The 225,458-nt window shown below is 71.6% G+C and carries 201 protein-coding genes, 2 tRNA genes, 2 pseudogenes and 1 riboswitch (2 of these 206 only partly in view); of the genes and pseudogenes, 116 read left to right on the top strand and 89 right to left on the bottom strand.

Annotated elements, in window-relative coordinates; genetic code table 11:
• From cysS to ACIPTO_RS06565, 3 genes are all read left to right on the top strand, one after another.
• On the top strand, positions 1–724 hold the 3' portion of the coding sequence (gene cysS, locus ACIPTO_RS06555; RefSeq protein WP_401189895.1) for a cysteine--tRNA ligase. 677 nt of this gene lie to the left of the window's left edge; only the last 724 of its 1,401 coding nucleotides appear in the window; its start codon lies off the left edge, out of view; its stop codon occupies positions 722–724.
• A 111-nt stretch (positions 725–835) separates the two neighbouring features.
• Positions 836–1,780 (top strand): 23S rRNA (guanosine(2251)-2'-O)-methyltransferase RlmB, encoded by a 945-nt coding sequence (gene rlmB, locus ACIPTO_RS06560; protein ID WP_366323995.1) that lies wholly within the window; start codon positions 836–838, stop codon positions 1,778–1,780.
• A gap of 118 nt (positions 1,781–1,898) precedes the next feature.
• Positions 1,899–3,554 carry a DoxX family membrane protein gene (locus tag ACIPTO_RS06565; protein ID WP_401189897.1) on the top strand — a complete coding sequence of 552 codons (1,656 nt, stop codon included), beginning with the start codon at positions 1,899–1,901 and terminating at the stop codon, positions 3,552–3,554.
• Positions 3,555–3,675: 121 nt separating this feature from the next.
• Here the strand turns inward: ACIPTO_RS06565 and ACIPTO_RS06570 are convergent, their stop codons facing one another.
• The 3 genes from ACIPTO_RS06570 to ACIPTO_RS06580 all read right to left on the bottom strand — a co-directional run bounded on the left by ACIPTO_RS06570 (position 3,676) and on the right by ACIPTO_RS06580 (position 6,356).
• The gene (locus tag ACIPTO_RS06570; RefSeq protein ID WP_366323998.1) at positions 3,676–4,407 is read right to left on the bottom strand and encodes a nucleotidyltransferase family protein; all 732 of its coding nucleotides are present in this window, start codon (positions 4,405–4,407) and stop codon (positions 3,676–3,678) included.
• A gap of 96 nt (positions 4,408–4,503) precedes the next feature.
• A complete protein-coding gene (locus tag ACIPTO_RS06575) occupies positions 4,504–4,959 on the bottom strand; it encodes a hypothetical protein (RefSeq protein ID WP_366324000.1) in 456 nt (151 codons plus the stop codon).
• 260 nt (positions 4,960–5,219) lie between these two features.
• The gene (locus tag ACIPTO_RS06580) at positions 5,220–6,356 is read right to left on the bottom strand and encodes a sn-glycerol-3-phosphate ABC transporter ATP-binding protein UgpC (RefSeq protein WP_366324002.1); all 1,137 of its coding nucleotides are present in this window, start codon (positions 6,354–6,356) and stop codon (positions 5,220–5,222) included.
• Between the two features lie 260 nt (positions 6,357–6,616).
• Between ACIPTO_RS06580 and ACIPTO_RS06585 the strand changes: the two genes are divergently transcribed.
• Positions 6,617–6,693 (top strand) — tRNA-Thr (locus ACIPTO_RS06585).
• 76 nt (positions 6,694–6,769) lie between these two features.
• Here ACIPTO_RS06585 and ACIPTO_RS06590 read toward each other — a convergent pair.
• From ACIPTO_RS06590 to ACIPTO_RS06605, 4 genes are all read right to left on the bottom strand, one after another.
• Positions 6,770–7,303 carry a VOC family protein gene (locus ACIPTO_RS06590; protein WP_401189899.1) on the bottom strand — a complete coding sequence of 178 codons (534 nt, stop codon included), beginning with the start codon at positions 7,301–7,303 and terminating at the stop codon, positions 6,770–6,772.
• Between the two features lie 76 nt (positions 7,304–7,379).
• Positions 7,380–8,390, bottom strand: coding sequence for a DUF4037 domain-containing protein (locus tag ACIPTO_RS06595; RefSeq protein ID WP_401189900.1), 1,011 nt, complete (start codon positions 8,388–8,390; stop codon positions 7,380–7,382).
• A gap of 118 nt (positions 8,391–8,508) precedes the next feature.
• Positions 8,509–8,988: a GNAT family N-acetyltransferase gene (locus ACIPTO_RS06600; RefSeq protein ID WP_401189901.1), complete on the bottom strand. Its 480-nt coding sequence runs from the start codon at positions 8,986–8,988 to the stop codon at positions 8,509–8,511.
• 96 nt (positions 8,989–9,084) lie between these two features.
• On the bottom strand, positions 9,085–10,422 hold the full coding sequence (locus tag ACIPTO_RS06605) for an MFS transporter (protein ID WP_401189903.1): 1,338 nt from the start codon (positions 10,420–10,422) through the stop codon (positions 9,085–9,087).
• Positions 10,423–10,645: 223 nt separating this feature from the next.
• On the opposite strand from ACIPTO_RS06605, the gene ACIPTO_RS06610 reads away from it, so the two are divergent.
• On the top strand, positions 10,646–11,575 hold the full coding sequence (locus ACIPTO_RS06610; protein ID WP_401189904.1) for a LysR family transcriptional regulator: 930 nt from the start codon (positions 10,646–10,648) through the stop codon (positions 11,573–11,575).
• An 8-nt stretch (positions 11,576–11,583) separates the two neighbouring features.
• Here ACIPTO_RS06610 and ACIPTO_RS06615 read toward each other — a convergent pair whose 3' ends face one another.
• Complete coding sequence (locus tag ACIPTO_RS06615) at positions 11,584–12,576, bottom strand: aminoglycoside phosphotransferase family protein (RefSeq protein ID WP_401189906.1); 993 nt, start codon at positions 12,574–12,576, stop codon at positions 11,584–11,586.
• On the opposite strand from ACIPTO_RS06615, the gene ACIPTO_RS06620 reads away from it, so the two are divergent.
• Entirely contained in the window at positions 12,575–13,228 is a 654-nt protein-coding gene (locus ACIPTO_RS06620; RefSeq protein WP_366324016.1) for a rhomboid-like protein, read from the top strand. The two genes, ACIPTO_RS06615 and ACIPTO_RS06620, sit on opposite strands and share 2 nt — an antisense overlap.
• 81 nt (positions 13,229–13,309) lie before the next feature.
• Positions 13,310–14,692: an NAD(P)/FAD-dependent oxidoreductase gene (locus tag ACIPTO_RS06625; protein ID WP_401190814.1), complete on the top strand. Its 1,383-nt coding sequence runs from the start codon at positions 13,310–13,312 to the stop codon at positions 14,690–14,692.
• Positions 14,693–15,002: 310 nt separating this feature from the next.
• On the opposite strand, the gene ACIPTO_RS06630 is transcribed toward ACIPTO_RS06625, so the two are convergent.
• Positions 15,003–16,517: an MFS transporter gene (locus tag ACIPTO_RS06630; protein WP_401189908.1), complete on the bottom strand. Its 1,515-nt coding sequence runs from the start codon at positions 16,515–16,517 to the stop codon at positions 15,003–15,005.
• Positions 16,518–16,663: 146 nt separating this feature from the next.
• Positions 16,664–17,629: a zinc-binding dehydrogenase gene (locus tag ACIPTO_RS06635; RefSeq protein ID WP_401189910.1), complete on the bottom strand. Its 966-nt coding sequence runs from the start codon at positions 17,627–17,629 to the stop codon at positions 16,664–16,666.
• 132 nt (positions 17,630–17,761) lie between these two features.
• Here ACIPTO_RS06635 and ACIPTO_RS06640 point away from each other — a divergent pair, with 132 nt between their 5' ends.
• Entirely contained in the window at positions 17,762–18,436 is a 675-nt protein-coding gene (locus ACIPTO_RS06640) for a pentapeptide repeat-containing protein (RefSeq protein WP_401189912.1), read from the top strand.
• 43 nt (positions 18,437–18,479) lie between these two features.
• Here ACIPTO_RS06640 and ACIPTO_RS06645 read toward each other — a convergent pair whose 3' ends face one another.
• Entirely contained in the window at positions 18,480–18,980 is a 501-nt protein-coding gene (locus ACIPTO_RS06645; RefSeq protein WP_401189914.1) for a hypothetical protein, read from the bottom strand.
• Positions 18,981–19,100: 120 nt separating this feature from the next.
• On the opposite strand from ACIPTO_RS06645, the gene ACIPTO_RS06650 reads away from it, so the two are divergent.
• Positions 19,101–20,609 carry a M1 family metallopeptidase gene (locus tag ACIPTO_RS06650; protein ID WP_401189915.1) on the top strand — a complete coding sequence of 503 codons (1,509 nt, stop codon included), beginning with the start codon at positions 19,101–19,103 and terminating at the stop codon, positions 20,607–20,609.
• Between the two features lie 58 nt (positions 20,610–20,667).
• Here ACIPTO_RS06650 and ACIPTO_RS06655 read toward each other — a convergent pair whose 3' ends face one another.
• The 3 genes from ACIPTO_RS06655 to ACIPTO_RS06665 form a co-directional block, all read right to left on the bottom strand.
• Positions 20,668–21,183: a GNAT family N-acetyltransferase gene (locus ACIPTO_RS06655; RefSeq protein WP_401189917.1), complete on the bottom strand. Its 516-nt coding sequence runs from the start codon at positions 21,181–21,183 to the stop codon at positions 20,668–20,670.
• Positions 21,184–21,228: 45 nt separating this feature from the next.
• Complete coding sequence (locus ACIPTO_RS06660) at positions 21,229–22,485, bottom strand: DUF1266 domain-containing protein (protein WP_401189918.1); 1,257 nt, start codon at positions 22,483–22,485, stop codon at positions 21,229–21,231.
• 271 nt (positions 22,486–22,756) lie between these two features.
• Positions 22,757–23,332: a TerD family protein gene (locus ACIPTO_RS06665; protein ID WP_366324034.1), complete on the bottom strand. Its 576-nt coding sequence runs from the start codon at positions 23,330–23,332 to the stop codon at positions 22,757–22,759.
• Positions 23,333–23,508: 176 nt separating this feature from the next.
• Between ACIPTO_RS06665 and arfB the strand changes: the two genes are divergently transcribed.
• The gene (arfB, locus tag ACIPTO_RS06670) at positions 23,509–23,937 is read left to right on the top strand and encodes an alternative ribosome rescue aminoacyl-tRNA hydrolase ArfB (RefSeq protein ID WP_401189920.1); all 429 of its coding nucleotides are present in this window, start codon (positions 23,509–23,511) and stop codon (positions 23,935–23,937) included.
• A 142-nt stretch (positions 23,938–24,079) separates the two neighbouring features.
• On the opposite strand, the gene ACIPTO_RS06675 is transcribed toward arfB, so the two are convergent.
• Positions 24,080–24,652 carry a flavin reductase family protein gene (locus ACIPTO_RS06675; RefSeq protein WP_366324038.1) on the bottom strand — a complete coding sequence of 191 codons (573 nt, stop codon included), beginning with the start codon at positions 24,650–24,652 and terminating at the stop codon, positions 24,080–24,082.
• A gap of 305 nt (positions 24,653–24,957) precedes the next feature.
• On the opposite strand from ACIPTO_RS06675, the gene cdgB reads away from it, so the two are divergent.
• Both cdgB and ACIPTO_RS06685 read left to right on the top strand, forming a co-directional pair.
• Entirely contained in the window at positions 24,958–26,616 is a 1,659-nt protein-coding gene (gene cdgB / locus ACIPTO_RS06680) for a diguanylate cyclase CdgB (protein ID WP_366324040.1), read from the top strand.
• A gap of 115 nt (positions 26,617–26,731) precedes the next feature.
• Entirely contained in the window at positions 26,732–27,703 is a 972-nt protein-coding gene (locus tag ACIPTO_RS06685; RefSeq protein ID WP_401189922.1) for a carbohydrate-binding protein, read from the top strand.
• A gap of 30 nt (positions 27,704–27,733) precedes the next feature.
• Here the strand turns inward: ACIPTO_RS06685 and ACIPTO_RS06690 are convergent, their stop codons facing one another.
• From ACIPTO_RS06690 to ACIPTO_RS06700, 3 genes are all read right to left on the bottom strand, one after another.
• Positions 27,734–28,663, bottom strand: coding sequence for a 1-phosphofructokinase family hexose kinase (locus ACIPTO_RS06690; protein ID WP_401189924.1), 930 nt, complete (start codon positions 28,661–28,663; stop codon positions 27,734–27,736).
• A gap of 117 nt (positions 28,664–28,780) precedes the next feature.
• Positions 28,781–29,992 carry an N-acetylglucosamine-6-phosphate deacetylase gene (nagA, locus tag ACIPTO_RS06695; protein ID WP_366324046.1) on the bottom strand — a complete coding sequence of 404 codons (1,212 nt, stop codon included), beginning with the start codon at positions 29,990–29,992 and terminating at the stop codon, positions 28,781–28,783.
• Positions 29,992–30,936: an ROK family protein gene (locus ACIPTO_RS06700; RefSeq protein ID WP_401189927.1), complete on the bottom strand. Its 945-nt coding sequence runs from the start codon at positions 30,934–30,936 to the stop codon at positions 29,992–29,994. Before ACIPTO_RS06700 ends, nagA begins: the two co-directional genes overlap by 1 nt.
• A gap of 130 nt (positions 30,937–31,066) precedes the next feature.
• Here ACIPTO_RS06700 and ACIPTO_RS06705 point away from each other — a divergent pair, with 130 nt between their 5' ends.
• From ACIPTO_RS06705 to otsB, 3 genes are read left to right on the top strand one after another with little or no spacing between them, the layout of a single operon-like run.
• Complete coding sequence (locus ACIPTO_RS06705; RefSeq protein ID WP_401189929.1) at positions 31,067–32,311, top strand: ABC transporter substrate-binding protein; 1,245 nt, start codon at positions 31,067–31,069, stop codon at positions 32,309–32,311.
• Between the two features lie 44 nt (positions 32,312–32,355).
• Positions 32,356–32,607, top strand: a complete 252-nt coding sequence (locus ACIPTO_RS06710) for a DUF3263 domain-containing protein (protein WP_266771149.1) — start codon at positions 32,356–32,358, stop codon at positions 32,605–32,607.
• Between the two features lie 42 nt (positions 32,608–32,649).
• Entirely contained in the window at positions 32,650–33,513 is an 864-nt protein-coding gene (gene otsB, locus ACIPTO_RS06715; protein ID WP_366324052.1) for a trehalose-phosphatase, read from the top strand.
• Positions 33,514–33,526: 13 nt separating this feature from the next.
• Here the strand turns inward: otsB and ACIPTO_RS06720 are convergent, their stop codons facing one another.
• Together ACIPTO_RS06720 and ACIPTO_RS06725 are read right to left on the bottom strand one after the other, a co-directional pair.
• A complete protein-coding gene (locus ACIPTO_RS06720; RefSeq protein WP_401189931.1) occupies positions 33,527–34,957 on the bottom strand; it encodes a trehalose-6-phosphate synthase in 1,431 nt (476 codons plus the stop codon).
• 101 nt (positions 34,958–35,058) lie between these two features.
• Positions 35,059–36,030: a glucosyl-3-phosphoglycerate synthase gene (locus ACIPTO_RS06725; protein WP_366324056.1), complete on the bottom strand. Its 972-nt coding sequence runs from the start codon at positions 36,028–36,030 to the stop codon at positions 35,059–35,061.
• A 143-nt stretch (positions 36,031–36,173) separates the two neighbouring features.
• A riboswitch (SAM riboswitch) is annotated at positions 36,174–36,313 on the top strand.
• 15 nt (positions 36,314–36,328) lie between these two features.
• On the opposite strand from ACIPTO_RS06725, the gene thrC reads away from it, so the two are divergent.
• The 6 genes from thrC (at position 36,329) to ACIPTO_RS06755 (ending at position 42,976) form a co-directional block, all read left to right on the top strand.
• Positions 36,329–37,615, top strand: a complete 1,287-nt coding sequence (thrC, locus tag ACIPTO_RS06730) for a threonine synthase (RefSeq protein ID WP_401189933.1) — start codon at positions 36,329–36,331, stop codon at positions 37,613–37,615.
• A gap of 58 nt (positions 37,616–37,673) precedes the next feature.
• Complete coding sequence (locus ACIPTO_RS06735; protein WP_352183216.1) at positions 37,674–37,949, top strand: MoaD/ThiS family protein; 276 nt, start codon at positions 37,674–37,676, stop codon at positions 37,947–37,949.
• A gap of 431 nt (positions 37,950–38,380) precedes the next feature.
• Positions 38,381–38,587, top strand: coding sequence for a cold-shock protein (locus ACIPTO_RS06740; RefSeq protein WP_366317065.1), 207 nt, complete (start codon positions 38,381–38,383; stop codon positions 38,585–38,587).
• Positions 38,588–38,984: 397 nt separating this feature from the next.
• Positions 38,985–40,613: a chaperonin GroEL gene (groL, locus tag ACIPTO_RS06745; protein WP_366317063.1), complete on the top strand. Its 1,629-nt coding sequence runs from the start codon at positions 38,985–38,987 to the stop codon at positions 40,611–40,613.
• 204 nt (positions 40,614–40,817) lie between these two features.
• Positions 40,818–41,948: an NADH:flavin oxidoreductase gene (locus ACIPTO_RS06750; protein WP_366317061.1), complete on the top strand. Its 1,131-nt coding sequence runs from the start codon at positions 40,818–40,820 to the stop codon at positions 41,946–41,948.
• A gap of 140 nt (positions 41,949–42,088) precedes the next feature.
• A complete protein-coding gene (locus ACIPTO_RS06755; RefSeq protein WP_401189936.1) occupies positions 42,089–42,976 on the top strand; it encodes a metallophosphoesterase family protein in 888 nt (295 codons plus the stop codon).
• 208 nt (positions 42,977–43,184) lie between these two features.
• On the opposite strand, the gene ACIPTO_RS06760 is transcribed toward ACIPTO_RS06755, so the two are convergent.
• Positions 43,185–43,751 carry a hypothetical protein gene (locus ACIPTO_RS06760; protein ID WP_366317057.1) on the bottom strand — a complete coding sequence of 189 codons (567 nt, stop codon included), beginning with the start codon at positions 43,749–43,751 and terminating at the stop codon, positions 43,185–43,187.
• A gap of 207 nt (positions 43,752–43,958) precedes the next feature.
• Here ACIPTO_RS06760 and ACIPTO_RS06765 point away from each other — a divergent pair, with 207 nt between their 5' ends.
• Positions 43,959–44,627 (top strand): class I SAM-dependent methyltransferase, encoded by a 669-nt coding sequence (locus ACIPTO_RS06765; RefSeq protein WP_401189938.1) that lies wholly within the window; start codon positions 43,959–43,961, stop codon positions 44,625–44,627.
• Positions 44,628–44,635: 8 nt separating this feature from the next.
• Here the strand turns inward: ACIPTO_RS06765 and ACIPTO_RS06770 are convergent, their stop codons facing one another.
• The 3 genes from ACIPTO_RS06770 to ACIPTO_RS06780 all read right to left on the bottom strand — a co-directional run bounded on the left by ACIPTO_RS06770 (position 44,636) and on the right by ACIPTO_RS06780 (position 47,942).
• A complete protein-coding gene (locus ACIPTO_RS06770; protein ID WP_401189939.1) occupies positions 44,636–46,006 on the bottom strand; it encodes a PTS transporter subunit EIIC in 1,371 nt (456 codons plus the stop codon).
• Between the two features lie 16 nt (positions 46,007–46,022).
• Positions 46,023–46,958: an N-acetylmuramic acid 6-phosphate etherase gene (gene murQ / locus ACIPTO_RS06775; RefSeq protein ID WP_401189941.1), complete on the bottom strand. Its 936-nt coding sequence runs from the start codon at positions 46,956–46,958 to the stop codon at positions 46,023–46,025.
• Positions 46,959–47,030: 72 nt separating this feature from the next.
• Complete coding sequence (locus tag ACIPTO_RS06780) at positions 47,031–47,942, bottom strand: MurR/RpiR family transcriptional regulator (RefSeq protein WP_401189942.1); 912 nt, start codon at positions 47,940–47,942, stop codon at positions 47,031–47,033.
• Positions 47,943–47,996: 54 nt separating this feature from the next.
• On the opposite strand from ACIPTO_RS06780, the gene ACIPTO_RS06785 reads away from it, so the two are divergent.
• Together ACIPTO_RS06785 and ACIPTO_RS06790 are read left to right on the top strand one after the other, a co-directional pair.
• Positions 47,997–48,401: a hypothetical protein gene (locus ACIPTO_RS06785; RefSeq protein WP_401189943.1), complete on the top strand. Its 405-nt coding sequence runs from the start codon at positions 47,997–47,999 to the stop codon at positions 48,399–48,401.
• Complete coding sequence (locus ACIPTO_RS06790) at positions 48,398–48,664, top strand: DUF4031 domain-containing protein (RefSeq protein ID WP_366317046.1); 267 nt, start codon at positions 48,398–48,400, stop codon at positions 48,662–48,664. Before ACIPTO_RS06785 ends, ACIPTO_RS06790 begins: the two co-directional genes overlap by 4 nt.
• A 73-nt stretch (positions 48,665–48,737) precedes the next feature.
• On the opposite strand, the gene ACIPTO_RS06795 is transcribed toward ACIPTO_RS06790, so the two are convergent.
• The gene (locus tag ACIPTO_RS06795; RefSeq protein ID WP_401190816.1) at positions 48,738–49,787 is read right to left on the bottom strand and encodes a GNAT family N-acetyltransferase; all 1,050 of its coding nucleotides are present in this window, start codon (positions 49,785–49,787) and stop codon (positions 48,738–48,740) included.
• Positions 49,788–49,924: 137 nt separating this feature from the next.
• The gene (locus tag ACIPTO_RS06800) at positions 49,925–50,587 is read right to left on the bottom strand and encodes a hypothetical protein (protein WP_366317044.1); all 663 of its coding nucleotides are present in this window, start codon (positions 50,585–50,587) and stop codon (positions 49,925–49,927) included.
• Positions 50,588–50,631: 44 nt separating this feature from the next.
• Between ACIPTO_RS06800 and ACIPTO_RS06805 the strand changes: the two genes are divergently transcribed.
• On the top strand, positions 50,632–51,315 hold the full coding sequence (locus ACIPTO_RS06805; protein ID WP_401189946.1) for a maleylpyruvate isomerase family mycothiol-dependent enzyme: 684 nt from the start codon (positions 50,632–50,634) through the stop codon (positions 51,313–51,315).
• Between the two features lie 106 nt (positions 51,316–51,421).
• A complete protein-coding gene (locus tag ACIPTO_RS06810) occupies positions 51,422–52,132 on the top strand; it encodes a copper homeostasis protein CutC (protein ID WP_366317040.1) in 711 nt (236 codons plus the stop codon).
• Between the two features lie 34 nt (positions 52,133–52,166).
• Here ACIPTO_RS06810 and ACIPTO_RS06815 read toward each other — a convergent pair whose 3' ends face one another.
• Positions 52,167–54,131: a HelD family protein gene (locus tag ACIPTO_RS06815; RefSeq protein WP_401190818.1), complete on the bottom strand. Its 1,965-nt coding sequence runs from the start codon at positions 54,129–54,131 to the stop codon at positions 52,167–52,169.
• Between the two features lie 378 nt (positions 54,132–54,509).
• On the opposite strand from ACIPTO_RS06815, the gene ACIPTO_RS06820 reads away from it, so the two are divergent.
• On the top strand, positions 54,510–54,692 hold the full coding sequence (locus tag ACIPTO_RS06820) for a hypothetical protein (protein WP_366317038.1): 183 nt from the start codon (positions 54,510–54,512) through the stop codon (positions 54,690–54,692).
• A gap of 30 nt (positions 54,693–54,722) precedes the next feature.
• On the opposite strand, the gene ACIPTO_RS06825 is transcribed toward ACIPTO_RS06820, so the two are convergent.
• Positions 54,723–56,366 carry a DNA repair helicase XPB gene (locus ACIPTO_RS06825; protein WP_366317036.1) on the bottom strand — a complete coding sequence of 548 codons (1,644 nt, stop codon included), beginning with the start codon at positions 56,364–56,366 and terminating at the stop codon, positions 54,723–54,725.
• Between the two features lie 135 nt (positions 56,367–56,501).
• Here ACIPTO_RS06825 and ACIPTO_RS06830 point away from each other — a divergent pair, with 135 nt between their 5' ends.
• Complete coding sequence (locus ACIPTO_RS06830) at positions 56,502–57,062, top strand: NUDIX domain-containing protein (protein WP_366317034.1); 561 nt, start codon at positions 56,502–56,504, stop codon at positions 57,060–57,062.
• Here the strand turns inward: ACIPTO_RS06830 and ACIPTO_RS06835 are convergent.
• Positions 56,977–59,565, bottom strand: coding sequence for a helicase-associated domain-containing protein (locus ACIPTO_RS06835; RefSeq protein WP_401189948.1), 2,589 nt, complete (start codon positions 59,563–59,565; stop codon positions 56,977–56,979). The genes ACIPTO_RS06830 and ACIPTO_RS06835 overlap by 86 nt on opposite strands.
• Positions 59,566–59,799: 234 nt before the next feature.
• Between ACIPTO_RS06835 and ACIPTO_RS06840 the strand changes: the two genes are divergently transcribed.
• Positions 59,800–60,801: a hypothetical protein gene (locus ACIPTO_RS06840; RefSeq protein WP_401189949.1), complete on the top strand. Its 1,002-nt coding sequence runs from the start codon at positions 59,800–59,802 to the stop codon at positions 60,799–60,801.
• 65 nt (positions 60,802–60,866) lie between these two features.
• Positions 60,867–61,511: a haloacid dehalogenase-like hydrolase gene (locus tag ACIPTO_RS06845; protein ID WP_366317028.1), complete on the top strand. Its 645-nt coding sequence runs from the start codon at positions 60,867–60,869 to the stop codon at positions 61,509–61,511.
• On the opposite strand, the gene ACIPTO_RS06850 is transcribed toward ACIPTO_RS06845, so the two are convergent.
• Complete coding sequence (locus ACIPTO_RS06850) at positions 61,490–61,738, bottom strand: hypothetical protein (RefSeq protein ID WP_366317026.1); 249 nt, start codon at positions 61,736–61,738, stop codon at positions 61,490–61,492. The two genes, ACIPTO_RS06845 and ACIPTO_RS06850, sit on opposite strands and share 22 nt — an antisense overlap.
• Before the next feature lie 151 nt (positions 61,739–61,889).
• On the opposite strand from ACIPTO_RS06850, the gene ACIPTO_RS06855 reads away from it, so the two are divergent.
• Positions 61,890–62,273 (top strand): cold-shock protein, encoded by a 384-nt coding sequence (locus ACIPTO_RS06855; RefSeq protein WP_019072514.1) that lies wholly within the window; start codon positions 61,890–61,892, stop codon positions 62,271–62,273.
• A gap of 99 nt (positions 62,274–62,372) precedes the next feature.
• On the opposite strand, the gene ACIPTO_RS06860 is transcribed toward ACIPTO_RS06855, so the two are convergent.
• The 4 genes from ACIPTO_RS06860 to ACIPTO_RS06875 all read right to left on the bottom strand — a co-directional run bounded on the left by ACIPTO_RS06860 (position 62,373) and on the right by ACIPTO_RS06875 (position 65,858).
• Entirely contained in the window at positions 62,373–63,233 is an 861-nt protein-coding gene (locus tag ACIPTO_RS06860) for a 1,4-dihydroxy-6-naphthoate synthase (protein WP_401189951.1), read from the bottom strand.
• Entirely contained in the window at positions 63,217–63,927 is a 711-nt protein-coding gene (locus ACIPTO_RS06865; RefSeq protein ID WP_401189952.1) for a futalosine hydrolase, read from the bottom strand. The genes ACIPTO_RS06860 and ACIPTO_RS06865 overlap by 17 nt, the downstream gene beginning before the upstream one ends.
• A complete protein-coding gene (locus ACIPTO_RS06870; protein WP_266771202.1) occupies positions 63,897–64,361 on the bottom strand; it encodes a DUF2771 domain-containing protein in 465 nt (154 codons plus the stop codon). The genes ACIPTO_RS06865 and ACIPTO_RS06870 overlap by 31 nt, the downstream gene beginning before the upstream one ends.
• A gap of 72 nt (positions 64,362–64,433) precedes the next feature.
• Positions 64,434–65,858 (bottom strand): MFS transporter, encoded by a 1,425-nt coding sequence (locus ACIPTO_RS06875; protein WP_366317020.1) that lies wholly within the window; start codon positions 65,856–65,858, stop codon positions 64,434–64,436.
• 487 nt (positions 65,859–66,345) lie between these two features.
• Here ACIPTO_RS06875 and ACIPTO_RS06880 point away from each other — a divergent pair, with 487 nt between their 5' ends.
• From ACIPTO_RS06880 to ACIPTO_RS06895, 4 genes are all read left to right on the top strand, one after another.
• Complete coding sequence (locus ACIPTO_RS06880) at positions 66,346–67,272, top strand: DUF3027 domain-containing protein (RefSeq protein WP_401189954.1); 927 nt, start codon at positions 66,346–66,348, stop codon at positions 67,270–67,272.
• Between the two features lie 135 nt (positions 67,273–67,407).
• The gene (locus tag ACIPTO_RS06885) at positions 67,408–70,563 is read left to right on the top strand and encodes a sacsin N-terminal ATP-binding-like domain-containing protein (RefSeq protein WP_401189956.1); all 3,156 of its coding nucleotides are present in this window, start codon (positions 67,408–67,410) and stop codon (positions 70,561–70,563) included.
• Positions 70,564–70,691: 128 nt separating this feature from the next.
• A complete protein-coding gene (locus ACIPTO_RS06890) occupies positions 70,692–71,450 on the top strand; it encodes a calcium-binding protein (protein ID WP_401189958.1) in 759 nt (252 codons plus the stop codon).
• A 216-nt stretch (positions 71,451–71,666) separates the two neighbouring features.
• Positions 71,667–72,518 (top strand): hypothetical protein, encoded by an 852-nt coding sequence (locus tag ACIPTO_RS06895; protein ID WP_401189959.1) that lies wholly within the window; start codon positions 71,667–71,669, stop codon positions 72,516–72,518.
• Positions 72,519–72,886: 368 nt separating this feature from the next.
• Here ACIPTO_RS06895 and ACIPTO_RS06900 read toward each other — a convergent pair whose 3' ends face one another.
• Both ACIPTO_RS06900 and ACIPTO_RS06905 read right to left on the bottom strand, forming a co-directional pair.
• Positions 72,887–75,283 carry an HAD-IC family P-type ATPase gene (locus ACIPTO_RS06900; RefSeq protein WP_401189961.1) on the bottom strand — a complete coding sequence of 799 codons (2,397 nt, stop codon included), beginning with the start codon at positions 75,281–75,283 and terminating at the stop codon, positions 72,887–72,889.
• A gap of 113 nt (positions 75,284–75,396) precedes the next feature.
• Complete coding sequence (locus ACIPTO_RS06905) at positions 75,397–75,678, bottom strand: DUF2530 domain-containing protein (RefSeq protein WP_366317008.1); 282 nt, start codon at positions 75,676–75,678, stop codon at positions 75,397–75,399.
• Positions 75,679–75,811: 133 nt separating this feature from the next.
• Between ACIPTO_RS06905 and ACIPTO_RS06910 the strand changes: the two genes are divergently transcribed.
• On the top strand, positions 75,812–77,206 hold the full coding sequence (locus ACIPTO_RS06910; protein ID WP_401189962.1) for an NCS2 family permease: 1,395 nt from the start codon (positions 75,812–75,814) through the stop codon (positions 77,204–77,206).
• 18 nt (positions 77,207–77,224) lie between these two features.
• On the opposite strand, the gene ACIPTO_RS06915 is transcribed toward ACIPTO_RS06910, so the two are convergent.
• Complete coding sequence (locus tag ACIPTO_RS06915) at positions 77,225–77,407, bottom strand: hypothetical protein (RefSeq protein ID WP_033281377.1); 183 nt, start codon at positions 77,405–77,407, stop codon at positions 77,225–77,227.
• 154 nt (positions 77,408–77,561) lie between these two features.
• Between ACIPTO_RS06915 and ACIPTO_RS06920 the strand changes: the two genes are divergently transcribed.
• From ACIPTO_RS06920 to thpR, 3 genes are all read left to right on the top strand, one after another.
• On the top strand, positions 77,562–77,999 hold the full coding sequence (locus ACIPTO_RS06920; RefSeq protein WP_026150457.1) for a MarR family winged helix-turn-helix transcriptional regulator: 438 nt from the start codon (positions 77,562–77,564) through the stop codon (positions 77,997–77,999).
• Between the two features lie 125 nt (positions 78,000–78,124).
• A complete protein-coding gene (locus tag ACIPTO_RS06925; protein WP_366317002.1) occupies positions 78,125–79,396 on the top strand; it encodes an MFS transporter in 1,272 nt (423 codons plus the stop codon).
• Positions 79,397–79,511: 115 nt separating this feature from the next.
• Positions 79,512–80,084 (top strand): RNA 2',3'-cyclic phosphodiesterase, encoded by a 573-nt coding sequence (gene thpR, locus ACIPTO_RS06930; protein ID WP_401189964.1) that lies wholly within the window; start codon positions 79,512–79,514, stop codon positions 80,082–80,084.
• Positions 80,085–80,226: 142 nt separating this feature from the next.
• Here thpR and ACIPTO_RS06935 read toward each other — a convergent pair whose 3' ends face one another.
• The 3 genes from ACIPTO_RS06935 to ACIPTO_RS06945 form a co-directional block, all read right to left on the bottom strand.
• The gene (locus ACIPTO_RS06935) at positions 80,227–81,219 is read right to left on the bottom strand and encodes an aldo/keto reductase (RefSeq protein ID WP_401189966.1); all 993 of its coding nucleotides are present in this window, start codon (positions 81,217–81,219) and stop codon (positions 80,227–80,229) included.
• Positions 81,220–81,263: 44 nt separating this feature from the next.
• Positions 81,264–81,851 carry a Uma2 family endonuclease gene (locus ACIPTO_RS06940; RefSeq protein WP_401189968.1) on the bottom strand — a complete coding sequence of 196 codons (588 nt, stop codon included), beginning with the start codon at positions 81,849–81,851 and terminating at the stop codon, positions 81,264–81,266.
• A gap of 114 nt (positions 81,852–81,965) precedes the next feature.
• Positions 81,966–82,742, bottom strand: a complete 777-nt coding sequence (locus ACIPTO_RS06945) for an SGNH/GDSL hydrolase family protein (protein WP_401189969.1) — start codon at positions 82,740–82,742, stop codon at positions 81,966–81,968.
• Between the two features lie 78 nt (positions 82,743–82,820).
• Here ACIPTO_RS06945 and ACIPTO_RS06950 point away from each other — a divergent pair, with 78 nt between their 5' ends.
• From ACIPTO_RS06950 to ACIPTO_RS06965, 4 genes are all read left to right on the top strand, one after another.
• Positions 82,821–83,810 carry a WD40 repeat domain-containing protein gene (locus ACIPTO_RS06950; RefSeq protein WP_401189971.1) on the top strand — a complete coding sequence of 330 codons (990 nt, stop codon included), beginning with the start codon at positions 82,821–82,823 and terminating at the stop codon, positions 83,808–83,810.
• Between the two features lie 151 nt (positions 83,811–83,961).
• Positions 83,962–85,557: a cellulase family glycosylhydrolase gene (locus ACIPTO_RS06955; RefSeq protein ID WP_401189972.1), complete on the top strand. Its 1,596-nt coding sequence runs from the start codon at positions 83,962–83,964 to the stop codon at positions 85,555–85,557.
• A gap of 141 nt (positions 85,558–85,698) precedes the next feature.
• Positions 85,699–85,830 carry a hypothetical protein gene (locus tag ACIPTO_RS06960; RefSeq protein ID WP_401189974.1) on the top strand — a complete coding sequence of 44 codons (132 nt, stop codon included), beginning with the start codon at positions 85,699–85,701 and terminating at the stop codon, positions 85,828–85,830.
• 117 nt (positions 85,831–85,947) lie between these two features.
• Positions 85,948–86,286: a hypothetical protein gene (locus ACIPTO_RS06965; RefSeq protein WP_401189975.1), complete on the top strand. Its 339-nt coding sequence runs from the start codon at positions 85,948–85,950 to the stop codon at positions 86,284–86,286.
• Between the two features lie 72 nt (positions 86,287–86,358).
• Here the strand turns inward: ACIPTO_RS06965 and ACIPTO_RS06970 are convergent, their stop codons facing one another.
• Positions 86,359–86,967, bottom strand: a complete 609-nt coding sequence (locus ACIPTO_RS06970; RefSeq protein WP_401189976.1) for a hypothetical protein — start codon at positions 86,965–86,967, stop codon at positions 86,359–86,361.
• A gap of 181 nt (positions 86,968–87,148) precedes the next feature.
• Complete coding sequence (locus ACIPTO_RS06975) at positions 87,149–87,568, bottom strand: ATP-binding protein (protein ID WP_401189978.1); 420 nt, start codon at positions 87,566–87,568, stop codon at positions 87,149–87,151.
• Between the two features lie 187 nt (positions 87,569–87,755).
• Between ACIPTO_RS06975 and ACIPTO_RS06980 the strand changes: the two genes are divergently transcribed.
• Positions 87,756–88,625, top strand: coding sequence for a helix-turn-helix domain-containing protein (locus ACIPTO_RS06980; protein ID WP_401189980.1), 870 nt, complete (start codon positions 87,756–87,758; stop codon positions 88,623–88,625).
• Entirely contained in the window at positions 88,622–88,801 is a 180-nt protein-coding gene (locus ACIPTO_RS06985; RefSeq protein ID WP_401189982.1) for a DUF397 domain-containing protein, read from the top strand. The genes ACIPTO_RS06980 and ACIPTO_RS06985 overlap by 4 nt, the downstream gene beginning before the upstream one ends.
• Before the next feature lies 1 nt (position 88,802).
• Here the strand turns inward: ACIPTO_RS06985 and ACIPTO_RS06990 are convergent, their stop codons facing one another.
• The 8 genes from ACIPTO_RS06990 to ACIPTO_RS07025 all read right to left on the bottom strand — a co-directional run bounded on the left by ACIPTO_RS06990 (position 88,803) and on the right by ACIPTO_RS07025 (position 96,700).
• Positions 88,803–89,615 (bottom strand): acyl carrier protein, encoded by an 813-nt coding sequence (locus ACIPTO_RS06990; protein WP_401189983.1) that lies wholly within the window; start codon positions 89,613–89,615, stop codon positions 88,803–88,805.
• A gap of 251 nt (positions 89,616–89,866) precedes the next feature.
• Positions 89,867–90,985, bottom strand: coding sequence for a phosphoserine transaminase (gene serC / locus ACIPTO_RS06995; protein ID WP_401189985.1), 1,119 nt, complete (start codon positions 90,983–90,985; stop codon positions 89,867–89,869).
• Positions 90,986–91,082: 97 nt separating this feature from the next.
• Positions 91,083–92,303, bottom strand: a complete 1,221-nt coding sequence (locus tag ACIPTO_RS07000) for a cytochrome P450 (protein ID WP_366316984.1) — start codon at positions 92,301–92,303, stop codon at positions 91,083–91,085.
• A 118-nt stretch (positions 92,304–92,421) separates the two neighbouring features.
• Complete coding sequence (locus ACIPTO_RS07005) at positions 92,422–93,627, bottom strand: cytochrome P450 (protein WP_366316982.1); 1,206 nt, start codon at positions 93,625–93,627, stop codon at positions 92,422–92,424.
• Positions 93,624–94,301 (bottom strand): GTP-binding protein, encoded by a 678-nt coding sequence (locus ACIPTO_RS07010; RefSeq protein WP_401189986.1) that lies wholly within the window; start codon positions 94,299–94,301, stop codon positions 93,624–93,626. Before ACIPTO_RS07010 ends, ACIPTO_RS07005 begins: the two co-directional genes overlap by 4 nt.
• Complete coding sequence (locus ACIPTO_RS07015) at positions 94,282–94,626, bottom strand: DUF742 domain-containing protein (protein ID WP_366316978.1); 345 nt, start codon at positions 94,624–94,626, stop codon at positions 94,282–94,284. Before ACIPTO_RS07015 ends, ACIPTO_RS07010 begins: the two co-directional genes overlap by 20 nt.
• Positions 94,623–95,030 (bottom strand): roadblock/LC7 domain-containing protein, encoded by a 408-nt coding sequence (locus ACIPTO_RS07020; RefSeq protein WP_366316976.1) that lies wholly within the window; start codon positions 95,028–95,030, stop codon positions 94,623–94,625. Before ACIPTO_RS07020 ends, ACIPTO_RS07015 begins: the two co-directional genes overlap by 4 nt.
• On the bottom strand, positions 95,027–96,700 hold the full coding sequence (locus tag ACIPTO_RS07025; protein WP_401189988.1) for an ATP-binding protein: 1,674 nt from the start codon (positions 96,698–96,700) through the stop codon (positions 95,027–95,029). The genes ACIPTO_RS07020 and ACIPTO_RS07025 overlap by 4 nt, the downstream gene beginning before the upstream one ends.
• A 268-nt stretch (positions 96,701–96,968) precedes the next feature.
• Between ACIPTO_RS07025 and ACIPTO_RS07030 the strand changes: the two genes are divergently transcribed.
• The 12 genes from ACIPTO_RS07030 (at position 96,969) to ACIPTO_RS07085 (ending at position 113,759) form a co-directional block, all read left to right on the top strand.
• Positions 96,969–99,830 carry an FAD-binding and (Fe-S)-binding domain-containing protein gene (locus ACIPTO_RS07030; protein ID WP_401189990.1) on the top strand — a complete coding sequence of 954 codons (2,862 nt, stop codon included), beginning with the start codon at positions 96,969–96,971 and terminating at the stop codon, positions 99,828–99,830.
• A gap of 293 nt (positions 99,831–100,123) precedes the next feature.
• Positions 100,124–100,255 carry a hypothetical protein gene (locus tag ACIPTO_RS07035; RefSeq protein WP_019072556.1) on the top strand — a complete coding sequence of 44 codons (132 nt, stop codon included), beginning with the start codon at positions 100,124–100,126 and terminating at the stop codon, positions 100,253–100,255.
• A gap of 99 nt (positions 100,256–100,354) precedes the next feature.
• Positions 100,355–102,448: an ABC transporter ATP-binding protein gene (locus ACIPTO_RS07040; protein ID WP_401189991.1), complete on the top strand. Its 2,094-nt coding sequence runs from the start codon at positions 100,355–100,357 to the stop codon at positions 102,446–102,448.
• 81 nt (positions 102,449–102,529) lie between these two features.
• The gene (locus tag ACIPTO_RS07045) at positions 102,530–103,504 is read left to right on the top strand and encodes an EamA family transporter (protein ID WP_401189993.1); all 975 of its coding nucleotides are present in this window, start codon (positions 102,530–102,532) and stop codon (positions 103,502–103,504) included.
• A 120-nt stretch (positions 103,505–103,624) separates the two neighbouring features.
• Positions 103,625–104,419, top strand: coding sequence for a TIGR03084 family metal-binding protein (locus ACIPTO_RS07050; RefSeq protein WP_401189994.1), 795 nt, complete (start codon positions 103,625–103,627; stop codon positions 104,417–104,419).
• Complete coding sequence (locus ACIPTO_RS07055; RefSeq protein ID WP_401189996.1) at positions 104,416–106,119, top strand: acyclic terpene utilization AtuA family protein; 1,704 nt, start codon at positions 104,416–104,418, stop codon at positions 106,117–106,119. The genes ACIPTO_RS07050 and ACIPTO_RS07055 overlap by 4 nt, the downstream gene beginning before the upstream one ends.
• Positions 106,116–107,714, top strand: a complete 1,599-nt coding sequence (locus tag ACIPTO_RS07060) for a carboxyl transferase domain-containing protein (protein ID WP_366316964.1) — start codon at positions 106,116–106,118, stop codon at positions 107,712–107,714. The genes ACIPTO_RS07055 and ACIPTO_RS07060 overlap by 4 nt, the downstream gene beginning before the upstream one ends.
• A gap of 8 nt (positions 107,715–107,722) precedes the next feature.
• Positions 107,723–109,570: an acetyl/propionyl/methylcrotonyl-CoA carboxylase subunit alpha gene (locus ACIPTO_RS07065; protein ID WP_401189998.1), complete on the top strand. Its 1,848-nt coding sequence runs from the start codon at positions 107,723–107,725 to the stop codon at positions 109,568–109,570.
• A 70-nt stretch (positions 109,571–109,640) separates the two neighbouring features.
• Positions 109,641–110,771: an acyl-CoA dehydrogenase family protein gene (locus tag ACIPTO_RS07070; RefSeq protein WP_401190000.1), complete on the top strand. Its 1,131-nt coding sequence runs from the start codon at positions 109,641–109,643 to the stop codon at positions 110,769–110,771.
• A gap of 71 nt (positions 110,772–110,842) precedes the next feature.
• Positions 110,843–112,411, top strand: a complete 1,569-nt coding sequence (locus tag ACIPTO_RS07075) for a 4-coumarate--CoA ligase family protein (RefSeq protein ID WP_366316958.1) — start codon at positions 110,843–110,845, stop codon at positions 112,409–112,411.
• Positions 112,408–113,145, top strand: coding sequence for an enoyl-CoA hydratase family protein (locus ACIPTO_RS07080; protein WP_401190003.1), 738 nt, complete (start codon positions 112,408–112,410; stop codon positions 113,143–113,145). The genes ACIPTO_RS07075 and ACIPTO_RS07080 overlap by 4 nt, the downstream gene beginning before the upstream one ends.
• Complete coding sequence (locus ACIPTO_RS07085) at positions 113,133–113,759, top strand: TetR/AcrR family transcriptional regulator (protein WP_401190005.1); 627 nt, start codon at positions 113,133–113,135, stop codon at positions 113,757–113,759. Before ACIPTO_RS07080 ends, ACIPTO_RS07085 begins: the two co-directional genes overlap by 13 nt.
• A gap of 65 nt (positions 113,760–113,824) precedes the next feature.
• On the opposite strand, the gene ACIPTO_RS07090 is transcribed toward ACIPTO_RS07085, so the two are convergent.
• Positions 113,825–114,937, bottom strand: a complete 1,113-nt coding sequence (locus ACIPTO_RS07090; protein WP_366316952.1) for a citrate synthase 2 — start codon at positions 114,935–114,937, stop codon at positions 113,825–113,827.
• 172 nt (positions 114,938–115,109) lie between these two features.
• Here ACIPTO_RS07090 and pdxH point away from each other — a divergent pair, with 172 nt between their 5' ends.
• The 3 genes from pdxH (at position 115,110) to ACIPTO_RS07105 (ending at position 118,137) form a co-directional block, all read left to right on the top strand.
• Positions 115,110–115,793, top strand: coding sequence for a pyridoxamine 5'-phosphate oxidase (gene pdxH / locus ACIPTO_RS07095; RefSeq protein WP_401190006.1), 684 nt, complete (start codon positions 115,110–115,112; stop codon positions 115,791–115,793).
• Positions 115,794–116,130: 337 nt separating this feature from the next.
• Complete coding sequence (locus ACIPTO_RS07100; protein WP_401190007.1) at positions 116,131–116,577, top strand: GNAT family N-acetyltransferase; 447 nt, start codon at positions 116,131–116,133, stop codon at positions 116,575–116,577.
• A gap of 138 nt (positions 116,578–116,715) precedes the next feature.
• Positions 116,716–118,137 carry a PAS domain-containing protein gene (locus tag ACIPTO_RS07105; RefSeq protein WP_401190008.1) on the top strand — a complete coding sequence of 474 codons (1,422 nt, stop codon included), beginning with the start codon at positions 116,716–116,718 and terminating at the stop codon, positions 118,135–118,137.
• A gap of 34 nt (positions 118,138–118,171) precedes the next feature.
• Here the strand turns inward: ACIPTO_RS07105 and ACIPTO_RS07110 are convergent, their stop codons facing one another.
• A complete protein-coding gene (locus tag ACIPTO_RS07110) occupies positions 118,172–118,927 on the bottom strand; it encodes an SIS domain-containing protein (RefSeq protein ID WP_366316944.1) in 756 nt (251 codons plus the stop codon).
• Between the two features lie 283 nt (positions 118,928–119,210).
• On the opposite strand from ACIPTO_RS07110, the gene ACIPTO_RS07115 reads away from it, so the two are divergent.
• Both ACIPTO_RS07115 and ACIPTO_RS07120 read left to right on the top strand, forming a co-directional pair.
• Positions 119,211–119,903 carry a metal-dependent transcriptional regulator gene (locus ACIPTO_RS07115; protein ID WP_366316942.1) on the top strand — a complete coding sequence of 231 codons (693 nt, stop codon included), beginning with the start codon at positions 119,211–119,213 and terminating at the stop codon, positions 119,901–119,903.
• 659 nt (positions 119,904–120,562) lie between these two features.
• Positions 120,563–121,420 carry an alpha/beta fold hydrolase gene (locus ACIPTO_RS07120; RefSeq protein WP_401190820.1) on the top strand — a complete coding sequence of 286 codons (858 nt, stop codon included), beginning with the start codon at positions 120,563–120,565 and terminating at the stop codon, positions 121,418–121,420.
• Positions 121,421–121,517: 97 nt separating this feature from the next.
• On the opposite strand, the gene ACIPTO_RS07125 is transcribed toward ACIPTO_RS07120, so the two are convergent.
• The 3 genes from ACIPTO_RS07125 to ACIPTO_RS07135 form a co-directional block, all read right to left on the bottom strand.
• Positions 121,518–123,125, bottom strand: a complete 1,608-nt coding sequence (locus tag ACIPTO_RS07125; RefSeq protein ID WP_401190010.1) for a transporter — start codon at positions 123,123–123,125, stop codon at positions 121,518–121,520.
• Positions 123,122–123,892: an ABC transporter ATP-binding protein gene (locus ACIPTO_RS07130; RefSeq protein ID WP_366316936.1), complete on the bottom strand. Its 771-nt coding sequence runs from the start codon at positions 123,890–123,892 to the stop codon at positions 123,122–123,124. Before ACIPTO_RS07130 ends, ACIPTO_RS07125 begins: the two co-directional genes overlap by 4 nt.
• A gap of 93 nt (positions 123,893–123,985) precedes the next feature.
• Positions 123,986–124,648, bottom strand: a complete 663-nt coding sequence (locus ACIPTO_RS07135; RefSeq protein WP_401190822.1) for a bifunctional DNA primase/polymerase — start codon at positions 124,646–124,648, stop codon at positions 123,986–123,988.
• A gap of 256 nt (positions 124,649–124,904) precedes the next feature.
• On the opposite strand from ACIPTO_RS07135, the gene ACIPTO_RS07140 reads away from it, so the two are divergent.
• Positions 124,905–126,290 carry a transcriptional regulator gene (locus ACIPTO_RS07140; RefSeq protein ID WP_328829957.1) on the top strand — a complete coding sequence of 462 codons (1,386 nt, stop codon included), beginning with the start codon at positions 124,905–124,907 and terminating at the stop codon, positions 126,288–126,290.
• Between the two features lie 200 nt (positions 126,291–126,490).
• Complete coding sequence (locus ACIPTO_RS07145) at positions 126,491–128,212, top strand: hypothetical protein (RefSeq protein ID WP_401190012.1); 1,722 nt, start codon at positions 126,491–126,493, stop codon at positions 128,210–128,212.
• 83 nt (positions 128,213–128,295) lie between these two features.
• Here ACIPTO_RS07145 and ACIPTO_RS07150 read toward each other — a convergent pair whose 3' ends face one another.
• Positions 128,296–129,606 carry an ABC transporter substrate-binding protein gene (locus ACIPTO_RS07150; protein ID WP_401190013.1) on the bottom strand — a complete coding sequence of 437 codons (1,311 nt, stop codon included), beginning with the start codon at positions 129,604–129,606 and terminating at the stop codon, positions 128,296–128,298.
• Between the two features lie 117 nt (positions 129,607–129,723).
• On the opposite strand from ACIPTO_RS07150, the gene ACIPTO_RS07155 reads away from it, so the two are divergent.
• Together ACIPTO_RS07155 and purU are read left to right on the top strand one after the other, a co-directional pair.
• Positions 129,724–130,224: a hypothetical protein gene (locus ACIPTO_RS07155; RefSeq protein WP_366316928.1), complete on the top strand. Its 501-nt coding sequence runs from the start codon at positions 129,724–129,726 to the stop codon at positions 130,222–130,224.
• A 223-nt stretch (positions 130,225–130,447) separates the two neighbouring features.
• The gene (gene purU, locus ACIPTO_RS07160; protein ID WP_328829953.1) at positions 130,448–131,329 is read left to right on the top strand and encodes a formyltetrahydrofolate deformylase; all 882 of its coding nucleotides are present in this window, start codon (positions 130,448–130,450) and stop codon (positions 131,327–131,329) included.
• 562 nt (positions 131,330–131,891) lie between these two features.
• On the opposite strand, the gene ACIPTO_RS07165 is transcribed toward purU, so the two are convergent.
• On the bottom strand, positions 131,892–133,265 hold the full coding sequence (locus ACIPTO_RS07165) for a zf-HC2 domain-containing protein (protein WP_401190824.1): 1,374 nt from the start codon (positions 133,263–133,265) through the stop codon (positions 131,892–131,894).
• Between the two features lie 158 nt (positions 133,266–133,423).
• Positions 133,424–134,005, bottom strand: a complete 582-nt coding sequence (locus ACIPTO_RS07170; RefSeq protein WP_366316925.1) for a sigma-70 family RNA polymerase sigma factor — start codon at positions 134,003–134,005, stop codon at positions 133,424–133,426.
• 325 nt (positions 134,006–134,330) lie between these two features.
• Between ACIPTO_RS07170 and ACIPTO_RS07175 the strand changes: the two genes are divergently transcribed.
• Both ACIPTO_RS07175 and ACIPTO_RS07180 read left to right on the top strand, forming a co-directional pair.
• A complete protein-coding gene (locus tag ACIPTO_RS07175; RefSeq protein WP_366316923.1) occupies positions 134,331–134,717 on the top strand; it encodes an STAS domain-containing protein in 387 nt (128 codons plus the stop codon).
• Between the two features lie 141 nt (positions 134,718–134,858).
• The gene (locus ACIPTO_RS07180) at positions 134,859–135,371 is read left to right on the top strand and encodes an EF-hand domain-containing protein (protein WP_366316921.1); all 513 of its coding nucleotides are present in this window, start codon (positions 134,859–134,861) and stop codon (positions 135,369–135,371) included.
• Here the strand turns inward: ACIPTO_RS07180 and ACIPTO_RS07185 are convergent.
• A complete protein-coding gene (locus ACIPTO_RS07185) occupies positions 135,350–136,867 on the bottom strand; it encodes a class I adenylate-forming enzyme family protein (RefSeq protein WP_401190015.1) in 1,518 nt (505 codons plus the stop codon). The genes ACIPTO_RS07180 and ACIPTO_RS07185 overlap by 22 nt on opposite strands.
• Positions 136,868–136,953: 86 nt before the next feature.
• Here ACIPTO_RS07185 and ACIPTO_RS07190 point away from each other — a divergent pair, with 86 nt between their 5' ends.
• The 4 genes from ACIPTO_RS07190 (at position 136,954) to ACIPTO_RS07205 (ending at position 141,190) form a co-directional block, all read left to right on the top strand.
• On the top strand, positions 136,954–138,150 hold the full coding sequence (locus ACIPTO_RS07190; protein WP_401190017.1) for an amidohydrolase family protein: 1,197 nt from the start codon (positions 136,954–136,956) through the stop codon (positions 138,148–138,150).
• Complete coding sequence (locus tag ACIPTO_RS07195; protein ID WP_401190019.1) at positions 138,150–139,283, top strand: acyl-CoA dehydrogenase family protein; 1,134 nt, start codon at positions 138,150–138,152, stop codon at positions 139,281–139,283. The genes ACIPTO_RS07190 and ACIPTO_RS07195 overlap by 1 nt, the downstream gene beginning before the upstream one ends.
• Before the next feature lies 1 nt (position 139,284).
• Positions 139,285–140,202, top strand: coding sequence for an acyl-CoA dehydrogenase family protein (locus ACIPTO_RS07200; protein ID WP_401190020.1), 918 nt, complete (start codon positions 139,285–139,287; stop codon positions 140,200–140,202).
• Between the two features lie 511 nt (positions 140,203–140,713).
• Positions 140,714–141,190, top strand: a complete 477-nt coding sequence (locus ACIPTO_RS07205; protein ID WP_366317130.1) for an ATP-binding protein — start codon at positions 140,714–140,716, stop codon at positions 141,188–141,190.
• A 411-nt stretch (positions 141,191–141,601) separates the two neighbouring features.
• Here ACIPTO_RS07205 and ACIPTO_RS07210 read toward each other — a convergent pair whose 3' ends face one another.
• Positions 141,602–142,537, bottom strand: coding sequence for a cyclase family protein (locus ACIPTO_RS07210; RefSeq protein ID WP_366316911.1), 936 nt, complete (start codon positions 142,535–142,537; stop codon positions 141,602–141,604).
• A gap of 95 nt (positions 142,538–142,632) precedes the next feature.
• Between ACIPTO_RS07210 and ACIPTO_RS07215 the strand changes: the two genes are divergently transcribed.
• From ACIPTO_RS07215 to ACIPTO_RS07225, 3 genes are all read left to right on the top strand, one after another.
• Positions 142,633–143,544: an SDR family oxidoreductase gene (locus ACIPTO_RS07215; RefSeq protein ID WP_401190021.1), complete on the top strand. Its 912-nt coding sequence runs from the start codon at positions 142,633–142,635 to the stop codon at positions 143,542–143,544.
• A 113-nt stretch (positions 143,545–143,657) separates the two neighbouring features.
• Complete coding sequence (locus tag ACIPTO_RS07220; RefSeq protein ID WP_401190023.1) at positions 143,658–144,806, top strand: acyl-CoA dehydrogenase family protein; 1,149 nt, start codon at positions 143,658–143,660, stop codon at positions 144,804–144,806.
• Positions 144,806–145,855 carry a Zn-dependent alcohol dehydrogenase gene (locus ACIPTO_RS07225; RefSeq protein WP_401190024.1) on the top strand — a complete coding sequence of 350 codons (1,050 nt, stop codon included), beginning with the start codon at positions 144,806–144,808 and terminating at the stop codon, positions 145,853–145,855. Before ACIPTO_RS07220 ends, ACIPTO_RS07225 begins: the two co-directional genes overlap by 1 nt.
• On the opposite strand, the gene ACIPTO_RS07230 is transcribed toward ACIPTO_RS07225, so the two are convergent.
• A complete protein-coding gene (locus ACIPTO_RS07230) occupies positions 145,845–146,894 on the bottom strand; it encodes a helix-turn-helix domain-containing protein (protein WP_366316903.1) in 1,050 nt (349 codons plus the stop codon). The two genes, ACIPTO_RS07225 and ACIPTO_RS07230, sit on opposite strands and share 11 nt — an antisense overlap.
• 71 nt (positions 146,895–146,965) lie before the next feature.
• Here ACIPTO_RS07230 and ACIPTO_RS07235 point away from each other — a divergent pair, with 71 nt between their 5' ends.
• A complete protein-coding gene (locus tag ACIPTO_RS07235; RefSeq protein WP_401190026.1) occupies positions 146,966–148,324 on the top strand; it encodes an MFS transporter in 1,359 nt (452 codons plus the stop codon).
• A gap of 3 nt (positions 148,325–148,327) precedes the next feature.
• Here the strand turns inward: ACIPTO_RS07235 and ACIPTO_RS07240 are convergent, their stop codons facing one another.
• From ACIPTO_RS07240 to ACIPTO_RS07265, 6 genes are all read right to left on the bottom strand, one after another.
• Positions 148,328–148,621 carry an SCO0607 family lipoprotein gene (locus ACIPTO_RS07240; protein WP_366316901.1) on the bottom strand — a complete coding sequence of 98 codons (294 nt, stop codon included), beginning with the start codon at positions 148,619–148,621 and terminating at the stop codon, positions 148,328–148,330.
• Between the two features lie 156 nt (positions 148,622–148,777).
• Positions 148,778–149,383 carry a flavin reductase family protein gene (locus ACIPTO_RS07245; RefSeq protein ID WP_401190028.1) on the bottom strand — a complete coding sequence of 202 codons (606 nt, stop codon included), beginning with the start codon at positions 149,381–149,383 and terminating at the stop codon, positions 148,778–148,780.
• A gap of 149 nt (positions 149,384–149,532) precedes the next feature.
• Positions 149,533–150,348, bottom strand: a complete 816-nt coding sequence (locus ACIPTO_RS07250; protein WP_401190030.1) for an enoyl-CoA hydratase/isomerase family protein — start codon at positions 150,346–150,348, stop codon at positions 149,533–149,535.
• Positions 150,345–152,570, bottom strand: coding sequence for an acetate--CoA ligase family protein (locus tag ACIPTO_RS07255; RefSeq protein WP_366316895.1), 2,226 nt, complete (start codon positions 152,568–152,570; stop codon positions 150,345–150,347). Before ACIPTO_RS07255 ends, ACIPTO_RS07250 begins: the two co-directional genes overlap by 4 nt.
• Positions 152,571–152,695: 125 nt before the next feature.
• Positions 152,696–153,952 carry a flavin-containing monooxygenase gene (locus tag ACIPTO_RS07260; RefSeq protein ID WP_401190032.1) on the bottom strand — a complete coding sequence of 419 codons (1,257 nt, stop codon included), beginning with the start codon at positions 153,950–153,952 and terminating at the stop codon, positions 152,696–152,698.
• Positions 153,953–154,109: 157 nt separating this feature from the next.
• Complete coding sequence (locus ACIPTO_RS07265; RefSeq protein ID WP_401190827.1) at positions 154,110–155,699, bottom strand: subtype B tannase; 1,590 nt, start codon at positions 155,697–155,699, stop codon at positions 154,110–154,112.
• A gap of 247 nt (positions 155,700–155,946) precedes the next feature.
• Between ACIPTO_RS07265 and ACIPTO_RS07270 the strand changes: the two genes are divergently transcribed.
• The 6 genes from ACIPTO_RS07270 to ACIPTO_RS07295 all read left to right on the top strand — a co-directional run bounded on the left by ACIPTO_RS07270 (position 155,947) and on the right by ACIPTO_RS07295 (position 160,318).
• Positions 155,947–156,399, top strand: a complete 453-nt coding sequence (locus ACIPTO_RS07270; RefSeq protein ID WP_366316891.1) for a DoxX family protein — start codon at positions 155,947–155,949, stop codon at positions 156,397–156,399.
• On the top strand, positions 156,396–156,821 hold the full coding sequence (locus ACIPTO_RS07275) for a Zn-ribbon domain-containing OB-fold protein (protein WP_401190034.1): 426 nt from the start codon (positions 156,396–156,398) through the stop codon (positions 156,819–156,821). The genes ACIPTO_RS07270 and ACIPTO_RS07275 overlap by 4 nt, the downstream gene beginning before the upstream one ends.
• 12 nt (positions 156,822–156,833) lie before the next feature.
• Complete coding sequence (locus tag ACIPTO_RS07280; protein ID WP_366316887.1) at positions 156,834–157,433, top strand: GNAT family N-acetyltransferase; 600 nt, start codon at positions 156,834–156,836, stop codon at positions 157,431–157,433.
• Positions 157,430–158,308 carry a GNAT family N-acetyltransferase gene (locus ACIPTO_RS07285; protein ID WP_401190036.1) on the top strand — a complete coding sequence of 293 codons (879 nt, stop codon included), beginning with the start codon at positions 157,430–157,432 and terminating at the stop codon, positions 158,306–158,308. The genes ACIPTO_RS07280 and ACIPTO_RS07285 overlap by 4 nt, the downstream gene beginning before the upstream one ends.
• Before the next feature lie 10 nt (positions 158,309–158,318).
• On the top strand, positions 158,319–159,008 hold the full coding sequence (locus ACIPTO_RS07290) for a pyridoxal 5'-phosphate synthase (RefSeq protein ID WP_401190038.1): 690 nt from the start codon (positions 158,319–158,321) through the stop codon (positions 159,006–159,008).
• 131 nt (positions 159,009–159,139) lie between these two features.
• Positions 159,140–160,318, top strand: a complete 1,179-nt coding sequence (locus ACIPTO_RS07295) for an acyltransferase family protein (RefSeq protein ID WP_401190040.1) — start codon at positions 159,140–159,142, stop codon at positions 160,316–160,318.
• Here the strand turns inward: ACIPTO_RS07295 and ACIPTO_RS07300 are convergent.
• Positions 160,216–161,388: a thiolase C-terminal domain-containing protein gene (locus ACIPTO_RS07300; protein ID WP_401190042.1), complete on the bottom strand. Its 1,173-nt coding sequence runs from the start codon at positions 161,386–161,388 to the stop codon at positions 160,216–160,218. The genes ACIPTO_RS07295 and ACIPTO_RS07300 overlap by 103 nt on opposite strands.
• Positions 161,389–161,464: 76 nt before the next feature.
• On the opposite strand from ACIPTO_RS07300, the gene ACIPTO_RS07305 reads away from it, so the two are divergent.
• Together ACIPTO_RS07305 and ACIPTO_RS07310 are read left to right on the top strand one after the other, a co-directional pair.
• Entirely contained in the window at positions 161,465–162,688 is a 1,224-nt protein-coding gene (locus tag ACIPTO_RS07305) for an acyl-CoA dehydrogenase family protein (protein ID WP_401190044.1), read from the top strand.
• Positions 162,685–163,170, top strand: coding sequence for a nitroreductase/quinone reductase family protein (locus ACIPTO_RS07310; RefSeq protein ID WP_401190046.1), 486 nt, complete (start codon positions 162,685–162,687; stop codon positions 163,168–163,170). The genes ACIPTO_RS07305 and ACIPTO_RS07310 overlap by 4 nt, the downstream gene beginning before the upstream one ends.
• A 45-nt stretch (positions 163,171–163,215) precedes the next feature.
• On the opposite strand, the gene ACIPTO_RS07315 is transcribed toward ACIPTO_RS07310, so the two are convergent.
• Positions 163,216–163,851 carry a TetR family transcriptional regulator gene (locus tag ACIPTO_RS07315; protein ID WP_266776648.1) on the bottom strand — a complete coding sequence of 212 codons (636 nt, stop codon included), beginning with the start codon at positions 163,849–163,851 and terminating at the stop codon, positions 163,216–163,218.
• Positions 163,852–163,985: 134 nt separating this feature from the next.
• Between ACIPTO_RS07315 and ACIPTO_RS07320 the strand changes: the two genes are divergently transcribed.
• From ACIPTO_RS07320 to ACIPTO_RS07330, 3 genes are all read left to right on the top strand, one after another.
• On the top strand, positions 163,986–164,708 hold the full coding sequence (locus tag ACIPTO_RS07320) for a VOC family protein (protein WP_401190048.1): 723 nt from the start codon (positions 163,986–163,988) through the stop codon (positions 164,706–164,708).
• A gap of 179 nt (positions 164,709–164,887) precedes the next feature.
• Entirely contained in the window at positions 164,888–167,227 is a 2,340-nt protein-coding gene (locus tag ACIPTO_RS07325; RefSeq protein WP_401190050.1) for a PQQ-binding-like beta-propeller repeat protein, read from the top strand.
• Between the two features lie 21 nt (positions 167,228–167,248).
• Positions 167,249–167,818: a hypothetical protein gene (locus tag ACIPTO_RS07330; RefSeq protein ID WP_401190052.1), complete on the top strand. Its 570-nt coding sequence runs from the start codon at positions 167,249–167,251 to the stop codon at positions 167,816–167,818.
• A 16-nt stretch (positions 167,819–167,834) separates the two neighbouring features.
• Here the strand turns inward: ACIPTO_RS07330 and ACIPTO_RS07335 are convergent, their stop codons facing one another.
• From ACIPTO_RS07335 to ACIPTO_RS07345, 3 genes are read right to left on the bottom strand one after another with little or no spacing between them, the layout of a single operon-like run.
• The gene (locus ACIPTO_RS07335; protein ID WP_401190053.1) at positions 167,835–168,608 is read right to left on the bottom strand and encodes an enoyl-CoA hydratase/isomerase family protein; all 774 of its coding nucleotides are present in this window, start codon (positions 168,606–168,608) and stop codon (positions 167,835–167,837) included.
• On the bottom strand, positions 168,605–169,021 hold the full coding sequence (locus ACIPTO_RS07340; RefSeq protein ID WP_366316865.1) for an OB-fold domain-containing protein: 417 nt from the start codon (positions 169,019–169,021) through the stop codon (positions 168,605–168,607). The genes ACIPTO_RS07335 and ACIPTO_RS07340 overlap by 4 nt, the downstream gene beginning before the upstream one ends.
• A 7-nt stretch (positions 169,022–169,028) precedes the next feature.
• Positions 169,029–170,177 carry a lipid-transfer protein gene (locus tag ACIPTO_RS07345; protein ID WP_366316863.1) on the bottom strand — a complete coding sequence of 383 codons (1,149 nt, stop codon included), beginning with the start codon at positions 170,175–170,177 and terminating at the stop codon, positions 169,029–169,031.
• A gap of 96 nt (positions 170,178–170,273) precedes the next feature.
• Between ACIPTO_RS07345 and ACIPTO_RS07350 the strand changes: the two genes are divergently transcribed.
• Entirely contained in the window at positions 170,274–171,839 is a 1,566-nt protein-coding gene (locus ACIPTO_RS07350) for a FadD3 family acyl-CoA ligase (protein ID WP_401190055.1), read from the top strand.
• 91 nt (positions 171,840–171,930) lie between these two features.
• Here ACIPTO_RS07350 and ACIPTO_RS07355 read toward each other — a convergent pair whose 3' ends face one another.
• Both ACIPTO_RS07355 and ACIPTO_RS07360 read right to left on the bottom strand, forming a co-directional pair.
• Entirely contained in the window at positions 171,931–172,116 is a 186-nt protein-coding gene (locus ACIPTO_RS07355; RefSeq protein ID WP_366316860.1) for a hypothetical protein, read from the bottom strand.
• Between the two features lie 219 nt (positions 172,117–172,335).
• The gene (locus ACIPTO_RS07360; protein ID WP_401190057.1) at positions 172,336–175,290 is read right to left on the bottom strand and encodes a BTAD domain-containing putative transcriptional regulator; all 2,955 of its coding nucleotides are present in this window, start codon (positions 175,288–175,290) and stop codon (positions 172,336–172,338) included.
• A gap of 201 nt (positions 175,291–175,491) precedes the next feature.
• Here ACIPTO_RS07360 and ACIPTO_RS07365 point away from each other — a divergent pair, with 201 nt between their 5' ends.
• The 6 genes and pseudogenes from ACIPTO_RS07365 to ACIPTO_RS07390 all read left to right on the top strand — a co-directional run bounded on the left by ACIPTO_RS07365 (position 175,492) and on the right by ACIPTO_RS07390 (position 182,977).
• The gene (locus tag ACIPTO_RS07365; protein WP_401190059.1) at positions 175,492–176,745 is read left to right on the top strand and encodes an amidohydrolase family protein; all 1,254 of its coding nucleotides are present in this window, start codon (positions 175,492–175,494) and stop codon (positions 176,743–176,745) included.
• Positions 176,742–177,677: an LLM class F420-dependent oxidoreductase gene (locus tag ACIPTO_RS07370; protein ID WP_366316854.1), complete on the top strand. Its 936-nt coding sequence runs from the start codon at positions 176,742–176,744 to the stop codon at positions 177,675–177,677. Before ACIPTO_RS07365 ends, ACIPTO_RS07370 begins: the two co-directional genes overlap by 4 nt.
• A gap of 9 nt (positions 177,678–177,686) precedes the next feature.
• Positions 177,687–178,457, top strand: a complete 771-nt coding sequence (locus ACIPTO_RS07375) for an SDR family NAD(P)-dependent oxidoreductase (RefSeq protein ID WP_401190060.1) — start codon at positions 177,687–177,689, stop codon at positions 178,455–178,457.
• An 88-nt stretch (positions 178,458–178,545) separates the two neighbouring features.
• Positions 178,546–179,664, top strand: coding sequence for an LLM class flavin-dependent oxidoreductase (locus tag ACIPTO_RS07380; protein ID WP_366316852.1), 1,119 nt, complete (start codon positions 178,546–178,548; stop codon positions 179,662–179,664).
• Between the two features lie 101 nt (positions 179,665–179,765).
• Positions 179,766–181,490: pseudogene (locus ACIPTO_RS07385) on the top strand (amidohydrolase family protein); the annotation flags it as partial.
• Entirely contained in the window at positions 181,487–182,977 is a 1,491-nt protein-coding gene (locus ACIPTO_RS07390; RefSeq protein WP_401190063.1) for an aldehyde dehydrogenase family protein, read from the top strand. The pseudogene ACIPTO_RS07385 and the gene ACIPTO_RS07390, both read left to right, overlap by 4 nt.
• Positions 182,978–183,003: 26 nt before the next feature.
• Here ACIPTO_RS07390 and ACIPTO_RS07395 read toward each other — a convergent pair whose 3' ends face one another.
• Positions 183,004–183,399 (bottom strand): nitroreductase/quinone reductase family protein, encoded by a 396-nt coding sequence (locus ACIPTO_RS07395; RefSeq protein WP_401190065.1) that lies wholly within the window; start codon positions 183,397–183,399, stop codon positions 183,004–183,006.
• Between the two features lie 50 nt (positions 183,400–183,449).
• Here ACIPTO_RS07395 and ACIPTO_RS07400 point away from each other — a divergent pair, with 50 nt between their 5' ends.
• Positions 183,450–184,334, top strand: coding sequence for an endonuclease/exonuclease/phosphatase family protein (locus ACIPTO_RS07400; protein WP_401190067.1), 885 nt, complete (start codon positions 183,450–183,452; stop codon positions 184,332–184,334).
• Here ACIPTO_RS07400 and ACIPTO_RS07405 read toward each other — a convergent pair.
• Positions 184,297–185,823 carry a CehA/McbA family metallohydrolase gene (locus tag ACIPTO_RS07405; protein ID WP_401190068.1) on the bottom strand — a complete coding sequence of 509 codons (1,527 nt, stop codon included), beginning with the start codon at positions 185,821–185,823 and terminating at the stop codon, positions 184,297–184,299. The genes ACIPTO_RS07400 and ACIPTO_RS07405 overlap by 38 nt on opposite strands.
• Positions 185,824–186,049: 226 nt before the next feature.
• On the opposite strand from ACIPTO_RS07405, the gene ACIPTO_RS07410 reads away from it, so the two are divergent.
• The 3 genes from ACIPTO_RS07410 to ACIPTO_RS07420 all read left to right on the top strand — a co-directional run bounded on the left by ACIPTO_RS07410 (position 186,050) and on the right by ACIPTO_RS07420 (position 190,515).
• Positions 186,050–188,635 (top strand): bifunctional FO biosynthesis protein CofGH, encoded by a 2,586-nt coding sequence (locus tag ACIPTO_RS07410; RefSeq protein WP_401190070.1) that lies wholly within the window; start codon positions 186,050–186,052, stop codon positions 188,633–188,635.
• 93 nt (positions 188,636–188,728) lie between these two features.
• Positions 188,729–189,286: a hypothetical protein gene (locus ACIPTO_RS07415; protein ID WP_366316837.1), complete on the top strand. Its 558-nt coding sequence runs from the start codon at positions 188,729–188,731 to the stop codon at positions 189,284–189,286.
• A gap of 110 nt (positions 189,287–189,396) precedes the next feature.
• Positions 189,397–190,515, top strand: a complete 1,119-nt coding sequence (locus ACIPTO_RS07420; RefSeq protein ID WP_366316835.1) for an ADP-ribosylglycohydrolase family protein — start codon at positions 189,397–189,399, stop codon at positions 190,513–190,515.
• A gap of 17 nt (positions 190,516–190,532) precedes the next feature.
• On the opposite strand, the gene ACIPTO_RS07425 is transcribed toward ACIPTO_RS07420, so the two are convergent.
• Both ACIPTO_RS07425 and ACIPTO_RS07430 read right to left on the bottom strand, forming a co-directional pair.
• Positions 190,533–192,116 carry a sodium:solute symporter family protein gene (locus tag ACIPTO_RS07425; protein WP_366316833.1) on the bottom strand — a complete coding sequence of 528 codons (1,584 nt, stop codon included), beginning with the start codon at positions 192,114–192,116 and terminating at the stop codon, positions 190,533–190,535.
• 135 nt (positions 192,117–192,251) lie between these two features.
• Positions 192,252–193,040 carry an SDR family oxidoreductase gene (locus tag ACIPTO_RS07430; RefSeq protein WP_401190072.1) on the bottom strand — a complete coding sequence of 263 codons (789 nt, stop codon included), beginning with the start codon at positions 193,038–193,040 and terminating at the stop codon, positions 192,252–192,254.
• Positions 193,041–193,121: 81 nt separating this feature from the next.
• On the opposite strand from ACIPTO_RS07430, the gene ACIPTO_RS07435 reads away from it, so the two are divergent.
• The gene (locus ACIPTO_RS07435; protein ID WP_366316829.1) at positions 193,122–193,961 is read left to right on the top strand and encodes a hypothetical protein; all 840 of its coding nucleotides are present in this window, start codon (positions 193,122–193,124) and stop codon (positions 193,959–193,961) included.
• Between the two features lie 27 nt (positions 193,962–193,988).
• On the opposite strand, the gene ACIPTO_RS07440 is transcribed toward ACIPTO_RS07435, so the two are convergent.
• Both ACIPTO_RS07440 and ACIPTO_RS07445 read right to left on the bottom strand, forming a co-directional pair.
• Entirely contained in the window at positions 193,989–195,869 is a 1,881-nt protein-coding gene (locus ACIPTO_RS07440) for an MFS transporter (protein ID WP_401190074.1), read from the bottom strand.
• A 187-nt stretch (positions 195,870–196,056) separates the two neighbouring features.
• Positions 196,057–198,849, bottom strand: coding sequence for a D-alanyl-D-alanine carboxypeptidase (locus ACIPTO_RS07445; protein WP_401190076.1), 2,793 nt, complete (start codon positions 198,847–198,849; stop codon positions 196,057–196,059).
• Between the two features lie 278 nt (positions 198,850–199,127).
• Here ACIPTO_RS07445 and ACIPTO_RS07450 point away from each other — a divergent pair, with 278 nt between their 5' ends.
• The 3 genes from ACIPTO_RS07450 (at position 199,128) to ACIPTO_RS07460 (ending at position 201,550) form a co-directional block, all read left to right on the top strand.
• Complete coding sequence (locus tag ACIPTO_RS07450; protein ID WP_366316823.1) at positions 199,128–199,880, top strand: GPP34 family phosphoprotein; 753 nt, start codon at positions 199,128–199,130, stop codon at positions 199,878–199,880.
• A gap of 361 nt (positions 199,881–200,241) precedes the next feature.
• The gene (locus ACIPTO_RS07455) at positions 200,242–201,099 is read left to right on the top strand and encodes a helix-turn-helix transcriptional regulator (protein WP_366316821.1); all 858 of its coding nucleotides are present in this window, start codon (positions 200,242–200,244) and stop codon (positions 201,097–201,099) included.
• A 259-nt stretch (positions 201,100–201,358) separates the two neighbouring features.
• The gene (locus tag ACIPTO_RS07460) at positions 201,359–201,550 is read left to right on the top strand and encodes a DUF397 domain-containing protein (RefSeq protein ID WP_266771355.1); all 192 of its coding nucleotides are present in this window, start codon (positions 201,359–201,361) and stop codon (positions 201,548–201,550) included.
• 197 nt (positions 201,551–201,747) lie between these two features.
• Here the strand turns inward: ACIPTO_RS07460 and ACIPTO_RS07465 are convergent, their stop codons facing one another.
• The 3 genes from ACIPTO_RS07465 to ACIPTO_RS07475 all read right to left on the bottom strand — a co-directional run bounded on the left by ACIPTO_RS07465 (position 201,748) and on the right by ACIPTO_RS07475 (position 204,314).
• Complete coding sequence (locus ACIPTO_RS07465) at positions 201,748–202,638, bottom strand: MerR family transcriptional regulator (RefSeq protein ID WP_401190079.1); 891 nt, start codon at positions 202,636–202,638, stop codon at positions 201,748–201,750.
• A gap of 75 nt (positions 202,639–202,713) precedes the next feature.
• Positions 202,714–203,217, bottom strand: coding sequence for a glutathione peroxidase (locus tag ACIPTO_RS07470; RefSeq protein WP_366316817.1), 504 nt, complete (start codon positions 203,215–203,217; stop codon positions 202,714–202,716).
• Positions 203,218–203,348: 131 nt separating this feature from the next.
• Complete coding sequence (locus tag ACIPTO_RS07475) at positions 203,349–204,314, bottom strand: winged helix-turn-helix domain-containing protein (RefSeq protein ID WP_401190081.1); 966 nt, start codon at positions 204,312–204,314, stop codon at positions 203,349–203,351.
• A gap of 70 nt (positions 204,315–204,384) precedes the next feature.
• Between ACIPTO_RS07475 and ACIPTO_RS07480 the strand changes: the two genes are divergently transcribed.
• From ACIPTO_RS07480 to ACIPTO_RS07490, 3 genes and pseudogenes are all read left to right on the top strand, one after another.
• Positions 204,385–205,572 (top strand): MFS transporter, encoded by a 1,188-nt coding sequence (locus tag ACIPTO_RS07480; RefSeq protein WP_401190083.1) that lies wholly within the window; start codon positions 204,385–204,387, stop codon positions 205,570–205,572.
• A gap of 168 nt (positions 205,573–205,740) precedes the next feature.
• Positions 205,741–206,883: a GNAT family N-acetyltransferase gene (locus tag ACIPTO_RS07485; protein ID WP_366316811.1), complete on the top strand. Its 1,143-nt coding sequence runs from the start codon at positions 205,741–205,743 to the stop codon at positions 206,881–206,883.
• A gap of 174 nt (positions 206,884–207,057) precedes the next feature.
• Positions 207,058–208,166: pseudogene (locus tag ACIPTO_RS07490) on the top strand (DUF475 domain-containing protein).
• A gap of 78 nt (positions 208,167–208,244) precedes the next feature.
• On the opposite strand, the gene ACIPTO_RS07495 reads toward ACIPTO_RS07490, so the two are convergent.
• The 3 genes from ACIPTO_RS07495 to ACIPTO_RS07505 all read right to left on the bottom strand — a co-directional run bounded on the left by ACIPTO_RS07495 (position 208,245) and on the right by ACIPTO_RS07505 (position 211,514).
• Positions 208,245–208,317, bottom strand: a tRNA-Arg gene (locus ACIPTO_RS07495).
• 181 nt (positions 208,318–208,498) lie between these two features.
• The gene (locus ACIPTO_RS07500; RefSeq protein WP_401190084.1) at positions 208,499–210,157 is read right to left on the bottom strand and encodes an IclR family transcriptional regulator C-terminal domain-containing protein; all 1,659 of its coding nucleotides are present in this window, start codon (positions 210,155–210,157) and stop codon (positions 208,499–208,501) included.
• A gap of 73 nt (positions 210,158–210,230) precedes the next feature.
• Positions 210,231–211,514, bottom strand: coding sequence for a M6 family metalloprotease domain-containing protein (locus ACIPTO_RS07505; protein WP_401190085.1), 1,284 nt, complete (start codon positions 211,512–211,514; stop codon positions 210,231–210,233).
• A gap of 321 nt (positions 211,515–211,835) precedes the next feature.
• Between ACIPTO_RS07505 and ACIPTO_RS07510 the strand changes: the two genes are divergently transcribed.
• Positions 211,836–212,480 (top strand): TetR/AcrR family transcriptional regulator, encoded by a 645-nt coding sequence (locus tag ACIPTO_RS07510; RefSeq protein WP_366316803.1) that lies wholly within the window; start codon positions 211,836–211,838, stop codon positions 212,478–212,480.
• 151 nt (positions 212,481–212,631) lie between these two features.
• Positions 212,632–214,194: an MFS transporter gene (locus ACIPTO_RS07515; RefSeq protein ID WP_366316801.1), complete on the top strand. Its 1,563-nt coding sequence runs from the start codon at positions 212,632–212,634 to the stop codon at positions 214,192–214,194.
• 111 nt (positions 214,195–214,305) lie between these two features.
• Here ACIPTO_RS07515 and ACIPTO_RS07520 read toward each other — a convergent pair whose 3' ends face one another.
• Positions 214,306–214,812, bottom strand: coding sequence for a MarR family transcriptional regulator (locus ACIPTO_RS07520; protein WP_366316799.1), 507 nt, complete (start codon positions 214,810–214,812; stop codon positions 214,306–214,308).
• Positions 214,813–214,918: 106 nt separating this feature from the next.
• On the opposite strand from ACIPTO_RS07520, the gene ACIPTO_RS07525 reads away from it, so the two are divergent.
• Complete coding sequence (locus tag ACIPTO_RS07525; protein ID WP_366316797.1) at positions 214,919–215,722, top strand: class III extradiol ring-cleavage dioxygenase; 804 nt, start codon at positions 214,919–214,921, stop codon at positions 215,720–215,722.
• A 46-nt stretch (positions 215,723–215,768) separates the two neighbouring features.
• Here ACIPTO_RS07525 and ACIPTO_RS07530 read toward each other — a convergent pair whose 3' ends face one another.
• Positions 215,769–216,299: a GNAT family N-acetyltransferase gene (locus tag ACIPTO_RS07530; protein ID WP_401190829.1), complete on the bottom strand. Its 531-nt coding sequence runs from the start codon at positions 216,297–216,299 to the stop codon at positions 215,769–215,771.
• A 170-nt stretch (positions 216,300–216,469) separates the two neighbouring features.
• Here ACIPTO_RS07530 and ACIPTO_RS07535 point away from each other — a divergent pair, with 170 nt between their 5' ends.
• Together ACIPTO_RS07535 and ACIPTO_RS07540 are read left to right on the top strand one after the other, a co-directional pair.
• Positions 216,470–217,468, top strand: a complete 999-nt coding sequence (locus ACIPTO_RS07535; RefSeq protein WP_366316795.1) for a sigma-70 family RNA polymerase sigma factor — start codon at positions 216,470–216,472, stop codon at positions 217,466–217,468.
• A 380-nt stretch (positions 217,469–217,848) separates the two neighbouring features.
• Complete coding sequence (locus ACIPTO_RS07540) at positions 217,849–218,586, top strand: TetR/AcrR family transcriptional regulator (RefSeq protein ID WP_401190087.1); 738 nt, start codon at positions 217,849–217,851, stop codon at positions 218,584–218,586.
• Between the two features lie 15 nt (positions 218,587–218,601).
• Here the strand turns inward: ACIPTO_RS07540 and ACIPTO_RS07545 are convergent, their stop codons facing one another.
• The gene (locus ACIPTO_RS07545; protein WP_401190089.1) at positions 218,602–219,573 is read right to left on the bottom strand and encodes a helix-turn-helix transcriptional regulator; all 972 of its coding nucleotides are present in this window, start codon (positions 219,571–219,573) and stop codon (positions 218,602–218,604) included.
• 162 nt (positions 219,574–219,735) lie between these two features.
• On the opposite strand from ACIPTO_RS07545, the gene ACIPTO_RS07550 reads away from it, so the two are divergent.
• From ACIPTO_RS07550 to pfkB, 6 genes are all read left to right on the top strand, one after another.
• On the top strand, positions 219,736–221,355 hold the full coding sequence (locus ACIPTO_RS07550) for an MFS transporter (protein ID WP_401190090.1): 1,620 nt from the start codon (positions 219,736–219,738) through the stop codon (positions 221,353–221,355).
• A 1,257-nt stretch (positions 221,356–222,612) separates the two neighbouring features.
• Positions 222,613–222,759, top strand: coding sequence for a hypothetical protein (locus tag ACIPTO_RS07555; RefSeq protein ID WP_401190092.1), 147 nt, complete (start codon positions 222,613–222,615; stop codon positions 222,757–222,759).
• A gap of 2 nt (positions 222,760–222,761) precedes the next feature.
• Positions 222,762–223,496, top strand: a complete 735-nt coding sequence (locus ACIPTO_RS07560; protein ID WP_401190094.1) for a Crp/Fnr family transcriptional regulator — start codon at positions 222,762–222,764, stop codon at positions 223,494–223,496.
• Between the two features lie 59 nt (positions 223,497–223,555).
• The gene (locus ACIPTO_RS07565) at positions 223,556–224,029 is read left to right on the top strand and encodes a hypothetical protein (protein WP_366316785.1); all 474 of its coding nucleotides are present in this window, start codon (positions 223,556–223,558) and stop codon (positions 224,027–224,029) included.
• Between the two features lie 165 nt (positions 224,030–224,194).
• A complete protein-coding gene (locus ACIPTO_RS07570) occupies positions 224,195–224,956 on the top strand; it encodes a DeoR/GlpR family DNA-binding transcription regulator (protein ID WP_401190095.1) in 762 nt (253 codons plus the stop codon).
• A protein-coding gene (gene pfkB, locus ACIPTO_RS07575) for a 1-phosphofructokinase (RefSeq protein WP_366316781.1) crosses the window boundary here: on the top strand, positions 224,953–225,458 show its 5' portion. It continues 442 nt past the right edge of the window; the window shows 506 of its 948 coding nt (coding positions 1–506); it begins with the start codon at positions 224,953–224,955; the stop codon falls past the right edge of the window. Before ACIPTO_RS07570 ends, pfkB begins: the two co-directional genes overlap by 4 nt.

Here is a 225,458-nt window from a genome sequence, read left to right on the forward strand (position 1 = left end):
CCTCGACCTGATCTTCCCGCACCACGAGAACGAGATCGCCCAGGCCAAGGGCTACGGCGACGACTTCGCGCAGTACTGGGTGCACAACGCCTGGGTCACCATGAGCGGCGAGAAGATGTCGAAGTCGCTCGGCAACTCCGTCCTCGTCTCCGAGATGGTCAAGACGTGGCGCCCCATCGTCCTGCGCTACTACCTCGGCACCCCGCACTACCGCTCGATGATCGAGTACAGCGAGGAGGCCCTGCGCGAGGCCGAGTCCGCGTTCGCGCGGATCGAGGGCTTCGTGACCCGGGTCGTCGAGAAGGCCGGGGGAGTCGTCGAGCCCGCCGCCGAGGTGCCGCCGGCCTTCGCCGAGGCGATGGACGACGACCTGGGCGTCCCGCAGGCGCTCGCCGTCGTCCACACCACGGTCCGGCAGGGCAACAGCGCGCTGGCCGCCGACGACAAGGAAGCCGCCGTCGCGCGTCTCGCCGAGGTGCGCGCCATGCTCGGCGTCCTCGGCCTCGACCCGCTGGACCCGCAGTGGGCGGGCGAGGCCGACCGCGGCGAAGACCTCCACGGCGTCGTCGACACCCTGGTCCGCATGGTCCTCGACCAGCGCGAGGCCGCCCGGGGCCGCAAGGACTGGGGCACCGCGGACGCCATCCGCGACCAGCTCAACCAGTCCGGCCTGGTCATCGAGGACGGCCCGCAGGGCCCCCGCTGGACCCTCGGCCCGCGCTGAACCCACCCCGGTCAACGAAGATCGACTGTGCCGCCCGGCCTCCCGGGCGGCACACTGCATAGACGTACGTATGCACCGCACTCCACGACGGATCACACAGACAGGTAGGTCATGGCAGCCAACAACCGCCGCATGTCCGGCAAGAAGGGCGCGCAGGTCGGCAGTGGCGGCCAGCGGCGCAAGGGTCTCGAGGGCAAGGGCCCCACCCCGCCCGCCGAGGCACGCAAGGGCCACAAGAAGAACCGCATCGCCAACGCCAGGGCCAAGCAGGTCCAGCGCCGGGCGCCGGTCGCGCGCGGTCGCGGCGGCAAGGGCACGTCCGAGATGGTCGTCGGCCGCAACCCGGTCGTCGAGGCGCTGCGCGAGGGCGTCCCCGCCGTCACGCTCTACGTCCAGCAGTTCATCGACAACGACGAGCGGGTCCGCGAGGCGCTCCAGCTCGTCGCCGAGCGCGGCGGCGTCCACCTCATGGAGGCCCCCCGCCCCGAGCTGGACCGCATGACCAACGGCCTCAACCACCAGGGCATGGTCCTCCAGGTCCCGCCCTACGAGTACGCGCACGCCGAGGACCTCGCGAACGCGGCCTACGACAAGGGCGAGGACCCGCTGATCGTCGCCCTGGACGGGGTGACCGACCCGCGCAACCTCGGCGCGATCGTCCGCTCGGTCTCCGCGTTCGGCGGCCACGGCGTCCTCGTCCCCGAGCGCCGCGCGGCCGGCATGACCGCCGGCGCCTGGAAGACGTCGGCCGGTACGGCGGCCCGTACGCCCGTCGCCCGCGCCACGAACCTGACGCGCGCGCTGGAGGCGTACAAGAAGGCGGGTCTCGCGATCGTCGGTCTCGCCGCCGACGGTGAGCACGAGATCGGTGAACTCGCCGCGCTGGCGGGCCCGGTGGTGGTCGTCGTCGGCAGCGAAGGCAAGGGCCTGTCCCGACTCGTGGGCGAGACCTGCGACTTCCGGGTCCGCATCCCGATGCCCGGCGGCGCGGAGTCCCTCAACGCCGGTGTGGCCGCCGGAGTCGTGCTCTACGAGGCGTCCCGCAAGCGTTCCTGAACGGACGTTCGGCACCGTCACCCACTCGGGGCAATCTGCGCGTCGGGGACGAGCTTGACGCTGTCCGGACACATCCGGCAAGTCAAAGCAGTGTCCTAAACACACGTCACTCGGTTAGATGAGTGTGGACACCAGAACACCCCGCACACCCACGGGGGACCGCTCGTCCGGATTCCAGTCCGGGTTGGACGACGCTCCCGCGCTGAGCATGGTGAAGGTGCCGAGCGATCCGGCGCAGGTCATCGTCAACCATGCGAGTTTCCGCGTGCAGCTGGGCGCCTCGACGCGCACCCAAAACCCGCGCCTCGCACGGCAGTTGAGCGCCGCCGAGGACACCGCCCGGATGCCCGCGGCCGGTGCCGCGCGCCGCAGGCCCGTCGTCTGGAGCGGCCGGTCCGCCCCGGACGACACCGGCGCGCACCGGCTCCTCCAGGCCGTGCGGGGCAACGGCGTCCGGCACGGCGAGCAGCCGGCCGGCGACGCCGGGGCCACCCAGGTCATCCCCCGTATCGAGAGCGGCGGTTACGCCGCCGGCTACGACGGAGACCTGACCGCGCAGACCCTGGAGACGCCCATCGTCGGCGCCCAGCGCGGCCACGCCCACGACACCGGCGAGAACCGACTCCTGCCCCAGATGCGGCCCGTGGGCAGCGCCTACGACGAACCCGCCTACGGGGACCGGGAGTTCGAGGACTTCGACGCCGACGAGTCGGACGCGCGGCGCGACCAGCGGGCCAAGCGCTACGGCAACGACCCGGTACGGCACGCCTATTACCCCGGCCGCCGGATGAACCTCGGCGTGGTCCTCCTCCCGCTCCGCATCTTCCTCGGCTTCATCTCCATCTACGCCGGCATGGGCAAGCTGTGCGACCCCGTCTACTTCGACGGCGGCAAGCGCGGCTCCATGGTCAAGTGGCTCAACACCCTGCACCCGTGGGAAGTGGCCGAGCCACTGCGGCAGTTCGCGCTCCAGCACCCCGTCGGCTCCGGGCTCGTCATCGCCTTCGCCCAGGTCATCGTGGGCGTCCTCACGATCCTGGGCCTGTGGCAGCGGGTCGCCGCGGTCTTCGGCGCGCTGCTGTCGGCGGCACTGATCGTCACGGTCAGCTGGAAGACCGTCCCGGCCTACGACGCCCCCGACATCATCTACCTCGCCGCCTGGTCCCCGCTGATCATCGCGGGCGCCCCCGTCTACTCCGTCGACGGCCGCCTCGCGGGCAGCGCCTGGCGCCGCCTCGGACCCCGCGCCGACATCTGGGAACTGCGCCGCTACGTGCTGCGCCGCGGAGCCCTCGTCACGGCCGTCTCCATCGGCCTCACCCTGCTCATCGGCTCGCTGCTCGGCGGCGCGGTCCGCGACTCCAGCCGCGTGGTCGTGCCGGGCCCCGGCGAGGCCCCGCGCAACGAACTGCCGGGCACCCCGCTCCCCGGCGAACCGACCAGGAGCAGCGGCAGCACTCCCAAGGCGTCCACGTCCCCGTCCCGGCACACGCCGTCGGCCAAGCCGTCGGGCGCCGCGACGACCCCGGGCGCGACCCACTCCTCGTCCGGTACGACCACCGGCGGCACCCCCAGCCAGACCCAGGGCACCGCGGGCCGCACCCAGCCCCAGCACTCCTCCCCGGCCGGCCAGGCCCCCAGCACCACCTCGGGACCCACGTCCAGCGGCGGCAGCAGCGGCGGCGGAACCGGCACCGGCACGAGCGGCGGCTCCAGCACCGGAGGATCCTCGTCCTCCGGCCAGCCGGGCCTGGTGGGCGGCCTGTTGGGGTAGCCGGGCCGGTGGGGGGCCTGCTGAAGCAGTCGCCCACCGGCTGATCCCGGCGCGTACGACGAAGGGGCCCGCACGTGGAGTGCGGGCCCCTTCCGGCGTCCCAGAAGCGCCTGAGGGACCGTCAGCGCCGCAGCGCGGCAAGCTCCTTGGCGGCCTCGGTCAGATCCTTCGCGGTGTCGATGGCCCGCCAGTAGGCCCCCTGGGGAATCGGGAACCCGGCCAGCCGCAACTCACGCGCGAGATGGGGGAACGTCGTCCGCTCGTGGTCCCCCCGCTCCGGCAGCAGCCCGGCGAACTCGGGCGAGAAGACGTACACGCCCGCGTTGATCGCGTGCTGTGTGGGCGGTGACTCGATGAAGTCCGTGACATGCCCGAACGCGTCCGTCTGCACGGCCCCCCACGGAATCCGGGGCCGGGCCAGCGCGAGCGTGGCGACCGCGTCGCGCTCGGTGTGGAAGTCGGCCATGTCCCGCAGCGAGAAGCGGGTCCAGATGTCACCGTTCGTCGCGTACCAGGCCTTGTCCGGCCGGGGCAGATGCGAGGCGGCGTACTTGAGCCCGCCGCCACGGCCCAGCGGCTCCGTCTCGACGACGGTCGTCACGTCGACCGGCAGATCGGCCGTCTTCAGCCAGTCCTGCAGCACCTCCGCGAGATGCCCGCAGCTGACCACCACGTCCGTCACGCCCTCCTCGGCGAGCCAGACGAGCTGATGGCCGATGATCGGGGTCCCCGTGCCGGGGATCTCGACCATCGGCTTGGGCCGGTCGTCGGTGTACGGGCGCAGCCGGGATCCCTGGCCACCGGCCAGGATCACGGCTTGGGTGGGGCGCGACGCGGCGTTCGGATCGGTCATGACCCGAACTGTACGTGGCGGCCCCACCGCATCCTTCGGCTGCAACCGTTCCTTAATCAGCCGTTACCGACCTCCTCATCCGGGCACCGGCTCCGGTCAGCTGTGCGCGGCCATGACCCCGGAGGCGAACGCGGTGTCGCACACGGGGCGGGCGTAGGACTGCGCACGCGTCGCGCCGTAGATACGGACCGCGGCGCGGCCCAGGGCGCGGGCGATGGAGCTGCAGTGCGTGGCGAGCGACGGGTGGCCGTTCACCGCCTCCTGGAGGTGGGTCAGGACGACGTCGGGGTTCTTGTCCTGGAGCTCCGTCATGAGCCGGTCGCGCAGGATGTCCTGCGGGGCGCGTGCGGCGGCCCGCGAGGAGGCTCCGGCGGCCGTGACGTCGGTCGCGGTGAGCATCGAGCTGGAGGGGCTCCCCGACCAGTTGACCCGGGTGACCGCGAGGGTCCCGGAGAGCACCATGACGACGGGCAGGACGAGGGCGAGCGTGCGGCCGACCCGGCGGGCGGGGCCCCGGCCGCGTCGCGGCTGTTGGTTATTGGAGTGCTTCACGCGTGTGAGGGTAGCGTCCGGTAATGATTTGGCGACATTTAGTCACCAATTCGGGGGATGGATCGGCGCCTCGCAGTGGGTAGGGCGTTGACGAACGCTGCTCGAAATGACCGGTCTGCCGGGGTATTTGTCGACACGGTCGGGCGTCCGGACGCAGCAGGAAGGGCCCCGCGGCGATCCGCGGGGCCCTTCCTGGGAACGTTTGAACAGACGGTGAGTTCCGAACCGCCGGTGAGGACGGATCAGTCGGTGAAGACGGATCAGTCGGTGAGGCGCTCGCCCGTGGAGGTCGAGAACACGTGGATCTCGCCCGGACGCGGGACGACGTGGAGCGTGGAGCCCTTGTCCGGCACCGCACGGCCGCTGACGCGGACGACGAGGTCCTTGAGGTCGTCGTCGACCTTGGCGCTGCCGTAGACGTAACCGTCGGCGCCCAGCTCCTCGACGACGTTCACGGAGACCGCGAGACCCGCCGGAGCGTCCTCGGCGTCCTTGGTGAGGGACTTCGCGGCCTCGCCGTTGTGCTCGGCGATGTCGAAGTGCTCGGGACGCACACCGACGGTGACCGTGCGGTCGCCCTTGTCGGCGGCGGCCTTGAGGGCCTCACGGTTGACCGGGACGACCGAGTTGCCGAACTTCACGCCGCCGTCGGTGATCGGGACCTCGATCAGGTTCATCGCGGGGGAGCCGATGAAGCCGGCGACGAAGAGGTTGGCCGGGCGGTCGTACATGTTGCGCGGCGAGTCGACCTGCTGGAGCAGACCGTCCTTCAGTACGGCGACGCGGTCGCCCATCGTCATGGCCTCGACCTGGTCGTGGGTGACGTAGACGGTGGTGATGCCGAGGCGGCGCTGCAGCGAGGCGATCTGCGTACGGGTGGAGACACGGAGCTTGGCGTCGAGGTTCGACAGCGGCTCGTCCATGAGGAAGACCTGGGGCTCACGCACGATGGCGCGACCCATCGCGACACGCTGGCGCTGACCGCCGGAGAGGGCCTTCGGCTTGCGGCCGAGGTACTCGGTGAGGTCGAGGATCTTCGCCGCGTCCTCCACCTTCTGGCGGATCTCGGCCTTGTTGACGCCGGCGATCTTGAGCGCGAAGCCCATGTTGTCGGCGACCGTCATGTGCGGGTACAGCGCGTAGTTCTGGAACACCATGGCGATGTCCCGGTCCTTCGGCGGCAGGTGCGTGACGTCACGGTCACCGATGCGGATGGCGCCGGCGTTGACGTCCTCGAGCCCCGCGAGCATCCGGAGCGAGGTGGACTTGCCACAACCGGAGGGACCGACCAGAACGAGGAACTCCCCGTCCTCGATCTCGATCTCCAGTCCGTCTACGGCGGGCTTCTCGGAACCCGGGTAGATCCGGGTCGCCTTGTCGAACGAAACAGTGGCCATGGTGAAGGGCCCCCTTCTACCGGCAGGAACGTGCCGGACGATCCGTTGTAGGAAGGTGGTGGTGTAGTCCACGCGAGTGAACTGGGTCAGGACGGTACCTGGCGTTCGCCCGCATGTCAGTACCTCCGGGCATGTGAACTTCGCGGAAATTTTCGACAGGGCGGTGCGGGGACCTGGGTACACTGCTCGGGCATGTGATCGCGCGGGTGGTTCCGCGCGAAGCGGTACGCGTGGTGACCCGCGCGACGGCACACACGCAGGCCTCCTTAGCTCAGTTGGCCAGAGCAACGCACTTGTAATGCGTAGGTCGTCGGTTCGAATCCGACAGGGGGCTCCAGGGAAGTCCAGGTCAGATGCTGTTTGGCCTGGATCTTCATCTATGGCCGGAGCGTCGTGGGCTCGCTCTCGCCGGGTCAGTCCGGGGATCTCACGGGTGTGCTGCTGCGGCCGTGGGGGCGGCCGCTCAGTTCCGCGTCGAGTGTTTCCTGAGCCGTGCGCATCGCCTCGGCGTACACGGGGTCCTGTAGTCGCTTCCACATGTCGGCTTCCGAGACGTCCTCGATGTGGCTGACGACCCACCAGATGTTGCCGAAGGGGTCCTTGATACGGCCTCCGCGCTGTCCGAAGGCGTCGTTCGCCAGGGCGGTGACGACCTGGCCGCCGGCTTCGGCGGCTCGTGAGAACGTCGCGTCGGCGTCGGCGACGAACACGCGCAGCAGGCTCGGCATGGCCGGCCAGTCCGCGTGCCGGTCGAAGGCCAGCACCACCGTGTCGCCGACGCGGATCTCACCGTGCCCGATCAAGCCGTCCTCGGTCGCCACCCGCCCGAGTTCCTCACCCCCGAACGCCCGGGTGACGAAGTCGAGGAACGCCCCCGTGTCATCGGTGACGATCCAGGGGGCGACGGTGGTGTAGCCCTCCGGTGCGGTGCCTGCCTGCTCGGACATCGTGGTCCTTTCGCTCACGCCTGGTGGCGTTGGGTGACGGCAGCGACGCTAGGCCGTCGGTAGGTCTGCAGGTGTCCTAGATGTCGGCGCGGTGGGGGAGGGATCTCAGGGTCGGGTCCTTGATGCGGGACGTGAGGGCTCTGGTGAGGCGTTCCGCGTGCAGGACCTGGAAGGGTCTGGAGTGGAACGGGCGGGTACTGGGGTCCACGCGGTCGGTCAGGTCCAGCTGGTTGTGGATCTCCGCGGTCGCTTCGTAGGCGTACGCGAGATGCTTCTCCCTCGTGTGCCAGTCGGTGGCCGCGAGGGCGGCCGTCAGGACCGGGGTCAGGCGATGGCCGGCCGCGGTGCGGGCGAAGGCCGTGCCCAGCCACTTGTTGTACGGGGGGTAGCGGCGGTCCATGAGGAGGCACAGGCGCATCAGGGTCCGGGTCAGGGCGGCGGTCGCCGTCGCTGAGCCGAGTTCGTCGCCCACCTCGCCGCAGCGGCCCACGAAGGCCTCCTCCTCGGCGATCCGGTTCCACTCGCGGGCCAGGACGTGCAGCCAGACGTCCCGGGGGTACCAGCGGAGCGTGTGGCGGACCGGGCCCAGTTCGTGCAGGCCGTCGTGGAAGACCGCGCCCGCCGTGACCTCGGCGAGGAGCTGGGTGGGGGTCGTCAGCCAGTCGGTGGTCGTCACCTCCTGGGCGGGGTCGAAGCCGAGCGTGGACCTGAACCAGGCCGCGGTGTGGGTGACCTCGACCCTGTGGTGGACCGGGCCGGCGGTGGGTCGCATGACCCGGATGTCTCCGTCGGCCGTCGCGGCGAAGTTCGTCGGGTAGCCGTGGAAGGTCTTCGGCAGGTGTTCCGCCAGGTGGTGCCGGATGCGGCCCGCGTGGCGGGGGACGTCCCGGGGGCGGAGGAACAGCTGGAGGCGCGGGCCCCACTCGTGGTCCCGCGAGCGCGGGGTGTCGTAGCCGAGGACTTCGGAGCCGCTGCCGACGCGGGCGGCGGAGTGCGGGATGTCGGGGGCCGCGTCCTCCAGGAGCGGGCGGACGGCTTCCGTGTAGAAACGGCGGGAGAGTTCCAGGCCCGGTAAGAAAGGTGGCATGTCGGTGAAGCTCATGCCCCGACCCTGCCCGGTCCGCGCATGATCGTGCGCGCCGATTCCCGCCGGTCGCCTCCCGACTCCCGCGCACGGCAGGCCGGTCGGGCTGTTGGAACGCCGGTCAGCCGGGTTGCCCCAGCTCCCGCAGCGCCTCGTCCGTCAGCCGGTACACCGTCCACTCGTCCTGCGGGCGGGCGCCCAGCGCCTCGTAGAAGTCGATCGCGGGGCGGTTCCAGTCGAGGACGGACCACTCCAGGCGTTCGTAGCCGCGGGCCACGCAGATGCGGGCGAGTTCGGTGAGGAGGGCCTTGCCGTGGCCGGTGCCTCGGGTGGCGGGGCGGACGTAGAGGTCCTCCAGGTAGATGCCGTGGACTCCGCGCCAGGTCGAGAAGTTGAGGAACCACAGCGCGAAGCCGACCGGCTCGCCGGTGGTGTCGTCGGTCGCCAAGTGGGCGTAGGCGCCGGGGTGTTCGCCGAAGAGGGCCTCGTGGAGCTGCTCGGGGGTCGCCCTCGCCTCCTGGGGTTCCTTCTCGTAGGCGGCGAGTTCGCGGATCAGGGCGTGGATGACGGGGATGTCGGTGGGGGTCGCTGTGCGGATCATGAGGGGAGGCTAGCGGGGAGGGGTGGGGAAGGGGGGGCTGGTGGGGAGGGGCGGGGAGGGGCGGGGAGCGTGTGTGGAGCGGTGGAGTGTTGGATTTCAGGTGCCCTCGGCCGTGGCGGTGGGCCGTTCTTGCGGTGCCTGAGTCTGTTCCTGAGCCTGTGGCTTCGGCTCCCGTGATTCTCGTTCCCGCAACTGCCCTTCCCGCGGCTGTCGTTCGTCCCGTTCGGTCTCTCCTTCTCGTGGCAGCAGCAGCGGTGATGCCAGCAACAGCAGCCCCGCGACCGCGATCGCCGTTCGCGGTGTCGTGAGCGCTGCGAGTGCTCCCCACAGGGCCGTCGTCGTCGCGATCGTCGCGCTCGTGCTGATGGACCAGGCCGTCAGGGTGCGGGCGACCCGGTCGTGGGCGGTGTGTTCGAGGCGGGCGGTCGCCAGGAGCGGGTTGAAGACGCCGATGCAGGTCACCAGGGCGAGTTGCAGGGCGGCGACGAGGAGCATGCCGGGGAGTCCGGGGGTGACGAACGCCAGGCCGATCGGCCAGCAGGCGCGGAGCGTCCCGGAGGTCAGCAGTACCCGGCGCGGGCCGAACCGGGTCGCGAGCGGGCGGGCCAGGCGGGAGCCGATGAAGCCGCCGGCGCCGGAGGAGGCCGCGAGGACGAGGGCGAACTGCCAGGGCGAGAAGCCGAGTTGGCCCAGCAGGAGTACGGCGAGCAGCGGCTCCGCGGCCATGATCAGGCCGTTGACCGTCATCGCGTTGAGGAGCAGCGGGCGCAGGATGGGGTGGGCGAGGATGTAGCGCCAGCCGTCGAGCAGGTCGGCCGCGCGCAGCCGGGGGCCGGCGGTCCGTTCCGGGCGTGGTTCCGTGCCGCCGATGGCGCGGATGCCGAGCGCCGACAGGAGATAGCTGACCGCGTCGGCCACCACCGTCGTCACCGGGCCGAACAGTCCGATCGCCGCTCCGCCGAGCGGCGGCCCGAGCATCGTCGAAGTCCAAGTCGTCGACTCGAAGCGGGAGTTCGCGACCAGGAGGTCCTCCGGCGGGACCAGCGACTTGAGGTACGACCCGCTCGCCGCGTTGAACGCGATGTTCGCGGCGGCGACGACGATCGACACGACCAGGAGCTGGGCGAAGGTGAGCAGCCCGCACGCGAACGCCACCGGGACCGTCAGCAGCGCCCCGAACCGGGTCAGGTCCATCGCGATCATCACCGGCCGCTTGCGGCGGAACTCCACCCACGGCCCCAGCGGTACGGCGACCAGCGCGCCCACCGCCCGTCCCGACGCGGCCAGCGCGGCCACCTGGGTCGGGCCGGAGTGCAGCACGAGGATCGCCATGAAGGGGAACGCGCCGAAGCCGAGGCCTGTGCCGTACGAGCTGACCGCGAACGACGCCCACAGCCAGCCGAAACGGCGTCCCAGCGCTCGTCTCCCCGCCATTACCGGCCCACCCGTTCCGCGTCGTCCCGCTTGTTCGTTCGCGCTCGCTTGTTCCGTTGGGCATCAAAGCGAGTGCCTGGCCCCGGGATCAAACAACCGACTCGCCGGAGAGTCACAACCTGTGGTTGTGACCACTGGTCAGAGCTGGGCGAGAGCTGGGCCAGGGCTGGGTCAAGGGTGGGTCAGGGACCCGTTGTCAGTGGTCGTCAGTATCGTCGCAGGAGTGGATCTCGACGCGGTACGCACCTTCGTGGCCATCGCCGACGCGGGCCGTTTCCAGGACGCGGCCACGGAGCTGTCGATCACCCAGCAGGCCGTCTCCAAGCGGGTCGCCGCGCTGGAGCGGGCCGTAGGCGTGCGGCTCTTCGCGCGGACGCCGCGCGGGGCGGAGCTGACCGTCGACGGGCGGGCGTTCCTGCCGCATGCGCGGGATCTGCTGCGCGCCGAGGCGCGGGCGTTCGCCTCCGTGCGGCCCGGCCACCGCGCGCTGCGCGTCGACGTGATCGGGCGCGGGCTCGCCCCGGCCGCGCTGCTGCGGGACTTCCACCGGGCCCGCCCCGACATCGAGCTGGACGTGGTCACGCTCTTCGACGCCGACGCGGCCGTCGACGCGATCCGTTCCGGCACGGTCGACGCGTCCTTCCGCGCCGTCACCATGACCGGCCGCCGGCTCCCCGACGACATCGAGGTCAGCCGCGCCTTCGACGAACCCGTCCAGCTCCTCACCGGGCCGGGCCACGCCCTCGCCGGTGCCGGGACCGTCACCCCGGCCGACCTCGTCGGGCACCGGATCTGGATGCCCGGCCTCGTCCCGGGCACCGAGTGGGCCGCGTACTACGACGCGCTCGCCGCCGCGTTCGGACTCACCATCGAGAGCAACGGGCCGGACTTCGGGGTGGAGCCGCTGCTCGACACCATCGCCGGGTCCCGTTCGCTGGCGACGTTCGTGGGGGAGCAGACCCGGCTGGTCTGGCCCGCCCATCACGACCTGCGCCGGATCGCGGTCCGGAATCCGACGCCGGTCTATCCGCACTCCCTCGTCCGGCATCGCGACAATCGGCACCCCGCGCTGGCCGCCCTCCGCGACCACCTCGACACCGCGACGACCCGGGCGTCCACCGACGCCGAGACCTGGACACCCGCCTGGGCGTGACGAACCGGTCAGCGCGGGTCGCGCAGTCGGCGTCCGATCTCCAGGTGTTCCGGCACCGGCGCGTACCCGTCCGCCACCGACCACAGCGCGTTCTGCAGCACCCGCCCCAGCGTCCAGGCCCGTGCCCGCGCCCGGTCGAGACCGATCACGTCGGTCATCGCGTCGAATCGCCAACGGATTTCGTCGGGGTCGAAACGGTTGACGAGCGCCGGGAAGAGTTCGAAACCTGGGTCGCCCGCTAGGGGCTTGGGGTCGATCGCCAGCCAGAGGGCAGGGGTTTTGGCCGTTGCGGTGGCGGCGGTGTCAGTGGCGGTTGCGGTGGTAGTGGTTGCGGTGGTGTCAGTGGTGGTGCTGAGCACGTTGGCGTAGTGCAGGTCCCAGTGCAGCAGCCGGTCCCCTGGCTCGTCCGCGACCTCGCGTACCGCCGCCGCGCAGTCCTCGATCAGGTGTCGGTCCGCCGGGTCGGGGAGGTGGGGGAGGGCGGATGGCACCCGTTCCAGCATGGCCGTCGTCAGCGGGCCGAGGCGTCGGCGCAGTTCCGGTGGTGCGGATACCGCCGTCAGGCGGGCCAGCAGACGGGCGATCACGACGGCCGCGGCGCGGGAGTCCGGTTCGTGGGTGAGGGTGCGGGACGCGTCGAGGCGTTCCAGGAGCAGGGTGCCGGTCCCGTCGTCGTACTCCAGAAGCCGTACGGCGCTCTCCCCGTCCCAGGCGCGCAGGGCGATCGGCTCGCCCGCCGTCTCCTCGTCGAGGTACTGGAGTTTCAGCGCGGCCCGGGTGCCGTCGGTGCGCAGGACGGGCAGGACCAGGGCGCACATGCCGTGCATCGACGGGCCGTCGAGCCGGAGCGACCACCGGTCCAGGAAGTCCGCCGCGCGGTGCGGGAGCTCCGCCACGAAGGCGCGTCCCGCCGTACCGTTGCACCTCTCCTGGGAGGCGACCAGCGCGGCCGGGATGTCGATCACGGCTCCGACCATACTGGCGTGCGTGAATCGGCTCATGCGAATCACCCGGGGCCTCAGCAGGGTGTGGGCGTACGTCCGCAGTGCCCCCGGCACGTATGTCTGGCTGGGGATCCTCTTCGTCACCACGGTCGCCATGCACCACATGTCGCCGGATTTCGAAGAGGACTTCCTGCGGCAGCGGTCCACCAACATCCACGAGCTGTCGAGCAACCCGGTGCGGGTGCTGTTCGCGAGCGCGATGTGGATCGACGGGGGGCGCTGGGTGCCGTACGCGGTGCTGTACACGGTGTTCCACGCGCAGGCGGAACGGTGGATCGGTACGGCGCGGTGGCTGATGGTGTGCGTGGCCGCGCATGTGCTGGCGACGCTGATCAGCGAGGGGGCGCTGCTGTGGGCGGTGAAGAACGGTATGGCGCCGGAGTCCGCCGTCGACACGCTCGACGTCGGGGTGAGTTACGCGCTGGCCGGGGTCGTCGGGGTGCTCGTGTACCGGATCGCGGCGCCCTGGCGGTACCTGTATCTGGTGGTCGTACTGGCCGTCTACGGGGTGCCGCTGGCGACCGGCCGTACCTTCACCGATCTCGGGCATTTCACCTCCGTGGTGATCGGGCTCGCGTGTTATCCGCTGGTCAGAGGGTGCGGAAAAGCATGGAATCCGAAGGAGACAGTGGCCGCGCTCAGGGGTTAGCGTCCGGTCATGAGCAGCTCGGTGAGCGGTGGTGCGGACGGTGGCGTGAGCGGTGCCTCGAATGGTGCCCTGAATGGTGTCGTGAACGGTGGCGTCTCCTTCTGGTACGCGGACGACGGCATCCCTCTGCGCCGGGAGCCCCTCGGAGGTGACGCCACCGCGGACGTCGTGATCGTCGGGGGCGGGTACACGGGGCTGTGGACCGCGTACTACCTGAAGAAGGCCGTACCGTCCCTGCGGGTCGTCGTCCTGGAGCAGAAGTTCTGCGGCTACGGCGCTTCCGGGCGCAACGGCGGATGGCTCTACAACGGGATCGCCGGCCGTGACCGGTACGCCGCACTTCACGGGCGGGACGCGGCGGTACGGCTCCAGCAGGCCATGAACGACACCGTCGGCGAGGTCGTCGCGGTCGCGGAGGCGGAGGGGATCGACGCCGACATCCATCGGGGTGGCGTACTCGAAGTCGCTTGCACGCCCGCGCAGTTGACCCGCCTGAAGGCCTTTCACGAGCATGAGCTGTCCTACGGCGAGACCGACCGGGAGCTGTACGGCGCGCGGGAGACCGGTGAGCGGATTCGGGTCGCGGACGCGGTCGGATCCACGTGGACTCCGCACGGTGCCCGGCTGCACCCCGTGAAACTGGTGAAGGGGCTTGCCGCCGCGGCCGAGGCGTTGGGTGTCGTCCTTCACGAGTCGACGCCGGTGACGGAGATCCGGCCCCGGCAGGCGGTGACGCCGTACGGGACCGTGCGGGCGCCCTATGTGCTGCGGTGCACCGAGGGGTTCACCGCGCGTCTCAAGGGGCAGCGGCGGACATGGCTGCCGATGAACTCGTCGATGATCGCCACCGAGCCGCTCACCGACGCGCAGTGGGAGGCGGTGGGCTGGGACGGGCTGGAGACCTTGGGGGACATGGCCCACGCGTACATGTACGCGCAGCGCACCGCCGATGGGCGGATCGCGTTGGGCGGGCGTGGGGTGCCGTATCGCTTCGGGTCGAGGACGGACAACGACGGGCGGACGCAGGCCTCCACGGTCGAGGCGCTGCGGGAGATCCTCGTACGGTTCTTTCCCGCGCTGGCGGGGGTGCGGGTCGCGCACGCGTGGTCGGGGGTTCTCGGGGTGCCACGGGACTGGTGCGCGACGGTGACTCTGGATCGGGCCACGGGGCTCGGGTGGGCCGGGGGGTACGTCGGGTCCGGGGTGGCTACGACGAACCTCGCCGCGCGGACCCTGCGGGATCTGGTGCGGATGGATTCCGGGGAGGCGGGGGCCACGGATCTCACCGGGTTGCCCTGGGTGGGGCATGCGGTGCGGAAGTGGGAGCCGGAGCCGTTTCGGTGGCTGGGGGTGCAGGGGATGTACGCGACGTATCGGGCCGCGGATCGGCGGGAGTCGAGTGGGGCCGGGGTGGAGTCGTCCCGGTTGGCTCGGTGGGCGGATCGGGTGGCCGGGCGGGGGTGACGTCTGGGGGGGTGGGCGTGAGGGCGGGGGTGGGGGGCGTTGGGCTGAGTTGTCGGGTGCGGGTCGGTGGGGGCTTGTCGCGCAGTTCCCCGCGCCCCTGGGGAGTCCGGGGTGCGGACTTGTGCGTGGGTGCCGGTGCGTCGTGGGTGCCGCGGTGCGTGGGGGGTCGGCGCCGCGCCGGGGGGTGTCCGTCCTCGGGTCGGCGCGGGGGCCTTTGCCGAGAGGGGAGCGGCGTGAGCGCCGACCGCTGCGGGCGGACACCCCCCGACACGTCGCCTTGCCGCCGTACGCGGCCCGCGGTCCGGTGGTGTCAGGTCACCGACTGGGAGTGCGACTCCGGTAGTGGGGACGGGGCCGCGGGCCCGTGCTTCGGGGCTCGGGCCGTGACCATCAGGCCTGCGACCAGGCCGGCCAGGAGCATGACGGCCACGGCCCACCAGATGGCGACCGTGTAGCCGTGGACGATGCCCTTGCTGGTGATGAGGGCCTTCTGGGCGGGATTGTGGAGGTGGGCGACGATGTAGGCCGTGCTGCTGGTGGTGGCGATCGTGTTGAGGAGGGCCGTGCCGATCGAACCGCCCACCTGCTGGGCCGTGTTGACGGTCGCCGAGGTCACGCCCGAGTCCTGCGGGGCGACGCCTGCCGTGGCGGTGGCGAAGACCGGCATGAAGATGAGGCCCATGCCGAGGCCCATCAGGAGCAGGCCGGGGAGCAGTTCGGTGGCGTAGTCCGAGTCGACCGTCAGGCGGGTGAAGAAGGACATGCCCGCGGCGGCCAGTACCGCGCCCGGCACCATCAGGGTGCGCGGTGGGACGTGGTGCATCAGGCGGGCGGAGATCTGGGTCGAGCCGATGATGATCGCGACCGTGAGGGGCAGGAAGGCCATGCCGGTCTTCACGGGCGAGTAGTCGAGGATGACCTGGAGGTAGTAGGTCATGAACAGGAACATCCCGAACATGCCGATGACCGCGAGGCCCATGGTCAGGAAGCAGCCGGCGCGGTTGCGATCCTTGATGATGTGGAGGGGCAGGAGGGGGCTCGGCGCCCTGTTCTGCCACCAGACGAAGGCGGCGAGGAGTACGACGCCTGCCGCGAACAGGGCCAGGACCAGCGAGTCAGTCCAGCCGCGCGGTTCCGCCTCGCTGAAGCCGTAGACGATGGCGACGAGTCCGCCGCAGCCCAGGAGGACGCCGGGCACGTCGAGACGGGCGCCCGCGTGACCCGGGCGGTCGTGGAGCAGGGCGACGGCGCCGAAGACCGCGATGATCGCGATGGGGATGTTGACGTAGAGGCACCAGCGCCAGTTCAGGTACTCCGTGAGCAGGCCGCCCGCGATGAAGCCGATCGCCGAGCCGCTGCCCGCGAGCGCGCCGTAGATCCCGAAGGCCTTACCGCGTTCCTTCGGGTCGGTGAACGTCGTGGTGAGGAGGCTGAGGGCGGAGGGGGCGAGTACGGCGGCGAAGACGCCCTGGAGGGCGCGGGCGCCGAACAGCATGCCCGAGGTCGTGGCCGCGCCGCCGAGCGCGGAGGCGCCCGCGAAGCCGATCAGGCCGATGATGAACGTCCGTTTGCGGCCCACCAGGTCCGCGATCCGGCCGCCCAGCAGGAGCAGACCGCCGAACGCGAGCGTGTACGCCGTGATGACCCATTGCCGGTTGCCGTCGGACATGCCCAGGTCGCGCTGTGCGGAGGGGAGTGCGATGTTCACGATCGTCGCGTCGAGGACGACCATGAGCTGCGCGAGAGCGATGATCACCAGGCCCCACCAGCGCCGGGGATCGGGCTCGTCCGTCACGGCTGATTCACCTGTTTGGGTGACACTCATCTGGCCAGAAGACCATGAATCGGTATCTATCGCATCCCGAACCGGATGCGTTCGTATGTTCGATGTGGTCGCGGTGGCTGGAGTGGTTGCGGTGGCTTGCGTGGTTGGGGTGTTGTGAGTGGTCTGGCTTTGGGGGGTGGGGGTCGTCATGGTTCCAGCACCACCTTTCCGGTTGTCCTCCTGGTTTCCAGCGCGCGGTGGGCCTCTGCCGCCTGCGGGAGCGGGAAGCGTTCCACGGCCGGGCGGAGGCGGCCTTCCGCCGCTGCGGTGAGGGCGCGCAGCTCCAGGGTTCGGATCGGGCTGGGGCCGCCCGCCTTCTGCGTCATCGCGGGGCCGAGTGTCTGCTCGGACCGCCCGTCGATGGTGTGCGGCTCGCCGCTCGACCAACCGAAGACCAGGTGCCTGCCGTCGTCGCGGAGCAGGCCGGTCGCCTCCCGCGCGATGTCGCCTCCCACCCCGTCGAACACGACCGTCGCGTGCCGGCCGCCCAGCCAGGCGCGGACCTTGGCGGGCCACTCGGGCGCCGTGTAGTCGACGGCGAGATCGGCGCCGTTGGCCTGTACGAGGGCGGCCTTCTCGGGGCCGCCCGCGAGGCCGACGACGGTGGCGCCGGACTGCTTGGCGTACTGGACCAGGAGTGTGCCGAGGCCACCGGCGGCGGCCGGGACGATCGCCACGGAGTCCGCGTTCAGCTCGGTGAACTGCACGATTCCCATGGCCGTACGGCCCGTTCCGATCATGGCGACGGCCTGCGCGAAGTCGAGGTTCGCCGGGATCTCGTGGACGCGGTCGACATCGACCACGGCCAGCTCCGCGTACCCGCCCGGCGCGAACCCGAGGTGCGCCACCACCCGCCTCCCGAGCCACAGCCCGGCGACCCCGTCCCCGAGCGACTCGACGACACCGGCGACCTCGCGGCCGGGGATGGTGGGGAGGGCCGGGAGTTCGGGGAGGGGGCCGCGTTCTCCCTTCCGTAGGACCGTGTCCAGGAGGTGGACTCCCGCCGCGGCCACGGCGATGCGGACCTGGCCGGGGGCCGGGGAGGGGTCGGCGGTGGGTTCGTGGAGGAGGTTCTCGGCGGGGCCGAAGGCGTGGAGTCGGATGGCGTGCATGAGGCTCCCATGGTGGTGAGCTCTTGTGGGTGAGCGTCTTCCGCGTGTGGGTGCCCACTCTTCGACCTCAAGCGGACTTGAGGTCAAGTGCCGGGCGTCCTCGTTGTCAGTGGTGGGGTGCAGGATGGGTGTATGGCGAGGAGAGCGGCGACGGGTGGAGTGAAGGGGGCGCGGCGGCCGGAGGTGCGGTTGCCCGTTCTGGAGGCTTACGCGGGTGGGGAGTTGGAGCCTGACGGGGACTACGACGGGCTGGACTTCCGCGACCTGGACCTCGTGGGGCAGGACGGCGGGGGTGCCCGTTTCATGGACTGCGCGCTGACGGGGTGCGCGCTGGACGAGACCCGGCTGCGCCACGCCCGCGTCCTGGACTCCGTCCTCACCGGCATACGGGGTGTCGGCACGGACCTCTCGGAGTCGACCCTGCGTGACGTCGAGGTCGTCGACGCGCGGATGGGCGGGGTGCAGTTGCACGGGTCCGTGCTGGAGCGCGTGGTGATCCGCGGCGGCAAGATCGACTACCTGAACCTGCGCAAGGCGAGACTCCGGGATGTCGTCTTCGACGGCTGCGTCCTCGTCGAGCCCGACTTCCTCGACGCGCGCTTGGAGCGGGTCGAGTTCGTGGGCTGTGTGCTGAAGGGGGCCGATTTCACGGGGGTGACGCTCACGGACGTGGATCTGCGGGGGGCGGCGGAGCTGGAGATCGCGCGGGGGGTGGAGCGGTTGTCCGGGGCGGTGATCAGCATGGGGCAGTTGTTGGATCTGGCGCCTGTGCTGGCTGTGCAGATGGGGATTCGGGTGGAGGGGTGAGGGGGTCCCCAGTCGCGCAGGGTGACCCGAAGGCTCGGGGTGTTCAGGGAACCCTGGGGAACTTCGCCTGGAGGGTCCAGATCGCCGGGTTTTCGCCCAGCGCCTCGTGCAGGTCGACCAGGTCCGCGATCAGGTCATGGAGGAAGTCCCGCGCCTCACGCCGGAGTTCGGCGTGGGAGAAGGTCAACGCCTCCTCGTCCCGCCTCATCCAGTCCGCCTCGACATCCACCCACCCGAACCGCCGCTCGAACAGCATCCGGTCCGTCGACTCGGTGAAGTCGAGTTCCGCCCGCTGCGGCCGTGACGCCCGCGAACCCGCCGGATCCTCGTCGATCCGTTCCACGATGTCGCACAACGCCCACGCGAAGTCGAGCACCGGCACCCATCCCCACGCCGTGGACACTTCCCGGTCCGCCTTGGTGTCGGCGAGGTAGACGTCACCGCAGAACAGGTCGTGCCGCAGCGCGTGGACGTCCGCGCGGCGGTAGTCGGTCTGCGGGGGGTCGGGGAAGCGGTTGGAGAGGGCGTAGCCGATGTCGAGCACGTAGGAGATGGTGTCACGGTCGCGGATGGCCGAGGCCGGCCGGAGTCTCCGGAGGCCGGGTTGCCGTCCCGAGCGCGCGCGGAGCGGGGGCCAACTCCGCGAACTCATAGGATCGCGCACGTGTCCAGATCCGCACGGCTCGTCCCGACTGTCACGCCCTCCCTGCTCAACCTCACCCTCGCCGTCGCCCTCACCCTCGGCTTGACGGCGTGCAGCAGTCCGGGTGGGGTTCACGCCGCCTCCGGCAGCGCGGGCGTGGGCGACCCGTACTTCCCGAAGTCGGGCAACGGCGGCTACGACGTCACCCACTACGACCTGAACCTCGCCTACACCCCCGACACCACGGACTCATCCGAGGCCTCCGACACGTCCGACGGCCCGGACACCCCCACCCTGACCGCCACCGCCACGATCACAGCCCGCGCCACCACCGCCCTGTCCACCTTCGATCTCGACTTCCAGGGCATGAAGGTCAACTCCCTGATGGTGGACGGCAAGAAGGCCTCCTGGACCCGTAGCGGCCAGGAACTGAAGGTGCGTCCGTCCTCGGCTCTCCGCAAGGGCGGGACGTTCCGGACGACGGTCCGCTACTCCGGGACCCCCGAGACGATCACCGACCCCGACGGTTCGGACGAGGGCTGGCTGCCCACGGCGGACGGCGCGCTCGCGCTCGGCGAACCGACAGGCTCGATGGCATGGTTCCCCGGCAACGATCACCCCTCCGACAAGGCGACCTACGACATCACGATCACCGTTCCCAAGGGTCTCCAGGCGGTCTCCAACGGTGAGTTGAGGAGCGAGACGACGACGGGAGCGGGGGAGGGGGCCAAGGGTGTTCCTACGACCACGTACCGCTGGCACGTTCCGCAGCCCATGGCGACCTATCTCGCCACCGTCGCGATCGGCCACTACGACATCACCCGCACCACCACCAGGAACGGCCTCCCCGTCTATGTCGCGGTGGACCCGCAGGAGGCCGAGGCGAGCCGCAAGGTGCTGGCCGGGCTGCCGGAGATCATGGAGTGGGAGGAGTACAACTTCGGCCCGTACCCCTTCTCCTCGACCGGCGCGATCGTCGACCGGGACGGCGACGCGGGCTACGCCCTGGAGACGCAGAACCGCCCGTTCTTCCCCGGCGCCCCCGACACCGCGACCCTCGTGCACGAACTCGCCCACCAGTGGTACGGGGACTCGGTGACCCCGAAGACCTGGCGCGACATGTGGCTCAACGAAGGGTTCGCAACCTACGCGGAGTGGCTCTGGGCGGAGGACCACGGCGGCGACACCGCCCAGCAGACCTTCGACGCCCTCTACAGGGGAACGTACTTCGACGACAAGGCGGACGACGATGCCGTCTGGGCCTTCCCGCCGGCCATGCCGAGCTCCGCCGCCCACATCTCCGACAGTCCTGTCTACGAACGCGGCGCGATGGTCCTCCACAAGATCCGCCGGACGGTCGGCGATGCCCGGTTCTACGACATCGTCCAGGGCTGGGCAGCCGCCCACCGCCACGGCAACGCCGACACGGCGGACTTCACGGCGTACGTCGAGAAGATGGCCCCGGGCAAGGACTTCGGCGGAATCTGGAAGGACTGGCTGTACGGGAAAGGGAAGCCGGCCCGGCCCTGAGCAGCCGGCCCGCACCTCCTTGAGCGGGCCGCACGTTCTTCACGGGGGTTCGCTCGGGTCAGCCGAGCCGCTTGCGCAACACCGCGCAGGGGCGGCCGAGTCGGCGGTCCTCGCGGTGGTCGATGATCTCGTAGCCGAGGGTGGTCCAGAAGGCGAGGGCGTCGGGGTTGTTGTCGAGTACGGCCAGGCGTACGGCGGTTCGGCCGGACTCGTGGAGGCGGGTCTCGACGAGGGACGCCAACTGCCGTCCGTAGCCCTGTTGTTGCTGTGCCGCGTCGATCATCAGGAGGCCGATCCAGGGGTCGTCGTCGGCCGGGTCGGGGTGTGTCCCCAGGGTGATCGCGATCCCGATCAGGCGCCCGGCGCCGCGGGCGAGGAGGACCTCCACGTCCGGGTCGGCCAACTCGTCGGCCAGGGCGGTCGCCACCTGTTCCGGGCGGATGTCCGCCGGGTCGGGGAAGTCGCCGCTGAGCGCGTGGAACGCGTGGTTCGAGGCGTAGAGGGCGGTCAGCTCGGTGAGCAGCTCACCGGGGAGCGCGCCGGCCTCGGTCGGCGTGAGCGGTTCGAGGAACATGGGGGCACGCTAGCCGCCGGGCCCCAACCGGAACCGCTCGGCGGCCTAGCGGAACGGGATGTTCAGCCATGGGCTTCCCGGTTCCGTCGTCAGGATCCGGTGGGCCGAGACCATGTCCTGGTACCAGTCCCCGAACTCCTCCTCGTCGAAGTGGAGGCAGCGGCCGAGGATGTAGCCGGCGGAGAAGTCGGGCCAGGAGCGGTAGGCGAGGGCGGCGGACCGGCTCGCTCGGGCCAGGGCCGACTCGGTCTCCGGGAGGGTCGCGAAGCGGGCGCCCAGGCCCCAGCGGGCCATCTTCGAGGCGCGGCCCAGGTCCCAGGCCTCGACCGACGTGACGTGGCGGTTCTCGTCGAGGATGCCGTCGGCCCGCATCCGGGCCTCGTAGCGGGTGATACGGCCGATGAGGTGCTGCACGCCCGTGATGCGGGCCTCGGTCTCCGATGCGGGGCGGGGGTCGGTCTTCGTGACGCCGTCCTCGGTGATCACCGTGGCGCCCTCGGAGTCGGCCCGGATGACCGTGGCCACGGCCTGGCGCCAGTAGCCGGTGTCCACATGGCCGCCGAAGTCGCGGGCGATCGTACGGCGCAGGCTGAGCGCGAACTCCCATACGGAGCTGGACGCTTCGCAGGCGAGCAGGTTCCGCAGGTGGTACTGCCACTCGGCGCGGGTCGTGATGCCCCACCACTCGCGCAGCCGCCGCCGTTCACCGTCGTAGCCGTGGCCGTGCCAGGCCGGGGCGTTCCAGAGGGAGCCGTTGCTGACGCAGAGGAGCGCTCCGCAGGCCAGGCCGTGGGCGACCGGGCCGTGCAGCGCGCCGCCCACGTGGAGTGCGCGCAGGCGCATCGCGGCGGAGGGGATGTCCGGTCGGTCCGCGGCCCGCGACCAGTCGGTCGTGCCGGGCGGGCCGTACGGGAGGGCCAGTTCGCAGGGGGTGCCGGGGTTGATGACGACCGTGGGCGGGTCCTGCGGATTCCAGAGCTCCGCGATCCGGCGCAGGGACGCGCTCGAATACACCAGGTCGTCGGGGCGGGGCGCGGGCAGCAGGCCGTCGGTGAAGAGCTCCCAGTACCTGGCGCCGGTGCGCTCGTCGCGGGTGAACACCCGGTGGACGCGGTCGGGTTGGGCGTCGTAGGCCTTGCGTGACATCTGGTAGTAGAGGCGGACGCGGGACAGTACGTCGTAGTACGCCGTCCAGTCGCCGCGCGCCCGTGCCTCGACCAGCGCGTGTTCCGTGTCGGTCGGCGGGGTCCACGCGGGCGGTGGCGGAGACCCGGAACCGGCGGGGGGCGATCCGAACGGCATAGGGCTCGCTGTCCTTCCAGGGGCGGGTCGACGGCACACCGGGTCGGTCACGGCGACGAGCGGACCGGGAGGACTGGATCAGCGCCGCTGCCGATTCCGGCACAGTGCCATACGTGGCTGAGACCTTCCTGAGCGGGCCCGGACCGTGTGTTCTCCGTCATCCCCGTCCGCGCGCGGCCGGCGAGCGGTCAACAGCCCCCGTGCATGCCGAAGCCCCCGGCCGGCGACGCAGCCAGGGGCCTCACCTACGGCACTACGGGTGCGGCGGGGCTCAGACGTTGACGCCGAAGTCCTGGGCGATGCCGACCAGGCCCGAGGCGTAACCCTGGCCCACCGCGCGGAACTTCCACTCCGCGCCGTTGCGGTAGAGCTCGCCGAAGACCATGGCCGTCTCCGTCGCCGCGTCCTCGGAGAGGTCGTAGCGGGCGATCTCGGCGCCGCCTGCCTGGTTCACGATGCGGATGTACGCGTTGCGGACCTGGCCGAAGTTCTGCGAGCGGGTCTCGGCGTCGTAGATCGAGACCGGGAAGACGATCTTCTCGATGTCGGCGGGGAGGCCGGCGAGGTTGACGTTGATCGCCTCGTCGTCGCCCGCGCCCTCGCCCGTGCGGTTGTCGCCGGTGTGGACGATGGTCTGGTCCGGGGTCGACTTGTTGTTGAAGAAGATGAAGTGACCCTCCGAGTAGACCTTGCCCTCGGGGTTGACCGCGATCGCCGAGGCGTCGAGGTCGAAGTCCGTGCCGGTGGTCGTGCGGACGTCCCAGCCGAGGCCTACGGTGACGGCGGTCAGGCCCGGTGCCTCCTTGGTGAGCGAGACGTTGCCACCCTTGGACAGGCTTACAGCCATGGTTGGGAGTCCTTCCCTCGTTGCGGTGCGGGCTTCGTACTGAGGACGAAGCTACCGGTACCTCTATGAACGCCAAGAGGGGTGGGGAAGGTTCCAGGTGGCTTTACTTTCTTTACCCGTGAGTTCCGGGGTAATCGGAGTGACGTGGACCGGACAGACGCGCGACGATGGGGGACATGTCCGGTCCTTATGTCATCCGTGGCTCCGTCTCCCTGCCCGAGGCCGAGCTCATGTGGCGTTTCTCGCGGTCGTCAGGGCCGGGTGGGCAGCACGTCAACACCAGTGACTCCCAGGTGGAGCTGCGGTTCGACGTGGCCAAGACCGAGGCGCTGCCCCCGGTGTGGAAGGAGCGTGCGCTGGAGCGGCTCGCCTCGCGGCTCGTCGACGGCGTCGTGACCGTACGGTCCTCCGAGCACCGCTCCCAGTGGCGCAACCGGGAGACCGCCGCCGTACGCCTCGCCGCGCTGCTCGCGGAGGCCACCGCGCCGCCGCCCAAGCCGCGCCGGGCGACCCGGATTCCGCGCGGTATCAACGAACGGCGGCTGCGCGAGAAGAAGCAGCGGTCCGACACGAAGCGGGGGCGGAACGGGCGGGACTGGGGCTAGTTCCCCGCGGGGTTCTGTGTTGGTTCCGTGCGGGGGTGCGTGTCGGGATTGCGAGCCGGGTGTGCGGCGGCTTCGCATTTCCCGTTTCCCGAAAGGGCGCGTCCGGGAACGGCACGGAAAGCGACGGCGAATTCTTCGCCGCCTATCCCAACTGCCGGTATCTGCCGCGGAAGTACGAGAGCGGGCCGCCTTCCGCGCTGCCCACCTCCGCGGTGAGGACCCGTCCGATCACCAGGGTGTGGTCGCCTGCCGGAACCCGCTGTTCCGTGCGGCACTCAAGGGTGGCGAGGGCGCCGCGGACCAAGGGGGCGCCGGACGCCTTCCCGTGGACGTAGGGGATGTCGTCGAAGAGGAGGCGGTCGCTGATGCGGCCCTTCATGGCGAAGCGGCCCGCGATGTGGCGCTGGCTCTCGGAGAGGACGGAGACGGCCCACAGGGGCTGTTCGTCGAGGAGGTCGTCCATGCGGGAGCCGTTGCGGAGGCTGACCAGGACGAGCGGCGGGTCCAGGGAGACCGACATGAAGGCGGTCGCCGTCATGCCCACGTCCTCGCCGACCGGAGCCTGGGGGTCGTCCGGGTCGTAGGGCTCCTCGTGCGCGGTCACCAGGACCACGCCCGCGGCCAGCCGGGCGAGGGCGGCGCGGAACTCGTCGTTGCTCACCCCCACAGCATGCCCGGAGGGGACGGTGTTCGAGAGCGGGGCGGTCTTCAGCACGCCTGCGACGCTAGCCTCCGGCGCCCGCGCACCGCATCGGACCTGCGGCCCAGTCAGGTCCTAGGTCCAATGGCCCACGCGGCGGAACATCGTCGTGCATCATGTCCACACGCTCACAAAGTTTGCGTTCAGTAAACGCGCAGGGAAAACGCAGAAACTCCCCTCAATTGTTCATCTTCTGCTGTGACTTGAGTCACAAGGGGTACTAATTGTTGACCCTGTGTACCGAGTGGGGAGCGCGCTGTGATTCAGTGGCGGGGAAGATGACCCTTGATTCACTGCGAGGTCTCGGGGGGAGGGCGAGTATGGAGACCGAGTCGGAGCCCTACGTCCGTCTTGCGACCCTGCGACAACTGCACACGGTCATGGCGGACATGAACACCGCCCGCAGCCTGGCGGACACCCTGCAGACCGTCGCCGACGGCGTCGTCAACGGTCTCGGGTACGAGCTGGCCTGCGTCAACCTCGTGCGCCCCGACGGCGACCTCGTGGTCGCCGCCTTCGCGGGCAACTCCGCCGCCGAGGCACTCATCACCGGCCGCGTCGGCTCCCGCGAGTCCTGGGAGCGCCGCCTCGGCATGGGCGAGTCCTGGGGCGACCTGCGCTTCATCCCGCACACCGAGGGCTGGGTCCTCGACGAGGACGACGTACCGCAGTGGTACACCGACGGCCCCGCCCCCCGCTTCGAGGACGAGTGGCACCCGTCCGACCGGCTCTTCGCGCCGATGTACACCCCCGGCGTCTCCGGCAGCTCCTGCGGCGAGCTGATCGGCGTCCTGTCCGTGGACCGCCCGCGCAACGGCCGGCGGCCGGGCGCGTGGGGCCGCGAGGCGCTCCAGATGTACGCGTTCCAGGCGGCCATAGCGATCAGCAACGCCCGGCTGCGCGCCAACATGCAGCGCGCCCTGGTCCGCCTGGAGCGCGAGCAACAGGCCCTGCGCGCCAGCGAGGAGAGCTTCCGGCAGGCCTTCGAGTACGCCCCCTCCGGCATGGCGATAGCCGAGATGGGCGGCGACCAGCACGGCCGGATACTCCGGAGCAACGACGCCCTGTGCCGCCTGCTCGGCCGCCCCGCCTCCGCGATGCGCCGCTACTCCTTCTCGGACCTCGTCCACCCCGAGGACATAGGCACCCTGCTCAGAACCTCGGCGGAGGGCGGGCGCGCGGAGCTCCGCCTGGGCCGCCGGGACGGCACGTACGTCTGGGTCTCGCTCCGCAACTCCGTCGTCGCGGACGCCGCCGACGGGCCCCGCTTCCTCCTCTCCCACGTCGAGGACATAGAGGACCGCAAGCGCCGCGAGCTGCAGCTCGCCCACCGCGCCGCGCACGACGCGCTGACCGGCCTGCCGAACTCGGCGGAGCTGCGCACCCGCCTCTCGGCCCGCCTCTGCCAGCGCCCGCAGGCCACCCACCCCGGCGAGATCGAGTCCATCGACGCCGCGTACGGACATCCGGCCTACGACGCGAACGGCCACGGCTTCGACTTCCGCCCCGGCGCCGACCTCCTCGACGCCTACGACCACCACGTCCACACCGTCGCCCCCGAGGGCGAGCGGGACGACGGCACGAAGGGGCTCGCGGTCCTCTTCTGCGACCTCGACGGCTTCAAGTCGATCAACGACCGGTTCGGGCACAACGCGGGCGACGCCGTCCTCATCGAGGTCGCCCGGCGGCTCGGGCGGGCCGTGCGCGACGGCGACACGGTGGCCCGGCTCGGCGGTGACGAGTTCGTCGTCCTGGCCGACGGGCTCGGCCGGGCGGACGCCGCCGACCTCGCCGTACGCCTGCGGAACGAGATCATCCAGCCCATCCGGGTCGACGGACGGGCCATGCGGGTCGGGGCCAGCTTCGGTATCGGGTGGGCCCACTGCGGCATGACGGCGGACGAGGTCCTGAAGTCCGCTGACGAACGGATGTACATCGAGAAACGATCTCGTCCCAAACAGCACAGACGAGCGGGATGATCTCCAGGTCGGCGGTCTGATGCGGTCCGAGTCACCCGTTTGGACGACGCGGAGCGGGTAGGCTCGCAGTTCTGCTGACGTATCTGCACCCGCACCTGTTGAGGAGTACCTAGGGATGACGCCCGGCAACAACGGCGCGAGCACGCCCGAGGACGACGACCCGTTCGGCTACCTCTACGCCGACGGCCAGGCCAACGGAGCCCAGCCGCCGTCCGGTGGCGGTTACGGCTACCCGGGCTCGGTCAACCGTGTGCGCCCGGTGGGCGAGCGCCAGTACGGCGGCCAGCAGGCCGCCGCGGCCCCCACCGCCCAGTACCAGCAGCAGTACGGCCAGACGGTCCCGCAGCAGCAGTCCTACGGCGCCCCGCAGTCCAACGCGCACTACCAGGCCCCGGAGACCTTCCCCGGCGGCCCGCCGGCCGGCCGGCAGTCCCCGCCGCACAACAACAACGGCGGCCGGGGCCGCGGCCCCAACACCAAGGGCCTCCTGATCGGCGCCATCGCGGTCGTCGCCGCGGTCGTCATCGGCATCAGCGTGGCGATGATGAACGGCAACGACGACAACAAGACGAACGACCAGGCGGATTCGACCCCGTCGGCGTCCCAGAGCGCCTCGTCGACGCCGTCGGCGAGCAGCAGCGCGTCGGGCGGGCTGGAGACGCAGTCCATCGACGCCAAGGCGCTGAACCTCCAGGGCGGCGCCAGCCTCGCGTCGGACGTCAAGGGCGCGGACGCGGCCGGCGGCGTCTACGTGACGGGCCTGAACACGGTCGGCGCCTCGGTGAGCTGGCAGGTCAACGGCATTCCCTCGGACGGCACGTACACCGTCTTCGCGCACTACAGCTCGACCAGTGACGACCAGCACATGACGCTGTCCATCAACGGCAAGAAGTTCGGCAGCCCGTTCAGCCTGAAGAACTACGCGAAGGCGGCCGACGGCGACTTCGCGAAGGGCTGGACGACGAGCTTCGCGTGGCCGAGCCTCACCAAGGGCAGCAACACCCTCACCCTGTCCTGCGAGAACGGCGACAACTGCAACGTCCTCCTGGACCAGTTGTGGGTGAAGCAGGGCCAGGTCAAGAAGTAGGCACCCCCCGGCCGACGTCGGCCGGCCGTCTCAGGCCGCGCTGACGTCCCCCGTCACCGTCACCCGCTCCAGCAGTTCCTCGTACGTCGCGCGGTCGAACTCGCCCGCCGCCGGGGCCCGTACGGTCGCCGCGGACAGTGCGACCGCTCGGGCCAGCCGGTCCGGCCAGGGCAGGCCCTCCACCAGGCCCGACAGCAGGCCCGCGACCGCCGAGTCGCCCGCGCCGGTCGGGTTGCCGGGGAGGCGGGCCGGTGGGGTCGCCTGCCAGCTGCCGTCCGGGGTGGCGGCGAGGAGGCCCTTCGCGCCGAGGGAGACGACCACCGTGCGGGCGCCTCGGCGGCGGGTGTCCCGGGCGCCGCGGGACGGGTCGTGGGAGCCGGTGAGTTCGGCGAGTTCGTCGGTGTTGGGCTTGACGATGTCGGGGCGGGCGGCGACTCCTCGGCGGAGGGGTTCGCCGCTGGTGTCCAGGAGGACGGGGACGCCGGCTGTCCGGGCCGTGCGGACCAGGCCCGCGTACGCGCCCACCGGGAGGCCTGGGGGCAGGCTGCCGCACAGGGCCACCGCCGAGACGCCGGGCAGCAGGGACTCGTAGGTCGTCCGGAACGCTGACCATTCCGCCGCTGTGACGGTCGGGCCGGGCTCGTTGAGCTGAGTCGTGTCACCGGACAGCTGGTCGACGATCGCTATCGTGCGGCGGGTCGTGCCGGAGACGGGCACCAGCGCGTCCCTCACGCCCGGGGTGTCGGCGAGCCGGGTCCGCAGCACGTGTCCTGTCGTGCCGCCCGTGAAGCCGGTGACGGTCACCTCGTGGCCGAGGGCGGCCAGCACCCGGGCCACGTTCAGGCCCTTGCCGCCCGGCCGTTCCGTGACCTCGGAGACGCGGTGCGAACCGTGCGGTCGCAACTCCCGTACCCGATAGGTGATATCGAGAGCGGTGTTCAGTGTGACCGTGAGGATCACCGGTCCGACCTCCCCCGAAGTGTGTGCCGTCGCCGTCCGGTTGGGACCCGATCATGCCAAAGAGGCGGCGGCCCGCCCAGTCTCCCGGACCGGTCGCCGCCCCGACGGCGGGGCAATTCAGCCCAGTTGGGGATCCACCACCCACTCGCCGCGCCGCATCACGCCCTTGAGGTCGAACTCCTCGTCCAGCAGCACCAGGTCCGCGTACTTGCCCGGCTCCAGCGAGCCGACCTCGTCGTAACTGCCCAGCAGCCGGGCCGGGTTGGCGGAGATCGCGGCGACGACGTCCTCCACCGGCAGCCGGTCGACCGTCACCGCGCGCTTGAACGCCCGGTCCAGGGTGAGCGTCGACCCCGCGATCGAACCGCCCTCCACCAGCCGCGCGACCCCCTCGCTCACCTCGACCTCCAGCGGGCCGAGCATGTACCGGCCGTCTCCGAAGCCCGCCGCGTCCATCGCGTCGGTGATGAACGCGACCCGCTCCGCACCGGCGTGGTGGAACGCCAACTCCAGTGCCGCCGGGTGCAGATGCGTGCCGTCGTTGATCAACTCGACGGTGACGCGCCCGTCGTCGAGCAGCGCGGCGATCGGTCCGGGCTCCCGGTGCCCGAGCGGCGGCATCGCGTTGAACAGGTGCGTGGCGACCGTCGCGCCCGCGTCGATCGCGGCGAGGGTCTGCTCGTACGACGCGTCGGTGTGGCCGATCGCCGCGATGACGCCGAGCTCGGTGAGCAGGCGTACGGAGTCGAGGCCGCCGGGGAGTTCGGTCGCCAGGGTGACCATCCTGGCCTGGCCGCGGGCCGCGTCGACGAGCTTGCGCACGTCGGCGGGGTCGGGGTCGCGGAGCAGGGCCTCGGAGTGGGCGCCCTTGCGGCACGGGGAGATGAACGGGCCCTCGAAGTGGATGCCGGCGAGGTCGCCCTGCTCGGCCAGTTCGGAGAGGAGGCCGGCGCGCTGGGCGAGGAAGTCCATCTCGCCGGTGACCGTCGAGGCGACGACCGTGGTGGTGCCGTGCAGGCGGTGGGTGTGGATGCCCTTGAGGACGTCCTCGACGGTGCCGGAGGTGAAGGAGGCTCCGCCGCCGCCGTGGTTGTGGATGTCCACGAAGCCCGGGACCAGGGTGAAGCCGGTGACGTCGACGAGGCGGGCGTTCTCGGGGGCGGCGCCGGTGATGCGGGTGCCGTCGACGATCACCCGGCCGTCTCGCACGGTTCCTGTGGGGAGGACCACTGTGGCGCCGGACAGGATGAGGGGGCTGTTGCCGGTTGCGGTCTGCGGGTGCGTCGTGGCTTGTCGCGCAGTTCCCCGCGCCCCTGGGTCGGCTGCCATCAGGCGGTTACCTCCGTACGGTCGGTGTGGTTGAGGAGATCCCAGGCCAGTAGGCCCGCGCCCAGGCATCCCGCCGTGTCTCCCAGGGCCGCCGGGACGATCGACGGCAGTTTCTGGAAGGTGATCCGGCGGCGGACCGCTTCGCGCAGTGGTGTGAACAAGGTTTCCCCCGCCTCCGCCAGGCCGCCACCGATGATGATCGTGCGCGGGTCCAGGAGGGTGAGGGCGGTGACGAGGCCGTCGGCGAGGGCGTCGATCGCCTCGTGCCAGACGGTGGTGGCGACGGGGTCGCCGGAGTCGACGGCCTCGGCGCAGTCGGCCGCGTCCGCCGTGGGGGTGCCGGACGCCGTGGCCCACGCCTCGGTCACCGCCGCCGCGGACGCGTACCGCTCCAGGCAGCCGGTCTGGCCGCAGGGGCAGCGCAGGCCGCCGGGGCGCACGACGATGTGGCCGATCTCGCCCGCGAAGCCGTGCGCGCCGGCCTCCACCCGGCCGTCGAGGCCGATCGCGCCCGCTATGCCGGTGCCCAGCGGCACGAACAGGAAGCGGTCGGCGCCCCTGCCCGCGCCGATCCGGCCCTCGGCGAGACCGCCGGTGCGCACGTCGTGGCCGAGGGCGACCGGGACTCCGCCGAGCCGGGCGCCGAGCAGGTCGCGCAGGGGTACGTCGCGCCAGCCGAGGTTCGCCGAGTAGGCCGCGATGCCGCGCTCGGCGTCGACGATGCCGGGGACGGCGACCCCGGCGGCCGACGCGGGCTCGCCGTACCGCTCCGCGCCGTACGCGCGCAGTTCGGCGGCGAAGCCGAGGATGTGCTCGACGACCGCGTCCGGACCGCGCTCGCGGCCGGTCGCCCGGCGGGCCCGGTGCAGCAACTCGCCCTCCGCCCCCACGAGGGCGGCCTTCATCCCGGTGCCGCCCACGTCGAGGGCGATGACATGTCTCACGGGGGACAGTGTGGCCCGTCTACCCGCGAGAGGTCTAGTCCACTCACGTGGTGTAGACCTTATGGGTTCACAGAGCGAACGTCACGAGAGCAAAGGTGGGGATGCGGCAGTGCAGCGGCGTAGGACAGGAATGATCGCGGCGACGTCCGTTCTGGGCATGACGGCGGTCCTCGGCGGCTGCGGACTCGGCGGGGGATCCGGCGACGTGACCCTCCGGCTGGTCGCGGCCGACTACGGCGACTCCGCCTCGAACAGCTCGCGCACGTACTGGGACGGGGTCGTCAAGGCCTACGAGGCGAAGCACCGGAACGTCAAGGTCGAGGTCAGCGTCTACTCCTGGAACGACGTCGACCGCAAGGTCAAGGAGATGGTCGCGGCCGGCAAGGCGCCCGACATGGCGCAGATCGGCGCGTACGCGGACTACGCCGCCGCCGGCAAGCTGTACTCGACGGCCGAGCTGCTCTCCATCCCCGTGGAGGCCGATTTCCTGGAGTCGCTGCTGGACGCGGGGCAGGTGAAGCACATCCAGTACGGCATGCCGTTCGCCGCGTCCACGCGCGTCCTCTTCTACAACAAGACCCTCTTCGCCGCCGCCGGCCTGACCCCGCCGAAGGACTGGAGCGAGCTGGCCGCCGACGCCCAGGCACTGAAGGCGCGGGGCGTGAAGTACCCGTTCGCGCTGCCGCTCGGCCCGGAGGAGGCGCAGGCCGAGACGATGCAGTGGCTGCTCGGCGGGGGCGGCGGCTACACCGACGACATCGGCACCTACACCCTCGACTCCGCGCAGAACATCGCCACCTTCACCTGGCTGCGCGACAACCTCGTCGCCAAGGGCCTGACCGGGCCCGTCGCCCCCGCCAAGCTCAACCGCGCGGACGCGTTCGCCGCCTTCGCCAACGGTGACGTCGGCATGCTCAACGGCCACCCGACCCTCATGCAGCAGGCCGTCAAGAAGGGCGTCAAGTTCGGCACGGTCCCGCTGCCCGGCCGCAACGGCAGGGCCAAGTCCACGATGGGCGTCGCCGACTGGATGACCGCCTTCAAGCAGAACGGCCACCGCGAGCAGATCGGCGACTTCCTCGACTTCGTCTACAGCGAGAAGAACGTCCTCGCCTTCTCCCGCGAGTACGACCTCCTGCCGGTGACCAACTCCGCCTCCGAGGCGATGGGGGAGTCCGCGCAGGACAAGGATCTGCGGCCGTTCCTCGACGAACTCCCGCTGTCCACGCTCTACCCGGCCGGCAACACCTCCTGGGCCGCGGTCAGCTCCGACATCAAGCAGCGCATAGGCCAGGCGGTGGCCGCGAACGGCAGCCCGGCGGGGGTGCTGGGGCAGCTCCAGGCGTCGGCGTCGCTGGCGGAGAGCGGGAAGTAGCGGCGCCCGGGGCCGCTGTCGGTGGCGGGGACTACGGTGCAGGCATGGAGAAGGACAGGCCCGCCCGGCTTCCCGCGCTGAACCGGAGGGAACAGGACATCCTCGCGCTGGAGCGCCGCGGCTTCCCCGGCCCCGGCGTGAAGGAGCGCGCGATACGCGAGGAGCTGGGCCTGGCCCCCGTGCGCTACTACCAGCTGCTCAACGCCCTGCTGGACGACGAGCGGGCGCTGGCCCACGACCCGGTGACGGTGAACAGGCTGAGACGGGTCCGCGAAACCAGGCGCACGGAGAGGTAGCGGCAGCTGTGGGTCCCGGCGCCGCCCGGATAGGGTCGACGCATGGGCAGCCCTCAGGACTCCACCGATCCCTTGGCCGTACTGCCGACCCCCGTCACCCGCGCCGGACGCGAAGGCCTGGCGGCGATCCTCGCCGAACCGGCCGCCGCGGTGGTCGGGCTCGACTTCGACGGCACGCTCGCACCGATCGTGCCGGACCCCGAGCAGGCCAGGGCCCACCCGGACGCGGTGCGCGCGCTGGCCGCGCTCGCCCCGAAGGTCGCCTCCGTGGCCGTCGTCACCGGCCGCCCGGCCGGTGTGGCGGTGCGCAACGGCGGCTTCGCGGGCGTACCGGGCCTGGAACACCTGGTCGTCCTCGGCCACTACGGCGCGGAGCGCTGGGACGCGGTGAGCGCTACGGTCACGGCCCCCGCCCCGCATCCCGGTGTCGCCGCGGTCCGGGCCGAACTCCCGGGATTCCTCGACCGGTTCGGCGCCTGGCAGGGCACCTGGATCGAGGAGAAGGGCCGCGCGCTGGCGGTCCACACCCGGCGCGCCGAGGACCCGCAGGCCGCCTTCGAGGCCCTCCGCGAGCCCCTCACCGACCTCGCCGCCCGCAACGGCCTGATCGTCGAACCCGGCCGCCTGGTCCTGGAGTTGCGGCCGCCCGGCATGGACAAGGGGGTCGCGCTCACCGACCATCTCCGCGAGACCGGCGCCGGGTCCGTCCTCTACGCCGGTGACGACCTCGGCGACCTCCCCGCGTTCGCGGCCGTCGAGAAACTCCGCTCGGACGGCGTTCCCGGCCTGCTGGTGTGCAGCGGGAGCGACGAGGTCACGGAGCTGCGGGAGCGGGCGGACCTGGTGGTGGACGGCGCGGCAGGGGTCGTAGGCCTGCTGTCGGCGCTCGCGGTCCGGCTGGGGTGATTGCCCCGGCGCCTCAACTCGCCTGGTCCTGGAGCGCGTTCAGCTGCTCCAGGAACCACTGGGCCGGGGGCAGGGCGGTGGCCGCCGCCGTCAGCCTCTTGGTGCGCTCGGCGCGTTCGCCGGCCGGCATGGTCAGCGCCTCGTGCAGGGCGGCGGCCGTGCCGATCACGTCGTAGGGATTGACCGGGACCGCGTCCTCGCCCAACTCCTCGTACGCGCCCGCCTCCCGGGACAGGACCAGCACGCAGCCCTCGTCGCAGACGACCGGGACCTCCTTGGCGACGAGGTTCATGCCGTCGCGGATGGGGTTGACGAGGGCGACGTCGGCGAGGCGGTACGCGGCCAGCGAGCGGGCGAAGTCGTCCTTGACGTGAAGGACCACCGGCGTCCAACCCGCTGTCCCGTAGCGGGAGTTGATCTCGTCGGCGACTCGCTGCACCTCGGCCGTGTAGTCGCGGTAGACGGCGAGGTCCTGCCGGGACGGGTAGGCGAACGCCACATGGACGACCTGCTCCAGCAACTCCGGGTGGTCGTCCAGGAGTTGGCGGTACGCCAGCAGTCCGCGCACGATGTTCTTGGACAGCTCGGTGCGGTCGACCCGGACGATCGTCCTGCGGCCCGCGCCGATCTCCTCGCGGAGGGCCGCGATCCGCTCCTCCACGTCCGCCTCGTGCGAGCGGGCCCGCAGGAAGTCGGCGTCGGCGCCGAGCCCGTGGACACCGATCCGGGTGTCACCGACGCCCCCGGCGAACTCCGCGCAGCAGGCCGTGAACGCGTCCGCCCAGCGGTGGGTGAGGAAACCGAGCCGGTCCGCGCCGAGCATGCCCGTCAGCAGCCGCGCCCGGATGTCGTCGGGCAGCATCCGGAAGTAGTCGGCCGGCGCCCACGGTGTGTGCGAGAAGTGGCCGATCCGCAGGTCGGGGCGGAGCTCGCGCAGCATCCCCGGGACCAGGCACAGGTGGTAGTCCTGCACGATCGCGACGGCACCCTCGGCCGCCTCCTGGGCCAGCGCCTCCGCGAACGCCCGGTTGTACGCCTCGTACGACGCCCACTGGCGGCGGAACTCCGCGTCGAAGACCGGCTCCAGCGGGGTCTGGTACAGCATGTGGTGCACGAACCACAGCACGGAGTTGGCGATGCCGTTGTACGCGTCGGCGTGCACGTCGGCCGGGATGTCCAGCATCCGTACGCCGTCCTCGCCGACCCCGCGCCGCACCGCCTCGCGGTCGCCGTCGGAGAGCGCCGAGCACACCCACAGCGCGTCGGCGTCCGGCCCGATGGCCGAGAGCCCGGACACCAGCCCGCCGCCACCGCGCTTGGCGCGCAGCGCACCGTCGTCGCCCACCTCGTACGAGACGGGACCGCGGTTGGACGCGACGAGCACCTGAGCGGCACCGCGAGGGGGCGTGGAGACCGGAGGGGCCGTGGAAGCCGTGGAAGCCATACGCCACAACCTAGCCCGGCCCGGAAACGCTCAAACGTACGGACGGCCGGCGGCGGACCGTATGCGTCCGTATACGACCGTCCATGACCGCCTGCGCCCGGTCATGCGACCTTGCGGGACTGGTATTCGGCGATGTCCGCCATCGGGGGCCGCTCCTCCGTGTCCACGGAGTAGGTGCGCGGCTCGAAACCGTCCGGACCCCGCTCGAACTGGGTCAGCGACGGCCGGATGAGGTGGCCGCGGGCCAGTCGCAGCTGGGCCGTGCGGTAGATCTGCGCGGCCATCCGGCCCAGGGCCTGCCCGTCCTGGTGCCGGTGCTTGCGGACGCCGACGTCGACCTGGGCGAGGGCGTCGAGGCCCACCAGGTGCAGCGCGTCGACCAGCATGCCCAGTTCGACGCCGTACCCGACCGGGAACGGCAGCTGTTCCAGCAGCGAGCGGCGGGCCGCGTACTCGCCGCCGAGCGGCTGCACGAAACCGGCCAGCTGAGGCCAGTGCATGTTCAGCAGCGGGCGGGCCATCAGCTCGGTGACCCGGCCGCCCTGTCCTGCCCTCCGGCCGGAGGCGGGCGGACCCGGCTCCGTGCCGAGCGGCCGGTCGTACATCGCCTTGACGAGGTCGACGCCGGGGTCGGTGAGCAGCGGGCCCACGATCCCGGTGACGAAGTCCGAGGAGAACTCCCTCAGGTCCGCGTCCACGAACGCGACGATGTCGCCGCTCGTCACCAGCAGCGACCGCCACAGCACCTCGCCCTTGCCGGGCACGGCGGGGATGCGGGGCAGGATGTCGTCACGGTGCACGACCCGGGCGCCCGCCGCGGCGGCCACCTCGGAGGTGCGGTCGGTGGACCCGGAGTCGACGACGACGATCTCGTCGACGAGCGGGACCTGCCGCATGAGGTCGTGACGGATGATCGCGACGATCTCGCCGACCGTCGCCTCCTCGTTCAGCGCGGGCAGCACGACGGAGACCGTCTGGCCCGTGCGGTGCTTGGCGGCCAGGATCTTGTGGAGCGGCCGGTCCGTCAGGGACCAGGAGCGGGTGCTCAGCCAGTGCTCGACTTCCTTCAGCACGTTGCGCGGCTCCTCTGCGTTCCATCTCGCGGTTCGGACGGCTCACTCAACTGTCCTGGCCTTCGGTTACAGTCTTGAACAACGCTGATGACCATTACATGTCCGAGGTCGTCGGTGAGACAAATGCATACACAACTGAACACCGCTCATCCAGAGGGGCAGAGGGATACGGCCCGTTGAAGCCCCGGCAACCCTCCAGTCGGTTCTCGCGCACGCGAGGCTCCCGGCTCGGGAAGGTGCCAAATCCGTCTCATGGCGAAACGCGTCGTGAGGAAGATGAGGAAAGGGCCTCGCCTCCATGGTTGCGCAGACTGTTGCAAGCACCACGAACACCGTCGATCTCGGCCCCGCCGCGGCGCTGTCCTGCCGCGAGTGCGGCCACCGCGTCCCCCTCGGCCCGGTCTTCGCCTGCGAGGAGTGTTTCGGCCCGCTGGAGATCGCCTACGACTTCTCGGCCTACGACACCGAAGAACTCCGCAAGCGCATCGAAGCGGGCCCCGCGAACATCTGGCGGTACGCGCCCCTGCTGCCCGTCCCCGCCGACGTGGCCGGCAAGCCGAACATCAACCCGGGCTGGACCAAGCTCGTCCAGGCCGACAACCTCGCCCGCGAACTGGGCGTCGACGCGGGCAAGCTGTTCGTCAAGGACGACTCCGGCAACCCGACGCACTCCTTCAAGGACCGCGTCGTGGCGCAGGCGATCGAAGCGGCCCGCGCCTTCGGGTTCACCACCCTCTCCTGCTCCTCCACCGGCAACCTCGCCGGCGCCGTCGGTGCCGCCGCCGCGCGGGCCGGCTTCCGCTCCTGCGTGTTCATCCCGCACGACCTGGAGCAGGGCAAGATCGTGATGGCCGCGATCTACGGCGGCGAACTCGTCGGCATCGAGGGCAACTACGACGAGGTGAACCGCTTCTGCTCCGAGCTGATCGGCGACCCGGCCGGCGAGGGCTGGGGCTTCGTCAACGTCAACCTGCGGCCGTACTACGCGGAGGGCTCCAAGACCCTCGCGTACGAGATCTGCGAGCAGCTGGGGTGGAGGATCCCGGACCAGCTCGTGGTTCCCATCGCCTCCGGCTCGCAGCTCACGAAGATCGACAAGGGGCTCCAGGAGCTGATCAGGCTCGGGCTCGTCGAGGACAGGCCGTACAAGATCTTCGGGGCGCAGGCGGAAGGGTGCTCGCCGGTCTCCGTCGCCTACAAGGCGGGCCACGACGTCGTCCGGCCGCAGAAGCCGGACACGATCGCCAAGTCGCTGGCGATCGGGAACCCCGCGGACGGTCCCTATGTGCTGGACATCGCCCGGCGGACCGGCGGGGCGGTCGAGGACGTCGACGACGAGCAGGTCGTCGACGCGATCAAGCTGCTCGCCCGGACCGAGGGGATCTTCGCGGAGACCGCCGGCGGTGTGACCGTGGGCGTCACGAAGAAGCTGATCGAGAGCGGGTTGCTGGACCCGACGCTCACCACGGTGGTTCTCAACACGGGTGACGGGCTCAAGACGCTGGACGCGGTGGCCGGCACGGGTCTCACGGCGACCATCAGGCCGAACCTCGACTCGTTCAGGGAAGCCGGGCTCGCGTCGTAGCGTCGTTCCGTCCCGCGCCCCGAAAGCCGTCAGCCGTACCCGACCGGAGGTCATCAGCATGAGCGTCAGCGTCCGCATCCCCACCATCCTGCGCACCTACACCGGTGGCCAGGCCGAGGTGACCGCCGAAGGCGGCACCCTCGCCGAGGTCATCAGCGACCTGGAGAAGAACCACACCGGGATCTCCGCGCGCGTCCTGGACGACCAGGGCAAGCTGCGGCGGTTCGTCAACGTGTACGTGAACGACGACGACGTGCGGTTCGAGCAGGGCCTGGAGACGGCCACCCCGGACGGGGCCGGCGTCTCGATCATTCCGGCGGTCGCCGGAGGCTGATCGTTACCCTGGGTAACGCAGATTACCGAGAGTTCATCGAATTGCCTCCTCCGTGAGAGAAGCGGAGGGGGCAATTCTCTATGGTTGAGCACGGTACAGTTGGGGAACCCGCTCCACTCCGCATGCCGAACGCATATGAGTACCGGCTTCGCGTGCGATGAGAAGTAGCCAAAGTGTGCAGGTCTTTTGCGCCTTATGTTCCCTTTATCGGGCCCGACTTGCCCTGAAGTCGGACGAATTCTCCGTAAATTCCCGACCGGTCCTGCCTTGAATTCTCGTCTGATTGACCTGTTGCAGACGGCAGTTGGACGGATACATTCGGCCGCGGTCGACGCGTTCCGGCGCACGCCCCCAATCCTGTGGGGGGTGAGGTCTGACCCGGATCCGCGAAGTGCGGATCCGTGCAAGGGCCAGTAATAGGGGAGTTAGGCATGGCTCAGGGCACCGTCAAATGGTTCAACGCGGAGAAGGGGTACGGCTTCATCGCGGTCGACGGTGGTGCGGATGTTTTCGTCCACTACAGCGCGATTCAGATGGACGGCTACCGCACCCTGGAAGAGGGGCAGCGGGTCGATTTCGAGATCTCGCAGGGTCAGAAGGGGCCGCAGGCTGACATGGTCAAGCTCGCGACCGGCTGAAGCACGCGCCGACGAACAGCAGCGACGTTCTTCGTTCTTCACCGAAGGGCTCGTACTCCAGGGGGGCACCTCCTGGGGTACGGGCCCTTCGGCGTACCCGGGGCACGCCTCACGCGCGCGGGAGTCAAGGTGCCGGAACACGGGAGCCGCCTGCGCCCGCCCGTCGCCCGACCACCACCCCCCCGGCGGGCCCGCTTCACGGGAGCGCCTTGCACTCGGGCATGCCGAGTGCTAATCATTGGCGTTAGCACTCTGAAGGTGAGAGTGATAACGAAGGACCGGGTCGGTGAGGCCCGCAGGCCAGGTGGTGCAAGGAACCACGGGGCAGGCAGGCCGTCCGTCGCGGGCGCCAGCGCGGTCCGGAGCAATCCACCCCAGTCCGGGAGGACCACTTCACATGGCCAAGATCATCGCGTTCGACGAGGAGGCACGGCGCGGTCTCGAGCGCGGGATGAACCAGCTCGCCGACGCCGTCAAGGTCACCCTTGGCCCCAAGGGCCGCAACGTCGTCCTCGAGAAGAAGTGGGGCGCCCCCACGATCACCAACGATGGTGTCTCCATCGCCAAGGAGATCGAGCTCGAGGACCCGTACGAGAAGATCGGCGCCGAGCTGGTCAAGGAAGTCGCCAAGAAGACGGACGACGTCGCCGGTGACGGTACGACCACCGCGACCGTCCTCGCCCAGGCCCTCGTCAAGGAGGGTCTGCGCAACGTAGCCGCGGGCGCCAACCCGATGGCCCTCAAGCGCGGTATCGAGAAGGCCGTCGAGGCCGTCTCCGGTGCCCTGCTGGAGCAGGCCAAGGACGTGGAGACCAAGGAGCAGATCGCTTCGACGGCCTCCATCTCCGCCGCCGACACCCAGATCGGCGAGCTCATCGCCGAGGCGATGGACAAGGTCGGCAAGGAAGGCGTCATCACCGTCGAGGAGTCGCAGACCTTCGGTCTCGAGCTTGAGCTCACCGAGGGCATGCGCTTCGACAAGGGCTACATCTCGGCGTACTTCGCCACCGACATGGAGCGTATGGAGGCCGTCCTCGACGACCCGTACATCCTGATCGCCAACTCGAAGATCGCCAACGTCAAGGACCTGCTCCCGCTCCTGGAGAAGGTCATGCAGTCGGGCAAGCCGCTGCTGATCATCGCCGAGGACGTCGAGGGCGAGGCCCTGTCCACGCTGGTCGTCAACAAGATCCGCGGCACCTTCAAGTCCGTCGCCGTCAAGGCCCCGGGCTTCGGCGACCGCCGCAAGGCCATGCTCGGCGACATCGCCATCCTCACGGGCGGCGAGGTCATCTCCGAGGAGGTCGGCCTCAAGCTGGAGAACGCGACCGTGGACCTCCTCGGCCGCGCCCGCAAGGTCGTCATCACCAAGGACGAGACGACGATCGTCGACGGCTCGGGCTCGGCGGACCAGGTTGCCGGTCGCGTCAACCAGATCCGCGCCGAGATCGAGAACAGCGACTCGGACTACGACCGCGAGAAGCTCCAGGAGCGCCTCGCCAAGCTCGCCGGCGGCGTCGCCGTCATCAAGGCGGGCGCGGCCACCGAGGTCGAGCTCAAGGAGCGCAAGCACCGCATCGAGGACGCCGTTCGCAACGCGAAGGCGGCCGTCGAGGAGGGCATCGTCGCCGGTGGCGGCGTCGCGCTCATCCAGGCGGGCCACGTCTTCGAGAAGCTGGAGCTCGACGGTGACGAGGCCACGGGCGCCGCGATCGTGAAGCTGGCCCTGGAGGCCCCGCTGAAGCAGATCGCCGTCAACGCCGGCCTCGAAGGCGGCGTCGTGGTGGAGAAGGTCCGCAACCTCACCCCGGGTCACGGCCTCAACGCCGCGTCCGGTGAGTACGTCGACCTGGTCAAGGAAGGCATCATCGACCCGGCGAAGGTCACGCGCTCTGCCCTGCAGAACGCCGCGTCCATCGCCGCGCTCTTCCTCACCACCGAGGCCGTCATCGCCGACAAGCCCGAGAAGGCCGGTGCCGCCGCGGGTGCCGGTGGCGGCATGCCGGGCGGTGACATGGACTTCTGATCGACCTCCGGTTGATCAACGGTCTTACCGAGGGCGGCACTTCCTGTTCCGGCAGGGGGTGCCGCCCTCGGGCGTGTCCGGGATCACAGGCCGGGGGACGGGACGCTCGGAATGACGAGCTTGGCCCAGGGGTTGTCGTTGACGCATGATCGATGCATACGCACATACCGTCTGGTACCCAGTAGTGACGAGGAGCCCCCACACGTGTCTACGACCGCCCCCGCCTCCCGCGCCGCCGACATCCTCGGCCGTCCGATCACCCTGAACGGCCTGACCGTCCCGAACCGGATCGTGATGGCGCCGATGACCCGGCAGTTCTCTCCGGGCGGCATCCCCGGCGACGACGTGGTCTCCTACTACTCCCGCCGGGCCGGCGCCGGCGTCGGCCTCATCGTCACCGAGGGCACCTACGTCGGCCACGACTCCGCCGGGCAGAGCGACGACGTCCCGCGCTTCCACGGCGCGGAGCAGCTCGCGGGCTGGGCGAAGGTGGCCGAGGGCGTGCACGCGGCGGGCGGCACGATCGTCCCGCAGCTGTGGCACATCGGCATGGTCCGCGAGCAGGGCCAGCCGCCGTACGCGGACGCGCCCGCGGTCGGCCCGTCCGGGCTGCGCATCGGCAGCGACGAGGTCACCGGCAAGGCCATGACCCAGCGGGACCTGGACGACGTCATCGGCGCCTTCGCCGAGGCCGCCGCCGCGGCCGAGCGCATCGGCTTCGACGGCGTCGAACTGCACGGCGCCCACGGCTACCTCCTGGACCAGTTCCTGTACGCGGGCACCAACCGCCGTACGGACGCCTACGGCGGTGACGCGGTCGCCCGTACCAAGTTCGCGGCGGAGATCGCGGCCGCGGTCCGCGAGACCGTGTCCCCCGAATTCCCGATCATCTTCCGCTTCTCGCAGTGGAAGCAGGACGTCTACGGTGCCCGGCTGGCCGAGACGCCCGAGGAGCTGGACGCGATCCTCGCGCCGCTCGCCGCGGCCGGTGTCGACGTCTTCCACGCCTCCACCCGCCGTTACTGGCTCCCCGAGTTCGAGGAGACCGGCTCCGACCTCAACCTCGCGGGCTGGACCAAGAAGCTCACCGGCAAGCCCACCATCACCGTCGGCTCGGTCGGCCTCGACGGCGACTTCATCAAGGGCTTCCGCGGCGAGGGCGCTCCCGTCAAGGGCATCGACGACCTCCTCGACAGCCTGGAGCGCGACGAGTTCGACATGGTGGCCGTGGGCCGGGCGCTGCTTCAGGACCCGGAGTGGGCGGCGAAGGTGCTGTCCGGACGGGTGTCGGAGCTGGCGCCGTACGACGCGGCGGCGCTGAAGTCCCTCAGCTGAACCACGAGGTGGAGGTACGGGCCGGTGGAGGCGGGCGTTCCCGAGCCAGGGGACGCGCCCCCGCCGGCCCGTATCCGTCCGCGGCCCCACCGCCGCCCGCATCTGTCCGTGCCCCCCAACTCCCGCTAGCGTGCCCGCACATGAGGATCCTGCAGCTGTCAGACACTCATCTGGAGCGCACCGGCGCCCCCAACCGTCACGGCGTCGACGCGACGGACTCGCTGCGGCTGATGCTGGCGGAGCTGCGACATCAGCGGCGGGTGGACGCGGTGGTCGTGACCGGGGACATCGCCGACGACGGGACGGTGGAGGCGTACGCGTCCGTCAAGGAACTGGTGGGCGGGTTCGCCCGGCTGATGGGCGGGGTGCCGGTCTTCTACACGACCGGGAACCACGACGAGCGGGAGGCGTTCGGCAAGGTGCTCGGCAGCGGGCACGAGGCCGCGGACGCCGTGTTCCCGGCGGAGTTCGGATGCGCCGCCGTCAGCACGGTCGGCGGACACCGCTTCATCACGCTCGACTCGCTCGTGCCGGGAAAGGTGTACGGGCAGCTCAGCAGGGCCCAACTGGACTGGCTCAGGGAAGAGTTGAGGACTCCCGCCGAGCGCGGGACCGTGCTCGCCTTCCATCATCCGCCGATCTCCCTCGACACGCCGATGCAGCGGGCCTTCGGGCTCACGAACCCGGGGGAGTTGGCGGACGCGATCCGGGGGCGCGACGTACGGGTCGTTCTCACCGGGCACTTCCACCTCCAGCTCTTCGGCTTTCTGGAGGCCACACCGGTGTGGGTCACGCCCGGGGTCGTCAACCGGATGGACCTGACGACCGCGTACGGCACGGAACGGGCCGTCCGGGGTGCCTCCGCCTCGCTCGTCGAACTGGGCGGCGAGACCGGGCCCCTGTTCCACACCCTCCACGCGCGGGATCCCCGGGCGCACGAGACGGTGTACCAGCTGGACGCGGAGCAGGTCCGGTCGATCGTCGAACGGAACGCGCCCGGTGCGCCCGATGTGCCCAACGGGGCGTAGAGCGGGCCGGGTTGGCGCTGTGGTGCGAGCCGGGGGTATAGTAGATCTTGAGCCAGTCGCCGTAACCCCGGTCGGCCGGTGCTGCGTTGGTGGTCCAAGGAAAGACGCCCCACTTCCCGTGGGGAAATGCAGGTGCAAGGCCTGCCCGGCGCTCCACTGAAGTCCCCGTCCCGCATCGCGCGGGGCGGGGACTTCGTCGTATGTGCCCTCAGAGGTTGCCCAGCGGCTCGATGTCCACGTGGACCGGTGTGCCCCAGACGCGCAGCACCTCGTAGTCCGTGAACTCGTGGACGAGGCGGTACGCCATCGCAGGGCGGGAGCCCCGGCGTTGGGCCGCGATGTACAGCTCGGCCTCGTGGCGGTCGCGGCGCGGGGTGCCGCAGAGCTGCCAGGCCTGGCCGTTCCAGAGTTCGGGGAGCCAGCGCTGCTGGGCCTGCGGGCGGTCCTCGCGGACGCCGTAGCGGGAGGGCGTGGTGTCGGCCGGTCTGGTGACGGCGGGGCCGTTGAACTCCGAGCGGCGGGCCGAGCGGCGGCGGGTCTCGCAGAGCAGGCAGAGGTCCGGGGCGCTCTCGTCGACCGGGCCGTTGGGGTGCTCCGGGCAGCGGGTGGTGGGCGCGGAGCCGCTGACGCTGTCGTCGAGCAGGTCCAGGGCGCGCCTGAGGTCCGCCTTGACCTCGTGCAGCCGGGCGTCGGGGGTGTCGGACGTGAGCGCCTCGCCGTGCTCGCCGAGGAGACGGAGGGCGCGGCCTAGGGCGGTCTGCTGGGCGTGGTTCATGGTTCTGTCGACCATAGTCGGCTTTTCCGCGCCGGGGGCGGAGGGGCCTGCGCGGTGGGCGGCACGGACGGCAGAGGTGGCACAACCTGCCGCCCCTGCAGAAGATGCCCTTGTCCTTCCGCTCACGCCGGCATCGGTGACCGCTGCGGCCGGGAGCGAAACCGCGAAGCCCGTCCGCCCTGCCCCCCCCCGTGATCGACTGACCCCATGCCCCTGATCCCGCCCCGCCTCCTCCGAGCCCTGGACTCCTTCAACGCCGCCCACCCCTGGAGCCACAACGCGTACTACCACCCGTGGCTGCTACGGCAGTTGCCCCGCGGCTCCGGGCGGGCCCTGGACGTGGGGTGCGGGACCGGCGACCTCGCACGGCTGCTGACCGTACGGACCGCGGCTGGTGTCGAGGGCATCGACTCCGATCCCGAAATCATCGCCCGGGCACGGGTGTTGACCCCGCCGGGTGTCCCCGTGGTCTTCACCGTCGTCGACGCACGCGACGACATGCCCGTCGGCCCCTACGACGTCATCACCTGTGTCGCCGCCCTCCACCACCTTCCGTTCGCCGAGACGCTGACCCGGTTCCGCGATCGACTCGCCCCGGGCGGAACCCTCGTGGTGGTCGGCTGCGCCCGTGAGGCGGACGCCGTCGACTCGGTCCTCGGGGCCGTGTCCGTCGCCCTGAACGTCGTCACGGGCTGGCTGAAGAACCGGGGGCGTGGGGCCGTGTCCCGTCCGGTGGCCATGACCGCCGTGACCCGGCCGCCGGAGATGACCTTCGCGGAGGTCCGTAGTGAGGTGATCCGGGTCCTGCCGGGAGTCCGGCTTCGGCGAGGGTTGTTCTGGCGGTACACGCTGGTGTGGCGGAAGGGGGCGGTGTGAGTGGGGGGTCAGGCTGGGCTCGGGGCTCGGGTGAGGCCGAAGGCGTATGTCGTCAGGAAGCCGACGCCGTATCCCGTCAGCAGACCCCCCGCGTAGATCGCCGCCGTCGTCCCCAGCCCCCTGTTCCCCGCCAGCAACGGGAACAGGGCCCACCCCGACGGTCCGATCGCCGTCGCCCCGACCTTGTCGCCCAGCATCGCGAAGAAACCGACGAACGCCCCGCCCGCCGCGCCGCCCGCGCAGGCGGTCAGGAACGGGCGGCCGAGGGGGAGCGAGACGCCGTAGATGAGCGGTTCGCCGACGCCCAGCAGGCCCGCCGGGAGGGCCGACTTGATGGTCGTACGGATGGACGTGTCGTGGCGCAGGCGGACGTAGACCGCGACCGCCGCACCCACCTGGCCCGCGCCCGCCATCGCGAGGAGGGGCAACAGGACGGTGTAGCCCTGCTGTTCGATGAGGGTGGTGTGGATGGGGATGAGGGCCTGGTGGAGGCCGAGCATCACGAGGGGGAGGAAGAGGCCGCCGAGGATCAGGCCCGCGAAGGGGCCGGTGGTGGCGAGGAGCCAGTCGGACGCGGTGCCGATCGCGGTGGAGATCTCGCCGGCCGCGTACATGAGGCCGTAGAGCGTCGCGAGGCCCGCGCCGAGGACCGTCAGGGTGGGGGTGACGAGGACGTCGAGGGTCGCCGGAACCCAGGTGCGGCACCACTTCTCGATGGACGTGCCGAGGACCGCGGCGGCCAGTGCGCCGAGCACTCCGCCCTGGCCGGGCGAGAGGGCGACCCCGAAGGCCGTCACCTTCGCCACCCCGGGATACACGACGACCGCCGCCACCGCCCCGCCCAGTACCGGCGTCCCGCCGAACTCCTTCGCCGTGTTGTATCCGACGAACACCGCGATGAGGGTGAGGAAGGCGGACGGAACGACGGCCAGGGCGCCGGTCACTCCCGGTAGCCAATGCAGGTTGACCAGCAGCCCGTTGAGGCCCGCGAGGACTCCGCAGCCGATCAGGGCGGGGATGAGCGGGACGAAGACGTTGGCGATCCGGCGGAGGAGCAGCTTGCCGGGGGTGGCGTTGCGTGCCCGTCGCCGCTCCTTCAACTCGGCTCCCCGCGCGGCCAGTTCGCCCGCTCTTCCCGCCAACTTCTCGAACTCCGGGGTCACTTTGGCCACCACCCCCGGCCCCAGCACGATCTGGTACGTGTCGTCGTCCACGACCCCGAGCACGCCGGGCAGCGCCCGCAGCGCCGCCTCGTCCACCCGCGAACGGTCGGCCAGGCCGAGCCGCAGACGGGTCATGCAGTGGGCGACGGACGTGACGTTCGCGGGGCCGCCGACGAGCGGGAGGAGGGCGGCGGCGGTGTCGTACGGAGTATCCACACCCCGAGCCTGCTGGTCAGCCGCCCGCCGCCGCGAGCGCCGCGCGCAGACGGCCGCCGGACTCCTCCAGAAGGCGGGCGGCGCTCGGGCCGTCGACCCCGGCGAGGACCACCAGGATCGCGTTCTTCACCTCGCCGTCGGTGGCGGCGAGGGCCCGCTCGATCTCCGCGTCGTCCGCGCCGGTCGCGAGCGCGACGATGCGGCGGGAGCGGGCGCGCAGCTTGTCGTTCGACGCGCGGACGTCGACCATCAGGTTCCCGTAGGTCTTGCCCAGCCGGATCATGGTGATCGTCGACAGCATGTTGAGGACGAGCTTCTGTGCCGTGCCCGCCTTCAACCTCGTTGATCCGGTGAGGAGTTCGGGGCCCACGATGACCTCGATGCCGTGGGCCGCGGCTGCGGCGAGGGCGCTGTGCCCGTTGCAGGAGAGGCCGATGGTCAGGGCGCCGGCGCTCCGCGCGTGCTCCACGGCGGCGATCGCGTACGGGGTGCGTCCCGAGGCCGAGATCCCGACCACCGTGTCGTCGGGGGTCAGCGTGAGGGCGTCGAGGTCGGCGCGGGCGAGTTCGCGGGAGTCCTCGGCGCCCTCGACGGACGTCACCAGGGCGTCCGGGCCGCCGGCGATCAGGCCCACGACCTGGGTGGGGGCCGTGTTGAACGTCGGGGGGCACTCGGAGGCGTCCAGCACGCCGAGGCGGCCGGCGGTGCCCGCGCCCGTGTAGATCAGCCTGCCGCCCCTGCCCATACGGTCCGCTACGGCGTCGATCGCGGCGGCGATCTCGGGGAGGCGTTGTGCGACGGCGGTGGCGACCGTGGCGTCCTCGGTGTTCATCAGGTGGGCGATGTCGAGGGTGGGGAGCTGGTCGATACCGGCGAGTTCCGGGCGGAAGGCTTCTGTGGTGAGGGTCTCCAACTCGGCGCGGAGGTCCCGGGGGTTGGACGTCGAGGTCATTGAGAAGCGGCTCTTTCTGTTGTTCCTTGACCGCGACCAGCCACGACCTGGCCGCGGGGCGGCACCGTACGGCTACCGCCTGTGTCGATGTGCCAGCGCCTCGTAGGACGCCGACAGTGCCGGTGCCGCCTGTTCGTACGTCCGTTGCGCCACCCCGATGAACAGGCAGTCCACCACCAGCAGCTGACTCGTCCGGGACGACATCGCGGCCGGCCGGAGCTCGCTCTCCCGTGCGGTGGACGTCGTGAGGATGTGGTCGGCGTACTGGGTGACCGGCCCGTCCGGCCGCCCGGTGACCGCCACGGTCGTGGCCCCGCGCTCGAAGGCGACCCGCAACGGCTCGATGACGTCACCGGTGGACCCGGAGTGGGTGATCGCGACGGCCACGTCCCCCGCCTTGAGCTGCACCGCGTTCGTGACGGCGAGATGCGGGTCGCTGTGGGCGTGGGCTATGAGGCCTATGCGAAGGAGTTTCTGGGCGAGGTCCTGGGCGACCAGCCCGGACGCCCCGACGCCGTAGATGTCGGTACGGCGGGCCGCCGCCAGCGCGGTGACGGCCGCGCCGAGCTGAACGGTGTCGAGCCCGGCGGCCGTGTCCGCGAGGGTCTGCTGCTCGTCGTAGGCGAGTTTCGCGACGACGTCGGCGATCGGGTCGTCGACGGCGATGTCGGTGGTGAGGGCGGGCGCGCGCCCGGACTGCTGCTGCGCGGCGAGCCCCGCGAGGGCCAGGCGGAGGTCGCGGTAGCCGGGGTAGCCGAGGATGCGGGCGGTGCGGACGACCGTGGCCTCGCTGGTGCCGGTGCGTTCGGCGAGGCCGGTGACCGTGAGGGCGGCGCAGCCGGCCGGGTCGGCGGCGACGGTCTCGGCGACGCGCTGCATGGAGCGGGTCATGGAGGGGGCGAGGGTGCGCACCTTGGCGGTCAGGGCGGCGGGGGGCGTACTCCCGGAGGCGCCTCCGAAAATTTCCTTCACTTCCTGGGTCACCCTTGAAAGATATTTTCGTGCGGAGGCCGGGTCAAGAGTGCGCACAATGGGTGCATGCACCCCGACGACGACTCCGTGGACGGCCCCCGTGACGAGCCCGTCCCCCTGAGCGCCCTGGAGCGGGCGCTGCACGCCGCCCGTGCCCTCGTGCTCGCCGATCTGGCCGCGCGCGAGGTCGTCGCGGCGGACGTGGTGTCCATGGTGGAGGAGTCCATCGTGGAGCGGCGCTGGTGGGTGGAGCAGTGGCCGGAAGGGGTGGCCTACGTCGCCGGGCTGGTCGCCCAGGACGTGCAGGACGCCCTGCTGGAGGCCTACGGCCGCTGGCCGCTCTGCCCGGTCTGCGCGTCCGGCGACCCGCACGCCCTGGAGGTCGAGCCGGAACTCGGACCGGACCCGCACTGGGTCTGCCACCAGGCGGGCGTGAAGGTCGCCGCCGTCGGGAACCTGGGCTCCCTGTGACCGTCTACATCGACCCGCCCACCTGGCCGGGGCACGGACGCCTCTGGTCGCATCTCGTCAGCGATGTCTCGTACGACGAACTCCACCTGTTCGCCGAGGGGTTGGGCGTACCGCGCCGGGCCTTCGAGCGCGATCACTACGACATCCCGTCGCACCGTTACGCGGACGCGGTGGCCGCCGGGGCGGTGGAGGTGCGGAGCCGGGAGGTGGTGCGGCTGCTGACCGCGGCGGGGCTGCGCAGGCCCAAGGGGCGCGCCGGGTGAGGGAGTTGACGGGCGGCGGCTGAACCGGCCCTATCGGCGACCCGGTCGGCCCGGTCGGTCCGGCGGGCTCCGCTCAGCGGCTCAACTCGTAGGCGAGTTCCCCGTCCGCGCCCTCCTCGCTCACCTTCCTGAACCCGGCCCGGGTGACGACCGCCTGGGACGCGAGGTTGTCGCGCTCGATCGTCGCGAAGACCGTGCGTACGTCGTCGCGGGCCAGCGCCCAGGCCGAGAGCGCGCGGAGCGCCTCCGTCGCGTAACCGTGGCCGCGGGCGCCCGCCGCCAGGTCGTAGCCGACCTCGACCCGGCCCTCCTCGTCGGGGGCGCCGTGGAAGCCCAGGCCGCCGACCGCGCGGCCGTCCTCGCGGCGGACGAGGGTGAAGACGCCGAACTCCGGTCGGTGGACGCCCGACTGGTATGCCTTGAGCAGGAAGGTCGAGGCCTCCCGGGTGCCCTCGTACGGGCCGCCCTCGATCCACTCGAAACCGCCGTCGCCGCCGCCGACGAGATCGGTCGCGGACGCGGGGGTGATGCCCTGGAGGGTGAGGCGGTCGGTGTCGTGGACGAGGTTGTTGTGCCAGCGCCAGGCGGTGACGGGGGGACGGCCCGGGAGCTCGCCGCGGCCGGTGGCCCACAGCAGGGTGAGCCACGGGGAGGCGCCGGGGCGGACGTGCGGGAAGATCCGGGTGAGGACGAACTCGGCGAGTTCCGGGCCGGGTTGGTAGTTCAGGCCCAGGCCCTCGGCGATGTCGTGCGTGTGCAGCAGCACCTCGGCGGTGCCCATCGCGGCGAACCCCTCGCGGTTGGCGCTGCGGAACGGGAACGGGTGGAAGGCGCGCACCTCGCGCGGGGTGGTGCGGATGGCGGCGGTGAGCAGCACGCCGGTCGTCCGGATCACCTCCAGGGCACCGGAGTTGTCGGTGCCGTCGTCGAAGGTGATGTCGAAGGGGACGTACGCGTCGCGTGCGCGACCGGCCAACTGCCCCGCGTAGGAGATGAGATCACCGGCGATGTGCTCGGCGGTGTCCCGGCAGCTCCACTCCAGCCGGCCCGCCGTGGCCTTCTCCCAGTCCGCGTCGGTCGCCGTCCCCAGCAGCGCGACGCAGCCCGCGACGGCCTCCTCCAGTCGGTCCGCGCCCGCGTCCGCTCCCGTGTTTCCACCCGTGGTCCCCATGCGGGGGAGCATACGGGCCGCGCACGCGCCGCGCGGCGGGGAAACGGTGGAGGAGGAAGAGGAGGAAGAGGAGGAACTCGTCGCCCCGCTCAGTCGGCGGCGGGGTCCGCCGAAGCCAGGAGATCCAGTTCCGACGTCAGGTTGTAGCGTGCCGTGGCCTCCCATTCCGCGGCCCCGTGCGGGGTCCTGAACAGCCTCGGGAGGGCGAGGAGTTGGCGGAGGATCGCCGAACGGCCCTCCCTGAAGGCGTCGTCGGGGACGAACGCGTACTCCTCCCGGACCGCCGCCGTGTACGCGGCGTACGCCGACGGGGGCGCGGCCAGGATCGCGAGGTCCGCGTCGCACAGGACCTGGCCGTCGGGGTCGTCGTCCGCGGGGGCGTGGGTGACGGTCAGCCGGACCAGGCGGGCCACCTCGGCCGTCCTCGCCTCCGGTACGCCCGCCTCCGTCAGCGCGCGTTCGGCCAGCCGCGCGGAGCGTTCCTCGTTCTCGGAGCGGTCGGGGAGGTAGACCGCGTCGTGGAACCAGGCCGCGAGCCGTACGACGTCCGGGTCGGCGGCGTGTTCCTCCAGGACGTCGATGTGGTCGAGGACCGAGGTGAGGTGGGTGAGCGTGTGGTAGTGCCGCTGGGGTTCCCGCCAGCGGGCGAGGAGGTTCTCGGCGTACGGCGACGGGTCGGGGCCGTCGGCGGAGGGGCGGGCGCCGTCGAGGGCGCGGGTCCAGCGGGCGCGGAGGGCGTCGAGATCGGGCATGCCGCTTATTTTCCTCCCGGGGCCGTACCCCTAGCGTGGAACGCATGACTTATGCCGACACAGCTCATGACGTACGCGATCCCGAACTGCCCGGCCGGCTGCTCGTCAGTGAGCGCGACGCCCTGATTCCGCTGCTCCGTTCCCGGCCCGACGAGGACTTCGCGCTGGCGACCCTCGCGTGTCCCGGCTGGACCGTGCGGGACGTGCTCGCGCACTGCGCGGCGGCGCTGACGCGGGTGGTGGAGCGGCGCTTCGAGGAGGGGGTGTTCTCGCCGGAGGCCAACGACCGGGACATCGCGGAGCGGGCCGGCTGGACGAACGGGCAGGTCGTCGACGAGCTGGAGCGCGGGATGACGGAGGCCGGGGCGGCCATCGCCCGCGCGGGCGGTGCGCTCGACGCCGTCGCGCTGGGCGAGTGGGTGCACGCCGGTGACGTGCGGGACGTGCTCGGTGTGCCCGGCGCCTACGGGGGCCGGGGGCTGGAGTCCGCTCTCCCCCTTCTCGGCCTCGTGACCCGGCAGCGGAACCACCGGCCGCTGCACGCCGACCTCGACGACCTGGACGATCCGCTGCTGCTGGGCGATCTCTCGGGCGAGCTGACCCCGGCGCGCTACATCGGCGACGCGCCCACGCTCGTACGGCTGTACTCGGGACGGCCGGTGCCGGACGGGGCGGGGTACGAGCTGGCCGGGGCGGAGCCGGCCGAGCTGAACATCTTCGGCGGGTGATCCGGGTCCGGCGCCGGGGGTGATCTCGCGGGCCCCGGTCCTCCCGCGTACCCTGATATTGGACTAGACCTGTAGCCGCTCCAGGGAACACGACGGAAGGGGTCCTATGAGCACGCGTGCAGTCCTGGAGGTGATCGCCCTCGGCGCCGAGGACGCGGTCGCCGCCCAGGCCGGAGGCGCGGACCGTCTCGAACTGGTCACCGACATGGCGGCCGACGGGCTCACCCCGCCGGTGGACACCTTCGCCGCCATCCGCGCCGCCGTCGACATCGACCTGCGCGTGATGCTGCGCCTCGCGGACGGGTTCGCCGCGGGCGACACCGACCGGCTCGTGCGGACCGCCGGAGAGCTGCGGGCCGCCGGCGCCGACCAGTTCGTGCTCGGGTTCCTCGGCCCGGACGGCGGGGTCGACCTGGACGCCGTGGAGCGGGTCGTCGCCGAACTGGACGGCTGCGCCTGGACGTTCCACCGCGCGATCGACCGCGCCGCCGACCGCGACGCCCTGCGCAAGCAGCTCGCGGACCTGCCCGGCCTCGACGCCTACCTCACCGCCGGTTCGGCCGACGGCGTCGACGACGGCTTGTCCACCCTGCTCCGCGAGGCCGCGCTGTACGGCGAACCGGGCTACGAGCAGCGTCTCCTCGTCGGTGGCGGCCTGCGCCTCGACCATGTGCCGACCCTGATCGCCGCGGGAGTCGACGCCTTCCACATCGGCGGCGCCGCCCGGCCCGAGGGCTGGGAGCGGCCGGTGTCGGCGGCGGCCGTCGGCGAGTGGCGGGCGGTCCTCGACGGCGCCGGAGCCGGGGCCGGGGCCTGAACCGCCCGACCCCGGTGCGAACCGCCCTTCTCGCTCAGGCGAGTTGGGCGGGAAGCGGTGCCGTGTGCGTGACGATCAGGCCCGACACCGCTCGGGTCAGCGCCACGTACAGGCGGCGCAGGCCGGTGCGTTCGTCCGGCTCGCCGTCGACCACCGCCTGCGGCTCGTCGAGCACCACGTAGTCGTACTCCAGGCCCTTGGCGAGTGAGGCGGGGACCAGCGTCAGCCGCGTCTCCGCGGTCGTCTCCTCGCCCGGGTCGATGAAGCCGATGCCCGCCGCGGTGAGGGCTTCCGCCAGCGCCGGGACCCTGGCGTCGGCGGCGATCAGGCCCGTCGAGCCCTCGTTGCGCAGCAACTCCTCGCAGGCGGCGACCACTTCGGCCGTGCCGCTCGTCTCGCGGAGGTCGAAGAAGCCCGGGTTCTCACGGACCGAGGCGACCGGGGTCAGGCCGGGCGCGATGTGCGGGAGCAGCCGGGAGGCGTACGTGATGACGTCCGTCGGCACACGGAAACCGGCCGTCAACTCCTCGATCACCCCGTCCGACTTGCCGAGATGGGCCAGCGCCTCGTCCCAACTCCGCGTCGCCCAGGGCGTGGTGCCCTGCGCCAGGTCGCCGAGGACGGTCGCCGAACCGGTGGTGCAGCGGCGGCCGACCGCGCGGTACTGCATGGGGGAGAGGTCCTGCGCCTCGTCGAGCACCACATGCCCGAGCGAGTGCGTCCGCTGCACGAGGTCGGTCGCCTCGTCGATCAGCACGGCGTCGGCGGCGGCCCACTTGGCGGCCTTGACGCTCCGAACCGGCTTCGCCCACAGGATCGTCTTCTGCTCGTCCTCGTCGAGGATCCCGTCCGCGTGCGCGGCGAGGAAGTCCGCGTCGGTGAGCAGCCGCAGCACGAGCTTCGCGGGCTCGACCGGCGGCCATACCGCCTTGACGGCCGCCTTCACCGCCGTGTTGCGGGCCACCGCGTCCTGCACCCGGTCGTCCGGCGCCTCCCCGGACCGCTCCATCTGCACCAGCACGGCATGCGCGATGCGCTGCGGAAGGGCCTCGCGGGCCGCGCCGTAGCGGATGTCGCGGTCGAGCAACTCCCGGACGATGGCTTCGAGTTCGTACGCCGGGACCCGCCAGCGGCGGGAGCCGCGCACCACCATCACCGGTTCGGTGGGCAGCGTGACGTGCGCGTAGACCGCGCGGCGGAGGACCTCGGCCATGCGGGCGTCGCCCTTGACGACGGCGGCCGGTGCCTCGTCCGTGCCGCGCACCTCGACATGCGCGACCAGGTCGTCCACGGTCCCCTGGCGGACCGTCAGCTCGCCCAGGGCGGGCAGGACCTGCTCGATGTAGTGCAGGAAGGACTTGTTCGGCCCGATGACGAGGGTGCCGGTGCGGGCGAGCCGCTCGCGGTGGGCGTAGAGGAGGTAGGCGACGCGGTGCAGGCCGACGGCCGTCTTCCCGGTGCCGGGGCCTCCCTGGACGCAGACCGTGCCGCCGAGACCGGACCGGACGATCTCGTCCTGCTCGGGCTGGATGGTCGCGACGATGTCGCGCATCGGGCCCACGCGCGGGCGCTCGATCTCCTGCTGGAGCAGCTTGCTGGTGGCGGCGGCCTCGGCCGGGTCCATGAGGTGCTCGTCCTCGTAGGCCGTGAGGTCGCCGCCCGTGTACCCGAAGCGGCGGCGCAGCGAGACGTCCAGCGGGTCCTTCTTGGACGCCCGGTAGAACGGCTGCGAGACCGGCGCGCGCCAGTCGATCACCATCGGGTCGCCGTCGGCGTCGTGCACATGGCGGCGCCCGATGTAGAACTGCTCGCCCTCCGCGCCCTCGGCCTGGTCGGCGCCCGGGGCGTGCAGATAGGTGAGGCGGCCGAAGAACAGCGGGGTGTCGCTCAGGTCGGCCAGCGCCTTGATGCGGTCGTCGATCTGGCGGGCGAGGACCTCGGCGTTGACCCAGTTCGCCGTGACGTCCTTGATGTCGAGCGACTCGACGTCCTCGCGCATGGCGCGCAGCGCGGAACGGGAGGAGGCCAGGTGGGAGCGCTCGCGGGCGAGCGGGTCGTCGGTGGGCGTGGACAAGGGGGTGCCTCCGGAGGGCCTGCTGTCGGGCTGCTGGGTGTGTGCTCGGTGGGTACCGGCCGGTTTCCGTCCGGGCGGTGGCACTCCCTGCGGGGAGGCGGGCAAGAGCGGAGATTCTAGGTCAGCGGAAGCGGGGGACGCGAATGGTTTTACGGCCGCGTTGACGCCGCCGCCGGCTTCCCCTAGGGGACACCCCCTCCACCCAGCAGGGGAAAGGGTCCGCCCGGAGGCGTAGAAGACCGCCTTGGAGGTTGGCCCTCCGGACCGATGCCGGCCTTATGTCCCACGACGCACCATGGATACATGAGCGCAGCGACCATCACCCCGATCCCCGCCCGCCCGACCGGCGCGACACCGGTCACCGGCGGCAGCCACCCCCATCGCCTCGGCAACGCCCTGCGCGCCATAAAAGTGTTCGCGGGCGCCGCGTTCAGCGTGGTCGTCCTCGGTGAGTACGGCGAGGAGGCGGGCGTGCGCCGCAAGTGACCGCACGGTCACTCACGGCCGCCCCCGGGCTCAGCTCTCCGCGAGGAGCTCGTCCGCGTCCATGATCCGGTAGGCGTAGCCCTGTTCCGCCAGGAAGCGCTGGCGGTGGGCGGCGAAGTCCTGGTCGATCGTGTCCCGTGCGACGACCGAGTAGAAGTGCGCCTGGTGTCCGTCGGCCTTCGGCCGCAGCACCCGCCCGAGCCGCTGGGCCTCCTCCTGACGCGAGCCGAACGTCCCCGACACCTGGATCGCGACGGTCGCCTCCGGCAGGTCGATCGAGAAGTTCGCGACCTTCGACACCACGAGCACGCTGATCTCCCCCTCGCGGAACGCCCCGAAGAGCTTCTCCCGCTGCGCGTTGGAGGTCTCGCCCTTGATCACGGGCGCGTTCAAGTGCTCGCCCAGCTCGTCGAGTTGGTCGATGTACTGCCCGATGACGAGGATCTGCTGACCGGCGAAGCGCCGCACGATCGCCTCCGTGACCTTCCGCTTCGTCGCGGTGGTCGCACAGAAGCGGTACTTCTCCTCGGCCTCGGCGGTGGCGTACGCGAGCCGCTCGGAGTCCGTGAGGTTGACCCGGACCTCGACACAGTCGGCGGGCGCGATGTAGCCCTGCGCCTCGATCTCCTTCCAGGGCGCGTCGAACCGCTTCGGCCCGATGAGCGAGAACACGTCCGACTCCCGGCCGTCCTCCCGCACGAGGGTCGCGGTCAGGCCCAGCCGCCGCCGCGCCTGCAGATCGGCGGTGAACTTGAAGACCGGCGCGGGCAGCAGGTGCACCTCGTCGTAGAGGATGAGTCCCCAGTCGCGGGAGTCGAAGAGCTCCAGGTGCGGGTAGACGCCCTTCCGCCGGGTCGTCAGCACCTGGTAGGTGGCGATGGTGACGGGCCGGATCTCCTTGCGCGTCCCGCTGTACTCCCCGATCTCCTCCTCGGTCAGCGAGGTCCGCCTGATCAGCTCGTGCTTCCACTGCCGGGCGGAGACGGTGTTGGTGACGAGGATCAGCGTGGTCGACTTGGCCTGCGCCATGGCGCCCGCGCCGACGAGGGTCTTCCCCGCTCCACAGGGCAGCACCACGACACCGCTGCCGCCGTGCCAGAAGTTCTCCACGGCCTGCTTCTGGTACGGGCGCAGCGCCCAGCCGTCCTCGTCCAGCTCGATCGGATGCGCCTCGCCGTCGACGTACCCGGCGAGGTCCTCGGCCGGCCAGCCCAGCTTCAGCAGCACCTGCTTGATCTGCCCGCGCTCGGAGGGGTGCACGGCGACGGTGTCGGGGTCGAGGCGGCTGCCGACCAGCGGGGCGATCCGCTTCGACCGCAGGATCTCCTCCAGCACGGGCCGGTCGGTCGTGGTGAGGACGAGCCCGTGCGCGGGGTGCTTGCTCAGGGTCAGCCGGCCGTACCGGTCCATGGTCTCGGCGATGTCCACGAGCAGCGCGTGCGGCACGGGATACCGGCTGTACTCCACCAGGGCGTCCACGACCTGCTCGGCGTCGTGCCCGGCGGCCCGCGCGTTCCACAGACCGAGGGGGGTCACCCGGTAGGTGTGGATGTGCTCCGGCGCCCGCTCCAGCTCGGCGAACGGCGCGATGGCGCGCCGGCAGTCGTCGGCTCGCTCGTGGTCGACCTCGAGGAGAAGGGTCTTGTCGGACTGGACGATGAGGGGGCCATTCACGCGCGACTGCCTTTCTGCGGGCCTCGGCCGGGCCTGGAGGACTCGGGACGGCCAAACGTCCAGTGTGCACTACCGGCCGGTGATCACGCCGGGGTCTGGGAGGGTGGGGGCTCGGGCGAGCGGAGGGTGGGGGCCGTGGGAGAACTGGTGGACCGCGTGGACGAGCAGGACCGGGTGCTCGGGGTCGTGGAGCGGGGTGAGGCCATCAGGCGTCAGTGGCTGCACCGGGTGGCGACGACCGTCTGCCGGGACGCGGAGGGCCGCGTACTGGTGCATCGGCGGGCCGCGGACATGGCGCGGTTCCCGGGCCGGTACAACTGGCTGATCGGGGGCGGTGTGGAGGCCGGGGAGTCGTACGAGCAGGCGGCGGCCCGTGAACTCACCGAGGAACTCGGGGTGCGGGCGCCGGTGCGGTTCGCGCTCAAGTTCCTGTGCCGGGGCGTGATCAGCCCCTACTGGGTCGGCGTGCACGACGCGGTCGTCGACGAGGCCATCAGCCCCGACCCGGGCGAGATCGCCTGGCACGCATGGGTCACGGAGGACGAGCTGCGGGAGATGGCGACCCGGCCGGACTTCGTGCCGGACGGCGCGGAGGCGCTGGCCCGCTACCTCAGTCCTCGGCCAGTTCCGCCACCCCCGTCACCCGGTGCAGCGGATACGTCCGGACCTCGTCCGCCGTGTGGTCGTACGCCGTGACGAAGCCGCCCTCCACGCGGATGGGGGCGATGACGCGCTGGCTGGCGGTGCCCTCGGCGTTGACGTAGCCGATCCAGAGGGTGGTGCCGGTGAGGACGGCGGCCTGCATGGTGGCGAGGGTCTCGGCCGAACCGGTGCGGGGGAGTTCGCCGTTGGGGGGCGTGGTCGTCTTCAGGGGGGTCGTCGAGGCGCGGTCGCCCGCCCTGATCGCACGGATCGCCGCCGACAGGAGGGTCGGGTCCGGGGGCGGCGGCCCGTCCGGCACCGGGTCCGGGGCCGTGCGGGGCGGGGTGCGGTGGGCGTGCGCCCGGGTGATGACGACATCGCCCTCGGCGGACTCGGCGGCCGGCGCGAAGCCCATCGCGCGCAGCCCGTCGAGCAGCGCCGCCGGGTCGGCCTGCGCGGCCAGCACGGTCGGGGCGAGGCGGCGCAGGCGCAGGCCCGCCGAGCGTTTGTCCGCGAGGATCTCGCTGAGCACCGCGTCGTCGTCGCAGCGGACGTACGCCGAGGCCGCGCCGATCCGCAGATGGCCGTGTCTGCGGGCCACGTCGTCGATCAGATAGGCGAGGGGCTGCGGGACCGGCGTACGGGAGTGCGCGGTGAGGAAGTCGTGCAGGTCGGACGCGGACCGGCCCGCGTCCAGCGCGCGGCGCACCGAGCCCGGCGTGAAGCGGTACACCGTCGCCCCGCCCTTCGACTCCACGTCCGCGAGCACGTCCAGCATGTCCGCGAGCGGCCGCTCCAGCGGACCGGGCGCCACCGCCGTCAGATCGGCCTGGAGCAGGACGTGGTCCAAGGGTTCGGGCAGCAGCGGGGCGAGGATCCGTGCGGCGGCGGCACTCGCGGCGGCCTGCTCGGCGGGGGAGAGGGGGTCCGGGTGGGTGGGCGGGCGGTGGTGGTGGACGGGGAGCTTGTCGCCGGGGCCGGCGGGGTCGGGGACACCGGCCGGGCCGGCCGCCGCGGCCCCCGGGCCCAGCAGCGCCCGCCCGTGCGCCGACAGGGCCCCGCGCCCCGTCACCCCCAGCATCTCCGCCTCGCCCAGCATCCACCGGGCGAGCCGGCTGCGCGGATCGTCGTCCCCCTGAGCACCCGAAGCACCCGAACCGTCGGTACCCCCGGTGTGCGCGGTGTTCCGCTGTCCCCCGCCCGCCCCGCGCACGGGCCGCTCCCACCGCAACCGCGCGAGCACCGACTCGGTGGACGGCGAGGCGCCCTCGGGCAGTGCGGCGAGCAGTCCGAGCACCCGGTGCCGTACCTCCGGGGCCGCCGAGCGGTCCAGGCCGGGGCCCAGCGCGGACAGGGTCCGTTCCTTCGCGTCCCGGCCGCCGACCAGGCCCGGCGTCCGGGTCGCCGTGAGCCAGGCCGCCGCGAGCCGGGCCCAGCGGTGGGCGGCGGGCTGTTCGAGCCACTCGTCGTAGGCGGGGGTCGCCGCGTACCGTTCGTCGGCCTCGCCGTCGGAGGCCAACAGGCCTGCTCCGTAGGCGAGTTCGACCCAGAACGCGGCGACGGGCTCGGCCACGTCCAGGGCGACCGCCGTCCGCTTCAGGTCGCGGACGCTGAGGCCGCCCGCGCGCATCACCGTCGGCCCGCCCTCGTCCCAGTCCTTCAGCAGCTCCTCGACCGTCGCGAGCGCGGTGTACGCCTGCCCGGCCGCCGTCGTGTCCACCAGCGGCGGGCGGTGCGTCGCCTTCGCCTCGACCGCGGGCGCCACCGGCTCGACCTCCCGGTGCGCGCGCCCGGCCCGCAGATGCAGGGCCACCTCGCGGGGGAGCACGACCGTGCCGGGCGCCGTCGGCAGCAGCAGCCCCCGGTCGATGAGCCAGCGCAGCCAGGGCGCGGGGTCGGCGGTCACCTGGCCGTACGGAGGACCCCAGAGCAGCCGGTCGAGCACCTCCAGCGACTCGGCGGGGGCACCGGCGAGCAGCGCCTTCATCCGCCGCCTGGCCGTGAACAGCTTGGTCAGTGACGCCACCGCGGACACCGGGTCGTGGGTGGAGGGCAGGCCCGCCGCCGTCACGATCTCCTGGACCCGGCCCGGCGACATGCCCGCCGTGGCCTCCGCGACCGTGGGCCCGAGGCCGGTCGGCGACGGGTGCTGCGGCGACGGCGCCAGCAGCTCACGCGCGGTCCGCACCAGCCGCAGCCGGTCGTCCGCGCCCCACACCAGCGCCTGCTCGCGCAGCGCCGCGAGGGCGCGCGGCAGCGCGTGCACGACCGCGGGGTCGCGCCGGTCGCCCGCCATCAGCGCGAGCAGCTCGTCGTACGACGCCGGGTCCGCCGCCACGGCCAGCGCCTCCGCCGTCTGCAGCGCGAAACGGTCGAGGCGCTCCAGGGCGCGCACCACCGACCCGCGGGTACCGGCCCGGGTGGCGAGCTGGGTGAGGTCGGTGGGGACGGGCGTGATGAGGTCGGGGCGGCTGCGCAGCAGCGCGGCAAGGGAGGCGTCGTCCCTGTTTCGGAGGGCCTCCGCGAGCGAACGGGGCGGCGTGGCCGGGGTGCTCATCCGACCCACGGTAGCGGGTGCGGGCCTCGGGCCGGTGTCCTCCGCCCCGAGGTGAGCGCACCGCGACGGCCCGGGTGCGGACGGCGATCACCCCTCGCCCCCACCCGCCTCCGGTGGCCGCCCACACCCGCCCGGACCCGCCGTGCGCCCCCGACGCGCGGCCTGCGCGAGCCCCGACCTGCGCTACGGTCGTTCCGGCGGGGTATCCAACGCACCCGCCCCGGAGGGGACTTCGTGGGTATCGAGAGCGACCAGGTCGTCTACGAGTATCTGAGCCGCGTCGGTGACGTGGCGCAGCAACGGCAGCTGCCCTCGGGCACGCGCATGCGGCTCGTCTCCCAGTTGCGCAACGAGATCGACCGGCGGCGGGCGGGGTCCACCGTCGACACACCGGCCGCCGTCCAGCGCATCCTGAAGGGCCTCGGCACCCCGGACGAGATCGTCGCCGCGGCCGGCACCGGCACCGGCGTCCCCCAGGCACCGACGCCCGCCGTGCCCGTGCAGCGCGACCACGAGGACGATCTGCGGCCGAAGGGGCTGCGCCGGGTCGTACCGCTGCCGCGCACCCGCCTCACCAAGTCCGCGCCCGCGCCGGAGCCCGACGACGGTCCCTCCGCGCCGCATCTCGCGAGCGCGTCCGAGCTGGGCGCGAGCGTCCTGCATCCGGACTGGTGGCGGATGGAGAACGGCAACGGGTTCGCGCTCGGCGACAGCGTGCCCGGCTTCACCGGCGGGGTCGAGATCCCCGAACTCCTCAAGCCCCCGCCGCCGAAGGACACCCCGAAGGAGCCGGCCAAGGAAGCCCCGAAGGCACCGGAGACGGTGGTGGCACCGGTGATCGAGCAGGTGCCGCAGACCCCGGCCGGGCGACGCCGCATGGTCCCGCGGCTCCCGGTCGGACGCTGGTCCAACCCGCTGCTCCTGATCGCCGCCGCGCTGCTCGTCGTCGGCGCGGTACTGGGCAACTGGTTCGCCCTGCTGCTCGGTTGGCTCATCGCGTACGCGTCCCGGCGGCTGTCCGACGCCGAGACCAAGGCGGCGGTGATCGGTCTGCCGGCGGCGGCCGTCGCGGCCGGGATCGTCTGGCTGTGGGGCCGCAACGACGGCCGCTGGGGCACGCCCATCGCCCAGGGACACATGAACGACGCGATCTCCGAGACCTGGCCGTGGGTGGTGCGGGGGGCGGCGGTGGCGTCGGCGCTGTTCCTGGTGTGGCGGTCGCAGCGGCGGCCGTGACCGCGGCTGTCGGCGCCGTCGGGGGCCCGGTGGGATCGTCGTGGCGACTGGGCACAATGGCCCATATGACCTCGCGTGCCCAGAACTCCGTCCCGCCCGCCCCGACCGTCGGTTTCGACCTCGACATGACCCTCATCGACTCCCGGCCCGGCATTCGCGCCTGCTATGCGGCGCTGGCGGAGCGGACGGGGACGTACATCGACGCCGACCTGGCGGTCACCCGGCTCGGGCCGCCGCTCGCGGACGAGTTGATCAACTGGTTCCCGGCGGACGACCTGCCCGCCGTCGCCGATCTGTACCGCGAGATGTACCCGTCGATCGCCATCGCCGCGACCCCCGCGATGGCCGGCGCCCAGGAGGCCATCGCGGCCGTGCGGGCGGCGGGCGGCCGGGCGGTCGTCGTCACCGCGAAGTACGAGCCGAACGCGAAGCTGCACCTGGCCCACCTCGGTATCGACGCCGACGCGGTGATCGGCAACCTGTGGGCCGAGCAGAAGGCGGAGGCGCTGCGCGCGGAGGGCGCGAGCGTCTACGTCGGCGACCATGTCGGCGACGTGCGCGGCGCCCGTACCGCCGGGGCCCTCGCGGTCGCGGTGGCGACCGGACCGTGCGACGCGGACGAACTGCGGGCGGCCGGCGCGGACGTGGTGCTCGGCGATCTCACCGAGTTCCCGCGATGGCTTTCGGACTACCTTCCGGCGCGCGCCTGACGGCGGCCCGCGGCGACCGACTGCAGCACACCGGCGGCGGCCAGCAGGAATCCGACGCCCATGAGCATGCTCAAGAGGTACATGTACGTCGGAAAAGGCGTCGTGTGGAGCAGCAGCGGTACCACGGTGACGAGTGTGGCCACCGCGCCGAGGAAAAAGACGATGGCACCGGCACGGATGAGTCGGTCACCGGCCGCGGCGGAATTCGTTTGGGTTTTGTCGCGCACTGGACCAGGGTAGTTCCCTGCGCAAAGGAACAACCCGGCGACGTCTTGTCACCGGCCTGAAGACCATTAGCCTTGGTACCGGCGGGTCCCGACGACCCGCCGGTCTGCTATCCGAAGCAGTTTTCCGACGAGTACGAGGACGAGGACAGACGTGCCTACCGGCAAGGTCAAGTGGTTCAACAGCGAGAAGGGCTTCGGCTTTCTCTCCCGTGACGACGGCGGTGACGTCTTCGTCCATTCCTCGGTTCTGCCCGCCGGAGTTGATGCCCTGAAGCCCGGACAGCGCGTGGAGTTCGGGGTCGTCGCCGGTCAGCGCGGCGACCAGGCCCTCTCGGTGACCCTGCTCGACCCGACCCCGTCGGTGGCGGCGGCCCAGCGCAAGAAGCCGGACGAACTGGCCTCCATCGTCCAGGACTTGACGACCCTCCTGGAGAACATCACCCCGATGCTGGAGAAGGGCCGCTACCCCGACAAGGCCTCCGGCGGGAAGATCGCGGGGCTGTTGCGCGCGGTGGCGGACCAGTTGGACGTGTAGACATCCCGGAGATCCGGACCATTCCGGGCGCGTGCGGGCCGAGGGGCGACATCAGCCTCTCGGCCCGTTGCCGTGTCGGGGGTTCCCGGTCGGCGCGGCTCAGGGGAACGCGAGCGCGTCCGGCGCGAGGGCGGGCACCAGGCCCTCCGCCGCCGCCCGCGTCAACAGCCCCCGGATCGCGGCATATCCGTCGTCCCCGAGATCTGCGGTGAACTCGTTCACGTAGAGCCCGATGTGCTGGTCGGCGACGCCCGGATCCATCTCCTGGGCATGCTCCATGACATACGGCCGGGAGGCCTCGGGGTCGGCCCAGGCGGCCCGGACGGACTCCCGGATCGAGTCGGCCAGCAGGTTCAACCGCGCGGCGCCCAGCGACCGTTTGGCGATGATCGCCCCGAGCGGGATGGGCAGTCCGGTGGTCTCCTCCCAGTGCTCGCCCATGTCCGCGAGCTTGTGCAGCCCGTAGTTCTGGTACGTGAAGCGGGCCTCGTGGATGACGAGTCCCGCGTCGACCTTCCCGTCCCGCACGGCCGGCATGATCTCGTGGAACGGCATGACCACGATCTCCCCGACCCCGCCGGGAACCGTGTCCGCGGCCCAGAGCCGGAACAGCAGATACGCGGTCGACCGCTCACTGGGCACGGCGACGGTCCGGCCCGTCAGGTCCCCGGGCCCCCGCGTGAGCACCAGCGGCCCGCACCCGCGCCCCAGCGCGCCCCCGCACGGCAGCAGCGCGTACGTGTCGAGCACGTACGGCAGCACGGCGTACGACACCTTCAGCGCGTCCAGCTCACCGCGCTCGGCCATGCCGTTGGTGATGTCGATGTCGGCGAAGGTCACGTCGAGGCCGGGCGCGCCCGGCACCCGGCCGTGCGCCCAGGCGTCGAAGACGAAGGTGTCGTTCGGGCAGGGCGAGAAGGCGATCTGCAGGGGCTCGGTGGATTCAGCGGCTGAGGTCATGCCAGTTCCAACTCTCCAGTACGGTCGCGGACTTCCCGAACCCCGCCGTCAGTGCCGCGAGCGCGTCACCGATCCGCCAGGCGGCGCGGTCGCGCGGGCCGACGGGGTTGGAGACCGCGCGCAGTTCCAGGACGGGGACGCCGTGGGCGGCGGCCGCCTCGGCCACGCCGAAGCCCTCCATCGCCTCGGCGAGGGCACCGGGGTGGCGGGCGCGGAGTTCCGCGGCACGGGCGGCCGTACCCGTCACCGTGGAGACGGTGAGTACCGCTCCGGTGCGGGCGCCGGTCGCGGCCGCGAGCTCCCGTACGAGTGCGTGCGGCGGACGGTGGGTGACGGTGCCGAAGCCGAGGTCGGTGACCGGGAGGAACCCGTCCGGGGTCTCGGCGCCCAGGTCGGCGACGGTGATCTCGTCGGCGATCACGAGCGAGCCGACGGGCGCCTCGGGCTGGAAACCGCCCGCGATCCCGGCGGAGACGACCAGGGTGTAGCGGGTGGTGGCGAGGGCGGTGGCCGTCGCGGCGGCGGCAGCGGCCGGACCCACCCCGGCGGCGATGACATCGACGCCGCCGTCACCCGTGAACGCCCGTGCCACCGCGTCCCGTTCGGCGGGGACGGCGGTGGCGACGAGGATCCGTACGGCGGACGGTGCGGACGCGGACGTGGTCAGGAGTCCTTCTTGAACTTGAAGGACCACAGGCCCTTGACCGTCTTGTCGCCCTCCTTGATGGAGACGACGGTCGAGTTGCCGGTCGCGCCGTACTGGGTGTTGAAGAACACGCTGCCGGGGATCGTGCGGTACGTCTTCTTGCTGGAGTCGGTCAGCGGCTGACCGTTCATCAGGATCGTCCAGCCGTTGTCGGCGATCTTCGGGTCGACGCCGAAGCGCACGGTGTCGTCCGGGTCGACCGAGATCGACGTGGAGGCCTTCAGGCACTTCGGCAGGTCGGCGGTCTTCACCGCGTCGCCGTCGTTGTAGCAGGTGGCCTCCGTGTGGACCGAGTTCCTGCCGACGGTGATCGTCGAGATCGGCGTCGGCTTGTCGCACGCCGACAGGACGAGCAGTCCGGCGGAAACGGCGCCGGCGGCAGCGACGGCGCGGCGGCGTCGCACAGCGGATTGCATGGTCATGGGCGAAGGTTATCGGGCCCGTCCGGTCCTCCCCCCACGTGGGGTGCGGCGTGCCGGGCCGGGTGCCGCGGGTTAGGCCACTCGCGGGCTTCCGCTGCCGCCGTGCCGGGCCGAGGAGAGCAGCCCGCGCAGGGTGGTCAGCCAGCCCAGGGCGATGACGGCGGCGGCGAGGGAGAAGCCGAGGGCGCCGTTCAGCGGCATGACGATGCCGATCGCGCCGCCCAGCACCCACGCCATCTGGAGCATCGTCTCGGAGCGGGCGAACGCCGAGGTGCGCACCAGCTCGGGCACGTCCCGCTGGATCAGCGCGTCCAGGGACAGCTTCGCCAGCGCCTGGCAGAACCCGGCGGTGGCCGCGAGGCAGGCCACGAGGACCGCGCCGAAGAAGATCGCGGCAGTGACGGCCGCGCCCAGGACCAGCGCGACGACGGTCACGATGATGAGTTCCGGGGCCCGTTGCCGCAGCCAGGACCCGACCGCCGTGCCGAGGGCGTTGCCCACGCCCGCCGAGACCGCGACTATGCCCAGCGACACGGCCGCGCTCTGCCCGGTCATCGGGTGCTCGCGCAGCAGGAACGCGAGGAAGAAGGTCAGGAACCCGGAGAGCCAGCGCAGCGCCGCGTTGGCGCCCAGCGCGTGGGTGACGGCGATGCCGACCGTGCGCAGCCCCGGCCGCTTGACCTCCTTGGGGTGCGGGCCGTGCAGATGGTCCTCGTCCGCCGCGAGCAGCGCCGTGTCCTCGCCCTTGGCCGAGTCGACCTTGGGGTCCAGGAAGAAACACAGGACCGTACCGGCCACGAAGATCACGAAGGCGCCGTAGAGCGGCCAGGGGTCGCCGATGGCGTGCAGGCCGCCCGCGACCGGCGCGGCGACGCCGGTGGCGAGGAGACCGGCGAGGGTGACCCTGGAGTTCGCCTTCACCAGCGAGATCCGGGGTGGCAGCAGCCGGGGCACCACGGCGCTTCTGACGACGCCGTACGCCTTCGAGGCGACCAGGGCGCCCAGCGCGGCCGGATACAGCTCCAGGCTGCCGCTGGCGACCGCGCCGGAGATGATCAGCGCGAGGAGCGCGCGGGCGAGCATCGCGGCGGCCATCGCGGCGCGGCGGCCGTGCGGGAGCTTGTCGAGGAGGGGGCCGATCACCGGGGCGAGGACGGTGAAGGGCGCCATGGTGATCGCGAGGTAGAGAGCGACCCGCCCCCGGGCCTCGTCGGTCGGCACGGAGAAGAAGACGGTGGAGGCGAGGGCGACCGTGATCATCACGTCACCGGCGCCGTTCACCGCGTGCAGTTCGATGAGACGGCCGAGCCCCGACTCGCCCGCGCCGTGCGCGTGGGTGGCCTTGCGGATGCCGCGGGCGGTACCGGTGACGGGGAAGTGCAGGGCACGACCCATCGCGCGGACGGAACCGCTCACCCGGCCCGAACCGCCACCTCGGATGTTCCCCTTCGTGCCACCGACCCCGGTGGCACCTTGGGGCGACCTTGCGGCTGCCACCCCGTCATAGTGCCCCGAGAACGCCGCGAGTATCGGGGTTACCGCGCGTATGGGGCCGTGCGGCGACCGATTGAGGAGATGTCGGGGACGGATCGGGGACGGATCGGGGACATGCGAGGGACGGATCGGGGGCGGGTCGGGGACCGGCCGGGGACGGATTGCAGGCGCGTCGGAGACGGATCGCGGGCCCGGCGGAGACGGGTCGCCGGCGGGATTCGTCGTCGTACCGGGGCCGTCGGTGTGGGCGCACGGCGCGGGAGAAGGTAGCGTGCGTAGCGCGCCGTGGCGATCGTTCTCGGCCGCGCGCCTCTCGGCCATCCCGCAGAATGGATGGCGTAGGCGTGCCCGAGCGCGATCGGGTGCGGACGTCGACGCGGCCCTCCACCAGTGCCCCCAAGGGCCTGGTACATGTCTTTCAGCCGCTCCGTCCGCTCCCATCGCCGCGACAGGCGCACCCGTGAGACGGCGTAGGAGAGAAGCGATACCTGTGAGCGCAGCGACCACGCGAAGCCGCACCCCCGACCGCCTGTGCGCCGAGGCCGTCGACCTCGCCCGCGGCGCAGCCGAGGAGGCCGCCGCGCCCGGCGTGGTCGGCGAGCACGCCGGCTTCGAATCCGACGGCGACCGGGTGGTCACGCACTTCTTCGAGTGCAAGGAGTTCGGCTACCGGGGCTGGCGCTGGGCGGTGACGGTCGCGAGGGCGTCCCGCGCGAAGCTGGTGACGCTCGACGAGGTCGTGCTGCTGCCCGGCCCGGACTCCCTCCTGGCCCCCGAATGGGTCCCGTGGAGCGAACGGCTGCGCCCCGGCGACATGGGTCCCGGCGACCTCCTCCCCACGGACGCGGAGGATCTGCGCCTGGAGCCCGGTTACACCGGCGAGGACGAGCCCCCGCCGAACTCGGCGGTCTCCGCGGAGCTGGCCGAACTGGCCGAGGCGGAGGACGCGGAGGTGACGGCGGGCGCGCCCTCGACGCTGCCCGTGGCACCGACCCGCGGCTCGATCGCCGCCGTCGCCGAGGAACTCGGCATCCGCCGCGCCCGCGTCCTCTCCCGCTACGGCCTGCACGTGGCCGCCGACCGCTGGGAGGACGGCTTCGGCCCGAAGACCCCGATGGCCCAGGCGGCCCCGGCGGCCTGCGTCAGCTGCGGCTTCCTCGTCGCCATCGGTGGTTCCCTCGGCCAGGCCTTCGGCGTCTGCGCCAACGAGTTCTCCCCGGCCGACGGCCACGTGGTGTCCCTGTCCTACGGCTGCGGCGGCCACTCCGAAGCGGCCGTCATGCCCACACCGCCCCAGCCCCCGTCCCCGGTGATCGACGAGACGAGGGTCGACCCGTTCCCGCTGCGGCCCGCGGCGGACTCGGGGTCGGTGCCGGCGGGCGCGGACGAGGAGAGGGCGGAGCTGGGGCACTCGTAGCCGACCACGCCCGTCACCGCGTCCCGGTCTCCCCGGCCGGGCCCGGGACCGGCGCTCGCCGACAGGGCGGGCGGGACGGCCGGGCGGTGTCGCGCGGTACCTTCATCGCGACGTCGATGAGGAGAGTGAACGTACGTGAGTAAGTTCGTGCGGCCCGCTGCCGAGGGTGCCGACCCGTTCGGGACCGCCCGTCTGCGGCGTGGGGTGCTCGACGCCTGGGCGACCAGCCCGGCCCGGTTCCGGGAGGACGCCAACGCCGAGGAGGACCTCGTCCTCGGCGGGTACCGGGACCGGCTCGTCGTCGAGCTCGCGCAGAACGCCGCCGACGCCGCCGCCCGCGCGGGCGTGGCCGGCCGGCTGCGGCTCACCCTCCGCGACGGCGTCCTGTGCGCCGCCAACACCGGCGCCCCCCTCGACGCCGCCGGCGTCGAATCCCTCGCCACCCTGCGCGCCTCCGCGAAGCGCGACGCCGGTGACAGCGCCGTCGGACGGTTCGGCGTCGGGTTCGCGGCCGTCGTCGCCGTCACCGACGAGCCCGCCGTCGTCGGCCGCCACGGCGGTGTCCGCTGGTCCCTCGCCGAGGCCCGCACCCTCGCCGACGACACCGCCCGGCACAGCCCGGGCCTCGGCACCGAGATCCGCCGCCGCGACGGCCACGTCCCGCTGCTGCGCCTCCCGTTCGCCGCCGAGGGCACCGCCCCCGACTCCTACGACACGGTCGTCATCCTCCCGCTGCGCGACACCGCCGCCGAGGACCTCGCCGAGCGTCTCCTCGGGGCCGTGGACGACGCCCTTCTCCTCGCGCTCCCCGGCCTCATGGAGGTCGTGGTCGAGATCGGGGACCAGGAGCCCCGCACCCTGACCCGCCGCACCGATCGCACCGACACCGTCGTGGACGACAGCCGGGACGGCAGCACCCGCTGGCGTACGGTCTCCGCGCACGGGGAGCTCGCCGGGGAACTGCTCGCCGACCGGCCCGTGGAGGAGCGGCTGCGGCCCTACTGGTCCCTCACCTGGGCCGTGCCCGTCGACGAGGACGGGACGCCCGCGCGGCCCCGCACCAGCCCCGTCGTGCACGCGCCCACACCGAGCGACGAACCCCTGGGCGTACCGGCCCTGTTGATCGCCTCGCTGCCTCTCGACACCACCCGCCGGCACGCCGCGCCCGGCCCGCTGACCGACTTCGTGGTGGAGCGCGCGGCGGACGCCTACGTCGAACTCCTCGCCGCCTGGCGCCCGGTGACCGCCGGCATCATCGACCTGGTCCCCGGCCCGCTGGGCAAGGGCGAACTGGACGGCACCCTGCGCCAGGCGATCCTGGCGCGCCTGCCGCGCACCTCCTTCCTCCCGCCCGCCCTCGAACCCGCCGACGACGACACGGAGTTGCCCGAGGCACTACGGCCCCGGGACGCCGAGGTCGTCGAGGGCGCGGGCGCCGACACCGTGCGCGTCCTCGCCGAGGTGCTCCCCACCCTCCTGCCCGCCGGGCTCGAACGACGCGTGGAGCTGCGGACGTTGGGCGTCGCCCGGCTCCCCCTCACCGACGCCGTGGACCGGCTGGCGGGCCTGGAGAAGGCCCCCGAGTGGTGGCGGCGGCTCTACGACAGCCTCGCGGGCGTCGACCCCGACCGGCTCACCGGACTGCCCGTGCCGCTCGCCGGGGGCACCGCGCGGGTTTCCGGCCCCGGGGGAGCCAGGACGACGATCGGGCCGCGCCAAGTCCTGCTCCCCACGCCCGACTCCGCCCAGGTGGAGCCCGAGATCCTCGCCCGACTGGGCCTCAAGGTCGCCCACCCGGACGCCGCGCACCCCCTCCTGGAGAAGCTCGGCGCGCTGCCCGCGACCCCCCGCGCGGTCCTCACGACCCCGCAGGTGCGGGCCGCCGTGGCCGCCTCCCTCGACGAGGAGGGCGGGGCGATGTGGGACGAGGTCGCCCCGGACAGCGACGAGTTGGCGGACACCGTGCTCGCCCTGGTCCGGGACGCGGGCCTCGAACCCGGTGACGAACCCTGGCTCGGCGCCCTCGCGCTGCCCGACGAGGACGGCGAACTCGCCCCCGCCGGTGAACTGGTGCTGCCCGGCAGCCCGTTCGCGCAGATCATGCGGGAGGACGAACTCGCCTTCGTCGAGGCCGAGTTGGCCGACCGCTGGGGCGAACAGCCGCTCGCGGCCTGCGGGGTCCTCGCCACCTTCGCCCTCGTCCGCGCCACCGACGTCGTCCTCGACCCGGACGAACTGGAGCCCCGCGAGAGCGACTTCGCGGAACCCGACGACCCGGGCCTGCTGGACTCCGTCGACGTGTGGTCGGAGGACGTCCTCGACCGCTTCCCGGACACCCCCGTGCCCCCGGTCGCCACCGAACTGGTCGCCGTCCGCGACCTGGACCTGGTCGACGACGACCGCTGGCCCGAGGCCCTCGCCCTGCTCGCCCGGCCCCCGTTCCGCGACGCGATCACCCAGCAGGTCCGCATCCTGCTGCCCGACGGCACCCACGAGGTCGTACGCCCGTACACCGCCTGGTGGTTGCGCGGCCACCCGGTCCTCGACGGCCGCCGCCCGGCGGGCCTGCTCGCGGCCGGCGGCGACCCGCTCCTGCGCGGCCTCTACGACGAGGCCGACGCGACCGGCTTCGACGACGAACAGGTGCTGCGGGCCCTCGGCGTCCGCACGTCGGTCGCCGCCCTCCTCGACGAGCCCGGCGGCGCCGCCGAACTCCTCGACCGCCTCGCCGACCCCGACCGCGCGGTCACCGGCGCCCAACTGCACGCCCTGTACACCGCGTTGGCCGACCTCGACCCGGACCAGGTGACCCTGCCGGACGATCTGCGGGCCGTGGTCGACGGCGAGGTGACGGTCGTGGACGCGGCGGACGCGGTGGTCGTCGACTCCCCGGACCTGCTCCCCTTCACCACCGGCGTCCCGCTGCTGCCCGTCCGCCCGTCCCGCGCCGCCGAACTGGCCGAACTCTTCCAGGTCCGCCGCCTCAGCGAGTCGGTCACCGGCGAGGTCACCTCCGAGGGCACCGAACACGACGTACCGGAGTCCGTCCGCGTCCTCCTCGGCCCGCTCACCCCCGCGACCTACGTCGAGCACGACGAACTCGTCGTGGACGGCACCGAGATCGACTGGCGCCGGACGAGGGACGGCGTCCTGCACGCCTCGACGCTGGAGGGCGTGGCCGCCGGCCTCGCCTGGTCCGCGGGCCAGTGGCCGCGCCGCTTCGAGGTGGCCGCGCTCCTGGAGGATCCGTCCAGGACCGAGGAACTGGCGCGGGACCGCTGGTTCGACTGACCACCCGGATGATCTTCACGGTTCGTCCAGATAATCTCCACGATGTGTACAACCATCGCTCCTCCTCGTGCATCTGATCATCCGAGCCACCAGGCTCCGCGATCTCGTTCACGTTCCATGGGGGAACAATGCGCATACGTGCCACCGTCGTCGCCGTCTCCGGCGCCCTCGCGCTCTCGGCCCTCGCGGTCCCGGCCGCGCAGGCCGACAGCAGCCTGGGCAACACGAAGATCACGAAGGTGGTCGTCGACGGCGACAACACGGTGACCGTCTCCGCCTCCAGCACCAAGAGCGTCAAGGTCAGCGTGACGGCCACCGACAACTCCGGCATCGCGGGCGCCGAGGAGTTCTCGCTGATCGGCCCCGGCTACGGCTACTTCTCCACCGCCAGGCCGACCTGCGTGAAGGTCAACGCCACCACCTCCACCTGCTCCGCCTCGGTGCTGGTGGACCCGAGGGTCGGCGACCTGCTCAACGCCAACGCCGGTACCTGGTACGTCGACGCGTTCGTCGACGCCAAGGACGGCGACTACGTCTGGAAGGAGAAGGCCGGTTCCTTCAAGGTCCAGCGCGCCTCCCAGCTGTCGGCCAACGCCACCCCGGAGCCCGTGAAGAAGGGCAGGACCATCACGGTCACCGGCAAGCTGAGCCGCGCGAACTGGGAGACCAACAAGAACGCGGGCTACGCCTCCCAGTCGGTGAAGCTCCAGTTCCGCAAGAAGGGCTCCACCACCTACACCACGGTGAAGACGGTCGGAACGAACTCGTCGGGAAACCTGAGCACCACCGTCAAGGCGACCGTCGACGGCTACTTCCGCTACAGCTTCGCGGGCACCTCGACCACCCCGGCCGTCAACGCCGCGGGTGACTTCATCGACGTGAAGTAGCCTCCGCCCGCCGCGAAGTGTCCGTATTGAGCGACTTCCATCATCCGTTCGCAATCAACGGACAAAATCACACGTCCGGCGTGCAACCCTCACCACCTGTCACGCATCACCTCACGTGAGCCAACAGGCTCCGCGATCACTTGGGCCCCGGCGCAGACGACGAGCCGTTCGGAACGACCAGCGCGTCGGGGCCCCCTTTCTCCACTTGGGGAACGCATGCGCATACGCGCCACCGTGGCCGCCGTCTCCGGCGCCCTGGTCCTCTCTGCCTTCGCCGTACCGGCCGCGCAGGCCGCCGACGCCCCGTCCGGCAAGGCCGCCTTCGGCGCCGCCACCGCCGCCGGCCCCGCGACCGCCACCACCACGCTCGACGTCACCTTCTCCAAGTTCAAGGTGAACAGCGGCAAGGCCGTCGTCGTGGGCGCCACCGCGAAGGTCGCCGTCCCGGTCACCTACACCGTGACGCACGCCGCGAGCCTCGACGTCAGCACCACCAACTTCGCCAGCGGCCCGCTCATCTACCGCGGCTCCTCGGTCACCACCCCGACCAACGAGCTGATCAGCGACAACCCGGGCACCTGCACCGCCGCCTCGACGACCGTCCTGAACTGCAAGGGCACCATCTACATCCGCCCGTCCGACGGTGACGTGGCCAGCGCCGACGCCGGCACCTGGAAGGCGGGCGGCCTCGCCGTCACCAAGGACGGCGCCCTGAAGATCCAGGGCGACCAGGGCAGCGTCCCGGTCACTCGCCTGGCCAAGCTCACCGTCGACGCCGCCCCGGAGCCCGTCAAGAAGGGCAGGACCATCACGGTCACCGGCAAGCTGACCCGCGCGAACTGGGACGCCGACAACTACACCGGCTACTCCACCCAGCCGGTGAAGCTCCAGTTCCGCAAGAAGAACTCCACCACGTACACCACGGTCAAGACCATCAAGACCACGTCCAACGGCAGCCTGAAGACCACCGTCAAGGCCACGGTCGACGGCTACTTCCGCTACAGCTTCGCGGGCACGACCACCACCGCCCCGATCAACGCCACGGGCGACTTCGTCGACGTCAAGTAGCAGAACAGCCTCCGAAAGCACCTGCCCGCACCCCGAAACCGGGGCCGCGGGCAGGTGCTTTTACGGGGCACGGCCGGATAACAGGGCTGAGGGCAGCCGCTTTTCAGGACGCGGGCCCAAAGAGCAGGAGTGCGAAGAGGCGCTTTTGCAAGGCGGCCCAAGAACGGCCACGCGGGAACTCCCTTTACGGGATCCGGCCGCGAACTGCCTTTGCGGAGCGCGGCCCGAGAACAGAGGCCCGGAGAATCGCTGTCACCGGGCGCGGCCCGAAAGCAGGCCGCGAAGTCCCACCTCCAAGGGGCGCGGAGAACCGCGCGACCGGCCTCCACCGGCCGGCGGCCGAAGAACCGTTCACACCCTGACCGGCCTCACCCCTCCGACCGCCGGTCAACAAGCCTCCACACCACCTCCAGCACCACCCCCGCCACCACCGAGATCCCCACGGCGACCCACGGCATGGTCACCCCCACCAGCTTCAACGCGAAGAAGTGCTGGAGCCACGGCACGATCAGCACGACCACGAACGCCGCCCCCATCGAGGCCACCAGGGTGATCCGCCACCACGTGTACGGCCGCGCGATGATCGCCAGCACCCACATCGAGATCAGGAACAGCGTCAGCGTCGCCGCACTGGTCTCGGCTCCCAACGACCCATTCCCCGTGTAGTGGTGACGGGCGATCAGATAGGTCACGAACGTCGCCGCCCCGGCGATCACCCCGCCCGGGATCGAGTACCGCATCACCCGCCGCACGAAGTGGGGTTTCGCCCGCTCCTTGTTGGGCGCCAGCGCGAGGAAGAACGCCGGAACCCCGATCGTCAGCGTGGACAGCAAGGTCAAGTGCCGCGGCAGGAAGGGGTATTCGACCCGCCAGCACACCACCAGCACCGCCAGCAGCACCGAGTAGACCGTCTTCACCAGGAACAGCGTGGCCACCCGGGTGATGTTCCCGATCACCCGCCGGCCCTCCGCGACCACCGAAGGCAGCGTCGCGAAGCTGTTGTTGAGCAGCACGATCTGCGCGACCGCCCGCGTCGCCTCGGACCCGGACCCCATCGAGACACCGATGTCGGCGTCCTTCAGGGCGAGGACGTCGTTCACCCCGTCCCCGGTCATCGCGACGGTGTGCCCGCGCGACTGCAACGCCGCCACCATGTCCCGCTTCTGCTGCGGGGTGACCCGCCCGAACACCGTGCCCTCGTCCAGGGACTTCGCCATCTCCTCCTGGTCCGGGGGGAGTCGGCGCGCGTCCACGACCTTCCCGGTGAGCCCGAGTTTTCCGGCCACCGCGCCCACGGACACCGCGTTGTCCCCGGAGATGACCTTGGCGTGCACATCCTGGTCCGCGAAGTACGCCAGCGTCTCCGCCGCGTCGGGCCGCAGCCGCTGCTCCAGCACCACCAGCGCGGTCGCGGACGTCTCCCGCGCCACCCCGGGATCGTCCAGTTCTCCCGAGACCCGCGCCAGCAGCAGCACCCGCAGCCCCTGCTCGTTCAGCCGCCCGGTCTCCGCGAGCGCGGGATCGTCGTCGCCGAGCAGCACGTCCGGTGCCCCGAGCAGCCATGTGCTCGACTCCCCGTCGCTCTCGTCGAACGACGCCCCGCTGTACTTCCGCGCCGACGAGAACGGCAGCGACTCCACGCACCGCCACTGCCCGTCGTCCGGGAAGGCGGTGATGATCGCCTGCAAGGACGCGTTCGGCCGCGGGTCCGACTCGCCGAGCGCGCCGAGGACTTTGCGTACGTACGTCTCGTCGGCCCCGCCCAGCGGGCGCAGCTCGGTGACGTCCATCCCGCCCTCGGTGAGCGTGCCGGTCTTGTCGAGGCAGACCGTGTCGACGCGGGCGAGCCCCTCGATGGCCGGCAGCTCCTGCACCAGGCACTGTTTCCGGCCAAGCCGGATGACGCCGATCGCGAAGGCGACCGAGGTGAGCAGGACGAGCCCTTCCGGGACCATCGGGACGATCCCGCCGACGGTCCGCGCGACGGAGTCCTTGAAGCCGTGCTGCTTGACCACGAGTTGGCTGATGACCAGGCCGATCGCGGTCGGGATCATCATCCACGTCACGTACTTGAGGATGGTGGAGATACCGGTGCGCAGTTCGGAGTGGACGAGCGTGAACCGGGAGGCCTCTTCGGCGAGTTGGGCCGCGTACGCCTCGCGCCCCACTTTCGTGGCCTCGAACGCGCCGCCGCCGGCGACCACGAAGCTCCCCGACATCACCGCGTCCCCGCGCCGTTTGACGACCGGGTCCGCCTCGCCGGTGAGCAGCGACTCGTCGATCTCCAGGCCGTCGGCCTCGACGCACTCCCCGTCGACGACGACCTTGTCGCCGGGCCCGATCTCGATGAGGTCCCCGAGCACGATCTCGGAGGTGCTCACCTCCACGGCGGCCCCGTCCCGCCGTACCGTCGGCTTGGCCTCGCCGATCACCGCGAGGGAGTCGAGGGTCTTCTTCGCCCGCCACTCCTGGAAGACACCGATCCCGGTGTTGGCGATGATCACGTACCCGAACAGGCTGTCCTGGACCGGCGCGACGAACAGCATGATCAGCCAGAGCACGCCGATGATCGCGTTGAACCGGGTGAAGACGTTCGCGCGGACGATCTCGGCCAGCGAGCGGCTGCTGCGCACGGGGACGTCGTTGACCTCCCCGCGCGCCACCCGTTCGGCGACCTCGGCGGTGGAGAGCCCGCGTGCCCGCGCCGCCGGGACGGGCACGGGGTGCACAGGATCGAGTTCGGCGCCCGCGTCGGTGTGCGTCATGCATTCGACGGTACGTGCGGTTTTACGGCTTCACCCGCCGAGTGCCCGGAAGATCCGACCAGGGGAGGACGGCGGGCGGGGCGGGCTGATGCCCCGGGTGGAGAACGGCCTCATCACTCCGCAGCAGGAGCGGGGCCCTGTGCCGCCGCCTCGGCCGCCATGCGCTTGAGGGCCGCGTCGCGTCCCCGGACGTACCAGATGCCGATCAGTCCGAGTCCGGCCCCGGCCAGGCAGGTCCACACCCACCACAGGTGGCCGTGGTCGTCGAACCAGCCGTAGAAGGGGAGCTGTACCAGGAAGAGGACGAACCAGAGGATCGTGCCGCCGATGATGGTCGGGACGATCGGGCCCTCCAGGGGCTCCGGTGCCTCGTGTGTCGGTGTCCACTTCGCCATGGCCCCAGCTTACGAGGCGACCGCGACACGCGGAGATCCCCGGGTGTCTACGCGCGGAGATAGCGCCTGACGTCTTCATATGTTCATACTGAAACGGTTTCCGTCTGTCCACTTCTGCTCGTAGGAACATCCAATGCCGACCGCGCTCGACCGTTACTTCAAGATCTCCGAGCGTGGCAGCTCGCTACCCCGCGAGATCCGCGGCGGCTTCGCCACCTTCTTCGCGATGGCGTACATCATCGTGCTCAACCCGATCATCCTGGGCAGCGCGAAGGACCTGTACGGGCACCACCTCGACAACGGCCAGCTGGTCACCGCGACGGCCGTGACGGCCGCGTTCACCACCCTCCTGATGGGCGTCATCGGCAACGTGCCGATCGCGCTGGCCGCCGGACTGGGCGTGAACTCCGTCGTCGCCCTCCAGCTCGCGCCCCGCATGTCCTGGCCGGACGCGATGGGCATGGTCGTGCTGGCCGGTCTCGTCGTGATGCTGCTGGTCGCCACCGGGCTGCGCGAGCGCGTGATGAACGCGGTGCCCTACGGACTGCGCAAGGCCATCTCGATCGGTATCGGCCTGTTCATCATGCTGATCGGGCTCGTGGACTCCGGGTTCATCTCCCGCATCCCGGACGCCGCCCAGACCACCGTCCCGCTCCAGCTCGGCGGCGACGGTCACCTCAACGGCTGGCCCGTCCTCATCTTCGTCCTGGGCGTGCTGCTCACCCTCGCGCTGATCGTCCGCAAGGTCTCCGGCGCGATCCTCATCTCCATCGTCACGATGACGGTCCTCGCGGTGATCGTGAACGCGGTCGCGACGATCCCCTCCTGGGGCCTGACCACCCCGAAGTGGCCCGGGAACCCGGTCGCCACCCCGGACTTCGGCCTGATCGGGAAGTTCAGCCTGTTCGGCGGCTTCTCCAAGGTCGGCGTGCTGACCGGCATCCTCTTCGTCTTCACGGTCCTGCTGTCGTGCTTCTTCGACGCGATGGGCACGATCATGGGCATCAGCGACGAGGCCAAGCTGACCGACGGCGAGGGCAACATGCCCGGCATCAACAAGGTCCTCTTCGTCGACGGCATCGCCGTCGCGGCGGGCGGCGCCAGCTCCTCGTCCGCGACGACCTGCTTCGTGGAGTCCACGGCGGGCGTCGGCGAGGGCGCGCGCACCGGCTTCGCGAACGTCGTCACCGGCGCGCTCTTCGCCGTCGCGCTGTTCCTCACGCCGATCGCCACGATGGTCCCGTCCCAGGCGGCCACCCCCGCCCTGCTCGCGGTGGGCTTCCTGATCCTGTCGGGCTCCGTCAAGGAGATCGACTGGGCCGACCACACGATCGCGATCCCGGCCTTCATCACGATGGTGATGATGCCGTTCACCTACTCGATCACCAACGGCATCGGCATGGGCTTCATCACGTTCGTGGTGCTGCGGCTGGTGGCGGGCCGGGGCCGGGAGGTCCCGGTGCCGATGTACGTCGTCGCGGCGGTGTTCGGCTTCTACTACCTGATGCCGGCGCTGGGTCTGACCTGATCCGCGCCACCACGGCCGTCACGTGACGCCGTAGAACTTCTCCGTCTCCTCGACGGCGGTCTGGAACCGTTCGTCGAAGTCGTCCCGGATGAGCGTCTGGACCACATAGTCCTGGACGCTCATTCCCCTTTTCGAGGCGTGGTCGCGGAGCCGTTCGAGCAGCTCCCCGTCTATCCGCAGGCTGAGCACGCTGGTCCCCATGGACACGAGGGTCCGGGGCGCCTCCGGGCGGCGCGTGGGGTTCCGCGTCGGTATCACTCATATGGGTGATGTAAGGGTTCAGTGTCCAGCGTCACGGGCATCCCGGCGTGTCGCCATTGGTCTTTAGCGAGAGTAATGAGTTACGCTAAAGAACATGCCGGACCTTACCCATGGCGACGACGCTGCCGCTGTGAACTCCCTGCGGTCAGCCGTGATGCGGTTGTCGCGCCGACTCAAGCACCAGCGGGTCGACGAGTCACTGAGCCCCACCGAGATGTCGGTGCTCGGCACCCTGTCCACCTGCGGCAGCGCGACCCCTGGCGAGCTCGCTCGCAAGGAGCACGTGCAGCCGCCCTCGATGACCCGCATCGTGGCGCTGCTCGAAGCGAAGGGTCTGGTCCAGCTGGAGCCGCACCCCGAGGACCGGCGCCAGAAGGTCGTCACCAAGACCCCCCAGGCCGAGGCGATGCTCGAAGAGAGCCGCCGCAAGCGCAACGCGTTCCTGGCTGGCCTGGTCGACGGCCTCGACGAGGACGAGTGGGCGAAGATCGTCGCCGCCGCCCCCGTGCTGGAGAAACTCGCACACCTGTAATACACGTTCTCTGTAGGAGGCGACTTTTTTTGAGTTCGGGACCCGGAGCAGACTCCGCCCCCGCGCCAGCCACCCCCGACTCCCCGCCCGCCCCCGATACCGCCGGAAGCACCGGCAGGTCCTCGATGTTCAGCTCGCTGAAGATCCGGAACTACCGCCTGTTCTTCATCGGCCAGGTCGTCTCCAACACCGGCACCTGGATGCAGCGCATCGCCCAGGACTGGCTGGTCCTCAGCCTCACCGGCTCCTCCGCCGCCGTAGGCATCACGACCGCCCTCCAGTTCCTCCCGATGCTGCTCTTCGGGCTCTACGGCGGTGTCCTCGTCGACCGGCTGCCCAAGCGGCCCACGCTGCTCGTCACGCAGTCCGCGATGGCCCTCACCGGCCTCGCACTGGCCGCCCTCACCCTCTCCGGCCACGTCCAGGTCTGGCACGTCTACGTCGCCGCCTTCGCCGTCGGCCTCGCCACGGTCGTCGACAACCCGGCCCGGCAGTCCTTCGTCTCCGAGATGGTCGGCCCCGACCAGCTGCAGAACGCGGTCAGCCTGAACTCGGCGAACTTCCAGTCCGCCCGCCTCGTTGGCCCCGCCGTCGCGGGCGTCATGATCACCGGCGTCGGCACGGGCTGGGCGTTCCTCTTCAACGGCCTGTCCTTCGTGGCCCCGCTGGCCGGCCTGCTCCTGATGCGCAGCCGCGACCTGACGGTCGTCAAGCGCGCCCCGCGCGGCAAGGGCCAGCTCCGCGAGGGCCTCCAGTACGTGGCCGGGCGCCCGGACCTGATCTGGCCGATCGTCCTCGTCGGCTTCATCGGCACCTTCGGCTTCAACTTCCCCGTGTGGCTGTCGGCCTACGCGGACGACGTCTTCCACGCGGGCGCCGGGGCGTACAGCCTCTTCAACACCCTGATGGCGGTCGGCTCCCTGATCGGCGCGCTGCTCGCCGCCCGCCGCGGCACCACCCGCCTCCGCGTCCTGATCGCGGCGGCGGCGGCCTTCGGCCTGCTGGAGATCGTGGCCGCGGTGGCCCCCTCGTACTGGCTGTTCGCCCTGCTCATGATCCCGATCGGCATCGCCGGCCTGACGGTCAACGTCACGGCCAACACCGCCGTCCAGATGGGCACCGACCCGGCCATGCGCGGCCGCGTCATGGCCCTGTTCATGATGGTCTTCATGGGCGGCACGCCGCTGGGCGCCCCCATCGTCGGCTGGATCACCGACGCCTACGGCCCCCGGGTGAGCTTCGCCCTGGGCGGGGTCATCGCCGCCGCCGCTGCCGCCACGATCGGCCTGGTCCTGGCCCGGATGGGCGACCTGCGCCTGTCCGTCGGCTGGAACCGCGGCCACCCGAGCGTCGCCTTCGTACCCCGCGAACGGGAACGACTGGCGACGGTGGCCTGACCGCCGCGGCGGCAGGACACAGTCCGCCACGTCCGTGCCCGGAACCGACCGGCCGAGTCCATGAGGCCGGTCGGTTCCGGGCCCGCGCGCTGAGCGGTGCTGGAAAGCTGCCCCCATGAGACTCTTCGCGGCACTCCTGCCGCCCGAGGACGTACTGACCCACCTCGGCTCGGCCGTCGACGCGTTGCAGACCCTCCCGGGCGCCGACGCCCTCCGCTGGACGAGCCGGCCGGGCTGGCACTTCACGCTCGCCTTCTACGGCGAGGTCGACGACGACGTCGTCCCCGGACTGTCCGCCCGGCTGGAGCGGACGGCGCGGGCCACCGGGCCGTTCGGGCTGGCGGTGCGCGGGGGCGGGGAGTTCGGGCGGGGGCGCGCGCTGTGGGCCGGGGCCGACGGGGACGTCGTGGCGCTGCGGCTGCTCGCCGACCGGTGCGAGACGGCGGCGCGGGAGGCCGGCGTGGCGATGGGGGAGCACCGCCGTTATCGCGCGCACCTGACCGTGGCGCGGAGCCGCGAGGCGGTGGACGTACGGCCGTACGTCGAGCGGCTCGACGCCTTCGCCGGGCGGACGTGGACGGTGGGGGAGCTGGCACTGGTGCGCAGCAACCTGCCGACGACCGGTACGCCCGGCGCACAGCCCCGCTACGAGGCGGTCGGCCGCTGGGAGCTGGGAGCGGCCGGTTAGGCTCGGGTCCGTGGACCCCAAAACCCGCAACCGGATCATGGCCGGTGTGCTCGTGCTGCTGTTCGTCGTCGTCGGGCTCGCCGCGGCGCTCGGCAAGTGAGGGCAAGCGCCCCTGGAGAAGAGGCGCTTGCCCTGACCCCGACTACCAGGCGAAGGCCTCCGGCGACGGGCCGGGACCCGGGAAGATCTCGTCCAGCGACGTGAGGAGTTCCTCGCTCAGCTCCAGCTCCACGGCGCGCAGCGCGCTGTCGAGCTGTTCGGCGGTGCGGGGGCCGACGATCGGGCCCGTCACACCGGGACGGGTGAGGAGCCACGCCAGGGCGGCCTCGCCGGGCTCGATGCCGTGCTTGTCCAGGAGATCCTCGTAGGCCTGGATCTGGGCGCGCGAGGTCGGGTTGGCGAGGGTGTCGGCGGCCCGGCCGCTCGCCCGGCGCCCGCCCGTGACCTCCTTCTTGATGACCCCGCCGAGGAGTCCGCCCTGGAGCGGGGACCAGGGGATGACCCCGAGGCCGTACTCCTGCGCGGCCGGGATGACCTCCATCTCGGCGCGGCGCTCGGCGAGGTTGTAGAGGCACTGCTCGCTGACGAGACCGATGGTGCCGCCGCGGCGGGCGGCGATCTCGTTGGCCTGGGCGATCTTGTACCCGGGGAAGTTCGAGGAACCGACGTAGAGGATCTTGCCCTGCTGGATGAGGGTGTCGATCGCCTGCCAGATCTCCTCGAAGGGGGTGGCGCGGTCGATGTGGTGGAACTGGTAGACGTCGATGTAGTCCGTCTGGAGCCGCTTGAGGCTGGCGTCCACGGCCCGCCGGATGTTCACCGCGGAGAGCTTGTCGTGGTTGGGCCAGGCGTCGCCGTCGGCGGCCATGTTGCCGTAGACCTTGGTGGCGAGGACCACCTTGTCGCGGTGGACGGGGCTCTTGGCGAACCAGCTGCCGATGATCTCCTCGGTGCGGCCCTTGTTCTCACCCCAGCCATACACGTTGGCGGTGTCGAAGTAGTTGATACCGGCGGCCAGCGCCGCGTCCATGATCCCGTGACTGTCCGCCTCGTCGGTCTGTGGACCGAAGTTCATCGTCCCGAGAACCAGTCGGCTGACCTTGAGGCCTGTGCGTCCGAGCTGCGTGTACTTCATGAGTGACTAGCCAACGGCTTGGAGTGCGCTCTATGCAAGGGGGGTCAGTCGCGGGGGAACTCGGCGGTGCTGAGGACGAGGCCGACCACCGTGTCACCGAGATCGAGATCGTCCCCGAACGCGACCTTCGTCTCGGTCGTGTAGTCGTCGCCCTTGGGACGGGTGTAGACGTGGCAGCGGCCCTGGTACGGGTCGGCGATGACGTGGACGGGGATCTCGGCGAGCGCGTACGCGGCCTTCTTCAAGCCGTAGTCGTTGGCGGCGGTGCCCTTGGAGATGACCTCGGCGACGAACTCGACGTCCTCGTGACGCCAGCGGCCGCTCTCCGTCTTCTCGGCCCCCTCGGCCATCGCCGTCACGTCGGTCGCGAATCCGTTGAGGTGCCCCGGGTAGTCGATGCGGACGTCGGACTTCACGCGCTTCCGCGGGTACTTGGTCCGCACCTGTTCGACGATATCCAGGATGATCTCCCCATGGGTGTCCCGCTGTGGCGACATGAAGACGGTCCCCTCGACGATCTCGACCTTGTATCCCTCGGGGGCGGGCATCTTCTCGATCCGCTCGAACAGCTCGTCGAGTGTGATCTCGTTGTCGCTCTGGGCCATCGCGATCCTGTCTTCAAGGACGCGCATCGTGGCGCTCCTCCTCGGCTGCCCCCACCTGAGTGCAGCCGCGCGGTACAACGATACGCACGGTGACCGGGACACGTGGTGATCACGCCATCCACCGGCATCCCCTACCGGCCATCAGCGCCGGGCGGACCGCCTGGACGAGGAGTGGGCCGACCGGTGCCGGTCGTGGTCGCGGGCCGGGCCCCCGTAGCCTCCGTCCTCGCTGCCGCTCCCGCTCGCGTCCCCGTACTCGCCCCCCACCCCCCACGCCTGATGCATCGCCGCCGCGAACGCCCCGGCGATCTTGTGCTCCCCGGCCGCGTTCGGATGGGTCCCGTCGTACGTGTCGTGGTCCACGTCGTACGACTCCGGGAGGGAGGCCAGCAGGAGCGGTGAGCGTCGTTCGTCGAGGTCGGCGACCGCCTTCGCCTGGAGTTCGTTGAAGAGCGCGACCTCGGTGGCGAAGGGGACGTCCGTGCGGGCGCGGACGTTCGGGATCACCGGGAGGAACACCATGCGGACGGAGGGCTTCGCGGCGCGGGCCTCCGCCACGAAGGAGCGCAGGTTGTCGGCCGTCTGGCCCGCGTTCGTGTAGAAGCCCAGGTCGATCAGGCCGAGGGAGACGAGGAGCACGTCCGCTCGGTGCGCGCGCACCGCCTCGCCGATCAGCGGAGCCATGTGCAGCCAGCCCTCGCCCCAGCCGGCCAGATGGAAGTGCGGGAAGTCGGGGTCGGCGTACTCGTACGACGTGGGCGTGTCCGTCGCCTTGTCGTACAGCGTCTCGCGCGGGCCGACCACGGCGAACGGGCCGCCGTAGGTCGCGCGCAGGTGCTGCCACATCCGGTAACGCCATGTGTGTTCGCCCGCGCTCCCGATCGTCATGGAGTCGCCTACGGGCATGAACCTGAGCATCCGCTCATGATGGACGATCAACGGCCGATCACCGGAGCCGATGGGATGTGAGGCCTGCCACGATGGCAGGCTTGGGGCATGCGTCGCTTCCTCGCGTTCCTCGGCGCCGGCTTCCTCGTCGGCGCGCTCGCCCTCCCCGCAGCAGCAGCACCCGCCGACGACGGTGACGGCAAGGGCGACAAGGGGTTCACGATCACCGACTCCCGGATCACCGAGTCCAGCGGTCTCGCCGCCTCGCACCTCCACCCCGGCATCTACTGGACGCACAACGACAGCGACGACGGCCCGTACCTCTACGCGATCGACAGCGCCACCGGCAAGACGGTCGCCACCGTCACCTTCAGCGGCGTCGGCAGGCCCCGTGACGTCGAGGCGATCTCCATCGGCCCGCACAACGAGATCTACGTCGGCGACATCGGCGACAACCTCGACGGGACCTGGCCCCACGTCTGGATCTACCGGCTGCCCGAGCCGAAGGTGCTCAAGGACCAGACGATCCGGGCGACGCAGTACGTCGTGAAGTACTCGAACGGCGCCCGCAACGCCGAGTCGCTGGTCGTGCACCCCAAGACCGGCCGCGTGTACATCATCGACAAGAAGGAGGACGGCGGCCACCTCTTCGAGGGCCCGGCCACGCTCTCCGCCTCCGGCACCAACTACTTCAAGCCCATCGCCGCGGTCGACCTCTGGGCCACCGACGCCGCTTTCTCCCCCGACGGTGAACAGCTCGCCGTGCGCGGCTACTTGGGCGGCATCTACTACGACTGGAACGGCGGAAGGATCAAGCGCGAGGGCCGCCTCGACGTACCGCTGCAGGGGCAGGGCGAGTCCGTCAGCTACTCGGCCGACGGCACGAAGCTGATGTACGGCAGCGAGGGCACCGACAGCCCGGTGCAGGCCGAGGACGCGCCCGGGGGAACCTCGGGTTCGTCGAAGTCGCCCTCCGGGGGCGGAAGTTCGGCGAGCGGGGAGAGCGGCTCGGGGGACAAGGTGAAGGTGGGTGTCGTCGCCGTGGTGGTGGTCTGCGGGGCGCTGTTCGGTCTGCGGCGGCTGACCCGCCGCAGCTGACGGGTCCGGCTCGACTCCCGTGCCGCTTGCGGGTGTTCCTTGTCTTGACGTGTCCACGTTACGTGGCTTCTATGGACAGTGCTGGGTCGGTGGGAGCGCTCCCACCCGTTCCGGACCCGCGCCTCCCGACAGGAAGCAGCGAGGTACCCCCATGTCCTTGTTCCGTCGTCCGGCACTCTCCCACCCGCCGTTCCGTCCTCCGCGGTTCCGCGGCCTGCGCGGCGCACTGTCCTGGGCGGTGGCCGCGGCGCTCCTGCTGCCGCTGGCCGGCGCGAGCACCGCGCACGCGGCCGGGACGGCCGACACGTCGGCCGCGGCCGTCGCGCCCGGCGCCGGCTACTGGCACACGAGCGGCCGTCAGATCCTGGACGCGGCGGGTCAGCCGGTCCGTATCGCCGGGATCAACTGGTTCGGCTTCGAGACCGCCAACTACGTGGTCCACGGCCTCTGGTCACGCGACTACAAGAGCATGATCGACCAGATGAGGTCGCTGGGCTACAACACCATCCGCCTCCCCTACAGCGACGACATCTTCAAGTCCGGCACGGTCCCCAACAGCATCGACTTCTCCAACGGCAAGAACACCGACCTCCAGGGCCTCAACTCCCTCCAGATCATGGACAAACTGATCTCCTACGCCGGCCAGGACGGCCTGAAGGTCATCCTCGACCGGCACCGTCCGGACGCCTCGGCGCAGTCGGCGCTCTGGTACACGGCGGCGGTACCGGAGTCGACGTGGATCGCCAACCTCCGCACTCTGGCCGCGCGTTACGCGGGCCGGTCGACGGTCATCGGCATCGACCTCCACAACGAGCCGCACGACCCCGCGTGCTGGGGCTGCGGCGACGTCGCGACGGACTGGCGGCTCGCGGCGGAGCGGGCGGGCGACGCGGTGCTGTCGGTCAACCCGGACCTGCTGATCTTCGTGGAGGGCGTGCAGACGTACAACGGCGTCTCCGGCTGGTGGGGCGGCAACCTGATGGGCGCGGGCCAGTACCCGGTCCGGCTCACCGTCCCCGACCGGGTCGTGTACTCGGCCCACGACTACGCGACGAGCGTGGCCCAGCAGCCCTGGTTCAGCGACCCGTCCTTCCCGGCGAACATGCCGGGCGTGTGGGACAAGTACTGGGGCTACCTCTTCCAGCAGAACATCGCACCCGTGTGGGTGGGCGAGTTCGGCACCACGCTGGCGTCGACGGTGGACCAGAAGTGGCTTGCGGCGCTGGTGAGTTACCTCCGCCCGACCTCGACGTACGGTGCCGACAGCTTCTCCTGGACCTTCTGGTCGTGGAACCCCAACTCCGGTGACACGGGCGGAATCCTGAAGGACGACTGGCAGACGGTGGACACGGTCAAGGACGGCTACCTGGCGAGCGTCAAGGCGGCGTTGTTCCCGGGCACGGGCACCGGAACGGGCGGCGGAGACGGAGGCGGCGGCGGGTCCACGGCCGCGTGCACGGCGGCGTACACCACCACCAGCGACTGGGGCACCGGCTTCAACGCGTCCGTCACGGTGACGAACACGGGTACGTCGGCGCTCACGTCCTGGCAGGTGAAGTGGACCTGGCCCGGCTCCCAGCAGATCACGAACATGTGGAACGCGACGTACACCCAGACCGGCGCGAGCGTCACCGCGGTGAACGCGGATCACAACGGCACTGTGGGGGCGGGGAGTTCGGCGAGCTTCGGCTTCGGGGGCGCTCCGGGGGGCGGGGCGGCACCGGCGCTGACCTGTACGGCGACGTGAGGGGCTGAGCGGTCCTGGGCCCACGTCGTCAGTGGGTGGACGCCGTTCATCGCCCCGTCGAGGAGCCTGGGTGCGGGAGGCGGCCCTCCGCGCCCAGGCTCCTCGTGGTGTCGGAGCCGGAGACCGTCCGGCTCGGGAGTCGTGCTGTTCGGTGCCGTGCTCCCGCTGGTGATCGGCAACGACTTCACCATGGTGGACGAACGGCACGCCGTGACCGAGGACCGGTACGCCGAGCACCGGCTCGACGGCCCTGACGCCGCCGCCCGCATGTAGTCAAAACGGGTGAATAGGATCGTTTCTGCACGCACAATTGCTTTCCGGGTGGACCGTGTTGGGGAGGTTTGGGGGCGTTTGGCACCACTCCTTCGTCCCAAGGGCACACCCATGCGCATGCGCAGCACTCTGGTCGCCGGTCTCGGCGCCCTCGCCCTGTTCGTCACCCTGCCCGCCTCGCCGGCCTCCGCCGCCAGCGGCGAGTTCCGCTACATCTACGTCGGCCCCGGCGGCATCGACCTGGACAAGGGGCTGACGGACCCGCAGAGCGGGGTGTGCATCGACATCCCCGAGACCGTCGGCAACAACGTCCCCGCACTCGCCCCCAGCAACGAGACGGACTCGACCGTCACCGTCTTCAAGGACGCCGACTGCGCCGGGGACGTCTACTTCACCATGGACCCGGGCAAGCGCCTCAGCCGCAGGCTCGAATTCCGCTCCGCCATCTTCGCCTGACACCCGCCGCCCGCCCCCGTCCGGCTCCCCGGACGGGGGCGGGCGCGGCAGACAGGACCTTGCGGACACGGCCTAGGGTCGCCTCGCCCCCACGCACAGCCACACGTACACGAGATCGAGCACGCTGCACATCACGCCGAGCCCGAGCAGGAAACCGTCGTGCTGGAGGGCGCCGAAGAGGATCGTCGGCGCGAGGGTGCCGAGCCATTTGGCCACCGCGATCGTCACCGACTGCCCGCGCGGTCCGCGTCGCGCGACGAACATCGCGATGAACAGGGCGGACATCAGCAGGTTCTGGAGGAACGCCGAGTACCCGGCCCCGTCCTCGGCCCCGAACTTCGCCAGGAACAGCCACTGCACGGCGAACGACATCCCGAACAGCAGCACGCTCAGCCCGGAGAAGAGTCGTGGAGTGACCAGCGACGGGAACTCCGCCCGGCCGTACCGGAAGAACGTGTACACGATCACGGCGTCGGCGATGCCCCACACCAGGTTGATGCCGCCCTGCACCGACGGGTCGAAGACCAGGTTGTGCACCGCGTACGTCCACTCCCAGGCGAAGTTGAGGCCCAGCGCCACGGCCGGCATGGCGTAGGTGCGCTCGCGGAACCCGATGCGGATCGCCTCGACGTACACGACCGTCCAGGCGATGCCGCTCGCCAGGATGAGGGTGATGTCCATCTGCGTCTCCCGTCACGGATCTCCGGCCGTCCTACAGGAGTGTGACGTAGCGGCGTACCGCCTCGTACGGGCGTCGGGTGGGATGGGGAGGCGCCATACGTAAGGGTCCGGCGTCCTGACCTCTTCCCCAAGTGGCCTGACGCGTAGGGGAGTTCTGCGTGCGAGCAGACGGGCCGTCGCCTCACGAAGTCGCCGGAGCATGCGTCTGGGCTCCCTTCACGTCGAACCTCGCCCACACGCATTTCGTGTACGGCCCCTGCCTGCATCCCCAGGTGTCCGCCAGCGCCGCGACGAGGGCCAGGCCCCGGCCGCCTTCCTCCTCCGGGGTCGAGTCGTGGGGGCGGGGGAGTCGGTCCCGGTCCGGGTCTGCGACCTCTAAGGTCAACTCCCCGTTCGTGAGGCTCAGTTCGACTCCGATCCGGGCGTGGGAGACCCGGCAGTGGGTCACCGCGTTGGTGACCAGTTCGTTCGCCAACAGGGTGACGGCGTCCGCCAGTTCGTCGGTGATGCCCCAGTCCGCGAGGACCTTCCGGACCCGTTGGCGGGCGACGGGGACGTGGCTTCTGTTCTTGGGGATGCGGAAACTCTCGGACGCGGGCATGGGGGACTCCGTCCTGACGTGCCGTCAAGGTGAGCTGCGATGAGGCGCCTTCATGAAGCTAGGGTCGGATTCCGTGATGGTGCAACAGGTTCGAGTGAATGCATTCACTCGTCCACTCTATCGAGTGACATGCTCTCGGATGCGGCGGTCCGTGTGGCATCGTTGCCGGAGGAGAGAGGGGTGTCCCATGCCCGCAGGTGGACGGCCGACGGTACGCAGCAGGCGTCTGGGTACGGCGCTCAGGCAGTACCGGCATGCCGCGAAGTTCGATCAACCGCAGGCCGCCGAGGTCATCGCGGCAAGTCAGGCCAGGATCAGCCGACTTGAGAGCGGGCACGTCACCGCGCGCGTGATCGAAGTGCGGTTGCTGTTGGATGCGTACGGAGTCACTGATCCGGAAGTGCGCGTCAAACTGGAGGACTTGGCCAAGCACTCCAAGAACCGGGGCTGGTGGCTGGAGCATGCTGCACATCTGAGGCCGGACTACGTCGATCACATCGCCTTGGAGGACGACGCGACCTTTATTCGCGAGTGGCAGCCGGTGATGATGCCAGGGCTCCTGCAAACTCCGGCCTATGCGGAAGCGGTTATCGCCGCCAGTCCCCACTACATCGAGCCGGAGCGGGCCGCCCAGTTGGTGAAGGTCCGCGTGGGCAGGCAGGCGAAGATCGAGGAGGGCGGAGCCTCGTACACGGCGATCCTCTGGGAAGCGGTCCTCGCGCAACCGCTGGTGAGTATCGAGATTCACCGGGAGCAACTCTCCGCGATCCTCGAAGTCGGAGAGCGGAAGAACGTCACCGTGCAGGTGCTGCCGGTCAGCGCGGGCGTGCTGGCTGGTTACTCCTCCGCCTTCTACTCCTTCAGTTTCGACGAGGAGCCCACGGTCGAAGCGGTCGCCATGGATAACCTGCGTGGTACATCGGTCCTTGAGGGAGCCGAAGACCTTGCCGCTTACGCCAGTGCGTTCGACCTACTACGATCGTCAGCGTTGACGCCGGATGCGAGCGCGAAGCTCATCCGGGGCGTACTGCGGAGCTTGAAGGAAGACACATCGTGACCGAGGTTGTTAGCCCCTTCTGGAAGTCCTCGTACTCGGGTGCGGAGAACGCCTGCGTCGAGGTCGCCGACACCGCCGCCCATGGTCGAGCCGTCCGCGACAGCAAGCGCCCGGAAGACAGCGCCTCCCTCACCGTCTCCCGGGAAGCCTGGCTCAGCTTCGTTCAATCCCTCTGAACTACCCGCGGGGCAGCGACGTGTTGGTGATCGGCAGCTTCCGCGTCGCCCCGGCCACGTACAGGTCACCCGGAGCCGTGCGCAGCACGAACGTGTCGTCGTAGGACGAGACGCGCACCGAGAGGACGAAGAAGCCGTCGTCCTCCGCGGTCACCTTCACGTGGGACTCCTGCTCCCAGTAGGTCTGGAGGAAGATCTCCGTGCCCTCGGGCTCCTCGCCGCGCGGGAGGGTGACCTTGCCCTGGACGGTGAGGATGTCGCCGGCCTTCACCTTCTTCTTGTTGACCGAGTAGCTCACCGAGCTGGACTTCGTCCTGGCGGCCACGGTGGTCTCCGTGAAGTACCCGTCCTGCGGGGTGTCGGGGTCGCCGTCCTCGTCGTAGGAGGCGGTGATGTGCACGTCGTGCTGGACGTTGAGCAGGCTGCTGCCGGTCGTGTGGTCGATGTCGACGCCCGGGATCGTGAACGTCCCGTGCGCGTCGGTGACCGGTGTGCCGAGGTCGCGGGGCTCGTAGTAGTTCGGGTCGATCGGGTCGCCCCACGGGTTCCAGGTCGTGAACTGGACGACCTCCTGGACCGTGACGGGGATGTTCGCCGCCGGGGTGCCGTCCGCCTTGGTGACGGTGCCGGTGACGTCGACGTGCCGTTCCTCGTAGTTCGTGGTGGTGGGGTCGGTCGTCACGGTCAGGGTGTACGCCTTGACGGGGGCGCCGTCCGAGGGGGCCGCGGAGGCGGCGGGCACGGACAGGGCGCCGGCGGCGAGCAGCAGCGCGGCGGTCGCGGCGAGCCGCGCAGGCAGGGACTTCCTGGGCATGGGGCAACTCCAACTTCGTTCGGGAGCGGAGGAGTTGCGCCGCAGGTGTGCGACGCACCGGGTTCGACCGGCGGGGCGGGGCGCCCGTTGCGCCCTGTGCGTTCGCTGTTACGCGGCTGTGGTGTGCGGGTGGTTTGCCCGGGTTTCGGGTTCACCTGGACGTCGGCCGCACGACGCCCCGCAGTGCCCTGCGACGACGAAGGGCGCCCCGCGGATCCACCGCGGGGCGCCCTCGGCCGTCGTGGAGACGACTACAGCTTCTCGATGACGTAGTCGATGCAGTGCGTCAGCGCCTCGACGTCCGCCGGGTCGATCGCCGGGAACATCGCCACGCGGAGCTGGTTGCGGCCGAGCTTGCGGTAGGGCTCGGTGTCGACGATGCCGTTGGCGCGCAGGACCTTGGCGACGGCCGCCGCGTCGATCTCGTCGGCGAAGTCGATCGTGCCGATGACCTGCGAGCGCTTGGTGGGGTCGGACACGAACGGGGTGGCGTACTTCGAGTCCTCCGCCCACGTGTACAGCCGGCTCGACGAGTCCTTCGTGCGGGCCGTCGACCAGTCCAGGCCGCCCTGGCCGTTGATCCACTCGAGCTGCTCGTTGAGGAGGAACAGGGTGGACAGCGCGGGGGTGTTGTACGTCTGGTTCTTGCGCGAGTTGTCGATCGCCGTCGGGAGGCTGAAGAACTCCGGGACGTGGCGGCCGGACGCGTGGACGCGCTCGGCGCGCTCGATCGCGGCCGGGGAGAAGACGCCGATCCACAGGCCGCCGTCGGAGGCGAAGGACTTCTGCGGGGCGAAGTAGTAGACGTCGGTCTCGGCGATGTCGACCGGGAGGCCGCCCGCGCCGGACGTGGCGTCCACCAGGACCAGGGAGCCGGCGTCGGCGCCCCGCACCCGCTGGATCGGGGCCGCGACACCCGTCGACGTCTCGTTGTGCGTGAACGCGTACACGTCGACGCCCGCCTCGGCGGCCGGGTCCGGGTGGGTGCCGGGGTCGCTCGCGATGACGGTCGGCTCGGCCAGCCACGGGGCGAGCTTGGCCGCCTTGGCGAACTTGGAGCTGAACTCGCCGAAGTTCAGGTGCTGGGACTTGTTCTCGATCAGGCCGTGGGTCGCGACGTCCCAGAAGGCCGTCGAACCGCCGTTGCCGAGGACGACCTCGTAGCCCTCGGGGAGCGAGAACAGCGCGGAGACGCCTTCGCGGACCTTGCCGACCAGGTTCTTGACCGGGGCCTGACGGTGGGAGGTGCCGAGCAGGGACGTGCCGGTGGCGGCCAGGGCGTCCAGCGCCTCCGTCCGCACCTTGGAGGGGCCAGCGCCGAAACGTCCGTCGGCGGGCTTGATGTCAGCGGGAATCTGGATATCAGCCACGAGCGGGAGCGTATCCCCTCGGCGAAACGGGACGGAAACGCGTCCGTTCGATGAGACGACCGCTCCGGCTCGTGGACCGACGGTGAGCGATGCCGCGCTACGGCGTCAGCCGGACCGGCAGCTCGAAGATGTCGTTCTGGGTCACCACCGGCTTGTTGCGGAGTTCCGACGCCGGGACGGCCAGGTCCAGGGCCGGGAAACGCTCGTAGAGCGCCGGGAGCGCCACCCCCGCCTCCAGCCGGGAGAGCGCCGCGCCGGGGCAGACGTGCGGGCCGTGGCCGAAGGAGATGTGGCGGTTCTCGCTGGTGCGGGTGATGTCGAACTCGCCCGCCGTCGGCCCGTGGGCCTCCTCGTCGCGGCCGATCGCGGCGTACGACACGATCAGCGCGTCCCCGGCCGGCAGGGTCCTGTCGCCGACCTGGACGTCCTCCGTGGCGAAGCGGATCAGGACGTGCGAGGTGGGCGTCGAGTGGCGCAGGGTCTCCTCGATCACGGAGGACCAGTCGGCCTCGCCCGCCAGCACCAGGGCGCGCTGGACGGGGTGTGCCGACAGGTTGACGACCGCGTTGACGATCAGCGAGATCGTCGTCTCGTGGCCGGCCGCGACCATCAGCTGGAGCGTGGAGACGATCTCCTCGTCGGTGAGGTGGTCGCCGTTCTCGGAGGCCAGGATCAGCGCCGAGGTCAGGTCGTCGCCGGGCTCGGCGCGCTTGGCCGCGACCGTGTCCGCCATGATGCCCGCGAGCTCCGTGAGCGTCGCGATGACCTCCGCGGGCGGGGTCTGCGTCGAGAAGAACTTCTCGAACAGCTCCTTCAGACGCGGGAGCCGGTCCTCCGCGATGCCCATGAGGTCGGCGACGACGTACATGGGGAGCGGATAGGCGAACGCGGCCTTCAGGTCCACGACGTCCCCGTCCAGGCCGTCGAGCAGCCCCTCCGTGAACTTCGCTATCCGCTCCCGCATCTGCTCCACCCGGCGCGGGGTGAGCGCCTGCGCGACCAGCGTGCGCATCCTGCGGTGGTCGGCGCCGTCCACGGTCAGCATCGAGCGGCCCGGGTTCGCGAGCCCGATCAGCGGCCAGTCCGCGGGGATCTCGCCCCGCTGCCAGGCACCCCAGACGTTGATGTCCTTGACCAGCCGTGGATCCGTGAGCAGCTGTTTCGCCTCGGCGTGCCGCGTCACCGCCCACACGGGCACGCCACCGGGCAGCTCCACGGCGGCCAGCGGACCGGCCGCGCGCAGCCTGGCGCTCTCGCCGTCCAGGTCGCCGACGAAGGGGTCGAGGACGATGCGGGTCTCTTCGGTACCGGTGCTCATGCGGGTGCCTCCAAGGGCAGGGGTGGGGTGCCGCGTCCTCCCGGGGGTGGGGTCAACTCCCGGGCCCCCGGCGGGCGTTGTGGTGCCGCCGGGGTGACGCAGGATCGGGTCCTGAAGCTCAGAGCGCGGGTACGGGCGTGAACCGCACCGGCAGTTCCGTCAGGCCGCGCAGCCACGGCGAGGGCCTGCGGGTGAGGGACTCGGCGGGGACCGCGAGGTCGATGTCCGGCAGGCGGTCCAGTACGACCTCGATGCCGGTCCGCGCGATCACCTCGGCGACCTCCTGCGCCGGGAACGGACACCGGTGCTCGCCGTGCCCGAAGGAGAAGTGCGCGTTGTTGCCGCCGGTGAGCGAGGCGCCGTCGGTGCGGACCTGGGGGTCGGAGTTGGCGCCCTGGAGGCCGAGCAGGAGCAGGTCGCCCGCGCGGATGCGGCGGCCGGCCAGCTGGGTGTCGCGGGAGGCCCAGCGCCCGGCCACGTTCTGGGTCGGGGTGTCCTCCCACAGGACCTCGTTCATGGCCTCGGCGACGCTGTTGCGGCCGCCGAAGAGGGAGGCCGCGAACCGGTCGTCGGTCAGCATCAGCCGCAGCGAGTTGCCGATCCAGTCGGCGGTCGGCTGGTGGCCCGCCGCCATCATCACCATCAGGTCCTGGGCGATCTCGACGTCGCTGAAGCCGGACTCGTGCGTCAGCATCCGCGACACGACGTCGTCGGCCGGCTCGTCCTTCCGGTCGGCCAGCAACCGCCCCATGGACGTGGCGAGATGGGTCTGCCCTGCGATCGCCCGCTCCCGGCCGTCGATCATGTCGTTGAGCGCGGTCACCAGGCCCGGCCCCTGCTCGTCCCGGAAGCCGTAGAGCCGCGCCAGGACGCGCACCGGCAGCAGCATCGCGTAGTCGCCCACGATGTCCGTCTCACCCTTGGCGCAGATCCCGTCGATCAGCTCGTCCGCGAACTTCTCGGTGTACGAGCGGAGTTCGGAGGGGTCGACGGCCTCCAGGGCGTCGCTGATCATGCTGACGCGCTCGCGGTGCCGTTCGCCGACCGTGTACAGGATCGACGGCTGCTTGCGGCCGATCATCGGGAGCAGCGGCCAGTCGTCGGGGATGTCGTCCCACTGGTTCCACAGGTCGGAGTCACGGCTGAACAGGACGGGATCTCCGGTGACCTGGTGCAGCTCGCGGTAGCCGAGCACCAGCCAGGCCGGGATGTCGCCGTCGAGCACCACGGGGGTCACGGCGCCGTGCTCGCGCCGCATCTCCCGGTACAGCTGCGCCGGTTCGGTCTGAAACCTGGGTCCACTCAGCGGTACGGGCGCGGTCACAGGGCCAACTCCTGGTGGGGGGACTGGTGGAGGGACTGCGGGAGGGGCTGGTGGAAGGAGGGGGCATGCGTGCCGTGGCGAGCGCCGTGCGGGGCGTGGTGGTTCCTGACGTGCTCGACCAGGGTGATCAGGACCTGCTTCGCGGACGCGCGGGAGCGGGCGTCGCAGTCCAGGAGGGGGACGTGCGGGTCGAGGTCGAGGGCCTCGCGGATCTGCTGCGGGGCGTAGGCGGGGCCGCCGAAGTCGTTGCAGGCCACGATGAAGGGCGTGCCGTGGTGTTCGAGACGGTCGATGGCGTACCAGGAGTCGCCGATCCGCCGGGTGTCGACGAGGACGACCGCGCCGAGCGTCCCCGAGAAGAGCCGGTCCCAGAGGAACCAGAACCTCTCCTGGCCGGGCGCGCCGAACAGGTACAGCACGTTGCGGGCGTCGAGGGTGATGCGCCCGAAGTCGAAGGCGACCGTGGTCGCGGACTTGCCGCGCACCTCGCTGATGTCGTCGACGGCCTCGCCGGCCTTCGTCATCGTCTCCTCGGTGTTGAGGGGACGTATCTCGCTGACCGAGCGGACCAGCGTGGTCTTGCCGACACCGAAGCCGCCGACGACCACGATCTTCAGGCCGTTCTCGGCGGTGGCACCCAAGGGGGTGCGCGCGTCAGAGGTTGCGGAGTCCAACGAGCACCTGTTCCAGGACGTCGGGATCGGACACGGCCTTGCGCGGGTGCCGGGCACTGACCCGGCCGGCCGCGAGAAGGTCGGAGAGGAGGATCTTGGTGATGGACACCGGGAGCTTCAGCTCGGCCGCCAACTCGACGACGGCCGTGGGGTGTTCGGTGAGCCGCAGGATCGCCGCGTGCTCCGACTGCATGCCGGCCACCGGCCCGGACTCGGCGACCACGAGGGTCACCAGGTCGAACGGGTTGTCCGGTGCGGAGCGGGTGCGGCCTCCGGTGAGCGTGTACAGGCGGTCGGGTGAGTCGTCCCTGCCGGGGCGGCTCATGACGTACGCGGTTCCGCGCGCAGGTGCTCGCCGAGCTGTTCGACCAGCTCGCTCATGTTGTGCCCGATCAGCCCCGCGTCCGCGTCCTCGGTGGTCACCAGCGCCAGGTGGGCGCCCTCGCCCGCCTCGACGATGAACAGCACGCCGCCGTAGAACTCGGTCATCGCGGTGCGCACCCCGCCGCTGCCGTCGCCGAACTCCACCGAGGCGCCGTGCGACAGCGACTGGATCCCCGCGGCGATGGCGGCGAGCTGGTCGGCCTGGTCGACGGAGAGTTCGGGGGTCCGGCACAGCTTCAGGCCGTCCCGGGACAGCACGAGCGCGTGCCGTGCGCCCGGGGTGCGCTCCAGGAGGCCCTCGATGAGCCAGGTGAGCTTCTCGTCGGCTGTCGTCGTGCCGGTCATGAGGTGGCGTTGCCTTCCGGGTGGGAGGGGGAGGTGACGGATGCCGCGGCTGCGGGCGTGTCCGTGTCCGGTTCGGGTGTCGCGGCGCGTACGGCCTGGCGGAAGCTGTTGAAGCGGGCGGTGCGCGCGAGGGTGTCGTCGGCGGAGGGCGCGGGGCGCCGGGCCGTGTCGGGGGCGGGGGACTCGGCACGCGCGCGTGAGCGCTCGGCCTCGGCGAGCGCCTGACCCCGGCGCCGCTTGGGCAGGCCTTCGGGCAGGGGGTCCGGCGCGTCCTGCACCGGCGCGGACCCGGCGTCGCGGTCCGCCGACTCGTGCGTGGGCACCGGATCCGGGTCCAGGTCGGCGAGGGTGCGCCCGGCGGCGTAGGACATCCACGGCTGCTCCGCGGCGGCGGGCTCGCGCACCGCTTCCGCGGCCACCGGTGCCGGCGCCTCCGGGAGCGGGGCGGTGCCCTGCGGTGCCGAGGCGTCCTGGGGTACGAGGATGTCCTGCGGGACGAGCATCAGCACGCCGGTGCCGCCGCGCGCGGAGGGCCGGTACGACACCTTCAGGCCGTACTTGCGGGCCAGCCTGCCGACGACCGCGAGGCCGAGCCGGGTGCCGGTGAGACCGCCGAGCTCGACGGCGTCACCGGACACCGCCCGTTCGGCGCGGCGGAGTTGGATGTCGCCCATGACGAGACCGCTGTCCTCCACCGAGAGGATGACCCCGGCGGGCACTTCTTCCACGTAGACGTGCACTTCGGCGCTCGGCGGCGAGAAGTTCGCCGCGTTGTCGAGGAGTTCGGCCAGCGCGTGCATCACGCCCTCGGCCGCGTGCCCGGCGACGGCGGCGTCGCTCGCGGAGTGCACGCGCACCCGCTGGTAGCCGCTGATCCGGCCCATCGCGCCGCGCAGGATCGACTCCATGGCGATCGGGCGGGCCCAACGGCGGCCGGAGCGGGCGCCGGTGAGGACGGCGACGGAGTCGGCGAGACGGCCCGCCTGCGCGGTGCGGTGGTCGAGGTGGAGCAGGTCGGCGAGGACGTCCTCGTCCGAGTGCCGCTCCTCCATGGCCCGCAGGTCGGCGAGCATGCCGGTGGCCAGCGCCTGCATCCGGCCGGCCGCGTTGGCGGTCGCGGAGAGCGCGGCGGCGCGTTCGTGGGAGTCGCGGCGGGCCCGCTCGGACAGCTGCTTGTTCTCGGCGCTCAGCCGCGCGCACTCCAGCTCGCTCTCCTCCGTGAGGCGGGCGCGCTCCTCCGCGAAGGAGGTGGTCAGCCGCAGCCGCTCCTGGGCGAAGTCGGAGGTCAACCGGGTGCGTTCCTGGGAGAGTTCGGTGGTCAGCCGGGCCCGCTCATGGGTCAGCTCCTCGGTCAGCTGCACCCGCTCCCGGTCGAAGTCCGTGCTCAGCCGGGCCCGTTCCTGCAGCAGCCGTCCCGCGTCCAGCGTGACGGCCTCAAGACGGCGGCGGGTGATACGGGCCGTCTGGTACGCGTGCGTGGCGATCGCGACGGCCGCGGACAGCAGCAGTGCGCCCGCGCTCGCGGCGGCCGCGACCGCGAGGCGCTTCGCGTCGGGGGTCACGTAGACCGCGCCGGCGACCGCGAGTACGGCCAGGACGGCGGTGAGCACGGGAACGGGGGCGACGGTGCGGAAGGTGGGGCGTTCGCCGGGCAGCATGGGGGCGGTCATGAAGGGGGTCCTCGGTCGGGTCCTCGGGCGTCTTTGGTCGTCGGTCCTCAGTCGTCCTCGGTCGTGTCCTCGGGGGGTGCTCGTCGGGTTCCTGGGCGAGAAGCGACACCGGGTGCTCAACTGACGGTCACTATATGAGAGTTAGTGATCGAACTGGGGAGGTTCTGGATGCGTTCACCGAATCGGTGACCCCTGGGCGGGAATTTTCCCGGAACGTTTCGCCAGATGCCGAGCGGTCACTGTCAGTGGTCGGGTGCATGCTGGGTGCATGGCGGATCTTCAGGCGGAACTGGCGGGCGTGCGGGCCGAGCTGCGCGGGACCGTCCGCGGCGAGGTGAGCTTCGACGTCACGTCCCGGGCGCTGGTGACCATGGACGCGTCGAACTACCGGCGCGTCCCGCTGGGCGTCGTCGCACCCCGTGACGCCGACGACGTGGCGGCGACGCTGGCCGCCTGCCGGGCCCATGGAGTGCCGGTCGTGGCCCGCGGCGGCGGCACCTCGATCGCGGGCCAGGCGACGGGCACGGGCGTGGTGCTCGACTTCACCCGGCACATGGACGGACTGGTGTCCCTCGACCCCGCCTCCCGTACGGCGGTCGTCCGGCCCGGCCTGATCCTAGACCGCCTCCAACAGGCCGCCGCCCCGCACGGGTTGCGCTTCGGCCCCGACCCCTCGACCCACAGCCGCTGCACCCTCGGCGGCATGATCGGCAACAACTCCTGCGGCTCCCACTCGGTCGCCTGGGGCACCACGGCGGACAGCGTCAGCGAACTGTCCGTGATCACCGCGCGAGGCGACTCCCTCCGCCTCGGCCGCGACTGGTCGGGCGCCCCGGAGGGTCTACGGCCCCTGGTCGAGAGCGAGTCGGCCCGCCTGCGCACCGGCTTCCCGGACCTCCCGCGCCGCATCTCGGGGTACGCGCTGGACGCCCTCCTCCCGGAGAACGGCGCGGACGTCGCCCGCTCGTTCTGCGGCAGCGAGGGCACCCTGGGCATCGTCACGGAGGCGGTCGTACGACTCGTCGAGGCCCCCCGCGCCCTCGCGCTGGCCGTCCTGGGCTACGCCGACGAGAGCGCGGCGGCGGAGGCGGCGGCGGGCCTGCTGGTGCACGGCCCGCTCACGGTGGAGGGCATGGCCGCCGACCTGGTCCGCACCACGGCCGACCTCCCCCGGGGCGGGGCCTGGCTGTTCGTCGAGACCGGCGGCGACACGGCGGCGGAGGCACGCGCGCGGGCCGAGACGATCGTCCGCGCGGCCGACGTCCTCGACTCCCTGGTGGTGACGGACCCCTCGGGCCGGCGCGCCCTGTGGCGCATCCGCGAGGACGCGAGCGGTACGGCGACACGGATTCCCGCGGACACCTCCCTGCACCCCGGGGCCGGGGCCGGGGGAGGCGCGGAGGCGTGGCCGGGCTGGGAGGACTGCGCGGTGCCGCCGGCCCGACTGGGCGCGTATCTGCGGGACTTCAGGAGCCTGCTCGCCGCCCACGGCCTGCGGGGCACGCCGTACGGCCACTTCGGGGACGGCTGCATCCATGTGCGCATCGACTTCGACCTGTTGACCGAGGCGGGGATCGCCCGCTTCCGGGGCTTCTCGACAGAGCTGGCCGACCTGGTGACGGCCCACGGCGGCTCGCTCTCCGGGGAGCACGGGGACGGACAGGCGCGGGCGGAGCTGCTGCCCCGGATGTACGGCGCCGAGATGGTCGGCCTGTTCGAGCGGGCGAAGGGGGTGTGGGACCCGGACGACCTCCTCAACCCCGGGATGCTGGTGCGCCCGGCCCCGCTGGACACCAACCTCCGCTTCGCGGTGCTCCCGCGCGAGCCGGTGGACGTGGTGTTCGGGTACCCGGCCGACGGCGGGGACTTCTCGGCGGCGGTGCGGCGGTGCGTGGGAGTGGCCAAGTGCCGTACTCCCGAGGCCGCCGGGCCGTCGGTGATGTGCCCGTCGTTCCGGGTGACCGGCGAGGAGGAGCACTCCACGCGCGGGCGGGCCCGCCTCCTGCACGAGATGCTCGCGGGCGAACTGGTCACCGACGGCTGGCGGTCGACGGAGGTCCGGGACGCGCTCGACCTCTGCCTGTCCTGCAAGGGCTGCCGCACCGACTGCCCGGTCGGGGTCGACATGGCCACGTACAAGGCGGAGTTCCTCCACCACCACTACCAGGGCAGGCGACGGCCCGCGGCCCACTACGCGCTGGGCCGGCTGCCCCGCTGGCTCCGGCTGGTGGCGCGTACGCGCACGGCCTGGCTGGTCAACTCCCTCGCCTCGGTACGGCCGTTGGCGGCGCTGGCGAAGAGGCTGGGCGGCATCGCGGCGGAGCGGGAGATTCCACGGCTGGCGGGGACGACGTTCACCCGGGCGTGGCGACACGGGGTGCGGGAGGAAGCGAGGCCGCCGGGCCGGAGCCGGGTCCTCCTCTGGCCGGACACGTTCACGGAACACCTCTCGCCGGCGGTCGGGCTGGCGGCGGTGCGGGTGCTGGAGGCGGCCGGGCTGGACGTGCTCCCGGTGACGGCGGCGAAACCGGTCTGCTGCGGCCTGACGTACGTGACGACGGGCCAACTGGACCCGGCGCGCGAGGTGATGCGGCGGACGCTGGACGCGGTGAGCGGACTTCTGGAGGACACGCCCCATGTGGTCGTCCTGGAACCGAGCTGCGCCGCGGCCCTCCGCACGGACCTCCCCGAACTGCTCCCCGACGACCCCCGGGCGGCCCGCCTCTCCGCCGCCGTCCTCACCTTCGCCGAGGCGCTGGAGCGCCTGGCCCCCGACTGGACCCCGCCCCGCGTCGACCGCCCGGCGGCCGGCCAGACCCACTGCCACCAGCACGCGGTCCTGGGCGACGCCCCGGACCGCCGGCTGCGCGCGGCAGCGGGCCTGACGGGCGAACTGGCGGGCGGCTGCTGCGGCTTGGCCGGCAACTTCGGCTTCGAGAAGGGGCACTACGAGGTGTCGGCGGCCTGCGCGGAGGAACAACTGATGCCGTCCGTGAGGCAGGCCCCGCAGGACGCGGTCGTCCTGGCCGACGGCTTCTCGTGCCGCACCCAGCTGGAGCAGCTGGCGGGAGTACGGGGACGCCACCTGGCGGAGGTGCTGGCGGAAGCACTGCGCCCCGAGGACAAGTGAGCGACGAGGACCGGTACCCCGAGGACCGGTGACCGGCGAAGGCGGGCGTCGCGGCTGACGGCGGACGCACAGGTTCATCAAGGCTTCTCTCAGGTTTATAAGAGAACTCTCAGGTTCGCCGCGGTAACTCAGGATTCACCAAGGTATTCACAGCGCCTGCTTGCCGTTCGCTTGCCATTTTTGCTGCCCCTTGGCGTCGGCCGCGTGTACGTTCATCGGTGTCGGGAATTCCCCGGGCGGTAAAACGCTCGACTTTGACGCACAGATTCCTCTGCACAACCAAGGAGTTCGGAATGGGCCTCAACAAGCTCGCCCCGCTGCCCAAGCCCAAGAAGCAGCAGCTTCCGCCCCCGCCGCCGCCGAAGCCGCGCAAGAAGCACGAGCCGAAGCCGCTGCCGAAGCCGCTGCCCGGCCAGGACAGCTGATCCGGCAGTAGAAGAGGGCCGACCCACGCAGTCGGCCCTCTTTTCTTTCCCGAATTCAAAAGTCCAAAAGAATTCTGATGACGGAAAGTGGAGGGGGTCATGGGTGTGGATTCTGACGAGGAAGACCTTGAATATGGTGAGGAGTACGGGACTCCCACCATTCCCGCCCGCGTCGCATTCCGCCGGTTCTGGCCGCTCACCCGGGGACTCAGACGCTGGCTGATGCTCGTCTGGGTGTGCACCGTCGTCGGCGCGCTCACCGAGACCGAGGCCGTCCTCCTCTTCAGCGACCTCACCGACCGCGCCCTCGCGAAGGGCTCCCTGAGCGCCTTCTGGAACCCGGCCGCCAAGTGGCTGGGCGTCGCGGTCCTCGGCGCGTTCGTCTCGTACGCCGGCAACTCCCTTGCCGCCTGGGCCACCGAACGCTTCGTGATGAGACTGCGCGAGCATGTCTTCGACCATGTGCAGCAGTTGCCCCCGCACTTCTTCCAACGGCACCGCCAGGGCGACCTGTTGTCCCGCCTCACCAGCGACGTCGAGGCGATCGAGACCCTCGTCGTGTCCGGCGTGGTCGGCACCGCCTCCGCGCTGTTCTCGGCGCTCTTCTACGCCGCCGCCGCGTTCTGGCTCCGCTGGGACCTGGCCGCCGCCACCTTCGTCCTGGCTCCTCTCTTCTGGCTCGCGGCCCGCCGTTTCTCCGGCTCCATCAAGGACGTCTCGCGCGAGGGCCGGGTCGCCGACGGCGCGATCACCTCCGTGGTCGAGGAGTCGCTCGGCAACATCGTCCTCACCCAGGCCTACGGCCGCCGCGACGCCGAGCGCCGACGCCTGAACGAGGAGGCCGGCGCCTGGTTCCGCGCCTCCGTCCGCTCGACGCGGCTCAACGAGGCCTACGAGCAGCTCGTCTCCGTCATCGAGACCGTGTGCGTGCTCGCCGTCATCGGCATCGGCGCCTGGGAGATCTCCACCGGCCGTATGACCCTCGGCCAACTCCTCGCGTTCTCCGCCTTCTTGGGCTACCTCTACCCGCCCGTCCGCGGCCTGGCCCAACTCGGCCTCACCGTCACCGCCGCCACCGCGGGCGCCGAGCGCCTCATCGAGATCCTCGACGTCCGCCCGTCCGTCGCCGACCCCGCCTGCGACCCGCAGACCGGCCGACCGGACGGCACGGTCGAACTCCGCGACGTCTCCTTCGCCTACCCGGGCGCGGACCGGACCGCCCTGGAGGGCCTCTCGTTCACGGTCGCCCCCGGCGAGCTGGTGATCGTCACCGGCCCCAGCGGCGCCGGAAAATCCACCGTCTCCAAGATGCTCCTCCGGTTCTACGACCCCGACGCGGGCGAGGTGCTGCTCGACGGTGTACCGCTGCGGAACCTGCCGCTGGCCCGTCTGCGCGAGTACGTGACCCTGCTTCCCCAGGAGACCCTCGTCCTGCACGACACCGTCCGCGCGAACATCGCCTGCGGGCGGCCCGGTGCCAGCGAGCAGGCGATCGTGGACGCGGCCGTCGCCGCCGACGCGCACGACTTCATCCTGCGGCTGCCCGATGGCTACGACACGAAGGTCGACCCCAACTCGGCCCGGTTGTCCGGGGGTCAGCTGCAGCGGCTGGCCATCGCGCGGGCGATTCTGCGGGACGCGCCGGTCCTGGTCCTCGACGAACCGACGACCGGACTGGACTCGATGGCAGCCCGCCGGGTGGTGAAGCCCCTGCGCCGCCTGATGGCGGGCCGGACGACCATCATGATCACCCATGACCTCAACCTCGCCCCGGACGCCGACCGCGTCCTGGTCGTGGACCGGGGCCGGATCGTGGAGACGGGCCGGCACGAGGAGCTGATGGCGCGGGGCGGGGCCTACTCGCGGTTGCACCGCTCGCAGAACAACGCGCTGATGGACACGGGGGAGTTGAGGCTCCCGGCGTTCGCGGAGACCGGGGCGGGGGCGGGAGCGGGTCACGGGTATCCCGTGGCGCCGGTGTTCGCCGGGAGCTGGGCGCCGGGGCCCTGCGCGCCGACGTACGAGCCCGCGTACGTACCGACGCCGTACGAGACGGAGCGCGGCTTCACGTACGGGCCGACGCGTCAACCGGCCCACCCGCAGACCGCGTACCCGGAGCCGGAGTACGCCGATCCGCTCTTCGGGCCCCTGCCCGCCACCCTCCCCGACGGGCGGCCCCTGTTCCGGGACTAGAGCGAGTGACAGTTGCATAAAGGGTTCTCACACCTGTCGAAGTCCATTACCATGGACTGAGCAGTGCATCGTGATGGACGAATGCGCGCTGAGCCGAGCCTTGGAAGCCCTGTGAGCATCCCCAGTACGTCGACCACCGCCCCCGCGGCCACCCCGACCGCGGGCCCGACCGCCGACCCTGCCGTCACCCCCGGCCGCCTGGGCTCGCTCGGGCCGGTGGGGCTCGTGCTCGCCGGGGGGATCTCGGTGCAGTTCGGGGGTGCGCTGGCGGTGACGCTGATGCCCAGGGTGGGGGCGCTGGGCGTGGTGACGCTGCGGCTGCTGGTGGCCGCGGTGGTCCTGCTCGTGGTGTGCCGGCCGAGCGTGCGGGGGCACTCGCGGGCGGACTGGGGCACGGTCGTCGTCTTCGGCATCACCATGGCCGCGATGAACGGCCTCTTCTACCAGTCGTTGGCCCGCATTCCTCTGGGCCCCGCGGTGACCCTTGAGGTACTGGGCCCGCTCGCCCTCTCCGTCCTGACGTCCCGGCGCGCGCTGAACGCGGTCTGGGCGGGTCTCGCCCTGGCGGGCGTCTTCCTCCTCGGCGGCGGAGGCTTCAGCAGCCTGGACCCCGTGGGCGTGGCCTTCGCCCTGGGGGCCGGTGCGATGTGGGCCACGTACATCATCTTCAGCGCGCGCACGGGACGGCGCTTTCCGCAGGCCGACGGACTGGCGCTGGCGATGGTGGTGGCGGCGGTGGTGTTCCTGCCGCTCGGGGTCGTGGAGTCGGGCACGAGGCTGCTCGACCCGGCGACCGTCGCCCTCGGGTCCGCCGTGGCCGTGCTGTCCTCGGTCCTCCCGTACACGCTGGAACTCCTCGCCCTGCGCCGCCTCCCCTCCTCCACCTTCGCCATCCTGATGAGCCTGGAACCCGCGGTGGCCGCGACCGCGGGCTTCCTGATCCTTCACCAGGCGCTCTCCGTTCCCGAGGCCCTGGCCATCGCGCTGGTGATCGCGGCGAGCATGGGGGCGGTGCGGACGCAGGTGGGCCGGGGGAAGCCGAGAGTGGACGTGTAGGCGACGTCCCGTCGCGGCCCGGGGCCAGGTCCCGGTGGCGGCCCCCGGTGATCCCGGCCCCCGCCTTTTAATAATGCAAGCACGCTTGATTGTTTCTGGTGCCCCTGCCATGCTCCCCCCATGTCCGATCCGACGCGCGTGTTCGACGATCTGCGTGAGGAGGGCGAGGAACTCGACCGGCTGGTAGCCGAGTTGGGCCCGGAGGGCTGGGCCCTCCGGACTCCCGCCGCACGCTGGACCGTCGCCCATCAGATCGCCCACCTGGCCTGGACCGACCACTCCGCCCTGCTTGCCGTGACGGACCAGGAAGCGTTCCGTGAGCTGGTCGAGAAGGCGCTGGCCGCTCCCTCGTCCTTCGTGGACGACGGGGCCGCGGAGGGCGCCGCGAAGGCACCCGGCCGGCTCCTCGACGACTGGCGGGCAGGGCGGGCGGCCCTGTTGGACGCCCTGTGCGCCGCGCCCGCGGGAACCCGCTTCCCCTGGTACGGGCCGCCCATGTCGGGCGCGTCCATGGCCACCGGGCGGCTGATGGAGACCTGGGCCCACGGACAGGACGTCGCCGACGCGGTGGGGGCGGTGCGGGCGCCCACGGATCGGCTCCGGCACGTGGTGCGCATCGGGGTGCGGGCGCGGGACTTCGCCTTCGGTGTGCATGGCCTCGCCGCGCCGGACGAGGAGTTCCGCGTCGAACTCTGCTCCCCGCAAGGAGAGTTGTGGAGCTACGGGCCCGACGACGCCCCGCAGCGCGTGACCGGCCCCGCGCTCGACTTCTGTCTCCTCGTCACCCAGCGCGCCCACCGCGCCGACCTCGCCGTGGAGGCGGTCGGACCGGACGCCGACCGGTGGCTCGACATCGCTCAGGCCTTCGCGGGGCCCGCCGGTCCCGGACGGCCGCCGAAGGGGGACCGGCCATGACCTCTCCCGTCGGTCCTCTCCGGATCGGGAACGCCTCCGGCTTCTACGGTGACCGGTTCGACGCCCTGCGCGAGATGCTCACCGGGGGGCGGCTGGACGTCCTCACCGGCGACTATCTCGCCGAGCTGACCATGCTCATCCTCGGGCGGGACCGGCTGAAGGACCCCGGTGCCGGATACGCCCGCACCTTCCTCCGGCAGCTGGAGGAGTGCCTCGGGCTCGCCCACGAGCGCGGGGTGCGGATCGTCACCAACGCCGGGGGGCTGAACCCCGCCGGACTCGCCGAAGCCGTACGGAAGGTGGCCGATCGGCTCGGGGTTCCCGTGCGCGTCGCGCATGTCGAGGGGGACGATCTCGGCGCCCGGTACCCGGACGCCCTCGCCGCGCACGCCTATCTCGGCGGGTTCGGGATCGCCGCCTGTCTGGAGGCCGGCGCCGATGTCGTGGTCACCGGGCGCGTGACCGACGCCGCGCTCGTCACCGGGCCCGCCGCCGCCCACTTCGGGTGGGGGGCCGCGGACCACGACCGGCTCGCGGGGGCCGTGGTCGCCGGGCACGTGCTGGAGTGCGGGACCCAGGCGACCGGCGGCAACTACGCCTTCTTCACCGAGCACGCGCCCGAGAAGCTCCGGCGGCCCGGGTTCCCGCTGGCCGAGGTGTACGAGGACGGTTCGTGCGTCATCACGAAACACCCCGGTACAGGGGGAGTCGTGGAGGTGGGGACCGTCACCGCTCAGCTGCTCTACGAGACGCACGGCGCCCGGTACGCCGGTCCCGACGTCACCGCCCGGCTCGACACCGTCCGGATCACGTCGGACGGCGAGGACCGGGTGCGGATCCACGGGGTGCGCGGGGAGGCGCCGCCCGCGACCCTCAAGGTCGGGCTCAATCGGCTGGGCGGATTCCGCAACGAGGTCACCTTCGTGCTCACCGGGCTCGACATCGAGCGCAAGGCCACCCTCGTACGGGAGCAGCTGGGTCTCGCGCTCAGTGAGGCCAAGTCGCTGCCCGCGGAGGTGCGTTGGGATCTCGCCCGGACCGATCACGCCGACGCCCCGACCGAGGAGACCGCCAGCGCGCTGCTGCGGCTCGTCGTGCGGGACGCCGATCAGGACGCCGTCGGGCGGTCCCTGAGCGCCGCCGCCGTCGAACTCGCGCTCGCCAGCTACCCCGGATTCCATGTGCTGACCCCACCTGGAAAGGGAGCGCCCTATGGCGTCTTCGACGATGTGTACGTCCCCCATGGCGCCGTCGACCATGTGGCCGTCCTCCACGACGGGCGTCGGATTCCCATGGCCCCGGCCCACGACACCCGCGTACTGGAAGACGTTCCGGAGCCGGCCCTCCCCGAGCCGCTGCCGGACGGGCCCACGGCGCGGGCGCCGCTCGGTCTGGTCGCCGGGGCCCGCAGCGGGGACAAGGGCGGGAACGCCAACGTGGGGGTCTGGGCGCGTACCGACGAGGCCTGGCGCTGGCTCGCCCATGCGCTGACCACCGAGCGGTTCAGGCAACTGCTGCCGGAGACGGCCGAGTTGCAGGTCGTCCGGCATGTGCTGCCCAACCTCCGCGCCCTCAACTTCGTCGTCGTGGGCATCCTCGGCGAGGGCGTCGCCGCCCAGCATCGTTTCGATCCGCAGGCCAAGGCCCTCGGGGAGTGGCTGCGGTCCCGCCGTCTGGACATACCGGAGGTCCTTCTGTGACCGTCCTCCCGACCGCCCTGGACACCAGCGGTCCCGACTACGCCGCTCACCGCGAGGCCATGCTCGCCAAGCTCGCCGACCTCGACGCCGAGCACGCGAAGGCCCTCGCGGGCGGCGGGCCGAAGTACGTCGAACGGCACCGCAAACGCGGCAAGTTGCTCGCCCGGGAGCGCATCGAGCTGCTTCTCGATCCCGACACGCCCTTCCTCGAACTCTCCCCGCTCGCCGCCTGGGGCAGCGACTACGCGGTCGGCGCCTCCCTCGTCACCGGCATCGGGGTGGTGGCGGGCGTGGAGTGCCTGATCACCGCCAACGACCCGACCGTGCGCGGCGGAGCCAGCAACCCCTGGTCGCTGAAGAAGGCCCTGCGGGCCAACGACATCGCCCTCGCCAACCGGCTGCCCTGCATCAGCCTCGTGGAGTCGGGGGGTGCCGATCTGCCGTCCCAGAAGGAGATCTTCATCCCCGGGGGCGCCATCTTCCGTGATCTGACCCGGCTTTCGGCCGCCGGCATCCCGACGATCGCCGTCGTCTTCGGCAACTCCACCGCCGGCGGCGCGTACATCCCCGGCATGTCCGACCACGTGATCATGGTCAAGGACCGCGCGAAGGTGTTCCTCGGCGGACCGCCCCTGGTGAAGATGGCCACCGGCGAGGAGAGCGACGACGAGTCCCTCGGCGGTGCCGAGATGCACGCGCGCGTCTCGGGCCTCGCGGACCACTTCGCCGTGGACGAACAGGACGCGCTGCGGCAGGCGCGCCGTGTCGTCGCCCGCCTCAACCACCGCAAGGCGTACGGCGATCCGGGCCCGGCCGAGCCGCCCAAGTACGACGAGGACGAGCTGCTCGGCATCGTCCCGGGGGACCTGAGGACCCCCTTCGATCCCCGCGAGGTCGTCGCCCGCCTCGTCGACGCCTCCGACTTCGACGAGTTCAAGCCCCTCTACGGCACGAGCCTCGTCACCGGGTGGGCCACCCTGCACGGCTATCCCGTCGGCATCCTCGCCAACGCCCAAGGGGTCCTCTTCAGCCAGGAGTCCCAGAAGGCCGCCCAGTTCATCCAGTTGGCCAACCAGCGGGACATCCCGCTGCTCTTCCTGCACAACACCACCGGCTACATGGTCGGCAAGGAGTACGAGCAGGGCGGCATCATCAAGCACGGCGCGATGATGATCAACGCGGTCAGCAACAGCCGCGTGCCGCACCTCTCCGTCCTCATGGGCGCCTCCTACGGCGCCGGGCACTACGGCATGTGCGGCCGCGCCTACGACCCCCGCTTCCTGTTCGCCTGGCCCAGCGCCAAGTCCGCCGTCATGGGCCCCCAGCAGCTCGCCGGGGTGCTCTCGATCGTCGCCCGCCAGTCGGCCGCGGCGAAGGGACAGCCCTACGACGACGACGCGGACGCGGCGCTGCGCGCCATGGTGGAGCAGCAGATCGAGTCCGAGTCCCTGCCGATGTTCCTGTCGGGGCGGCTGTACGACGACGGCGTCATCGACCCGCGCGACACCCGCACCGTCCTCGGCCTGTGCCTGTCCGCCCTCCACACCGCGCCCTACGAGGGCGCGCGCGGTGGCTTCGGCGTCTTCCGGATGTGAGGGATCACGTGATTTCGACCGTACTGGTCGCCAACCGGGGCGAGATCGCCTGCCGGGTCTTCCGTACCTGCCGCGAGCTGGGCATCCGTACGGTCGCCGTGCACTCGGACGCCGACGAGCACGCGCTGCACACGCGCACGGCCGACGCGGCGGTCCGGCTGCCGGGGTCGACCCCCCAGGAGACCTATCTGCGCGGGGAGTCGATCGTGAAGGCGGCCGTCGCGGCGGGCGCCGACGCCGTCCACCCCGGCTACGGCTTCCTCTCCGAGAACGCCGACTTCGCCCGCGCCGTGCTGGCCGCCGGCCTGGTCTGGATCGGCCCCCCGCCCGAGGCGATCGAGGCCATGGCCTCCAAGACCCGCGCCAAGGAGCTCATGGGCATCGCCTCCCTGGAGCAGGTCACCGAGAACGACCTCCCGGTCCTGGTGAAGGCGGCGGCGGGCGGCGGCGGGCGCGGTATGCGGGTCGTACGACAACTCGCTGACCTGGAAGCCGAGTTGACCGCAGCCCGCGCGGAGGCGGCCAGCGCCTTCGGTGACGGCGAGGTGTTCGTCGAGCCGTATGTCGAGGGCGGCCGACACGTCGAGGTGCAGATCCTCGCCGACACCCACGGCACGATCTGGGCCCTGGGCACCCGGGACTGCTCCCTCCAGCGCCGCCACCAGAAGGTGATCGAGGAGTCCCCGGCACCGGGCCTGTCCGACGAACTGGTGCAGGAGCTGGGCGAGTTGGCCGTCCGTGCGGCCCGAGCGGTCGCCTACGAGGGTGCCGGAACCGTCGAGTTCCTCGTCTCCCCGGACAACAGGGCCCACTTCCTGGAGATGAACACCCGCCTCCAGGTCGAACACCCGGTGACGGAAGCCGTGTTCGGCATCGACCTGGTGGCCCTGCAACTCCGCGTCGCGGAGGGCGAACCCCTCGACAGCGACCCCCCGCAGCCGCACGGCCACGCCGTGGAAGCCCGCCTCTACGCCGAGGACCCGGCCACCGACTGGACCCCCCAGACCGGCACCCTGCACCGCCTCGCCGTCCCCGACGGCGTCCGCCTGGACACGGGTTACACCGACGGCGACGAGATCGGCGTCCACTACGACCCCATGCTCGCCAAGGTCGTGGCCCACGCCCCCACCCGCGCCGAGGCCCTCCGCAAACTGGCCGGGGCCCTGGACCGGGCGACGATCCACGGACCGGTCACCAACCGCGCCCTCCTCGTCAACTCCCTGCGCCACAAGGAGTTCACGACGGCCCACATGGACACGGGCTTCTACGACCGCCACCTCCCCGACCTCACCACCGCGCCCCCCGACCCGCACGCCCCTCTGGCCGCGGCCCTCGCCGACGCCCACGGCCGCTCCCGTTTCGGCGGCTGGCGCAACGTCCCCTCCCAGCCCCAGCTGAAGCGCTACGCCCTGGGCGACACCGAACACGAGGTCCGCTACCGCCGCACGAGGGCGGGCCTGACGGCGGACGGGGTGCGTGTCGTGCACGCGGACGCGGGCCGGGTCGTGCTCGAAGTGGAGGGCGTGCGGAGGACGTTCGAGGTCGCGACCTACGGCGACGACCAGGTGTACGTCAACGCGACGACCCTGACGGCCCTGCCCCGCTTCCCCGACCCGGCGGCCCAGCTGGCCCCCGGCTCCCTCCTCGCCCCCATGCCGGGCACGGTGGTGAGGATCGCCGAGGGTCTGACGGCAGGAGCCCAAGTAACCGCTGGGGAGCCCCTGTTGTGGCTGGAGGCGATGAAGATGGAACACAGGATCACGGCCCCGGTCACGGGATGTCTGACGGCCCTGAACGCAGTACCTGGCCAACAAGTACAGCTGGCCGCTCTCTTGGCGGTGATCCAGCCCGTCTGAAGGGGCGCGGGCCCGTATCGACCTGCGGCTGCCGCCGCGCGAGCACGACCAGCCACGACGAGGGAGCCACATGTCCACGACCGAGACAACCGAGCACAAAGCCCTGCGTGAAGCTGTATCCGCCCTGGGCAGAAGGCACGGCCGCACCTACGACAGGGAGCAACTCTGGTCCGACGCGGCCAAGCTGGGCTATCTCGGCGTCAACCTCCCGGAGGAGTACGGCGGCGGAGGCGGCGGCATCTCCGAACTCTCCATCGTGCTGGAGGAGTTGGGTGCGGCCGGCTGCCCCCTGCTGATGATGGTCGTGTCACCGGCGATCTGCGGCACCGTCATCGCCCGCTTCGGCACGGAGGCCCAGAAGCAGACCTGGCTGCCCGGGCTGGCCGACGGCACCCGCACGATGGCCTTCGGCATCACGGAACCGGACGCCGGCTCCAACAGCCACCGCATCACCACCACGGCGAGGAGGGACGGCACGGACTGGCTCCTCACCGGCCGCAAGGTCTTCATCTCCGGCGTGGACCTGGCCGACGCGACCCTCGTGGTCGGCCGCACCGAGGACTCCCGGACCGGCCGCCTCAAGCCCTGCCTGTTCATCGTCCCGCGCGACGCCCCAGGCTTCACCCGCCGCTGGATAGACATGGAACTCCAGGCGGCGGAGAAGCAGTTCGAGCTGACCCTGGACGACGTACGGCTCCCGGCGGACGCCCTGGTCGGGGACGAGGACGCGGGCCTGCTCCAGCTCTTCGCCGGTCTCAACCCCGAACGCGTCATGACCGCGGCCTTCGCGATCGGCATGGGCCGCTACGCGCTGTCCCGGGCGGTCGAGTACGCCCGCGACCGCACCGTGTGGGACGCCCCGATCGGCGCCCACCAGGCCATCGCCCACCCGCTCGCCCAGGCCCACATCGACCTCGAACTCGCCCGCCTGATGATGCAGAAGGCCGCGTATCTCTACGACGCCGGAGACGACGTCGGCGCGGGCGAGGCCGCCAACATGGCCAAGTACGCGGCCGGTGAGGCGTGCGTGCGGGCCGTCGACCAGTCGGTGCACACCCTCGGCGGCAACGGCCTCACGCGCGAGTTCGGGCTCGCCTCGTTGATAACCGCCTCCCGTGTGGCTCGTATTGCTCCGGTGAGCCGGGAGATGATTCTCAACTACGTCTCCCACCAGACCCTGGGCCTGCCCAAGTCGTACTAGGCCAGGGCCAGTACAGGCCCGAGCCACCGCAGGTCCGCGCCAGCCCTTGCCAGTCGGTGCCAGGAGGAACCATGTTCCGCAGCGAGTACGCAGACGTTCCGGCCGTAGAACTCCCGATCCATGACGCGGTGTTGGCCCGGGTCGCGGAGTTCGGTGACGAACCCGCGCTGGTCGACGGCACGGACGGCACCACGCTCACGTACGGCCAACTCGACGCGTTCCACCGGCGGATCGCGGCCGGCCTCGCGGACGCGGGGGTGCGCAAGGGGGACGTGCTCGCCCTGCACAGCCCCAACACGGTCGCCTTCCCCCTGGCGTTCTACGCCGCGACGCGCGCGGGTGCCTCCGTCACGACGGTGCACCCGCTCGCCACGCCCGAGGAGTTCGCCAAGCAGCTGCGCGACTCCGAGGCGCGCTGGATCGTCACCCTGTCGCCGCTCCTGGCCGCGGCCCGCCGGGCGGCCGAACTCGCGGGCGGAGTAGAGGAGATCTTCGTCTGCGACAGCGCGCCCGGCCACCGCTCCCTCGCCGACATGCTCGGCTCCACGGCCCCCGAGCCGGTCGTCGACCTCGACCCGGTGACGGACGTGGCGGCCCTCCCGTACTCCTCGGGCACCACGGGAACCCCCAAGGGCGTGATGCTCACGCACTGTCAGATAGCCACGAACCTGGCCCAGTTGGAGCCCGCCGTCCCGACCGGACCCGGCGACCGCATCCTCGCCGTGCTGCCCTTCTTCCACATCTACGGCCTGACGGCCCTGATGAACGCCCCCCTGCGGCAGGGCGCCGCGGTCGTGGTCCTGCCGCGCTTCGAACTGGAGACCTTCCTCGCGGCCATCCAGAACCACCGCATCACCGGCCTCTACGTGGCCCCGCCGATCGTCCTGGCCCTGGCCAAGCACCCGGCGGTCGCGCAGTACGACCTCTCCTCCCTGAAGTACATCATCAGCGCCGCCGCGCCCCTCGACGCCCACCTCGCCGCCGCCTGCTCCCAGCGCCTGGGCCTGCCGCCCGTGGGCCAGGCGTACGGCATGACGGAACTCTCCCCGGGCACCCACGTGGTCCCCGTACGGGACATGCCCAGCGCGCCCCCGGGAACCGTCGGCAGGCTCATCGCCGGCACCGAGATGCGGGTCGTCTCCCTCGACGACCCCGACAAGGACCTCGGCATCGGCGAGGCGGGCGAACTCCTCATCCGCGGGCCCCAGGTGATGAAGGGCTACCTCGGCCGCCCCGACGAGACCGCCGCGATGATCGACCCGGACGGCTGGCTGCACACCGGGGACGTCGGCCATGTGGACGGCGACGGCTGGCTGTTCGTCGTGGACCGGGTGAAGGAACTCATCAAGTACAAGGGCTTCCAGGTGGCCCCCGCCGAACTGGAGGCCCTCCTGCTCACCCACCCCGGCATCGCCGACGCGGCGGTCGTCGGCGAGTACGACGACGACCACAACGAGATCCCGCACGCCTACGTGGTCCGCCAGCAGACGGCCCCGGACCTCTCGCGGAACGAGGTCCTGACCTACGTCGCCGAACGCGTCGCCCCGTACAAACGCGTCCGCGTCGTCACCTTCATCGACACCGTCCCCCGAGCCGCATCCGGCAAGATCCTCCGCCGGGAACTGCGAGGCCGCGCATGACATCGATCGGACGTACCCGCACCCGTGGCGTCGAGACGCTGAGCCTCGACGCGCCGGAGAGCCGCAACGCGCTGTCGGCGTCCCTGGTGGGCGAGTTGGCGGACGCGCTCGCCGACTGCGCGAAGGACGCCGACGTACGCGCGGTCGTCCTCACCCACACCGGCAACACGTTCTGCGCGGGCGCGGACCTGCGCGACCCCCCGCCCCCGGACGCACTCGTGGCCCTGCTCCGCGGGATCGTCGACCTGCCCAAACCGGTCGTCGCCCGGGTGACGGGCCATGTGAGAGCGGGCGGGGCGGGCCTGGTGGCGGCCTGCGACATGGCGGTGGCGTCGACCGCGTCGGCCACCTTCGCGTTCACGGAGGTACGGATCGGGGTGGCCCCGGCGGTCATCTCCCTCCCGCTGCTGCCCCGCACGGACCCGCGCGCACTGGCCCGCCACTACCTCACCGGCGAGCGCTTCGACGCGGCGGAGGCGACCCGTCTGGGCCTGCTGACGGCGGCGGGAGAGGACGTGGACGAGGTGCTGGAACCGATCCTCGACGGTCTGCGCCGGTCCGCTCCCGAGGCCCTGGCCGAGACGAAACGGCTGCTCACGGCTAGGGTGCTGGAGACCTTCGACCGGGACGCGGCCGACCTGACCGCGCTCTCGGCACGGCTGTTCGGCTCCGCGCAGGCCCGCGAGGGGATGACAGCATTCCTCGAACGACGGGATCCCGCATGGGTGGTGTGAGCGCGACGACGGCGCCGGGCGCGGTCGACCGCAGGCCCAAGCAGGACCGCAGCCGGGCCACCCGCCAGCGCCTCCTGGAAGCCGCCGTGTCCTGCCTGGCCGAACACGGCTGGGCGGGCTCCACCGTCTCCGTCGTCGCCGAACGCGCCGGCGTCTCCCGAGGCGCCGCCCAACACCACTTCCCGACCCGCGAGGACCTCTTCACGGCGGCCGTCGAATACGTCGCCGAGGAACGCTCCACGGCCCTGCGCGCCCTGTTCCCGGAGGGCGCCACGGACCGCCGCGTGGTGGTGCAGGCCCTGGTCGACCTCTACACCGGCCCGCTCTTCCGGGCGGCCCTCCACCTCTGGGTGGCCGCCTCGAACGAGGAGCAACTCCGGCCCCGGGTGACGGAGCTGGAGGGGCGAGTGGGCCGCGAGACCCACCGCATCGCCGTGGAACTGCTGGCAGCGGACGAGTCCCGCCCCGGCGTCCGGGAAACGGTCCAGGGCCTCCTGGACATGGCCAGAGGCCTGGGCCTGGCCAACCTGCTCACCGACGACAGAGGCAGGCGGGAGAGGGTCGTGGCGCAGTGGGCAGTCCTGTTGGAACACGCCCTGGGGGAAACCGCCTAGGGGCGCGGGGAACCGCGCGGCCGGCGACATCCGGCCCGCAGTCGCCCCCGCACCCGAACCCCTGTTCAGCCGGCGATGTCCGAGTACCCGGCGATCGACTCAGGCCCACGAGACTCCGGCCCCACATACCGCGCGGACGGCCGCACCAGCCGTCCCGTCCGCTTCTGCTCCAGAATGTGCGCCGACCACCCCGCCGTCCGCGCACACGTGAACATCGACGTGAACATGTGCGCCGGCACCTCCGCGAAGTCCAGCACGATCGCGGCCCAGAACTCGACGTTGGTCGCCAGCACCCGGTCCGGCCGCCGGGCGTGCAACTCCGCCAGCGCCGCCTTCTCCAGCGCCTCGGCGATCTCGAACCGCGGCGCCCCCAACTCCCGCGCGGTACGCCGCAGGACCCGAGCCCGCGGGTCCTCGGCCCGGTACACCCGGTGCCCGAACCCCATCAGCCGTTCACCCTTGTCGAGCGCCTGCCGGACGTACGCGTCGGCATCCCCGGTCCGCTCGATCTCCTCGATCATCCCGAGCACCCGGGACGGCGCCCCGCCGTGCAGCGGCCCGGACATCGCGCCCACGGCGCCGGACAGCGCGGCGGCGACATCGGCCCCGGTGGAGGCGATGACACGGGCCGTGAACGTGGACGCGTTCATCCCGTGCTCCGCCGCGGACGTCCAGTACGCGTCGACGGCGGCCACATGCTTGGGGTCCGGCTCCCCGCGCCACCGGATCATGAACCGTTCGACGACCGACTGCGCCTTGTCGATCTCGCTCTGCGGCACCATCGCCCGCCCCTGCCCGCGCGCCGACTGGGCGACGTAGGACAGGGCCATCACGGCGGCCCGGGCGAGGTCGTCGCGGGCCTGCCGCTCGTCGATGTCGAGGAGCGGCCTGAGGCCCCACACCGGCGCCAGCATGGCCAGCGCGGACTGCACGTCGACCCGGATGTCCCCGGAGTGCACCGGGATCGGGAACGGCTCGGCGGGCGGCAGCCCGGGGTCGAAGGCGCCGTCGACCAGGAGTCCCCAGACGTTGCCGAACGAGACGTGACCGACCAGATCCTCGATGTCGACGCCCCGGTACCGCAGGGCGCCGCCCTCCTTGTCCGGTTCGGCGATCTCCGTCTCGAACGCGACGACTCCTTCGAGTCCGGGAACAAAGGAGGGGTCGAAGTCGGACATCACGCGGCTCCTCATGCTGTGGCTCCGCGGTCGCGGGGGACTCGCGGGCCGAAGGTAGAGACATCAGCACCATAACCCCGAGTGCCACACAAAGGGAGGGTGTGCGGCACTCAGTGCCACCGGAACCGGCGACCGTATCCGCCCTCAAGGCGCCGTACGGCAGGATGACCGGGTGACCGACCGCGATGCCACCGCCGACCCTGATCCCCGCCTCGACCCCGCCGCGATGCGCAAGCGGTACCGCGTGACGGGGCTCGACGAGGACGACCTCGCCGACGGCCCGATGGAGCAGTTCGGCCGCTGGTTCGAGGAGGCGGTCGAACAGGACCTGGTCCACGAGCCGAACGCCATGGTCGTCTCCACCGCCGACACCGACGGCCGCCCCAGCTCCCGCACGGTCCTCATGAAGCACTACGACGACCAAGGCTTCGTCTTCTACACGAACTACGGCTCCCGCAAGGCCCGCGAGCTCGACGCCAACCCCCATGTCTCGCTGCTCTTCCCCTGGCACCCGATGGCCCGCCAGGTCCTGGTCACCGGCATCGCCCGCCGCACCGGCCGGGACGAGACCGCCGCGTACTTCCGCACCCGCCCGCACGGCTCCCAGCTCGGCGCCTGGGCCAGCGCCCAGTCCTCGGTGATCGCCTCCCGGGCCGAACTGGAGTCGTCGTACGCGGAGTTGGCCGCCCGCTACCCCGAGGGCGAACAGGTCCCGGTCCCTCCGCACTGGGGCGGCTTCCGCATCGCCCCGCGGACCGTCGAGTTCTGGCAGGGCCGGGACAACCGCCTGCACGACCGTCTCCGCTACACCGCGCGGCCCTCCGGCGGCTGGCACGTGGAACGCCTGAGCCCCTGACACCCGGGCCCGCACAACGCAGCGACCCGCGAGCTCAGGTCCCTCCGCCTGACGGCGGGGGAGCCGGCCGGACGTACCGGCGAGCTCGCGGGTCGGGTGACTGCGTTGGGTTAGGCCGGTTGCGCGCAACTCTCACGCGCTGGTCCGGCGCCGAACCGAGTACGACGGCGGGCCACTAGCCCGCAGCCACCTCTTCCGTCCGGTTTCCATACATCTGCCGAACCACCTCCTTTCCGAAGTACCGCCACCCTAAGAACCCTCCGCCGCCGGATCAACCGTTTTTTACGAGTCCTGAACGCACTGGACGCGAACCCGCCGGTCACCTAGGTTCCGGCCCATGACCGACCTGCGCATCGAGCCGGTGGCACCGGACGCGGAGCACGCGCTCCAGGACTGGCGCCACGTCCACAACCTGATCGTGCCGCCCGCCGCGATGGGCCTCGACGAGGTCCGCGAGCGGAGCGGGCGCAACCGGCTGGAGAACGCGTACCTGGGGGACACGCTCGTGGGGTGCTCCACCGTGCGGCCCCCGGAGGGGCAGGACGCGGTGGCGACCGTCATCGCGCGCGTGCTGCCCGGCTTCCGACGGCAGGGCCACGGAACGGCCCTCTACGAGAACGGCCTCGCACGCGCGCGTGCGCTCGGCGCCGGCGCGGTCGAGACCGTCGTCCTGGCCGCCAACACCGACGGCGTGCGGTTCGCGGAGGCCCGGGGGTTCGCCGAGACCGAGCGGTATGTGCTGGACGGCGAGAGCGACCTGTGGATCACCATGCGACTGACGTAAAGACGGTTTTTGCCGTCGTACAACAATTCCTTCAATCTTGCGGGAACTCGATGTGTGCTGTGTCACGTTCGAGTTGAATGAGAGGGAGTGAGTGAACCGACGCGTCGTGTCCGCGGACGCAGCCTGCAGGGGGTCCAGGTGAGTGCTTCCCGGCGTAGTGGGACCACCGACGCATTGGGTCCCGACGAGCCCGAGCGGGACGACGGGCCCGAAGGTGCCGGTGGCTCGGATCTGCTGGCCGCCCTGCTGGACGGCATGGACGCGGCGCTGTGTGCCTTCGACGCCGACGGGGTGCTGACGCACTGGAACCGCGAGGCGGAGCGCATCCTCGGCTGGACCGCCGCCGAGGCCGTCGGACGGCACGGGCTGGCCGGGTGGGCCGTCCGCACGGCGGACGCCGAGGAGGTCGAGGCGCGGCTGATGTCCGCAATGCGGGCCCCCGGCAGGCAGGTCAACGAATTCGCCCTCCTCACGAAGGACGGCGGGCGCGTGCTGGTGCGGACCCAGTCCGCCGCCGTGCGCGGACCCGACGGGAAGCCCGCCGGGATCTACTGCGCCTTCAGCGAAGTGCACGCCCAGATCGACCTGGAGCGGTCGATCGCCCTGAGCGAGGCCCTCTTCGAGGACGCCTCCTGGGGCGTGGTGCTGGTCGACGCCGACCTGCGGCCCGCCGTCGTCAACTCGCATGCCGCGCGGGCGCTGGGCACCGGCCGCACCTCCGTCCTCGGACGCCCCCTCGGCGAACTGCTCGCCCAGGGCGTCGAGGAGCTGGAGGCCGCCCTTACGCACGTGCTCGCCGAGGGCGCGCCGCCCGCGCCCGCGGAGATCTGGGTGAGCGTACGGACCCCGGAGGGCAACCTGCGGCGCTGCTGGCGGAGCGGCTTCCTGCGGCTGGCCTCGCCGCTCACCGAGGAACCCGTGCCGCTCGGCGTCGGCTGGCTCTTCCAGGACGTCACCGAGGCCAAACAGATCGAACAGGAAGCCTCGTTGCTGCGCTTCCGCGCCCAGCAGCTGCACCGCGCCGCGCGTGCCGCCGCCGAGTGCGAGGACCCGCGCGACGCGGCGACCGTCCACCTCGACTTCGCCCTCGCGGGCTTCGCCGACCACGCCCTCGTCGACCGGGTCGCGGGCGGATCGCTGGACGACGGCGACGGCCTGCGGAGCGGCACCACGGCCGTACGTCTCATCCGCGTCGCCGCCACGCCCACGGGGGCGCCCGGCCCCAGCCTCCTCACCGGCGCGGCCGGTCTGCCCGTGCGCTACGCGGAGGGCCATCCCGCCCTCCAGTGCGTCGAGCGGATCGGCTCCGTACGGGCCGGCATCGGCACCGCCCCGCCCGAGCAGGCCCGTGAGTGGGCCCGCGTCCGTCAGTGGCCCACGGACGCCGTGCACGCGCTGTGCGCGGTCCTGCGCAGCCGGGGGCGGACCCTGGGTGTCGTGACGTTCCTGCGGGGCGCCGGGCGCAGCCAGTTCGAGCGGTCCGACTCGATCTACGCCGAGGATGTCGCCGTACGGATCGCGGCCGCGCTGGACCTGGCGGAGCGGATCGGCGAGAAGTGAGCGGGCCGCCCGGTACCGCCCGGGAAGAGGCCGCTCAGTACTGGTAGTAGATCCGGTCGCGGTACTCCTCGAAGACCCGGCGGTTCCAGGCGTGGCCGCCGTCCACGTTCCCGGAGCGCAGCAGGGGCGGCTCGATGCCCCGGTCGGCCAGGGTCGCGGCGGCCGTCGCCATGACCGCCTGGAGGAGGGCCGTGGTGACGGCCGTGGAGGCGGGGGCGAAGGGGGCCGGGATGGTGTCGAGGGTGAGTTCCGCGTCGCCGATCGCGATCTTCGAGTCGAGGACCACGTCGCAGTGGTCCTTGAGGTACGTCCCCGAGGTGTGCCGCGAGGTCGTCTCCGAGGCGTACGCCACCGACGTCACGCCGATGACCCGTACGCCCAGGGAGCGGGCCTTCATCGCCATCTCCACGGGGAGCGCGTTCCGCCCGGACAGCGAGATGATCACCAGGGCGTCGCCCTCCCGCAGCGGCGAGGTCTCCAGGACTACGCTCGCGAGGCCGTCGACGCGCTCCAGGGCGGAGCCCAGCGTGGCCGGCATGACGTCGACGCCGACGACCCCGGGGACCGTGAGCAGGTTCATCAGGGCGAGCCCGCCCGCGCGGTAGACCACGTCCTGGGCCGCGAGGGAGGAGTGCCCGGCGCCGAACGCGAACAGGCGCCCGCCCTCGGCCACGGTGTCCGCGAGGAGCGTGCCGGCCGCCCGGACGGGCTCGGCCTCTTCGTCGCGGACCCGCTGGAGCAGGGTGATCGCGGCGTCGAAGAACTGGCCGGCCGGCGTACGGTCGCTCATGCGGAAGCCTCCTCGGTGCGGTTGTGTCGCGGATCACCGTGCGGTCTGGACCATCGGGATGTCAATACGGCGACCATGGCGACCCGGGCCGCCGCGGAGCCCGTGCGGAACCCGCCGCGGAGCCTGCGCGGAACCCGCCGGGAGAAGCGCCGGGGGCGGCTGTGACCGGCTGGTTTCGGCGGCGCGGCACGGTTGTCAGTGGTATGCGTCAGAATTGGGTCCAGGGCCAGCGCACGCGCCGCGGAGCCGTCGAGCTTCGGGCAGAGGTAATCGAGGGGCACGTATGTCCGGACTGATCGACACCACGGAGATGTATCTCCGCACCATCCTCGAGCTGGAGGAGGAAGGTGTGGTCCCCATGCGCGCCCGCATCGCGGAGCGGCTCGACCAGAGCGGACCCACGGTGAGCCAGACGGTGGCGCGCATGGAGCGCGACGGCCTGGTGGCCGTGGCCAGCGACCGCCACCTGGAGCTGACCGACGAGGGCCGCCGGCTCGCCACCCGCGTGATGCGCAAGCACCGGCTCGCCGAGTGCCTGCTCGTCGACGTGATCGGCCTGGAGTGGGAGCAGGTGCACGCCGAGGCCTGCCGCTGGGAGCACGTGATGAGCGAGGCCGTGGAGCGCCGCGTCCTGGAGCTGCTGCGCCACCCCACGGAGTCGCCGTACGGCAACCCGATCCCCGGGCTGGAGGAGCTGGGCGAGAAGGACGGCGCGGACCCGTTCCTGGACGAGGGCATGGTCTCGCTGGCCGAGCTGGACCCGGGCGCGGACGGCAAGACCGTCGTCGTACGGCGGATCGGCGAGCCCATCCAGACGGACGCCCAGCTGATGTACACGCTGCGCCGCGCGGGCGTGCAGCCCGGCTCGGTGGTGAGCGTGACGGAGTCGGCGGGCGGGGTGCTGGTGGGCAGCGGCGGCGAGGCGGCCGAGCTGGAGTCGGAGATCGCGTCGCACGTGTTCGTCGCCAAGCGCTGAGCCGCTGAGCGCCGAGTCGCCGAGCGCTGAGCTGCGGGTCGTCCAACTCCTGGGGCGCGAGGGGCAGTTGTGGTGCCGTGGCGGGGCCGTCGGCGATCCCGGCGAATCCAAGATTCAGTGCGCTGAATCGCAGCGCTCGGACGTTTCCCGTGCCAGGCTGTCGCGTGAGGCATATGACCGTGAGGGGGCGGGAGGATGTGCCGAAGACGTGGAGAAGGCCCCGGCGCCGCATGGCGCCGGGGCCTGTCCTCCCCGGTCCTGACCCGGAGCCCCGAGCGCTCAAGGTCATTCCCCTCGGACCGTTTTCCCCGAGCGGTCCGCCCCCCGCTGGAGATCTCCCCTCGGCGACGGCGATCATTCCTCGCGCCGGGTCACTCGAACGAGGGGTGTTGCGGCCGCGGACGGCATTCTCGAATCCGCATTCGATAACCTGCGGGGGATGAAACGCGCGGGGCGTGCGCTGTGGGAAGAGACTCGGCACGCGGCGCGCAACGGGGGAGCGGGGCAGAGGTCAGAAGCGCGGAACGAGGGCAGAAGAGGAGAGACGAGGAGAGACACAGCACCGGGCAACGGCACAAGCGGCAGAGCGTGGTTCACAGGACCGGGGGCTCGAAGCGGGAGCGCACGGTCCGTGCGGAGCTAGGGGGGTGCCAGGACCAATGGCGCGGCGCATCGACGTGACCGGCGCAGGCGGCGTACGCCTGGCCGCATGGGAGTTCGCGGACCCGCCCAAGTCGGGGGAGATCGAGCGAGCACCCGGAGTTCTGTTACTGCACGGCCTGATGGGCCGTGCCTCGCACTGGGCGTCCACCGCCCGCTGGCTCTCCGAACGGCACCGCGCCGTCGCACTCGACCAGCGCGGTCACGGCCAGAGCGAGAAGCCGCCGCGGGCGGCCTTCACCCGCGAGGCCTACGTCGAGGACGCGGAGGCCGCGCTGGAGCAGCTGGGGCTGGCGCCGGTCGTCCTCGTCGGCCACGCGATGGGTGCGCTGACGGCGTGGCAGCTGGCGGCGAAACGACCCGATCTGGTGCGGGGGCTGATCATCTGCGACATGCGGGCGTCCGCGCTGGGCGCGGCCTCGCAGCGGGAGTGGGCCGACTGGTTCAGGTCCTGGCCCGTTCCCTTCGCCACGCTCGCCGACGTCCGCAAGTGGTTCGGCGAGGACGATCCGTGGGTGGAGCGGCCGCATCCCTCCCGGGGCGAGTTCTACGCCGAGGTCATGCAGGAGTCCGCGGACGGCTGGCGGCCGGTGTTCGAGCCCGAGCAGATGCTGAAGTCGCGGGAGACGTGGGTGTACGACGCGCACTGGGAGGAGCTGGCCCAGGTGCGGTGTCCCGCGCTGGTGGTGCGCGGGCTGGACGGCGAGCTGGGGCGGGCGGAGGCACAGGAGATGGTGCGGGTCCTGCCCAGGGGGGAGTACGCGGAGGTGGGTGACGCGGGGCATCTGGTGTTCTACGACCAGCCCGACGCCTGGCGGGCGGCCATCGAGCCGTTTCTCGACGGCGTACTGGTGTGAGGCGTGCGCCCAGGGGCTGAGGGCCTCAGCCGCGGGGCGGGTGGTGCGGGTGCGTCGTGGCGGGGTGCGCGGTTCCCCGCGCCCCCGAGGAAGCCGCTCATCCCTTGCTGACGGCCGCGAGGATCTCCGGCAGGCGCCTGGCCGTGCCCGGGGCCGCCAGGCGCAGGCCCGCGTAGGTGATCGCCGCTCCGTAGGCCGCGCCCACCGGGAGCAGCAGCCAGCTCCATGTGTCGCCGTCCGCGCTGACGTTGGCCCAGATGGTGAGGGCGATGACGGGGGCGCAGAGCAGGGCCGCCGAGATCATGCCGCCGAAGATGGAGATCCAGGCCAGGCCTGCCTGGCCGGGGGCGACGTTCTTGTGGCTGCCCTGGGGGATGGAGTAGGGGAAGCGGGCCGAGGTCCAGGCGCCGGTGGCGAGCATCGCGCCGAGGAGGGCGAAGGACAGGCCGAGGACCTCGGGGAGCCGCTGCCAGTCGCCGAGCAGCGCTGTCGTCAGGACGGTCACGAGTGCCGCGTACGGCAGCGTGATCACCAGCAACGCCAGTGCGCGGGCCCGGAGTTCGACGTAGGCGTCCCGGGTGGTGGAGATCGTCGTCGCGACCATCCAGAACGCGGACGTGTCCTGGCCGAACTGGTTGTACATCTGGATGCCGAGCATCCCGGCCGCGAAGCACGCGAAGTACACCGAGCCCGTGCCCTGCAACGCGTTGAACACCGGCACGATCAGCCCGATCGCCAGTGAAGTCACCCACGCGGCCTTGGTCTTGGGGTCGCGCCACACGTACCGCAGGCTGCGTTCCATGACCGTCCCCGTGCGGCCCGACGGGAGGAGGCGGGACAGGCCGCCCGCGGACGCCCTGTCCTTCGCCGCCGGTTCCGCGGACTGGATCGTGGAGCCGTCCGGTGCCGTCATCAGTTTGGTCAGGCTGCGGAACCAGAGCAGGATCAGGGCCGCCAACGCGGCCACGGACAGGACCAGTTGGGCGGCTGCCAGGCCGTACGAACCCCTGCTCACCGAGTCCACCGCGCCGACCGCCGTCGCCGGTGGCACCCAGCGCACCACCTCGGCCACCGGGTCGAGCCGGGACAGGCCGGACGAACCGAGGTGCTGCACACCGAAGTTGACCAGCTGCGCGCCGACCGCGATCACCAGCCCGCTGAGCACCGCGAGGTCGCGGCCCTTGCGGCTGGTCAGCAGGCGGATGTTGGCGGCGGCGACCGCCCGCGCGAGGGCCACGCAGATCAGCAGCGCGAGCGCGACCGCCGCCACCGCCGTGACGTACGCGGCGGGCCCGTGCGCCACCGCGATCACGGACCCCAGCAGCAGCAACAGCGTGAACACCGGCCCGATCCCCACCAGCGAGGCCGCCAGCAGCGCCTGTACGAGGGGCCGGGGCCGCAGGGGCAGCATCACCAGGCGCGTCGGGTCGAGGGTCTCGTCGCCGGACGGGAAGAACAGCGGCATCACCGCCCAGCCCAGCCCCAGGACCGCGGCGAGGAGGACGACCACGGAGACCGCGCTCGCGTCCCCGCGCAGCGCGATCAGCCCGATCAGCTGGAGGGCGGCGATCAGCAGCGCCACGACCGCCGAGGCGACGTACGCGGCCCGGCGGCCACCGGACTGGCGCAGGCCGTTGCGGAGCAGGGACAGCTTCAGGCGGACGACGACCGGGAGGATCGAGGCGGGTGCCGTGGTGTCGGTCATCGGGCGCCGCCGCCCAGCCAGTCGAGGTCGGAACCGTGGTCGCGGGCACCGGCGCCGACGAGTTCGAGGAACGCCTGCTGGAGCGTGGGGGACGTGCCCCGGACCTCGGCGAGCGTGCCCTGCGCGCGGATGCGGCCGGCCGCCATCACGGCGACCCAGTCGCAGAGGGACTCGACGAGCTCCATGACGTGGGAGGAGAAGACGACGGTGGCGCCGGAGGCGGTGTAGCGCTCCAGGACGCCCCGGATGGTCTGCGCGGAGACCGGGTCGACGCCCTCGAACGGCTCGTCCAGGAACAGGACTTCGGGGTTGTGGAGGAGAGCGGCGGCGAGCCCGATCTTCTTGCGCATCCCGGTCGAGTAGTCGACGACCAGCTTGTGCTGGGCCCCGGCCAGATCGAGCACGTCGAGCAACTGCGTGGCCCGCTTGTCCACCTCGGCACCGGGCAGCCCGCGCAACCGCCCGCTGTAGCCGAGGAGTTCACGCCCCGAGAGCCGCTCGAACAGCCGTAGACCTTCGGGCAGCACCCCGATCCGCGCCTTCACGGCCACGGGGTCGGTCCAGACGTCGTGCCCGACGACCTCGACGGCCCCCTGATCGGGCCGCAGCAGGCCGGTCACCATGGAGAGGGTGGTGGTCTTCCCGGCCCCGTTGGGCCCGACCAGCCCGATGAACTTCCCCGCGGGCAGTTCGAGATCGATCCCGGCGACAGCAACCTGCTGCCCAAACCGCTTCCACAGCCCACGCACACTCACAGCCGACGTCATGCCGTGCAGCCTACGGTCAGGGCTCCCGCCCGAGGGGCGCGGGACAGCGCCGGCCTACGGCTCCGCCGCGGGCCCCGCCCGGCCCCCGCCGGCCTACCGGTCCCGTCCGCACGCGTAGGCGAGCGGCGAGATCAACTCCTCGGCGTCCGGCAGCCAGCGGTTCGCGGCGGTGGGCCGGCAGGCCCACTGCACCGCGCCCCGGGACCCGAACCGCGTGGGCGGCGCGGCCACGTATCCACCCTCGCCGAGCACCACCAGATCCAGCGACGCGGGCGACCACCCGATCCGCCGCACCAGATCGGGCACCTTCACCGACGCGCCCGGCAGCACGAAGAACTCCATCCGCCGCGCCGGCGTCACCATCACGGGCCCGAGCGTCAGTTCCATCCGCTCCATCCGGGCCAGCGCGAGAAATCCCGAACTCTCCGGGACGGAGATCGCGTCGAACGTCCGCCCCGTGGGCAGCAGAATCGAGGACGCCGGCTGCTTCTGCCACATCCGCCGCGCGACCGTCGCACTGCCCGTCGCCTGGGTCGCCCAGTCCTCACGCGCCGGGTGTGCGCCGGGTGCGGCGCACGCGGTGTCGCCACAGGAGCAGTGCTGCACCCCGTCGACGGCTTCCAGCCAGGTGCCGGGGAAGACGTCCCAGTGGCGCTCCTCGGCGTAGCGTACGGCTGTCTCCAGCAGCGATTCCCCGCGCTGCTTCGGAATCTGAGCGGCATCGGTGCCCGCGATCGTCTCGTCCACGCCCAACACAACTCCCGCGTCCACCTGGAGTTACGGGCGTAGCGCGCGCGGGGGTGGGGCATCGATTCCGCAACCGGGGCGCATGGAGGCATGTGCGGGGGCGCGCGGGAGGAACGGCAGCGGGACGTGGGTAGCCACCTGTGGGGCGGGTTCCAGCTTTCACCCCGGCATTCCTCGCATGCTTCGCATTTTCGCCATGTTCGCTGGGCATTGATCTTCACGGCCGGATCTTTTCGCTTCAGGGGTTGTTCCCAGGGGGTACGCCATGGCCGCAAGGCCACTTGTCGCGCGGCAGCCGAACGAACGGCTGCAGGCGCTCATCCAGGAGGCGGGGTGCTCGAACGCCGGGCTGGCCCGCCGGGTCAACATGTGCGGCGCCGAGCACGGTCTCGACCTGCGCTACGACAAGACGTCCGTGGCCCGCTGGCTACGGGGACAGCAGCCGCGCGGGCGGGCGCCGGCGATCATCGCCGAGGCGCTGGGCCGCAAGCTGGGCCGGACGGTCACGATCGACGAGATCGGCATGGCCAACGGCAAGAACCTCGCGTCGGGCGTGGGCCTGCAGTTCTCGCCGACCGTCCTCGGGGCCATCGAGCAGGTGTGTGAGCTGTGGCGCAGTGACGTGGGACGGCGGGACTTCCTGTCCGGTTCGTCGGTCGCCGCCTCCGCGCTGGTCGAACCGAGCCGTGACTGGCTGATCTCCTCGCCGGACTCGCAGGTCGCCCGTGCGGCGGGGCCGCGCGTGGGGCAGTCCGACGTGGCGGCCGTGCGCGCGATGACCCAGGCGCTGAGCGACCTGGACCACCAGTACGGCAGCGGTCATGTGCGCCCGGTCGTCGTGCACTACCTCAACAGTGTCGTCTCCGGCCTGCTGGCGGGGTCGTACCGGGAAGCCGTGGGGCGTGAACTCTTCGCCGCCGTCGCCCGGTTGACGGAACTCGCCGGGTACATGGCCGTCGACACCGGTCAACCCGGCCTGGCGCAGCGGTACTACATCCAGGCGCTGCGTCTCGCGCAGGCGGCGGGGGACCGGGGATACGGCGGCTACGTGCTCGCCGCGTCCATGAGCCACCTCGCCGCACAGCTCGGAAACCCGCGCGAGATCGCCCAGTTGGCACGGGCGGCGCAGGAGGGGGCGCGGGGGCGCGTGACCCCGCGGGCCGAGGCGATGTTCTACGCGGCGGAGGCGCGCGGGCACGCCCTGATGGGGGACGCGCGGTCCGCGCAGCTCGCGTCGGGGCGCGCGGTGAGCGCGCTGGACGCGGCGGATCCCTCGTCCGGTGACGACCCGGCGTGGATCGGGCACTTCGACGAGGCCTATCTCGCCGACGAGTTGGCGCACTGCCACCGCGACCTGGGCCAGGCCGAGGCGGCGGCGCGGTGCGCGCAGGAGTCGCTGGACGGGCACCCGGAGTCGCGGGCGCGCCGCCGGGCCATCGGCTACGTCCTGCTGGCGAGCGCGCAGGTGCAGCAGCGCGAGGTCGAGCAGGCCTGCAACACGGGCCTGAAAGCGGTGGAGTTGCTCGGCTCGCTGCGCTCCAACCGGGGCGCCGAGTACCTCGACGACTTCCAGCAGCGGCTGGAGCCGTACCGGGACGAGCCGGTGGTCAGGGAGTTCGGGGCACGGATGGAGTTGCAGGCCGCCGCGTGAACGGCGGGGGGACCGACGGGTGAACACCGCTCCGGTGCGGAAAGGAGTGCGGACAGCGGCACTTGGAGCGGATACGGGTCCGGGACTGTTACGGCCGTCACAAGACGGCAGGTCCGGTCCGGTGCTGCGTGGCACCGGGCTCGGGGTACCCGGTAGCGTGAGCCGACGATCCCGTAGGTCCCCCATTCGTAGGAGTCCCGGTGACGCAGAGTGGACAGGGCGAGGAGCCCTCGGCGCGACCCGCGCGCGAAGGCATCGTGCTGCCCTCCGACGGAGGTGAACCCCTCCTTCCGGGTATGACGGGCGGACGCGGTGACCAGCAGTCGGGCGGGCAGCCCTCGATAGCACCCCCGACCAGGGGCCAGTCGTGGGGCGGGCCGTGGGGCCCGGACCAGCACGACCAGCAGCAGAGCCCGGCCCCGCCGCCGGGCCAGGGCTGGGGCGAGCCCCGGCAGCAATGGGGCGGCGCCCCCGAGCAGCCCGCGTGGGGCGCCCAGGACGGCATCCCGGCCCAGCCGGGCGCGCTGCCCGAGGAGAGCGCCCAGCACGCGGCCTACGGCGTGCAGCAGCAGTCGTACGCCCAGGAGTACCCGTCGGGGTACGCCCAGGAGCCCGCCGCCGGGTACGTCGGCGCGGGCTACGCGGCCGACCAGTCGCCCGCGATATCCCAGGGCGCCGGGCAGAACTACGGCTACGGATACGGCGGTTCCGCGGCCGAAGGGCACCAGGCGGCCGCCGGCCCCCTGCCGTCCGCGTTCCCGAGCGCCCCGCTGCCGCCCGCCGACGAGGGGGCCACGCAGTACATCCCGGCCGTGGCCAACGTGCCCGGTGACGAAGGCGCCACCCAGTTCCTGCCGCCGGTGCCGGCCGCGCCCGGGGACGAGGGGGCGACGCAGTTCCTGCCGCCCGTCACGTCCGGGGCGCTGCCGCCCGAGGTGCCCGCGGGGCCGATGCCGCAGGCCGCGCACCCCGACGCGCAGCCCACCCAGTTCCTGCCGCCCGTGCCCGCGCAGGACGCCGCTCCCGGGTACGGGGGACGGCCGGGCGGGCCGGACGACCGGCAGCCGCCCGCCGAGTTCGACAACCTCTTCCGCAGCGACGCCGGGGGCGAGCAGCCCGCCGGGTCCACCCAGCAGATGCCCCGCTTCCAGCAGCCGCCGCGCGCGGAGCAGCAGGGACCGGGGTACGGGCAGGCCCAGGCGCCGTACGCGCAGCAGGGGTACGCGCAGCCGTCGTACAGCCCGCCCGGGGACGGCGGCGGCCGGCGCGGCGGGCAGGGCGACGACGGCGGCCGGGGCGGGCGCCGCTCGCGGGTGCCGCTGATCGCCGGGGTCGGGATCGGGATCGCGATCCTCGGGGTCGGCGCCGGGGCGCTGCTCAGCGGGGGCGGCGGCAAGAGCGACGACAACAAGACGGTGGCCGCGACGTCGGCCGCCACGGACGGTTCCTCGTCGGCGGGCACGGATGCCGCGAAGGAACAGGCCGTGGCCCTGGACAAGCTGCTCGCCGACAGCGGCAGCAGCCGGGCCTCGGTGATCAACGCCGTCGGCAACGTGAAGGCCTGCAACAAGCTCGGCGAATCGGCCTCCGACCTGCGGGACGCGGCCAAGCAGCGCGCCGAACTGGTGACCAGGCTGTCCGGGCTCAGCGTGGACAAGCTGCCGGACAACGCGGCCCTGACGACCGCGCTCACCAGCGCGTGGAAGGCGTCCGCCTCGGCCGACAACCACTACGCGACCTGGGCCGACCAGACCGCGGGCAAGCGCGGCTGCAAGAAGGGCCAGGCCCGCACCACCGCCGAGACCGGGGCGGGCAACGCGGCAAGCGGCGTCGCCAGCAACCAGAAGGTCAAGGCCGCGGCCCTGTGGAACACGATCGCGAAGAAGTACGGCTTGACCCAGCGGCAGCCGACACAGCTCTGAGAACGCCGGGCGCGGGCCCCGAAGGGACCCGCGCCGCCCAGCCGTCCACCGCCCTGATCCGGATCGTCCTGATCCGGATCTCCCTAGTCCAGGTCGGCGCTCTCCAGCGTGCTCGTCATGTCGAAGAAGCCTTTCTTCGCCGAGACCAGGACGCCCTTGCGGACGACCTGGAGGGTCACGCAGGCGTTCACCAGGCGGGCCAGGCCGACCGACGCGAGATTGTTGTCGCGGGAACTCCACTGGAGGGTCGGCGTCAGCCCGCCCGTGTTGACCTTCACACCGTCGTCGAGGGCGCGGCGCACGGTGTCGGAGGTGATGTCGCCGCTGCCGAGCGAGTTCACGACCGCCTTGAAGGCGGTGTACGCGATCCAGGTGGTCTGCACGCCCGCGTCCGCGGGATCGATGCGGTTGTCACCGAAGGCCACCTCGTTGACGGCCTTCTTCATCGGGTCCCAGCGCGCGTCGCTCGCCACCGGGTACCAGCCGGTGATGTACGACCCCTCGTACGGCCCGGACTGCCCGCCCGTCGAGTTGATCTCGGTCTGGTCGACACTGCCGAGCACGGTCGCGGCGTGCACCGCGGGATAGTCCTGGCGGTCGCGCCGGAAGGAGTCCATGAAGGTGTCGGTACGGTCCCCGAGCGAGGGCACCACACAGCCCTCCTTGCCCGAACCGCCGCTCGCGCTCTCCAGCGCCCGCGTCGACTGACTCGAGTACTCGGTCGCGTCGTCGGCCGCGAGCTGGTCGGTCGCCGGAGCGTGGCCGCCCGCCGCGAGCCCCGCGTTGAGCAGCGGGGGCAGGTCGTCGCCCGCGATGGAGTCGGGCCGTACGAGGGTCACCGGGCCGCAGGCCGGGGCCAGTTCCTTGCCGAGGCCCGCGAGTAGCGCCGGCTGGCCGCCGTTGACGGGGTAGGACAGGGCGCGGGTGAACTCCTCGGTGGTGACGCCGTAGCCGCCTATGTACGGGATGCCGGCGCCCTCCAGCGGGGCGAAGAACGAGTCGCTGAACTCGCTGTAGGAACCGACCACCGCGACGACGTTCTCCGTCACCGCCTCCCGGGCGCACTTCGCCGCGGACACGCTCGTGTTGTGGTCGTTGCAGGTCAGGACCTTGAGCTTGCGGCCGTTGATCCCGCCGTGCTTGTTGATCCACTTCGCGTACGCCGTCGCCATGGCGGGCATGCCGGGTTTGTTGGTCGCGCTGGTGTCCCACGGCGCCCAGGTCATGACGGTGATGGAGTCGCCCCCGGAGCCCCCCGTGACACCGGGGATGACCCCGCACCCGGCGAGGAGGGACGCACACGCCCCCAGGGCCGCCGCCGACAGGGCGGTCGCTCTGACGGGCCGGGTGAGGACGGGGAGGAAGGTGCTGCGGTTGCGTCGCCTGCCGGTCATGTCCACACACGCTTCCGCCACACCGCGAACCGAGGAGTGAATCGGGGTCAACAGACAGTGACGTGGGGGTGAATTACGGGGGGTGTTCCTGTGCGTGTGACAAGGAACGTACGATCGATGACCGTGCAAGGTTCGGAGAACTCTTCCCGTCGCCCCCGTCGCTCCTCCACCATGGGCGGCATGCCACTGAACGACATGCCCTGGTGGCGCTGGCGCAGCAACGTGCGTTCCGCGCTGCACATGCTCTCCGACCCGGTGTTCCAGCAGAACGTCTGGCTGGCGGGTGTCGACGGATACGGCGACGTCACCGACGCCGTCTACCGCCTCGTCGAGGACACCTGGCTCGACAACTGGTCCGCCGAGAAGTACGTCGGCACGATCTTCCGCGACTCCCAGGAGGCGGCCCTCGTCGACACCGCCGTCCTGCGCGTCCTGCGGATCATGCACCAGGTGGGCCCCGACGCGCAGGTCTCCGCGTACGTCGACCACCAGGCGTGGCCGGAGGCCGTGCGGGCGGCGCGGGACGCGCATGTGCGGATGGCGGTGAGCGACGGGGAGGACCCGGACGCGCCGCCGCGGACGCTGGAGGTCCTGCAGATCATGGCGCGGTCCGCGTAACGCCGGGTCCGCGTGCGCGGACGGCGGGGTGGATTCCGGGTCCGTCGGCGGGTCCGTCGTCCGGTGTGGGCGTGGGTGCTGGTGCCGTGCGTTGTGGCTGGTCGCGCAGTTCCCCGCGCCCCCGAGGGGATTCGGGTTCGGGCGGGCGGTTCCTCGTGCCCGGTCGGGTCCGGGTGGCGGACGGTGATGTGGCCGCTCAGGGGGATATGGGACCCTGTCCGGCATGAACGCGCAGTCCACCCCCGCCGCGGCCGACGCCGACCAGTACGTCCTCACCCTGTCGTGCCCCGACAAGCAGGGCATCGTGCACGCCGTGTCCAGCTACCTCTTCATGACCGGCTGCAACATCGAGGACAGCCAGCAGTTCGGTGACCACGACACGGGACTGTTCTTCATGCGCGTCCACTTCTCGGCGGAGTCGCCGGTGACGGCGGAGAAACTGCGGGCGAGCTTCGCGGCGATCGGTGACTCCTTCCACATGGACTGGCAGATCAACCGGGCCGCGGACCGGATGCGGGTCGTGCTCATGGTCAGCAAGTTCGGGCACTGTCTGAACGACCTGCTGTTCCGGGCGCGGATCGGGGCGTTGCCGGTGGAGATCGCCGCGGTGGTGTCCAACCACACGGACTTCGCCGAGCTGGTGGAGTCGTACCACATTCCCTTCCACCACATTCCGGTGACGAAGGAGAACAAGGCCGAGGCGGAGGCGCGGGTGCTCGACCTGGTCCGCGAGGAGAACGTCGAACTCGTCGTCCTCGCGCGGTACATGCAGGTCCTCTCCGACGACCTCTGCAAGGCGCTCAGCGGACGGATCATCAACATCCACCACTCCTTCCTGCCGAGCTTCAAGGGCGCGAAGCCGTATCACCAGGCTCATCTGCGGGGTGTGAAGCTGATCGGGGCGACGGCGCACTATGTCACCGCCGACCTCGACGAGGGGCCGATCATCGAGCAGGAGGTCGAGCGGGTGGGGCACGACGTCACCCCGGACCAGCTGGTGGCGATCGGCCGCGATGTCGAATGCCAGGCGCTGGCGCGGGCCGTCAAGTGGCACGCGGAACGCCGAATCCTCCTGAACGGACGCCGGACGGTCGTGTTCGCCTAGGAGCGCCCCGGGGGTTCCGGGTGCGGCTGCGGCTGCGGCCGCGGGCAGGTAGGGGCCGGTCGCGCAGTTCCCCGCGCCCCTGAGGGGATTCGGGTTCGCGGGGTCGAAGCGCGGCGTGGCTCCCCATGCCCCAGAGGGGGGTGCGCGTCTCGAACTGCGTGCGCGTCCGATGTGGCTGGTCGCGCAGTTCCCCGCGCCCCTGAAACGGGCCCCGGATCCCAAAGAGCCCCAGACAACCACGGACTACCCGCACTCGCCCTCAGACAGAAGCCCTCCCAGGGGCGCGGGGAACGGCGCGAGCAACCACGGACTACCCGCACCCGTCCTCAGACAGAAGCCCTCCTAGGGGCGCGAGGAACTGCGCGACCAGCCCCCACGTACCCGCACCCGCTCTCGCACGGACGCTCTCCCAGGGGCGCGAGGAACTGCGCGACCAGCCACGGACTACCCGCACCCATCCTCAGCCGGACGCCCTCTTAGGGGCGCGGGGAACTGCGCGACCAGCCCAAAACGCACCCGCACTCGCCCGCGAACCCCCGCCAAACCCGCCCCCGCCCCACCCCTACATCCGGCTCAACGACGCCGTGGCGAACAGCACGTCCCGGATCGCCTCCCGGTCGCCGAGCTGTCCCGCGGCCGCCTCCTCCGGGGAGACATGCCCGGCGGCGAGATGGCAGAACTCGACGCCGTCCAGGGCGACATGGGCGACTTCCCGCTCCGCCGACCCCACCGCGCCGGGCGAGTCGAGGGAGATCAGCCACTCGCCTCCGCCATGCCCCTCGATCTCCAGCCGAAGACTCCGACCGGCCTCCCCCGCACCGACGAGATGCCGCCCGCTCACCGGCGAGGCCAGTCCGAGCTGACGCCGTGCGGCCAGCGCGGACGGCAGCACGCGCGCGGCGAGATCGATCATCCGGTTCAGATGACGCGGGGACGGCGGCCCGTACGGATAGTCGACGGCCTCGGCGATGTCCCCCGCGTGGATCCAGCACTCGAAGGCCCGGTCGAGCATCGCATCGTGCAGCGGAAGCTCGAAATCGCCGTAGGACACGGCCAGTCCGCCGGTGCTGCCGCCGGTGAAGGACACCGTGCGGACGATGTTGTGGCTCTGCTCGCGCCACGGCGAGCGGATGGACCGGGTCGGCGGGAAGTGCGAGGACTTCCAGTACGCCTCCGTACGCGACGCCGGCGTCGACGGCTTCGCGGTCTCCCCGGTGAGCGGGTCGTCGAGGCCGAGCGCCGCCGCGACCAGGCCGTCGACGGTCAGCAGATGCGCGATCACCCCGGCGACGGTCGTACGACGGCTCGTCGGCCCCATGCCGTCGAACCACCGCAGCCGCACGGGCGCGTGCCACTCGGCGTCACCTATGTCCTGGAGCAGCGCGTCCAGCCGCGCCGTCTCCGCGTCGTACGGCGTCGCCCACTCCGGCACCGGGATGCGCGGCGGCCGGCGGTCGAAGGAACCGGTGAGGACACGCGTCCGCAGCCCGGGGTCGAGGTCGAGCGGTTCGACGGGGTGCAGGAGGCCGACCGCACCGCGCAGCCGCAGCGCCTCGTCCGCGCAGGACCCGCATTCGCCGAGGTGTTCCTCCACGGCCGCCGTCTCCTCCGCCGAGCAGGCGGCCAGCGCCCACGCGCCGAGCAGCGCTTTCAGCACCCGGTGTTCCAGCATCAGCGGCGCGGGCCGGGTCGCGGCGGCGTCGAGGTCGGGCAGCGGACGGCCGCTGTCCTCCACGGAGGCCCGGGGCATCGGGATGCGCGGCGGCTCACCGCCACCGGCCTCGCCGCGCGAGCCCTCGTCGCTCCCGGGTCCATCGGGCCCGTCGGGTCCACCGGATCCACTTGATCCGTCGGAATCGCCGCTACCGCCCGGCCCGCCGCGCGTACCGTCGCCGTCGTCGTTCACCGAACCGCCGTTCCCGGAGCCGTCGTTCACAGGGTGGCCGTGCTCAGCACCGCCGGGCCTGCCGGACCCACTCGCCCCACTTGCCCCACTCGCCCCACCTTGCGCGGGCACGACCCCCTCACCCTCACCGAACCCGTCGTGCCCCTCGTAGCGCTCGGCGCTCTGGAAGTCGTCCCGCCACGCGTCGCTCACGTGCCACCCCTCGCTCCCGGTGGTGTGCCGGCGTCGTGGGCGGTGGACAGGAGCTGGAGGCCGAGGCGCAGGCGGCGGCGGGCCTCGTCCTCGGTGACGCCGAGGTCGACGGCGGTCTGGCGGTAGTCACGGCGCTGGAAGTAGGCGAGGTCCAGGGCGGCCCGCAGCGGGGCGGGCATCGACGTGACGATGTAGTCGGCGCGGGCGGCGACGGAGGCGCGGCGGACCTTGCGCTCCAGTTCCTCCGCGGATTCCTGGCCGTCGCGGCCCTCGCGGGCGAGCGCCGCCGTCTCGGTGGTCCGCAGCCGCTGCACGGCGAGCCGGTGGGTCAGCGCGGCCACCCAGGAACGCAGCGGGCCCTGCTTGGGGTCGTAGGCGTCGGGGTGTTCCCAGACGTGGGCGAAGACCTCGCGGGTGACGCCGTCGGCCGCGCGCTCGTCTCCCAGGACGCGGTGGGCGAGGGAGTGCACGAGGGAGGCGAAGCGGTCGTACAGCTCGCCGAGGGCCGCCGCCTCGCCGCGCGCGAGGCGCTGCTGCATCTTGCGGTCCCAACGGGGCGGTGCGTCCTTCGTCGCCATGCGGCCCCCTTCACCGTGCCTGTGCCCGAGTCAAGCGTGCGCTCACCGTCTCTTCGAATGTAGTGGGCACGTCCGACAGCGCACCCCCCATTCTGCAATTGCACGCCCCCGAAGCGACGCAGGTGGTAGCGGATCTGCGCCTACCCTGCCCACACCTGATCGAACAGGATCGAAGCCGACTAAAACAAGCCTCTTCCGACCGGTTTCCGTTTCTGTCCCTGTGTTTCAGGGAACGGCCGCTGGGCAGCCGCGCTGGAAGGAAGCGTAGGTACAACTTCCGTTTCCGGACGGTTTCCGGGAGTTCCGGCTAGCGAAAGGCGCGACGGTGGCCTTCAAAGTGAACGACGGCGGGCGCGGCGGCTGGTCCGTGCTCCTCGTGTCCGGCGAACTGGACCTGGTGACCTCGCCGGTGCTGCGGCAGCGGGTGCACGACGTGGTGGCCGAGGGGCAGCACAGCCTGGTCCTCGACCTCTCCGACGTGCTGTTCTGCGACTCCAGCGGTGTCGGCGTGCTGATCGCCGTCCGGCGCCTGATCCGCTCCTGCCAGGGCCACCTGCGCGTGGTCCTGCCCGCGCAGGGAGCCGTCGACGGCTCGCATGTGAACCGGGTTCTCGGCGCCCTCGGTGTGCGTCGCCTCTTCGACGTCTACCCCGATGTGATGACGGCCACAGAGGACGAGCCCGAGGACGAGGCGGACCCCCTCTCGGCGTGACGTGGCGGTTTCCGGCGTGACGTCGTTGTTTCGGAATTTCCCCGGTCTTGGCACAAGCGTCGTTTTCCGCTCCCGGACCCGCCCCGGCGTCGTACGCTCCGTCCCAAGCGCACCCCACATGAGTAAGGCGGCCCGAAAGACATGGTCAGCACCGAGTACGAGCGACGGATCGCGGCCCGGTTCGCCACCTTCGACCAGGACGGCAACGGGTTCATCGACCGGGAGGACTTCAACTCGGCGGCCAAGGCGCTGCTCGCGGAGTTCGGCACGGCGGCCCGCTCCGACAAGGGCCAGGCCCTGTACATCGGCGCGGAGGCGTTCTGGCAGGGCATGGCGGGCATCGCGGACCGGGACGGCGACCAGCGCGTCAGCCGGGAGGAGTTCGTGGGCGGCGCGGTCAAGCGGCTGCGCGACAACCCGGAGCGCTTCGCCGAGATCGGCCGCCCCTTCCTGCACGCGGCCCTCGACATCGCGGACCCGGACGGTGACGGCTCGGCCACGATCGCGGACACCGTGCGCGTCCTGAAGGCCCTCGGTGTGCCGGACGACATCGCCGCGATGGCCGCCGACGCCCTCGACACGGACAGCGACGGCAAGGTCGGCGAGGCGGAGATCGTCTCCTCCTTCGCCCGCTACTTCACCGTCCCCGAATAGCGTTCCCGCAGCTTGTACTTGAGCACCTTGCGCAGGGTCTCGTTGCGCGGAAGGGCGTCCACGATCTCCAGCTGCTCCGGCAGCTTGTGCACGGACAGTCCTTCCGCGCGCAGATAGGCCGTCACGGCGGGCAAGGTCAACTCACCCGCGCCCGGCGCCTGTTCGACCACCGCGCAGACCCGCTCCCCGCGCTCGGCGTCGGGCAGCCCCACGACGGCCACGTCCCCGACGTCCGGATGCGCGGCGAGCAGGTCCTCGATCTCCTTCGCCGAGATGTTCTCCCCCTTGCGGATGATCACGTCCTTCAGCCGCCCGGTGAGAACCAGATGCCCGCTCGCGGTCAGCTCCCCGAGGTCCCCGGTCCGCAGGAACCCGTCCGCGTCGAACGCCTCGGCGGTCTGCGCCGGGTCCAGGTACCCCTGGCACACGGCCTCCCCGCGCAACCGGACCTCCCCGTCCGCCGCGATCCGTATCTCCATCCCGTCCGGCGGCCGTCCCTCGGTCGTCGCCAGGTTCTCCACGGTGTCGTCGGGCGCCCCCATGGTGATCATCGGCACCTCGGTCATGCCGTATCCGTGGGTGAGCTGGACCCCCATCTCCCGTACGACGGAGTGGTAGACCTCCGGCGGCTTCGGCGCACCGCCGCCCGCGAGCAGGCGTAGCGAGGGGATGACCTTCTCGCCCGGCTGTCTGCGCTGCTCGGCGAGGAACATGGAGTAGAAGGCGGTCGAGCCGCCGGCCACCGTCACGCCGTGCTTGCGGTACTCCTCCAGGGCGTCCGGCAGGGCGAACTGCTCGAACATCACCGCGGGGAAGCCGTACAGCAGGAGCATCACCGTGTAGTCGGGCCCCGCTATGTGCGCGTAGGGGAAGGCCATGGAGCCCACGTCGTCCGCTGTGAGGCGCAGCGCGTGGGCGAGGCAGGAGCCGCCCGCGATCAGTGAACGGTCCGTGTGCAGTACGCCTTTGGGGTTGGAGGTGGTGCCGGAGGTCCAGTAGATCCAGCGCACGGAGGTGCCGTCGGACGGCGGGGCGGGGAGCAGGGCCGGGTCGCCGTCGGGGAGCCGGGAGCCGTCGTACGCCTCGAAGATGCCGCGTGCTCCCAGCCGGCGGGCCATCTCCGTGTGGTCGAAGCCGCGCCAGACGCCCGGTACCGCGAAGTACTCCGCCTTCGACTCCCTGAGCGCGAAGCCGACTTCGCGGTCGCGGTAGAAGGGGATGACCGGGGTCTGCACGGCGCCCAGGCGGGCCAGCGCGAAGGAGAGCAGGGCCGTCTCGATGCGGGTGGGGAGCTGCCAGGCGACGACCGTCCCGGGGCGGACGCCCATGCCGTACAGGCCGGCCGCGACCCGCTCCGCGCGGTCGCGCAACCCGCCGAAGCTCAGGGCCCGGTCGTCCTGGAGGAACACCGGGCGGTCGGGGGTGAGATCGGCGCGGCGCGCGACCAGGTCCCAGAGGGTGCGGGAGGAACTCAGGGAGTGCGCCGTCTCGTTCATGGTCCCCCTCCTTGGCTGACGACTCGTCAGGTGACATGCTATCTGACGGGTCATCAGATAAGTACCGTCCCGGCGGAGGGGAACCCATGACCACCGAACTGCCCCGCATCATCAGCGTCGACGACCACGTCATCGAACCCGCGCACCTCTTCGAGACCTGGCTGCCGAAGAAGTACCGCGACCGCGGCCCCCGGCCGCTCACCGCCGGAATCGGCGAACTCGCCTACGTGGCGGGCAAGTACCAGATCACGATGGACCCGGAGGGCCCGCCCACCGACTGGTGGATCTACGAGGACCTCAAGTTCCCGTACAAGCGCAACATCGCCGCCGTCGGCTTCGACCGCGACGACATGACCCTGGAGGGCATCACCCGCGAGCAGATGCGCCCCGGCTGCTGGGACCCGGCCGAGCGGCTCAAGGACATGGACCTCAACCACGTCGAGGGCTCGCTCTGCTTCCCGACCTTCCCGCGCTTCTGCGGCCAGACCTTCGCCGAGGCCCACGACAAGGAGGTCGCCCTCGCCTGCGTCCGTGCCTACAACGACTGGATGGTCGAGGAGTGGTGCGGCGACAGCGGCGGCCGGCTCATCCCGCTGTGCCTGATCCCCTTGTGGGACGTGGAGTTGGCCGTGGCGGAGATCAGGCGCAACGCGGCACGCGGCGTACGGGCGATGACCTTCTCCGAGATCCCCACCTACCTGGGACTCCCGTCCATCCACTCCGGCTACTGGGACCCGTTCTTCGCCGTCTGCCAGGAGACCGGCACGGTCGTCAACATGCACATCGGCAGCAGCTCCCAGATGCCCGCCGCGTCCCCGGACGCGCCGCCCGCGGTGCAGGCCTCGCTCTCCTTCAACAACGCCATGGCCTCGATGATGGACTTCCTCTTCAGCGGCGTCCTGGTGAAGTTCCCGACCCTCAAACTCGCCTACTCCGAAGGCCAGATGGGCTGGATCCCGTACGCCCTGGAACGCGCCGACGACGTGTGGGAGGAGCACCGCGCCTGGGGCGGCGTGCGGGACCTGATCCCCGAGCCGCCGTCGACGTACTACTACCGTCAGATGTTCTGCTGCTTCTTCCGCGACAAGCACGGGGTCGCCTCGCTGGACGTCGTGGGCCGGGACAACGCCACGTTCGAGACCGACTATCCGCACGTCGACTCGACCTTCCCGCACACCAGGGAAGTCGCCCTCGACCATGTGAAGGGCCTCGACGACGAGACCGTCTACAAGCTGATGCGGGGCAACGCGATCCGCATGCTGGGCCTGGACCTCGACCGGTAATGGACCTCTCCTACACCCCCGAGGAGGAGGAGTTCGGCACCCGCCTGCGGGAGTGGCTGGCCAAGGTGCTCCCCACCCTCCCCGCCAGGCCGTCCCCGGACGACTGGCCCGGCCGCCGTGCCTACGACTGCGGCTGGCAGCGGATGCTGTACGACGCCGGGTACGGCCCTGTGCACTGGGACGCGTCCCCGACGACCCGGCTGATCTTCCTGGAGGAGACCGAGAAGGCGGGCGCGCCCTACGTGGGCGCCAACTTCGTCGGGCTGCTGCACGCCGGGCCGACGATCGCCGCCGAGGGGACGCCCGAGCAGCGGGAGCGCTGGCTGCCGCCGGTGCTGCGCGGGGACGAGGTGTGGTGCCAGGGGTTCAGCGAACCCGGGGCCGGGTCCGACCTCGCCGCGTTGCGCACGCGTGCCCGGCGGGACGGCGACGACTACGTGGTCAGCGGTTCCAAGATCTGGACCTCGCACGCCGAAGTCGCCGACTGGTGCGAGCTGTTGGTCCGGACGGACGCCACGGCGCCGAAGCACCGCGGGATCAGCTGGCTCGCGATGCCGATGTCCGCGCCGGGGATCACCGTACGACCGCTGCGGACGCTGGCCGGGTCCGCGGAGTTCGCCGAGGTGTTCCTCGACGAAGTGCGGGTGCCCGTCGGAAACCGGGTGGGGGACGAGAACGACGGGTGGCGGGTCACGATGGTGACCCTTTCCTACGAGCGCGGTACGGCCTTCGTCGGCGAGGTCGTCGCCTGTCGCCGGGTACTGGGCGAACTGGCGGCGGAGGCGCGGCGGAACGGCTGCTGGGACGACGCGGTGCTCCGGCGGCGGCTGGGCCGGCTGAACGCGGAGTTCCGGGCGCTGTGGCGGCTCACCCAGTGGAACGTGAGCGAGGCGGAAGCCTCCGGCGGGGTTCCGGGTGTGGGCGGGTCGGTCTTCAAACTCCGCTACTCGCACGCCCGTCAGGAGCTGTACGACGTGGCGGCGGATGTTCTCGGCGCCGACTCCCTCGATCGGGAGCGGCCTTGGGTGCTGGACCGGTTGTCGTCGCTGTCGTACACCATCGCGGCCGGTACGTCGCAGATTCAGCAGAACATCGTCGCTGAGCGGATTCTCGGCCTGCCGAAGGGGCGCTGACGTGCGGTTTCAACTCACCGATGAGCAGCAGGCGTTGCGGGCCGCCGTGCGGGACGTGGTCGGCCGGCGGTCGGGCCCGGGTGCCTGGGGGCTGGTCGCGCCCCACGGCGGAGCCGTTGACGCACACGGCCCCGCGCCCCTGGAGGACGCTCCCCGGCTGGACCGGGATGCGTGGCTCGCCCTCGGAGAGCTCGGGGTGTTCTCGCTGTGCCTGCCCGAAGCGGAGGGGGGTGCCGGACTCGGCCTGGCCGAAGCCGTGGTGGTGTTCGAGGAGCTTGGGCGGGCGCTGGTGCCCGGGCCGTTGATCGCCACGCATCGCGCTGCCGGGGTGGTGCCCGGGGCGGCCACCGGGGAGACGGTCGTCGCCGCCGCCGACGGCAGCCTCGTGGAGTGGCTGGACGAGGCCGACGTCGTGCTGCCGGGGGCCGAGGGGGCCGTGGCGCTGCGGTCGGTGGACCCGTGGACACCGGTGCATCGGGTGCCGGCCCCGGGACGGAGTGAGCCTGCCGCCGTGCTGCTCACCGCCGCCGAGCAGCTCGGCACGGCCGCGCGGGTGGGGGAGCTGGCGGTGCAACACGCCCGGACCCGCGAGCAGTTCGGGCAGCCGATCGGCGCCTTCCAGGCGATCAAGCATCTCTGCGCCCAGGCGCTGGTACGGGTCGAGGTGGCCCGGGCCGCGGTGTACGCGGCGGCCGTGACGGGGGACCCGGTGGACATCGCGGCGGCCCGGCTGCTCGCCGACGAGGCGGCCGTACGCGGGGCCCGGGACTGTCTGCAGGTGCATGGCGGGATGGGCTTCACCTGGGAGTCCGAGGTGCATCTGTCTCTGAAGCGGGCGTGGGTGAGGGCTCGGCGTGGCGGCGGGGGCACGGAGAGTGAGGAGTTGCTCGCGGCGGAGCTGGCGGGCCTCGCGGGCTAGCGGGGGCGCCTGCCTGCGGGGATCGGAGGAGGAGTCGACAACGATGTCGCGGATCGTGGCATATGGCCGTCACGGAGCGTTGACATCGGGTTGTGTCCTACGTGTGACTTGTCACGGCCTGGAGTCGCCCGGGGGCTCCGGTACCTTGTGTGGGATGCGAGTGGTTCACGGTGCGAGCCATCCCGGTGTTGCCTGTGGGGCGGCGCCGGATCGGGCGGTGCGCTCCGCGGCTCGTACGGCAGAACGGGCTTTCACCCCTGCCTGTTCGACTCCCCGCGACGAGCGTCGCACAGTATCCCGCACACGTACTCCTTCGCGCTGGAATATGCCCGAAGCGCTTGTTGGGGTGACTGAACGTCAACCATGCTGTCTCGCAAGGGATTCACGTTCCGTGACCCCGGTTCTGGCCGTTGTTCTGACCATGCAGGAAATGGCTACGATCGTGGCCCTCGTGAGGCGCGAGGCTAAGTGTCCGCCGGTTCGGATGGTGTGAGCGGTGCAGGTGCTTCAAGTGCAGCTGGAGATCCGGCCCGACCCCGCGGAGGTGGGGCGGGCCCGACGTTGGGCGCGCTCGCGCCTCGCCGGGTCCGGGATAGAGGCCGACGAACCGCTCGCCGAGACGCTGATCCTGCTCGTCTCCGAACTCGTCACCAACGCCGTGGTGCACACCGGCTGTCCGGCCGTGCTGCGGCTCTCGCTGCCGGGGGTGGTGACCGAGTCGGCGACCGTACGGCTGGAGGTCGCCGACACCAGCTGCAAGGCGCCCGTGCCGCGGTGCGCCGAGGGTGACGAGACCGGCGGTCGCGGCCTGGCCCTCGTGGACGGCCTCGCCGACCGCTGGGGCTGGAGCGCCGAGGGCACCGGCAAGCGCATCTGGTGCGAGCTGGACCGGGACAGCGAACCCCGGGAGGCCGCCGCCGCGTTCGGAGGCGGTGTCACGCCGTACGAGGGCTTCGAGTTCGAGGGTTTCGCGTACGAGGCCGTGTAGCCGGCCGGTCGCCGGAGCCGTGTGACCGGTGTCCGCGCTGGTCGGCGGGTGTGCCCGGGGCCGCCGTGTAGGTGCTGTCTGCAAGTGCCGGGCGGAGATGCGCCGGGGTGTGCTTCCGTGCGCGCCCGGTGACAAAGAGGGTCTTAGGGCACATTTCCCCGGATGGGCGTTGACGCGACGTGACCGTGTGGTCACGCTGGTGAGCAGCGATTCGCCGCGAGGGGACGACGAGGGCTCCGGTGACGGGGGTCCTCGGCGAGTGTGGGTCGTGTTCGGCGTGGGGTCTCCTCGGGGCGGGGGCCAGGACGGGTACGCCGGAGTCGGATGGCGGCACGCGGTGCCGTGCTCGGGGCGGGCAGCAGCGGGCCGCCATCCGGCCGTAAGCCCGGCCCTCGTCGCGACCGGACCGCCCTAGAGGACGGCGATCGGGGCCACCGGGGTTCCCGTGGCGCCCACGAAGGGCTCGGGCATCGCGGAGAGGAAGAACGCGTAGCGGTTCTCTTGTCCACAGGCTGTGGACAACTCTTCGAGATTCCAGTTCTGGCCCTGCAGCATCCCCATCTCGACCAGGTCGAGCGCGTGCACCGGCAGCCACAGGTCGTCGATCTCCGGCGGGAAGATCTCGAAGGTGAGCGTGTCGTTGGCGACCGCCGCGACGTCGCGCGCGTGGAACCACTCCGGCGTACGGACCGACAGCCCGGGTGACGGATAGCCGTACCCGTGCTTGTCGCCCGCCAGATACACCTGCACCTGCCCGGTCCGTACGAGCACGATGTCGCCCGCGCGGACCCGCGTACCCGCCAGCTCCTCGGCCGCCTCCAGGTCGTCCGGGGTGACCGCGTGGCCTCCTTCGAGGCGGTCGACGCCCCGCGCGCGGGCCACGTCGAGCAGGACCCCGCGCGAGACGATGTGCCGGGCCTTGTCGATCCCGCTGAACTCGGCGCCGCCGTGCGGGGTCACGGTGCCGGCCGGTCGGCCGTTGTAGAGCTTCCCGGAGTGCGAGACATGGGTCAGCGCGTCCCAGTGCGTGCCGGCCTGGAGCCCCATGGTCACGGCGTCGTCGCTGCACGCCACCGTTCCCGGGCCGAAGAGTTCCTGGTTGATCTGCACCATCGCGTGCAGGGGGTTGACGCGCCCCGGGATCATCCCCGTCTGGACGCCGTCCTGCCGGAGCGGGAGGGCGAGCGGGACGCGGCGGCCGGTGCGGATCTCGGCGGCGGCCGACCGGACCACCTCGTCCGTGATCAGGTTCAGCGTGCCGATCTCGTCGTCCGACCCCCAACGGCCCCAGTTGTTCACGCGCTTGGCGATGTCGTGGAACTCCGGACCAAGTGTCGGCGCTGACATCGGGGCCTCCCCGGGGCTTGTCTCCAGGCATCTGACGGGTCGTAGAATCTGAGTCGAATCTAACGGACCGTCAGAAACTGCGGGAGGGGCCGGACATGGGGAACTTCTTGGCAGGCAAGGTCGTCGCCGTCACGGGGGCCGGGCGGGGGATCGGGCGGGCGGTCGCGCTCGCCGCCGCCGCCGAGGGGGCGCGGGTCGTCGTCAACGACTACGGCGTCTCCATGGACGGGGCCTCGCCCACGAGCGAGATCGCCGAAGGGGTCGTCAAGGAGATCCTGGCGGCCGGAGGCGAGGCCGTCGCCGTCGCCGACGACATCTCGACGATGGCCGGCGGGCAGCGGGTCGTCGAGGTCGCGCTGTCCTCGTTCGGACGGATCGACGGAGTGGTGTGCGTCGCCGGGATCCTTCGGGAGCGGATGCTCTTCAACATGTCCGAGGAGGAGTGGGACCCGGTCCTCGCGACCCATCTGAAGGGGACGTTCACCGTGTTCCGGGCCGCCGCGGCGGTGATGCGGAAACAGCGGGCCGGAACCCTCATCGGATTCACCAGCGGAAACCACCAGGGCTCCGTCTCGCAGGCGAACTACAGCGCCGCGAAGGGCGGGATCATCTCGCTCGTGCGGAGCGCCGCGCTCGGCCTGAACAAGTACGGGGTGACCGCCAACGCGGTGGCGCCGGTCGCCCGTACCCGGATGTCGGCCAACGTGCCGATGGAGCTGGCGGAGATCGGGTCGCCGGAGGACGTCGCCGCGATGGTGGTCTATCTGCTGTCGGACGCGGCTCGGGAGCAGCGGATCACCGGGCAGGTCTACACCGTCGCCGGACCGAAGATCGCGGTGTGGGCCCAGCCGCGGGAGCTGCGGGCCGCGTATGCCTCCGGCGGGTGGACGGCCGACCGGATCGCGGAGTTCCTGCCGGGGTCCGTGGGGGTCGATCCCATGCCGATGCTCGCTCGGCTGGAGGAGATGGAGCGGGCGGCGCGGGAGGGGGAGCGGCCCAACGCCTAGTGGAGCGGGCGTGTGCGTCGGGGGCCGGTCGTGCCCGCGCGGCGGAGCCGCGGATCGATACGGCCCCGCGCCCCTGGGGGAGTTGGCCTGGACTGTGTTCTGGAGGAGCCGCTGTGGAATTCGGATTTGCTGCCGAGGACGATGCGTTTCGGGCGGAGGTCCGGGCGTGGCTTTCTGAGCATGCTGATGCCGATCCGGACCGTCGCGTGTGGGAACGGACGCTCGGCAAGAGTGGGTGGATAGGGCTGGGCTGGCCGGAGTCCGGCTACGGGAACCGCACCGGCACGCTCACCCAGCAGGTCGCCTGGGCCGAGGAGTACGCCCGGTCCCCCGCGCCGCCGCGGTCCGGGCACATAGGCGAGAACCTGCTCGCCCCCACCCTCCTCGCGCACGGCACCGACGAGCAGAAGTCCCGCTTCCTGCCCGCCATCGCCGCCGGGGACGAGCTGTGGTGCCAGGGGTACAGCGAGCCGGGGGCCGGATCGGATCTCGCCGGGGTGCGGACCGCGGCCGTACGGGAAGGGGGCGGTTACCGGATCAGCGGGCAGAAGATCTGGACCTCGCTCGCCCATGAGGCCGACTGGTGTTTCGTGCTGGCGCGGACCGAGGAGGGGTCGCGGCGGCACCACGGGCTGAGTTTCCTGCTCGTGCCCATGGACCAGCCGGGGCGCATCGAGGTCCGTCCCATCCGGCAGTTGACCGGGACCAGCGAGTTCAACGAGGTGTTCTTCGACGGGGCGCTCGCCCGGAGCGAGCATCTCGTGGGGGACGAGGGCGGCGGCTGGGGTGTCGCCATGAGCCTGCTCGGCTTCGAGCGGGGCGTGTCGACGCTCGCCCAGCAGATCGGTTTCGCCGGGGAGTTGGGGCGGGTGCTGGAGGCCGCCGTCGCCTCCGGGGCGGTGGCCGATCCCGTCGTACGCGATCGACTCGTGCGGCAGTGGGCCGAGTTGCGGGCCATGCGGTGGAACGCGCTGCGGACGCTGGGGCGGGCCGGGGACGCCGGGGCGCCCAGTGTGGCCAAGCTGCTGTGGGCCGGGTGGCATCAGCGGCTCGGGGAACTGGCGATGCAGGTGCGGGGGCCCGCGGCGACGGTCGGGGCGGTGGACTGGACGCCGTCCCTGACGTACGAACTCGACCTGTTCCAGCACCTGTTCCTCTTCTCCCGGGCCGACACGATCTACGGCGGCTCGGACCAGGTTCAGCGCACGATCATCGCCGAGCGGGTGCTCGGTCTGCCGAGGGAACCCAAGGGGGTCGTCTGATGCGCGGTGTGGTCTTCGACGGCAAGCGGATCCAGGTCGTGGACGATCTGGAGGTGCGGGAGCCGGGGCCCGGGGAAGTGCTGGTGGCCGTCTCGGCGGCCGGGCTGTGCCACAGCGATCTGTCGGTGGTGGACGGGACCATCCCGTTCCCCGTTCCCGTGGTGCTGGGGCATGAGGGTGCCGGGGTGGTCGAGGCGGTGGGCGCGGGGGTCACCCATGTGTCGCCCGGGGACCATGTCGCCCTGTCCACGCTCGCCAACTGCGGTACCTGCGCCGACTGCGACCGGGGGCGGCCGACCATGTGCCGACAGGCGATCGGGCGGCCGGGGAAGCCGTTCACGCGGGGCGGGGAGGCCCTGTACCAGTTCGCCTCCAACTCCGCCTTCGCCGAACGGACCGTGGTGAAGGCCGTGCAGGCCGTACGCATACCGGAGGACATCCCCATGCCGTCCGCCGCGCTCATCGGGTGCGGGGTGCTGACCGGGGTCGGGGCCGTGCTCAACCGGGCCCGGGTCGCCCGGGGGGACAGCGTCGTCGTGATCGGGACCGGAGGCATCGGGCTCAACGTCCTCCAGGGGGCCCGGATCGCGGCGGCGTCGCGGATCGTCGCCGTGGACGCGAACCCGGCGAAGGAGGAGGCGGCCCGGCGGTTCGGCGCGACCGACTTCCTCACGTCCACGGACGGCGTGCGGGAGCTGCTGCCCACGGGGGCGGACCACGTCTTCGAGTGCGTCGGCCGGGTCGAACTGGCCCGCCAGGCCGTCGACCTCCTCGACCGCCACGGCCAGGCGATCCTCCTCGGCACGGCACCGGCGAAGGCGGAGGCGTCCTTCCTCGTCTCGTCGATGTTCCTGGACAAGTCGATCCTCGGCTGCCGCTACGGCTCCTCCCGGCCCCAGCACGACATCCCGCTGTACACCCAGCTCTACCGTCAAGGACGGCTCATGCTCGACGAGTTGGTCACCCGGACGTATCCGGTGGAGGAGGTCGAGAAGGCGGTCGGCGACCTGGAGGCGGGACGCGTGGCCAGGGGGGTGCTCACGTTCTGAGGTGAGCGGGCGGCGGCTGGACGCCGGTGGCTCCCGCCGCCCCCGCCGCCTCCGTGCGGAACGTGCGGCGGTATCCCGTCGGGGTGACCCCCAGGGCCGTCTGCAGATGCTGGCGCATGGACTGGGCCGTGCCGAAGCCGGCGTTCGTGGCCACCTGGTCCATGGAGAGGTCGGTGGACTCCAGGAGGTGGCGGGCGCGTTCGACGCGCTGCTGGGTGAGCCACTGACCGGGGCTGACGCCGACCTCCTCGCGGAAGCGGCGGGTGAAGGTGCGGACGGACATCGCCTCCTGCTCGGCCATGTCCCGCAGCTGGAGGGGTTCGTGGAGGCGGCCGAGGGCCCAGGCGCGGGCGGCGGTCGTGGTCGCGACCTGCGGGTCCGGGACCGGGCGGTGGATGTACTGCGCCTGGCCGCCGTCGCGGTGCGGCGGTACGACGGTGCGGCGGGCGACGTCGTTGGCGACGGCGGTGCCGTGGTCGCGGCGGACCATGTGCAGGCAGAGGTCGATGCCGGCGGCGACACCGGCGGAGGTGAGGACGTCGCCGTCGTCGATGAACAGGACGTCCGCGTCCACCTCGATCTGCGGGAACAGTTCCTGGAAGCGCTCGGCGTCGGCCCAGTGCGTGGTGGCGGGGCGGCCGTCGAGGAGACCGGCGGCGGCCAGGACGTAGACGCCGGTGCAGATGGAGGCGAGGCGGGTGCCGGGCCGGATGCGGGCGAAGGCGGCGGCGAGTTCGGGGGTGAGGACGCCGTCCTCGAAGACCGGGCCGAGTTCGTACGACGCCGGGACGATCACGGTGTCGGCGGTGGCGAGGGCCTCCGGGCCGTTCGGGACGTGGATGGCGAAGTCGGCGTCGGTGTCGACCGGGCCGGGCGGGCGGACCGAGCAGGTGACGACGTCGTAGAGCAGGCGCCCCTCGGCGTCGCGGGGGCGGCCGAAGATGCGGTGCGGGATGCCGAGCTCGAAGGGGAGGAGGCCGTCGAGGGCGAGGACGACGACGCGGTGGGGGCGGTGCTCCGGCCCGGACTCTCGGCTCATGGCCCAATCCTAGCGAATGCTGTCCTTCGGGCCAGTGGCTCGGCCGGGACGGATGGCCGAAGCTCGGTGACGTGACGCAGACAACCGATGCCACGCCCGGCCCCGGCGCAGCCGAGGAACCCGGCTCCGGACCCGCCCCCGCGCCCGGTGGGCGCAGCCGTCGTAGCCGTGCGCGCGTGCATCGCGCCTGGTTCGTCGCGGCGGTCACGTTCGTGACGATCATCGGGGCGGCGGCGTTCCGTTCGCTGCCGGGGCTGCTGATCGATCCGCTGCACCAGGAGTTCGGGTGGTCGCGCGGGACGATCGGGGCCGCGGCCTCCATCAACCTCGCGCTGTACGGTCTGACGGCCCCCTTCGCGGCGGCGCTGATGGACCGCTTCGGCATCCGACGGGTGGTCGCGGTCGCGCTGACCGTGATCGCGCTCGGCTCCGGCCTGACGGTGTGGATGACGGCGCCCTGGCAACTGCTGCTGTGCTGGGGCCTGTTGGTCGGTCTCGGCAGCGGTTCGATGGCGCTCGCGTTCGCGGCGACGGTCACCAACCGCTGGTTCACCGCACGGAAGGGCCTGGTCACCGGCATCCTGACGGCGGCCTCGGCGTCCGGCCAGCTGATCTTCCTGCCGCTGCTGTCCTGGATGGTCGAGGGACACGGCTGGCGCCCGGCGGCGGTGACCGTGTCCCTCGCGGCGCTCGCGGTGGTGCCCTTCGTGTGGCTGCTGCTGCGGGACCACCCGGCGGACGTGGGCGCGACGCCGTACGGCGCGACGGAGTTCGTGCCGAAGCCGCAACCGGTGACGGGCGCGGCCCGCCGTACGGTCTCGGTGCTGTTCAAGGCGGTCCGCACGGGCCCGTTCTGGCTGCTGGCCGGGACCTTCGCGATCTGCGGCGCGTCCACGAACGGGCTGATCCAGACCCACTTCGTGCCCGCCGCCCACGACCACGGCATGCCCATCACGGCCGCGGCCTCGCTGCTCGCGGTGATCGGCGTCTTCGACGTGGTCGGCACGATCGCCTCCGGCTGGTTCACCGACCGCTTCGAACCCCGCCGCCTGCTCGCCGTCTACTACGCGCTGCGCGGCGTCTCCCTCCTCTTCCTTCCCATGCTGCTGGCCCCCAGCGTCCACCCGCCGATGCTCTTCTTCATCGTCTTCTACGGCCTCGACTGGGTCGCCACGGTGCCCCCCACCCTCGCGCTGTGCCGCGAGCAGTACGGCGAGGACAGCGCGATCGTCTTCGGTTGGGTCCTCGCCTCCCACCAGGTCGGCGCGGCCCTGGTCGCCTTCCTGGGCGGGGTCGCCCGGGACGCGTTCGGGTCGTACGACATGGTCTGGTACCTGGCGGGAGCGCTGTGTGCGGTGGCCGCGCTGATGGCGCTGGTGATCCGGCGGCGGCCGGTCATGGGAAGGGGCGCGGTGGCGGCGGTGGCGTGAGGGCTACGGCACGGAGGTGATGTTGCCCTTCGCGTCCACGCTGTGGGTCCGCCAGTACGTGTCCCACTTGTCGTCGACGTGCTGGGGCATCTTCCCCTTCGGGTACCGCGTGTAGCCGCTCGGCGGGTTGTCGCCGTCCTTCACACAGGCGCCGCCCGTGGTGCTGTCCACGGCCAGGACCGGGTACTCGCCCCCGCTGCACATGGCGTCCGCGGTGGAGAACGAACAGGCGGACAGGAGTCCGGCGGCGGATATCAGGACGGCGGTGAGAACGGCGACCCGCGTGTGCTTGCTCATGGTGGAGATCCCCCGGTCAGTTGCTCGAATCGGTCTGAGAGCAAGACTGTCGGAGGAGCGGCGGGCCTTCATGAGTACGCGGGCTCAGAACCCGCGCGCGGGTTACTCAGGAGCACCGCGGGTTACTCGGGAGCACCGCGGGTGGCTCGGGAGCGCTCAGAGGAACCGGCCCCGGTGGAACAGCAGCGGCGCTCCCTCGCCCTCGTCGGCGTCCAGCGCCTCCACCCGGCCCACCACGATCAGATGGTCGCCCCCGGTGTGCACCGCCTGGATCGTGCAGTCGATCCAGGCGGCGGCGCCGGTGAGGCGGGGGGAGCCGGAGACGGGGGAGGTGTCGTACGGCACGCCCGCGAACTTGTCGGCGCCGCTGACCGCGAAGCCGCGGCACAACTCGCCCTGGTGGGCGCCGAGCACGTTGACGCAGAAGACGCCGGCGCGGGCGATGCGCGGCCAGGTCGAGGACGTGCGGCCGACCATGAAGACGACGAGCGGCGGGTCGAGGGAGAGGGCGGAGAAGGACTGGCAGGCGAAGCCGGCGGGGCCGGGTTCGCCGGTGGCCGCGGGGGCGGTGATCACCGTGACGCCGGTCGCGAACGTGCCCAGTACGCGCCGGAACCGGGCCTGGTCGACCGGTGCCCGCTCGTCGTCCGTGACGCATCGAAGCTCCGGCCGCGGCAGCGCCTCGACAGGCTGCGCGGCCGGAGCGCTTCCGGCCGACCTGAGGTACCGGACGGCGGCTGCTGCCGCTCCTGCTTGTCCCATCACATCCTCATTGAACCTGACGGTTCATCAGTTAGGAAGGGGTGCGACACCCTCCGCATCCGGACCGTGCGCCGGTCCGGGGTCTCGGCGGGACCCGCGGCGCGGACGGCCGCCGTCACCGCGGCCTCCTGGTCCCCCTTCTCCCCGGATCACCGCCCCCGGTACTCCGGGCTCCGCCGCTCCACGAAGCTCGCCACGCCTTCGCGCGCGTCCTCCGTCGTCATGTTGATCTCCTGTGCCGTCGCCTCCGCCGCGAACGCCGTCGCGCGGTCGGAGTCCAGGGAGGCGTTCACGAGCTGCTTGGTGAGGGCGAGGGCGCGAGTGGGCCCGGCGGCCAGACGTTCCGCCCACTCCCGGGCCGTCTTCTCCAACTCCCCGTCCGGTAGCACCCTGTTGACCAGGCCGAGCCGTTCCGCCTCGGCAGCGGACAGCGCGTCACCGAAGAACATCAGCTCCTTCGCCCGCCGCGGCCCGACCAGCCGCGGCAGCAGATACGCGCCGCCGCCGTCCGGGACGAGACCGCGTCGTACGAACACCTCGATGAACCGCGCCGACTCGGCGGCCAGCACGAGATCGCAGGCCAGGGCGAGATGCGCGCCCAGGCCCGCCGCCGTGCCGTTGACCGCGGCGATCACCGGTTTCTCGCAGTCCAGGACGGCGGCGATCAGGCGTTGCGCGCCCAGCCGGATCATCCGGGCCACGTCACCGGCCACCCGTTCGTCACCGGTCGCGGCGCCGCCACCCCGCAGGTCCGCGCCCGCGCAGAACCCTCGTCCGGTACCGGTGAGGACCACCGCCCGGATCGTGGGGTCGGCCGACGCGTCGCCCAACAGCCCGATCAGGACGTCCCGTTGGGCCGGGGTGATCGCGTTCAGGGCCTCGGGGCGGTTGAGGGTGAGGTACGCGACGCCGCCAGCGACCGTGTGCGTGACCTCGGCCGCCGGACGACTCGTCGGGTCGCTCATCGGCACACCGCCAACGCGTCCAACGCCACCGCGCCCTGCCCCCGGGGCAGCACCATCAGCGGGTTGATGTCCAGCTCCGAGAGCACATCGCCCAGTTCGAGCGCCATGCGCTGCACCCGCAGGATCACCTCCACCAGGGCGTCGAGGTCGGCTGGCGGGCGTCCCCGCACCCCGTCGAGGAGAGGACGGCCGCGCAGCTCGCCCAGCATGTCCCGCGCCGCCTCCTCGCCGAACGGCGGCACCCGTACCGCCACGTCCCGCAGCACCTCCACCAGCACTCCGCCGAGCCCCACCGTCACGGTCGGACCGAAGAGTTCGTCCTGGGTGACACCGACGACCATCTCGACGCCCCGCTCGACCATCTGGCAGACGAGGACACCGTCCAGCGTCACGTCCTCGTACCGGGCGATGTCCGTCAACTCCCGGTACGCGTCCCGGACCTGGCTCGCCGAGGTCAGTTCCACCTTCACCAGGCCCAGTTCGGTCTTGTGGGCGATCCGCGCGCCGGACGCCTTCATCACCACCGGGTAGCCCACCAGCCCCGCCGCCCGCACGGCCGCCGCCGCGCTGGTCACCAGCTGCTCGCGGGGGACCCGGATCCCGTACGCCCGCAGGAGCTGCTTCGCCGCGTGCTCGCTGAGCTGCTGACCCGGGCGCATCAGGGCCTGGGCCTTGCGGAAGGAGGGGGAGAGGGCGCGGGGGGCCTCGTCGAAGGGGGAGCGGTAGGCGTGGACGAAGCGGTGGTGGGCGAAGTAGGCGCGGAGGGCGGTGACGCAGTTGCCGACCGTGCGGAAGGTGGCCACCCGCGAGGAGCCCAACAGGCGCTCGCGGTAGGCCGGTTCGGTGCCCACGGGTGAGCCCCACACCACGCACACCAGCTTGTCCGTGCGCTCGGCGGCGGCCACCAGGTCCTCCACCAGCTTGTCGCTCAGCGGTGGGAACGGCCCGGTGACGGGGCAGACCAGGACCCCTACCTCGGGGTCGTCGAGGATCGCGTCGATGATCTTCCGCCCGCGCCAGTCGCCCACCGGATGACCGCCGTTGTCGACCGGGTTGGCCACGCTCAGGTACGGCGGTATCCACTCGTGCAGTTCGGCCTGCTTGGCGGTCGACAGCTGCGGCAGCCGCAGGCCCGCCTCGCTCGCCAGGTCGGCGAAGTGGGCGCCCGTGCCGCCGGAGATCGAGTAGACGACGACGCCCTCTGCCACCGGCGGCCTGGCCCGCGCCAACAGGGCCGAGGTGTCCTGGAGTTCGTCCAGACCGTCGACGCGGATCACCCCGTACTGGCGCATCGCCGCGTCCACCACCGTGTCGGCGCCGGTGAGTTTGCCGGTGTGGGACGCGGCCGTACGGGCGCCGGTCTCGGTGCGGCCGACCTTCACCGCGACCACCGGGACCTGGCGGCGGGCGGCGCGGTCGGCGGCGAGCAGGAAGGAGCGGCCGTCCTTGAGGCCCTCGACGTAGCAGGCGATGGCGCCGACCTCGGGGCGCTCGGCGAAGTAGGAGATGAAGTCGGCGGTCTCCAGGTCGGCCTCGTTGCCGGTGGGAGCCCAGTGGGAGAGGCGGATGCCGAGTTCCTGGAGGGCGAAGACCGGGCGGCCCTGGTGGCCGGACTGGGTGATCAGCGCGATGGCGGGGCCGTCGAGGTCGTCCCGGAAGTGCTCGAAGGCGTTGAGGTTGGTGTTCGGGCCGAGCAGCCGGAGCCCCGAGCGGCCCACGGCGGCGGCGAGCCGGGCCTGTGCCAGCGCGCCCTCCTCGCCGGTCTCCGCGAACCCGGACGCGAAGGCGACCGCGAACTTCACCTTGGCCTCGGCGAGTTGCTCGATCACCGGGAGCGGGTCGGCCACCAGCACCACGGCCAGGTCGGCCTGTTCGGGGAGATCGGCGACGGACGGGAAGCAGGGGACGCCGAAGACCGTCGTACGGGTGGGGTGGACCGGATGGAGGCGGGCGCCCACCCGCTCCGCCCAGGCGATGAGTTGGCGGGTGATGCCGGTGTTCGGGCGGCCCTCCGCGTCCGAGGCGCCGATCACGGCGACCGACTCGGGGCGGAAGAAACGGTCCAGGTCGGGTACGCCGGCGTACAACGGCCGCCCGGAGACGTCGAGATCGTCGACGTCGGCGGGCCTGCCGTGCACGGCGGGGCCGGGTTGCTCACCGCAGGCGATGACCCGGGCCCGGCGGGAGTCGGTGGTGAGGGTGCCGTGGGTTGATCCAAGCATCGGTCCGCCCCGCTCCTGTGTGACGTGACAGTCGTGACAGCGCAAATAACTGACGCACTGTCAGATTACTGAACTGACAGGGCGTCAGGAACTGTCGTGCACGCAAAGAACGGACGGACCCCGGGTCAGGAGGCGGCGGGCGCACCCTTCCGGGCGCTCTTCGAGGCCTCCTTCGCCGCCCTCCTGGCTTCCCTCCTGGCTTCCTTCCGGGTCACCTTGGCGAGCGCCTTCGCGATCTTCTCGGCGTCGATCGCCATCTCGCGGAACATGCCGCTGATCGGGTTGGTGAAGCCGGTGAAGTAGAGACCGGGCGCGTCCTTCGGGGTGTCCGCGCCGTGCACGACCGGCTTGCCGCGGGCGTCCAGCACGCCCAGGTGGCCGACGAGCCGCTCCAGCGAGCGGACGTAGCCGGTGGCCGCGACCACCGCGTCGGGGCCGATGCGGTCGCCGCCGGCCAGGACCACCTTGCCGTCCTCGAAGCTCTCCACCGCCGTCACCACCTCGACCCGCCCCTTGCGCACGGCGTCGATCAGGCCGACGTCCTGCACCGGGATCGACCCCTGCTTGACCCGGCTGTACAGCCCGGTGTCGGGGCGCGGCAGCCCCTGCGCCGCCAGGTCCGGCACGCTGAGCCGGCCCACCGGCCCCGCGAGCCGGTCGACCAGGGCGACCGGCAGCCGTCGTACGAGGACGCCCGTGTACTGGGCCGCCCAGCCCGCGGTCGAGCGGCGCAGGATGTGCGGGGCCGTGCGGACGGCGAGGCGGACGCGGGACGCGCCGCCCTCCACCAGGTCGACCGCGATCTCCGCGCCCGTGTTGCCGATGCCGACGACCAGGACGTCACGCCCGGCGTAGGGCTGGGCGTTGCGGTAGTCGGCGGCGTGCACGAGGTCGCCGGTGTAGGCGTCGCGGCCGGGCCAGTCGGGGATGCGGGGGGTGTGGTTGGTGCCGGTGGCGACGACGACCGCGCGGCCGGTCAGCTCACGGCCGCCGGTGGCGTGCAGCAGCCAGCCGGTGCCGTCGGCCGAGCGCTCGATGCGGGAGACCTCGACGCCGGTGACGATCTCCAGCTCGTGGACCTCGGCGTACTTCTCCAGGTAGCGCACCACGTCGTCCCGCGCGACCCAGCGGCCGAACCGGCGCGGTATCGCGAGCCCGGGCAGGGCCGAGAGCCGCCGGGTGGTGTGCAGGTGCAGGCGGTCGTAGTGGTTGCGCCAGGACGCCCCGACCCGGTCCGACTTCTCCAGTACGACGGCACGGATGCCCTGAGCGCGCAGCGCGTACGCGGCGGCGAGACCGCCGGGGCCGCCGCCGATGACGTACACGGGACGGTCTGCGTGGTTCTGCGCCGCGAAGGTGGGGGACGCTGAGGAGTCGGCCATGAGCGCGAGCGTAATCTCGCACTACGTTGATGGGTCTCGGTCAAGCCCGGAATTGGTTGCGGATTGATCACGGGTGTGGAGGTCCGGGTGAGGCCGGTGGCGTAGGGGCTTCGGCTACCGCGCCACCGGGCCCGGTGGCGCGGCCCGCCCGCGGTGCCTACGGGTGCCTGGACTTGTGGCCCGTCACCCGGGCGATCCAGGTGATGAAGTCGGCCGGGTCGGTGTTGGCGCCGTGGCCCTCGTCCCAGTAGTAGAGGTGGTTCACGTCGTCGCCCAGGTTGTCGAGGCGGGCGGCGAGGTTGGCGGAGACGGTCAGCGCGGTGTCCGAGTCCTTGGTGCCGAGGCGGATCCACCAGTGCTTGGAGCGGCTCGGGTTCGCCTTCCCGGACAGGTGGTGCATCGGGTTCATCAGGTCGAGCGCGGCGGGGATGCCGCTCGCGACGCGCCGGGTCGTGAGGCCCGTCGAGTCGTGCTCCGCGCCGTAGGCCGTGAAGTGGCGGGCCAGGGTCCTGCCCGTGCCGAACTCGTTGTTCTCGCCGGCCGACAGGTCGAAGGCGTCGAACGCGGGGGCGTCCTTCTTGCGGGCGCCGACGTGGGTGAGGAAGTCGGTCCAGGTGAAGGAGGCCCTGCCGGCGGACCAGGTGATGAAGGTGTTGGCCTTCAGATAGGCCGCGCGGGCGCTGTCGGAGAGGGCGGCGAGGTACGTGGTCGCCGAGGGCTCCAGGTACTGCTCGACCAGGTACGCGTCGAGGTTGCGGGCGTTCAGCCGGCCGAAGCCGCCGAGGCCGCGCAGCTTCAGACCGGCCTGGTACTCGGCGAACTGCGCCCGCAGCGCCTTGGAGACCGTCTGGTCGACGGGCTTGCCGGTGCTCAGGTCGTTGGCGCCCCAGTTCCACTCGTAGGCGCCGTCCGCGTGCTCCAGGTCCGTGATCGGGCACCAGGCGCCGGTCGCGAAGATCGCGTCGGAGGCGTCGGCCGCGCCCAGCGCCTTGAGGTACGGGTCGTAGAGCGGGCTGTCGCCGGAGGCGCCGAGGAGCGCGGACAGGGCGCCACCGGCGCTGGTGCCCGCGGAGACGATCCGCTCGACGTCGCCGGGGACGCGGCCCTTGTTCGCCCTGAGGTAGCGGACGGCGGCCTTGAGGTCGACGATCGCGGCGGGCGCGGTGCCGTAGTACTCGCCGCCGGAGTTCTTGAGGGTACGGCCGCGGGCGCCGGGCTCGACCACCACGTATCCGGCGGCCAGCGCGAGGAGTTGGTTGCTGGAGGTGGCGCCGCCGGCGGCGTTGGTGGTGCCGTTGGCGCCGGGAGCGGCGGCCTGGGCGCTCGCGGACGAGGACGCGCTGGGCGCGCCACCGGGGGCCGCGCCGCCCGTCGCCGAGCCGCCGCCGCCGATCTCGGTGGCGGTCGCCACGGAGGCGGGCAGGTAGCCGCCGACGGAGTTCGCGAGCAGGATCGGCGCGTCGCTCGCGTCGACCGCCTTGCCGTCGATCTCCACGGGGGCGCTGACGATCAGGGACTGGTAGGTGGCGTCGACCGGCTCGGCGACGTAGGTGATCGCCTTCCAGAAGTGGTAGACGACCGTGTGCTCCGTGCCCTCGGTGTCCGTGATCGTCTTCGTCAGCTTCGTCCAGGCGTCCGGGTCGAAGGCCAGGGAGTCCGAGGCCGACGAGGACGTCGCGTCGCTCGCGTTCGCGCTGAGCGCGATGCCGCCGACCGCCGCGATGCCCGCGGTCGCGCCGATGCCCATGACCACCGTCCTGCGCTTCACTGCCCTGTGCTTCACCGTGCCGCCTCTCGTCCTGCCGGCCGCGTCGTTCCGGCCGGTGTCGTCCCGGCCGCTCCTCGGCCTTGCGCTTGCGAACGTAATGAAGGTCGAACAAAATCGTCAACAATCTGCCGGGTATTCATGGGGGACCCACAGCGGCGCCGCTGGAACACAGGATTTTCCTGGCGGGCTCTCGGCTTTCCTCAGCTTCTGACGTACCGTCAGATTCATGGATGCGATCTGGCTCAGCGGAGCGGACTGGCTCGCGGTCCTCCGCATAGGACTCGGGCTGTGGTGGCTGGAGAGCTGGCGGCACAAGGACAAGAAGGGCTGGTTCGAGCGCGGCACCGGCATCGCGTGGGCCTCCGACGTCGCCGCCAAACACCGCTGGACGGCGGTCCGTTCGGGCTTCGACACGGTGGTCGCGCCCCGCCCGCGCGCCATGGCGTACCTCGTCGTCTACGCCGAACTCGCCACCGGCCTCGGCCTGGTCGCGGGATTCCTCACCCCGGTCGCCCTCGTCGGCGGCCTGCTCCTGAACGTCCTCTACTTCACGCTCATGATCCACGACTGGGCGGAACAGGGGCAGAACGCGATGATGGCGCTCATCTCGGTGGTCGCCCTGTTCGCGATGTCCTGGCAGGTCTGGTCGGTGGACGCGGCGCTGGGATGGTTCTCATGACCGCCTCCCCGCGCCACGACGTCCCCGAGCCCGACGCGTTCACCCGCACCTACTGGGACGCGGCGGCGCGGGGCCGGCTCCTCCTCCGCCGCTGCGCGGACTGCGGACGCGCCCACCACTACCCCCGCGAGTTCTGCCCCCACTGCTGGAGCGAGCACGTCGCCTGGGAACCCGCCGGCGGCCACGCCACCCTCTACACCTGGTCCGTCGTCCACCGCAACGACCTCCCGCCCTTCGGGCAGCGGGTGCCGTACGTCGCCGCCGTCGTCGACCTCGCGGAGGGCCCCCGGATGATGACCGAACTGGTGGACTGCGGACCGGCCGACCTGCGCGCCGGGACCCCGCTCCACGTCGCGTTCCGGGACGGGGTGCCCGTGTTCAGGCTGAGGGAAAAAGACGTATCCGGTGCACGGGACGCTTGATTCAATGGCGCGATGGCCCACATACGCGAGCGGTCCCTCCAGCGCCCCTTCCCCGAGCTGAGCGGTCACGGACTCCGGCTGCGCCCCTGGGACCCCGACGCCGACAGCGATGTGACCGACTGGCTGCGCGGGGTCTCCGACCCCGAGTTCCAGCGCTGGAACACCCCGCTGCGGCCGATCACGGACGCCACCAGCGCCCGCAACTCGCTCCGCTCCCGCGCCGAGAGCGCGGAGGACGGCGTCAGCGCCTCGTTCTGTGTCACCGACGCGGCCAGCGGTACGACGCTGGGGCACATCGGCGTCAACGACATCGACCACGTCGTCCGCGTCGCCCGCGTCGGCTACTGGACCCTCCCCGAGGCCCGCGGCCGGCACGTCGCCGTGCGCGCCCTCACCCTCGCCGCGCGCTGGGCCCTGACCGACCTCGGCCTGCACCGCCTCGAACTCGGCCACGCCCTCGGCCATGACGCGTCCTGCCGCATCGCCGAACGCTGCGGGTTCCCGGCCGAGGGAACCCTGCGCGGGGCGATGTTCGAGGCCGGTGACCAGGACGCCTTCCGCGATGTGCACCTGCACGGCCGGCTGGCCACGGACCCGGAGACCGGCGCATGACACCGGACGACTGGCACATCACCGGCGACCTGACCCGATTCCTGGCCCGGGCCGGGGAGTTCCTGCGGTCGCGCCCCGCACTGCACACGGTCCACCTGACGGTGACCGAGGCGCTGGGCGGCCGGGGGCTCCGTGTCTACGGCGAGGGCGACCCGGTGTTCGGGGTGCTGGAACGGGGCGGCGACGTACGGGCCGCCTTCTTCCGCACCCCGCCCGGGCGGCTGATGCTGACACCGGCGGGCGCGAAGGAGGCCGCGGGCCTGGCCGCCCAACTGGCGCTGCGCGGGGACGAGTTGCCGGGAGTCATGGCCGAGCTGGACACGGCGGCGGGGTTCGCGCGGGAGTGGGCGCGGCTGACGGGGGCGGACCTCGGTCTGCACGCACGCCAACGTCTCTATCGCCTCGGCGAGTTGACACCCCCGTACCCGCTCCCTCCGGGCCGTCCGAGAATCGCTGCGGCAAACGACCGCGAGCAACTCGCCCGCTGGTACGTCGAGTTCACCGAGGCGATCGGGGAGAGCGGTACCTCGCAGGACCCCGGCGAGTGGGCCGACGCGCGGATCGCCTACGGCGGGATCACGCTCTGGGAGACCCCGGACGGTGTCCCGGTGTCCATGGCCGGGATCACGCCGAAGGTGGCCGGCCAGGTGCGGGTGGCCCCCGTCTACACGCCGGCGGACCTCAGGGGCCGGGGCTACGCGGGCGCGGTGACGGCGGAGGTCAGCAGGATGGCGAGGGCGGCGAACGCGCGGGAGGTCCTCCTGTTCACCGACCTGGCCAACCCGACGAGCAACGCCCTGTACCAGCGGCTCGGTTACCGCCCGGTGGAGGACTTCGCGGGCTACGACTTCCACGCCGGGCCGGCTCCGAGGTGATACTCACCCCATGGCAACGGGAACGGACCTCCACGAACTGCTCCGATCACTGCGCGTATGGGACCCCGAGCGGACCGAACTGGCGCCCTTCGACCCCGCGACGGCACCGGACGCCCCCCTCCCCCTCTTCACCACCTGGTTCGCGGAGGCGGTGGCGGCCGGGGAGACGGAACCGCAGGTGATGTCACTGGCGACGCGGGACGGCGACCCGGCCGCCGAGGGCGGCGGGCTCCCCGACGTACGGATGGTGATGCTGCACGGCGCGGACCAGGAGGGCTGGTCCTTCGCCACCCACACCACCAGCCGCAAGGGCCACCAGCTCACCACGTTCCCGTACGCCGCCCTGGCCTTCTACTGGCCCCTCCTCGGCCGCCAGGTCCGGCTGCGCGGCCCGGTCCTCCCGGCCGCCCCGGCCGAGTCCCAGGCGGACCTCCACGCCCACTCGACGGGTGCCCTCGCCGCGGCGCTCACGGGCCGCCAGAGCGCCCCCCTCGCCTCCCTGGCCGAGCTGGAGCAGGCCTCGGAGACCTCCTGGGACCTGGCCCGACGCGCACCGGAGACCCCGGCTCCCTCCTGGTCCCTGTACCGCGTGTTCCCGGACGAGGTCGAGTTCTTCCAGGGCGACGCCCGCAGACGACACGTACGCCTGAGCTACGTCCGCGAGGAGCGGGGCTGGTCGAGAGGGCTGCTCTGGCCCTGACCCGGCCCGGCGACTCCGGGAGGACCGTTGAACTGCCCGGCCTGGTGCCGCGTACCACTCGTCGAAGGCGGCGTCGGAGGAAGGGGCGGGCGATCTCAGTCTCAGTGGAAGTGAGGGCGAGCAGCACCCCCGTGCGTCGGCAGGTGCTGGGGCTGGACGGTCTCCGGGGGCTGGCGGCGCTGTACGTGGTGCTGTTCCACTGCTGGCTGTACACCTTCCCGGGGTACCCGCGCAGTTCGGCGCCCAGGGTCCTGGACGTGCTGATGTTCGGCCGTCTCGCCGTCGTCTTCTTCCTGGTGCTGTCCGGTTTCTCGCTCGCGATCTCCCCGGCCCGGCACGGCTGGCGGACCGGTGGCGTCGGGCAGTTCCTGCGGCGGCGCGCCTGGCGCATCCTGCCGCCGTACTGGGCCGCGCTGGCCGTGAGCCTCGCCGTCGCGCTGCTCGTGGTCCCCGCCTCGCACCACGGCCCGCCGACCGGCTCGTCGGTTCTCGTCTACGGCCTGGTCCTCCAGGACGTGTTCTTCGCCCCGACCCCGAACGGCGCGTTCTGGTCGATCGGGGTGGAGGCCGAGCTGTATCTCCTCTTCCCGCTGGTCCTCCTGGTCCGGCGGCGGTTCGGTGCGGCCGTCGCCGTCGCCTGCGTGGCGCTCCCGGTGACCGTCCGCGGGCTGCTGGCTCCGGGCGCCAACCCGGTCGAGGGCGACAACTGGCTCGCCCCGCATCTCGCCCCCGTGTTCGTCGCCGGGGTGGTGGGGGCGGGGATCGTCGTCGCGTCGGAGCGCGTCCGGCGTCTGCCGTGGGGGTGGTTCGCCGTCCTGGCGGCCCTGCCGGTCGCCGTGCTCGGTGTCGTCCAGGGGTCCGTCTGGACCGTGCGCCACTACTTCTGGATCGACCTCGCCGTCGCTCCCGCCATGACGATGCTGATCGCCGCCGTCGCCACCGGGCAACCCGCCGGGCTGGTACGGCTGTTGAACGGAAGGCCGCTGCGGATGCTCGGCGACGCCTCCTACAGCCTCTACCTGATCCACCTCCCGATCGTCCTGGTCGTCATCCGCCGCGTGGCCCCGCGGGTCGTCGGGCCCGGGCTGCCCACCTTCTGCTTCACCCTGCTCGTGGGCCTGCCCGCCTCGGTGCTGGCGGCCTGGCTGTTCTCCCGGATCTTCGAGCTGCCCTTCAAGCGCAACCGGTCCTGGAAGGCGCTGCTCGCTCAGTCCCGCCCCAGCACCACCGTCCCCGAGGAGCAGAACCAGCCGCCGGTTCCCGAGGCGACCCCCAGCCGGGGCACCTCGCCGTCCGCGCCCGTCACCTGACGCGCTCCGGCTTCCCCGCGCAACTGCCGTACCGCCTCCACCAGCAGGAACAGGCCCCGCATCCCGGGGTGCTGGGCCGACAGTCCGCCCCCGTCCGTGTTCACCGGCAGCTCCCCGCCCTCCACCCGCAGCCGCCCCTTCTCCACGAAGGCGCCTCCCTCGCCCTTCGCGCAGAACCCCAGGTCCTCCAGCGTCACCAACGTCATGTAGGTGAACGCGTCGTAGATCTCCGCGAAGTCGATCTCCGACGCCTCGACCCCCGCCCGTTCGAAGGCGAGCCGGCCGCTCACCGCCGCCGGTGACACCGTGAAGTCCGGCCACTCGGACATCGCGGCGTGCGAGACGTGCTCCCCGGTGCCGAGCACCCACACCGGCGCGGTACGGCAGTCCCGTACGTACTCCTCGGCGGCCAGCAGCACCGCCGCCCCGCCGTCGGACCGTATGCAGCAGTGCAGTCTGGTGAACGGGTCGGCGATCATCGGGCCGGAGAGGACGTCGTCCACGGTGATCGGGTCGCGGAACATCGCCTCGGGATTCAGGGCGGCGTTCGCGCGGGCCTGGACCGCCACCTCCGCCAACTGCTCGATGGTCGTGCCGTGTTCGAGCATGTGGCGGCGCGCGGCCATCGCGTACTTCGCGATCAGCGTGTGGCCGTAGGGGACCTCGAACTGGAGCGGGCCCCGCGCGCCGAAGGAGAGATCGCCCGTTCTGCGGCCCGCCCTGATGTCGGCCCTGGCCGTCGAGCCGTAGACCAGGAGCACGGCGTTCGCGTGGCCCGCCGCTATCGCGTCCGCCGCGTGGGCCGCCATGACCTCCCACGTCGAGCCGCCCACGGAGGTCGAGTCGACCCATGTCGGGCGCAGGCCGAGGTATTCGGCCACCTCCACCGGGGCCAGGACGCCGAGGCCCGCCGACGCGAAGCCGTCCACCACCTCCCTGCCCAGGCCCGCGTCCGCCAGCGCGCGGCGGGCCGCCTGGGCGTGCAGGGCGTAGGGCGTCGCGTCGTCCACGCGTCCGCAGTCGGACAGGGCCACGCCCACCACGGCGACCTTGCGGCTCCCCACTGGCATGAGGGGCCTCCTCCCTCTGTGCATATCGTGCCCGGACTCCTAATATGACGGACCGTCAGATCTGGAGGGAAGTGCCATGGACGCCAGCTTCACCGCCGAGCAGGACGAGATCCGCCGTACCCTCCGCGAACTGCTCCGGAAGCGGTGCGGTTCCGACGAGTTGCGCGCCGCCGTCGACAGCCCCCTCGGATACGACCCCGCCCTCTGGACCGCCCTCGCCCGGCACCTGGGCCTGCCCGGACTCGCGCTCCCCGAGGCCTACGGCGGTATCGGCTGCTCGGTGACCGAACTCGCCCTCGCGGCGGAGGAGACGGGCCGTTTCCTGGCTCCCTCGCCGCTCCTCGCCACCGCCGTGCTCAGCGCGCCCCTCGTCCTCGCCCTCGGCACCGACGCCCAGCGCGCCCGCCTGCTGCCCCGGATCGCCGCCGGCTCCCTCACCGCCGCCCTCGCCGTCCCCGGCACCGAACTCACCACCGCCCTCACCCTCACCGGCCCCAACGGCGGGGAATGGGCGGGGGGCGGGCGCGCGGGCGGGGTGCAGGCCCGGCGGGCCGGAGACGGGTGGCGGCTGTACGGGCAGGTCGCGCAGGTTCTCGACGGGCACAGCGCCGATGTGCTGCTCGTCGCCGCGCACGCCGGAGGCTTCGCCCGGTCGCGGACCCTCCTCTTCCTGGTCGCGGGCGACGCGGACGGGCTCGTCCGCATACGGCAGACCGCCCTCGACGCGACCCGGCCACAGGCCCGCCTCGAACTGCGGGACGTGCGCGCCGAGTTGCTCGGAGAGGACGACGGCGCTGCCGACGGGGGCGACGAGCGCGCCGACGACGGCCCCCGCGTCCTGCGCGAACTCTCCGCCTCCGGCGACACCGTCGCCGCCGTCCTCGCCGCGGAAGCCGTCGGTGCCGCCGATCGCGCGCTGGAGCGGACCGTCCAGTACGTCAAGCAGCGGGAGCAGTTCGGGCGGGCGATCGGGTCGTTCCAGGCGGTGAAGCACCGGCTGGCCGACGTGTACGTGCAGGTCCAGGCCGCCAAGTCCGCCGCCTACTACGCCGCTTGGGCGACCGGTCAGGGGGAGCGGGTCGGCGGGCTCGCCCTCGCGCAGGCGCTGGAGGCCCTGCGGACCGCCGCCGCCGAGGGGATCCAGCTGCACGGCGGGATCGGGTTCACCTGGGAGCACGAGGCCCATCTGTCCTTCAAGCGTGCCGCAGGCGACGAGCTGCTGTTCGGGCCGGTGCACCGGCTGCGGGCGCGGGCCGCCGAGGGGGCGCGTCTCTTCGAGAACCGCGAGGTGACGGTGTGATCGGTGTGCGTGCGGTGCAGAAGGTGTCGTCGACGCGGGCGTTCGCGCGGATCGCCCCGCATGTCATCCCCGCCATGGACCGGACCGTGCACCGGCTCACCCGCGGGAAGGTGCTGCTCAGCGCCCAGATGCTGCCGGGGGTGATCCTGACCTCCACCGGGGCGCGGAGCGGTCAGCCGCGCCGGAGTCCGCTCGCCTGTATGCCGGAGGACGGCGGCTGGGTGCTCGTCGGGTCCAACTTCGGGCGTCCCGGGCATCCCGCCTGGACGCACAACCTGATCGCCCACCCCGACGCCGAGATCAGCTGGAAGGGGGAGGAAATCCCGGTCACCGCACGGCTGTTGGAGGGCGCGGAGCGGGCCGCGGTGTGGCAGACCGCGCTGGCGTTCTGGCCGCCGTACGCCACGTACCAGAAGCGGATCGAGCGGGAGATCCGGCTGTTCCGGATCACACGCAGGGCAGGCGGTGGTCCACCGGAGTGAACCACCGCCCACGAGACAGGACTTGGCACCTGGAAGCAGGAACTCCTACTTCGTCGGCTTCTTGCCGGTCACGCCCAGGTGGACCAACAGCGCCAGGTTCGGCTTGAGTTCAGCCTGCTTGACGCCCCACGTCTGGAAACCCTTCTGGTGCGAGGCGACGGCCGCGAGCATCGCGACCAGTGAACCGGCGACCGCCGCCGGGTTCACGTCCTTGTCGACCCTCCCCTTGGCCTGCAACTCGGCGACCGCGTCCGAGAGGGAGTTGTTCACGGAGTTCAGGATCTTCATCCGGATCTTGTAGAACCGTTTGTCGCCCTCGGCCGCTCCGAGGTCGACGACCCTGAGGATCGCGTCGTTCCGGCGCCAGAACTCCAGGAATCCGTCCACGAGTTCCTGGGAGGTCTGCCAGCCCGCCTTGCCGACCCACGACCGGCCGGCCAGAAGTTCGGTCAACTGACCGCCCTCCGTGGCCATTTGCTCGGCGATCTCCAGGACGGCGCCTTCGACGTCCGGGAAGTACTGGTAGAAGGTCGCGGGTGAAGTCCCCGCCTTCCGGGCGACATCGATGACTTTGACGTCCCGGTAAGGGGAGGAGCTGAGCATCTCGCTTAGGCAGTCGAGCAGCTTCTGCCGGGTCGCCTGCCCACGCCGGCCGGCCACGCGGCCGTCGACGGTACGCACTTGTCCTGTCATGCCGTCAGCTTACCGAGGGGTGATCGGAGCGCGATTCGGCCGACTGCAAATGGGGTGCACGGGGGTCGAGAGGGTGGTGTGCCTGGTCTGCGGGGTGCGTGCGTCGCCGTTACTTTGACGGTATGGCCGAAAACAGGGCATCCGCGTACGGAGAGGGCGTCCCCTGCTGGGTGGACGCACAGCTTCCCGACCTCGCGGCGGGCAGGCGGTTCTACGGTGAGCTCTTCGGGTGGACCTTCGAGGAGGCGTACGGCGGCTCCGTATGGGCCCGCAAGGACGGCGAGGCGGTCGCGGCGCTCGCCCACAAGGCGGACGGGCGGATGCCGACCGTGTGGACGGTGTACTTCGCGACCCCGGACGTGGTGCGGCTGGGCGGGCGCGTCCGGGAGGCCGGCGGGCAGCTGGTGACGGCGCCGGTGGCCGTGGGGGAGCTGGGCACCGCCGCTCTCGCCGCCGATCCGGAGGGGGCCGTCTTCGGGCTGTGGCAGGCGGCCCGGCACTCCGGTTTCGGGACCCGGCACAAGGCCGGCACCTTCGGGTGGGCCGAGCTGTACACCCGCGACACGGAGACCGCGAACTCCTTCTACGGCGGACTCTTCACGAACGCCCTGTTCGGGCCGGACGCCGCTCCCGACTTCGGACGGGCACCCGTCTCCGACGTCTTCCCGGTGGAGATGCCGCCGCACTTCCTCGTGCACTTCCGGGTCGAGGACGTCACCGCCGTGCTGGGGGCCGTGCACCGGCTGGGCGGGCGGGTGCAGGTCCCGCCCTTCGAGACGTCGTACGGGAAAGTGGCGGTCGTCACGGACAATCAAGGGGCGTCGTTCGCGCTGCTGCAACGCTGACACCTGGACTTTTGTCCGGAGATATGGCGAGACACCCCGATTAGTCGCCGGGTTCGCAACCTGTGGCCCGGCCAGGAAGAATCAGGGTGCGTGCCGCCATGGCGGTGCGGTGGTGAGACGCTGCACGGGGTCGCGTACATATGTGGGTGGCGCGGCCCGTACGGGGAGGTGGCAGGCAAGTGGTGGATCAGCTGACGCAGCACGATCCGCGGCGGATCGGGCCGTTCGAGGTGCTGGGACGGCTGGGCGCGGGCGGCATGGGGCTGGTCTATCTCGCGCGCTCGGCGTCCGGCCGGCGCGTGGCGATCAAGACCGTGCGGACAGAACTCGCCGAGGACCAGTTGTTCCGGGTCCGTTTCACGCGTGAGGTGGAGGCGGCGCGGGCCGTCTCCGGGTTCTACACGGCGGCCGTGGTCGACGCCGATCCGCGGGCCGCCGTGCCGTGGCTGGCCACCGCGTACGTGCCCGCGCCCTCGCTGGAAGAGATAGTGAACGAGTGCGGGCCGATGCCGGCCCAGGCGGTGCGCTGGCTCGCGGCCGGGGTCGCGGAGGCGCTGCAGTCCATCCACGGGGCGGGGCTCGTCCACCGTGACCTGAAGCCGTCCAACGTGCTCGTGGTCGAGGACGGGCCGCGGGTCATCGACTTCGGTATCGCCTCCGGTGTGTCGAACACCCGTTTGACGATGACGAACGTGGCCGTGGGCACCCCGGCCTACATGTCCCCCGAGCAGGCCAAGGACTCCCGCAGCGTCACCGGCGCGAGCGACGTGTTCTCGCTCGGCTCGATGCTCGTGTTCGCCGCCACCGGACACCCCCCGTTCCACGGCGCCAACCCGGTCGAGACCGTCTTCATGCTGCTGCGCGAGGGCCCCGACCTCACCGGACTCCCGGACGAACTGCGCCCCCTCATCGAGTCCTGCATGCAGATGGAGGCCACCGGCCGGCCCAACCCGGCCGACCTCCAGGCCCAGCTCGCCCCGCACCTCTTCGGCTCCGGCTCCGACGACAGCGGTACGGCCTCCGCCTGGCTACCCGAGCGCGCGGTCGGCCTGATCGAGACCCGGCGCGGCGGCCGGCCGGCCGTGAAACCGGCGCCTACCAGCGGCGGTCGCAGCGGTGGCGGCCGGGTCGCCGTACCGCCCCCGCCGTCCCACGACCCCGTCGTGCCGGTCCCGGTCGGCGCCCCCGACACCGGGCCCGTACGGCTCGCGGGCGCCCCCGTCCCGATCGGCCCCGGCCCCCGGGTCGCCGATGCCCGCGCCGCCGCCGTGAAAGCGCCCCCTCCGGAGGCCGGCCTCGTCGCCTCCTGGTCCCGGCCCCGGCCCGGCGTCAACGGCGTCGACCCCGCCGCCGTACCCCCGCCTCCCGCGCTGCCCCCGGAGACGGCCTCCGGCTGGCGGCCCTGGCGGTTCCGCATGTCGAACGACGTCTGGGGGACCCCGACCGTCGCGGGCGACCTCGTCTACGTCACCTCCTTCGAGGTGCACGCCCTGGACGTGCAGACCGGCCGCCGCTCCTTCAAGACGCGGGACGTCGCCTGGTCGATGGCGGTCGCGGACGGCCGTATCCACGCCTCGGACGGCCCCACCCTGTTCGCCCTGGAGGCCCGCGAGGGCGGTGACCTGTGGCGGCTGTCCACCGACGCCTGGGTGTACTCCCTGAAGGCCGAGCGCGGCACCGTCGTCACCGGCACGCGCGGCGGCGGAGTCCAGGCCTGGGAGGCGTCCACCGGGCAGAAGCTCTGGCAGCTGACCGGCGCTCAGACCGACTTCGAGTCCGCGGAGGCGGGCCCGGCCCTGCACGACGGCACCGTCTACGTCTGGCAGGACGCCCGGTTGCGCGCCCTGGACGCCCGGACGGGCGACGAGCGCTGGTCGTACCCGATCGGCGACGCGGCCTCCTGCGGCGGGGTGCCGGTACGGATCACCCCCGCCCCGGACGGGAACGTGTATCTCGCCGCCGGCACCCGGGTCCTCTCCATCGACGTCGCGAGCGGCCGGGTCCGCTGGCACTTCGAGGCCCCGGCCGTCTTCCTCTGTCCGCCGACCTTCGCCCCCGGCCCGGCGGTCACGGGCGGCGGCGTCTACCTGGCCGACTACCTCGGCACGGTCTACGCCCTCGACGCCGCCGACGGCCGCGACCGCTGGCGGATCGCCACCGAACCGCGCGCCTCCATCGACCCCGTCCTGGTCGCCGCGGGCCATGTCCACGTCGGCAGCGGCAAAGGGCTCTACACCCTCGACGCGGTCACCGGCACCCCCAAGTGGCGGTTCCAGGCGGGCGGCGACATCGTCGGCGCCCCCGCGGTCGCCGAGGGCCGTATCCACTTCGGCTCCACCGACCACCTCCTCTACACCCTCAAGGCCGACGACGGCCGTCTCCGCTGGAAACTCGCCACCGGCGGGGAGATCACCGGATCGCCGGTCGTCAGGGACGGGGTCGTGTACGCGTGCAGCAAGGACCGCTGCGTGTACGCCCTCGACGCGGAGAAGGGCACGGGCACGGCTCGGACGACCTGAGGCCCTGGGTAGGGTGACGTCATGTACACGCGGGGGCGCACACTCAGGTTCACAGCGGTGTCGGCGATGGTCGTGCTGGCGCTGACCGGCTTCTCCACGGGCCGTCACGGGAGTCGCGGTCATCACCACAGCGACGGCGGCGGCGGGTGCAGCAGCTCCCGCCAGGACCACGACAGTTCGTCGCCGGGCGGCTCGTCCGGCGGCTCGTCCGACGACGCGTACGGCTCCGGGACCACCGGCGGCACCGGCGGCACGTACCGTTCACGGCCCACCTACCGTTCCACTCCCACGGCGACCTCGTCCGCCGACACCCGGCCGCTGAAGGACGGCACCGCGGTGCTCAAGCGGTGCGCGAGCACGGACGACCCATACACGACCGTCGAGGTCAGGAACCCGAACGGGCGCGAGGCGCTCTTCACCGTGAAGGTCGCGTACAAGAGCAGCGCCGGGGCCACCCTGGCCGACGCGACCAGCCAGGTGTCGGTGCCCGCGAACGGCAGGGCGACCCTCCGGATGGCCGCCGCCGGTACGGGGGCCCTGGACCGGCTCGATCACTGCGAGGTCGAGCCACGGGCCACCGTCGACCGCTGACGCCGCCCGGCGCCGCTCAGCGAGTCCGGAATCCTCCCGGGCGTCGGTCGGCGAACAACTCCGCCTGCCGTTCGGCCGGGAGATTGCCGAGGGCGATGAGCGGCGGCGCCTGCGCGTATCCCTGCGCCCGCGCCGCCTCCTTCGCCGCCCACAACGCCCGCACGGTCCCCTGGACCCCCTCCGCCGGACACCGGGCGATCACGGTCGCGCAGGCCGCGGCGGCCTCCAGCGCCCGCCCCGGCTCGGTGAGTTCGGAGACGAGCCCCACCTCGTAGGCGCGCCGCGCCGAGATCCGCTCCGCCGTCCCCATCAGCATCATCCGCGCGACCTCGCCGTACGGCATCCGGTGTGCCATCAGCACCGACTCGTAGGCGCTGACCATGCCGTAGGTGGTGTGCGGGTCGAAGAACACGGCGGTCGGATCGGCGACCACGAACTCGCTCTCGCCCAGCAGGTAGAACGCCCCGCCGCAGGCCATCCCGGCCACCGCGGAGATCACCGGTTTCCACAGGTCGTTGGCCTTCGGGCCGATGCGCAGCAGCGGATCGTCCTGCATGTAGGGCGAGCCGGGCTGCGGCACCACCGCGTCCCGGTCCAGGCCGGTGCAGAAGGCGCGCTCCCCGGCGCCGGTGAGGACGACGGCCCGTACGGAGTCGTCGAAGCGGAACTCCCGCCACACCGCGCCGAGTTCGTCTGCCGTGGCGAGGTCGATGGCGTTGAGCTTGTGCGGCCGGTCGAGGGTGACGACGGCGACGCCGGTGTCCTTGTCGACGGAGACGTGGAGGGTCACGGCCGCTCCAGGACCCACTGCGGAAGGCCGTCCTCGTCGAACACGACCTGCACCCGCGCCCCGATCCGGACCCGGTCGCGCGCGAGGGAGTCGAGCGCGGCCCCGGCGCCGGTGACCAGGTTCCCGACCAGCCTGATCCGCGGGGCGTCGACCAGTTCCACCACGATCACGTTGTACGGCGCGACGGCGGCGTAGTCGGGCAGGAGCGGCGGATGCGGGAAGACGTACGACCACACCCGGCCCCGGCCGCTCACCGGCCGCCACTCGCTCGCGAAGGACTGGCAGTGGGGGCAGCAGGGGCGGGGCGGGAAGCGGGGTTCGGCGCAGTCGGCGCAGGTCTGGACGCGGAGTTCGCCGGCGCGGGCGTACTGCCAGAAGGGGGCGCCGTCGTCGTCGGTGACGGGAGCGAGCATGGGCGGATCAACTCCTCAGGAGCAGGGCGGAGGTGGGGACGCCCTCGCCGGCCGTGACCAGGCAGGTGGCGGCGTCCGGGACCTGTGCGGTGCTGGTGCCGCGCAGCTGTCGTACGCCCTCGTTGATCAGGTTGAAGCCGTGGACGTACGCCTCGGAGAGGCCGCCGCCGCTGGTGTTGAGGGGGAGCCGGCCGCCGATCTCCAGCGCGCCGCCCTCCGTGAAGGCGCCGCCCTCGCCCCGGCCGCAGAAGCCGTAGCCCTCCAGGGAGAGCGGGACGAGGGCGGTGAACGCGTCGTAGATCTGGGCGACATCGACGTCCTGCGCGGTGAAGTCGGCGTGTTTCCACAGGTGTCGGGCGGCGGTCCAGGCGGGGCCGGTGAGGGGGTCGTCGTTCCAGTAGTTGACCATGCCGTGGTGCTGGGCGGGGAGACCCTGGGCCGCGGAGTGGACGTAGACGGGGGTGCGCCGGCAGTCGCGGGCACGCTCGCGGGAGACGATCACGCACGCCAACGCCCCGTCGGTCTCCAGGCAGTTGTCGAAGAGGCAGAGGGGTTCGCTGATCCAGCGGGAGGTCATGTACATCTCGCGGGTGAGCGGGCGGTCGTACATGATCGCGGCCGGGTTCTGGTTGGCCCTGTTCCGGCAGGCGAGGGCGACGTTGAACAGGTGGTCGCGGGTGGCGCCGTACTCGTACATGTAGCGGCGGGTGAGCAGGGCGATCTCGTCGGCGGGCCGGAGCAGGCCGAACGGGCGGGTCCACTGGGCTGGGGTGGGGAGTTGGCGGGTCGTGTTGGTCCACGGTCTCGCCCCGCTGCCCCGCTTCCGGGACCGCCAGGCCACGCCCACGGTCGCCTGTCCGGCGGCGATGGCGGTGGCGAGGTGGGCGACGGTGGCGCAGGAACCCCCGCCCCCGTACCCGACCTTGCTGAAGAAGGTCAGGTCGCCGAAGCCGACCGCCTTGGCCAGTTCGACCTCGTCGGTCTCCTCCATCGTGTAGGAGGCGAGGGCGTCGACCTCGCCGGGAGCGATGCCCGCGTCGTCGAGGGCGGCGAGGACGGCGCGACAGGCCAAGGTCCGCTCGTCCTCGGGGAGTTGTTTGGCGAAGGGGGTCTCACCTATGCCGACGATCGCGGTGGCGTCCTTGATTCCGGCCATGGTTGGGGCCTCCACACGGTGCCGGTGCAGCTGACAGGGCGTCAGGCTACAGCTAATCTGACGGACAGTCAGCTAATGCGTACAGGGAGGTCGTTCGTGCGCGGAGACGTGGAGTGGGGAAGCATTCCGGGACTCGTCCGGTTCGCGGCGAAGCGGTACGCGGACACCGAGGCGGTGGTGGAGGGCCGGACCCGGATCTCCTACGCCGAGCTGGGCGCCCGCGTCGAACGATCGGCGGCGGCCTGCGCCGGGGCGGGTGTCTCGCCGGGCGACCGGGTCGCGATCTGGGCCCCGAACTCGCTCGACTGGATCGTGGCGGCGCTCGGCGCGGTGTCGGCGGGAGCGGTGCTGGTGCCGATCAACACCCGCTTCAAGGGGGTCGAGGCGGCGGACGTGCTGCGGCGCAGCGAGGCACGGCTGCTGTTCGTGACCGGGACGTTCCTCGGCACCTCCTACGTGGCCTCGCTGCGCCGGGCGGTCGCGGAGGGGCCCGGGCTGCCGGAACTGGACCAGGTGGTGGTGCTGTCGGACGACGCGCCCGCCGACTACCGCACCTGGAAGGACTTCCTGGCGGGCGGCGACGGAGTGCCGGCGGCCGAGGTGCGGGCGCGCGCGGCGGCGGTGCGCGGCGCCTGGCCCTCCGACATCGTCTTCACCTCCGGCACGACGGGGCGGCCGAAGGGCGCGGTCATCTCGCACGCGCAGACGCTGCGGGCGTACGAGATCTGGAGCGACCTCGCGGGGCTGCGGCAGGGCGACCGCTATCTGATCGTGAACCCCTTCTTCCACACCTTCGGCTACAAGGCCGGCGTGCTGGCCTGTCTGATGCGGGGCGCGACGATGATTCCGCAGCCGGTGTTCGGGGTCGACACGGTCCTCGCCAACATCGCCGCGGAACGCGTCTCGGTCCTCCCCGGCCCGCCCACCCTCCACCAGTCCCTCCTGGACCACCCGGCCCGCGACACCCACGACCTCTCGGCGCTCCGGCTGGTCGTGACGGGCGCGGCGGTGGTGCCGCTGCGGCTGGTGGAACGGCTGCGCGGGGAACTGGGCGTGGAGACCGTCCTCACCGCCTACGGCCTCTCGGAGGCCAGCGGCATCGTGACGATGTGCCGGCGCGGCGACGATCCGACGGTGATCGCGTCGACGTCGGGGCGGGCGATCCCCGGCACGGAGGTCCGGGTGGAGGCGCCGCTCGGTTCGCCGGGCGAGGTCCTGGTCCGCGGCTTCAACGTGATGCGCGGCTACTACGAGGACGAGACCGCCACCGCCCAGGTCGTCACGGAGGACGGCTGGCTGCGCACCGGGGACGTGGGGGTGCTGGACGCCGAGGGCAACCTCCGCATCACCGACCGCATCAAGGACATGTTCATCGTCGGCGGCTTCAACGCGTATCCGGCGGAGATAGAGCAACTCCTCGGCGTGCACCCCGACGTGGCCGACGTGGCGGTCGTCGGCGTGCCCGACGCACGGCTGGGGGAGGTCGGCAGGGCGTACGTCGTACGCCGCCCCGGCTCCACCCTGACCGGCGACGACCTGATCGCCTGGGCCCGGCGCGAGATGGCCAACTACAAGGTGCCGAGGGCGGTGGAGTTCGTGGGGGAGCTGCCCCGGAACGCGAGCGGGAAGGTGGTGAAGGGGGAGCTGCGGGCGGCCGGATGAGGCACCGGCCCGGCACGCCCCTCCGGACACACCTCGGCCGCGACGGCTCCCCCTGGGCCGTCGCGGCCGGTCCCCCGTGGTGGGCGAAGGTCTAGCTCGGCTCGGACGTGATGTGCGTGTTGTCCGGTGTGACGGTGCCGTCGTCGTCGGCGGTCACGACGCTCTCGACGTCCGTGATGTGCGTGTTGAGCGGCTTGACGCCGCCCGTCAGCTTGGCGTCGGTGATGTGCGTGTTGTCCGGCTTGACGACCGGCTCGTCGCTCTTGGTGTCGCTCATCTCACTGGCTCCCCTGTTACGTGCGGTGATTGGGCGGGATCCGCCCGGCAACTCCCCCGAGAACTGCCGGACGGATCCTCAGGGCCGGTTCACCTTAGATGCCCGGCCGCCTGCCGTTCCGTCTGCCCCCCGACGCGACGGCCCGACACAGGTGAGAATGCCGGACCGCGATAAACGAACGATGAACGCCCGTCCGGGGAAGGGGCGGAGCCTCGGGCGTCAGACGGTGGTCGACGGCGCCAGCAGGCCCCTGACCTCCTCCACCTCCGGCGACTGGAGCCGTTCGTAGATCTCCAGCGCCTCGGTCCAGCAGACCTGGGCGCGGCCGGACTGGCCGATGCCGTCGAGGGCCTTGCCGAGGACGGTCAGGACGTTGCCGCGGCGCCACTCGCCGCCGATCTCCCGCAGTGGCGTCAGCGCCATCTCGGCGTTGGCCGCGGCCTGGGCGGGACGCTGGGCCAGCAGGTCCACCTCGGCGAGGCGGAAGAGGGTCATGCCCTCCCAGAGGCGCTGCCGGCTCGCGCGGAAGACGGTCAGCGCCTGCTTGAGATGGGCCACCGCGTCGGTCGGCTGGCTGTTCTTGCCGAGGGCCAGCCCGAGGGCGTAGTGGCCGTTGGCCGCCTTGAGGGTGTGCCCGAGTTCCTCGTACATCTCGGTGCCCTGGCGGGCGAGGCCGACCGCGCTGTCGGCGCGTTCCGTCTGGAGGTGCAGCCGGGAGAGGTTGCACAGCGCGGACGCGGCGCCGGAGAGGTCCCCGCAGGCGCGGAAGCTCGCGATGGCCCGCTCCAGGAACTCCTCGGCCTCGTCGTAGCGGCTCCGGTAGAAGGAGTAAATGCCGAGGAGGTTCGCCGCCCAGCAGCACGGCAGGGCGTCGTCGGAGGCCTCCGACAGGGCGAGTGCCTGCCCTGCCTCCTGGTGCGCCTGCTCGAACTGCCCGGAGAAATGGCGGGCGTTGGCCAGCACCAGGACGGCCCGGCCCTCCGCCCGGCCGTCGGCGGCCTCGCGGGCCGCGTCGCGCAGGGTGGTGCCGGCCGCCTCGTACTCCTTGAAGTTCGCCCCGGACTCCGCGAGGTCGACCGCGGCCCACAGCAGATCGACGGCGCGCCGCAGCGTCGTCCCGCCCGCCGACTGCCGTACGCAGGCCAGCAGCGGCATCGCCTCGCTGTAGAGCCAGTCCTGTGCGGCGCGGCGGTCGGGGAAGACCAGTCCGTCGACGCCGGTCCCCTCCAGGTGGTCGACGAGGCGGTCACCGGGCCGCTCGATGCCGTAGACCCCGGCGGCCGTGGCCAGGTAGAAGTCCAGCAGCCGGGACATGGCCGCGGTCGTCTCGCTCGGCGGCCACTCGTCCCGCTCGGCGCACGCACGCGCGTAGAGCCGCACCAGATCGTGGTACCGGTAGCGCCCGGGCGCGGCCGATTCGACCAGTGACGTGTCCACGAGGGATTCCAGGACGTCCTCCGTGTCCTCCAGGGGGAGGTCCAGCACGGCCGCCGCTGCCGGGAGGGAGATGTCCGGGCCGTCCGCCAGCCCCAGCAGCCGGAACGCCCGTGCCTGGGCCGGCTCCAGCTGGCCGTAGCCCAGCTCGAAGGTGGCCTTCACGGCGAGGTCGCCGGCCTGGAGCTCGTCCAGCCGCCGCCGCTCGTCGGCGAGCTTGGCGGCGAGGACGGAGACCGTCCAGGTGCGGCGGGCCGCGAGGCGGGAGGCCGCGATACGGATCGCGAGGGGGAGGAAGCCGCAGGCCGCGACCACGTCGAGGGCCGCTTCCCGTTCGGCGGCGACGCGTTCGGCGCCGACGATCCGGGTGAAGAGCTGGAGGGCCTCCTCGGGGGACATCACGTCGAGGTCGACGAGATGCGCCCCGGCCAGGTCCACCATCCGCACCCGGGAGGTGACCAGCGCGGCACAGCCCTCGGTGCCGGGGAGCAGGGGCCGTACCTGGGCCGCGTCCTTCGCGTTGTCCAGCAGCACCAGCACGCGCCGCCCGTCCAGGACCGACCGGTACAGCGCGGACCGCTCCTCCAGGGAGTCCGGTATCGCGGAGTCCGGGGTGCCCAACGCCCGCAGGAACGCGCCGAGTACGGTCTCCGGTTCGGCGGCGCGGGAGCCGGCGCCCTGGAGGTCGACGTACAACTGGCCGTCGGGGAAGGCCGAACGGGCCTGGTGGGCGACATGGACGGCGAGGGTCGTCTTGCCGACGCCGCCGATTCCGGCGAGCGCCGACACCGCCATCACGCGGCCCTCGGCCGAGGCGAGGACATCGCCGAGTTCCGACACGAAGGACACGCGGCCGGTGAAGTCCGGGACCGTCGCCGGGAGTTGGTGGGGGCGGACCGGTGACGGCACGGTCTCCGCCGCCGGCGCGGACGGTTCCGCGAGGCCCGGGTCGGCCTTCAGGATGCGGTGCTGGAGTTCGCGCAGGCCGGGGCGCGGGTCCACCCCGAGTTCGTCGGCGAGCAGACGCCGGGTGTCGGCGTACACCGCGAGGGCCTCCGCCTGGCGGCCCGAGCGGTACAGGGCGAGCATCAGCAGCTCGCGGAGGCGTTCGCGGAGCGGGTGGGCCGCGGTGAGGGCGGTCAGCTCGCTGACGGCCTCCGCGTGGCAGCCCTGCTCCAGGTCCATGTCGAGGCGGGATTCGAGGAGTTGGAGCCGCCACTCCTCCAGGCGGACGCGCTGCGCCTCCGCGTACGGGCCGGGCAGTCCGGCCAGCGGCTCTCCCTCCCACAGCGTGAGCGCGCGGCCCAGCAGGTCCCGGGCGTGCGACAGGTCACCCGCCGACCTCGCCTTCTCCGCCTCGGTCGTCAGGTCCTGCACCTCGGCCACGTCCAGCGCCCGCTCGGGCAGCCCCCGTACGGCATAGCCGCCCGACTCGCTGACCAGGACACCGGCGTCCAGGACCTTCCGCAGCCGGGACGCGTAGGTGCGCACCGCGGCCAGCGCCTGGGACGGAGGGTCGTCGCCCCACAGGGCGTCGATCAGTTCGCCGGCGGTCGCCGTGCGGCCCTCGCGCAGCAACAGCGCGGCCAGCAGGGCGCGTTGCTGAGGGGAGCCGGTGGGCAGCGCGTCGGGGCCCCGCCAGGCACGTACCGGACCGAGCACGCTGAAGCGCAGTGCGGCCGACTCCTCCGTGCCGGAGTCGGGGCGCCGCTGCTCCGGTACCCGCGGTCCACCGTCCATCGCCGTTCCCCCTAGGCAAGCCTGATAACTACGACAGTTTGCCTTGTCCACGGCGGATGCGTCAGCTCTCGGAGACGCCGCTCACACGTGGACGCGCGGGAAGTCACAAGGCTCTCACACGGCCTGCGCACAGTTCCGCACACAACCGAGCATCCCGAACCCGGATCCAGCTAGCTGACGGGTCGTCAGATCGGCGCTACCGTGAGCGCCATGGACACCCAGACCACCGCCCCGACCCCCCTTCCGCCGATCATCTCCGTCGACGACCACACCGTGGAGCCCGCCGACGTCTGGCAGCACCGGCTGCCCAGGAAGTACCTGGACACCGGCCCCCGCGTGGTCCGCGCGCCACTGAAGGACATGACCTTCCTCGGCGGCCGGTTCAAGCCCGTGATGGGCGAGCCCGGCGACGACGGACCCATCGGTGACTGGTGGGTCTACGAGGATCTGCACCGCCCGCTCACCCGCCTCGACACCGCCGTCGGCTACAGCAGGGACGAGATCAAGCTCGAAGTCATCACTTACGAGCAGATGCGTCCGGGCTCGTACGACGTCCCGGCCCGGCTCGCCGACATGGACGTCAACCACGTCCAGTCCGCGCTGTGTTTCCCCACCTTCCCCCGCTTCTGCGGCCAGACGTTCACCGAGGCCGCCGACCGCGACCTCGGGCTGCTGTGCGTGCGCGCCTACAACGACTGGATGGTGGAGGAGTGGTGCGGCCCGGACGCGCACGGCCGCCTGATACCGCTCCCGCTCATCCCGTTGTGGGACCCGGAGCTGGCCGCCGCCGAGGTCCGCCGCAACGCCGCCCGCGGCACCCGTGCCGTCGCCTTCTCCGAGATACCCCCGCACCTCGGCCTGCCCTCCATCCACACCGACGACTGGGACCCCTTCCTCGCCGCCTGCGCCGAGACCGGCACCGTCGTCGCCATGCACATCGGCTCCAGCAGCCGTATGCCGTCGACCTCGGCCGACGCGCCGCCCGCCGTCGGCTCGACGATCACCTTCGCCAACTGCTGCTACTCGATGGTCGACTGGCTGATGAGCGGCAAGTTCGAGCGCTTCCCCGACCTCAAGGTCATGTACGCCGAGGGCCAGATCGGCTGGATCCCCTACATCCTGGAGCGGGCCGACGTCGTCTGGGAGGAGAACCGCGCCTGGGGCGGCGTCGCCGACAAGGTCCACCGCCCGCCGTCCGAACTCTTCGCCGAGCACGTCTACGGCTGCTTCTTCGACGACGCGTTCGGCCTGAGGAACCTGGACGCGATCGGCGTCGGCAACGTCCTCTACGAGACCGACTACCCGCACTCCGACTCCACCTGGCCCAAGTCCCGCGAGGTCGGCGAGGCACAGATGGGCCATCTGGCGCCGGACGTCGTCGAGCGGATCGTCCGGGGCAACGCGATCGACCTGCTGGGCCTGACCCCGGCCGGCCTGTGGGAGGGCCCCAAGTGACCTCCCTCGCCTACGGGATACAACTTCCCGTCCAGTCCCAGAGCACCCTGTACGCCGAGCCCTGGGAGGCCGACGCGGGACCCGCCGACCTCGTCGGGATCGCCCGCGCCGCCGAGCGGGCGGGCTTCGACTACATCGCGGGCTGCGACCACGTCGGCGTCCCGCACCGCCTGGCCACGGCCATGAGCACCATCTGGTACGACCCCGTCGCCACCCTCTCCTACCTCGCGGGCGTCACCGAACGCGTCCGCCTGCTCAGCCATGTGGCGGTCGTGGGCCTGCGCCACCCGCTGCTCACCGCCAAGCAGTACGCCACCCTCGACCACCTCAGCGGCGGACGCCTGATCCTGGGCGTCGGCGCCGGGCACGTACGCGAGGAGTTCGAGGCGCTGGGGGTGGACTTCGAGCGCCGCGGACCCGTCCTGGACGAGTCGATCGACGCGCTGCGTGCGGCCCTGGGCCCGGACGAGTTCCCCTCCCACCACGGCAAGTTGTACGACTTCGAGGGCCTGGGCCAGCGCCCCCGCCCCGCGCAGGAGCACGTCCCCCTCTGGGTCGGCGGCTCGTCGCCCGCCGCCGTCCGCCGGGCCGCGCTCAAGGCGGACGGCTGGCTGCCGCAGGGCGACCCCCGCGACCGGCTGCCCGGACAGATCGAGCGGATCCGGCGGCTGCGCGAAGAGGCAGGAATCCAGGGGCCGTTCGTGTTCGGGGCCATCACCGAGCCGCTGTACGTCGGCGAGCCGGGATGGCAGGTGGGCCGCCGCACGCTCAGCGGAGCCCCCGACCGCATCGCCGAGTCCCTGCGCGCCTACGGGGCGATGGGCGTCGACCAGATCCAGGTGCGGTTCCGGTGTCGCGACCGGGCCGAACTCACCGACCAGATAGCCGCGTTCGGGGCCGGCATAGCGCCGCACCTCGGCCACCTCGACTAGGGAGACCGCATGGGCAAGCTGGACGGACGTGTCGTCATCGTGACCGGGGCGGCACGCGGGCAGGGCGAGCAGGAGGCGCGGCTGTTCGCGGCCGAGGGCGCGAAGGTCGCCGTGGCGGATGTGCTGGACGAGCAGGGGGAGGCGCTGGCGAAGGAGCTGGGGGCGCTCTACGTGCACCTGGACGTGGGCGAGGAGGCCGACTGGAGCGCGGCGGTCGGGGCGGTCAAGGGGGCGTACGGGCGGATCGACGGGCTGGTGAACAACGCGGGGATTCTGCGCTTCAACTCCCTTGTGGACACGCCTCTTGAGGAGTTCATGCAGGTCGTGCGGGTCAACCAGGTCGGCTGCTTCCTCGGGATCAAGACCGTGGCGTCGGCGATGGAGGACGGCGGCACGATCGTCAACACGGCCTCGTACACGGCGGTGACCGGGATGGCGGCCGTCGGGACCTACACCGCCACCAAGCACGCCATCCTCGGGCTCACCCGGGTGGCCGCGCTGGAGCTGGCGAGCCGGCGGATCCGGGTCAACGCCGTCTGCCCCGGGGCCGTGGACACCGCGATGTCCAACCCGGCGCGGCTGGACCCGGACGCGGACCCGGAGGAGATGACCCGCGCGCTGGACGAGCTGTACCGCAAGCTCGTGCCGCTGGGCCGGATCGGACGGGCCGACGAGGTGGCGCGGCTCGCGCTGTTCCTGACGTCGGACGACTCGTCGTACATCACCGGCCAGCCGTTCGTGATCGACGGGGGCTGGCTGGCCGGGGTCAGTGTTATCTGACGAGGCGTCAGCTATTGACGAATCTGACGCCACGTCAGAAAGTCGTAGCACTCAGACGAACCATCTGGACTTGGGACGGTGAACCTCCTTGGAATTCGGGCTCTTTGTACAGGGATACGTGGGCAAGCGCGCCGAGACGGACCCGCTGGCCGAGCACAAGGCGCTGATGGAGGAGACCGAGTACGTCATCCAGGCGGACAAGTCCGGGTTCAAGTACGCCTGGGCGTCCGAGCACCACTTCCTGGAGGAGTACTCGCACCTCTCGGCGAACGACGTCTACCTCGGCTACCTCGCCCACGCGACCGACCGCATCCACCTCGGGTCGGGCATCTTCAACCCCCTCGCACAGGTCAATCACCCGGTGAAGGTGGCCGAGAAGGTCGCCATGCTCGACCATCTCTCCGGCAACCGCTTCGAGTTCGGCAGCGGGCGCGGCGCCGGGTCGCACGAGATCCTCGGGTTCATCCCCGGGGTGACCGACATGAACTACACCAAGGAGATCTGGGAAGAGACCATCGCCGAGTTCCCCAAGATGTGGCTCCAGGACGAGTACGTCGGCTTCCAGGGCAAGCACTGGCAGCTGCCGCCGCGGAAGATCCTGCCCAAGCCGTACGGGAAGGCGCACCCCGCGATGTGGTACGCCGCCGGGTCGCCGCCGTCGTACGCCATGGCCGCGCAGAAGGGGCTCGGGGTGCTCGGGTTCAGCATCCAGAAGGTGTCCGACATGGAATGGGTGCTGGAGCAGTACAAGACGGCGATCGTGAACGCCGAGCCGGTCGGGGCGTTCGTCAACGACAACGTGATGGTGACCACCACGGCGATCTGCGCGCCGACCCATGACGAGGCGATCCGGATCGCCACCAGCGGCGGGCTGCACTATCTGCCCTCGCTGGTGTTCCGGTACCACGACACGTTCCCCCGGCCCGAGGGGTTCCCGGTGTGGCCGGAGACCCTGCCCGAGTACACGCCGGAGTTCGTCGAACTCCTCGTGGAGGAGGAGCTGTTGATCTGCGGGGACCCGGACGAGGTGCTCACGCAGTGCAAGCGGTGGGAGCAGGCCGGGGCGGACCAGCTGAGCTTCGGGCTGCCGGTGGGGGTGCCCAAGGAGGAGACGCTGCAGACGATCCGGCTGATCGGGGAGCACGTGATTCCGAAGATCGACACGGATCCCGTTCACCGGACCACGCGGTTCCGTCAGGCGGCTTGAGGGTTCGTCGTCGGGTGCGGGCGCGTGGGGGCTGGTCGCGCAGTTCCCCGCGCCCCTGAACAGCAGGTCGGTCAGCGCATCGCACGCTTCAGGAGGCAAGGCTCGTGCTCGATCACGTCATCAAAGGGGCGACGGTTGTCGACGGGACCGGTGCGCCCGCATTCGTCGCCGACGTCGGTGTCCGCGACGGCCGGATCGCCGTCGTCGGCACTGCCACCGAGGAATCCCGCAGCACCGAGGACGCCGCCGGGCTCGTCCTCGCCCCCGGCTTCGTCGATCCCCACACCCACTACGACGCCCAGTTGTTCTGGGACCCGTATGCCACGCCGTCCCTGAACCACGGAGTGACGACCGTCGCCGCCGGGAACTGCGGGTTCACCCTCGCGCCGTTGAAGGCGGAGGACGCCGACTACACGCGCCGGATGATGTCCAAGGTCGAAGGCATGTCGCTGGTCGCCCTGGAGGAGGGCGCGCCCTGGAGCTGGCGCGGGTTCGGGGAGTACCTGGACGCCCTCGAAGGGCGGATCGCGGTCAACGCCGGTTTCATGGTGGGGCATTGCGCGCTGCGACGGTACGTGATGGGACCGGACGCGGTCGGCGGCCAGCCCAGCGAGGAGCAACTCGCCGAGATCGTACGGCTGTTGCACGAGGCCATGGACGCGGGCGCCTGGGGTTTCTCCACCACCCAGTCCTCCACCCACTCGGACGGCGACGGACAGCCGGTCGCCTCACGGCACGCCCGGCCGGAGGAACTGCTCGCCCTGTCCCGGGCGGTCGGTGAGCACGAAGGCACACAGATCGAGGCGATCGTCGCCGGGTGCCTGGACCAGTTCAGCGACGCGGAGATCGACCTGTTCGTCGAGATGAGCGCGGTGGCCGGGCGGCCGTTGAACTGGAACGTGCTGACCATCGACGCCGCCGTGCCGGAACGGGTGCCCCGGCAGCTGTTCGCGAGCGAGCGGGCCCGCAAGGCCGGCGGCCGGGTCGTCGCCCTGACCATGCCGATCCTCACGCCGATGAACATGTCCCTGGGCACCTTCTGCGCCCTGAACCTGATACCCGGCTGGGGACCGGTCCTGAGCCTGCCCGTGCCCGAACGGATCGCCCGGCTGCGCGACCCCGGCGTACGCGCCGAGATGCTGCGGAACGCCACCAGCAAGGAGGCGGGCGTCTTCCGGCGGCTCGCCGACTTCGGCCGCTATGTGATCGGGGACACCTACAGCACCGCCAACGAGGGGCTGACCGGGCGGGTGGTGAGGGACATCGCCGCCGAGCGCGGCCAGGAACCCTTCGAGTGCCTCGTGGAGATCTGCGCGGCCGACGAGCTGCGTACGGTCCTGTGGCCCATGCCGTCCGACAACGACCCCGCCTCCTGGGCGCTGCGGGCCGAGACCTGGCGGCACGAGGACGTGCTGCTCGGCGGGTCCGACGCCGGGGCGCATCTGGACCGGATGTGCGGGGCGCCGTACACGACCCGGTTCATCGGGGACTGTGTGCGCGGGCGGAAGCTGGTGGGACTCGAACAGGCCGTGAAGATGCTCACCGACGATCCGGCCCGGCTGTTCGGGCTGCGGGAGCGGGGGCAGGTGCGGGAGGGCTGGCATGCGGACCTCGTGCTGTTCGACCCCGAGAGGATCGACGCGGGCAAGGCCACCCTGGTGCACGACCTGCCGGGTGACAGTCCGCGCCTCGACTCCGAGGCGATCGGGATACGGGCCGTGTGGGTCAACGGGGTCGAGGCCATCCGGGACGACGTGGTGAGCGGGCACGTGCCCGGGCGGGTGCTGCGGTCGGGGCGGGACACCAGGACGGTGAGCACCCGGTGAGTTCCGGGCCGGACGCGGGGCGGGCGGGCTCTCAGGCCGCCGACGGACAGCGGTTGTTCGTCGGCGGGGAGTGGGTCGAGCCCGACGGCGGGCACTACGCCGTGATCGATCCCGCCACCGAGGAGACCGTGGGGTGGGCGCCCGAAGCCTCCCGGGAACAGGTGCGCGCCGCCGCCGCCTCGGCCAGGGAGGCCTTCGGGCCGTGGTCGCGCACGCCGGCCGGGGAGCGCGCCGCCGTTCTCGGGCGGGCGGCGGACATCATCCGGGGGCAGCTCGTGCCGTACGCCGAGCTGGCGCAGGCGGAGAGCGGGGCCACGACCGGGACCGCGCGGGGCATGCAAGTGGGCGTGGGCGCCGCCCGGTTCAGGCGGTACGCGACCGTCGAGCCGGGCGAGTGGGCCATCGCGCCGCAGGTGAACGAGGCGGGGCCCTTCGGGCGGGCGGCCGTCATGGGGGCGCTCGCCGTGCGGCAGCCGGTCGGGGTCGTCACCTGCATCACGTCGTACAACAACCCCTGGGCGAACCCCGCGGGGAAGATCGCGCCCGCTCTCGCCATGGGCAACACGGTGGTCGTGAAACCCGCGCCGCAGGACCCGCTGTCCGTCTACCGCATGGCGGAGGCGCTGGAGGCGGCCGGGGTGCCGCGCGGGGTCGTGAACGTGGTCAACGGGCAGTCCGTGGCGGTCGGTGAGACGGCCGTGGACGCGCCGGACGTCGACATGGTCAGCTTCACCGGGTCCACGGCGGTCGGGCAGCGGATCGCCGAGGTGTGCGGGCGGGCGATGAAACGGCAGTTGATGGAGCTGGGCGGGAAGGGCGCGGCCCTCGTCTTCGACGACGCGGACCTCGCCTCGGCCGTCTCCGGGATCGGCACGACCTTCTCCTTCTACAGCGGACAGATCTGCACGGCACCGACGCGGGTACTGGCCCAGCGCGGGATCCACGACCGGCTCGTCGAGCAACTGGCCGCCTACGCACGGGTGCTGAAGGTCGGCGACCCGCGCCTGCCGGACACGGTGGTCGGACCGGTGATCTCGGCGGCACACCGCGAACGCGTCGAGTCGTACGTCGAACTGGGCCGGAAGGAAGGCGCGGTGGTCGTCGCGGGCGGTGAACGGCCGTCCTCCGGGCCGGGGTTCCTCGTCGCGCCGACCGTCCTCGCCGACTGCCGCCCGGAGATGCGGGTCGTCCGCGAGGAGATCTTCGGGCCGGTCGTCGTGGTCGTCCCCTTCGACGACGAGGAGGAAGGGATCGCCCTCGCCAACGACAGCGACTACGGCCTCATCGACTACGTCTGGTCGGCCGACGTGGCCCGCGCCTTCCGGGTCGCCCGGCGGCTGAGGGCCGGCGGCGTGGGCGTCAACACGGTGGGACGCAACATGGAGGCCCCATTCGGCGGCTTCAAGAAGAGCGGGGTCGGCCGGGACGTCGGCTCGTACGCGCTGCACGCGTACAGCGAGGTGCAGGCGATCGTGTGGCCCGGCTGAGAGGCCCCTCCTCGCGCGGGTGCGGTTCAGTCCCGCAGGTCCACCCGTACCGTCAGCAGGTTCGAGCCCATCGCCCTGACCGCCGCGCTGTTGAAGCGGGGGAGGGCACGCAGCCGGGCACGGGGGTCGTCGTCGGGGAGGAGATGGGCCGTGCCCGTGTGCCAGCGGCCCATGATGCGGACGCGGACCTCGGGATCGGCCTTGATGTTGCGGACGTAGTGGGAGAGTTCGCCGAACTCCGAGACCAGCCAGAAGGTGCTGCCCACCCGACGGCCGCCGAGCGGGGTGCGCCGGGGCCTGCCGGAGACGCGGCCCGTGGTCTCCAGGACGGTCTGGGTGGGCAGACGGCGGGTGACCGAGTTCAGGACGCGCTGGATCCTGCTGACGGTGCGGTACTTGGCTGCGGCCTGCGGGGTGGGCATGGCGTCTCGGTCTCCTGTCGCGCGGGCGGGGCGTGGTGTTCCATGGTGCCGTGCGGGTCGTGACGTGGAACCTGTGGTGGCGGTACGGGCCCTGGGAGGCCCGGCGGACGGCGATCCTCGCCGTGCTGCGTGAACTGCGGCCCGATGTCGTCGGGTTGCAGGAAGTGTGGGACACGCGGGACACCGGCGGGGAGAACCTCGCCGGGTGGCTCGCCGGGGAACTCGGGATGCACTGGACCTGGGGGGCCTCCCACGACCCCGGGTTCTGGCAGCGGCGGCTCGGCGGCACCGCCGTGGGCATCGGCAACGCCGTCCTCAGCCGCTGGCCCGTCGCGGAGCGGGCCGTCCTGCCGCTGCCGCCCGGGGACGGCGACGGCGGCCGGCTCGCGGTGTACGCGGGGCTGGACGCGCCGGGCCACCGGGTCCCGTTCTTCACCGCCCACCTCTCCTCCGCGCCCGCCGCCTCGGCCGTACGGTGCCAACAGGTCACCGCGCTCGCGGAGTTCGTCGCCCGGCGGCGCGGCACGGGGCCGTTCCCGCCCGTCGTCACCGGTGACTTCAACGCCCGGCCGGACTCGGACGAGGTGCGGCTCCTCGGCGGGCACCGGACCGCGCCGCCCGTCCCCGGCCACGTACTCGTCGACGCCTGGGACGTCGCCGAACCCGGGGCGCCCTCGGCCACCTGGGACCTCCGGAACCCCTACGTCGCGGGCACGTCGTCCGGGCCGAGCGCCCGGGTCGACTACGTCTTCGTGGCGCCGGCCGGGCGGGACGGTCCCGGGCACGTGCGGGGCGCCCGGCGGGCGGGGGACGGGCCGGTCGGCGGGGTGTGGCCGACCGATCACGCGGCCGTCGTCGTGGACCTGAGCGACGAACCGGCCGTGCCCGCCGACCGGTTCAGCGGACGGGGTCGCCCAGGAACACCGGGTTCGTGAGCGCGGCCGGTGCGCCCGGCAGCGGCCCCGCCGTCGTCTCGTGCCGCACCTCGGCGCGTACGTACGCCGCGTAGGCCGGAGTGGTGTGCCACTCCACGGCACCCGCGCCGCCGGCCGGAAGCGGATCGCTGGTGAACAGGACCCCCTGGTCGGTGACGAGGCGGACGGTGCAGCGCGGGGCGCCGGTGACCTCAAGACGGACCGTGACCGGCGTGTCCGCGGAGACCCTCAACCGGTCGCCGATTCCCGCCTGCCGGGCCCGGCCGCCGGTCGCGGTGAGGGCGAGGGAGACGTCCTTGGACTCGGCGATGTAGGAGTGCCCGGCGCGGATGCCGTCCTGGACGGCCTCGCGGGTCAGGTCGTCGGCCAGGACGACCGTCTGCGGCAGGCCGACGACGTCCGGGTCACGGTGGGCGTCGCTGTTGCCCATCGCCGGAAGCCACTCCCGGTTCTCCCGCACGGACGCCACCAGCGTCGCGTCCCAGGAGGCGAGGGCGATCTCGTCGTCGGGCGTCCAGGGGCCGTTCCACACCTCGACCGCGTCCGCCTCGCCGAAGCCGAACTTCCAGGCGCAGCCGATGCAGGTGGCGTGCGGATGGGCGGGCACGACCAGGCCGCCGGCCCGCCGGATCTCGCGGGCGTACCGTCCGAAACGGTTGTCGCGGGCCCGGTACCGCCAGTCGACGAACGTGCCCGGTTCGGTGCCGAGGGCGACGACGTGACCGTTGCGGGTGGTGATCTCCTCACCCAGCATGATCAGCAGGTCGTCACCCGCCTCCGGAGCCCAATGGAGGTGCGAGGACTGGGTGTTGTGGTCCGAGGAGTTGATGAAGTCCAGGCCCGCCGCGCGCGCCAGCGCCGCGATCTCGGCGGGGGTGCGGCGCCCGTCCGAGTACCAGGAGTGCAGATGGCAGTCACCCCGGTACCAGTCCCGCCCGCGCCCCTTCGCCCGCTCCGGCGGGTACACCGGCCGCGGGGCGGCGCCCGGCGCGCCGTGGGTGAGCGTGATCGTCAGCTCGTACGCCAGGCCCTGCGGGGAGACGGTGTACGGGCCCAGCGCGATGTGCCAGGTGCCGGCGTGCACCGGGCCGGGGAGGTAGCCGGGGGTCGCGTCGTCGGCGCGGAGGAAGAACTCCGTGCGGGCCCCGCCCGACCAGCCGCGGAAACCCCGGCCGCCGAGGTCCGTGCCCCGCTGGTCGAAGATGCCGATGTCGAGGGCGTTGCCCTGGGTGCCGGCCGGGACGGCCGGTCTGTCGTACGTGTACGCCACCTTCAGCTCGCGGACCCCCGCGGGGACCTCGACCGGCACGTACACGTAGTCCGGCGAGCCGGTCGGGAGGATGCCCCGTACCGTCCGGCTCTCCTGGTAGCCGTCTGCCGCGGCCGCGGTGCCGCTCGCGAAGGTCACGCTTCCCAACGTAAGCGCGGCGGCGCCCGTCACGATCAGTGCGCGCCGGTTGATGCCGTTTCCGTGCTCGTCGTCGCACATGCTGCTGCTCCCGGGGTGTCGTGAGGGACAGGGATGGCACGTACGACTCTGCTAGTGGGCCGTGAACTCCCGCGCAAGGACAGGGAATCGCCGGGTGTCGGGAAACCGCACCGGCGCGGGCGGGGCTGCGCGTCCCCGCTGCCAGTGACACCGTGTGACGACTGCCCGGGAGGAACGAATCGGCCGTCCCTCTTTGGCCTGATCAGAGCGATCGTATGCTCGAAGGATGACGACCCCCGCGAGCTCCGGAACCGGCCCGACCGAGAACTCCATGCGTCGCGCCCTCAAACGCGCCCGTGACGGCGTGGCCCTCGACGTCACGGAGGCGGCGGTGCTGCTCCAGGCGCGCGGCGAGGCCCTCGACGACCTCACCGCGTCCGCCGCCCGGGTGCGCGACGCGGGCCTGGAGACGGCCGGCCGGCCCGGCGTGATCACGTACTCGAAGAGCGTCTTCATCCCCCTCACCCGGCTGTGCCGCGACAAGTGCCACTACTGCACGTTCGTCACGGTCCCCGGCAAGCTCCGCCGCGCCGGCCACGGCATGTTCATGTCCCCGGACGAGGTCCTCGACATCGCGCGCAAGGGCGCCGAACTCGGCTGCAAGGAAGCCCTGATCACCCTCGGCGACAAGCCCGAGGACCGCTGGCCGGAGGCGCGCGAGTGGCTCGACGCGCACGGCTACGACGACACGATCGCGTACGTCCGCGCCATCTCGATCCGCATCCTGGAGGAGACGGGCCTGCTCCCGCACCTCAACCCCGGGGTGATGACGTGGACGGACTTCCAGCGGCTCAAGCCCGTCGCCCCGTCCATGGGCATGATGCTGGAGACGACGGCGACCCGCCTCTGGTCGGAGCCGGGCGGCCCGCACCACGGCTCCCCGGACAAGGAACCGGCCGTACGGCTGCGGGTGTTGGAGGACGCGGGCCGGTCCTCGGTGCCCTTCACGTCCGGCGTCCTGATCGGCATCGGCGAGACGTACGAGGAGCGCGCGGACTCCCTCTTCGCGCTCCGCAAGGTCTCCCGCGCCTACCACGGCATCCAGGAACTGATCATCCAGAACTTCCGCGCCAAGCCGGACACCGCGATGCGCGGGATGCCGGACGCGGAGCTGGACGAACTGGTGGCGACGGTCGCGGTGGCCCGGCACATCATGGGCCCGGCGGCCTGCATCCAGGCACCCCCCAACCTCGTCGACTCCGAGTACGAGCGGCTGATCGGCGCGGGCATCGACGACTGGGGCGGGGTGTCCCCCCTCACCATCGACCACGTGAACCCCGAACGCCCCTGGCCCCAGATCGAGTTGCTGCGCGCGCAGTCGGCCGAGGCGGGCTTCGAACTCCGCGAACGCCTCTGCGTCTACCCGGAGTTCGTGGGCCGCGGCGAACCCTGGCTGGACCCGCGCCTGCTGCCGCACGTACGGGCCCTGGCGGACCCGGAGACGGGCCTGGCGCGTGCGGACGCGAAGGTGGAGGGCCACGCCTGGCAGGAGCCGGAGGAGGCCTTCGTGGCGTCCGGCCGCACGGACCTCCACACCACGATCGACACCGAGGGCCGCACGTCCGACCGCCGAGACGACTTCGACGAGGTCTACGGCGACTGGGGCGCCCTGCGCGAGGCGGCGGCGCCCGGCATGGTCCCCGAGCGGATCGACACGGACGTGCGCCAGGCCCTGGCGACGGCGGCGGACGACCCGACCCGGCTGACCGACGCGGAGGCGCTGGCGCTGCTGCACGCGGACGGCCCGGCGCTGGACGCGCTGACGCGGATCGCCGACGACGTGCGGAAGTCGGCGGTCGGCGACGACGTGACGTACATCGTCACGCGGAACATCAACTTCACCAACGTCTGCTACACGGGCTGCCGTTTCTGCGCCTTCGCCCAGCGCCGCACGGACGCGGACGCGTACACCCTCTCCCTGGACCAGGTGGCGGACCGGGCCCAACAGGCCTGGGAGGTCGGGGCCGTCGAGGTCTGCATGCAGGGCGGTATCCACCCCGACCTGCCCGGCACGGCCTACTTCGACATCGCGAAGGCGGTCAAGGAACGCGTCCCCGGCATGCACGTCCACGCCTTCTCCCCGATGGAGGTCGTGAACGGCGCGACCCGCACCGGCCTTTCGATCCGCGAGTGGCTGACGGCGGCCAAGGAAGCGGGGCTCGACACCATCCCCGGCACGGCGGCGGAGATCCTCGACGACGAGGTCCGCTGGGTCCTGACGAAGGGCAAGCTGCCGACGGCGACCTGGATCGAAGTGGTCACGACGGCGCACGAGTTGGGCATCCGGTCGAGCTCGACGATGATGTACGGCCACGTCGACCAGCCGCGCCACTGGCTCGGCCACCTCCGCACCCTGGCCGGCATCCAGCAACGCACCGGCGGCTTCACGGAGTTCGTGACCCTGCCGTTCATCCACACCAACGCACCCGTGTACCTGGCGGGGATCGCCCGCCCGGGCCCGACGATGCGGGACAACCGGGCCGTGGTGGCGATGGCGAGACTGCTGCTCCACCCGCACATCCCCAACATCCAGACGAGCTGGGTGAAGCTCGGCTCGGAGGGCGCGGCGGAGATGCTGCGCTCGGGGGCGAACGACCTCGGCGGCACGCTGATGGAGGAGACGATCTCGCGGATGGCGGGCTCGTCGTACGGCTCGTACAAGTCGGTGCGGGACCTGGTGGCCGTGGCGGAACTGGCGGGCAGGCCGGCGAGGCCGCGCACCACGCTCTACGGCGAGGTGCCGGAGGAGCGGCAGCGGGCCGCCGCCGTCTCGGACGGGCATCTGCCGGAACTGCTGCCGGTGCTCGACTGAGCGGACGGAGGCGTGGACGGAGGCCGGTACGATGATCCGACCCCTGTTCGATCGGAATGCGGGGGCTGTGTGTAGCTGAGGAGATGCGTGCCCGTGCCTGCCTCCAAGGTCTGGGTGACCGGTCTGACGGTGGGAGCGATCGCCGCGGTCACGGTCCTGGCCGTCCAGGCCGACAAGGGGCCGCACCCGAAGGCGTCCGCCGCCCGTCCGAGCGCGTCGGCGTCCGCGCACGCCTCCACGTCCCCCAAGCCGCACGCGACGGCCGTCGCCGGGGTCCCCGCCGACTCCGGCACCGGCCGCCGTGTCGTCTACGCGGTGGGCGAGAAACGCGTGTGGCTGGTCGACGCGAGCGACAAGGCGGCCCGCACGTTCACGGTCTGGCCGGGCACGGTGAGCCCCGACCCGGGCACGTACACCGTGTCGGTCCGCAGGGACGCCACGACGGGCTCCGACGGCGTCCAGATCGAGAACATCGTCTACTTCGCCACCAAGTCCGGCCTCAACATCGCCTTCTCCAACGCGGTCGACGGCTCCTCGCCCCCACCGGCGGCGGCGGGCAAGCAGACCGGCGGCATCCGCATGGCCAAGGCGGACGGCGCGGCGCTGTGGGCCTTCGGCACGACGAGCACGAAGGTCGTCGTCGTCGGGTAGCCGACCACCCCGACCGGCCTCGGCCGGTCCACCCCCTCAACGCACCGTCCCCGTTCGATTACAGTGCTGAGCTGACTCGTACGTACGAACGGCGCTGTGAGGGGGCTTTGGTGAGTACGGCAGCCGGGGCCGTCTGGGGCCGGGTGGAGCAGCAGGACTTTCGGAGCCGGGTGCGGGGGACGCTGCTCGGGGCCGCCGTGGGGGACGCGCTGGGCGCGCCCGTCGATCTGCTGGCGATGGACGAGATCCGGGAGGCCTACGGAGTCGAGGGCGTCGTGGATCTCGCCTTCGGGTTCGGGCGGCGCGGAGGAGTCACCCATCTCACCCAGCTCAGCCTGTTCAGCGTGGACGGGCTGATCAGGGCCCAGGTGCGGCGGGACACAGGAGCCTGGCATCCGCCCACCGATCTGCATCGGGCGTATCTGCGGTGGGCCGCCACCCAGCACGACTGGGGGCCCGACGAGCGTCGCAAGGACGACGGGTGGCTCGCGCGCGAGGAATGGCTCTACGCACGGCGTGAGCCGACCCGGGCCTGTCTGCTGGGGTTCGGCGACGAGCGGATGGGGACGCTCGACGCGCCCAAGAACCCCGGCGAGGCGGGCGGGGAGGCCGCCGCCCGGTCCGCGCCCTTCGGACTGCTCGTCGGGTGGGAGCCCCAGCTCGTGATGCAGCTCGCCGTGGAGTGCGCGGCGCAGACGCACGGCCATCCCGTCGGATACCTCGCCGCCGGCGCCTACGCCGTCATCGTGCACGGCCTGGCCCGCGGCGAGAGCCTCGACGCCGCCGTGCAGCGGGCGCTCGCGCTGCTCGCCGCCCGGCCCGGCCACCCGCCCGTCTCCGACGGTCTGCAACGCGCCCTCGGCGCCGTACGGCAGGGGATGCCCACCTCCGGGCGGGTCGAGGAACTCGTGGGGGAGGGGAGTGCGGAGGGGGTGCTCGCCGGTTCCGTCTACTGCGCGCTCGTGGGCGAGGACGTACGGCACGGGCTGTGTCTGGCCGTGAACCACGGCGGGCCGTCCGGGGTCGTCGGCGCGCTCACCGGCGGGCTGCTCGGGGCGCTGTACGGCGAGACGGCCCTCCCGCCGGCCTGGCTGGCCGAACTGGAGGGCCGTCCCACGTTGCTCGTGCTCGCCGACGACTTCGCGGTGGAGATGACCCAGGGACCCGCGTTGCACGGGCCCGCCGGATCCTCCCCGGGATGGATCGCCCGCTACCCGCGGGGCGCCTGAGCCCTACGGCCGGCTGCCTACGACGGGCTGCCCACGACGTCGTCGCCCGCACCCGCCTGGGCCTGCGCCGGTACCGCCACCGCGGCCGCCTCCCCGTCGTCGTCCCCGCCGCCGTTGATCTTCTCGATCAGCGCGTCACGCTCCGGGGTGTCCTCGGGCCTCACATAGCCGATGAGGATGTAGAGGACGAGGGAGACCGCGAGCGGGATCGACACCTGGTACTCCAGTGGGACCCCGCCGTCGATCTGCCAGTTGATGGGGTAGTTGACCAGCCAGAAGGCGAACAGGCCCGCCGCCCAGCTGGTGAGGGCCGCCGTGGGACCGGACTTGCGGAACGGCCGCAGCAGACCCAGCATCATCGGGATCGCGATCGGGCCCATGAGACCCGCGACCCATTTGATGACGACCGTGATGATGTCCTTGAACGTGGGCGAGTTGATCTGCGTCGCCACCGACATCGACAGGCCGAGGAAGACGACCGTGGTGACGCGGGCCGCGATGAGTCCCGAACGGTCGTTCCAGGCACGGGCCCTGGCGGACACCACCGGTGCCACGTCCCGGGTGAAGACGGCCGCGATGGCGTTGGCGTCGGACGAGCACATCGCCATGGTGTGGGAGAAGAAGCCGACGACGACCAGGCCCAACAGGCCGTGCGGCAGCAGCTGTTCGGTCATCAGGCCGTAGGAGTCGGAGCCGTCCGGCTTCTGCGCGTGGACCAGGAGCGGTGACATCCACATCGGGAAGAACAGCACCGTCGGCCAGATCAGCCACAGTGCCGCCGACAGCCGCGCGGACCGCTCGGCCGCGCGCGGGCTGGTGGTCGCCATGTAGCGCTGGGCCTGGTTGAGCATGCCGCCGTTGTACTCGAAGAGCTTGATGAAGAGGAACGCGAGGAGGAACACCGTGCCGTAGGGGCCCACCAGCGGTTTGCCGTGGCCCTGGAGCGCCGGTTCGTCCCAGGCGCCGAAGAACCCGATGCCCTTGTCGTTCAGCTTCAGCACGACGGCCACGAACATGGAGATGCCGGCCAGCAACTGGATGACGAACTGGCCGAGTTCGGTCAGTGCGTCGGCCCACAGGCCGCCGATCGTGCAGTAGATGGCGGTGATCCCACCGGTGATCAGGATGCCCTGGTTCAGGGAGACGCCGGTGAAGACGGACAACAGGGTGGCGATGGCGGCCCACTTGGCGGCCACGTCCACGATCTTCAGCAGCATGCCCGACCAGACCAGCGCCTGTTGGGTCTTCAGGTTGTAGCGGTTCTTCAGGTATTCGAGCGGGGACGCCACATGGAGCCGTGAGCGCAGCCGGTTGATGCGCGGCGCGAACAGCTTGGAGCCGATCGCGATGCCCAGCGCGATCGGGAACGACCAGGTGATGAAGGACGTGACGCCATAGGTGTAGGCGATGCCGGCGTAGCCGGTGAACATCACCGCGCTGTAGCCCGACATGTGGTGCGAGATGCCGGAGAGCCACCAGGGCATCTTCCCGCCGGCCGTGAAGAAGTCACTCACGTTGTCGACGCGTTTGTGCGACCACACGCCGATCGCGACCATCACGCCGAAATAGCCGATGAGCACGGCCCAGTCGAGCCCGTTCATATGCGCCCTCCCACGGTTGAGCCGGTTCAGCCCGGGGCTCATCGTGGGCGGTCGTGCGTGAGCACGACAAGTAAGCGTGAGGTCAAGGGGAAGTAAAATCGTTCGGATTGATGTTCCTGGTTCACCTACATGAACTCAACGCATCAGCTCCCCCGCGTTGACCAGCAACGACTGACCCGTGATCGCCCGCGCCCGGTCCGACGCCAGGAACACCGCCGCGTCCGCCACATCCCCATCCGTCGCCAGCTCCGGCAACGCCATCCGGTCGGACAGCCGCTTCAGCACCTCCGCCTCCGGCACCTGCTCCGTGTGCGCGGTGAACTGCACGTACGCCTCCACCGGCGGCCCCCACATCCACCCCGGCAGCACGGTGTTCACCCGGATCCGGTGCGGCCCCAACTCCCTTGCCAGCGAGTACATCGCGCTCGTCAGCGCCCCCTTCGAGGCCGCGTACGCCGCCTGCCGCACCTGCGAGGGCGCGGCCACCGCCGACTGCGTCCCGATGAACACGACCGACCCGCCGCCCACCTCCTTCAGCGCCGGCAGACAGGCCCGGGTCATCTTCAGGGTGCCCAGCAGGTTCACGCCGACCACGGACTCCCAGGTCGCGAAGTCCGCGTCCTCGACCCCGCCGAAGTAGCTGTCCCACGCGGCGACCTGGACCACCGCGTCGACCCGCCCGAACCGCTCCCGCGCCAGCGCCGCCAGCGCCTCGCACTGGCCCTCGTCGGTGATGTCCGTCGCCCGGTAGGCCGTGTGTGCCCCGTCAGGATCGATCTCCGCGGCCGACTTGGCGAGATTCGCCTCCGTGCGCGCACCGAGGACGGCGTTCCCCCCGTCCCGTACGACGGCGGCGGCGACCTGGTGGCCGAGTCCGGCCCCGACCCCCGAGACGACGACGGTCTTGCCCGCGAGCAGCGACATCCGATCCCTCCCGGGGTCTGGCGATTTATCTGACGGGGCGTCAGAGTATGGGCGACCGGCGGAGGACGGAAGGGGAGCGACGTGAGCGAGGAAACCCGGAGCGACGTGTACGCCGAACTGGCCGCCGTGGGACCGTACGGAGTCCGGCCGGGGCATGCGCTGATCACCATGGTCGAACCGCATCCCGGCCACGAGTACGCCTACAACCGCTGGTACGAGGACGACCACTACTACGCGGGCGCGATGGCCATGCCCTGGATGTACGCGGGCCGCCGCTGGGTCGCCACCCGGGATCTCCAACTCCTGCGCTACCCCGAGAAGTCGGCGATCGCCCAGCCCGCCACCGCCGGCTGCTACCTCTCCACCTACTGGGTCACCGACGGCCGCTACGACGACCACATGAAGTGGACCGTCGGCATCAACAAACGGCTGAATCGCGACGGTCGCGTCTACCAGGACCGGACGCACGTCTTCACCGCGTTCCAGGACCACGAGGCGACCGTGTACCGGGACGGCGCGGCGGGCCCGCGCGACTTCCACGCCCTCGACCACCCGTACGCCGGGCTGGTGCTGCAGGTCGTCGACAGCGAATCGGCCGAGCAGCGCGCCGAGTTGCTGGAGTGGCTCCGCTCCCGCCACCTCCCGAAACGGCTCGCGGGCTCCCCGGCCGCGATGGTGACCGTCTTCCGGCCGACCCCGCTGCCCGGCGACCGCATGACCTACGTCAAGCAGGTCGAAGGGGTCGACACCCGGCTCACGCTGCTGTGGTTCCTGGAGGCCGACCCGCGCGACCGCTGGGAGCGGTACTTCGCCGACCTCGACGCCCCGGTGGCCGAATCCGGCCTGGGGCGCGTGGAGTTGGTGGCACCCTTCATCCCCACGGTCCCGGGCACGGACCGGTACGTCGACCTGCTCCGCTGACCGCCCGACGCGTCCGGCGACGGACGCTCACTTCAGCTCGTCCGGGCAGGGCGTGCCCCGGGGCAACTGGTAGGGCGCCGCCAGGCGATACGTTCCCGTCCTTGGCGCCAGCAGCATCGTCCACTTGTCGCCCTTGGAGTCCTCCTCCGTCTCCATCAGACAGCCGTTGAGGTTGTCGAACGTCTTCGGCGTGCCCTCGGCGCGGTGCTTGGACGCGTCGGTCTCCTGCGGGGGCTTGAGGCTCTTGCCCTTCGCGTCGACGATGCTCAGCCACGGCGAGTACGGGATGCGGATGAGGATGCGCCCCTTCTTCCGCACCTCGATGGTCAACTCGCCCTGCTCCGCCCGGTCCACGACCGAGTTCGGCTCGGCCAGCGGCGTCGGGTCGGTGACCTGGAACAGCTGCCAGTTCGTGTCGCCCCAGACCTGCTTCAGATACGGCATCCCGCGCTGGACCAGGGCCCGTTCGCGCTCACCGCCGTCGCCGTCCAGCTTGTCCTTCGGCAGCACGACATAGTGCACGGCCCAGCGCTGGAGCCACTCGTGGTAGTTCGCCGAGTTGAGGGTGTCGTCGTAGAAGAGGGGGTTGCGCTCCATGTCGGCCTGGCGGTTCCAGCCGCGGGCCAGGTTGACGTACGGCGCGAGCGCGGAGGCCTCGATGTGGGACGCGGCCGGGACGACCTCGACGCGCCCGCGCTCGGCGCCGACCGTCTGGAGTTCGTTGACCAGCGGCGCCAGCTCGTGCGACCAGGACGCGGCGGGGGCGGTGTTGACGACGTCGTCGATCGACTTGAAGCCGATCCAGCCGTTGAAGCCGACGAAGGCCAGCGCGATCACGTACCACTTGCGGGACCGCGGCACCGTGAACGGCAGCGCGGCGATCAGGGCCACCCCCGCGAACAGCATCGCCAGCCGGCTTATGTTCGAGCCGATCTGCGAACTGACCAGCCAGACGAGGATGACACCGATGCTGTACACGGCCGCCGTGATCCGTACGGTCGTCCACGCGCGCGGCACCAGGAAGTAGACCAGGACCCCGGAGATCAGCGGCAGGATCATCGAGCCGAACAGCATCGGCTGGGTACCGGAGAACGGGAACAGCCACGCCGACACGGCCACCACCGCCGCCGGCGCGAGACCCAGGGCCCACGCGCCGGGACGGCGCTTCTGCAGGAACAGGGCCACGGCGACCAGCCCGACGAACAGCCCGGCCACCGGCGAGGACATCGTCGCGAGCGCCGCCAGCGGGGCCGCGCACAGGGCCTTCGCCCAGCGCTTGTAGCGCCAGCGGTACGGCCAGCAGAAGACCACGGCCACCGCGCCGAGCCCGAAGACCAGACCGAGGCCGTACGTCACCCGGCCCGACGCCGCGTTGCACAGCAGCGCGAAGACGCCCGCGAGCGAGGCCCACAGCGGGTTCTTCACCGAGCGGCTGCGGATCAGGATCATGGTGAGCAGACCCGCCGAGATCGTCCCGGCGATCATCATCGTCGTCCGCACGCCGAGCACCGACATGAGATACGGCGAGACCACGCTGTACGACACCGGGTGCATGCCGCCGTACCAGGCGAGGTTGTACGCCGAGTCCGGGTGCCGGCCGACGAACTCCGCCCACGCGTCCTGCGCCGCGAGGTCGCCGCCACTGTTCGCGAACGTGAAGAACCAGGCGACGTGCAGGACACCGGAGAGCAGCGTGAAGCCGATCACCGGGTGCCGGAGGAAGGGGGCGCGGAGGCGGTCGACGAACCGCGTCAGGCGAGTGCCGCCGTCACGGGCCGTGCCGTTGTCCGGGTACGGGGCGCCTACCGCCGTGTCATCCGGCGCGGTGTGCGCGGGCAGGCGTATTCGCGGGCCGGTTCCCGGGCCCGGATCGGCATCGTCGGCGCGTGTCGGCTCCGCAGTGGCCACCTGAAGGCACTCCCCGTGTCCCGTCTTCTGTTCTCGGCCGCGTCCTGTCCCGTTCCCGGCCTGTTCGACGCCGCGTCTCCCCGACCGGCGACCTGCCCCGATTCGCGACGCTAGCACGCACCCCGCCGACGGGCTCCCGGGTGGGTGCCCGCCCGGCGGGGTGCGGTGACGTACATCGCCTCGTGGGTCAGCCGAGACGCGTCAGCTTGGACGTCAAGGCCGGTTCCGCGAGATCCTTCTGCAGGGCGACCGGCACCTTGACCGCACCGCCCGAACCGTCGCCCACGGTGAGCGTGCCCACCTTGGTGCCCGCCTTCGCGGTGTGCGGCACGTCGTCGGCGACGAAGGACAGCTTCACCTTCAGGCCGGCCCAGCCGACCGCCGCGACGTCCTTGGTGACGACGACCGGCGTGTGACCGCCGAGCTGGTCGTCCACGTACCCGACGACCGTCCCCTTCTTCAGGATCTTCGCCGAGGTCATCGCGTCCTGTGCCGCGAGCATCGCCGTCTTGCTGACCGCGTTGACGGTGTCGATGATCGGCGCGGTGTGCTGGCCGAGGATCGCCCCGACGACGACGGCCGTCTCGCCGCCGACCTCCTTGGTGGCGGCGAAGAGCAGGTTGCCGCCGGCCGCGGTGGTGGTGCCGGTCTTGATGCCGAGCGAGTTGTTGTACGGCACCAGGCGGTTGTAGTTGGTCCACTTCTTGCCGGACGGGTCGACCCAGGCCGGCAGCTTCGTGATGTCCATCAGCGACTGGATCTTGACCAGCTGGTTGCCCAGCTTCACCTGGTCCTCGGCGGAGGAGACGGTGGTCTCCTTCAGGCCCGAGGCGTCGGTGTACGTCGTGTTCGTCATCCCGAGTTCCTTGGCGGTGTCGTTCATCTTCTTGATGAACGCCGCCTCGGAGCCCGCGTCCCAACGGGCCAGCAGGCGCGCGATGTTGTTCGCCGACGGGATCATGATCGCCGAGAGGGCCTGCTTCTCGGTGAGGACGTCACCGGCCTTCACGGTGTTGAGCGTGGACTCGCCGTCCTTGTCGTAGCCGCCCTCCTTCTCGGCGGTCGCGTCGACGGTGATCTTCTCGCCCTCCGTGCCCGCCTTCAGCGGGTGGTCCTTGAGGACGATGTACGCCGTCATCGCCTTCGCGACCGAGCCGATCGCGACCGGGGTCTGCTTGCCGAAGTCGCCCATCGTGCCGATGCCGTTGACGTCCATCCAGCCCTGGCCCTCGCTGGGCCACGGGAGGTCCACCTTGCTGCCGTCGAAGGTGTACGAGTCGTCGGCGGTCAGGGTGAGGGACGGGGTGGGCAGCGGGCGCACGGCCTGTACTACCGCAAACACGATCGCCAGGAGGATGACCAACGGGGTCCAGATCTTGACCCTGCGGATCGCCGTGCGGACCGGGGTCTCCGGGGGTGGCGGGGTGTTGGTCAGTTCGGCGAGGAGGTCCAGCGGGGGCTTCGGGGGAAGCGGTTGCTGGGTGGTGTGTTCGGGGCCGACGTGGTGGACGGGACGGGTGGCGTCCTTGGGGGGTGCGCCCCTGCCGGGCGTGCGGGGCTCGTCGAGGGGCTTGAGGGCGACGAACTTGCTGGTGCGGTCGGGAGCTTTGGGGGTTTCAGGGGTTTCGCGGGTCTCGGGCGTCTTTGTCGCGTCGCCCAGCTTGAGCATGGTGGTGGGCTGGTCGACCTGCGGTTCGGGCTTGGGCGGGCGTACGGCCTTGAAGACGGTGGTGGGGTGATCGAGGGCCTCGGCTCCGCCGTCGGCCACCTTCGTTCTCCCGCCCGCACCGCCCGTGCGGGTCTCGTCGTCGGGTGCGAGGGGAGCCTGCGGGGCGGAGGCGCCGTCGGCGGCTCTCGGCGCGCTGTCGCCGTCCTCCGCGTCGCCTTCGGCCTCCGCGTCGGCCTCGGGCCGTGCGTCGCCTTCGGCCTCCGCGTCCGTCTCGGTGGCGGAGGGCTTGTCGGCGTCGGTGGGCTTCGCGTCGGCCACGTCGGCCACGTCGGCCACGTCGGCCACGTCGGGCTTCGCGGCCTCGGTCGCAGCCGTCCCGGCCGCCTTGGGGGTCGCGTCCTCGGGAGCCGCGTCCTCAGGGGCGTCGGGACGGGCGTCGGCGGGTTCCGGGGCCTCGTCCGCCGGGGTGGCGTCCTCGGGGTCGGTGGCCTGCTCACCCTCGGTCACGTCGGCGTCGCTGTCGGGCTCGGCGGCAGCCGCGTCGCGTGCCTCGGCGCCCTCGGCGGGCTCGTCCTCCGGGGTGGCGTCAGCGGGCCCGGTGCCGCCGCTCGCGGCCTTCCCCGGCTCCCCGGGCCTGCCCGCCTTCCCGGCGCTCGTGTCGGCCTCCGCCGGTGCGGCGGCTTCGGCGTCCTCGGTGCCCTTCGTGTCCTCGGTGTCCTCGGCGTCCACGTTCGCGGGGTTTTCTCCCGCGCTCCCGGCCCCGGCCAACTCCTCGGCGTCGTCGGGGACTTCCGCGTCGGCGGTCCGCTCGGAGTCCGCGGAATCCGTCTTCGCCGGGGTCGTCGCCGGGGTCTTCGCGTCCTCCGGCTCCTCGGACCCGTCCGCGGACGTCACCCAGGCCGCCACGGCCGCCCTCAGGCGCGCGTCGCCGGTCGTGCCGCCCTTGGCGGAAGGGTTCTGCTCGTCGGGGTTCTCGGCGCTCTCAGGACCCTCGGAGCCCTCGGAGCCCTCAGAGCCCTTGGGACCCTCGGGGGTGTCCCCGGATCCCGAATCGGAGTCGCCGGGCTCCGGGTCCGTCCGCAGGTCCTTGATCGAGAAGACCTTCGTCGCCGTGTCCACACCCCCGCGGCTGCCCGCGGACGACGACGGAGACGCCGAAGACGTCGCGTCCTCCCGGGCCACCGCCAGCCGGGGGTCACGTTCGGCCCGGGCCTCCGGAACCGGACTCGCGCTCCCCGGCGTCGGTTCTGCCGACGACTCGCGCTGCTTCGACCTGTCGGGGGACTCGCCCGCCACCGATGCCTCCTCCATGCGCCGCACGCTCCACGTGCGTCAACCGAACCGACCGAGATAACCGAGTTGGTTACAAAAACAGCTGGAAAATCAGCTGGGAAATCTCATACCCGCAGTCCGGACAACGCATCAACCAACGCTGTCCGAACCATGTACCAGTGTCCTGTGTGCGGGCTTAACCCCACCGGTAGACGAGAACGACATACCTACCGGTTCCACTACGAAGCGGTCACGCACCCTCGACAAGCCAATGTGAGAGGGGTCACCCTGTCATTCATCCACGCGGGGAGGCATGGATGGGCAGGAGCCGCAGAACACTTCCGGAAGAGCTTCTGCTGCTGGCATTGGACCCGACCACGGGTACCACTGCGCAGCCGCAGTCGCTCGACCTCGGTCTGGCCGGAGCACAGCTAGTGGAGCTGGCGCTGGCCGGACGGATAGCCCCAGACGGGGATCGTATCGCCGTGGTGGTACCACGGCCGACCGGAGATCCGACTTTGGACTGCGCGTTGGAGTTGCTGCGAAGGCGTGGCGCTCCCGTGCGTGCAGTGAACTGGATTGGCGGACCCCGACTGGGACTTCGCCAGACCTACCTCTCGCATCTGGAGCGGTGCGGCATGGTGCATGCCGTGGCGGGACAGATGTGCGGGGTGCTGCCGACGACTCGCTACCAAGCGACGGACAACGACATCAGCCGGGAGATCAGGGCCCGGCTCGATTCCGCGATCCGCACCGGTGTGCCACCGGACCCGCGGACAGCCGCGCTCGCCGCACTGGCGCACGCGGTCGGTCTCGGCAAACACCTGTACCCGGGCAACGAGGGACGCTCGTCCCGCTCCCGGCTGCGGGACCTGATCAGGCACGACCCGATGGGCGGACTCGTGGCGCACGCCGTGATGGACGTCCAGAACGGGGTGGCGGCACAGCCACGCCGTAACGCGGCCCCGGCCGGCCGTCAGGCCGCGCCCGGACCAAGGCCACCGGAACCGGCTCGTGGTGTTCCGATGCAGCCGCACCGCGGCACCATGGCGCGCGCCGTGGCTCACTGAGCCGCAGTTCCACGGCGCACGTCCGCATCACGCAGGACCGCACGACGGAACCACCGCAGGGCCGCGACACCGCATCACCGCACGACCGCAGTAACGCCGCACCGCCAGTCCCCAAGACCCGGTTCGGGAGCCGCTGGTCCGAGCGGGGTGGAGTAGACGTAACGTCACTCCACCCCGCTCGGCCGCATCTACGGGCACCTCCGGCAACCCGAACCTGGCTCGTACCTGCCGCATATCCACCGTTTCCCAGCGGTAGAAACCACCTTGGTGGCAGTCTGCTCAACAGCAGATACGCAAAGTGGCAAGCACTGAGCAGCACGTAACAGCAAGTAGAGGCATGCAGTCGGAGGTGCACGTTCCCGTGGCGTCAAGTGTCAATCCCACCGTCAGGCGACGCCGGTTGGGCCAGGAGTTGCGTCGGCTCCGCGAGCTCAAGGGCATGACGGCCGAAGAGGTCGCCGAGAGACTCCTGGTGTCCCAGTCGAAGATCAGCCGACTGGAGAACGGCCGGCGCAGCATCAGCCAGCGCGACGTCCGCGACCTGTGCGGGGTCTACGAGGTCGAGGACGTCCGCATCGTCGACTCCCTGATGCAGATGGCCAAGGACTCCCGCCAGCAGGGCTGGTGGCACTCCTTCGGCGACATCCCGTACAGCGTGTACATCGGACTGGAGACGGACGCGGCCAGCCTGCGCGTCTACGACCCCCAGGTCGTCCCCGGCCTGCTGCAGACCCGGCAGTACGCCGAGGCGCTGATCACCGGCGCGCTGCCCGAGTCGGCCCCGGCGGACGTCGAGAAGCGGGTCCAGGTGCGGCTGCGCCGGCAGGAGCGGATCGCGGCCGCGGAGAACCCGCTGCGGCTGTGGGCGGTGCTCGACGAGGCGGCGCTGCGCCGCGAGGTCGGCAACAAGCAGGTGATGATCGGGCAGTTGGACGGTCTCATCGAGATGTCCCAACTCCCGCACGTCACCGTGCAGGTGATCCCGTTCGCGATGGGCGCGCACCCGGGTGTCAGCGGCCAGTACGCGATCCTGGAGTTCCCCGACGCGGCCGACTCCAGCGTGGTCTACATCGAGGGTGTCACCAGCGACCTGTATCTGGAGAAGGCGCAGGACGTCCAGAAGTACAGCGTGATGTACGAACACCTCAGGGCGCAGGCCCTGAACGCGGACCAGAGCCGTGAGTTCATCTCGAACGTGGCCAAGGACTATGCGCGTTGAGCCGTTCCGTCGCGTTCCGTCCCGCTCCGAACCGTCCGTGACGCGTGCGGTGCGGAAAGGTACACCTTCCTCGGTCAAGAGGGAAGACACCAACGGAATATGCCACCCGGTCGAGTGAATGGCCGCTCCGTGCGGCGATGTTGGCGAGTAGCGTCGATCACGCCACCGAGCAACAACGTTGGCGCAAACCGTGTCCTGCGGGCGGAGTGATGCGCGGGGCACGGCGACAGCAACTCAGCAACTGGTAATCGGAGCGAACATGGCAATCAAGCAGGGCGCCGCGGACAAGTGGATCAAGTCCTCTTACTCGCAGGGCAACGGCGCGTGTGTCGAGATCAAGTCGCCGGTCGTGTCGGCGATGGCCGTCCGGGACTCGAAGGTCTCCGAGGGACCCACCCTGGGCTTCCCGGCCGACGCGTGGAAGGCCTTCGTGGCATCCGTCAAGGCATAGGCACTCGACACGGAGGGAGGATCTTCCTGATCTTCGAGCGATCAGGTGATCGGCAACTTCACCGTCCGGAGCAGCACCGCAGACAACTTAAAACGCATCACCGAAGCCCTCTCGACTGGCCGCCGTCCTTGCCGAGAGGGCTCGGCTTTTGCCCGGACCACCCCGGCCCGGACCATCCCGGCCAGGGTCAGCCCGCCTCAGTGCGCCGAGGGCTCCGCCGAGGACTCCACCGGGAACGCCACGTCGCACACCGCGTCCTCCGGTCCCGCCGCCTCCCAGTCCGCGAAGTACACCTCACGGCACGGACCGGCGAAGCGCAGGCCCCGCGCGGCCACCCACTGCTCGACCGCCTCGAACGCGGCCAGGATCTGCGGGTGCGCGACCTGCGCCTTGGTGATGCGGGTGTAGGCCAGCCTGCGGGCCGGTTCCACCCGGACCGCGGTCTGCCGGGCCCGCCCCTGCCGTGCGGCCCACGCCCGCGCCGCCGCCTCGTCCGCGACCGGTACGCAGGCCTCCGCCGGGCCGTCGCTCTCCATCGACACCTCGGCGTGGTAGGCGACGAACGGCGCCCCGCTCACGCCCCCGCACTCCCCGGCCGCTTCCGCCAGTCGCCCCAGCGAGGCGCCGATCCAGGCCGGCAGCTCGTCCGCGAGGGTGTGCCGGGTCTCGGTGATCAGCACCTGTTCCGGTACCTCGGCCGTCTCGACCACGAACGTTCCGTACATCTCGGAGCTCCTCCCCGACAGTCGTGCACGGAGGTACTCGGCGAGCGTGCGCTGCCCGGCGATCCGGGTCTCCACGGCCGTCCAGTACGCGCCGAGGAGTTCCGCGGCGTCGCTCCCGCCGGCCTCGACCAGCTCGGCGATCCGGGCCAGCGGCATGTCCAACTGCCGTAGCAGCGCGACGAGTCGGGCCCGCTCGGTCTGGTCGGCGCGGTAGTAGCGGTAGCCACTGACCTCGTCGACGCAGGCCGGTGACAGCAGCCCCAGCCGGTCGTACAGCCGCAGCGCCTTGGCCGAAAGCCGCGCCCGCGCCGCGAACACGCCGATGGTCAGCAGATCGTCGTCCACCCTCGCATCCTCCGTCACCGGGCGGTTTCCGTCCGCCCGGCGAGAAGGACGCTCAGCCCTGCCCCAGGGGCAAGGTCAACACCTGCCGCCGTCCTAGGCGACCGCGGTCTCCACCGCCGCCACGAGTTCCGCGGACTCCGGCTCGGTCTGCGGGGAGAAGCGGGCGACGACCGTGCCGTCGCGGCCGATCAGGAACTTCTCGAAGTTCCAGCGGATGTCGCCGGTGTGGCCCTCGCCGTCCGCGAAGCCGACGAGGCGGTCGTACAGCTCGTGTCGGCCGTCGCCGTTGACCTCGACCTTCTCGGTCAGCGGGAAGGTCACGCCGTACGTCGCCGAGCAGAACTCGGCGATCTCCTCGGCGCTGCCGGGCTCCTGGCCGAGGAACTGGTTGCAGGGCACGCCGAGCACGGTGAAGCCCTGTGCCGCGTACCGCTCCTGGAGTCGCTCAAGGCCCGTGTACTGGGGGGTCAGGCCGCACTTGGAGGCCACGTTCACCACGAGGACGGCCTTGCCCGCGTACTGCGAGAGGTCCGCCGAACCGCCGGTGAGCGAGCCGATCTCGACGCCGAGGGGACCCGTGTTCTCTGTAGTCGTCATAACCGGATGCTAACTCCGGAAAACGTCGTTCTCCCCACCGCCCCGGGAGCCCCAGTGGTTACAGGCCAGCGGCCCCTCCACGGCACCCGGCACGTCCGCACGCCCCGCCCCCTGCCCCTACCGCCCCACCCCTACCGCCCCGCCGCCCGCACCACGACCTCCCCCGCCGCCGTCCGCGAATACAGCACCGACCGCCCCGCCCGCCGCCGCTCCACGAGCCCCGCGTCCAGCAGCACCCGAAGATGCCGGCCCACGGAGCCGAGCGCCTGTCCGGTCACGGCGGTCAGCTGGCTGGTACTCATCGGTGAGCCGAGCAGCGTCAGCACCTCCGCCCGCGAGGCCCCCAGCAGCGTGCCGAGCCCCGTCGGCACCGCCCGCCCGCCGGGATCGGCGAGGACGCCCGCGCACGGGTAGACGATCGCGTACCGGCCCGGCTCCTCCCACGACACCCACCCCGCCTTCGGTGTCACCGGCATGAAGAGCAGCTCCGCGCCGGAGACCTCGCGCGGCGGGTTCTCGTGCAGGTTGATCTGCAGCCGGTTCTCCCCGAGCCACCGTGTCCGCCCCGGCTGCAGCGCGTCCAGCACGGCCGCCCAGCCGCCCTGGCTGACCTGGGCCGTCCGCGCGACCACGTCCGCCTCCAGCACCCGCCGCCGCCGCGCCCAGTACGGCCGTACGGTCTCCTCCCACACGTGCTCCAGGACGCGTGCCGCCCGCTCGGGCAGGTCGTCGCGGTCGAGGGCGGCGGGGAGCGGGCCGGCGAGGGAGACCCGGAGGTGGGCGCGGGCGGCGGCCGGGGGCGTGGCGCGGACCCGGGCGACGGTCTCGGCGAACGACTCCTGGCCGGCCTGGGTCGGGCAGCAGAAGTCGGCGATCCAGGACCGTCCGAGCGCCGCCCGCACCAGCGCCCCGCTGACCGGATCAGCCGCCAACAGCCCCCGGTAGCCCGGCAGATGGTCCCGCAGCCACACCTGTTCGCCGGGGTGCGAGCCCACCCCCGCGTGCAGTAGTTTCAGCGCGGCGAAGGTCTCGGCGAACGACGACAGCACGAACCGGCTCCGCGCCAGCGTGTCCGCGTTGAGCTGCCACAACCCCATCCGCGCCCCCCGTGTTTCGCGTCCGCGCGAAAGAATAGGACCCCCGCGCGCACCCCCGCAGACTCCGCTCATGCGCAGCTACCGCGAGCTCTTCCGCACCCCCGAGTACACCCCGTTCTTCCTCTCCTTCGCCGCCCAGAACGCGGCCCTGACCATCAGCGGCCTGGCGCTGGCGACCCTCGTGTACCGGGCGACCGCGTCCCCTCTGCTCTCGGCCGTCAGCATGTTCGGCCCGCAGCTCGCCCAGATGCTCGGCGCGACCTTCTTCCTCTCCGGCGCCGACCGCCTGCCGCCGCGCGCCACCCTCACCGGCATCAACACCGCCTTCGCGGTCTGCACGGCCCTGCTCGCGCTCCCCGGTCTGCCGATCGGCGCGGTCCTCGCCCTGGTGTTCCTGCAAGGGCTGATCGCCTCGCTGGGCGGCGGGGTGAGCGGCGGTCTGCTGAACGAGATCCTCTCCAAGGACGGCTATCTGCTGGGCCGTTCGGTGTTCAACATGGCCTCGGGCCTGATGCAGGTCACCGGATTCGCGGCGGGCGGCGCCCTCCTGGCCCTCCTCGCCCCGCGCGTCTGCCTGCTCCTCGCCGCGGGGCTGTACCTCACCACGGCTCTCGTCCTCCGCCTCGGCCTGACCGCCCGCCCGCCCCGCACGGCGGGCCGCCCGTCGGTCGCGGCCACCTGGCGCACGAACGCCGTCCTGTGGTCCTCCCGCCCCCGCCGCCTCACCTACCTCGGCATGTGGATCCCCAACGGCCTGATCGTCGGCTGCGAATCCCTCTACGTCTCCTACGCCCCCGGGTCCGCGGGCGCGCTGTTCGCGAGCGCGGCGCTGGGCATGTTCGTCGGCGACCTGACCCTGGGCCGGTTCGTTCCGGCCACCCTGCGCGCCCGCCTGGACATCCCTCTCCGGCTCCTCCTGGCCACCCCGTACCTCTTCTTCGCCCTGCGCCCCGGCCTGCCCTGGGCGGCCATCGCGGTCTGCGCGGCCTCCGTCGGCTACGGCGCGAGCCTCGTCCTCCAGGAACGCCTGATGGAACTCACCCCCGGCGAACTCGCGGGCCACGCCCTGGGGTTGCGCTCCGCGGGCATGCTCTCCATGCAGGGCATCGGCGCCGCCCTCGCGGGCACGGTCGCCCAACTCACCTCCCCCGCAACGGCGATGTCCCTGGTCGCCGTCGCATCGGTCGGTGTGACGGCGGCCTTGGCGGTGCTGGGCCGGCAGGCGCGCGGAGAGGTGCCGGAGGTGCGGACGGCTTGAGGGGAGGGGTGATCCGTACTTTTCCTCAGCCGCGGTCATCCTTGGCGGCGTCCGTACTGTTTCGCGACGTTTGGGCCCTGCCGAACTGTTCGTGTCTCGTCGTACCTTGGGATCCGTAGGCAGGACGCGGACGACGCGTCGTGGGGGAAAGTGGGGGGACGGTCGCCCATGCGATCCAACAGCAAGGCGGACATCACGATCCACAGACCGGAGGAGCTCGGCAGCACGCTCCGCCAGGCCTGGCACAAGGCGATGGACGAGTCGCCGGACTACGCGAACCCTTTCCTGGCACCGGAGTTCGCGGACGGGGTCGGCCGGCACCGCGGCGGCGCGCAGGTGGCGGTGCTGCACGAGGGCGGGGAGCCGGTCGGCTTCTTCCCGTACGAGCGCAATGCCGTCGGCGTAGGCCGGGCCATCGGCCTCGGCCTCTCCGACTGCCAGGCCCTGGTGCACCGGCCCGGGATCACCTGGGACGTCCAGCAACTCCTGCGGGCCTGCGGCCTGTCGGTCTTCGAGTTCGACCATCTGGTGGAGGAGCAGCAGCCGTTCGGCCGCCATGTCACGGGCACGTTCGCGTCCCCGGTGATCGACCTCAAGGACGGCGACGGCGAGATCCCGTACCCGGAGTGGCTGCGCGGCGCCTACCCGGGCATCGCCAAGACGACCCTGAAGAAGGAACGCCGGCTGGGCCGCGACCTCGGGGAGATGCGGTTCGTCTACGACGAGCGGGACCCCGAGGTGCTGCGCACGCTGATGCGCTGGAAATCGGCCCAGTACCGCAGGACCGGCCGCATGGACCGCTTCGCGCGCCCCTGGATCGTCGACCTGGTGGACCATCTGTTCCGCGTCCGCGAGGAACACTTCACCGGCGTCCTGTCCGTCCTCTACGCCGGGGAGCGCCCGGTGGCGGCGCACTTCGGCCCGACCTCCCGGACCCTCTTCGCCGCGTGGTTCACGGCGTACGACCCCGAACTGCGGTACTACTCACCGGGGTTGATCATGCATCTGCGGATGGCCGAGGAGGCGGGGCGGCACGGGGTGCGCCTGATGGACCTGGGGCGCGGCGACAAGGAGTGGAAGGACCGGCTCAAGACGCGCGAGCTGCGCGTCGGCGAGGGGTTCGCCACCCGTCCGCACCCGGTGGCGACGGCCCATCGCCTGTGGCGGCGCCCGGTGCGCGGGCTGCGGAACACGGTGCTGGCCCATCCGTCCCTGCGCGAGCCCGCGGACCGGCTGCTCAAGACGGTGGGCACGCTGCGGACGACGGGCAAGGTGCCGCCGAAGGCGGGCAGGGCGGCGCCGGGGAAGTGACGGCGAGCCGTGTCGGGAGGGGTCCTGGACCGCTGAGGCCGGGGCCCTTCCGCGTTCTCCGGGCCGCCCCCGACATCTGGACGCCAGACGGTCGTGGTAGACAACGCCGATGATGGTCGGGGCTGCCGGGCCCCGGCCCGCGGGCGGCCGCGCGACAACAGGAAGGGGCACCCCGTGCTTCTGAAGACCTTCCGCTGGTCGTTCGCGGTCACCGCGATCGGCCTGGCCCTCGGGGTCTGGTACGGCGGCTGGACGGCGTTCGGGGTCATCGCGATCCTCGCCGTCCTGGAGATCTCGCTGTCCTTCGACAACGCGGTGGTCAACGCCGGGATCCTGAAGACGATGTCGGCGTTCTGGCAGAAGATCTTCCTCACGGTCGGCGTCCTGATCGCCGTCTTCGGCATGCGTCTCGCGTTCCCGGTGGTGATCGTCGCGGTCACGGCGAGGAAGAGCCCCTTCCAGGCGGTCGACCTCGCGCTGACCGACAAGGACCGCTACGAGCAGCTGGTCACCGACGCCCACCCGGCGATCGCCGCCTTCGGTGGCATGTTCCTGCTGATGACTTCCTCGACTTCGTCTTCGAGGACCGGGACATCAAGTGGCTGGGCTGGCTGGAACGCCCCCTCGCCAGACTCGGCAAGGTCGACATGCTGTCCGTCTGCATCGCCCTGATCGTCCTCCTGATCACCTCGATGACCTTCGCGACCCACGCCCACCAGCACGGCGGCGCCCACGCGGACAAGGCCCAGACGGTGCTGGTCTCCGGCATCGCCGGCCTCATCACCTACCTGGTCGTCGGCGGGCTCTCCGGCTTCTTCGAGAACCGCCTGGAGGCGGAGGAGGAACGCGAACAGGAGAGCAGCCGCTCGGCGGTCGTCCTGGCCGGTCAGGCCGCGTTCTTCATGTTCCTGTACCTGGAGGTCCTGGACGCGTCCTTCTCCTTCGACGGTGTGATCGGCGCCTTCGCCATCACGAACGACATCGTGCTCATGGCCCTCGGCCTCGGTATCGGCGCGATGTACGTCCGCTCGCTGACGGTCTACCTGGTCCGCCAGGGAACCCTCGACGACTACGTCTACCTGGAGCACGGCGCCCACTACGCGATCGGCGCCCTGGCCGTGATCCTCATGGTCACCATCCAGTACCAGATCAACGAGGTCGTCACCGGCCTGGTCGGCGTGGTCCTGATCGGCTGGTCCTTCTGGTCCTCGGTACGGCGGAACCGTGCGGTGGCCGAGGCGGACGGGGTGGTGGGGGCCGCGGACGAGGCGAAGGTGCCTTGATCGTCCCGGAGCGCCGACGACCAAGGCCCAGGTCCGGAGACGTGCTCCGTGACCTGGGCCTTGGCTCGATCCGTGCTGTGCCCTCGGCAGGATTCGAACCTGCGACACCGGCTTTAGGAGAGCCGTGCTCTATCCCCTGAGCTACGAAGGCGGGGTGACGAACCCGCTGGCCGGTGGCGGTGTCACCTCGCCCGCACCCTTACCGGGGCGAACAACGTGGCGTACCGACCACTGGCCAAGGACAGGGTAGCGGATGCGGGCGGACGAGGAGTGCGGGGAGGGGCCGGAGCCGTGCCGCCCCGGCCCCGGGCACCGTCGGACGTCACCGGCGTTCAGGACGCCGGCACCTCGGTGAACCGTCCCGCCACCCGCACGTCCGCCTCGATCGCGCTCGCCGTCCTGTTCAGCTCCGGCAGGATGTCCCGGACGTACTCCTCGACCGACCGCCGGGCCACATGGGTCGCCGTGTTCAGTGCGGCGACCACCCGGCCCGTACGGTCGCGGACCGGTACGGCGATCGAGCGCAGGCCCGCCTCCAACTCCTCGTCGACCAGGGCGTATCCCTGCGCACGGACCGTCTCCAGCGCGGTGGCCAGTGCCGCCGGGTCGGTCAGGGTGCGCGGGGTCAGGGCGCGCAGCTCGTGGTCGCGCGGCGGCGCGTCCGCCAGCAGGACGCGGCCCAGGGCCGTCGCGTACGCCGGGAGGCGGGTGCCGACGGCGATGTTCACGCTCATCACGCTGCTGGTGGCGACCCGGGCCGTGTACTGGACGTCGTCGCCGACGAGGACCGCCAGGGACGCCGGTTCCCGGATGCGGGCGCCGAGGGCGGTGAGATGGGGGAGCGCGAGGGCGGGCAGGGTCGTACGGGAGAGGGGCGGGAAGCCGAGGGAGAGGACCCGGGGGGTGAGGGCGAACCGGCGGTCGTCCGTCGGGGTCACCAGGCCCAGGTGCTCGTAGGTGATCAGGGCTCGGCGGGCCGTCGCCCGTGCGAGTCCCGTCGCCTGGGCGACCTCCGTGAGGGTCAGCTCGGCGCGGTCCTCGCCGAAGGCCGTCAGCACGGTCAGACCGCGGGCCAGGGACTCGACGAACTCCCGGCCCAGCTCCTGCTTGGACGCGCCCGTCCAGGTCGCGAGTCCGGAGGGGGCGGGGGACGCGCCGCGGGGCGCCTCGCGCAGGTCCTCCGCCAGGTCCTCCTCCATCGTCCGTACCGCCGAACACAGCCTGGGCAGAAGGGAGTTCCGCAGATCGTCGGCGGTGTGCCGGCTCGTGTGGCTCACGACGCTCGCCACGCACGCGATCCCGCCGGTGCGCGGGTCCCGCACCGGCACGGACAGCGCGACCAGCCCCGGTTCGATCAGCTGGTCGTCCAACGCCCAGCCGTCCTCGCGGACCTGTGCGGTCCACCGCTCGAAGTCGGTGCCGGGCGAGGAGCGTTCGGGTACGGCGGGGAAGCCCTCGTCCCTCGGGTCGGCGGCCCGGCGCTCCCGCCACCGCCGCCACTCCGCCTCCGTCCACTCGGTCGCGAACAGCGGTCCCGGGGCGGTGCGTTCGGCCGGGAGCAGGTCGCCGATGCGGAAGCTGAGGGACATCGCGCGGCGGCGGGTCGCCTGGTGGATGAAGCGGATGCCGTCCCGGTCGGCCACCGCGAGCGACACGGACTCGTCCAGCTCGTCGGCCAGCGCGTCCGCGCGGGCGTCGAGCAGGGCGGGCAGGCGCAGCGCGGCCAGGTAGGCGTTGCCCAGCTCCATGATCCGAGGGGTGAGCACCGCGTCCCGGCCGTCGAGACGGACGTATCCCATCCGGGCGAGCGTCCCGGTGATCCGGTCCACCGTCGAGCGGGCGAGCCCGGTCGCCCGCTCCAGCCCGCTCAGGCTCGACACCCCGCCCGCCCGGGTCAGGTGCCGCATCACGGCGACCCCGCGGATCAGCGGCGCGACCGCCTCGGCGGGCACGGCGGCGGCGGGGTCGACGAGCGTGCTCTCAGCGGGCATCGATTCTCCGGTAGTGCGTCTCGGCAGCCCTACGGTAAGCCCGCGCCGGATGCCCGCATCGCCGCCGTACCCCCTACCGCGTCCGGCTCACCGTCACCCGGTATCTGCCCGTCCCGTCGGTTCCGGTGATCGCGACGCGGATTCCCCGGCCGGGGTCCTTGAACGTCTCGCCCACTCCGAAGGGGGCGTCGGAGAGTTCGGCCTGGACGTTGGGGCTGCGGGTGCAGCCGCCGCTGTCGCGGTGGGCGTCGTAGACCTTCACGGGGCCCATGCCCGTGTCGACGTCCGCCTCGACCTTGTAGACGAGGACGCCGGGACGGCACACGGCCTCGTCGTTGCCCTCGCGGGTGCGCAGTTCGAGGGCGTAGCCGGTGCGGCGGTCGATCGGGACGAAGATCAGGCGGGTGCCGTCGCCGCCGGGCCGCTCTAGCGGGGTCAGGGTGTACTCGGTGGTGCCCGGGGTGCGCGCGCAGTCGACCTGGGACGGGTCGAGCCAGCCGAGCTTCCACTTGTGCCAGCCGAGGAGGTCGTTGTTGGCGCCCCAGTCCTCGCTCATGATGTCCCAGTGGCCGACCGCGCTCCCGCCCTCCTGGGTGTAGAGGTCGGGCAGGCCGAAGACATGGCCGTTCTCGTGGGGGAGGACGCGGTAGCCGGTCCGGGAGTACGAGCCGGAGCCGTCGTCCTGCCGGGAGTACACGAAGGAGGCGTTGGAGACGGGCACGCCGTCCGCGACCGGGGCCTCGGTGTTGCCCGCGAACGTCACCGAGAGGACCGTGTCCAGGGCGGAGGGGCCCGCGTTCGGGGTGACCAGGACGTTCAGGAGGTCGTAGCGGCGGAAGTCCACCGCCGGGTCGGCCGCGGCCACGATGTCCTGGACGAGCTGCCGGTACCCGGGGTCGAAGGGCGCGCCGCGCTCTATGCCGTAGGACCGGAAGGGCTTGGGCATGCGGAGCCAGTGGTCGACCGGGGTCTCGGGGCGGTAGTCGAGGCGGCCGTAGGAGCTGGTGGCGAACCATTCCTGGGTCTTGGGGAAGAACTCGTGGTACCGGTCCATGGCGCTGCCCTCGCCGGGGGCGTCGGAGAAGTCGACCATCAGGGTCAGGGCGTGGACCGTGCCGGTGGAGCGGGAGTAGCCGCCGGGGGTCGGGATGCCCTCGGACATCTGGACGTCCAGCGGGCCGTTGATCATGCAGGGGCCGAGTGCGGAGGTGCGGGCGAGTGCGACCGGGCCCGCCGCCGTCATGGCGCCCGGGATGAGGCGTTCCGTGCCGGCCGAGGTGCTGACCGCGAGGGTCAGGACGGTCACGGACGCGAGGGCGGCCACGCGGCGCGGGCGTATCCGACGGCTGGGCTGCATACGGGGACCCTTCGCGCCAACGGCAGCCGCCGGTCTCCGGCTGCATCCTTTCGATCACCCTGTGTCGACTCCCGTGCGGGCGCGCGCTGGAGGAGACCGACCGTGTGTTTCTCGCTGGTAGGGGGCCGAACGGGGAGACCGGACGGCCGGTGCGCGGAGATCCAAACCGGTAGTTCGGCGAATGTGACTCAGGTCACATCGAAAGAATCGTGGAGGTGGAAATAACCGGGGAGCGTCTCCCCGTTTAGCCATGTGTCAGAGCGAAACGGGGACTGCCTCCCCGGATCGCCCCCAGCAGTCCAAGACCTTCAGGAGCACGCCGTGACGACCGCGACCCCCGTACAGCGAAAGGTGACCCGGCCCCGTGCCGACGCTTTGCGCAACCGGGAGCGGATCGTCACCGCCGCCCGCGAGATGTTCGTCGAGTTCGGCCCCGATGTGCCGCTCGACGAGATCGCCCGCCGGGCCGGCGTCGGCAACGCCACGCTCTACCGCAATTTCCCGGACCGCGACGCCCTCGTCCGCGAGGTCGTGGTCTCGGTCATGGACCGTACGTCGGAGGCCGCCGAGCAGGCGCTCACCGAGACCGGCGACGCCTTCGCCGCTCTGGAGCGCTTCGTGCACGTGTCCGCCGACGAACGAATCAGCGCGCTGTGCCCGATGATCTCCAGCACGTTCGACCAGTTCCACCCGGATCTGGAAGCCGCGCGCCGACGGGTCGAGCAGCTCATCGACGAGGTCATGGACAGGGCCAGGAAGTCGGGCCAGCTCCGCACCGACGTGGGTGTCGGTGACGTGATGGTGGCCGTGGCCCAGCTCAGCCGGCCCCCGGCCGGCACCGGTTGCCTCAGCGCCGACCGCTTCGTACACCGACACCTGCAGCTGTTCCTGGACGGACTGCGGGCCCCGGCCCGCTCGGTCCTGCCCGGTACGGCCGCGACGATGGAGGATCTCCGGCAGCCCTGACCGATCAGTTCAGAGCGTTCCGCCAGTCTCGACAACAAGCACCGGCTCTCGCCGTCGTAGCGACCGCCTGAGGTCACCCGCCGACGAGCCGTCCCCGAACACGTCCTTCTTCCGAATTTTTCCGTCACGAAGTCCCGAAGTGGGTACCACCATGTCTGAAACAGCTCGAAGCGCTCCCGGCGCTCTCGACAAGGCGGCCGAGGCCGCCGAGCACGAAGCCCATTCCAACCGCTGGAAGGCGCTCGCGTTCATCGCGCTCGCCCAGCTGATGGTCGTGCTCGACGCGACCATCGTGAACATCGCCCTCCCGTCCGCCCAGAGCGACCTGGGCATCTCCGACGGCAACCGCCAGTGGGTCGTCACGGCCTACGCGCTGGCCTTCGGCGGACTCCTCCTCTTCGGTGGCCGCATAGCCGACCTGTGGGGCCGCAAGCGGGCCTTCGTCATCGGCCTGACCGGCTTCGCCGCCGCGTCCGCGCTCGGCGGTGTCGCCACCACCGGCGCCATGATGTTCGGCGCCCGTGCCCTCCAGGGCGCGTTCGGCGCACTGCTCGCGCCCGCCGCGCTCTCCCTGCTCGCGGTCATGTTCACCGACGCCAAGGAGCGCGCCAAGGCGTTCGGCATCTACGGCGCGATCGCCGGTGGCGGCGGCGCCGTCGGTTTCATCCTCGGCGGTGTGCTGACCGAGTACCTGGACTGGCGCTGGACGTTCTTCGTGAACATCCCGTTCGCGATCGTCGCCGCGCTCGGCGCGTACTTCGTCATCCGTGAGCCGGAGGGCGGCCGCAACCGCAACCCGCTCGACATCCCCGGCGTGCTCCTGTCCACCCTCGGCCTGGTCTCGCTGGTCTACGGCTTCACCCGCGCCGAGTCCGACGGCTGGGGCGACTCCTCCACCGTGGCGCTCTTCATCGCCTCCGCGGTCCTGCTGGCCGCGTTCGTCATCGTCGAGTCCAGGGTCAAGGCCCCGCTGCTGCCGCTGCGCGTGATCACCGACCGCAACCGCGGCGGTATCTACCTCTCGCTCGGTATCGCGATCATCGCGATGTTCGGCACGTTCCTGTTCCTCACCTACTACCTCCAGGTCGTCAAGGGCTTCACGCCGATCAAGACCGGCTTCGCCTTCATGCCGATGATCGTCGGCATGATGGTCGGCTCGACCCAGATCGGCACCCGTCTGATGACCCGGGTCCCGGCCCGGATGCTGATGGCGCCCGGCTTCCTGGTCGCCGCGGTCGGCATGCTCCTGATGACCCGGCTGGAGATCGGCTCGTCGTACGCCTCGACGATCCTGCCCGCGATGCTGCTGCTCGGCCTCGGCATGGGTACGGCGTTCATGCCGGCTATGTCCCTGGCCACCCTGGGCGTCGAGCCCCGGGACGCGGGTGTCGCCTCCGCGATGGTCAACACCTCGCAGCAGGTGGGCGGCGCGATCGGTACGGCCCTGCTGAACACGATCGCCGCGTCCGCGACGACCGCGTACATCAAGGACCACATCGCCGGTGCGGGCACCTCCAAGACCCAGCAGCAGCTCGTCCAGCTGCAGGGCCAGGTGCACGGCTACACCAACGCCATCTGGTTCGCCGTCGGCATGCTGGTGACGGCCGCCGTGATCGTCTCGGTGCTCGTCAACGCCGGCAAGCAGGGTTCCGACCCGGTCGCCTCCGGTGACGACGTCGAGGACGACTTCAAGATCCCGGTCGTCGCCCACTGACGACGCCCGGCCGGTCGTACCCCCTTCGCACCATCCGTGCCTACGGGGAAGGGGACGCCCCGTAGGCACGATTCCCAGGAACTGCCCTGGTTCTCCGCAGAGTTGAGCGGCTCAGCGGAGCCAGGGCAGATCCGCGCCCGCTTCGTCGGGCTGAAGTCCCTCGGCGACGATCTCCATGATCTCGCCGAGGGACTTCTGCTGTTCCGGGGTCAGCCGCTCGAACAGCGCCTGCCGTACGGCGGCCACATGGCCCGGCGCGGTCCGGCCGAGCACCCCGCGGCCCTCGTCGGTCAGCACCGCGAACTGGCCGCGCTTGTCGGAGGGACAGTCCTCGCGGCGCACCCAGCCGTTCTTCTCCAGCCGCGCGACGGCGTGCGAGAGACGGGAGCGGGTGATCTTCGCGTTCATGGCCAGCTCGGTCATCCGCAGCCGCCGGTCCGGGGCCTCGGCGAGCTGCACGAGCAGCCCGTAGTAGATGTGCGGCATGCCCGCGTCACGCTGGAGCTGGCGGTCCAGATGGTCCTCCAGGAGGGTGCTGGCATGCATGTAGAAGCGCCAGACGCGCTGCTCCTCGGCGGTGAGCCAGCGGGCTTCCGCGGATGTGGGTGCCGTGTTCATGCGTCCCACTGTACGAGAGCTTGAAGGTTAAACAAATAGGGCGTAAGCTCTGGCGCGGATAGTTTGAGACTTCAAGCATCGAGTTCGATCCCGGGGAGTGACCGCCATGTCCACCGCCGCACCGGAGCGCATGCCCGCCCTGTACCTCAGCCACGGCGCCCCGCCCCTCGCGGACGACCCGATCTGGCCCGGCGAACTCGCCGCCTGGTCCGCCGCCCTCCCCCGCCCCAAGGCCGTCCTCATGGTCTCCGCCCACTGGGAGGAGGCCCCCCTCGCCCTCGGCGCGGTCGACCCCGTCCCCCTGGTCTACGACTTCTGGGGCTTCCCCGAGCACTACTACCAGGTGCGCTACGACGCCCCCGGCGCCCCCGAACTCGCCGAGTCCGTGAGGAAGTTGCTGCGCGCCCCCGGCACCCCCGTGCAGGACGTCCCGGACCGCGGCCTCGACCACGGGGCGTACGTCCCGCTCGTCGAGATGTTCCCGGCCGCCGACATCCCCGTCCTCCAGGTGTCCATGCCGACCCTCGACCCGGCGAAGCTGATGGACATCGGGCGCAAGCTGGCCCCGCTGCGCGACGAGGGCGTCCTGATCGTCGGCTCCGGCTTCTTCACCCACAACCTCGCCGCCCTGCGCCACACCGGAGGGGGCGTGCCGACCTGGTCCTCCGAGTTCGACGACTGGGGCAGGCGGGCGCTGGAGTCCCGCGACTGGGACGGCCTCCTGGACTTCCTCCACAAGGCCCCGGCCGGCCGCTACGCCCATCCCCGCACCGAGCACTTCGCCCCGCTGTTCGTCACCATGGGCGCGGCGGAGGCGGGCGGCGAGCTGGACGCGCGGGAGTCGCTGAACCCGTCCGTGATCGACGGGTTCTGGATGGGGATGGCGAAGCGGTCCGTGCAGTTCGGCTGAGGCCGGTGCCGGGGAGGCGGGGTGCGTGCACTCCCCGGCACCGGCGCTACAACTCCTTCTCGAACCAGGCGACATCCCAGTAGCGGCCGAACTTGCGGCCCACCTCCCGGTAGGTGCCGACCATCCGGAACCCGAAGCGTTCATGCAGCCGCGTGGACGCTTCGTTGGGCTGTGCGATGCCCGCGTACGCCCGGTGCACGTCCTCGTCCGCCAGGGACGCGAACAGTGCCTCGTAGAGCCGCGTCCCGATGCCCCGGCCGCCCACGTCGGGGGCGACGTAGACCGTCACCTCGACGGAGGTCGAGTAGGCGGGCTTCGCCCGGTAAGGGCTGGATGTGGCGTAGCCGAGGATTCGCTGTGAGTTTCCTTGGAAGGTCCCGTCCACGGCAACCTTCAGCCGGTATGGGCCGTCTTCAGGGTGGGAGAGCAGCCAGGGGCGGCGCTCCTCCGGCGTGAAGGCAGCGGTGTCGAAGGTGATCGGGGTCTCGCGTACGTAGTGGTTGTAGAGGCTGGTGAGGGCATCGAGATCACCCTCGACTCCCGGTCTGACCTGCACCTCTGTACGTTCCGACGGCATCATGACCCCCTTGTGGCCGGACAGGGTACTGCAAGATCAGAAAAATAGGGGAGCGGGTTGGGAATTCTGTCCGGATTCCAGTCGTTGTTTCCATCAGATGCAGGGCACACGAGAAGAGTGCCGAAGCATCGGACGAACACCTGCTGACCCACCATCGCAAGGGAGCACGCATGGCAACCCGTGCCGTCGCCCGTCGTAAGTCCGCCACCGGCGAGACCTCCGGCGTGGCGCGCAGTGTTCGCGCCCATGGCGGCGAGATCGCCGACCGCGACCTGGTCGGCATGTATCTCGACGAAATCGCGCGCACACCGCTGCTCGACGCCGCCAAGGAAGTCGAGTTGTCGCAGACCATCGAAGCGGGCGTGTTCGCGCGCCAGGTCCTCGACGGTGAGGAGAAGTCCCAGGCGGACGCCTCCCGCGCCGAGCTCGAGGCCCTGGTCGCCGAAGGGGAGCGTGCCAAGGACGTCTTCATCCGTTCCAACCTCCGCCTGGTCGTGGCCGTGGCCCGCCGTTACCCCCGTAGCGGCCTGCCCCTCCTCGACCTGATCCAGGAGGGCAACGCGGGCCTGGTCCGCGCCGTCGAGAAGTTCGACTACCGCAAGGGCTTCAAGTTCTCGACGTACGCGACCTGGTGGATCCGCCAGGCCATCACCCGCTCCATCGCCGACCAGTCCCGGACCATCCGGCTCCCCGTCCACCTGGTGGAGGAGCTGGGCCGGATCCGGCGCGTGCAGCGCGAGTTCAACCGCAAGAACGGCAGGGAGCCCGAGCACGCGGAGATCGCCGCGGAGCTGGACTCGACGCCGGAGCGCGTGACGGACGTGCTGGACTGGGCCCGCGACCCGGTCTCGCTGAACATGTCGGTGGACGACGACGGCGACACCCAGTTCGGTGACCTCCTGGAGGACACCTCCGCGGTCTCGCCCGAGCAGTCCGTGATGACCCTGCTGCGCAGCGAGGAACTGGACGACCTGATCGGCCGGCTCGACCAGCGCACGGCGTCCATCATCAAGATGCGGTACGGCATAGAGGACGGGCGCGAGCGGACGCTGACGGAGGTCGGCAAGGAGCACGGGCTGACCCGGGAGCGGATCCGGCAGATCGAGAAGCACGCGCTGCTCGAACTGAAGAAGCTCGCCAGCCAGACCGGGTTCGACGCGGCGGCGTGAGCGGGCCGCGGTGGTGATCGGGCCGGTCGGGTGCGGCTGGCCGCGGCCCGGCCGCTCGTCCCACGGCCTCGCGTCCCGCGCGGAACGCTCGCCAACATGGCCGTGTAACGCCGCTTCAACCCCAGGGGCCCTGGGAACAAGACCTCAGGGCCCGGGAGTTGGGGTTCGGGGTACGCCCCGAGACCCCCTGAGCCAAGTCCCGACGCAATCCCCCCCCGGCGCCGGGACTCTCCGGAACCGGGCTTCGGCGCCTGTCCCCCCAGGCGTCGGGGCCCGGTTCTTTCCGTCCGGACATGCTGGGATGGCGGGCCACCCCGTACCTGAACTCCGGGGTGGCCCGCCGAATGGCAGATTGTGCCACAGGGGCATAGCCTGCCGATGTGAGCAGCCCCACCCCAGCACCGGATTCCGCCTCCGCACCGCACTCCCGTACCGCCTCGCCCGCCTCCCCGCTCTCGCTGACCGAGCGGCGCAAGGCCGAGACCCGGATGGAGATCGCCAGAGCTGCGGCCGGACTCTTCGTGAGGCAGGGGCTGCGCGCCACCCGTGCCGAGGACATCGCCCAGTCCGCCGGTATCGCCCCGCGCACGTTCTACCGCTACTTCGCCACCAAGGAAGAGGCCGTCGCCCCGCTCTACGCGGCCGGCGCGCAGCGCTGGGCGGAGGCGGTCCGCGCGGCACCGGCGGCCCTGTCGGTGCCGGAGGCCCTGGAACACGGGGCCCGCCACACGCTGACGCCCGGGGTGGGCGTCTCCGTCAACTCCTGGACCTGGGTGCGCACACTGATCGGCATGGCCGAGTCCAGCCCCGCCCTGCGCCGGGTCTGGGCGGAGGTCTGCCAGACCGCAGAACGGACCCTGGGCGAGGTCATCATGGAACGCCTCACCCCGTCCGACGGCACCCCCGCCGGCCGGCCCCCCGCCCCCGCCTCCCCCGAACTGCGCTTCGCCGCGGCCGTGGCGAGCGCCGCCGTACGCACGGCGGTCGAGGGCTGGGCGGCCGAGGAGACGCACGCCGGTGCGACAGCGGGGCCGGCGGACAGGGCGTTGCGCAACCTGCGGGTCCTGCGGGACTTTCCCTGGGCCGACTCGGGGGCGGCGGGACCGGGCGGAGGGTGACCTCGTGGCCCCGGCTCAGGCGTCCCCGCCGCCCGCCCGGACCAGCCGCTCGCCCAACTCCCGTACGCACCGCGCCAGTTCCGGCGGCCCCTGCACCGTGAACCCGAACCCCAGCATCGCCAGCCGGACGGCCAGCCAGTCCACCCTGTCGCCGGTCGTGGCTCGCAGCCGGCAGGTGCCCTCGCCGAGCGGTTCCGGTGCGCCGAGCCAGGCCGGGACGCGGGCCGCGACCGCGTCGGCGGGAGCGTCGAAGGTGACGGTGTACTCGTAGGTCTCCTGGCGCCGGTACATGGACTGCCGCAGGTACTCCGCCGCGTCCCCCGTCGGCAGCTCGCGCGGGGTGAACCGGGCCCCGGTGGCGAAGGGCAGGCTCACCCGGTCGACACGGAAGGTGCGCCAGTCCTCGCGGTCGAGGTCGTAGGCGACGAGGTACCAGCGCCGGCCGGTCGAGACGAGGCGGTACGGCTCCGTCACACGGCGGGACTCGGTGCCGTCGCCCGCGCGGTAGGCGAAGCGCAGCCGCTCCCGGCCCGCCACCGTCGAGGCCATCACGGTCAGCGTCTCGGGAGCGATGCTCGCGCCGTCGCCACTGGTCAGCGGGGTCGTGGCGGCCTGGAGGGTGGCGACCCGGTGCCGTAGCCGGGAGGGCAGTACCTGCTCCAGCTTCGCCAGGGCGCGTACGGACGCCTCGTCCACGCCCTCCAGCGCGTGACCGGCGCCCGCGCGCAGGCCGACCGCGATCGCCACCGCCTCCTCGTCGTCCAGCACCAGCGGGGGCATCGCCTTGCCCGCGACGAGCCGGTAGCCGCCGTCGGAGCCGAGGGTCGCCTGCACGGGGTAGCCGAGTTCGCGCAGCCGGTCGATGTCCCGCCGGACCGTGCGCCGGGAGACCCCGAGGCGGTCGGCCAGCTCGCCGCCGGGCCACTCGCGGGGCGTCTGGAGGAGGGAGAGGAGCTGGAGGAGCCGGGCCGGGGTGTCCGTCGTCATGAGCGCTCCGTCGTCGTCATGGGGCCGTCTTCATGGGGTCGTCGTCACGGGTTGTCCTGATGAGCCGTCGTGACGGGTCGTTGTCGCGGGTCGTCGTCGCGGTTTCGAGGATGCCGCAGATCTAGGACACGATCTGACCTAGTGGGGTTCTAGCTTCTGGGCATGACCTCCACCGAAACCTTTGTGGACAGCCCGGCGCCCGAAGCCGCGGGAGCCGCCGAAGCCGCTGATGTCCCCGCGGCCGGCGCGGGTGACCGGCGTCGCTGGTTCGCCCTCGCGATCGTGATGACCGCGGCCTTCATGGACCTCGTCGACGTCACGATCGTCAACGTCGCGATCCCGTCGATCCAGCGGGACGCGGGCGCCTCCTTCAGCCAGATCCAGTGGATAACGGCCGGTTACGCGCTCGCCTTCGCCGCCGGCCTGATCACCGGCGGGCGGCTCGGCGACATCCACGGCCGCAAGCGGCTGTTCCTCGTCGGCATCGGCGGCTTCACACTCGCCTCCGCGCTCTGCGGCTTCGCGGCGAACCCGGAGATGCTGGTCGCCTCGCGCATCCTCCAGGGCGGGATGGCGGCGATGATGGTCCCGCAGGTGCTGTCGATCGTGCACGCGACCTTCCCCGCGCACGAACGCGGCAAGGTGTTCGGGCTGTTCGGCGCGATCGTCGGGCTGGGCGCGGTGTCCGGTCCGCTGCTCGGCGCGCTGCTCACCGAGTGGAACCTCTTCGGGCTGGAGTGGCGCCCGATCTTCCTGATCAACCTGCCGGTGGGCATCGCCGGTCTGATCCTCGGCAGCCGCTTCATCACCGAGTCCAGGGCCCCGCGCGCGCTGAAGCTGGACCTGGTGGGCGTCACCCTGGTCACCCTCGGCCTGCTGATGCTGCTCTATCCGCTCACCCGGGGCGACGAACTCGGCTGGCCCGCCTGGGGTTTCGTGTCGATGTCCGGCTCGATCGGGGTCTTCGCCGGGCTGGTGGCGTACGAGCGGCGGAAGGCGGCGCGGGACGGTTCGCCGCTCGTCGAGCTGTCGCTGTTCGAGGTGAAGAGCTTCGCGGCCGGTATCGCCGTACAGACGGTCTTCGGCATCGGGCTCGGCATCTTCTTCCTGGTCTGGACGCTGTACATGCAGATCGGGCTGGGCTGGAGCCCGCTGCGGGCGGGGCTGACCGGCGTGCCGTTCTCCATCGCCTGCTCGGCGGCGGCCGGGATGTCCGTGCAGAAGCTGGTGCCGCGGCTCGGCGGGCGCAATGTGCTGCAGACCGGGGCGCTGGTGATGGTCGTGGGCGTGCTGCTCTACCTCTGGGAGGCCGACCGGTACCAACTGGCCATCGCCTCCTGGCAGATGGCGCTCCCGCTGGTGGTGATGGGCGCTGGCATGGGCCTGATCTTCGCCCCGCTGACCGACACGATCCTCTCCGAAGTGCCGCGCGAGCACGCGGGATCGGCGTCCGGGCTCATCAACACCGTGCAGCAGATGGGCAAAGCGCTGGGGCTGGGGCTGGTCTCGGTGGTCTTCTTCGGTTCGATCGGCGACCGGCTGACCCCGGCCCAGGTGGGGCCGGCGTTCGTCAACGCCTTTGAGAACTCGCTGGGTTGGGTGGCCGCGGTGATGGGGCTGATCTTCCTGCTGATGTTCGCACTGCCGAGGCGGACGGGCGGGGCGGCGGCCGGGTCGGCCGAGGGGACGGCGCCAGAGGGTTCTGAGGCCGAGGGAGCTCCGGACGAGGGGGCTCCGGTCAAGGAGGGCGCGCTCAAGGAAGCGGCGTTCGACGGGAGTTGAGGCCCTTCCCGGGTACGTGACAGCGCCCCGCCCCGAGCGACACGGGGGCGGGGCGCTCGACGTGAAAGAGCGGACCATGGCGTACGCCGGGGGGCGGAAGGGGCGTACGCCCGGCGGAGCGGACGGCGCACCGGGGGGCGAACGCCGTACTACGTCCCCTAATGATCGCCTCTGTGGGGAACACTCCGGCTTCGGGCGTCTCGTGTGCTCAAGTCGCTTGCTTCGAGGAATAACTGACGGGCCGTGAGGTTCTGGTGGGACGGACGGGCCGGGTGCGTGGGGCGGGGGTGCGGGCACCGGATCACGACGGTGTCCTTATTATCTTGTCGACACTTCACGATGTTGCGGCGGCGAACCAGTGATTTCCGTTCAGGAATCCGCCCGGCGCCCCGGACGGCCGCATTTTCTGCCGCCTTTGATTGCCTCGGGAAAAGGAATTCCGGCAGTGGCGGACGATTATTCGAGCGGGCCGGACCGGTGTGCTCCGCCGGCTTTGCCGGGTAGGCTTGCGGTGGCCGGAGCCGATGGTCGCGCGGGTCCGTGCTGGCCGAATCTGTTTACTCTTGATCGATGGCAATCATTTGATAACGCTGTCATGTCCCTGTGGGTGAGGAGAGTGCCTTGTCCACGTGCGGGCAAAGGGGGCAAAAAGCGCGGCCGGTCGAGGCGTCCCGACGGCGCGTGTGGCCAGGTTAGCTGTCGGTGACAATCCCCATCAGTGGGGTTTTGACCCGACTATCCGTCCCCGGTGGCGGGCGGGGAGTGACCCAAACGGCATCCGTGGTGTTTACTGGGCAGCGGTCTGATCCTTGGTGGGTCCGGACCATTTCGGGAGGCTCTGGGGGTGGTGCCCCGGGGCCTCTCGTTTTTTGCCAACGGTTTGTGCGGTCGTCATATCTCGGCCACCTGGGAAGGGTCCCGGCACCCCTCAGGAACGGGGTGGATAAGCGGGGTGGCCGCGATCGGAAATGCGGTAAAGGGTGTTTTCTTTCCCCTTCGTATTGCCCGTGATCTTCTGTAATAAATCCCTACGGCCAGGGGTTTCCGAAACGATCTACATTCTCCGCCGCCACCTTCGAAAACTCGGCTGGCTCTTCACTCCTGGCGAGGGGTACCGTGCTATCTCGCGCCGCTGTTTCCACCCGCCGGGCCCCACCAGCCGGGCGGTGCCGTACCTCCCGGAACGTTCCGGACCCACCGCCCGGAACCTCGCTGACCAGCGGGGTTCTCCTGCGTTAACACCACGAGGATCGCACTATGCGTACCGTCAACGGCGACGGCGTACGTCCGCCGTCCCGCCGCGTCTCCCGCGGCACTCTCCTGGTGACGGACCGTCACCATCCCACGGTTCAGGGCGTGTACGCCGGTTCGCGCGCGGCCGTGCCCGCCGGGGCGGGGGAGTGAGCGTGCCCTCGACCGCCGACACCAGCCGGCCGACCGACCACCTCCTCATGGGCCACGAGGACAAGGCTGAGGGAAGCTTCCTGCAACGCCTGTCCGCCGACGACTGGCGCTACCTGCTGGAGGACGACCTCCGGGGCCGCAGCTACGGCCAGGACGAGCACCTGCCGATGGCGGCGGACGACCGGAACGTCTACATGATCTGGGACGGCGTCGTACGCCAGGACCGTTTCCCGCTCGGCGACTGGGAGGGCGCACCCGCCGTCACCCGGTTCCGGGGCGGCGGTCAGCTGGTCGGCGAGGCCAAGCTCATCAGCCCCGACTCCGCCGTCCGCACCCGGTGCCTGACCAGGACCGTCGTCATCCCCTGCCGTGCGCGCCGGTTCAACGTGCTGCTGAGCAAGCGGCCCGAGGCCAAGCTCGCGCTCCTGCGCAGCCTGGAGCACCGCAACCGCAGCGACGAACTCGTCTACACCCTGACCACCAGGCCGCCCCTGGAGCGCACCAGCCGGCTCCTGGCGCATCTCGCCGACACCGCGGGCACCCCCGACCCCCGGACGGGCGTCACGCACATCACGGGTCCGGCCCAGAAGGACATCGCTGCCGCGCTCCAACTCGCCGTCTCCACCACCGAGAACGCGCTGCGGACCCTGCGCTACCACGGGATCGTCGAGGCCCGTTACCGCAAGTTCCTCGTCCACGACGTCGACGCGCTGCGTCACCTCGCCGGCCCGGCCTGACCCCGCCCGGCACACCGTTCCCCGCCCCGCTCGCGTTTCATCCCCGAACGGATCACCCCATGATGATCAGCACCTTCCTGGTGCCCACCGCCACCGCCATGCTCGGGGCCCTGACGTACCGGCATCACCGGCAGGTCTTCGCCTGGACGAAGAAGCTCCGCCACAAGGACGAGGCGAACGCCGACTACGGCAAGCCCGCCGAGTGGCTCGCCGACCTCTACAAGGCGCAGTGCGGCCTCGCCCAGAAGCCCTGTGTCGCCGAGGACTTCGAGGGCATCGCCACGACCGGCACCATGCTCGCGGGCATAGCCGACCAGACCGAGGGCGTCCGCTTCGAGCTGGCGAAGGTCGTCGAGTGCGTGCGGGCCTACGTCGCCACCGCCCTGCCCGCGCAGGGCCCGGCCGTGCGCGTCGGCCTCCCGGAGCACCGGGCCCGCCTCGAACAGGCCATGCGGCAGGAGGCCGCCCGTGACGCCCTGGCGCACGCCATCCTCGCGGCCGAGCTGCGGATCAAGGAGCTGCGCCACGGCTGACGGCGGATCCGGTGCCGCGACGGCGACGGCCCGGTGGCCCGGCCGATCGCCCCTCTCTGCCCGTTCATGTCCACCTGATGCCCGAACCTGTTTACTTTCCGGAAATCCGGGCGTAGCCTCCCCAGCGAAACCACAAGTTCGGGCACAGGTCGGAGGCGAACGGACATGTACGCACCGGAGCGGCAGCAGGAGATCCTCCGGCTGGCCCGTGACGGCGGCCGGGTGGACGTCGTGTCGCTGGCCGAGGAGTTCCAGGTCACGGCGGAGACGATCCGCCGGGACCTGAAGGCCCTCGATCGCGCGGGACTCGTCCGGCGGGTGCACGGCGGTGCCATACCCGCGGGGCGGCTCGACTTCGAGCCGGACCTCGCCGAGCGCGAGTCGACGGCGGCCGACGAGAAGGACCGCATCGCCAAGGCGGCCCTCGCCGAGCTGCCGACGCAGGGCACGGTGATCCTCGACGCCGGTACGACGGTGGCCCGCCTCGCGGGCATCATCCCGCTGGAGGCCGAGCTGACCGTCGTCACCCACTCGCTGCCCATCGCGGCCCGCCTCGCGGACCACCCGGGCATGCAGCTCCACCTGGTCGGGGGGCGCGTGCGGCACCGCACGCGCGCCGCCGTGGACGCCTGGGCACTGCGGGCCTACGCCGAGATCCGCGCCGACGTCGTGTTCGTCGCGGCCAACGGCTTCTCCGCCGGCCACGGGCTGACCACCCCCGACCTCGCCGAGGCCGCGGTCAAGCGCGCGGCGATCGCCGCCGCCCGCCGGGTGGTGCTGCTCGCCGACTCCGCCAAGCACGGCCAGGAGCACTTCGCCCGCTTCGGCGCCCTGAGCGACGTGGACCTCCTGATCACCGACACCGGGCTGAGCCCCGAAGACGCCACCGCCATGGAGCGCGGCGGCATGGAAGTAGTGCGCGCATGATCCTCACCGTCACCCCGAACCCGTCCCTCGACCGCACCTACGAGGTCCCCTCCCTCGACCGCGGCGAGGTCATACGGGCCACCGGCGAGCGTATGGACCCCGGCGGCAAGGGCGTCAACGTCTCCCGCGCGGTCGCCGCCGCGGGACGCCGTACCGTCGCCGTCCTGCCGCTCGGCGGTGCGCCGGGCGCGCTGGTCGCGGAGCTGCTCGACGCGCAGGGCATCGAGGTCGCGCCGGTCCCGGTCGCCGGGGCCACCCGCTCGAACATCGCCCTCGCGGAAGCCGACGGCGTCCTCACGAAGATCAACGCACCCGGGCCCGAACTGACCGCCGCCGAGCAGGAGTCGCTCCTGGAGACGGTCCGGCGGCAGTCACGGGACGCCGACTGGATCGCCTGCTGCGGCAGCCTCCCGCGCGGCCTCGCGCCGTCCTGGTACGCCGAGTTGGTGGCCCGCGCGCACGCAGCCGGGGTCCGGATCGCCCTCGACACCTCGGGGCCCGC

The sequence above is a fragment of the Streptomyces sp. NPDC090083 genome (assembly GCF_044747445.1).
Lineage (GTDB): Bacteria > Actinomycetota > Actinomycetes > Streptomycetales > Streptomycetaceae > Streptomyces.

What these genes read in the sequence shown, in the direction of transcription:
- ACIPTO_RS07360 (WP_401190057.1), bottom strand. Translation starts at nt 175,290, where the DNA reads ATGGACGGTGGACCGCGGGTACCGGAGCAGCGGCGCCCCGACTCCGGC.
- ACIPTO_RS06950 (WP_401189971.1), top strand. Translation starts at nt 82,821, where the DNA reads ATGCGTCGCTTCCTCGCGTTCCTCGGCGCCGGCTTCCTCGTCGGCGCG.
- ACIPTO_RS07285 (WP_401190036.1), top strand. Translation starts at nt 157,430, where the DNA reads ATGACACCGGACGACTGGCACATCACCGGCGACCTGACCCGATTCCTG.
- thpR (WP_401189964.1), top strand. Translation starts at nt 79,512, where the DNA reads ATGAGACTCTTCGCGGCACTCCTGCCGCCCGAGGACGTACTGACCCAC.
- ACIPTO_RS06920 (WP_026150457.1), top strand. Translation starts at nt 77,562, where the DNA reads ATGCCGGACCTTACCCATGGCGACGACGCTGCCGCTGTGAACTCCCTG.
- ACIPTO_RS06635 (WP_401189910.1), bottom strand. Translation starts at nt 17,629, where the DNA reads ATGCACGCCATCCGACTCCACGCCTTCGGCCCCGCCGAGAACCTCCTC.
- ACIPTO_RS07570 (WP_401190095.1), top strand. Translation starts at nt 224,195, where the DNA reads ATGTACGCACCGGAGCGGCAGCAGGAGATCCTCCGGCTGGCCCGTGAC.
- ACIPTO_RS07485 (WP_366316811.1), top strand. Translation starts at nt 205,741, where the DNA reads ATGCGATCCAACAGCAAGGCGGACATCACGATCCACAGACCGGAGGAG.
- ACIPTO_RS07505 (WP_401190085.1), bottom strand. Translation starts at nt 211,514, where the DNA reads ATGCAGCCCAGCCGTCGGATACGCCCGCGCCGCGTGGCCGCCCTCGCG.
- ACIPTO_RS06915 (WP_033281377.1), bottom strand. Translation starts at nt 77,407, where the DNA reads ATGGGGACCAGCGTGCTCAGCCTGCGGATAGACGGGGAGCTGCTCGAA.
- ACIPTO_RS07240 (WP_366316901.1), bottom strand. Translation starts at nt 148,621, where the DNA reads ATGAGCAAGCACACGCGGGTCGCCGTTCTCACCGCCGTCCTGATATCC.
- ACIPTO_RS07480 (WP_401190083.1), top strand. Translation starts at nt 204,385, where the DNA reads ATGCGCAGCTACCGCGAGCTCTTCCGCACCCCCGAGTACACCCCGTTC.
- ACIPTO_RS06810 (WP_366317040.1), top strand. Translation starts at nt 51,422, where the DNA reads ATGAGCACGCGTGCAGTCCTGGAGGTGATCGCCCTCGGCGCCGAGGAC.
- ACIPTO_RS07355 (WP_366316860.1), bottom strand. Translation starts at nt 172,116, where the DNA reads ATGAGCGACACCAAGAGCGACGAGCCGGTCGTCAAGCCGGACAACACG.
- ACIPTO_RS07375 (WP_401190060.1), top strand. Translation starts at nt 177,687, where the DNA reads ATGGGCAAGCTGGACGGACGTGTCGTCATCGTGACCGGGGCGGCACGC.
- ACIPTO_RS06665 (WP_366324034.1), bottom strand. Translation starts at nt 23,332, where the DNA reads ATGGCTGTAAGCCTGTCCAAGGGTGGCAACGTCTCGCTCACCAAGGAG.
- groL (WP_366317063.1), top strand. Translation starts at nt 38,985, where the DNA reads ATGGCCAAGATCATCGCGTTCGACGAGGAGGCACGGCGCGGTCTCGAG.
- ACIPTO_RS07520 (WP_366316799.1), bottom strand. Translation starts at nt 214,812, where the DNA reads ATGAACACGGCACCCACATCCGCGGAAGCCCGCTGGCTCACCGCCGAG.
- ACIPTO_RS07345 (WP_366316863.1), bottom strand. Translation starts at nt 170,177, where the DNA reads ATGGCCGGAATCAAGGACGCCACCGCGATCGTCGGCATAGGTGAGACC.
- ACIPTO_RS06590 (WP_401189899.1), bottom strand. Translation starts at nt 7,303, where the DNA reads ATGTCCGAGCAGGCAGGCACCGCACCGGAGGGCTACACCACCGTCGCC.
- ACIPTO_RS06640 (WP_401189912.1), top strand. Translation starts at nt 17,762, where the DNA reads ATGGCGAGGAGAGCGGCGACGGGTGGAGTGAAGGGGGCGCGGCGGCCG.
- ACIPTO_RS07070 (WP_401190000.1), top strand. Translation starts at nt 109,641, where the DNA reads ATGTCCACGACCGAGACAACCGAGCACAAAGCCCTGCGTGAAGCTGTA.
- ACIPTO_RS07305 (WP_401190044.1), top strand. Translation starts at nt 161,465, where the DNA reads ATGGACGCCAGCTTCACCGCCGAGCAGGACGAGATCCGCCGTACCCTC.
- ACIPTO_RS06940 (WP_401189968.1), bottom strand. Translation starts at nt 81,851, where the DNA reads ATGCGCGTCCTTGAAGACAGGATCGCGATGGCCCAGAGCGACAACGAG.
- ACIPTO_RS07025 (WP_401189988.1), bottom strand. Translation starts at nt 96,700, where the DNA reads ATGACCGCCCCCATGCTGCCCGGCGAACGCCCCACCTTCCGCACCGTC.
- otsB (WP_366324052.1), top strand. Translation starts at nt 32,650, where the DNA reads ATGGGCAGCCCTCAGGACTCCACCGATCCCTTGGCCGTACTGCCGACC.
- ACIPTO_RS07090 (WP_366316952.1), bottom strand. Translation starts at nt 114,937, where the DNA reads ATGTCCGACTTCGACCCCTCCTTTGTTCCCGGACTCGAAGGAGTCGTC.
- ACIPTO_RS07460 (WP_266771355.1), top strand. Translation starts at nt 201,359, where the DNA reads ATGGCAATCAAGCAGGGCGCCGCGGACAAGTGGATCAAGTCCTCTTAC.
- ACIPTO_RS07155 (WP_366316928.1), top strand. Translation starts at nt 129,724, where the DNA reads ATGACCGTGCAAGGTTCGGAGAACTCTTCCCGTCGCCCCCGTCGCTCC.
- ACIPTO_RS07565 (WP_366316785.1), top strand. Translation starts at nt 223,556, where the DNA reads ATGATGATCAGCACCTTCCTGGTGCCCACCGCCACCGCCATGCTCGGG.
- ACIPTO_RS07250 (WP_401190030.1), bottom strand. Translation starts at nt 150,348, where the DNA reads ATGAGCGACCCGACGAGTCGTCCGGCGGCCGAGGTCACGCACACGGTC.
- thrC (WP_401189933.1), top strand. Translation starts at nt 36,329, where the DNA reads ATGGTTGCGCAGACTGTTGCAAGCACCACGAACACCGTCGATCTCGGC.
- ACIPTO_RS07130 (WP_366316936.1), bottom strand. Translation starts at nt 123,892, where the DNA reads ATGACGTCGGCTGTGAGTGTGCGTGGGCTGTGGAAGCGGTTTGGGCAG.
- ACIPTO_RS07445 (WP_401190076.1), bottom strand. Translation starts at nt 198,849, where the DNA reads ATGGAGGAGGCATCGGTGGCGGGCGAGTCCCCCGACAGGTCGAAGCAG.
- ACIPTO_RS07015 (WP_366316978.1), bottom strand. Translation starts at nt 94,626, where the DNA reads ATGAGCCGCCCCGGCAGGGACGACTCACCCGACCGCCTGTACACGCTC.
- ACIPTO_RS06820 (WP_366317038.1), top strand. Translation starts at nt 54,510, where the DNA reads ATGAGCGCAGCGACCATCACCCCGATCCCCGCCCGCCCGACCGGCGCG.
- ACIPTO_RS07525 (WP_366316797.1), top strand. Translation starts at nt 214,919, where the DNA reads ATGTCCACCGCCGCACCGGAGCGCATGCCCGCCCTGTACCTCAGCCAC.
- ACIPTO_RS07190 (WP_401190017.1), top strand. Translation starts at nt 136,954, where the DNA reads ATGACCACCGAACTGCCCCGCATCATCAGCGTCGACGACCACGTCATC.
- ACIPTO_RS07075 (WP_366316958.1), top strand. Translation starts at nt 110,843, where the DNA reads ATGTTCCGCAGCGAGTACGCAGACGTTCCGGCCGTAGAACTCCCGATC.
- ACIPTO_RS06860 (WP_401189951.1), bottom strand. Translation starts at nt 63,233, where the DNA reads ATGACCTCAGCCGCTGAATCCACCGAGCCCCTGCAGATCGCCTTCTCG.
- ACIPTO_RS06660 (WP_401189918.1), bottom strand. Translation starts at nt 22,485, where the DNA reads ATGCCGTTCGGATCGCCCCCCGCCGGTTCCGGGTCTCCGCCACCGCCC.
- ACIPTO_RS07140 (WP_328829957.1), top strand. Translation starts at nt 124,905, where the DNA reads ATGGCCGCAAGGCCACTTGTCGCGCGGCAGCCGAACGAACGGCTGCAG.
- ACIPTO_RS07210 (WP_366316911.1), bottom strand. Translation starts at nt 142,537, where the DNA reads ATGTCAGCGCCGACACTTGGTCCGGAGTTCCACGACATCGCCAAGCGC.
- ACIPTO_RS07055 (WP_401189996.1), top strand. Translation starts at nt 104,416, where the DNA reads ATGACCTCTCCCGTCGGTCCTCTCCGGATCGGGAACGCCTCCGGCTTC.
- ACIPTO_RS07555 (WP_401190092.1), top strand. Translation starts at nt 222,613, where the DNA reads ATGCGTACCGTCAACGGCGACGGCGTACGTCCGCCGTCCCGCCGCGTC.
- ACIPTO_RS06605 (WP_401189903.1), bottom strand. Translation starts at nt 10,422, where the DNA reads ATGGCGGGGAGACGAGCGCTGGGACGCCGTTTCGGCTGGCTGTGGGCG.
- ACIPTO_RS06815 (WP_401190818.1), bottom strand. Translation starts at nt 54,131, where the DNA reads ATGCGCGAGGACGTCGAGTCGCTCGACATCAAGGACGTCACGGCGAAC.
- ACIPTO_RS06595 (WP_401189900.1), bottom strand. Translation starts at nt 8,390, where the DNA reads ATGCCACCTTTCTTACCGGGCCTGGAACTCTCCCGCCGTTTCTACACG.
- ACIPTO_RS07470 (WP_366316817.1), bottom strand. Translation starts at nt 203,217, where the DNA reads ATGACGACTACAGAGAACACGGGTCCCCTCGGCGTCGAGATCGGCTCG.
- ACIPTO_RS06580 (WP_366324002.1), bottom strand. Translation starts at nt 6,356, where the DNA reads ATGGCCACTGTTTCGTTCGACAAGGCGACCCGGATCTACCCGGGTTCC.
- ACIPTO_RS06735 (WP_352183216.1), top strand. Translation starts at nt 37,674, where the DNA reads ATGAGCGTCAGCGTCCGCATCCCCACCATCCTGCGCACCTACACCGGT.
- ACIPTO_RS07110 (WP_366316944.1), bottom strand. Translation starts at nt 118,927, where the DNA reads ATGAGCGACCGTACGCCGGCCGGCCAGTTCTTCGACGCCGCGATCACC.
- ACIPTO_RS06710 (WP_266771149.1), top strand. Translation starts at nt 32,356, where the DNA reads ATGGAGAAGGACAGGCCCGCCCGGCTTCCCGCGCTGAACCGGAGGGAA.
- ACIPTO_RS06870 (WP_266771202.1), bottom strand. Translation starts at nt 64,361, where the DNA reads ATGACCATGCAATCCGCTGTGCGACGCCGCCGCGCCGTCGCTGCCGCC.
- ACIPTO_RS06570 (WP_366323998.1), bottom strand. Translation starts at nt 4,407, where the DNA reads ATGACCGATCCGAACGCCGCGTCGCGCCCCACCCAAGCCGTGATCCTG.
- ACIPTO_RS06845 (WP_366317028.1), top strand. Translation starts at nt 60,867, where the DNA reads ATGACCTCGCGTGCCCAGAACTCCGTCCCGCCCGCCCCGACCGTCGGT.
- ACIPTO_RS06805 (WP_401189946.1), top strand. Translation starts at nt 50,632, where the DNA reads ATGACTTATGCCGACACAGCTCATGACGTACGCGATCCCGAACTGCCC.
- ACIPTO_RS07000 (WP_366316984.1), bottom strand. Translation starts at nt 92,303, where the DNA reads ATGAGCACCGGTACCGAAGAGACCCGCATCGTCCTCGACCCCTTCGTC.
- ACIPTO_RS06965 (WP_401189975.1), top strand. Translation starts at nt 85,948, where the DNA reads ATGCGCAGCACTCTGGTCGCCGGTCTCGGCGCCCTCGCCCTGTTCGTC.
- ACIPTO_RS06935 (WP_401189966.1), bottom strand. Translation starts at nt 81,219, where the DNA reads ATGAAGTACACGCAGCTCGGACGCACAGGCCTCAAGGTCAGCCGACTG.
- ACIPTO_RS07395 (WP_401190065.1), bottom strand. Translation starts at nt 183,399, where the DNA reads ATGCCCACCCCGCAGGCCGCAGCCAAGTACCGCACCGTCAGCAGGATC.
- ACIPTO_RS06655 (WP_401189917.1), bottom strand. Translation starts at nt 21,183, where the DNA reads ATGTTCCTCGAACCGCTCACGCCGACCGAGGCCGGCGCGCTCCCCGGT.
- purU (WP_328829953.1), top strand. Translation starts at nt 130,448, where the DNA reads ATGAACGCGCAGTCCACCCCCGCCGCGGCCGACGCCGACCAGTACGTC.
- murQ (WP_401189941.1), bottom strand. Translation starts at nt 46,958, where the DNA reads ATGACCTCGACGTCCAACCCCCGGGACCTCCGCGCCGAGTTGGAGACC.
- ACIPTO_RS07270 (WP_366316891.1), top strand. Translation starts at nt 155,947, where the DNA reads ATGGATGCGATCTGGCTCAGCGGAGCGGACTGGCTCGCGGTCCTCCGC.
- nagA (WP_366324046.1), bottom strand. Translation starts at nt 29,992, where the DNA reads ATGGCAGCCGACCCAGGGGCGCGGGGAACTGCGCGACAAGCCACGACG.
- ACIPTO_RS06955 (WP_401189972.1), top strand. Translation starts at nt 83,962, where the DNA reads ATGTCCTTGTTCCGTCGTCCGGCACTCTCCCACCCGCCGTTCCGTCCT.
- ACIPTO_RS07535 (WP_366316795.1), top strand. Translation starts at nt 216,470, where the DNA reads ATGGCAACCCGTGCCGTCGCCCGTCGTAAGTCCGCCACCGGCGAGACC.
- ACIPTO_RS07035 (WP_019072556.1), top strand. Translation starts at nt 100,124, where the DNA reads ATGGGCCTCAACAAGCTCGCCCCGCTGCCCAAGCCCAAGAAGCAGCAG.
- ACIPTO_RS06615 (WP_401189906.1), bottom strand. Translation starts at nt 12,576, where the DNA reads ATGAGCCGATTCACGCACGCCAGTATGGTCGGAGCCGTGATCGACATC.
- ACIPTO_RS07340 (WP_366316865.1), bottom strand. Translation starts at nt 169,021, where the DNA reads ATGCTCGCTCCCGTCACCGACGACGACGGCGCCCCCTTCTGGCAGTAC.
- ACIPTO_RS07185 (WP_401190015.1), bottom strand. Translation starts at nt 136,867, where the DNA reads ATGAACGAGACGGCGCACTCCCTGAGTTCCTCCCGCACCCTCTGGGAC.
- ACIPTO_RS07320 (WP_401190048.1), top strand. Translation starts at nt 163,986, where the DNA reads ATGGCCGAAAACAGGGCATCCGCGTACGGAGAGGGCGTCCCCTGCTGG.
- ACIPTO_RS07330 (WP_401190052.1), top strand. Translation starts at nt 167,249, where the DNA reads ATGTACACGCGGGGGCGCACACTCAGGTTCACAGCGGTGTCGGCGATG.
- ACIPTO_RS07530 (WP_401190829.1), bottom strand. Translation starts at nt 216,299, where the DNA reads ATGCCGTCGGAACGTACAGAGGTGCAGGTCAGACCGGGAGTCGAGGGT.
- ACIPTO_RS07515 (WP_366316801.1), top strand. Translation starts at nt 212,632, where the DNA reads ATGTCTGAAACAGCTCGAAGCGCTCCCGGCGCTCTCGACAAGGCGGCC.
- ACIPTO_RS06925 (WP_366317002.1), top strand. Translation starts at nt 78,125, where the DNA reads ATGTTCAGCTCGCTGAAGATCCGGAACTACCGCCTGTTCTTCATCGGC.
- arfB (WP_401189920.1), top strand. Translation starts at nt 23,509, where the DNA reads ATGTCCGGTCCTTATGTCATCCGTGGCTCCGTCTCCCTGCCCGAGGCC.
- ACIPTO_RS07475 (WP_401190081.1), bottom strand. Translation starts at nt 204,314, where the DNA reads ATGGGGTTGTGGCAGCTCAACGCGGACACGCTGGCGCGGAGCCGGTTC.
- ACIPTO_RS07300 (WP_401190042.1), bottom strand. Translation starts at nt 161,388, where the DNA reads ATGCCAGTGGGGAGCCGCAAGGTCGCCGTGGTGGGCGTGGCCCTGTCC.
- ACIPTO_RS06900 (WP_401189961.1), bottom strand. Translation starts at nt 75,283, where the DNA reads ATGACGCACACCGACGCGGGCGCCGAACTCGATCCTGTGCACCCCGTG.
- ACIPTO_RS07195 (WP_401190019.1), top strand. Translation starts at nt 138,150, where the DNA reads ATGGACCTCTCCTACACCCCCGAGGAGGAGGAGTTCGGCACCCGCCTG.
- ACIPTO_RS06970 (WP_401189976.1), bottom strand. Translation starts at nt 86,967, where the DNA reads ATGGACATCACCCTCATCCTGGCGAGCGGCATCGCCTGGACGGTCGTG.
- ACIPTO_RS07255 (WP_366316895.1), bottom strand. Translation starts at nt 152,570, where the DNA reads ATGCTTGGATCAACCCACGGCACCCTCACCACCGACTCCCGCCGGGCC.
- ACIPTO_RS07265 (WP_401190827.1), bottom strand. Translation starts at nt 155,699, where the DNA reads ATGGGCATCGGCGCGACCGCGGGCATCGCGGCGGTCGGCGGCATCGCG.
- ACIPTO_RS06975 (WP_401189978.1), bottom strand. Translation starts at nt 87,568, where the DNA reads ATGCCCGCGTCCGAGAGTTTCCGCATCCCCAAGAACAGAAGCCACGTC.
- ACIPTO_RS07245 (WP_401190028.1), bottom strand. Translation starts at nt 149,383, where the DNA reads ATGGGACAAGCAGGAGCGGCAGCAGCCGCCGTCCGGTACCTCAGGTCG.
- ACIPTO_RS07100 (WP_401190007.1), top strand. Translation starts at nt 116,131, where the DNA reads ATGACCGACCTGCGCATCGAGCCGGTGGCACCGGACGCGGAGCACGCG.
- ACIPTO_RS07040 (WP_401189991.1), top strand. Translation starts at nt 100,355, where the DNA reads ATGGGTGTGGATTCTGACGAGGAAGACCTTGAATATGGTGAGGAGTAC.
- ACIPTO_RS07410 (WP_401190070.1), top strand. Translation starts at nt 186,050, where the DNA reads ATGACGACCCCCGCGAGCTCCGGAACCGGCCCGACCGAGAACTCCATG.
- ACIPTO_RS06895 (WP_401189959.1), top strand. Translation starts at nt 71,667, where the DNA reads ATGCGCATACGCGCCACCGTGGCCGCCGTCTCCGGCGCCCTGGTCCTC.
- ACIPTO_RS07215 (WP_401190021.1), top strand. Translation starts at nt 142,633, where the DNA reads ATGGGGAACTTCTTGGCAGGCAAGGTCGTCGCCGTCACGGGGGCCGGG.
- ACIPTO_RS07120 (WP_401190820.1), top strand. Translation starts at nt 120,563, where the DNA reads ATGGCGCGGCGCATCGACGTGACCGGCGCAGGCGGCGTACGCCTGGCC.
- ACIPTO_RS06785 (WP_401189943.1), top strand. Translation starts at nt 47,997, where the DNA reads ATGCACCCCGACGACGACTCCGTGGACGGCCCCCGTGACGAGCCCGTC.
- ACIPTO_RS06740 (WP_366317065.1), top strand. Translation starts at nt 38,381, where the DNA reads ATGGCTCAGGGCACCGTCAAATGGTTCAACGCGGAGAAGGGGTACGGC.
- ACIPTO_RS07050 (WP_401189994.1), top strand. Translation starts at nt 103,625, where the DNA reads ATGTCCGATCCGACGCGCGTGTTCGACGATCTGCGTGAGGAGGGCGAG.
- ACIPTO_RS07125 (WP_401190010.1), bottom strand. Translation starts at nt 123,125, where the DNA reads ATGACCGACACCACGGCACCCGCCTCGATCCTCCCGGTCGTCGTCCGC.
- ACIPTO_RS06705 (WP_401189929.1), top strand. Translation starts at nt 31,067, where the DNA reads ATGATCGCGGCGACGTCCGTTCTGGGCATGACGGCGGTCCTCGGCGGC.
- ACIPTO_RS07450 (WP_366316823.1), top strand. Translation starts at nt 199,128, where the DNA reads ATGGGCAGGAGCCGCAGAACACTTCCGGAAGAGCTTCTGCTGCTGGCA.
- ACIPTO_RS06620 (WP_366324016.1), top strand. Translation starts at nt 12,575, where the DNA reads ATGCGAATCACCCGGGGCCTCAGCAGGGTGTGGGCGTACGTCCGCAGT.
- ACIPTO_RS07290 (WP_401190038.1), top strand. Translation starts at nt 158,319, where the DNA reads ATGGCAACGGGAACGGACCTCCACGAACTGCTCCGATCACTGCGCGTA.
- ACIPTO_RS07020 (WP_366316976.1), bottom strand. Translation starts at nt 95,030, where the DNA reads ATGACCGGCACGACGACAGCCGACGAGAAGCTCACCTGGCTCATCGAG.
- ACIPTO_RS07030 (WP_401189990.1), top strand. Translation starts at nt 96,969, where the DNA reads ATGGCGGATCTTCAGGCGGAACTGGCGGGCGTGCGGGCCGAGCTGCGC.
- ACIPTO_RS07280 (WP_366316887.1), top strand. Translation starts at nt 156,834, where the DNA reads ATGGCCCACATACGCGAGCGGTCCCTCCAGCGCCCCTTCCCCGAGCTG.
- ACIPTO_RS07225 (WP_401190024.1), top strand. Translation starts at nt 144,806, where the DNA reads ATGCGCGGTGTGGTCTTCGACGGCAAGCGGATCCAGGTCGTGGACGAT.
- ACIPTO_RS06600 (WP_401189901.1), bottom strand. Translation starts at nt 8,988, where the DNA reads ATGATCCGCACAGCGACCCCCACCGACATCCCCGTCATCCACGCCCTG.
- ACIPTO_RS06630 (WP_401189908.1), bottom strand. Translation starts at nt 16,517, where the DNA reads ATGAGTGTCACCCAAACAGGTGAATCAGCCGTGACGGACGAGCCCGAT.
- ACIPTO_RS06720 (WP_401189931.1), bottom strand. Translation starts at nt 34,957, where the DNA reads ATGGCTTCCACGGCTTCCACGGCCCCTCCGGTCTCCACGCCCCCTCGC.
- ACIPTO_RS07430 (WP_401190072.1), bottom strand. Translation starts at nt 193,040, where the DNA reads ATGTCGCTGCTCGCGGGCAAGACCGTCGTCGTCTCGGGGGTCGGGGCC.
- ACIPTO_RS07080 (WP_401190003.1), top strand. Translation starts at nt 112,408, where the DNA reads ATGACATCGATCGGACGTACCCGCACCCGTGGCGTCGAGACGCTGAGC.
- ACIPTO_RS06990 (WP_401189983.1), bottom strand. Translation starts at nt 89,615, where the DNA reads ATGCCCAGGAAGTCCCTGCCTGCGCGGCTCGCCGCGACCGCCGCGCTG.
- ACIPTO_RS07500 (WP_401190084.1), bottom strand. Translation starts at nt 210,157, where the DNA reads ATGCCCGCTGAGAGCACGCTCGTCGACCCCGCCGCCGCCGTGCCCGCC.
- ACIPTO_RS07045 (WP_401189993.1), top strand. Translation starts at nt 102,530, where the DNA reads ATGCGCGCTGAGCCGAGCCTTGGAAGCCCTGTGAGCATCCCCAGTACG.
- ACIPTO_RS07550 (WP_401190090.1), top strand. Translation starts at nt 219,736, where the DNA reads ATGACCTCCACCGAAACCTTTGTGGACAGCCCGGCGCCCGAAGCCGCG.
- cdgB (WP_366324040.1), top strand. Translation starts at nt 24,958, where the DNA reads ATGGAGACCGAGTCGGAGCCCTACGTCCGTCTTGCGACCCTGCGACAA.
- ACIPTO_RS07170 (WP_366316925.1), bottom strand. Translation starts at nt 134,005, where the DNA reads ATGGCGACGAAGGACGCACCGCCCCGTTGGGACCGCAAGATGCAGCAG.
- ACIPTO_RS07085 (WP_401190005.1), top strand. Translation starts at nt 113,133, where the DNA reads ATGGGTGGTGTGAGCGCGACGACGGCGCCGGGCGCGGTCGACCGCAGG.
- ACIPTO_RS06765 (WP_401189938.1), top strand. Translation starts at nt 43,959, where the DNA reads ATGCCCCTGATCCCGCCCCGCCTCCTCCGAGCCCTGGACTCCTTCAAC.
- ACIPTO_RS07275 (WP_401190034.1), top strand. Translation starts at nt 156,396, where the DNA reads ATGACCGCCTCCCCGCGCCACGACGTCCCCGAGCCCGACGCGTTCACC.
- ACIPTO_RS07150 (WP_401190013.1), bottom strand. Translation starts at nt 129,606, where the DNA reads ATGACCGGCAGGCGACGCAACCGCAGCACCTTCCTCCCCGTCCTCACC.
- ACIPTO_RS07545 (WP_401190089.1), bottom strand. Translation starts at nt 219,573, where the DNA reads ATGACGACGGACACCCCGGCCCGGCTCCTCCAGCTCCTCTCCCTCCTC.
- ACIPTO_RS06905 (WP_366317008.1), bottom strand. Translation starts at nt 75,678, where the DNA reads ATGGCGAAGTGGACACCGACACACGAGGCACCGGAGCCCCTGGAGGGC.
- ACIPTO_RS07260 (WP_401190032.1), bottom strand. Translation starts at nt 153,952, where the DNA reads ATGGCCGACTCCTCAGCGTCCCCCACCTTCGCGGCGCAGAACCACGCA.
- ACIPTO_RS06980 (WP_401189980.1), top strand. Translation starts at nt 87,756, where the DNA reads ATGCCCGCAGGTGGACGGCCGACGGTACGCAGCAGGCGTCTGGGTACG.
- ACIPTO_RS06565 (WP_401189897.1), top strand. Translation starts at nt 1,899, where the DNA reads ATGAGTGTGGACACCAGAACACCCCGCACACCCACGGGGGACCGCTCG.
- ACIPTO_RS06890 (WP_401189958.1), top strand. Translation starts at nt 70,692, where the DNA reads ATGCGCATACGTGCCACCGTCGTCGCCGTCTCCGGCGCCCTCGCGCTC.
- ACIPTO_RS06685 (WP_401189922.1), top strand. Translation starts at nt 26,732, where the DNA reads ATGACGCCCGGCAACAACGGCGCGAGCACGCCCGAGGACGACGACCCG.
- ACIPTO_RS07425 (WP_366316833.1), bottom strand. Translation starts at nt 192,116, where the DNA reads ATGAACGGGCTCGACTGGGCCGTGCTCATCGGCTATTTCGGCGTGATG.
- ACIPTO_RS06835 (WP_401189948.1), bottom strand. Translation starts at nt 59,565, where the DNA reads ATGAGCACCCCGGCCACGCCGCCCCGTTCGCTCGCGGAGGCCCTCCGA.
- ACIPTO_RS06910 (WP_401189962.1), top strand. Translation starts at nt 75,812, where the DNA reads ATGCCGACCGCGCTCGACCGTTACTTCAAGATCTCCGAGCGTGGCAGC.
- ACIPTO_RS07115 (WP_366316942.1), top strand. Translation starts at nt 119,211, where the DNA reads ATGTCCGGACTGATCGACACCACGGAGATGTATCTCCGCACCATCCTC.
- ACIPTO_RS07230 (WP_366316903.1), bottom strand. Translation starts at nt 146,894, where the DNA reads ATGAGCCGAGAGTCCGGGCCGGAGCACCGCCCCCACCGCGTCGTCGTC.
- ACIPTO_RS07405 (WP_401190068.1), bottom strand. Translation starts at nt 185,823, where the DNA reads ATGTGCGACGACGAGCACGGAAACGGCATCAACCGGCGCGCACTGATC.
- ACIPTO_RS06755 (WP_401189936.1), top strand. Translation starts at nt 42,089, where the DNA reads ATGAGGATCCTGCAGCTGTCAGACACTCATCTGGAGCGCACCGGCGCC.
- ACIPTO_RS06760 (WP_366317057.1), bottom strand. Translation starts at nt 43,751, where the DNA reads ATGAACCACGCCCAGCAGACCGCCCTAGGCCGCGCCCTCCGTCTCCTC.
- rlmB (WP_366323995.1), top strand. Translation starts at nt 836, where the DNA reads ATGGCAGCCAACAACCGCCGCATGTCCGGCAAGAAGGGCGCGCAGGTC.
- ACIPTO_RS07180 (WP_366316921.1), top strand. Translation starts at nt 134,859, where the DNA reads ATGGTCAGCACCGAGTACGAGCGACGGATCGCGGCCCGGTTCGCCACC.
- ACIPTO_RS06945 (WP_401189969.1), bottom strand. Translation starts at nt 82,742, where the DNA reads ATGCTCAGGTTCATGCCCGTAGGCGACTCCATGACGATCGGGAGCGCG.
- ACIPTO_RS06800 (WP_366317044.1), bottom strand. Translation starts at nt 50,587, where the DNA reads ATGCCCGATCTCGACGCCCTCCGCGCCCGCTGGACCCGCGCCCTCGAC.